General features: G+C 67.2%; 199 protein-coding genes, 4 tRNA genes, 1 other RNA gene and 6 pseudogenes (1 of these 210 cut by a window edge). 115 read left to right on the forward strand and 95 right to left on the reverse strand.

Annotated features, from left to right (window positions below; all coding sequences use genetic code 11):
• Window positions 1-473: DNA primase (gene dnaG / locus AC5Y5B_RS11950; protein WP_500005398.1), on the forward strand; the 473-nt coding region annotated here is incomplete at its 5' end.
• On the opposite strand, the gene AC5Y5B_RS11955 is transcribed toward dnaG, so the two are convergent.
• Window positions 457-735 carry a hypothetical protein gene (locus tag AC5Y5B_RS11955; RefSeq protein WP_500005399.1) on the reverse strand — a complete coding sequence of 93 codons (279 nt, stop codon included), beginning with the start codon at window positions 733-735 and terminating at the stop codon, window positions 457-459. The two genes, dnaG and AC5Y5B_RS11955, sit on opposite strands and share 17 nt — an antisense overlap.
• A gap of 153 nt (window positions 736-888) precedes the next feature.
• Between AC5Y5B_RS11955 and AC5Y5B_RS11960 the strand changes: the two genes are divergently transcribed.
• Window positions 889-961: transfer RNA gene (locus tag AC5Y5B_RS11960), tRNA-Asn, on the forward strand.
• A 112-nt stretch (window positions 962-1,073) separates the two neighbouring features.
• On the opposite strand, the gene cysE is transcribed toward AC5Y5B_RS11960, so the two are convergent.
• The 5 genes from cysE to AC5Y5B_RS11985 form a co-directional block, all read right to left on the reverse strand.
• Window positions 1,074-1,757, reverse strand: coding sequence for a serine O-acetyltransferase (gene cysE / locus AC5Y5B_RS11965; protein ID WP_112635269.1), 684 nt, complete (start codon window positions 1,755-1,757; stop codon window positions 1,074-1,076).
• A 2-nt stretch (window positions 1,758-1,759) separates the two neighbouring features.
• Complete coding sequence (gene cysK / locus AC5Y5B_RS11970; RefSeq protein WP_500005400.1) at window positions 1,760-2,692, reverse strand: cysteine synthase A; 933 nt, start codon at window positions 2,690-2,692, stop codon at window positions 1,760-1,762.
• A gap of 522 nt (window positions 2,693-3,214) precedes the next feature.
• Window positions 3,215-4,018, reverse strand: coding sequence for a trehalose 2-sulfotransferase (stf0, locus tag AC5Y5B_RS11975; protein WP_112635281.1), 804 nt, complete (start codon window positions 4,016-4,018; stop codon window positions 3,215-3,217).
• Between the two features lie 199 nt (window positions 4,019-4,217).
• The gene (locus tag AC5Y5B_RS11980; protein ID WP_500005401.1) at window positions 4,218-4,523 is read right to left on the reverse strand and encodes a hypothetical protein; all 306 of its coding nucleotides are present in this window, start codon (window positions 4,521-4,523) and stop codon (window positions 4,218-4,220) included.
• Window positions 4,524-4,637: 114 nt separating this feature from the next.
• The gene (locus tag AC5Y5B_RS11985) at window positions 4,638-8,879 is read right to left on the reverse strand and encodes a bifunctional nitrate reductase/sulfite reductase flavoprotein subunit alpha (protein ID WP_500005521.1); all 4,242 of its coding nucleotides are present in this window, start codon (window positions 8,877-8,879) and stop codon (window positions 4,638-4,640) included.
• Between the two features lie 329 nt (window positions 8,880-9,208).
• Here AC5Y5B_RS11985 and AC5Y5B_RS11990 point away from each other — a divergent pair, with 329 nt between their 5' ends.
• Window positions 9,209-9,676, forward strand: a complete 468-nt coding sequence (locus AC5Y5B_RS11990) for an LppP/LprE family lipoprotein (protein ID WP_500005522.1) — start codon at window positions 9,209-9,211, stop codon at window positions 9,674-9,676.
• Window positions 9,677-9,751: 75 nt separating this feature from the next.
• Here AC5Y5B_RS11990 and AC5Y5B_RS11995 read toward each other — a convergent pair whose 3' ends face one another.
• The 3 genes from AC5Y5B_RS11995 to AC5Y5B_RS12005 all read right to left on the reverse strand — a co-directional run bounded on the left by AC5Y5B_RS11995 (window position 9,752) and on the right by AC5Y5B_RS12005 (window position 14,839).
• Entirely contained in the window at window positions 9,752-11,704 is a 1,953-nt protein-coding gene (locus AC5Y5B_RS11995) for an acyl-CoA dehydrogenase family protein (RefSeq protein ID WP_500005402.1), read from the reverse strand.
• Between the two features lie 112 nt (window positions 11,705-11,816).
• Window positions 11,817-14,222 carry an ATP-binding cassette domain-containing protein gene (locus AC5Y5B_RS12000; RefSeq protein WP_500005403.1) on the reverse strand — a complete coding sequence of 802 codons (2,406 nt, stop codon included), beginning with the start codon at window positions 14,220-14,222 and terminating at the stop codon, window positions 11,817-11,819.
• A 128-nt stretch (window positions 14,223-14,350) separates the two neighbouring features.
• Window positions 14,351-14,839: a MarR family winged helix-turn-helix transcriptional regulator gene (locus AC5Y5B_RS12005; protein WP_112635060.1), complete on the reverse strand. Its 489-nt coding sequence runs from the start codon at window positions 14,837-14,839 to the stop codon at window positions 14,351-14,353.
• Between the two features lie 193 nt (window positions 14,840-15,032).
• Between AC5Y5B_RS12005 and AC5Y5B_RS12010 the strand changes: the two genes are divergently transcribed.
• The 3 genes from AC5Y5B_RS12010 to AC5Y5B_RS12020 all read left to right on the forward strand — a co-directional run bounded on the left by AC5Y5B_RS12010 (window position 15,033) and on the right by AC5Y5B_RS12020 (window position 19,415).
• Window positions 15,033-17,006, forward strand: coding sequence for a DUF2232 domain-containing protein (locus AC5Y5B_RS12010; RefSeq protein ID WP_500005404.1), 1,974 nt, complete (start codon window positions 15,033-15,035; stop codon window positions 17,004-17,006).
• On the forward strand, window positions 17,003-17,854 hold the full coding sequence (locus AC5Y5B_RS12015) for a CbiQ family ECF transporter T component (RefSeq protein WP_500005405.1): 852 nt from the start codon (window positions 17,003-17,005) through the stop codon (window positions 17,852-17,854). Before AC5Y5B_RS12010 ends, AC5Y5B_RS12015 begins: the two co-directional genes overlap by 4 nt.
• Window positions 17,855-17,954: 100 nt before the next feature.
• On the forward strand, window positions 17,955-19,415 hold the full coding sequence (locus AC5Y5B_RS12020) for an amino acid permease (RefSeq protein WP_500005406.1): 1,461 nt from the start codon (window positions 17,955-17,957) through the stop codon (window positions 19,413-19,415).
• 3 nt (window positions 19,416-19,418) lie between these two features.
• Here AC5Y5B_RS12020 and AC5Y5B_RS12025 read toward each other — a convergent pair whose 3' ends face one another.
• Genes AC5Y5B_RS12025 through AC5Y5B_RS12035 form a run of 3 tightly spaced genes read right to left on the reverse strand, consistent with a single transcriptional unit; the run spans window position 19,419 to window position 22,451 of the window.
• The gene (locus AC5Y5B_RS12025) at window positions 19,419-20,759 is read right to left on the reverse strand and encodes an extracellular solute-binding protein (RefSeq protein WP_500005407.1); all 1,341 of its coding nucleotides are present in this window, start codon (window positions 20,757-20,759) and stop codon (window positions 19,419-19,421) included.
• Complete coding sequence (locus AC5Y5B_RS12030) at window positions 20,756-21,580, reverse strand: carbohydrate ABC transporter permease (RefSeq protein WP_500005408.1); 825 nt, start codon at window positions 21,578-21,580, stop codon at window positions 20,756-20,758. Before AC5Y5B_RS12030 ends, AC5Y5B_RS12025 begins: the two co-directional genes overlap by 4 nt.
• Window positions 21,567-22,451 (reverse strand): carbohydrate ABC transporter permease, encoded by an 885-nt coding sequence (locus AC5Y5B_RS12035; RefSeq protein WP_500005409.1) that lies wholly within the window; start codon window positions 22,449-22,451, stop codon window positions 21,567-21,569. The genes AC5Y5B_RS12030 and AC5Y5B_RS12035 overlap by 14 nt, the downstream gene beginning before the upstream one ends.
• Before the next feature lie 58 nt (window positions 22,452-22,509).
• Here AC5Y5B_RS12035 and AC5Y5B_RS12040 point away from each other — a divergent pair, with 58 nt between their 5' ends.
• The 6 genes from AC5Y5B_RS12040 (at window position 22,510) to AC5Y5B_RS12065 (ending at window position 28,017) form a co-directional block, all read left to right on the forward strand.
• Complete coding sequence (locus AC5Y5B_RS12040; RefSeq protein ID WP_500005410.1) at window positions 22,510-24,027, forward strand: TldD/PmbA family protein; 1,518 nt, start codon at window positions 22,510-22,512, stop codon at window positions 24,025-24,027.
• A complete protein-coding gene (locus AC5Y5B_RS12045) occupies window positions 24,024-25,397 on the forward strand; it encodes a metallopeptidase TldD-related protein (RefSeq protein ID WP_500005411.1) in 1,374 nt (457 codons plus the stop codon). Before AC5Y5B_RS12040 ends, AC5Y5B_RS12045 begins: the two co-directional genes overlap by 4 nt.
• A 40-nt stretch (window positions 25,398-25,437) precedes the next feature.
• On the forward strand, window positions 25,438-26,295 hold the full coding sequence (locus AC5Y5B_RS12050) for a carboxymuconolactone decarboxylase family protein (protein WP_500005412.1): 858 nt from the start codon (window positions 25,438-25,440) through the stop codon (window positions 26,293-26,295).
• 348 nt (window positions 26,296-26,643) lie between these two features.
• The gene (locus tag AC5Y5B_RS12055) at window positions 26,644-27,066 is read left to right on the forward strand and encodes a hypothetical protein (protein ID WP_500005413.1); all 423 of its coding nucleotides are present in this window, start codon (window positions 26,644-26,646) and stop codon (window positions 27,064-27,066) included.
• 395 nt (window positions 27,067-27,461) lie between these two features.
• Window positions 27,462-27,809: a hypothetical protein gene (locus tag AC5Y5B_RS12060; RefSeq protein WP_500005523.1), complete on the forward strand. Its 348-nt coding sequence runs from the start codon at window positions 27,462-27,464 to the stop codon at window positions 27,807-27,809.
• Window positions 27,810-27,943: 134 nt separating this feature from the next.
• A tRNA-Ile gene (locus AC5Y5B_RS12065) sits at window positions 27,944-28,017 on the forward strand.
• 78 nt (window positions 28,018-28,095) lie between these two features.
• Here AC5Y5B_RS12065 and cax read toward each other — a convergent pair.
• On the reverse strand, window positions 28,096-29,253 hold the full coding sequence (gene cax / locus AC5Y5B_RS12070) for a calcium/proton exchanger (RefSeq protein ID WP_500005414.1): 1,158 nt from the start codon (window positions 29,251-29,253) through the stop codon (window positions 28,096-28,098).
• 125 nt (window positions 29,254-29,378) lie between these two features.
• Between cax and AC5Y5B_RS12075 the strand changes: the two genes are divergently transcribed.
• Genes AC5Y5B_RS12075 through AC5Y5B_RS12085 form a run of 3 tightly spaced genes read left to right on the forward strand, consistent with a single transcriptional unit; the run spans window position 29,379 to window position 31,555 of the window.
• Entirely contained in the window at window positions 29,379-30,290 is a 912-nt protein-coding gene (locus AC5Y5B_RS12075) for an RNA polymerase sigma-70 factor (RefSeq protein ID WP_500005415.1), read from the forward strand.
• Between the two features lie 3 nt (window positions 30,291-30,293).
• Complete coding sequence (locus AC5Y5B_RS12080) at window positions 30,294-31,103, forward strand: SDR family oxidoreductase (RefSeq protein WP_500005416.1); 810 nt, start codon at window positions 30,294-30,296, stop codon at window positions 31,101-31,103.
• Window positions 31,100-31,555, forward strand: coding sequence for a hypothetical protein (locus AC5Y5B_RS12085; protein WP_500005417.1), 456 nt, complete (start codon window positions 31,100-31,102; stop codon window positions 31,553-31,555). The genes AC5Y5B_RS12080 and AC5Y5B_RS12085 overlap by 4 nt, the downstream gene beginning before the upstream one ends.
• 73 nt (window positions 31,556-31,628) lie before the next feature.
• On the opposite strand, the gene AC5Y5B_RS12090 is transcribed toward AC5Y5B_RS12085, so the two are convergent.
• The 6 genes from AC5Y5B_RS12090 to AC5Y5B_RS12115 all read right to left on the reverse strand — a co-directional run bounded on the left by AC5Y5B_RS12090 (window position 31,629) and on the right by AC5Y5B_RS12115 (window position 37,194).
• Window positions 31,629-32,024 carry a nitroreductase family deazaflavin-dependent oxidoreductase gene (locus AC5Y5B_RS12090; RefSeq protein WP_500005418.1) on the reverse strand — a complete coding sequence of 132 codons (396 nt, stop codon included), beginning with the start codon at window positions 32,022-32,024 and terminating at the stop codon, window positions 31,629-31,631.
• Window positions 32,025-32,081: 57 nt separating this feature from the next.
• A complete protein-coding gene (locus tag AC5Y5B_RS12095; RefSeq protein WP_500005419.1) occupies window positions 32,082-32,495 on the reverse strand; it encodes a limonene-1,2-epoxide hydrolase family protein in 414 nt (137 codons plus the stop codon).
• A gap of 82 nt (window positions 32,496-32,577) precedes the next feature.
• Window positions 32,578-33,693 carry an NDMA-dependent alcohol dehydrogenase gene (locus AC5Y5B_RS12100; RefSeq protein WP_500005420.1) on the reverse strand — a complete coding sequence of 372 codons (1,116 nt, stop codon included), beginning with the start codon at window positions 33,691-33,693 and terminating at the stop codon, window positions 32,578-32,580.
• Window positions 33,690-33,887 carry a ferredoxin gene (locus AC5Y5B_RS12105; protein ID WP_500005421.1) on the reverse strand — a complete coding sequence of 66 codons (198 nt, stop codon included), beginning with the start codon at window positions 33,885-33,887 and terminating at the stop codon, window positions 33,690-33,692. The genes AC5Y5B_RS12100 and AC5Y5B_RS12105 overlap by 4 nt, the downstream gene beginning before the upstream one ends.
• Window positions 33,888-33,938: 51 nt before the next feature.
• A complete protein-coding gene (locus AC5Y5B_RS12110; protein ID WP_500005422.1) occupies window positions 33,939-36,287 on the reverse strand; it encodes a CaiB/BaiF CoA transferase family protein in 2,349 nt (782 codons plus the stop codon).
• 217 nt (window positions 36,288-36,504) lie between these two features.
• Window positions 36,505-37,194: a TetR/AcrR family transcriptional regulator gene (locus tag AC5Y5B_RS12115; RefSeq protein WP_500005423.1), complete on the reverse strand. Its 690-nt coding sequence runs from the start codon at window positions 37,192-37,194 to the stop codon at window positions 36,505-36,507.
• A gap of 372 nt (window positions 37,195-37,566) precedes the next feature.
• Between AC5Y5B_RS12115 and AC5Y5B_RS12120 the strand changes: the two genes are divergently transcribed.
• The 4 genes from AC5Y5B_RS12120 (at window position 37,567) to AC5Y5B_RS12135 (ending at window position 42,971) form a co-directional block, all read left to right on the forward strand.
• Window positions 37,567-38,793: a cytochrome P450 gene (locus tag AC5Y5B_RS12120; RefSeq protein ID WP_500005424.1), complete on the forward strand. Its 1,227-nt coding sequence runs from the start codon at window positions 37,567-37,569 to the stop codon at window positions 38,791-38,793.
• Between the two features lie 143 nt (window positions 38,794-38,936).
• Entirely contained in the window at window positions 38,937-40,214 is a 1,278-nt protein-coding gene (locus tag AC5Y5B_RS12125) for an amidohydrolase family protein (RefSeq protein ID WP_500005425.1), read from the forward strand.
• Between the two features lie 22 nt (window positions 40,215-40,236).
• Window positions 40,237-41,760, forward strand: coding sequence for an aldehyde dehydrogenase family protein (locus tag AC5Y5B_RS12130; protein WP_500005524.1), 1,524 nt, complete (start codon window positions 40,237-40,239; stop codon window positions 41,758-41,760).
• A gap of 38 nt (window positions 41,761-41,798) precedes the next feature.
• A complete protein-coding gene (locus AC5Y5B_RS12135; RefSeq protein ID WP_500005426.1) occupies window positions 41,799-42,971 on the forward strand; it encodes a CaiB/BaiF CoA transferase family protein in 1,173 nt (390 codons plus the stop codon).
• A gap of 146 nt (window positions 42,972-43,117) precedes the next feature.
• Here the strand turns inward: AC5Y5B_RS12135 and AC5Y5B_RS12140 are convergent.
• Both AC5Y5B_RS12140 and AC5Y5B_RS12145 read right to left on the reverse strand, forming a co-directional pair.
• Window positions 43,118-43,890: pseudogene (locus AC5Y5B_RS12140) on the reverse strand (potassium channel family protein).
• A 238-nt stretch (window positions 43,891-44,128) separates the two neighbouring features.
• Complete coding sequence (locus AC5Y5B_RS12145) at window positions 44,129-44,398, reverse strand: hypothetical protein (RefSeq protein WP_500005427.1); 270 nt, start codon at window positions 44,396-44,398, stop codon at window positions 44,129-44,131.
• Window positions 44,399-44,505: 107 nt separating this feature from the next.
• Between AC5Y5B_RS12145 and AC5Y5B_RS12150 the strand changes: the two genes are divergently transcribed.
• The 9 genes from AC5Y5B_RS12150 to AC5Y5B_RS12190 all read left to right on the forward strand — a co-directional run bounded on the left by AC5Y5B_RS12150 (window position 44,506) and on the right by AC5Y5B_RS12190 (window position 54,031).
• Window positions 44,506-47,052, forward strand: a complete 2,547-nt coding sequence (locus AC5Y5B_RS12150) for an excinuclease ABC subunit UvrA (RefSeq protein ID WP_500005428.1) — start codon at window positions 44,506-44,508, stop codon at window positions 47,050-47,052.
• Window positions 47,053-47,221: 169 nt separating this feature from the next.
• Complete coding sequence (locus AC5Y5B_RS12155) at window positions 47,222-48,598, forward strand: hypothetical protein (protein WP_500005429.1); 1,377 nt, start codon at window positions 47,222-47,224, stop codon at window positions 48,596-48,598.
• Window positions 48,599-48,668: 70 nt separating this feature from the next.
• Complete coding sequence (locus tag AC5Y5B_RS12160) at window positions 48,669-49,670, forward strand: AAA family ATPase (RefSeq protein WP_500005430.1); 1,002 nt, start codon at window positions 48,669-48,671, stop codon at window positions 49,668-49,670.
• An 8-nt stretch (window positions 49,671-49,678) separates the two neighbouring features.
• Entirely contained in the window at window positions 49,679-50,545 is an 867-nt protein-coding gene (locus AC5Y5B_RS12165; RefSeq protein ID WP_500005431.1) for a DUF58 domain-containing protein, read from the forward strand.
• The gene (locus tag AC5Y5B_RS12170; protein WP_112633142.1) at window positions 50,535-51,008 is read left to right on the forward strand and encodes a hypothetical protein; all 474 of its coding nucleotides are present in this window, start codon (window positions 50,535-50,537) and stop codon (window positions 51,006-51,008) included. Before AC5Y5B_RS12165 ends, AC5Y5B_RS12170 begins: the two co-directional genes overlap by 11 nt.
• Complete coding sequence (locus tag AC5Y5B_RS12175) at window positions 50,999-51,976, forward strand: hypothetical protein (protein WP_500005432.1); 978 nt, start codon at window positions 50,999-51,001, stop codon at window positions 51,974-51,976. Before AC5Y5B_RS12170 ends, AC5Y5B_RS12175 begins: the two co-directional genes overlap by 10 nt.
• Window positions 51,973-52,890: a vWA domain-containing protein gene (locus AC5Y5B_RS12180; RefSeq protein WP_500005433.1), complete on the forward strand. Its 918-nt coding sequence runs from the start codon at window positions 51,973-51,975 to the stop codon at window positions 52,888-52,890. Before AC5Y5B_RS12175 ends, AC5Y5B_RS12180 begins: the two co-directional genes overlap by 4 nt.
• Window positions 52,887-53,630, forward strand: a complete 744-nt coding sequence (locus AC5Y5B_RS12185; RefSeq protein ID WP_500005434.1) for a hypothetical protein — start codon at window positions 52,887-52,889, stop codon at window positions 53,628-53,630. Before AC5Y5B_RS12180 ends, AC5Y5B_RS12185 begins: the two co-directional genes overlap by 4 nt.
• Window positions 53,631-53,650: 20 nt before the next feature.
• A complete protein-coding gene (locus AC5Y5B_RS12190) occupies window positions 53,651-54,031 on the forward strand; it encodes a YchJ family protein (protein ID WP_500005435.1) in 381 nt (126 codons plus the stop codon).
• Window positions 54,032-54,041: 10 nt separating this feature from the next.
• On the opposite strand, the gene AC5Y5B_RS12195 is transcribed toward AC5Y5B_RS12190, so the two are convergent.
• Window positions 54,042-54,115: transfer RNA gene (locus AC5Y5B_RS12195), tRNA-Cys, on the reverse strand.
• Between the two features lie 158 nt (window positions 54,116-54,273).
• Window positions 54,274-55,680, reverse strand: a complete 1,407-nt coding sequence (locus AC5Y5B_RS12200; protein ID WP_066869510.1) for an aldehyde dehydrogenase family protein — start codon at window positions 55,678-55,680, stop codon at window positions 54,274-54,276.
• A gap of 218 nt (window positions 55,681-55,898) precedes the next feature.
• On the opposite strand from AC5Y5B_RS12200, the gene AC5Y5B_RS12205 reads away from it, so the two are divergent.
• Window positions 55,899-56,816, forward strand: a complete 918-nt coding sequence (locus AC5Y5B_RS12205; protein ID WP_500005436.1) for a TPM domain-containing protein — start codon at window positions 55,899-55,901, stop codon at window positions 56,814-56,816.
• A 64-nt stretch (window positions 56,817-56,880) separates the two neighbouring features.
• Here the strand turns inward: AC5Y5B_RS12205 and AC5Y5B_RS12210 are convergent, their stop codons facing one another.
• Genes AC5Y5B_RS12210 through AC5Y5B_RS12220 form a run of 3 tightly spaced genes read right to left on the reverse strand, consistent with a single transcriptional unit; the run spans window position 56,881 to window position 68,340 of the window.
• A complete protein-coding gene (locus AC5Y5B_RS12210) occupies window positions 56,881-58,482 on the reverse strand; it encodes a bifunctional aminoglycoside phosphotransferase/ATP-binding protein (RefSeq protein WP_500005437.1) in 1,602 nt (533 codons plus the stop codon).
• A gap of 37 nt (window positions 58,483-58,519) precedes the next feature.
• Complete coding sequence (locus tag AC5Y5B_RS12215) at window positions 58,520-59,236, reverse strand: Type 1 glutamine amidotransferase-like domain-containing protein (RefSeq protein ID WP_500005438.1); 717 nt, start codon at window positions 59,234-59,236, stop codon at window positions 58,520-58,522.
• Window positions 59,233-68,340 (reverse strand): BTAD domain-containing putative transcriptional regulator, encoded by a 9,108-nt coding sequence (locus AC5Y5B_RS12220; RefSeq protein ID WP_500005439.1) that lies wholly within the window; start codon window positions 68,338-68,340, stop codon window positions 59,233-59,235. Before AC5Y5B_RS12220 ends, AC5Y5B_RS12215 begins: the two co-directional genes overlap by 4 nt.
• Before the next feature lie 239 nt (window positions 68,341-68,579).
• Here AC5Y5B_RS12220 and AC5Y5B_RS12225 point away from each other — a divergent pair, with 239 nt between their 5' ends.
• The 6 genes from AC5Y5B_RS12225 (at window position 68,580) to AC5Y5B_RS12250 (ending at window position 74,215) form a co-directional block, all read left to right on the forward strand.
• The gene (locus tag AC5Y5B_RS12225) at window positions 68,580-71,150 is read left to right on the forward strand and encodes a SpoIIE family protein phosphatase (RefSeq protein ID WP_500005440.1); all 2,571 of its coding nucleotides are present in this window, start codon (window positions 68,580-68,582) and stop codon (window positions 71,148-71,150) included.
• Window positions 71,150-71,476 carry an STAS domain-containing protein gene (locus AC5Y5B_RS12230; RefSeq protein ID WP_500005441.1) on the forward strand — a complete coding sequence of 109 codons (327 nt, stop codon included), beginning with the start codon at window positions 71,150-71,152 and terminating at the stop codon, window positions 71,474-71,476. The genes AC5Y5B_RS12225 and AC5Y5B_RS12230 overlap by 1 nt, the downstream gene beginning before the upstream one ends.
• Before the next feature lie 194 nt (window positions 71,477-71,670).
• A complete protein-coding gene (locus tag AC5Y5B_RS12235; protein ID WP_112633130.1) occupies window positions 71,671-72,102 on the forward strand; it encodes a nitroreductase family deazaflavin-dependent oxidoreductase in 432 nt (143 codons plus the stop codon).
• Window positions 72,103-72,243: 141 nt separating this feature from the next.
• Window positions 72,244-72,516 (forward strand): hypothetical protein, encoded by a 273-nt coding sequence (locus tag AC5Y5B_RS12240; RefSeq protein WP_500005442.1) that lies wholly within the window; start codon window positions 72,244-72,246, stop codon window positions 72,514-72,516.
• A gap of 134 nt (window positions 72,517-72,650) precedes the next feature.
• Window positions 72,651-73,583: an SAM-dependent methyltransferase gene (locus AC5Y5B_RS12245; RefSeq protein WP_500005443.1), complete on the forward strand. Its 933-nt coding sequence runs from the start codon at window positions 72,651-72,653 to the stop codon at window positions 73,581-73,583.
• A complete protein-coding gene (locus tag AC5Y5B_RS12250) occupies window positions 73,580-74,215 on the forward strand; it encodes a class I SAM-dependent methyltransferase (RefSeq protein ID WP_112633128.1) in 636 nt (211 codons plus the stop codon). The genes AC5Y5B_RS12245 and AC5Y5B_RS12250 overlap by 4 nt, the downstream gene beginning before the upstream one ends.
• A 96-nt stretch (window positions 74,216-74,311) precedes the next feature.
• Here AC5Y5B_RS12250 and AC5Y5B_RS12255 read toward each other — a convergent pair whose 3' ends face one another.
• Window positions 74,312-74,974 (reverse strand): chitin-binding protein, encoded by a 663-nt coding sequence (locus AC5Y5B_RS12255; RefSeq protein WP_500005444.1) that lies wholly within the window; start codon window positions 74,972-74,974, stop codon window positions 74,312-74,314.
• 300 nt (window positions 74,975-75,274) lie between these two features.
• Here AC5Y5B_RS12255 and AC5Y5B_RS12260 point away from each other — a divergent pair, with 300 nt between their 5' ends.
• From AC5Y5B_RS12260 to AC5Y5B_RS12270, 3 genes are all read left to right on the forward strand, one after another.
• A complete protein-coding gene (locus AC5Y5B_RS12260; protein WP_112633148.1) occupies window positions 75,275-75,988 on the forward strand; it encodes a VIT1/CCC1 transporter family protein in 714 nt (237 codons plus the stop codon).
• 111 nt (window positions 75,989-76,099) lie between these two features.
• Window positions 76,100-76,942 (forward strand): acyl-CoA thioesterase domain-containing protein, encoded by an 843-nt coding sequence (locus tag AC5Y5B_RS12265; protein ID WP_500005445.1) that lies wholly within the window; start codon window positions 76,100-76,102, stop codon window positions 76,940-76,942.
• A 19-nt stretch (window positions 76,943-76,961) separates the two neighbouring features.
• A complete protein-coding gene (locus AC5Y5B_RS12270) occupies window positions 76,962-78,494 on the forward strand; it encodes a class I adenylate-forming enzyme family protein (protein WP_500005446.1) in 1,533 nt (510 codons plus the stop codon).
• 65 nt (window positions 78,495-78,559) lie between these two features.
• Here the strand turns inward: AC5Y5B_RS12270 and AC5Y5B_RS12275 are convergent, their stop codons facing one another.
• Entirely contained in the window at window positions 78,560-79,180 is a 621-nt protein-coding gene (locus AC5Y5B_RS12275) for a TIGR03085 family metal-binding protein (protein WP_500005447.1), read from the reverse strand.
• Window positions 79,181-79,295: 115 nt separating this feature from the next.
• On the opposite strand from AC5Y5B_RS12275, the gene htpG reads away from it, so the two are divergent.
• Both htpG and AC5Y5B_RS12285 read left to right on the forward strand, forming a co-directional pair.
• Window positions 79,296-81,221, forward strand: a complete 1,926-nt coding sequence (gene htpG / locus AC5Y5B_RS12280; protein WP_500005448.1) for a molecular chaperone HtpG — start codon at window positions 79,296-79,298, stop codon at window positions 81,219-81,221.
• Window positions 81,222-81,289: 68 nt separating this feature from the next.
• A complete protein-coding gene (locus tag AC5Y5B_RS12285) occupies window positions 81,290-81,505 on the forward strand; it encodes a hypothetical protein (protein ID WP_112633122.1) in 216 nt (71 codons plus the stop codon).
• A gap of 15 nt (window positions 81,506-81,520) precedes the next feature.
• Here the strand turns inward: AC5Y5B_RS12285 and AC5Y5B_RS12290 are convergent, their stop codons facing one another.
• Both AC5Y5B_RS12290 and AC5Y5B_RS12295 read right to left on the reverse strand, forming a co-directional pair.
• On the reverse strand, window positions 81,521-81,688 hold the full coding sequence (locus AC5Y5B_RS12290) for a hypothetical protein (protein ID WP_500005449.1): 168 nt from the start codon (window positions 81,686-81,688) through the stop codon (window positions 81,521-81,523).
• 19 nt (window positions 81,689-81,707) lie between these two features.
• Window positions 81,708-81,908, reverse strand: a complete 201-nt coding sequence (locus AC5Y5B_RS12295; RefSeq protein WP_500005450.1) for an excalibur calcium-binding domain-containing protein — start codon at window positions 81,906-81,908, stop codon at window positions 81,708-81,710.
• A gap of 181 nt (window positions 81,909-82,089) precedes the next feature.
• Here AC5Y5B_RS12295 and AC5Y5B_RS12300 point away from each other — a divergent pair, with 181 nt between their 5' ends.
• Window positions 82,090-83,127 carry a TIGR03617 family F420-dependent LLM class oxidoreductase gene (locus AC5Y5B_RS12300; RefSeq protein WP_112633120.1) on the forward strand — a complete coding sequence of 346 codons (1,038 nt, stop codon included), beginning with the start codon at window positions 82,090-82,092 and terminating at the stop codon, window positions 83,125-83,127.
• Here the strand turns inward: AC5Y5B_RS12300 and AC5Y5B_RS12305 are convergent.
• The 3 genes from AC5Y5B_RS12305 to AC5Y5B_RS12315 form a co-directional block, all read right to left on the reverse strand.
• Entirely contained in the window at window positions 83,102-84,781 is a 1,680-nt protein-coding gene (locus AC5Y5B_RS12305) for an NRAMP family divalent metal transporter (RefSeq protein WP_500005451.1), read from the reverse strand. The genes AC5Y5B_RS12300 and AC5Y5B_RS12305 overlap by 26 nt on opposite strands.
• Window positions 84,778-86,115: a magnesium transporter MgtE N-terminal domain-containing protein gene (locus AC5Y5B_RS12310; protein ID WP_500005452.1), complete on the reverse strand. Its 1,338-nt coding sequence runs from the start codon at window positions 86,113-86,115 to the stop codon at window positions 84,778-84,780. The genes AC5Y5B_RS12305 and AC5Y5B_RS12310 overlap by 4 nt, the downstream gene beginning before the upstream one ends.
• Window positions 86,116-86,321: 206 nt before the next feature.
• Window positions 86,322-87,074 (reverse strand): sensor domain-containing protein, encoded by a 753-nt coding sequence (locus AC5Y5B_RS12315; protein WP_500005453.1) that lies wholly within the window; start codon window positions 87,072-87,074, stop codon window positions 86,322-86,324.
• A gap of 121 nt (window positions 87,075-87,195) precedes the next feature.
• Here AC5Y5B_RS12315 and AC5Y5B_RS12320 point away from each other — a divergent pair, with 121 nt between their 5' ends.
• Window positions 87,196-87,588 carry a bleomycin resistance protein gene (locus AC5Y5B_RS12320; protein ID WP_500005454.1) on the forward strand — a complete coding sequence of 131 codons (393 nt, stop codon included), beginning with the start codon at window positions 87,196-87,198 and terminating at the stop codon, window positions 87,586-87,588.
• Here the strand turns inward: AC5Y5B_RS12320 and AC5Y5B_RS12325 are convergent.
• The 3 genes and pseudogenes from AC5Y5B_RS12325 to AC5Y5B_RS12335 form a co-directional block, all read right to left on the reverse strand.
• Window positions 87,567-88,463 (reverse strand): DMT family transporter, encoded by an 897-nt coding sequence (locus tag AC5Y5B_RS12325; RefSeq protein WP_500005455.1) that lies wholly within the window; start codon window positions 88,461-88,463, stop codon window positions 87,567-87,569. The genes AC5Y5B_RS12320 and AC5Y5B_RS12325 overlap by 22 nt on opposite strands.
• 85 nt (window positions 88,464-88,548) lie before the next feature.
• Window positions 88,549-88,941 (reverse strand): DoxX family protein, encoded by a 393-nt coding sequence (locus AC5Y5B_RS12330; RefSeq protein ID WP_112633116.1) that lies wholly within the window; start codon window positions 88,939-88,941, stop codon window positions 88,549-88,551.
• Window positions 88,942-88,985: 44 nt separating this feature from the next.
• Window positions 88,986-89,453 (reverse strand): annotated as a pseudogene (locus AC5Y5B_RS12335) (alcohol dehydrogenase catalytic domain-containing protein); the annotation flags it as partial.
• Window positions 89,454-89,600: 147 nt separating this feature from the next.
• Between AC5Y5B_RS12335 and AC5Y5B_RS12340 the strand changes: the two are divergent.
• Window positions 89,601-90,776: a thiolase family protein gene (locus tag AC5Y5B_RS12340; RefSeq protein ID WP_500005456.1), complete on the forward strand. Its 1,176-nt coding sequence runs from the start codon at window positions 89,601-89,603 to the stop codon at window positions 90,774-90,776.
• Between the two features lie 18 nt (window positions 90,777-90,794).
• Here AC5Y5B_RS12340 and AC5Y5B_RS12345 read toward each other — a convergent pair whose 3' ends face one another.
• Window positions 90,795-91,427 carry a hypothetical protein gene (locus tag AC5Y5B_RS12345; RefSeq protein WP_430918899.1) on the reverse strand — a complete coding sequence of 211 codons (633 nt, stop codon included), beginning with the start codon at window positions 91,425-91,427 and terminating at the stop codon, window positions 90,795-90,797.
• A 105-nt stretch (window positions 91,428-91,532) separates the two neighbouring features.
• On the opposite strand from AC5Y5B_RS12345, the gene AC5Y5B_RS12350 reads away from it, so the two are divergent.
• Complete coding sequence (locus AC5Y5B_RS12350; RefSeq protein WP_112633113.1) at window positions 91,533-92,261, forward strand: 3'(2'),5'-bisphosphate nucleotidase CysQ; 729 nt, start codon at window positions 91,533-91,535, stop codon at window positions 92,259-92,261.
• Between the two features lie 80 nt (window positions 92,262-92,341).
• On the opposite strand, the gene AC5Y5B_RS12355 is transcribed toward AC5Y5B_RS12350, so the two are convergent.
• Window positions 92,342-93,247, reverse strand: a complete 906-nt coding sequence (locus AC5Y5B_RS12355) for a haloalkane dehalogenase (protein WP_500005457.1) — start codon at window positions 93,245-93,247, stop codon at window positions 92,342-92,344.
• A gap of 112 nt (window positions 93,248-93,359) precedes the next feature.
• Here AC5Y5B_RS12355 and AC5Y5B_RS12360 point away from each other — a divergent pair, with 112 nt between their 5' ends.
• Window positions 93,360-94,088 carry a DUF2652 domain-containing protein gene (locus tag AC5Y5B_RS12360; protein WP_112633111.1) on the forward strand — a complete coding sequence of 243 codons (729 nt, stop codon included), beginning with the start codon at window positions 93,360-93,362 and terminating at the stop codon, window positions 94,086-94,088.
• 30 nt (window positions 94,089-94,118) lie between these two features.
• Here the strand turns inward: AC5Y5B_RS12360 and AC5Y5B_RS12365 are convergent, their stop codons facing one another.
• Entirely contained in the window at window positions 94,119-95,324 is a 1,206-nt protein-coding gene (locus tag AC5Y5B_RS12365) for a MalY/PatB family protein (RefSeq protein ID WP_500005458.1), read from the reverse strand.
• A 23-nt stretch (window positions 95,325-95,347) separates the two neighbouring features.
• Window positions 95,348-96,445 (reverse strand): NAD(P)H-dependent amine dehydrogenase family protein, encoded by a 1,098-nt coding sequence (locus tag AC5Y5B_RS12370; RefSeq protein ID WP_500005459.1) that lies wholly within the window; start codon window positions 96,443-96,445, stop codon window positions 95,348-95,350.
• Window positions 96,446-96,695: 250 nt separating this feature from the next.
• Between AC5Y5B_RS12370 and AC5Y5B_RS12375 the strand changes: the two genes are divergently transcribed.
• Genes AC5Y5B_RS12375 through AC5Y5B_RS12385 form a run of 3 tightly spaced genes read left to right on the forward strand, consistent with a single transcriptional unit; the run spans window position 96,696 to window position 99,760 of the window.
• A complete protein-coding gene (locus tag AC5Y5B_RS12375) occupies window positions 96,696-97,667 on the forward strand; it encodes an LLM class flavin-dependent oxidoreductase (protein ID WP_112633109.1) in 972 nt (323 codons plus the stop codon).
• An 11-nt stretch (window positions 97,668-97,678) separates the two neighbouring features.
• A complete protein-coding gene (locus AC5Y5B_RS12380; RefSeq protein ID WP_112633108.1) occupies window positions 97,679-98,740 on the forward strand; it encodes an NAD(P)H-dependent amine dehydrogenase family protein in 1,062 nt (353 codons plus the stop codon).
• A 45-nt stretch (window positions 98,741-98,785) separates the two neighbouring features.
• A complete protein-coding gene (locus AC5Y5B_RS12385) occupies window positions 98,786-99,760 on the forward strand; it encodes an LLM class flavin-dependent oxidoreductase (RefSeq protein ID WP_112633107.1) in 975 nt (324 codons plus the stop codon).
• A 3-nt stretch (window positions 99,761-99,763) separates the two neighbouring features.
• Here the strand turns inward: AC5Y5B_RS12385 and AC5Y5B_RS12390 are convergent, their stop codons facing one another.
• Together AC5Y5B_RS12390 and AC5Y5B_RS12395 are read right to left on the reverse strand one after the other, a co-directional pair.
• The gene (locus tag AC5Y5B_RS12390) at window positions 99,764-100,876 is read right to left on the reverse strand and encodes an ABC transporter substrate-binding protein (RefSeq protein WP_112633106.1); all 1,113 of its coding nucleotides are present in this window, start codon (window positions 100,874-100,876) and stop codon (window positions 99,764-99,766) included.
• Between the two features lie 12 nt (window positions 100,877-100,888).
• Window positions 100,889-101,675 (reverse strand): annotated as a pseudogene (locus AC5Y5B_RS12395) (spirocyclase AveC family protein).
• A gap of 211 nt (window positions 101,676-101,886) precedes the next feature.
• Between AC5Y5B_RS12395 and AC5Y5B_RS12400 the strand changes: the two are divergent.
• Both AC5Y5B_RS12400 and AC5Y5B_RS12405 read left to right on the forward strand, forming a co-directional pair.
• Complete coding sequence (locus tag AC5Y5B_RS12400) at window positions 101,887-102,537, forward strand: TetR/AcrR family transcriptional regulator (protein WP_112633104.1); 651 nt, start codon at window positions 101,887-101,889, stop codon at window positions 102,535-102,537.
• Window positions 102,538-102,552: 15 nt separating this feature from the next.
• A complete protein-coding gene (locus AC5Y5B_RS12405) occupies window positions 102,553-103,755 on the forward strand; it encodes a cytochrome P450 (protein ID WP_112633103.1) in 1,203 nt (400 codons plus the stop codon).
• A gap of 87 nt (window positions 103,756-103,842) precedes the next feature.
• Here the strand turns inward: AC5Y5B_RS12405 and AC5Y5B_RS12410 are convergent, their stop codons facing one another.
• Together AC5Y5B_RS12410 and AC5Y5B_RS12415 are read right to left on the reverse strand one after the other, a co-directional pair.
• Window positions 103,843-104,832 carry an alpha/beta fold hydrolase gene (locus AC5Y5B_RS12410; RefSeq protein ID WP_500005460.1) on the reverse strand — a complete coding sequence of 330 codons (990 nt, stop codon included), beginning with the start codon at window positions 104,830-104,832 and terminating at the stop codon, window positions 103,843-103,845.
• A gap of 43 nt (window positions 104,833-104,875) precedes the next feature.
• Window positions 104,876-105,397: a lipoprotein LpqH gene (locus AC5Y5B_RS12415; RefSeq protein WP_500005461.1), complete on the reverse strand. Its 522-nt coding sequence runs from the start codon at window positions 105,395-105,397 to the stop codon at window positions 104,876-104,878.
• A gap of 128 nt (window positions 105,398-105,525) precedes the next feature.
• Here AC5Y5B_RS12415 and AC5Y5B_RS12420 point away from each other — a divergent pair, with 128 nt between their 5' ends.
• Genes AC5Y5B_RS12420 through AC5Y5B_RS12430 form a run of 3 tightly spaced genes read left to right on the forward strand, consistent with a single transcriptional unit; the run spans window position 105,526 to window position 107,794 of the window.
• Window positions 105,526-105,885: an ArsR/SmtB family transcription factor gene (locus AC5Y5B_RS12420; protein WP_500005462.1), complete on the forward strand. Its 360-nt coding sequence runs from the start codon at window positions 105,526-105,528 to the stop codon at window positions 105,883-105,885.
• The gene (arsB, locus tag AC5Y5B_RS12425; protein ID WP_500005463.1) at window positions 105,882-107,378 is read left to right on the forward strand and encodes an ACR3 family arsenite efflux transporter; all 1,497 of its coding nucleotides are present in this window, start codon (window positions 105,882-105,884) and stop codon (window positions 107,376-107,378) included. Before AC5Y5B_RS12420 ends, arsB begins: the two co-directional genes overlap by 4 nt.
• A gap of 2 nt (window positions 107,379-107,380) precedes the next feature.
• Window positions 107,381-107,794 (forward strand): ArsI/CadI family heavy metal resistance metalloenzyme, encoded by a 414-nt coding sequence (locus AC5Y5B_RS12430; RefSeq protein WP_112633098.1) that lies wholly within the window; start codon window positions 107,381-107,383, stop codon window positions 107,792-107,794.
• Between the two features lie 14 nt (window positions 107,795-107,808).
• Here the strand turns inward: AC5Y5B_RS12430 and AC5Y5B_RS12435 are convergent, their stop codons facing one another.
• From AC5Y5B_RS12435 to AC5Y5B_RS12475, 9 genes are all read right to left on the reverse strand, one after another.
• On the reverse strand, window positions 107,809-108,537 hold the full coding sequence (locus AC5Y5B_RS12435) for a hypothetical protein (protein ID WP_112633097.1): 729 nt from the start codon (window positions 108,535-108,537) through the stop codon (window positions 107,809-107,811).
• Window positions 108,537-109,415, reverse strand: coding sequence for a TIGR03619 family F420-dependent LLM class oxidoreductase (locus AC5Y5B_RS12440; RefSeq protein ID WP_112633096.1), 879 nt, complete (start codon window positions 109,413-109,415; stop codon window positions 108,537-108,539). Before AC5Y5B_RS12440 ends, AC5Y5B_RS12435 begins: the two co-directional genes overlap by 1 nt.
• Window positions 109,412-110,194: an SDR family NAD(P)-dependent oxidoreductase gene (locus AC5Y5B_RS12445; RefSeq protein WP_500005464.1), complete on the reverse strand. Its 783-nt coding sequence runs from the start codon at window positions 110,192-110,194 to the stop codon at window positions 109,412-109,414. Before AC5Y5B_RS12445 ends, AC5Y5B_RS12440 begins: the two co-directional genes overlap by 4 nt.
• Window positions 110,195-110,309: 115 nt before the next feature.
• Window positions 110,310-111,164 carry a sulfurtransferase gene (locus AC5Y5B_RS12450; RefSeq protein WP_500005465.1) on the reverse strand — a complete coding sequence of 285 codons (855 nt, stop codon included), beginning with the start codon at window positions 111,162-111,164 and terminating at the stop codon, window positions 110,310-110,312.
• An 85-nt stretch (window positions 111,165-111,249) separates the two neighbouring features.
• The gene (locus tag AC5Y5B_RS12455; RefSeq protein ID WP_500005466.1) at window positions 111,250-112,395 is read right to left on the reverse strand and encodes a glycosyltransferase; all 1,146 of its coding nucleotides are present in this window, start codon (window positions 112,393-112,395) and stop codon (window positions 111,250-111,252) included.
• 89 nt (window positions 112,396-112,484) lie between these two features.
• Window positions 112,485-114,008 (reverse strand): FAD-dependent monooxygenase, encoded by a 1,524-nt coding sequence (locus tag AC5Y5B_RS12460; protein WP_500005467.1) that lies wholly within the window; start codon window positions 114,006-114,008, stop codon window positions 112,485-112,487.
• On the reverse strand, window positions 114,001-114,633 hold the full coding sequence (locus AC5Y5B_RS12465) for a TetR/AcrR family transcriptional regulator (RefSeq protein WP_500005468.1): 633 nt from the start codon (window positions 114,631-114,633) through the stop codon (window positions 114,001-114,003). Before AC5Y5B_RS12465 ends, AC5Y5B_RS12460 begins: the two co-directional genes overlap by 8 nt.
• 80 nt (window positions 114,634-114,713) lie before the next feature.
• The gene (locus AC5Y5B_RS12470; RefSeq protein ID WP_112633090.1) at window positions 114,714-115,895 is read right to left on the reverse strand and encodes an AAA family ATPase; all 1,182 of its coding nucleotides are present in this window, start codon (window positions 115,893-115,895) and stop codon (window positions 114,714-114,716) included.
• A gap of 33 nt (window positions 115,896-115,928) precedes the next feature.
• Entirely contained in the window at window positions 115,929-117,536 is a 1,608-nt protein-coding gene (locus AC5Y5B_RS12475) for a Na+/H+ antiporter (RefSeq protein WP_112633145.1), read from the reverse strand.
• A 99-nt stretch (window positions 117,537-117,635) separates the two neighbouring features.
• Between AC5Y5B_RS12475 and AC5Y5B_RS12480 the strand changes: the two genes are divergently transcribed.
• Window positions 117,636-118,070 carry a protease inhibitor I42 family protein gene (locus AC5Y5B_RS12480; RefSeq protein ID WP_112633089.1) on the forward strand — a complete coding sequence of 145 codons (435 nt, stop codon included), beginning with the start codon at window positions 117,636-117,638 and terminating at the stop codon, window positions 118,068-118,070.
• 38 nt (window positions 118,071-118,108) lie between these two features.
• Complete coding sequence (locus AC5Y5B_RS12485) at window positions 118,109-118,588, forward strand: hypothetical protein (RefSeq protein ID WP_500005469.1); 480 nt, start codon at window positions 118,109-118,111, stop codon at window positions 118,586-118,588.
• 3 nt (window positions 118,589-118,591) lie between these two features.
• On the opposite strand, the gene AC5Y5B_RS12490 is transcribed toward AC5Y5B_RS12485, so the two are convergent.
• Window positions 118,592-119,884 carry an alpha/beta hydrolase fold domain-containing protein gene (locus AC5Y5B_RS12490; RefSeq protein WP_500005470.1) on the reverse strand — a complete coding sequence of 431 codons (1,293 nt, stop codon included), beginning with the start codon at window positions 119,882-119,884 and terminating at the stop codon, window positions 118,592-118,594.
• A 203-nt stretch (window positions 119,885-120,087) separates the two neighbouring features.
• Between AC5Y5B_RS12490 and AC5Y5B_RS12495 the strand changes: the two genes are divergently transcribed.
• A complete protein-coding gene (locus AC5Y5B_RS12495; RefSeq protein WP_112633086.1) occupies window positions 120,088-120,444 on the forward strand; it encodes a type II toxin-antitoxin system HicB family antitoxin in 357 nt (118 codons plus the stop codon).
• Window positions 120,445-120,450: 6 nt separating this feature from the next.
• Here the strand turns inward: AC5Y5B_RS12495 and fdxA are convergent, their stop codons facing one another.
• The gene (fdxA, locus tag AC5Y5B_RS12500; RefSeq protein ID WP_066871453.1) at window positions 120,451-120,777 is read right to left on the reverse strand and encodes a ferredoxin; all 327 of its coding nucleotides are present in this window, start codon (window positions 120,775-120,777) and stop codon (window positions 120,451-120,453) included.
• Between the two features lie 288 nt (window positions 120,778-121,065).
• Between fdxA and AC5Y5B_RS12505 the strand changes: the two genes are divergently transcribed.
• A complete protein-coding gene (locus AC5Y5B_RS12505) occupies window positions 121,066-122,016 on the forward strand; it encodes a LysR family transcriptional regulator (RefSeq protein ID WP_500005471.1) in 951 nt (316 codons plus the stop codon).
• Here AC5Y5B_RS12505 and AC5Y5B_RS12510 read toward each other — a convergent pair.
• The gene (locus AC5Y5B_RS12510) at window positions 122,013-122,729 is read right to left on the reverse strand and encodes a sirohydrochlorin chelatase (RefSeq protein WP_112633084.1); all 717 of its coding nucleotides are present in this window, start codon (window positions 122,727-122,729) and stop codon (window positions 122,013-122,015) included. The two genes, AC5Y5B_RS12505 and AC5Y5B_RS12510, sit on opposite strands and share 4 nt — an antisense overlap.
• Window positions 122,730-122,736: 7 nt before the next feature.
• Window positions 122,737-124,404 (reverse strand): nitrite/sulfite reductase, encoded by a 1,668-nt coding sequence (locus AC5Y5B_RS12515; protein WP_500005472.1) that lies wholly within the window; start codon window positions 124,402-124,404, stop codon window positions 122,737-122,739.
• Window positions 124,405-124,688: 284 nt separating this feature from the next.
• Between AC5Y5B_RS12515 and trxB the strand changes: the two genes are divergently transcribed.
• Window positions 124,689-125,681 carry a thioredoxin-disulfide reductase gene (trxB, locus tag AC5Y5B_RS12520; protein ID WP_500005473.1) on the forward strand — a complete coding sequence of 331 codons (993 nt, stop codon included), beginning with the start codon at window positions 124,689-124,691 and terminating at the stop codon, window positions 125,679-125,681.
• A gap of 68 nt (window positions 125,682-125,749) precedes the next feature.
• On the opposite strand, the gene AC5Y5B_RS12525 is transcribed toward trxB, so the two are convergent.
• Window positions 125,750-126,334 carry a TetR/AcrR family transcriptional regulator gene (locus AC5Y5B_RS12525; protein WP_500005474.1) on the reverse strand — a complete coding sequence of 195 codons (585 nt, stop codon included), beginning with the start codon at window positions 126,332-126,334 and terminating at the stop codon, window positions 125,750-125,752.
• An 85-nt stretch (window positions 126,335-126,419) separates the two neighbouring features.
• Between AC5Y5B_RS12525 and AC5Y5B_RS12530 the strand changes: the two genes are divergently transcribed.
• Complete coding sequence (locus tag AC5Y5B_RS12530; protein ID WP_112635632.1) at window positions 126,420-126,821, forward strand: nitroreductase family deazaflavin-dependent oxidoreductase; 402 nt, start codon at window positions 126,420-126,422, stop codon at window positions 126,819-126,821.
• Here AC5Y5B_RS12530 and AC5Y5B_RS12535 read toward each other — a convergent pair.
• A pseudogene (locus AC5Y5B_RS12535) lies at window positions 126,822-127,391 on the reverse strand (FAD-linked oxidase C-terminal domain-containing protein); the annotation flags it as partial.
• Window positions 127,392-127,531: 140 nt separating this feature from the next.
• Here AC5Y5B_RS12535 and AC5Y5B_RS12540 point away from each other — a divergent pair.
• From AC5Y5B_RS12540 to AC5Y5B_RS12550, 3 genes are all read left to right on the forward strand, one after another.
• Window positions 127,532-128,758, forward strand: a complete 1,227-nt coding sequence (locus AC5Y5B_RS12540; protein ID WP_500005475.1) for a hypothetical protein — start codon at window positions 127,532-127,534, stop codon at window positions 128,756-128,758.
• 44 nt (window positions 128,759-128,802) lie between these two features.
• On the forward strand, window positions 128,803-129,216 hold the full coding sequence (locus AC5Y5B_RS12545; protein WP_500005476.1) for a hypothetical protein: 414 nt from the start codon (window positions 128,803-128,805) through the stop codon (window positions 129,214-129,216).
• Window positions 129,217-129,523: 307 nt separating this feature from the next.
• Window positions 129,524-131,005, forward strand: coding sequence for a serine/threonine-protein kinase (locus AC5Y5B_RS12550; RefSeq protein WP_500005477.1), 1,482 nt, complete (start codon window positions 129,524-129,526; stop codon window positions 131,003-131,005).
• Between the two features lie 205 nt (window positions 131,006-131,210).
• Here AC5Y5B_RS12550 and AC5Y5B_RS12555 read toward each other — a convergent pair whose 3' ends face one another.
• A complete protein-coding gene (locus AC5Y5B_RS12555) occupies window positions 131,211-131,639 on the reverse strand; it encodes a DUF1707 domain-containing protein (protein WP_500005478.1) in 429 nt (142 codons plus the stop codon).
• Between the two features lie 63 nt (window positions 131,640-131,702).
• Between AC5Y5B_RS12555 and AC5Y5B_RS12560 the strand changes: the two genes are divergently transcribed.
• Window positions 131,703-132,311, forward strand: a complete 609-nt coding sequence (locus AC5Y5B_RS12560; protein WP_500005479.1) for a TetR/AcrR family transcriptional regulator — start codon at window positions 131,703-131,705, stop codon at window positions 132,309-132,311.
• A gap of 4 nt (window positions 132,312-132,315) precedes the next feature.
• On the opposite strand, the gene AC5Y5B_RS12565 is transcribed toward AC5Y5B_RS12560, so the two are convergent.
• Window positions 132,316-133,584 (reverse strand): cytochrome P450, encoded by a 1,269-nt coding sequence (locus tag AC5Y5B_RS12565; RefSeq protein ID WP_500005480.1) that lies wholly within the window; start codon window positions 133,582-133,584, stop codon window positions 132,316-132,318.
• A gap of 150 nt (window positions 133,585-133,734) precedes the next feature.
• Between AC5Y5B_RS12565 and AC5Y5B_RS12570 the strand changes: the two are divergent.
• The 7 genes and pseudogenes from AC5Y5B_RS12570 to AC5Y5B_RS12600 all read left to right on the forward strand — a co-directional run bounded on the left by AC5Y5B_RS12570 (window position 133,735) and on the right by AC5Y5B_RS12600 (window position 139,170).
• Window positions 133,735-134,186: pseudogene (locus AC5Y5B_RS12570) on the forward strand (VOC family protein).
• 247 nt (window positions 134,187-134,433) lie between these two features.
• Window positions 134,434-135,687: a DUF4236 domain-containing protein gene (locus tag AC5Y5B_RS12575; protein ID WP_500005481.1), complete on the forward strand. Its 1,254-nt coding sequence runs from the start codon at window positions 134,434-134,436 to the stop codon at window positions 135,685-135,687.
• 22 nt (window positions 135,688-135,709) lie between these two features.
• On the forward strand, window positions 135,710-136,264 hold the full coding sequence (locus AC5Y5B_RS12580; protein WP_500005482.1) for a hypothetical protein: 555 nt from the start codon (window positions 135,710-135,712) through the stop codon (window positions 136,262-136,264).
• 538 nt (window positions 136,265-136,802) lie between these two features.
• Window positions 136,803-137,318, forward strand: a complete 516-nt coding sequence (locus AC5Y5B_RS12585; protein WP_500005525.1) for a C39 family peptidase — start codon at window positions 136,803-136,805, stop codon at window positions 137,316-137,318.
• Between the two features lie 115 nt (window positions 137,319-137,433).
• Window positions 137,434-137,955 (forward strand): carboxymuconolactone decarboxylase family protein, encoded by a 522-nt coding sequence (locus AC5Y5B_RS12590; protein WP_500005483.1) that lies wholly within the window; start codon window positions 137,434-137,436, stop codon window positions 137,953-137,955.
• On the forward strand, window positions 137,952-138,497 hold the full coding sequence (locus AC5Y5B_RS12595; RefSeq protein WP_500005484.1) for a carboxymuconolactone decarboxylase family protein: 546 nt from the start codon (window positions 137,952-137,954) through the stop codon (window positions 138,495-138,497). The genes AC5Y5B_RS12590 and AC5Y5B_RS12595 overlap by 4 nt, the downstream gene beginning before the upstream one ends.
• Window positions 138,498-138,621: 124 nt before the next feature.
• Window positions 138,622-139,170 (forward strand): TetR/AcrR family transcriptional regulator, encoded by a 549-nt coding sequence (locus tag AC5Y5B_RS12600; RefSeq protein WP_205869185.1) that lies wholly within the window; start codon window positions 138,622-138,624, stop codon window positions 139,168-139,170.
• Here the strand turns inward: AC5Y5B_RS12600 and AC5Y5B_RS12605 are convergent.
• Entirely contained in the window at window positions 139,150-140,319 is a 1,170-nt protein-coding gene (locus AC5Y5B_RS12605; RefSeq protein WP_500005485.1) for an acyl-CoA dehydrogenase family protein, read from the reverse strand. The two genes, AC5Y5B_RS12600 and AC5Y5B_RS12605, sit on opposite strands and share 21 nt — an antisense overlap.
• 180 nt (window positions 140,320-140,499) lie before the next feature.
• Between AC5Y5B_RS12605 and AC5Y5B_RS12610 the strand changes: the two genes are divergently transcribed.
• The 17 genes from AC5Y5B_RS12610 to AC5Y5B_RS12690 all read left to right on the forward strand — a co-directional run bounded on the left by AC5Y5B_RS12610 (window position 140,500) and on the right by AC5Y5B_RS12690 (window position 165,668).
• The gene (locus AC5Y5B_RS12610; protein ID WP_500005486.1) at window positions 140,500-141,759 is read left to right on the forward strand and encodes a condensation domain-containing protein; all 1,260 of its coding nucleotides are present in this window, start codon (window positions 140,500-140,502) and stop codon (window positions 141,757-141,759) included.
• A gap of 19 nt (window positions 141,760-141,778) precedes the next feature.
• Window positions 141,779-142,558, forward strand: a complete 780-nt coding sequence (locus tag AC5Y5B_RS12615) for an Rv3717 family N-acetylmuramoyl-L-alanine amidase (protein ID WP_112634499.1) — start codon at window positions 141,779-141,781, stop codon at window positions 142,556-142,558.
• A 370-nt stretch (window positions 142,559-142,928) separates the two neighbouring features.
• Window positions 142,929-143,606, forward strand: a complete 678-nt coding sequence (locus AC5Y5B_RS12620; RefSeq protein ID WP_500005487.1) for a DUF4190 domain-containing protein — start codon at window positions 142,929-142,931, stop codon at window positions 143,604-143,606.
• 4 nt (window positions 143,607-143,610) lie between these two features.
• Complete coding sequence (locus AC5Y5B_RS12625) at window positions 143,611-144,276, forward strand: DUF4190 domain-containing protein (protein ID WP_112634497.1); 666 nt, start codon at window positions 143,611-143,613, stop codon at window positions 144,274-144,276.
• Between the two features lie 11 nt (window positions 144,277-144,287).
• Entirely contained in the window at window positions 144,288-144,848 is a 561-nt protein-coding gene (locus tag AC5Y5B_RS12630; protein ID WP_500005488.1) for a hypothetical protein, read from the forward strand.
• A 44-nt stretch (window positions 144,849-144,892) separates the two neighbouring features.
• Window positions 144,893-147,847, forward strand: a complete 2,955-nt coding sequence (locus AC5Y5B_RS12635) for a vWA domain-containing protein (RefSeq protein ID WP_500005489.1) — start codon at window positions 144,893-144,895, stop codon at window positions 147,845-147,847.
• A complete protein-coding gene (locus AC5Y5B_RS12640) occupies window positions 147,847-151,392 on the forward strand; it encodes a tubulin-like doman-containing protein (RefSeq protein WP_112634494.1) in 3,546 nt (1,181 codons plus the stop codon). Before AC5Y5B_RS12635 ends, AC5Y5B_RS12640 begins: the two co-directional genes overlap by 1 nt.
• A gap of 2 nt (window positions 151,393-151,394) precedes the next feature.
• Complete coding sequence (locus AC5Y5B_RS12645) at window positions 151,395-154,049, forward strand: hypothetical protein (protein ID WP_500005490.1); 2,655 nt, start codon at window positions 151,395-151,397, stop codon at window positions 154,047-154,049.
• Window position 154,050: 1 nt separating this feature from the next.
• On the forward strand, window positions 154,051-156,093 hold the full coding sequence (locus tag AC5Y5B_RS12650) for a SaeA-related protein (RefSeq protein ID WP_500005491.1): 2,043 nt from the start codon (window positions 154,051-154,053) through the stop codon (window positions 156,091-156,093).
• Complete coding sequence (locus tag AC5Y5B_RS12655; protein ID WP_500005492.1) at window positions 156,090-158,579, forward strand: GAP1-N2 domain-containing protein; 2,490 nt, start codon at window positions 156,090-156,092, stop codon at window positions 158,577-158,579. The genes AC5Y5B_RS12650 and AC5Y5B_RS12655 overlap by 4 nt, the downstream gene beginning before the upstream one ends.
• On the forward strand, window positions 158,579-159,511 hold the full coding sequence (locus AC5Y5B_RS12660) for a hypothetical protein (RefSeq protein ID WP_500005493.1): 933 nt from the start codon (window positions 158,579-158,581) through the stop codon (window positions 159,509-159,511). The genes AC5Y5B_RS12655 and AC5Y5B_RS12660 overlap by 1 nt, the downstream gene beginning before the upstream one ends.
• A gap of 23 nt (window positions 159,512-159,534) precedes the next feature.
• Window positions 159,535-160,689, forward strand: coding sequence for a hypothetical protein (locus tag AC5Y5B_RS12665; protein ID WP_500005526.1), 1,155 nt, complete (start codon window positions 159,535-159,537; stop codon window positions 160,687-160,689).
• A 149-nt stretch (window positions 160,690-160,838) separates the two neighbouring features.
• Window positions 160,839-161,678, forward strand: coding sequence for a sensor domain-containing protein (locus AC5Y5B_RS12670; RefSeq protein ID WP_500005494.1), 840 nt, complete (start codon window positions 160,839-160,841; stop codon window positions 161,676-161,678).
• A 12-nt stretch (window positions 161,679-161,690) separates the two neighbouring features.
• Complete coding sequence (locus AC5Y5B_RS12675; protein ID WP_500005495.1) at window positions 161,691-162,689, forward strand: sensor domain-containing protein; 999 nt, start codon at window positions 161,691-161,693, stop codon at window positions 162,687-162,689.
• Window positions 162,690-162,807: 118 nt separating this feature from the next.
• Window positions 162,808-163,704: a sensor domain-containing protein gene (locus AC5Y5B_RS12680; protein WP_165821857.1), complete on the forward strand. Its 897-nt coding sequence runs from the start codon at window positions 162,808-162,810 to the stop codon at window positions 163,702-163,704.
• Between the two features lie 112 nt (window positions 163,705-163,816).
• Complete coding sequence (locus AC5Y5B_RS12685) at window positions 163,817-164,671, forward strand: sensor domain-containing protein (protein ID WP_500005496.1); 855 nt, start codon at window positions 163,817-163,819, stop codon at window positions 164,669-164,671.
• A gap of 115 nt (window positions 164,672-164,786) precedes the next feature.
• On the forward strand, window positions 164,787-165,668 hold the full coding sequence (locus AC5Y5B_RS12690) for a sensor domain-containing protein (RefSeq protein WP_205869184.1): 882 nt from the start codon (window positions 164,787-164,789) through the stop codon (window positions 165,666-165,668).
• Window positions 165,669-165,679: 11 nt separating this feature from the next.
• Here AC5Y5B_RS12690 and AC5Y5B_RS12695 read toward each other — a convergent pair whose 3' ends face one another.
• On the reverse strand, window positions 165,680-166,435 hold the full coding sequence (locus AC5Y5B_RS12695; RefSeq protein ID WP_289176541.1) for a cutinase family protein: 756 nt from the start codon (window positions 166,433-166,435) through the stop codon (window positions 165,680-165,682).
• A 232-nt stretch (window positions 166,436-166,667) separates the two neighbouring features.
• On the opposite strand from AC5Y5B_RS12695, the gene AC5Y5B_RS12700 reads away from it, so the two are divergent.
• Window positions 166,668-166,910, forward strand: coding sequence for an acyl carrier protein (locus AC5Y5B_RS12700; protein WP_112634347.1), 243 nt, complete (start codon window positions 166,668-166,670; stop codon window positions 166,908-166,910).
• A gap of 276 nt (window positions 166,911-167,186) precedes the next feature.
• A complete protein-coding gene (locus AC5Y5B_RS12705) occupies window positions 167,187-168,674 on the forward strand; it encodes a flavin-containing monooxygenase (protein ID WP_500005497.1) in 1,488 nt (495 codons plus the stop codon).
• A gap of 3 nt (window positions 168,675-168,677) precedes the next feature.
• On the opposite strand, the gene AC5Y5B_RS12710 is transcribed toward AC5Y5B_RS12705, so the two are convergent.
• The 4 genes from AC5Y5B_RS12710 to AC5Y5B_RS12725 all read right to left on the reverse strand — a co-directional run bounded on the left by AC5Y5B_RS12710 (window position 168,678) and on the right by AC5Y5B_RS12725 (window position 171,488).
• Window positions 168,678-169,082 (reverse strand): hypothetical protein, encoded by a 405-nt coding sequence (locus AC5Y5B_RS12710; RefSeq protein ID WP_240631816.1) that lies wholly within the window; start codon window positions 169,080-169,082, stop codon window positions 168,678-168,680.
• 79 nt (window positions 169,083-169,161) lie between these two features.
• The gene (locus AC5Y5B_RS12715) at window positions 169,162-169,704 is read right to left on the reverse strand and encodes an ester cyclase (protein ID WP_112634349.1); all 543 of its coding nucleotides are present in this window, start codon (window positions 169,702-169,704) and stop codon (window positions 169,162-169,164) included.
• 92 nt (window positions 169,705-169,796) lie between these two features.
• Entirely contained in the window at window positions 169,797-171,104 is a 1,308-nt protein-coding gene (locus AC5Y5B_RS12720; protein WP_112634350.1) for a cytochrome P450, read from the reverse strand.
• A gap of 36 nt (window positions 171,105-171,140) precedes the next feature.
• A complete protein-coding gene (locus AC5Y5B_RS12725; RefSeq protein ID WP_205869168.1) occupies window positions 171,141-171,488 on the reverse strand; it encodes an MmpS family transport accessory protein in 348 nt (115 codons plus the stop codon).
• Between the two features lie 91 nt (window positions 171,489-171,579).
• Between AC5Y5B_RS12725 and AC5Y5B_RS12730 the strand changes: the two genes are divergently transcribed.
• Both AC5Y5B_RS12730 and AC5Y5B_RS12735 read left to right on the forward strand, forming a co-directional pair.
• Entirely contained in the window at window positions 171,580-172,665 is a 1,086-nt protein-coding gene (locus AC5Y5B_RS12730; RefSeq protein ID WP_500005498.1) for an NAD(P)H-dependent amine dehydrogenase family protein, read from the forward strand.
• 107 nt (window positions 172,666-172,772) lie between these two features.
• Entirely contained in the window at window positions 172,773-174,536 is a 1,764-nt protein-coding gene (locus tag AC5Y5B_RS12735; protein ID WP_500005499.1) for an Hsp70 family protein, read from the forward strand.
• Between the two features lie 30 nt (window positions 174,537-174,566).
• On the opposite strand, the gene AC5Y5B_RS12740 is transcribed toward AC5Y5B_RS12735, so the two are convergent.
• The 4 genes from AC5Y5B_RS12740 to AC5Y5B_RS12755 all read right to left on the reverse strand — a co-directional run bounded on the left by AC5Y5B_RS12740 (window position 174,567) and on the right by AC5Y5B_RS12755 (window position 177,864).
• Window positions 174,567-174,941, reverse strand: coding sequence for a hypothetical protein (locus AC5Y5B_RS12740; protein WP_500005500.1), 375 nt, complete (start codon window positions 174,939-174,941; stop codon window positions 174,567-174,569).
• A gap of 72 nt (window positions 174,942-175,013) precedes the next feature.
• The gene (locus AC5Y5B_RS12745) at window positions 175,014-176,111 is read right to left on the reverse strand and encodes a class I SAM-dependent methyltransferase (RefSeq protein ID WP_500005501.1); all 1,098 of its coding nucleotides are present in this window, start codon (window positions 176,109-176,111) and stop codon (window positions 175,014-175,016) included.
• Window positions 176,112-176,155: 44 nt separating this feature from the next.
• Window positions 176,156-176,779: an MBL fold metallo-hydrolase gene (locus AC5Y5B_RS12750; protein WP_112634355.1), complete on the reverse strand. Its 624-nt coding sequence runs from the start codon at window positions 176,777-176,779 to the stop codon at window positions 176,156-176,158.
• A complete protein-coding gene (locus AC5Y5B_RS12755; protein WP_112634356.1) occupies window positions 176,779-177,864 on the reverse strand; it encodes an S-(hydroxymethyl)mycothiol dehydrogenase in 1,086 nt (361 codons plus the stop codon). Before AC5Y5B_RS12755 ends, AC5Y5B_RS12750 begins: the two co-directional genes overlap by 1 nt.
• Before the next feature lie 78 nt (window positions 177,865-177,942).
• On the opposite strand from AC5Y5B_RS12755, the gene AC5Y5B_RS12760 reads away from it, so the two are divergent.
• From AC5Y5B_RS12760 to AC5Y5B_RS12770, 3 genes are all read left to right on the forward strand, one after another.
• Window positions 177,943-179,001: a class I SAM-dependent methyltransferase gene (locus tag AC5Y5B_RS12760; RefSeq protein ID WP_112634378.1), complete on the forward strand. Its 1,059-nt coding sequence runs from the start codon at window positions 177,943-177,945 to the stop codon at window positions 178,999-179,001.
• Window positions 179,001-179,819, forward strand: a complete 819-nt coding sequence (locus tag AC5Y5B_RS12765) for a serine hydrolase domain-containing protein (RefSeq protein ID WP_500005502.1) — start codon at window positions 179,001-179,003, stop codon at window positions 179,817-179,819. Before AC5Y5B_RS12760 ends, AC5Y5B_RS12765 begins: the two co-directional genes overlap by 1 nt.
• Before the next feature lie 151 nt (window positions 179,820-179,970).
• Window positions 179,971-180,483 (forward strand): DUF3145 domain-containing protein, encoded by a 513-nt coding sequence (locus AC5Y5B_RS12770; protein ID WP_083067022.1) that lies wholly within the window; start codon window positions 179,971-179,973, stop codon window positions 180,481-180,483.
• Window positions 180,484-180,593: 110 nt separating this feature from the next.
• On the opposite strand, the gene AC5Y5B_RS12775 is transcribed toward AC5Y5B_RS12770, so the two are convergent.
• Window positions 180,594-181,559, reverse strand: coding sequence for a diacylglycerol kinase (locus AC5Y5B_RS12775; RefSeq protein ID WP_430919759.1), 966 nt, complete (start codon window positions 181,557-181,559; stop codon window positions 180,594-180,596).
• Window positions 181,514-183,094, reverse strand: coding sequence for an FAD-binding oxidoreductase (locus AC5Y5B_RS12780; protein WP_500005527.1), 1,581 nt, complete (start codon window positions 183,092-183,094; stop codon window positions 181,514-181,516). Before AC5Y5B_RS12780 ends, AC5Y5B_RS12775 begins: the two co-directional genes overlap by 46 nt.
• A gap of 47 nt (window positions 183,095-183,141) precedes the next feature.
• Between AC5Y5B_RS12780 and AC5Y5B_RS12785 the strand changes: the two genes are divergently transcribed.
• From AC5Y5B_RS12785 to AC5Y5B_RS12795, 3 genes and pseudogenes are all read left to right on the forward strand, one after another.
• Window positions 183,142-183,711 carry a TetR/AcrR family transcriptional regulator gene (locus tag AC5Y5B_RS12785; RefSeq protein ID WP_112634359.1) on the forward strand — a complete coding sequence of 190 codons (570 nt, stop codon included), beginning with the start codon at window positions 183,142-183,144 and terminating at the stop codon, window positions 183,709-183,711.
• Window positions 183,708-185,249: a glycerol-3-phosphate dehydrogenase/oxidase gene (locus tag AC5Y5B_RS12790; RefSeq protein ID WP_500005503.1), complete on the forward strand. Its 1,542-nt coding sequence runs from the start codon at window positions 183,708-183,710 to the stop codon at window positions 185,247-185,249. The genes AC5Y5B_RS12785 and AC5Y5B_RS12790 overlap by 4 nt, the downstream gene beginning before the upstream one ends.
• A 92-nt stretch (window positions 185,250-185,341) precedes the next feature.
• A pseudogene (locus tag AC5Y5B_RS12795) lies at window positions 185,342-186,883 on the forward strand (FAD-dependent monooxygenase); the annotation flags it as partial.
• 1 nt (window position 186,884) lies between these two features.
• On the opposite strand, the gene AC5Y5B_RS12800 reads toward AC5Y5B_RS12795, so the two are convergent.
• The 7 genes from AC5Y5B_RS12800 to aceE form a co-directional block, all read right to left on the reverse strand.
• Entirely contained in the window at window positions 186,885-188,306 is a 1,422-nt protein-coding gene (locus AC5Y5B_RS12800) for an acyl-CoA carboxylase subunit beta (RefSeq protein ID WP_112634361.1), read from the reverse strand.
• A gap of 33 nt (window positions 188,307-188,339) precedes the next feature.
• Window positions 188,340-189,599, reverse strand: coding sequence for a 3-oxoacyl-ACP synthase KasB (gene kasB, locus AC5Y5B_RS12805; RefSeq protein WP_500005504.1), 1,260 nt, complete (start codon window positions 189,597-189,599; stop codon window positions 188,340-188,342).
• Between the two features lie 80 nt (window positions 189,600-189,679).
• A complete protein-coding gene (gene kasA / locus AC5Y5B_RS12810) occupies window positions 189,680-190,930 on the reverse strand; it encodes a 3-oxoacyl-ACP synthase KasA (protein ID WP_112634363.1) in 1,251 nt (416 codons plus the stop codon).
• Window positions 190,927-191,274, reverse strand: coding sequence for a meromycolate extension acyl carrier protein AcpM (acpM, locus tag AC5Y5B_RS12815; protein ID WP_007770614.1), 348 nt, complete (start codon window positions 191,272-191,274; stop codon window positions 190,927-190,929). Before acpM ends, kasA begins: the two co-directional genes overlap by 4 nt.
• 87 nt (window positions 191,275-191,361) lie before the next feature.
• Complete coding sequence (locus AC5Y5B_RS12820) at window positions 191,362-192,270, reverse strand: ACP S-malonyltransferase (protein ID WP_500005505.1); 909 nt, start codon at window positions 192,268-192,270, stop codon at window positions 191,362-191,364.
• Between the two features lie 140 nt (window positions 192,271-192,410).
• On the reverse strand, window positions 192,411-193,736 hold the full coding sequence (locus tag AC5Y5B_RS12825) for a PucR family transcriptional regulator (RefSeq protein ID WP_500005506.1): 1,326 nt from the start codon (window positions 193,734-193,736) through the stop codon (window positions 192,411-192,413).
• A 228-nt stretch (window positions 193,737-193,964) separates the two neighbouring features.
• Window positions 193,965-196,754: a pyruvate dehydrogenase (acetyl-transferring), homodimeric type gene (aceE, locus tag AC5Y5B_RS12830; protein WP_112634366.1), complete on the reverse strand. Its 2,790-nt coding sequence runs from the start codon at window positions 196,752-196,754 to the stop codon at window positions 193,965-193,967.
• Window positions 196,755-196,938: 184 nt separating this feature from the next.
• On the opposite strand from aceE, the gene AC5Y5B_RS12835 reads away from it, so the two are divergent.
• The 4 genes from AC5Y5B_RS12835 (at window position 196,939) to AC5Y5B_RS12850 (ending at window position 198,623) form a co-directional block, all read left to right on the forward strand.
• Entirely contained in the window at window positions 196,939-197,526 is a 588-nt protein-coding gene (locus tag AC5Y5B_RS12835) for an Rv2240c family protein (protein WP_112634367.1), read from the forward strand.
• 84 nt (window positions 197,527-197,610) lie between these two features.
• Entirely contained in the window at window positions 197,611-198,033 is a 423-nt protein-coding gene (locus tag AC5Y5B_RS12840; RefSeq protein WP_112634368.1) for a DUF3052 domain-containing protein, read from the forward strand.
• Window positions 198,033-198,494, forward strand: a complete 462-nt coding sequence (locus AC5Y5B_RS12845) for a peroxiredoxin (protein ID WP_500005507.1) — start codon at window positions 198,033-198,035, stop codon at window positions 198,492-198,494. Before AC5Y5B_RS12840 ends, AC5Y5B_RS12845 begins: the two co-directional genes overlap by 1 nt.
• A gap of 54 nt (window positions 198,495-198,548) precedes the next feature.
• Window positions 198,549-198,623: transfer RNA gene (locus AC5Y5B_RS12850), tRNA-Val, on the forward strand.
• A gap of 24 nt (window positions 198,624-198,647) precedes the next feature.
• Here AC5Y5B_RS12850 and AC5Y5B_RS12855 read toward each other — a convergent pair.
• Window positions 198,648-199,442 (reverse strand): DJ-1/PfpI family protein, encoded by a 795-nt coding sequence (locus tag AC5Y5B_RS12855; RefSeq protein WP_112634370.1) that lies wholly within the window; start codon window positions 199,440-199,442, stop codon window positions 198,648-198,650.
• A 139-nt stretch (window positions 199,443-199,581) separates the two neighbouring features.
• On the opposite strand from AC5Y5B_RS12855, the gene AC5Y5B_RS12860 reads away from it, so the two are divergent.
• Window positions 199,582-200,700, forward strand: coding sequence for an epoxide hydrolase family protein (locus AC5Y5B_RS12860; RefSeq protein ID WP_500005508.1), 1,119 nt, complete (start codon window positions 199,582-199,584; stop codon window positions 200,698-200,700).
• 5 nt (window positions 200,701-200,705) lie between these two features.
• On the opposite strand, the gene AC5Y5B_RS12865 is transcribed toward AC5Y5B_RS12860, so the two are convergent.
• Entirely contained in the window at window positions 200,706-201,101 is a 396-nt protein-coding gene (locus AC5Y5B_RS12865) for a VOC family protein (protein WP_112634372.1), read from the reverse strand.
• A 102-nt stretch (window positions 201,102-201,203) separates the two neighbouring features.
• On the opposite strand from AC5Y5B_RS12865, the gene AC5Y5B_RS12870 reads away from it, so the two are divergent.
• Complete coding sequence (locus tag AC5Y5B_RS12870; protein ID WP_112634373.1) at window positions 201,204-202,160, forward strand: cobalamin biosynthesis protein; 957 nt, start codon at window positions 201,204-201,206, stop codon at window positions 202,158-202,160.
• Here AC5Y5B_RS12870 and AC5Y5B_RS12875 read toward each other — a convergent pair.
• From AC5Y5B_RS12875 to AC5Y5B_RS12885, 3 genes are read right to left on the reverse strand one after another with little or no spacing between them, the layout of a single operon-like run.
• Window positions 202,142-202,981 carry an SURF1 family cytochrome oxidase biogenesis protein gene (locus AC5Y5B_RS12875; RefSeq protein ID WP_500005509.1) on the reverse strand — a complete coding sequence of 280 codons (840 nt, stop codon included), beginning with the start codon at window positions 202,979-202,981 and terminating at the stop codon, window positions 202,142-202,144. The genes AC5Y5B_RS12870 and AC5Y5B_RS12875 overlap by 19 nt on opposite strands.
• Window positions 202,981-203,478, reverse strand: coding sequence for a low molecular weight protein-tyrosine-phosphatase (locus AC5Y5B_RS12880; protein WP_112634375.1), 498 nt, complete (start codon window positions 203,476-203,478; stop codon window positions 202,981-202,983). Before AC5Y5B_RS12880 ends, AC5Y5B_RS12875 begins: the two co-directional genes overlap by 1 nt.
• On the reverse strand, window positions 203,471-204,181 hold the full coding sequence (locus AC5Y5B_RS12885; protein WP_205869170.1) for an HAD-IA family hydrolase: 711 nt from the start codon (window positions 204,179-204,181) through the stop codon (window positions 203,471-203,473). Before AC5Y5B_RS12885 ends, AC5Y5B_RS12880 begins: the two co-directional genes overlap by 8 nt.
• Window positions 204,182-204,262: 81 nt before the next feature.
• Between AC5Y5B_RS12885 and cobC the strand changes: the two genes are divergently transcribed.
• The 4 genes from cobC to AC5Y5B_RS12905 are packed head-to-tail and all read left to right on the forward strand — an operon-like array spanning window position 204,263 to window position 208,324.
• Complete coding sequence (cobC, locus tag AC5Y5B_RS12890; protein WP_500005510.1) at window positions 204,263-205,306, forward strand: Rv2231c family histidinol phosphate aminotransferase CobC; 1,044 nt, start codon at window positions 204,263-204,265, stop codon at window positions 205,304-205,306.
• Window positions 205,303-206,442: a Nif3-like dinuclear metal center hexameric protein gene (locus tag AC5Y5B_RS12895; protein ID WP_500005511.1), complete on the forward strand. Its 1,140-nt coding sequence runs from the start codon at window positions 205,303-205,305 to the stop codon at window positions 206,440-206,442. The genes cobC and AC5Y5B_RS12895 overlap by 4 nt, the downstream gene beginning before the upstream one ends.
• Complete coding sequence (locus AC5Y5B_RS12900; RefSeq protein WP_500005512.1) at window positions 206,439-207,176, forward strand: zinc ribbon domain-containing protein; 738 nt, start codon at window positions 206,439-206,441, stop codon at window positions 207,174-207,176. Before AC5Y5B_RS12895 ends, AC5Y5B_RS12900 begins: the two co-directional genes overlap by 4 nt.
• On the forward strand, window positions 207,173-208,324 hold the full coding sequence (locus tag AC5Y5B_RS12905; RefSeq protein ID WP_500005513.1) for a bifunctional RNase H/acid phosphatase: 1,152 nt from the start codon (window positions 207,173-207,175) through the stop codon (window positions 208,322-208,324). Before AC5Y5B_RS12900 ends, AC5Y5B_RS12905 begins: the two co-directional genes overlap by 4 nt.
• An 18-nt stretch (window positions 208,325-208,342) precedes the next feature.
• Here AC5Y5B_RS12905 and AC5Y5B_RS12910 read toward each other — a convergent pair whose 3' ends face one another.
• From AC5Y5B_RS12910 to AC5Y5B_RS12920, 3 genes are all read right to left on the reverse strand, one after another.
• Entirely contained in the window at window positions 208,343-208,744 is a 402-nt protein-coding gene (locus AC5Y5B_RS12910) for a VOC family protein (RefSeq protein ID WP_112634865.1), read from the reverse strand.
• Window positions 208,698-209,540 (reverse strand): helix-turn-helix domain-containing protein, encoded by an 843-nt coding sequence (locus AC5Y5B_RS12915; RefSeq protein ID WP_500005528.1) that lies wholly within the window; start codon window positions 209,538-209,540, stop codon window positions 208,698-208,700. The genes AC5Y5B_RS12910 and AC5Y5B_RS12915 overlap by 47 nt, the downstream gene beginning before the upstream one ends.
• 84 nt (window positions 209,541-209,624) lie before the next feature.
• Window positions 209,625-210,200, reverse strand: a complete 576-nt coding sequence (locus AC5Y5B_RS12920) for a helix-turn-helix domain-containing protein (protein WP_112634864.1) — start codon at window positions 210,198-210,200, stop codon at window positions 209,625-209,627.
• A 47-nt stretch (window positions 210,201-210,247) separates the two neighbouring features.
• On the opposite strand from AC5Y5B_RS12920, the gene AC5Y5B_RS12925 reads away from it, so the two are divergent.
• Window positions 210,248-210,880, forward strand: coding sequence for a class I SAM-dependent methyltransferase (locus AC5Y5B_RS12925; RefSeq protein ID WP_112634863.1), 633 nt, complete (start codon window positions 210,248-210,250; stop codon window positions 210,878-210,880).
• 5 nt (window positions 210,881-210,885) lie between these two features.
• Here the strand turns inward: AC5Y5B_RS12925 and AC5Y5B_RS12930 are convergent, their stop codons facing one another.
• Complete coding sequence (locus AC5Y5B_RS12930; RefSeq protein WP_205869206.1) at window positions 210,886-211,596, reverse strand: 2OG-Fe(II) oxygenase; 711 nt, start codon at window positions 211,594-211,596, stop codon at window positions 210,886-210,888.
• 77 nt (window positions 211,597-211,673) lie between these two features.
• On the opposite strand from AC5Y5B_RS12930, the gene rnpB reads away from it, so the two are divergent.
• An RNA gene (gene rnpB / locus AC5Y5B_RS12935) (RNase P RNA component class A) lies at window positions 211,674-212,076 on the forward strand.
• A 392-nt stretch (window positions 212,077-212,468) separates the two neighbouring features.
• Here rnpB and AC5Y5B_RS12940 read toward each other — a convergent pair.
• From AC5Y5B_RS12940 to AC5Y5B_RS12955, 4 genes are all read right to left on the reverse strand, one after another.
• Window positions 212,469-215,606: a hypothetical protein gene (locus AC5Y5B_RS12940; RefSeq protein WP_500005514.1), complete on the reverse strand. Its 3,138-nt coding sequence runs from the start codon at window positions 215,604-215,606 to the stop codon at window positions 212,469-212,471.
• Window positions 215,607-215,623: 17 nt separating this feature from the next.
• Window positions 215,624-216,328: a hypothetical protein gene (locus tag AC5Y5B_RS12945; RefSeq protein WP_500005515.1), complete on the reverse strand. Its 705-nt coding sequence runs from the start codon at window positions 216,326-216,328 to the stop codon at window positions 215,624-215,626.
• Window positions 216,329-216,842: 514 nt separating this feature from the next.
• Window positions 216,843-218,387 (reverse strand): CYTH and CHAD domain-containing protein, encoded by a 1,545-nt coding sequence (locus AC5Y5B_RS12950; protein WP_500005516.1) that lies wholly within the window; start codon window positions 218,385-218,387, stop codon window positions 216,843-216,845.
• A gap of 131 nt (window positions 218,388-218,518) precedes the next feature.
• Window positions 218,519-218,767, reverse strand: coding sequence for a hypothetical protein (locus AC5Y5B_RS12955; protein ID WP_112634861.1), 249 nt, complete (start codon window positions 218,765-218,767; stop codon window positions 218,519-218,521).
• Window positions 218,768-218,955: 188 nt separating this feature from the next.
• Here AC5Y5B_RS12955 and AC5Y5B_RS12960 point away from each other — a divergent pair, with 188 nt between their 5' ends.
• Window positions 218,956-219,336, forward strand: a complete 381-nt coding sequence (locus tag AC5Y5B_RS12960) for a heme-binding protein (RefSeq protein ID WP_240631852.1) — start codon at window positions 218,956-218,958, stop codon at window positions 219,334-219,336.
• A gap of 10 nt (window positions 219,337-219,346) precedes the next feature.
• Here AC5Y5B_RS12960 and AC5Y5B_RS12965 read toward each other — a convergent pair whose 3' ends face one another.
• Both AC5Y5B_RS12965 and panB read right to left on the reverse strand, forming a co-directional pair.
• A complete protein-coding gene (locus AC5Y5B_RS12965; protein ID WP_500005529.1) occupies window positions 219,347-220,534 on the reverse strand; it encodes a glycoside hydrolase 5 family protein in 1,188 nt (395 codons plus the stop codon).
• Window positions 220,535-220,712: 178 nt separating this feature from the next.
• The gene (gene panB / locus AC5Y5B_RS12970) at window positions 220,713-221,561 is read right to left on the reverse strand and encodes a 3-methyl-2-oxobutanoate hydroxymethyltransferase (RefSeq protein WP_500005517.1); all 849 of its coding nucleotides are present in this window, start codon (window positions 221,559-221,561) and stop codon (window positions 220,713-220,715) included.
• Window positions 221,562-221,692: 131 nt separating this feature from the next.
• On the opposite strand from panB, the gene AC5Y5B_RS12975 reads away from it, so the two are divergent.
• The 5 genes from AC5Y5B_RS12975 to AC5Y5B_RS12995 form a co-directional block, all read left to right on the forward strand.
• A complete protein-coding gene (locus AC5Y5B_RS12975) occupies window positions 221,693-223,096 on the forward strand; it encodes a WS/DGAT/MGAT family O-acyltransferase (RefSeq protein WP_500005518.1) in 1,404 nt (467 codons plus the stop codon).
• A gap of 52 nt (window positions 223,097-223,148) precedes the next feature.
• Window positions 223,149-224,711 (forward strand): alpha/beta hydrolase, encoded by a 1,563-nt coding sequence (locus tag AC5Y5B_RS12980; RefSeq protein WP_500005519.1) that lies wholly within the window; start codon window positions 223,149-223,151, stop codon window positions 224,709-224,711.
• 169 nt (window positions 224,712-224,880) lie between these two features.
• Window positions 224,881-226,449 carry an alpha/beta hydrolase gene (locus AC5Y5B_RS12985; RefSeq protein WP_112634858.1) on the forward strand — a complete coding sequence of 523 codons (1,569 nt, stop codon included), beginning with the start codon at window positions 224,881-224,883 and terminating at the stop codon, window positions 226,447-226,449.
• A gap of 81 nt (window positions 226,450-226,530) precedes the next feature.
• Entirely contained in the window at window positions 226,531-227,871 is a 1,341-nt protein-coding gene (gene glnA, locus AC5Y5B_RS12990; protein ID WP_112634857.1) for a type I glutamate--ammonia ligase, read from the forward strand.
• Between the two features lie 50 nt (window positions 227,872-227,921).
• A protein-coding gene (locus AC5Y5B_RS12995; RefSeq protein WP_112634856.1) for a bifunctional [glutamine synthetase] adenylyltransferase/[glutamine synthetase]-adenylyl-L-tyrosine phosphorylase crosses the window boundary here: on the forward strand, window positions 227,922-230,686 show its 5' portion. Its footprint extends 220 nt past the window's final position; the window shows 2,765 of its 2,985 coding nt (coding positions 1-2,765); it begins with the start codon at window positions 227,922-227,924; its stop codon lies off the right edge, out of view.

The following is a 230,686-nucleotide window of genomic DNA, read 5'->3' on the forward strand; positions in this document are numbered from 1 at the left end:
GCGACCCCACCCTGTGGCCACAGCGTGAGGCGCTCAAGGCGGCCCTGCAGTACCCGGCGCTCGCCGGGCCGGTGTTCGACACGTTGACGGTCGAAAGCTTCACCCATCCCGGCTACGCGGCCATCCGCGCGGCCATCGAGACCGCGGGGGGCACCTCGAGCGGGGTCACCGGCGCGCAGTGGATCGAGGCGGTGCGTGAGCAGGCCTCGTCGCCCCTGACCGCCGGCCTGGCCAGCGAGCTGGGGGTGGAGGCCATCCAGGTCGACGAGGAGAAACTGCCCCGCTACATCGGCGGCGTGCTGGCCCGGCTGCAAGAGGTGTGGATGGGCCGGCAGATCGCCGAGGTGAAGTCGAAGCTGCAACGCATGTCACCGATCGAGCAGGGCGACGAGTATCACGCCCTGTTCGGCGACCTGGTGGCGATGGAGTCCTACCGGCGCAGCCTGTTGGAGCAGGCTAGCGGCGACGATTAGACGGCGTCAGCACGTCGTCGGCCGAGCCCTCGACGTCGCGTTCCATGATGGCCGTTTGGTCGTCGATCTCGGTCAGGGTGACAAAGCCGGCGTCGGGCGAGATCCTGTTCGCGATCTTGCGCCGGCCCCCTTCGATCATCGACTTGGCCACCGGGCTGCTGGTCAGCGCGCGATAGGTGTCGACGAGCTGCTCGTATCGGCGACGCCCGGCCTTCGAACCCAGCACGTAACCCAGCCCAAGCACCACGACATACCGGATCAAAGCTTTCCTCCCGACTATCGATGGCTCCCATCCTGCCTCACCGGCCGAGGCGCCCGCGCGGTCGATCCCCTTCCGCGGGGTGTCCCGAGGGTGGTCCACGCCAGTTGGGTGCGGTCGGGCCAGTACGCTAGAGTCGTCCCGCGATCGGGTTAGTCCCCTGTAGCTCAATTGGCAGAGCATTCGGCTGTTAACCGAAGGGTTCCTGGTTCGAGTCCAGGCGGGGGAGCACATCTCTGAAGTCTTCTGGCCGGCGCTCCGGCCGCCGTCGATGTGCGGTGTCTCGCCGATGACGAACGACGCGGCCGGCTGCGCGTGTGCGCCGCGACGGATAGCGGTTGTCAGATCGAGAAGTCCTCGCCGTGCCAGACTCCGGCTTCGGGAGGTCGGATAACCGGGTCAGCCGTCTGCCCGTCGTTCAACGCCTCCAACTTGTCGACCCTCGTCAACAGCGACTGCAGACTGACCCCCACGAGGTCGGGCATCATCGAATCATCCGGACTGCTGCGCCCGTGGCGGCTGATGACCTGTCCGGGAACCCCGATGACCACCGCGCTGGAGGGGACCGGCTTGACCACGACGGCGTTGGCGCCAATGCGGCTGTCGTCGCCAATCTTGATCGCGCCCAAGACTTTTGCGCCCGCACCGATGATTACCCGATCCCCGACAGTGGGGTGTCGTTTTCCGGTGTCCGAGCCGCTACCGCCGAGGGTGACGCCGTGATACAGCGTGACGTCGTCGCCGACCTCCGCCGTCTCGCCGATAACGACCCCGGTCGCGTGGTCGATGAACAGGCCGTCGCCCAAGATGGCGCCGGGGTGGATGTCCACTCCCGTCACGATGCGGGTGAACTCGGCGAGGACCCGCGCCAGCACGCGTGCCCCGCGGTTCCACAGCCAGTGGCTGATTCGGTGACCCCAGATGGCGTGCACGCCGGGATAGGCCAGTATCACCTCCACGGTGGTGGGGGCCGCCGGATCGCGCTGCTTAGCAGCCTGGATGTCACGCCGGATGGCCGCAAGCATGGTCAGTCCGCCAGGTCGGCGTACAGCGCTGTGCTCAGATACCGCTCGCCAAAGTCGGGGAGCACCACAACGATGAGCTTGCCTGCGTTCTCGGGCCGCCGGGCCACCTGGAGGGCGGCTGCCAGGGCTGCGCCGGAGGAGATCCCGGCCAGCAGCCCTTCCTCCGTGGCGAGCCGCCGGGCCAGGGTGAGCGATTCCTCGTTGCTGACGGTGATGATTTCGTCGACCAGATCCTCGTCGAGCACGGGCGGGACGAACCCGGCGCCAAGCCCCTGGATCGGATGCGGCCCCTTCTTGCCGCCGGACAGGACCGGTGACGCGGCGGGCTCGACCGCGACGATCTGTACCGAGGGCTTGCGCTGCTTGATGACCTGAGCGACGCCGGTGATGGTCCCGCCTGTTCCGACGCCGGCCACGAAGATGTCGACCCGGCCATCGGTGTCGCGCCACACTTCCTCAGCGGTGGTTGAGCGGTGGATCGCCGGGTTTGCCGGGTTTTCGAATTGCTGGGGGACGAAATACCGCTGGTCGGATTTCGCCAGTTCCTCGGCCTTCGCGATCGCGCCCGGCATGCCGTCAGCGCCCGGCGTCAAGATGATTTCGGCGCCGTAGGCGCGCAGCAGCATCCGCCGCTCGACGCTCATCGTCTCGGGCATGGTCAGCACGCATCGGTAGCCGCGCGCCGCGCACACCATGGCCAGGGCGATCCCCGTGTTCCCGCTCGTCGGCTCGAGGATGATCGTGTCAGGCTTGATCAATCCCGCCTTTTCGGCCGCGTCGATCATCGCGACCCCGATGCGGTCCTTCACGCTGTTGCCGGGGTTGAAAAATTCCAGCTTGGCAACGACATCGGCGACAGCGCCTTCGGTGACCCGCCGCAGCCGCACCAGCGGCGTATTTCCGACTACCTGCGTGACGTCTTCGGCAATGCTCATCTGATTTCCTCAACGATGTCGGAACATGGCGTCGCGGCCTGCCGGCGGATGCCGATGTTGGTTGCGGACTCGGATGCGGCCCGGCTCGGTGTAGACAAATCGATCATTGCTGGTTGATCTTCCTGAATGGCTTGGGGGTAGCGCCCGATGTGGTCCCCCCGGCGAACCGGTGATGCTGCCGCGTCTGGCGCTACACGTTCTTGAGCGTTGGAAGGCGTCAGGAAATCAACAACAACAACAGCCCATGGTGGGGCGGCGCGTAAGGACGAAGCGCGGCTGTGTGGCCTGTTGCATAGCCCCACTATAAGACATTCGCCCTGCATGGCCATCTGGCTCATCTGCGCCGTGCCTCGTTCCGGAGCGATACCCGTTTAACGCGTCAACCGGCCGACGCGCTTGGATAATCCCTGGACCCGGGTGGGTCGTGCGAAGGGTCATCGCCGGTGGATGCGCGGCATCGGGCCGGACTCAAACACCACGTCGGCGCATATGCTGGCGCGCGGTGGCCGGCGCTCGCATCGATCAGGTTGGCAGGCCGTACTTTTCGGCATCGGAGCGGTAGCGGTCCACCCACTCATCGGAGCGCTGGTCGGCCTGGCGCTCCAGCACGGGCTGGGGAGCCAGTTGCGGGTCTAACCCGAGTGCTTCGAGGATGGATCCCACCACCTGGGTCAGGTTGCGCCACAACACCGGATACGAGATGTCCATTGGGGTGATGTCTTCTTCGGCGAACCAGTTTCGCCATCCCTCTTCCTGAGCGCGCAGCATGGTGACGACGTGGGCGATCGCGCCGGCGTGGTAGGTCGCGCGAGCGTCTCGTACCGGGTCGGGTCTACCCCGCCAGACCCGCGTCTGCACCGCGCGCCAAAACGACACCGCTTGGGAAATCACGTCGGGCCGGTAGACGTGAATCAGCAGTGGCCGCTCGCCCACCACGTCGGTGATCGCGGCCAGCAGGCCATCGCCGCTGCGGTCCGGCAGGTTCTTCGCGCGGTCCAGGAGCAACGGTGTCTGGTTCCACATGAGTTTGCCGCCCCACACCCCGTTCGGCGTCCTTCCGACGGTGCGGATGTAGCTGCGCCAGATCTCGGGCGGCGCGAGGTCAGGCGTCCCGGCGTCTATCGGATCGAGCAGGTTCAGGATCGACTCGTCGTCGATCCCGGCGAACCACTCGCGCGGCTGCGGGGACTGACTGGTGGACGGTAGGTACTGGAAGAACTCCTGGGGCTCGCCGGCCACTCCGGTTGCGCGCAACGATTCGACCAGCAGCGTGCTGCCGCTCCGCTGCGACGCCAACACCAGATATGACGACGGCCTCTTTGTCACCTGCAGAGTCTAACCAGATTTTCAAATCTCAATCGGGGAAACACGATTAGGGTCAGCATGAACGAAAGTCTTGCGTTGGACCGGTTTTACCCGCAGGCAGGACGGCGCGGCGCTGCACGGGAATGTAAAGATTCAAGTGTTTCAGGGACATTCGCCTCGTGACCGGGGTGTCCCCGCCGACCGAGGCCAGCGGCCGACGTCAGTGTGAGTCCGAGGTCATGCGCGCTGTTGGCGCGTCCTGGTGTTCGTCTGCGGCCTCGCAGACGCACACGTGGGCGCCGTGGCGCCACGGCCCGAACTGGGTACCGCGCCTGCGCAGCAGATGCTGGGCGTAGACCTTGTCGCGTTGGTCCCGCGAGAACGCGAAGTCGAGGTTGACGGGCAGCCCCGCCCAGTCGACCCGGTCAGTGACCGGTTCGTCGGCGGTGGCGCCGTACCTCAGCCGGCACTGCAGAGGGCAGCCGTTCTTGTTGACCCGATCGGGTCCATCACACTCCCGAGCCACGATGGCGTCACTCCTTCAGGTGCGCGACCTTATGGGTGCATCGTGGGACGGAGACGTTTCAGCGGTAAGTGTGCGATGTTTCCGCTGTGTTACGAGTGCGGCGGCGGGTCGGCGTCAGTAGACGTCGCGGTGGTAGCGCTTGTCGGCGCTCAACGATTGGACGTAGTCCTTCGCCGCTTCCGGGTCCAGCTTGCCGAATTCGGCCGCGATCTCGCAGAGCGCCCGATCGACGTCCTTGGCCATCGGATCGGCGGTGCCGCAGACGTACAGCTGGGCGCCGTCCTGCAACCAGCTCCACAGCTGCGCCCCGCGCTTGCGCATCAGGTGCTGCACGTAGACCTTCTGTTGCTGGTCGCGGGAGAACGCCAGGTCCAACTCGGTGAGGAACCCGTCGTCACGCATCTGCTCGAGTTCGTCGCGGTAGTAGAAGTCGGTGGCGGCGTGCTGCTCGCCGAAGAACAGCCAGTTGGGTCCGGTGTGGCCGAGGGCGCGCCGTTCCTGCAGGAAGCCGCGGAACGGCGCGATCCCCGTCCCGGGTCCGATCATGATCATCGGGGTATCCGACTCACTCGGCGGCCGGAAATTGCTGGATTGCTGCAGATACACGGCGACTCGATCGCCGGGGGAGCGGTCGGCGAGGTAGGTCGAACACACCCCGCGGCGCGCGACGCCCTGAAAGTTGTAGCGCACCGGGGAGACGGTCAGGTGGACTTCGCCGGGGCACTCCTTGGGGCTCGACGAGATCGAATAGAGCCGGGGCTGAAGGCGTTTGAGCACCCGCAGCCACTCGTGGGCCGATGCGGAGACGGGCAGCTTCGCCAGCAGGTCGATGGACTGGCGCCCCCACGTCCAATCCGCCAGTGCGCGTTTGTTTTCCGGCTTCAGCAGTTCCGCGAGTGTCGAGTCGCCGGTGCGCTCCTGCACGAAGCGCACCAGATCCCGGCTGATGTGGGCGATCTCGATGCGCTCGGTGAGCGCGGAGCGCAGCGACATCAGGCCGTGCTCGCCGACCTCGACCGGGGTCTGCCCGTTGAGTCCGGTGACCGACAGCCATTCGTCGACCAGCTCGTCGCTGTTGCGCGGCCACACGCCGAGCGCGTCACCCGCCTCATACGTCACCGATTCTTCCGGCATGTCGAAAACCAGGTGCCGCACGTCTTTTGTCGATTGCGGCTGGCTCAACACGGTGTTGCGGACCATGCCGGTGATCAGCGGGTGCTTCTTGCTGTACGTGGAGGTTGCGGGCGCGCCGGGGCGAGACGGCGCCGCAACCGTGGAGGTGCGGGCCGGCGCGGTCGCGCTCCCGTCCCCGCCGACCGAGGTGGGCGTGCGGGTGAGGGCTTCGATGACGTCGCCCACCCACTTCGCCGCCGTGTCGTCGTAATCGGGTTCGCAGTCCACCCGGTCGGTGATGCGGGTGGCTCCGAGCTCGGCGAGGCGGGCGTCGAGCTTGCGGCCGTGGCCGCAGAAATCGTCATAGTTGGAATCGCCCAGGGCCAGGACGGCGTAGCGGGTGTTGGTGAATCGCGGTGCGCCTTCGGACGTCAGCGCCCGCCAGAGGCCGGCGCCGTTGTCGGGCGCGTCGCCGTCGCCGGTGGTGCTGGTGATCAGCAGCACTTCTCGCGTCGTCGTCAACTGCGCGGGCGGGAAGTCATCCATGCTGTGCAGCGCGACCGGGAGCTCGGCGGCGCCCAACCGGGCGGCGATCTCGCCGGCGAGCTCCTCGGCGTTGCCGGTCTGCGACGCCCACAGCACCACGACGGGAGCGCGCTCGGCGACGGGGGTGGCGTCGGCGGGCGGGGCGGGCGGTTGTTGGACGGCGGGCATCGGGGCGTGTTGCGGCGCCTCGGGCAGCGCGACCGGTTGGGGTCCGTCGATGCGCGAGAACAACCCGGCCAGCAGGCCGTCCACCCACAGCCGGGTGCCGGTGTCGAACGGCGCGCTCGGCGGCAGGGTGGGTACCCCGCCGGCGCGGCGACCGGCCTCGGAGCGAAGCCCGGAGAGCATGCCGGACAGATATGAGCGGCCAACCTCGGTGAATTCGGGCTTGGGTTGCGTTGTCACACCCAGCAATTCGCCGAGAGCGTCGACTTGTGACACGCTGATTTCTCGTACCTCCGTGGGTGCGGATTCTGGTGTGCCGGTGGCCGCCGGCATCTCGGTGTCCGGATCGGGTTGCGCGACGGCGACTTTCGTCAGCGTCACCGCGCACGCCTTGAATTCCGGTTGGCTCGAGATGGGATCGACGGCGTCGTTGGTCACGGCGTTGATGGACAGGTATTCGCCGAAGGCGTCGTTCCAGTGGAACGGAGCGAAGCAGTTCCCGGGCCGCACCCGGTCACTGATGACGGCGGGCAGCACGGCGCGGCCGCGGCGGGACGCGATCTCGATCTGGTCGTCGTCGGCGACGTGCAGGCGGGCGGCGTCGTCGGGGTGGATCTCGACGAACGGCTTCGGATTGAGTTTGTTGAGTTTGGCGACCTTGCCGGTCTTGGTCATGGTGTGCCATTGATGCGGCAGCCGGCCGGTGTTCAGCAGGAACGGGTAGTCGTCGTCGGGCATTTCGTCGGGCAGCAGGTGCGGGCGGGCGAAGAACGACGCTCGGCCCGTCGGCGTCGGGAAGGCCAATCGGGGCACGCTGCCGTCCTCGCGGACCAGCTGTGTCTGGCTGACACCGTCGTTGAGGTAGCGGATCGGGTTGCGGTCGCCCTCGCCGTCCGGCGCGCACGGCCACTGCAGCGGGCTGCGGCGCAGCCGCTCGTAGCTGACGCCGCGCAGGTCATAGCCGGTCTTCGGGTTCGAGAACCGCTTGATCTCTTCGAAGACTTCCTCGGCGCAGGTGTAACTGAACGCCTCCGAAAAGCCCATCTCGCAGGCGATCCGGGCGATGATCTGCCAGTCGGGCAACGCGTGGCCCGGCGCCGCAACCGCCGGCTGAAACAGCGTCATGTTGCGCTCGGAATTGACCATGACCCCTTCGGACTCCGTCCACAGGGTCGCCGGCAACAACACATCGGCGTATTCGTTGGTCTCGGTCTCCAAGAACGCGTCCTGGGCCACCACCAATTCGGCGCGCTCCAGGCCGGCCAGCACCGTCTTCCGATTGGCAACGGAGGCAACGGGGTTGGTGCAGATTATCCAGCACGCCTTGATCTGCCCGTCGGCCATCCGGGAGAACATGTCGATGGTGCCGCTGCCGACGTCGGTGCGCAGCGTTCCGCGGGGAATGCCCCACAGGTTTTCGACGAACTCTCGGTCGTCGTCCGATAGCACCGAACGCTGACCGGGCAATCCCGGCCCCATGTAACCCATCTCGCGACCGCCCATGGCGTTGGGTTGGCCGGTGAGCGAGAAGGGGCCGCTGCCCGGCTTGCAGATCGCGCCGGTCGCGAGGTGCAGGTTGCAGATCGCGTTGGTGTTCCAGGTGCCGTGCGTGCTCTGGTTGAGGCCCATGGTCCAGCAGCTCATGAAATTGCCGGCCTCGCCGATCATTTGAGCCGCGGCGCGGATGTCTGCTTCCGGGATTCCGGTCACCACGCTGACCATGTCGGGGGTGTACTGCTCCAGGAAGCTGGGCATCACCTCCCAGCCCTCGGTGAATTCGGCGATGAAATCGGGGTCGGTGTGGCCGTTCTCGACGATCAGGTGCAACAACCCGTTGAGCAGCGCCAGATCCGATCCCGGCGCGATCTGGAGAAAGAGGTCGGCCTTCTCGGCGGTTGCGGTGCGGCGCGGGTCGACGACGATCAGCTTCGCGCCCGCCTTGACCCGGTCCATCATCCGCAAGAACAGGATGGGATGGCAGTCGGCCATATTGGCGCCGATGACGAAGAACACGTCGGCACGATCGAAGTCCTGGTATGACCCGGGTGGGCCGTCCGCGCCCAGCGAGAGCTTGTAACCAGAACCCGCGCTGGCCATGCACAGCCGTGAGTTCGACTCGATCTGGTTGGTGCCGATGAAGCCCTTGGTCAGCTTGTTCGCCAGGTACTGCGCCTCGATGGACATCTGGCCGGACACGTACATCGCGAAGGCGTCCGGGCCGTGTTCGTCGATGATCGCGCGTAACCGATTCGCGCACTGGGCGATCGCCTGATCCATGTCGATGGGCTCGAGCGGCTCACCGCGGTCGGCCCGCACCTGCGCCGACTCCACCCGGCCCGGCGCGCCGAGCATGTCGGCAGTGGTGGCGCCCTTGGTGCACAACCGGCCGAAGTTGGCCGGATGTTCTTTCCTCCCAATCGACTTGGCAACGTGATCGCGGCCCGTTTTCGGGTCCGTTGTGATCTGCAACACCATGCCGCAACCGACGCCGCAATACGCGCACATGGTGTTCACGGCGTTCTCCGGCGCCATGGACTCCCTGGTCACGCTTACGTCCCTTCGGTCGAGTGCGTACGAGTTAGCTCCGCATCGGGTGAGTTCATTGTGGAGCAGGCATGTTTCGGCATCGCTGCTCGAAATTTCCCCCGGTTTACTTCTTCCTCTCAACGGCGGGTGCACCGATGTGAAATTGCCGGGGAATTCGCGGCCTCAGAAGGCGTTACCGCAGGTCACCGTTGACCGGCCGTCCCGCTTGAGGTTACGCAGGACGGCCCGCGAAACGCTTCTCAGAAGGGGGTTTTTGACCAAACCGATGGGACATTCACAGTCTTCGCTAAGCTCACCGCGTGCGTCAGCTCATTGTGATCTGTCTGGTTTTGCTGGCCTCGGGCTGCGGCTGGAAGCCGGCCGCGCCCCCGCAGGCCCGGCCGGACACCTGCAAGGACTCCGACGGGCCAACGGCCGACACCGTGCGCCGGGCGATCACCGCGGTTCCCATCGCCATCCCCGGCACCATCTGGGTCGAGATGGGCCGCGGGCACACCCGAAACTGCCGGTTGCATTGGGTGCAGATCATTCCGACGATCGCCAGCGAATCCAGTCCACAGCAACTGCTCTTCTTCGACCACAACAGGCCGCTGGGGAGCCCCACGCCCAACCCGAAGCCGTACACGACGGTGCTACCGCCCTCGGATGACACCGTCACCGTTCAATACCAGTGGCAGAAGGCAAATGATCAGCTGTGCTGTCCCACCGGGATCGGAACCGTCAAGTTCCGGATCGGCTCGGACGGCAAGCTGCAAACCCTGGGCAAGGTTCCGAACCAATAACGTGTCACGCCAACGGCTTTCCCCGCCGGTTCGCCGGCTGTGTCGGGGCGGCCCGTGGATCCGTGAACGGCCGCGTCAGCTCGTGAGGGCCTCTTCCAGGTTCTCCGGGTGCAGCATCTCGACGTAACGCAGCCGCTCCGGGACCCCGAAACCGTCGACGAGCGTCTCGGCGTGCGGGCGCAGCGCGCGGCAACGGTCGTTGATTCCCCGCGTGACCGCCTTCGCGCGCTCGGTGGACAGGTACCGGTGCTCGATGTACCACGCCTTGTCATCCTCGATGACCGACAGCGCGTACAGGTCGCACAGGATGCCGAGTAGTTCGCGGGCCTTCTCGTCGGGGCACGCGTCGATTCCGGCGACGAACGCCTCCAAGATGACCCGGTCGATGTGCGCGCTGGCCGCATGTAACACGTGATCCTGCACGGAGTTGAATGCGTCGAATGCCGACATCTCTTTGGATTTGGCCTGCAGCCTGCGGGCCACCGAGGCCAGCAGATACTCCTCGCGGTCCTCGAACATCGTGATCTGCGTGCCGCGGTTGAACAGGCTGCCCTCTTCCTCGCTGTCTTGCCGGGCATCCACGATCGTCTGGATAATCGCCTCTGCCGCAGTGCGTTTGACAACGCGTTCGCCCACGGTACTGGCCGCGAAGCGCACCCATTCGACCGGACTCATGCTCTTGATGTCGTCGGCGTAGGCCGTGAGCAGTTCCTTGGCCACCAATTGGGTCAGCACGTGGTTGTCACCCTCGAAGGTGGTGAAAACGTCTGTGTCGCCCCGCAGCCCGATCAGCCTGTTCTCGGCCATGTAGCCCGCGCCGCCGCACGCTTCGCGTGACTCCTGGATGGCCCGGCTGGCATGCCAGGTGTTGGCCGCCTTCAACCCGGCGGCGCGCGCTTCGAGTTCGCGTTGTTCGTCGGCGTCGGGTGCGTCCGCGCTTTGGACGTCGTGACATTTGCCGACCAGTTCGTTCTGCGCGAACTGCAGCGCATAGGACTTCGCGATCAACGGAAACAGTCGCCGCTGGTGCACCAGGTAGTCCATGATCAGCACTTCGGACCCGTCATCGGGCGCGGTGAACTGCCTGCGCTGCAAGGCATATCGGGTGGCGATATCCAGGGCCACCCGCCCGGCGGCACCGGCGCTGCCGCCGACGGTGATCCGGCCGCGGACCAGGGTGCCCAGCATGGTGAAGAACCGGCGGTTCGGGTTGTCGATCGGCGAACTGTAGGTGCCGTCGGCCGCGACGTCGCCGTACTTGTTCAGCAGGTTGACCCGGGGGACCCGGACATGGTCAAAGATGATGCGGCCGTTGTCGACACCGGGCAGTCCGCCCTTGTATTCGCAGTCCGACGTGGTGACGCCCGGCAGGTCGTTGCCGTCCTCATCGCGGATCGGGACCAGCACGCAGTGCACGCCGTGGTTGACCGGCTTGCCGTCCTCGTGGGTGATCAGTTGGGCGAAAACCGCTGCCATGGTTGCGGTTTCGGCGGCCCCGCCGATGTAGTCCTTGCGGGCCGACGGGGTGGGGGAGTTGATGACGAACTCTTCGGTCTCGGGGTCGTAGGTCGCGGTGGTCTCCAGCGACTGCACGTCGCTGCCGTGCCCGGTCTCGGTCATGGCGAAACAGCCGCGCAGCTCGAGGCTGATGATCTTGGGCACGTAGAGCTCGTGGTGGCGCTCGGTGCCCAGGTTCTCCACGGCGCCGCCGAACAGCCCCCACTGCACCCCGGCCTTCACCATCAGCGACAGGTCCGACATCGCCAGCATCTCGATCATGGTGATCGCCGCGCCCACGTCACCGGTGCCGCCGTGTTCTTTGCGGAAACTGTCGGCGGCCGCGCCGAACGCAGCCATGATCCTCATCTGCTCCGCGACCTTGGTGCGGGCGATCACGGTGTTGGGGGTGTAGTGCGGGCGGAACAGATCCTCGGTGAGCGTGGCTCGCATCCGGTTTCTCACATCGCGCCAACGCCCGTCCAGTGCGTTGCGCAGATATTCGGCAGTGCTAGTCGTTTCAGGCGCCATAAGCCGACAGTAATGGGCGGTTCCCGCCGCGGCGAACAACGACGAAGGTTCATGTCGCCGGACGAAATCCCGCGGCGGCCGCCCACCCGCGGCGCCCGGCCGCGCATGCGGCTCAGCCTTGGCGGCGAGGGCCTTCCTGCGGCCCGCGATCGGGGGAGGGGGCGCGGCTTTCGCCGCGCGGTGACCGCAGCCGATACAGCGTGAACCCGGCGGCGATCACGCCGAACAGCACGAGCATCCCCATGTCGAACACCCACCAGCCGCTGTAGTGCGTCCAGGTCAGGGCGTCGGCCGCCAGCGGATCGACCCTGCGCAGGTTCGCGGTGGACGCCGTGGCCGCGAAACCCCACTGGGCCGGGACGAACCAGCTGATCTGCTGCAGGCCCCACATGCTCACCAGCTGCGCCAGGCTCCCGTTGAACAACGCAGCTGCCAGGATCACCGGGACCACCAGCGGCAGGACCTCGCGCGCGGACTTCCCCAGCGACGAGAGCGCCAGTCCGATGACCGCCGACACGATCGCGGTGACGGCCACGCTCACGTAGAGCTCGACCGTGGCGTCGTGCAGCAGGACCGCGCTGGGTCCCGGCCCGCCCTTGACCGCGATCACGATCGCGACCACGACGACCGTCCAGATGGCCGCGGCCAGGCCGTACACCGTGATCTTGGCGGTCAGGTACGCCGGCGCCGTGAGGCCGACCTCCTGCTCGCGCCGGAAGACGCGGTGTTCGCACACCAACGCGCGGATGGTCAGCGCCGTGCCGATGATCACCGCGGCGACGTTGAAGGCGGCCAGCAGCTCGATGGCCTCGTGCGGGTTGGTGTCGGTGGGGCCGGGCCTGGTCAGGCCCGAATCCCCCGGAATCAGCAACGCCAGCCCGGCCAGGACGAACGGCAGGACCGCCAGGAAGGCGAAGTAGAGGCGGTCGCCGAGCAGCAGGCGAACCTCGCGCCGGGCCAGCAACCGGATCTGCCGAGCCCTGGGCAGGGCGGGCGGCGGTGGCCATGGTGCCGCGACTTCCGGGGAAGCGGTCGGTGCCGACGTCGGCGGGCGGCTGCGGAACGCGCGGTGGGCTCCGTCGGGGTCGGCGCCGACCTGCGCGAGGACCCTGTTCCAGTCGGTGGTGCCCAGCGCGGATTCGACCTGCAGGGGCGTCCCCAGGTACGCCATCTGGCCGGTGCCGGTGAGCACCAACACCTGGTCGCAGACGTTGACGTCGGTGAGCGACGTGGACGACGAGATCGCGACCACCACGGCGCAGCCGACGTCTGCCTGGCGCCGCAGGACCGCCATGACGTGGCGTTGTTGCGCCGCATCGAGTCCGGCGGTGGGCTCGTCGACCACGAGCAGGCTGGGCCGGGTGACGAGCTCGACCGCCAGGGCGGCGCACCGGCGCACCTCGGAGGGGAGCTTGCGGATTCGGGTGTCCCGGTGGGGCGCCAGCTCGAGCTCGTCGAGGACTTGGCCGACGACGCGGTCGCGCTGCTCGGGCAGGGTGTCCGGGGGCAGGCGCAGCTCGGCGGCGTAGTCGAGGACTTGCGCGACGGTGAGCTGGCGGTGCAGGCGGTCGTTGCGCGGGACCACCCCGATGCGGGTCCGCATGACCTCAGGCTCGGCGTGGACGTCGTGTCCGTCCACCGTGACGCGCCCGGCGGTGGGTGCGCGCGCGCCGGCCAGCAGCGCCAGCAGCGCGGAATTACGCGCGGCCGACGGCCCGATGATCGCGGTCATGGTGCCGGGGCGGGCGGTGAACGAGATGCCCGACAGCGTCTGGTGCCCGTCGACCGTCAGCCCCAGCCGGTAGGCCGTCGCCCCGGTGGTGCGCGACGCCGTCTGCAGCGGCAGGCGATAGGTGGAGTCGGCTTCCTCGGTGCGGAACGAGGGGCGCTGGGCGCGCAGCTTGCTGGTCACCATGCGCTCGATCAGGCTCGGGTCCTTTTGTTGCTCCTGTTCCGCGGGCGGCGGAAGCGGTGGCCGAGCCGGGGGCGGCGGGGGCGGTGGAACCGCGGTCGGTGGCGGCGGGTAGGGCTGGGGCGGCCGCTGGGCCGGCGGCGGTGGCGGCGCCACTGCGGGCATGCGCCGGGTGGCGCTCTGGGTGGGCACCCGGGGGTCGGGCTCGTTCGGGCGACCCGGCTGCGGCGCGCCCTGCGGAACCGGCGGGTGTCCCGGTGGGGCGGGCGAGGGCGCGGTGTGAAAGACCAGCCGGGGCCCGCGCTGGGGATCCCCGATGCTGATGGCCAGACCGTCGTGGACCTCGACGGTCGGCATCCGGGTTGCGTTGACGAAAATGCCGCGGCGGCTCAGATCGATGGCCACCCAGACGGTTCCGGTGAACCGCACGATCACGTCCACCCGCGGTGCCGGGGGCGGTTGCGGCGGGTTGCCGAGACGCTCCAGCGGGATGTCACAACCCGGGCCGTAACCCACGATCACGTCGCGGCCTGGGGTGAACACATACCTCGTCGGTCCGGCCCATACGGTCAGCGAGGCCGGAAGGGCCGAAGCCTCGGTCGGCATGGCCGCCACCTTTCGTCACCGGTCAGCTCATTCGGTCTCGCCTGCGGGACTGCCCGCCCGTCAGGCGCCGGTCACCGCGCTCGCTTAAGTGTCTACCCCTGGTCGAGCGCCATCCAGCGTCGCGTCGTTCACAGCGGGTTGCGCCGGCCCGCCAGCGAGGTGGCCAGCGACGCGTCGTCGAGCAGCCGGCGCAGCACGTCGACCGCTTGCATCAGCACCTGACGGTCCGCGGAGTCGAGCAGCGCCAACTGCGGTTCGATCGCCGCGGCGCGGTCGGCCCGGACCGCGTTGAGCGTGCGCCTGCCCTCGGCCGTGATCCGGATCCGGACCGCACGCGCATCGCCCGGGTCGACCATACGGGTGACCAGGCCGGCCTCTTCGAGCCGGCGCACCTGCGTGGTCATCGTCGGTTGCGAGCAATGATCGACGGCGGCCAGGTCACCGATTCGGGCTTCCCCGTGGGCTTCGATGGTGGCCAGCAGCCTGGCCTGCGCTGCGGGCAAGGGCATCTGGATGCGCTGAGTGGCCAGCCGGTTGAGCCGCGCGACCACGGCGAGCAGATCGGCTCCCAGCCCCTGCGCTCCCTCGAGCTTTGCGGTATCGACGACATTGTCCATGTATCCATGGTTGCATAGCTTTGCTAAGCGAGGCCGAAACGACGACGCGTTTCGGTTCAGCCAGTGACGCCATGTGATACGGGAGTTAGTGCTGAGGGCTGGCAGAATCGATGAGGTGACTCCCCCTGGCCGCGCCCGTTTGCGGAAACGGGCTGGCCCCCTGCGACCGTCCGAGTTGGCGCAGGCGTCTGTGATGGGGGCGCTCTGCGCGGTCATCGCGATCATCGCCACGGTCATCCCGTTCGCTCAGGGGTTGGCCTTGCTGGGCACGGTACCCATGGCGCTATTGGCCTACCGGTACCGCCTTCGAGTACTTGTCGCCGCCACGGTTGCCGGTGGAATAATCACTTTTCTCATCGCAGGCATGGGAAGTCTCGTCGCGGTCCTCAACTGTGCCTACATCGGCGGCTTGACCGGATTCGTCAAACGCAAGCGGCGTGGCACGCCGACTGTGGTCGTCTCGTCTTTCGTCGCCGGAGTCGCGATCGCCGGCGTAACCGTCGCGATGCTGGCGGTGTTAACTCGGTTGCGACACTTGATCTTTCAGGTGATGACCGCGAACGTGGATGGCGCCGCATCGTTCTTGGTGCGGCTGCATCTGCAAGCTGTCGCCGCTGATGTACAGCGGGTTTTTGCCTACGGGTTGCACTACTGGGTGTGGTTGATGCTCGGCTACGTCATCTACGGAGTCATGATCTCATCGTTGATCGGCTGGTGGGTTCTGTCCCGGCTGTTGGAGCGCATGCACAGCATTCCCGATGTGCACAAACTGGATATGGCGGAAGGCGCCGGGGAGTCGGATGACCCGATCGGTCCGGTGCCTGTCCAGCTGGTCGACGTGCGGTTTCGTTACCCCGGCGCCAGCCAAGACGCCTTGCGTGAAATCAACCTGAACCTGGAGGCCGGCGAACACGTCGCGGTAATTGGCGCCAATGGTTCCGGGAAAACCACCTTGACGCTGATCCTGGCGGGCCGGCAGCCGACGTCGGGCGCCGTGCACCGCCCCGGCGCAGTGGGCCTGGGTATGGTCGGCGGCACGTCGCTGGTGCTCCAGCACCCGCAGACCCAGGTACTGGGCACCAGAGTTGCCGACGATGTGGTGTGGGGCCTGCCGCCGGGCACAAAGGTTGATGTGGATAAGTTGCTGGGCGAGGTCGGTCTTGCAGGATTCGGGGAACGCGACACCGGAAGCCTGTCTGGCGGGGAGCTGCAGCGTCTTGCGTTGGCCGCGGCAATCGCGCGAGAGCCATCACTGTTGATTGCCGACGAGTTCACCAGCATGATCGACCAGCCGGGCCGCGAACTTCTACTGGACGTGCTGTCCGCTCTTCCCGAGCGGCACCGAACCGCCCTGGTGCACATCACGCACTTTGACAACGAGGCTGCATCTGCGGATCGCACGGTCGACCTCAGCGGCTCGTCCGATAACACTGGCATGGTCGAGATCGCGCCGGCGCCAGTGCCGACCGTGGCCGTTGATCCAAGCTCGAGCCATGCCGTGATTGAAGTAGTCGGTGTCGGACACGAATACAACCGAGGTACTCCCTGGGCTAAGACCGCGCTGCGCGATATCACCTTCACGGTGGAACAGGGCGACGGGCTGTTGATCCACGGCGGCAATGGATCTGGCAAGTCGACGCTGGCGTGGATCATGGCCGGACTAACGGTGCCCACGACCGGCGCTTGTCTCATCGACGGCGAACCCGCCCACGCCCACGTCGGCGCCGTGGGCTTGTCGTTCCAGACCGCGAGGCTCCAGTTGATGCGCAGCCACGTGAACCTGGAACTGGCATCAGTGGCCGGCTTTTCATCGCGGGACCACGATCGGGTGGCCGCGGCTCTGGAGGCAGTAGGACTGGATCCCGCCTTGGGGAGTCGGCGTGTCGATCAACTCAGCGGTGGACAAATGCGCCGTGTAGTGCTGGCGGGGCTGTTGGCGTGTTCGCCTCGGGTGCTGATTCTCGATGAACCCCTGGCCGGGTTAGACGCCGCCAGTCAGCGTGGCTTGCTGCGAGTGCTCGCGCGCCTTCGCCGGAGAGGTCTGACGCTAGTGGTCATATCGCATGATTTCGTCGGGTTAAGTGAGGTTTGCCCACGAACCATCCATCTCAATAAGGGTGCACTGGAAACGGTTTCGACGACGGCCACGGCGGGCGGCCGCGCGTGAACACAACTGCTACTGCAGCGACCAGCTCGACTCGGCGCCGTTCCAGATCGGTCGTGATGCTGGTCCCGGTACCCGGTGATTCGGTTATCCACGATTTATGGGCCGGTACCAAACTGCTGGTTGTCTTTGGCGTTTCTGTGCTGCTGACGTTCTATCCGGGATGGGTCACAATCGGATTGGTGACCACGTTGCTGGCGGCAGCAGTGCGCATGGCGCGCATTCCACGTGGTGCGGTGCCGTCGATTCCCCGATGGCTCTGGGCGCTTCTCGTGTTGGGCTTCGTGACTGCGGCGCTGGCTGGCGGTGCTCCCACGATCACGGCGGGCGGCTTGAACGTCGGCCTCGGTGGAGCGTTGAACTTTCTAAGGATCACCGCGCTTTCGGTCGTACTGCTGGGCCTGGGAGCGATGGTGTCGTGGACGACTAACGTTGCCGAAATCGCGCCTGCTGTGGCGACACTCGGCAGGCCGCTAAAACTTCTGCGCATCCCGGTTGACGAGTGGGCGGTGGCATTAGCCCTTGCGCTGCGGGCCTTTCCGATGTTGCTCGACGAATTTCACGTGCTCTATGCCGCTCGTCTGCTGCGGCCCAACCGAATACCACAAGGGCGTAAGGCGCGGGTTCGGCAGCAGAGTCGGGGGATGATTGACCTGATGGCTGCTGCCATCGTCGTGAGTCTGCGCCGGGCTGACGAGATGGGCGATGCAATTACTGCCCGGGGCGGGATCGGGCAGCTATCCGCTAGCCCGGCACGGCCGAGACTGGCGGACTGGTTGACACTGGTGATCTCTGCTTTGGTCGGGGGCGCCGGAGCTGCGATCGAGACCCTGATGATGCACACGGGTTGATCCAGGGTGAGGCCTTGGCGCTGCGTGAGCAGATGACCGTTCGGCGCCGCGCCGCGACCGGCTGCTTCATAATCAGCTGATCCGGCCACAGGAGGGGCACTTGCCAGCCACGCCGATCAGCCTGATGGGGCAGATGCTCCGGCGGCGCCCGGTAGTGGGTGCACACGTCGCACACGGGGCCGCCGACCACCTCAAGCGCGGTATCGGAACCTTCCAGCTGACCATGTTCGGGGTCGGCTCGACGATCGGCACCGGCATCTTCTTCGTCATGTCGCAGGCCGTCCCCGAGGCCGGCCCGGGGGTGATCGTCTCCTTCCTCCTCGCCGGCATCGCCGCCGGCCTCGCGGCCCTCTGCTACGCCGAATTGGCGTCGGCGGTGCCGGTCTCGGGATCGTCGTATTCCTACGCGTACACCACCCTGGGGGAGGTCGTGGCCGTGGCCGTGGCGGCCTGCCTGCTCCTGGAATATGGCGTGGCGACCGCCGCGGTCGCGGTCAACTGGAGCGGCTACCTGAACAAGCTGCTGAGCAACGTCCTGGGATTTCAGCTGCCGCAAGCCATCTCGGCCGCGCCGTGGGATGCGCAACCCGGCTATCTGAATGTGCCCGCGGTCGTGTTGATCGTGATGTGTGCGCTGCTGCTCGTCCGCGGCGCCAGCGAATCGGCCAGGGTCAACGCGATCATGGTGATGATCAAACTCGGTGTGCTCGTCGTCTTCGGTGTCGTCGCTTTCACGGCTTTCGACGTGAGCCATCTGCGTGACTTCGCGCCCTTCGGTGTTTCCGGTATCGGGTCGGCGGCCGGCACCATCTTCTTCTCCTACATCGGCCTGGACGCGGTGTCCACCGCGGGTGACGAGGTGAAGAACCCGCAGAAGACCATGCCGCGCGCGCTGATCGGCGCTTTGCTGACGGTCACCGGCGTCTACGTCTTCGTGGCGCTGGCCGCGTTGGGGACACAGCCCTGGCAGAACTTCGCCGGCCAGCAGGAAGCCGGGCTCGCGACGATCCTTGACAACGTCACGCATGGCGGCTGGGCCGGCACCATTCTGGCTGCCGGCGCGGTCATTTCGATCTTCAGCGTCACACTGGTCACCATGTACGGGCTGACCCGCATCCTGTTCGCCATGGGCCGTGACGGGCTGCTGCCCGCGAGGTTCGCGACGGTGAACGCGCGCACCATGACACCGGTGAACAACACGGTGATCGTCGCCATCGTGGCCTCGGCCCTGGCCGCCTTCATTCCGCTGCAAAAGCTCGCGGACATGGTGTCGATCGGCACGCTCACCGCGTTCGTCGTCGTCTCCGTCGGGGTGATCGTGTTGCGGGTGCGCGAGCCCGACCTGCCACGGGGATTCAAGGTGCCGGGTTATCCCGTCACGCCGGTCCTTTCGGTGGCGGCCTGCGGGTACATCCTGGCGAGTTTGCACTGGTACACCTGGATCGCGTTCGGCGGCTGGGTGTCACTGGCGCTGGTCTTTTATTTCGTCTGGGGCCGCCACCACAGCGCGCTCAACGAGAACACCGTCGAGCGGTCATCGGAAGCGAGGCCCGGTGAATAGGTTTCACTGGCGCGCGGCGGCGTAGTTGGCCGCCGCCTGAGCCCGCTGTAGGGTCGTCGCGACATCACCGCGGCCCAAGAACATTTCGTCGAAGTACGGCTGCAAGGCATCGTTGCCGGCGGCAAACCCCGCACCGCCGGGGGCCGCGATGCGCGGACCGTTCAGCACGGCGAAGAAGGGCGTGACGTCCACACCCTTGTTGGCCCAGTACCGGAAGTACACAGGCTGCGCCGAGGACACCGCCGGGATGGCCGCACCGTAGCGGCCCAGATATTCGTTGCCCTGCTTGCTGCCCATCCAGGCCAGCACCCGGCGCACCGCGTCGGGATGCTTCGTCGCCGCGTTACCCGCCGCGGCAATGCCGTTGGTGACGCTCACCCGGCCGGCCGGCCCGGCGGGCATCATCGCCAGCCCCCAGTGGAAGCGGGCGTCGCGGGCCACCGGAGCCAGGTTGTAGGTGCCGGACTGAAACAGCGCCATCCTGCCGGCCAGGAACTGGTTGCGGGAGAAGTCGCCGTTGTCGTTGGTGTCGGCGGCGGGCGGCGCGACGTGGTCGCGGTTGATCAGGTCGACCAGATACCGAAAGGCCGCCACGGCAGCGGGGTTGGCGAACGCGAAGGTGTCGCCGCGCTGGAATACGCCGCCCGCCGATCCGATGTAATTCAGGTAGATGCCCTGTGGGTCGTTGGCCGCGTTGTACGCCCACTGCCGCACCCGTCCGGCATCGAAACGCGCTGTGTCACCGCGGTTTCCGTCGGCGTCGACGGTGAGCCTGCCCAGCAGCGGTCGCAGGGTGTCGCCGCCGTCGGGGCTCCACCGCAAGGTGTCCAGGTCGGCGGGCGCGACGCCGGCCGCCGCGAGCAGGTCCGCGTTGTAGTACAAGGCGATTCCCGCATCGGTCAGCTGCGGCACGCCCCACAGCGTGCCGTTGCGGGTGAATTGCTCGACGACCGGACGCTCCCAATCCGCGGCGGCGTGGGGCCCCAGCACTTCGCCCATGTTCAACAGGCGGCCGCTGTCGGCGTACGCCGCCAGGTAGGCGTTGGACAGCCAGAAGATGTCGTCGGCGCTGCCGCCGGCCACATCGGTGCGCAGGGTGTTGAAGTAGGTCGAGTAGGCCACCAGGTTCAGGTGCACGTCGATGTCGGGGTGCGCGCGGGTGAAGGCCTGGAACGATTCTCGATAGGCCGCGCCGATCTGATCGCCCCAGATCCGCACCGTGACGACGGTTTTGCCGCCGTGCGGCCGGCCGGAGTAATCGAGCAGCACCGCCGCCGCGGCCAGCAACACGGCGACGAGTGCGACGGCTCCCGCGACGAGGGTCGAAAAGCGGGGCCGGGTCACTTGAGTCCTGAGACGACGATCGACGCGACGATGTGGCGCTGGAACACGACGAACAGGGCGATCAGCGGGGCGATCGCGACGGTCGTCGCCGCCATCACCAACGTCCACTGGGAGTTGAACCGCGACTGCAGATCCGCGGTCGCGACGGTGAGCACCCGCCACTTGTGCCCGCTGGTGATCACCAACGGCCACATGAAGTTGTTCCACTGCGAGACCACCGTGATCAACGCCAGCGCGGCCAGGACCGGACGACTCGACGGGATCACCACGTGCACGATCACGTCCAACGTGTTGGCCCCGTCCAGACGGGCGGCGTTGATCAAGTCGTTCGGGATGATCCGGAAGTGCTCGCGCAGCAGGAAGATCGCGTACGGCGAGCCGAACATGAAGGGCAGCACCAACGCCCAGAACGTGTTGCGCAGACCGAGCTGGGCCATCATGAGGTACATCGGCACCACGGTGACCGTGCCGGGCACCATCAACGTCGCGATGTACACCCAGAACAGCGCGTCACGCCCGGGGAACCGCAACCGCGCAAAGGCGTATCCCGCGAGCACGGAAAAGGTCAACTGGCCCACCAGGATGACCGCCGTCATCAATGCGGTCACCGCGGCCGCCCGGCCGAATCCCGCTCCGGCGAGGTCGGCGAAATTGGACAGGGTGGGCGGTCGCGGCAGCTGCAACGGGGTGCCGGTGACGAATTGGTGCGCGGAGGTGAACGACGTCATCAATCCGAGGACGAAGGGAGCCAAGGTGATCAACGCACCCAGCGAAAGGCCGGCGTAGATCACCACATTGGCGGGTCGACTAGGTGAGGTCATAGCTGATCCGTCGCCGGAAATACAGATGCTGGACCAGGGTGACGCCGATCAGGATCACGAACAGCACCACGGCCATGACCGACGCCCGGCCGATGGCCGCCGAGCCGAACGCCTCGGCGTAGATGCGATGGGCCACCAGGTCGGTGCTGCCCGCCGGACCGCCGCCGGTCAGCGCGTACACCATGTCGAAAACCTGTGCGGTGCTGACGATCCCGGTCACCAGCACAAAGAATGTCGTCGGGCGCAGCATGGGCATGGTGATACGCCAGAACCGCTGCCACGCGGTGGCGCCGTCGGTGCGTGCGGCGGCATGGATCTCGTCGGGAATGGCCAGCAGTCCCGCCAGGAACGACAACGACACGTAGCCGACGTTGGTCCACACCACCACGGCCGACACGAGCGGCAGTGCGAAGCTGGGATCCGACAACCATTCGATGCTGTGTCCCAGCACGGTGCTCACCGCGCCATCGGTGGGGGCCAGGATCCACCGCCACAGCACCGCGATGGCCAGCGGAGCGCAAATCCACGGCAGCACATACAAGGTGCGAAACAGTCCGGTGCCGGGAAGCTGGCGGGCCAGCATGGTGGCGGCCAGCAGTCCCAGCGCGGTCTGCGCCGGCACCACGATGGCCACGAAGACGATCGTGACGATCAGGGAGTTGCCGAAGCCCGCGTCGGTCAGCACCGAACGCCAATTGGACAGGCCGACGAAGTGCAGCGGGCCGAGCAGATCCCATCGGCACAGGCTCAGCCAGAGCACCACCAGGATGGGCAGCAGCAGAAAGGCGAGCACGCCGAACAGGCTGGGCGCGAGCAACGCGTAGCCCAGCGCGGTGGATCGAGGGTGCGTCCCGCGTGCCGCGCCGGCCATGGGCTTATTAAAGCGGGCGCCGCCGCGGTTTGGGGGGAGCGGCCGTTACGGTGGAGCCGTGACACCGAACCGGGGGATCGATGCCGACTTCCTGGACCTGCCGCGCCACGACCTCGCCGAAGCCGCGCTCTCGGCGGCCAAGGCGGCCGGGGCCACGCACGCCGACCTGCGGGTTCACCGCATCGTCACCGAAATCATCCAGCTGCGCGACGGCGAGCTGGAGACCGCGGTGGTCAACCGTGAGGTGGGCCTGGCGGTGCGAGTGATCGTTGACGGCACCTGGGGATTCGCCTCGCACGCGGAGTTGGTGCCGTCGGTGGCCGCCGAGACCGCCCGCCGCGCGGTGCAGGTGGCCACCACGCTGGCGACGCTGAGCCGCGAGCGCGTCGAGTTGGCGCCCGAACCCGTCTATGCGGACGCGGCCTGGGTGTCGGACTATCGGATCGACCCGTTCGACATCTCGACCACCGACAAGATCGCCGTGCTGGAGGACTACTCCGGACGACTGCTGAGCGCCGACGGCATCAATCACGTGTCGGCGCTGCTGACGGCCGTCAAGGAGCAGACGTTCTACGCCGACACCTTCGGCTCGTCGATCACCCAGCAGCGGGTGCGGGTGCTGCCCTCGCTGGAGGCGGTGACCGTCGACCCCGCGGCCGGCAGTTTCGATTCCATGCGCACGCTGGCGCCGCCGATGGGGCGGGGCTGGGAGGTGCTGGTCGGCGACGAGGTGTGGAATTGGACCGACGAGCTGGCACAGCTGCCGTCGTTGCTGGCCGAAAAGATCAAGGCGCCCAGCGTCGTTCCCGGGCCCAAGGACCTGGTGATCGATCCGAGCAACCTGTGGCTGACGATTCACGAATCCATCGGCCACGCAACCGAATACGACCGCGCCATCGGTTACGAAGCCGCCTACGCCGGGACGTCGTTCGCCACGCCGGACAAGCTGGGCACCATGCGGTACGGGTCGCCGGTGATGAACGTGACCGCCGACCGCACGGTCGAATTCGGCTTGGCCACCATCGGTTACGACGACGAGGGGGTGGCCGCGCAAAGCTGGGACCTGGTGCGCGACGGGATCTTCACCGGTTATCAGCTCGACCGGGTCTTCGCGCGGCGCCTGGGGCAGCCGCGGTCCAACGGATGCTCGTATGCCGACTCGCCGCATCACGTGCCGATCCAGCGCATGGCCAACGTCTCGTTGCAGCCGGCGCCCGACGACATCAGCACCGACGACCTGATCGGGCGGGTCGAGGACGGCATTTACATCGTCGGCGACAAGTCGTGGTCAATCGACATGCAGCGCTACAACTTTCAATTCACCGGCCAGCGGTTCTTCCAGATTCGTGACGGCCGCCTCGACGGTCAACTGCGTGACGTCGCCTACCAGGCCACCACGACCGACTTCTGGAATTCGACGGAGGCCGTGGGTGGCCTGTCGACCTGGCGCCTGGGTGGGGCGTTCAACTGCGGCAAGGCCCAGCCCGGGCAGATCGCGGCGGTCAGCCACGGCTCCCCGTCGGCGTTGTTCCGCGGGGTCAACGTGCTCAACACCCGCACCGAGGGCGGCCGATGATCACTGCGCAGCATGTCGTCAGCATCGTGCTCGACGAGGCGGCCAAGCTCGGCCGCGCCGACGAGACCATGGTGCTGGTCACCGACAAGGTCGAGGCGACCCTGCGCTGGGCGGGCAATTCGATGACCACCAACGGGGTTTCGGTGAGTCGCAGCGTGACCGTGATTTCCGTGGTGCGTCGCGGGTCGTCCGCGCGCATCGGCACGGTGGTGTCCGCCGAGGCCGATCCGCGGGTGTTGCCGGGTCTGGTGGCGGCGTCGCAGGAGGCGGCCGGCGCGGCGCCGGAGGCGGGTGACGCCGCGCCGCTGCTCGGCGGCAGCGGGGTGCCCGCCGATTGGGACACGCCGGTGCCCGGCACCGGACCCCTGGTTTTCTCCGACGTGGCCGACTCGTTGAGCCGCGGCTTCCGCGGCCAGGATCGGCTGTATGGCTTTGCCCACCATAGTGTTTCGACGACGTTCCTGGCGTCGTCGACCGGCTTGCGGCGGCGCTTCACCCAGCCCACCGGTGCGGTGGAGATCAACGCCAAGCGCGGCGACGCCAGCGCCTGGGCGGGCGTCGGCACACCGGACTTCGTCGATGTGCCAACCGATTCGCTGCTCGAGCAGCTGTCGACGCGGCTGGGCTGGGCGGAGCGCAGCGTCGAATTGCCGGCCGGGCGTTACGAGACCATCATGCCGCCGTCGACGGTGGCCGACATGATGATCTACATGGCGTGGTCGATGGCCGGCCGTGGCGCGCAGGAGGGCCGGACCGCGTTTTCGGCGCCCGGCGGCGGAACCCGGGTGGGGGAGCGGCTCACCGACCTGCCGCTGACGTTGTTCTCCGATCCGATGGCGCCCGGCCTTGCCTGCACGCCGTTCGTCGCGGTGAGCAGTTCCTCGGAGACGGTGTCGGCGTTCGACAACGGCATGGAGATCGGCCAGTTGGACTGGATCCGCGACGGGGTGATCAACGCGTTGGCCTATCCGCGGGCCACGGCCGCCAAATACGACGCCGACGTCGCGGTGGCCGCCGACAACCTGGTGATGACCGGGGGAAGCGCCAGCCAGGACGACATGATCGCGGCCACCGAGCGTGGCCTGCTGCTGACGACGCTGTGGTATATCCGCGTCGTCGACCCCACCACCTTGTTGTTCACCGGGTTGACCCGCGACGGCGTCTATCTCATCGAGGACGGCCAGGTGACCGCAGCGGTCAACAACTTCCGGTTCAACGAAAGTCCGTTGGACCTGCTGCGACGGGCCACCGAGGCCGGCGTCAGCGAGAAGACCCTGCCGCGCGAATGGGGAGATTGGGCGACAAGGGCCGCGATGCCGTCGCTGCGGATACCGGACTTCCACATGTCCTCGGTGAGCCAGGCCCAGTAATTCATTGCCGCCGGGCGCCACGAGTTCTAGCGTGTGACGGATGGCGGCCCCGGTTTCGGTTCGAGAAGACCAGCTCACGCGGCTCGTGGCGTTGACTCCGGGCGACGGCCGCATCGCGGCACTGGTGCGCCGGGTGTGCGCGCAGACGATGTCGCTGCCACCGCTGCCCGCCAGCGTCGAGGTGGGCGAGCCCGCATCGGAGGCGGAGGCCGCCGTCGCGGAATTCGCCGAACAATTCAGCGCCGACGTCTCGTCGATCACCGCCGAGCAGCGATCCCGGTTGTGGAAGCACCTCGGGGAGGCCACCTTTGGTGTCGTCGTGCAGATGTACATCGCCGACTTCATCCCCAGGGTGCGGTCCGGACTGGAGGCGCTCGGCGTCGGTGCGCAATACCTGGGTTGGGTGGACGGCCCGATCAGCTGGGATCACTCCACCGACCCGTCGGATCCGGTGTTCAATGACTTTTTAATCGCGGTGGCGCGAATGCGTGCGCTCGATCCGGTCACCTCGGAATTGGTCCGATTACGCGGGGCGGCCCAACACAATTGCCGGTTGTGCAACTCGTTACGCGAGGGCGGCGCGCTCGATGCCGGCGGTTCGGAAACGCTGTACGACGAGATCGAGCGGTACGGATCGTCGAGTTTGCTCGACGACCGCGCTAAAGCAGCGCTGCGGTACACCGATGGGTTAATTTGGACCCCTGCGCACCTCGTCGCCGACGATGTCGTCGAGGTGCGCTCACGGTTCTCCGAGGCGGAGGCCATCGAGCTCACCTTCGACATCATGCGAAATGCCAGTAACAAGGTGGCCGTGTCATTGGGGGCCGACGCCCCCCGGGTGGAGAGCGGCACCGAGCGGTACTTGCTCGACGTGGACGGCCAGACGGTATTTAGCTGATATCCCCCGGCGGCGGCGCCGCTGGGATGGAGCCGCAACGCCCTTCGCTGTTGCACCGGCCGGCTCGGCCGGGCCAGGAGCACGAAATGTTAACCATTCGTACACGGACGCGCAAGCGTACGTTTCCGCTGTGTGCGGGGCTCATTCGCTAACTTAAGCGCGGTCACTGAGACTTATGTGAACAAATTTGTGACGGTAACGAGATGGCAGCGTGGCCCGAGCCGGATGGCCATGAATCGTGCGTCAGTGGCCCGCGGTCCGCGTGGTCTTCCGTGTCAGCTGTTCGCAGGATTTCTAGCTTGGGTGGCGTCGGAAACGATTGTGTTCGGCGCAGAGGGAGGTTCGGAAATGACCACCACCGGTACACGCTCGCGCACTCGAGTGGCATCGGTCTGGGCTGCCGGCGTCGCGCTGGCTGCCTCGATGCTCGGCGGCGCCGTGCTGTCAGCTCCGTTAGCCTCGGCTACCTGCAATTTGAGCCCGGCCGACGACCAGTACATCAAGCTGCTCGCGCAGAACAAGATGGTGCACAACGCCGACTACAGCGATTGCCACGAGGCCGCCGAAGGCCGTTGGTTCGCCGATCAGGTCCGGTCCAACCCCAATCCGTTCGGTGAGGGCCAAGAGCTGATCAACATGATCACCAGCACCACCCCGATGACTCAGGCGCAGGCGGAGTGGGAGGTCGAGTCGGCGATCTACGTCTACGCGCCCGAACTCATCCCCAAGATCAAAGACCAAGCCGCAAAGGCAAACTGGCCCGCCGAGTAGCGAGAGCGGTTGCCGCGCAACCCATCTGAATTTCCCAACGTAAACGGCCGCGAGGGCTTCGCCCTCCGGCCGTTTTCGTTGCTTGACCTGGCTAACTCGACAGCGTCGCGGGGAATGGCGTCGCCAAGACGACCGACGGGTTGTTTGCATCGGGATCAGCGCGTTATCTGTCTCGACCCGGATAGTTTCTCGCGCAGTAATTTTAGTTAGTTGCTGTTCACGCGCTGTTTGCGAGGATCGTCGTTTGTCGCTCTGATCGGCGGTGGTACCCAATCGTTGCCGCGAGAAAAAGCCAGCAAATTCCGTGATAAGGGGGTTTCAGAGAAGTGGCAACGACACGATCGCGCGTGCAGGTACTGGAGGCGGGGGTCGCCGGCGTTGCGCTGGGGGCCGCGATGCTAGGTAGTGCTGTGGTGTCAGCGCCGCACGCCTCGGCGTCGTGCAGCATGACGCCCGCCGATGACCAGTACATCAAGCTGCTGGCGCAGAACAAGATGGTGCACAACGCCGATTTCAACGACTGCAGTGAAGCAGCCGAGGGGCGCTGGTTCGCCGATCAGGTTCGGTCCAACCCCAACCCGTACGGCGAGGGCCAGGAGCTGATCAACATGATCACGCGCACGACGCCCATGAGTCAGGCCCAGGCCGAATGGGAGGTGGAGTCGGCGATTTTCGTCTACGCGCCCGAGATGATTCCCAAGATCAAGTCTCAAGCCCCGCAGCCGGGGCCGGCGTCCGCCTGATCCTGGCGGCATAAGGCGTAGTGCCGGTGGGGGTTCCCGCGACGGGACGCCCACCGAGCGCGCCGCTCACCACCGCCGCCCGACGAACACCGACTTCGGTCTTCGGCTACGGTTTCGTACGGAACTATCCCGTCGGGGCGGTAGCTCAGTTGGTTAGAGCCGCGGACTCATAATCCGTTGGTCGCGGGTTCGAGCCCCGCCCGCCCCACCCGTTTCTGGTGGTAGCAGCTATACGTGGGAGCTGGTTCATCCCAAGGCGCGCGGACCATCAGACCGTTGGAGCGACTCATCCCCACCAGAACGACGTGGCGATCGCGACATAGAGCGCGATGAGCACTGCTCCCTCGAACCAGGTGGACTCGCCGTCGAAGGTCACCAGCACCGCGACCAGCGCCGACATCATCATCGACGCCAACAGCAGCGGCGAGAACACCAGATCGAAACCGGGCTGGCCGAGCCATGCCGCCGCGAGGCAGACGATCGGGGCGATGGTGAGTGCGATCTGGACGGGCGACTGGAGGACAACTTGAACCGCGTAGTCCATCTGGTTCTTGGCCGCCAGTTGAATGCCGACGAAATTCTCCACCGCGTTGCCGGCAATGGCCACGATCACCAGACCGGCGAACACCTCGTTGATGCCCGCTGCGTGCATCGCCGGCTCTAGGGCGGCGACGAACCATTCCGACACGAAGGCCGCACCGATTCCGGCGAGGGCCAGCATGCCGATGGCCATCGCCAACGGCCACTCGCCGTGTGCCGTCGCTGCGCTGGCGGCTTGGGCCGAATCGGGGCTGGCCACAATGGGAGAGGTCGCTCTGGAGGGTTTATCACCGGCTTGCAGCGCCGGGTCGGGGGCCCGGTTGCCGAGCGTGGCGGGCAGCGAGAGTGCGAACAGCGCGAGCATGACGACGGAGACGACGACCGACACCGCCCGTTCGTGCTGTTGGGCCGGGGTGTGTATCGCGGCGGTCAGCGAGGGGACGGCCAGGATGAACACCGCGAGGGTGAACATCAGTCCGAGGGTGCGCCCGTCGTCGGCGGCGAAGCGCTGGCGGCCGTGCTTGATCCCGCCGGCCACGAATGCCAGCCCGAGCACCAGTAGGGCATTGGAGAGAATCGACCCGACGATGGTGGCCTTCACCACGCCGTAAAGGCCTGCCTTGAGTGCGAACAGGATGACGAACAACTCGGGTAGGTTTCCCAGCGCCGTCTGCAGTATCCCAGTGGCGGTGGGCCCGAGCCGATCTCCGACCGCCTCCACCGAACGACCGACCAGAGATGCCAGTGTGGCCAACGCGAGTGCGGAGATGATGAACGCCAGCACTGCATTCGCGTGGGCGAAGTAGAGAACCCCGGCCGCCGTGGACGCGATCACGGTGAGGGTGATCATGATGCGGTCGCGCCGGGTCAACAGCGGAAGCCGTTCGGGATGGGTGGTCGTCACGCGCCTCTCCTCTGATCGCGCTGAAGTTTTCCACAACCGACTGGTCCCGCTGCGGCGGCCGTCGACTTACCCGCTGTGCGGTCGCAGCCATCCGGCGACGGCCGAACCGTGGCAGTCTTGGCGGTGTGACCGACCTCGTGGAGGATTTCGAGGCTCAGCGGCCGCGCCTGTTCTGGTTGGCCTACCGACTGCTGGGGTCGGCGAGCGAAGCCGAAGACGCGGTCCAGGATGCATACCTGCGGCTACACGGCGCGGACTCAGCGCTCATCGAATCGCTGCCGGCGTGGCTTACCAAGGCTGTCACGCACCTGTGCCTCAACCGGCTCACATCGGCCCGCGCTCGCCGGGAGGTCTACCCCGGGCCGTGGCTTCCGGAGCCAGTCCTCACCGACGACCGGTCGCTCGGTCCGCAGGAAAGTGCCGAGCAACGCGAGTCGGTGTCCATTGCGTTGCTGAGCTTGATGGAGCAACTCAAGCCCAACGAACGAGCGGCGTTCGTGCTCAGAGAGGCGTTCGCCTACAGCCATTTAGAGATCGCCGAGATCCTCGAAACGTCGGAGGTCAACGCCCGGCAGCTGTACCGGCGAGCTAGGCAGCGACTGGGTGACCCCCGTCAGCCGGCGCACCGACCGGATCCGGCACTGTGGCGGTCCCTGGTCGATCGCTTCTTCACCGCCGCCAGCGCCGGCGACGTGGCCGGACTCGTCGAAATCTTGACCGCCGATGCGACCTCCACGGCCGACGGCGGCGGCAAGGTGGCGGCCGCCCGGCGCCCGATCTCGGGCCGCGACCGGATGGCCCGGTACGTGGCGCGGGTGTTCACCAGAAACCTGGCGCAGGTACGGCTGCGTCTCGACGCCGCCGAAGTCAACGGCGAGCCGGCGATGCTGGCATTCGACGGCGACACACTGGCCGGTGTCTTGTGCTTCGAGATCACCGGCGAGCGGATAGCGGCCGTGCGGATCCTGGCCAATCCCGAGAAATTGCGATTTCTTGCCGAACAGTTGTCACATCCGGCGGGCCTGCCCGGTTCATAGGGTGTGACCAACTCAGTACTCGTAACCGGCGGCACGGGAACCGTAGGCCGCATCGTTGTCGACAACCTGGTGGCCGCGGAGCAGGACGTCCGCGTCCTGAGCCGCGGGCGGCGGCCCGAACAATCCACCGATGTCCGGCATGTCGTGGGGAACGTGCAAACCGGCGAGGGACTCGACGCGGCGATGGACGGCGTCGACACGATCGTGCACTGCGTCTATCCCTGTGAGCACGTGGTCGCGGCGGCTAAGCGGCCGGGCGCACCGCATCTGGTGTACGTCTCCATTGTCGGTATCGACCGCGTCCCATTCGCCCTCTACCGCATGATGCTCGCCAACGAACGCCTGATTGCCGAGTCGGGCTTGCCGTGGACGGTGCTGCGGGCGACCCAGTTTCACGATCTGATCGCCTTCACGTTGCGCATGCTCGCGAAACCACCGGTCCTGGCGCTGCCGTCGGGCCTGCGGTTCCAACCGGTCGACGTGCGCGACGTGGGCGCACGGTTGGCCCAATTGGCGCTGGGCGAGCCGATAGGGCGTGCGCCGGATTTCGGTGGCCCGCAGGCGCGTGCGATCGACGATCTTGCCCGCAGCTACCTGGCGATCGTCGGTAAACGCCGACGCATCGTCCCGGTCCGATTGCCCGGCAAGGTATTTGGCGGGATCCGCGCCGGCGGGCTGCTCACCCCGGAGCATGCAGCCGGCACGATCACCTTCGAGGAATACCTCGGCGAACAAGTCGCCACGGGCCAGCTGCCCTACCGCGACGCCATCCGCGCTTACCTGCCGCACCGCCGACACAAGGGGTCGCGGTGAATGCCCCGCCGATTGCGCTTCGCGCCGGGGTGTGGTTTCTCACCGTCGTGGAGGTGGTGGTCGGGCTCGTCGCGACGTTGGCCCCTCGTGCGTTCTACGACTACGTGCCCTGGGTGGATCTCATCCCGCCGTACTCCGAACACCTCATGCGCGACTACGGCGCCATGAATCTCTCGCTTGCGCTCGTGTTCGTTGTCAGTGCAATCACGATGGAGCGCCGCATGGTGCGGATCGCGCTGGGCGCATACCTGCTGTTCGCCATCCTGCACTTGATCTTTCATCTCAGGCACCTGGATCACTTCACGATGGAGGCCGCGGTCTGGCAGACGATTGTGCTCGCGATTGCCGTGCTGCTGCCCGTCGGTCTGCTGATCCTCACGGCTTGGCGGCCAAGGCGAGCCACCGTAAAGGAAGCAAATGCTCGTCGTGAAGATCAGGCACTTGGTGACTAGCCGCCGGCTACGAAGGTACGCCCGTCGTGCAGGGGGTGCTCATGCACGACCAACACCAGACGTTCGCCCGAAGTCACTGCGTGGAATTGACTTTGCTCAGCACCAGCGCCGCTTCGTTGTATGGAAACAGGCGGTAGAACACGCCGGATGGCCCAGTAACGAGCGTTGCGGCCTCAGCCTTACTCACAACGCGGGGATTGGCGAGCGCGATACGCTTGCCGCGCTTGTGCAGCACCGCCTGTCCATCGGCGGTTACATTCTTCAACCAGTCCGATTTCAGCCCGTACCCGATGAGAATCACGAAGCCGTCGCGGATGGGGAAAACCAACAGCGGCGTGCGATATCGCTTGCCTGATTTGCGTCCGACGTGTTCGAGGGTCCCTTGGCCTGGAAGCCACGGCGTGATCGACCGAGCCGTTGGGTTGGTGACTCGTCTATTGAAGTTTGCGACGGCCCTTGGCACCCGCATGGACCCTCCCGTTTTAGAACCAATCTCGAAATGACCAGTATCCGTTGGAAACCCAACTCATGCGGTCGCCGGCACCAGGGCGCTGATGTCTTCGCCTTGCATGAGCTTCATGATCAGATTCAGGTCGAAATAGTCGGTCCAGCGAGTGATCCTTTCATCGTCATCCACGACGAAGGTCCCCATTACCGGGATGGCCGGTTTGCTTCCGTCCGGAGCCTGGATGTAGTCCAGGCGTTCGGTGAGCACCACGGAACCGTCGCTGGCGAGGTTGACGATTTCGAAGGCGTAGGCGTCCGGGAACATCGCGAACTGGGCGGCCATGTTCTCCACGATGGCGTCGGGTCCGGTGAATGCGGGCATTCCCACGTTCTGATAAACGGCTCCTTCGGCGAGTAGGGGACGCAACGCTTCGGCATCGCGCTGCTCCATCAAGGCGCAGAAGTTGCGGACGACATCGGCTGGCGAAGACATCAGTAAAATCCTTCCCATGGTGAGTGAGTGAATTAACTTGAGCGGGTTGGAAAATGATGCAGATCCGCCGTTCCCCAAGAACTCAATGCTCGTGGATTATCACGCCACGGATGTTGCGGCCGGCGAGCATGTCGTCGTAGGCCTCATTGATGTCGTTGAGCTTGTACTCGGTGGTGACGGTTTCGTCGAGCAACAGCTTGCCGCTGCGATACAGGCTTATCAGTCGAGGGATGTCAGCCCGCGGGTTGGCTTCGCCGTACAGGCTGCCCAGGAGGCGTTTTTGGAACAGCGTGAACAACGTCAGCGGCAGCGTCGGCGTCACGTCGGACATCGATGCCAGGGCGGTGGCCACCACGGCACCGCCCTTTCGCACCGCGTTGAGCGCGTCGTTGATCATCGCGCCTTCGAGCACGCCTGGCGTGAGGATGGCCGAGTCGGCCATGACTCCGCGGGTAATCTCGCCAACCAACTGGGTTGCTTCCTCGATCGAGGTGGCAAAGTGAGTGGCTCCGAACTGAAACGCTTTGTCGCGCTTGGTGGGCGCAATATCGACCACGACGATTTGTTCCGCTCCCGCCAGTCGCGCGCCCTGGATGGCACCGCTGCCGATCCCTCCGCAGCCGACCACGAGCACCACGTCGCCGGGACTGACGTTGGCGGTGTTGACGGCCGAGCCCCAGCCGGTGGTTACGCCGCAGCCGAGAAGGCATGCGCGCGATAGCGGTACATCGTTGTCGATCTTGACCACTGAGGCTTCCGACAACACGCCCCATTGCGCGAAACTGCCGACGCCTGAGAGGGCTCCGATGCCCTGCCCTCTGGCCCGGCGTCGGAAGGTGCCGTCGGCCTGGACTCCCGCGAGGATGGTCGCGCCGTAATCGCAGAGGTTCTGATGCCCAGTGGCGCACCAGCGGCAGCGACCGCACGCCGGCAGGAAAGAGGTGACCACGTGGTCTCCCACGGCTACATCGCGCACTCCCGGACCGACCTCTTGAACGGTGCCCGCCCCTTCGTGTCCACCTATCAAGGGAAAGCTCACGCCGAACATGTCGCCGGTGCGGATGTGGTGGTCGGAGTGGCATAGACCGGTGGCCGCGAACTCGACGAGTAGCTCGCCTTCTTGCGGCGGATCGAGTTCGATCACTTCCACCGACCACTTCTCGTTCAGCCCCCACAGAACTGCTCCCTTGGTCTTCACGACGACTCCTTGATGTGTATGGCACGCTCGGGGCAGTTCGCGATTGCGTTGTGTGCCCGGTCTTCCCATCCGGGAGGAATGTCTTCCACGATGACGAAGGCGGTTCGTTCGTCATCGATGTCGAACAATTCGGGATACGTTGCGTAACAACGGCTGTGGCCTTGGCACATTTCCTTGTCGACATGAAGTTTCACGCTGTCTCTTCTCCCTAGCGCATCCGCTGGCCGCACTTACAGCAGATCTGTCTAGTCCAATCCGCTTGGTCTGGTCCCGATGACTCCTTTTTCTGTGAGCGCTGCAATCGATGTGGTGTCGAGGCCGAGTAGGTCGCCGAGGATGCTCGCGTTGTGCTGACCCAACGTCGGCGCCGTTGACCGGTACCACTTGTCAACGCTGCGGTACTTGAAGGGAATCGTCGGCACGTGATGGCGTCCCACGACGGGATGGTCGAGGCTTTCGAAAAAGCCTCGTGCGGCGAACTGAGGGTGCATCGAGCTGACCCTGGCGTCTGCCAAATCCGCAGCCGGAACTCCATGTTCGACGAGCAACTCCGCGGCGGCCGAGGAATCGTGCTGGCTAGCCCACTGTTCGAGATATTTGTCGATCACATCGTGCGCCCGGACCCGCCCGTCGTGAGTGTCCAGCGCGGGGTCATTTGCCCAATCCGGCTCACGAAGAGCCGACTTCAATAGGCGCCACTGTTCGTCCGTGGCGACCGAGATCGCCAGCCACCGCTCGGTCCCCGCGCATGGGTAGAGCCCTTGTGGGGCGGCGTCACGGCTGCGATTTCCCAGTCGCGAGATCAGATTCCCGTAGGCGGTAAATTCGACAACCTGTTCGGCGGCTGCATTGAGCGCGGCCTCAACCATCGATACTTCGATGAGGGACCCTCGGCCCGTCTCGTCGCGTAGCCGGAGTGCTGCGAGCATGGCGAAGGCGGAGTGCATCCCTGCCAGTGGGTCACACGGGCCGCGGGGGATTCGCGGCTGGTCGTACTCGTGGCCGGTCACCCAAGCCATTCCGGTCATCTGTTCCATCGTTTGCGCGAAACCCACGTTGTTGCGCCATGGTCCATCGAGCCCGAACGCGGGCATACGGACCATCACTATTCGAGGGTTCTGCTCACTGACCGCCTCCCATGTGATGGCGAAATTGTCGAAGACGCGTGGCGAGAAGTTCTCGACCAGAATGTCGGAGCATTTGACGAGTCCGAACAACAGCTCCCGTCCTTCGGCCGAGGACAGGTCGAGGGTGAGCCCTCGCTTATTGGTGTTAGTCGCCAAATACATCCCCGACCGCTCCCACCACTGAGACCGATCGGCGAACGCGGCGGCCGCCATCCGTGCACCGTCAGGGTGGCGCGTCGACTCCAGGTGAATGACCTCAGCGCCCAGCGCGGCAAGAATGTGGGTGGAGGAGGGGCCCGCCCACCACGCTGTCGCGTCGAGGATTCGTACGCCGTTCAGCGGAAGTCCGGGTGCGCGGTCGGCAGCGGTACTAATCCTGTTGTGGGCGGGTGCTTTTGCCATTTCGCCGAGCGGGGGAGCGCCGGAAGTCGGGGCGGGTCGCCGGCCACCGATCCGGTAGGGCGCCAACGGGTGGGTGAAGCTGCCGTCCGCATACCTGCCCCACACGCCGCGCGCCGCGAATTGGGGGTGGTCCAGCACGGTCTGGCCGTCGTTGACGGGTGAGACGGGGATCCGCAGATCGGAGGCCAACGCGACGATCTCGTCTGTGGAACGCCGCGTAGTCCATTCCCGCACAATCTGATTCCACTCATCCCGGCGTTCCCACCGGGTCGTGGCGACTGCCCAGGCCGGGTCCTCGTCGAGCAGGTCCAGTCGCTCGATCATTGCCAGGAAAGACTCGAATTGTTGACGCGTATTGGTGTTGAAACCCACCCATCCGTCTGCGCTCGGTTCGATGGACGGGATTTCAACCTGTCGGGCCGGCACCGGCAAGGGCGGACGGCCGGCCAGCTCGTGGTACAGGTCGGCGAATCCGCTGGCGCTGAGATGACAGGCCTCCAACAATGAGCAGTCGACGATTTCACCCGGTCCGCCGAGTTGAGCCCGACGCAATGCGCCAAGCGCCCCGACGGCGGCATAGCCGGCCATCACCCATTCGAAGACTCGACCACCCGCTTGAATGGGCGGTTGGTCCGGACGGCCTCGCAGCGCGACGGTTCCGCTTTCGGCCTGGATCGTGAACTCCGTTGAGGGCCGGTCCCGGTACGGTCCGGTCAATCCGTACGGAGACAACGCCACGATCACCAGGTGTGGCGCACGCCGGAGGAGGGCCTCGCGGTCGAGTGCCCCGGGGCCGAGAGACTCGACGAACACATCGGCGGAAACGATGAGCGGCTCCAGGTCGGGCAGCGCAGTGCCGACGACGGAACGCTTGCCGGCGTTCAGGAATTTGAACAGCGCGTCGGCGTCGTTTCGGTCGCCAGATGTTCTGTGGCGGAACGGATCCCCGCCTGGGGCTTCTATCTTGATGACCTCTGCTCCGAGGTCGGCGAACAGCTTGGTGCAGTACGGGCCGGTGATTTCCGTCGCCCATTCGACAACGCGAACCCCACGCAGAGCATTCATCGCCGTGCGACTTTCCGCGTCAATGTTTTCGGAAGTGTGTTACTCGCGCCGATGAGTGCACACACGCCACTTCCTGTCCTCTCGCTCGTGTCGATCGAGCAGGGTCTTCTACATCCGCATCGCTGCGGCCTGGCTGGCAACGACGCTAGCGAGGGGAAAGCTACAGTGTCAAGTGCCGCTCGATAACTATGGCCGAAGTTGAGTTCCGTTGGAGCCGTTACTCGGCCGCACGCGCCTTCGGGGCCCGTTGAACCCGTCCCCGTCGCTTGGCGGGAGGCTTCGTAGCCGATGCGCTTACACCTTTGGCGAGGATCTGTGAACCCAGTTCGATCTGCGCGCGGATGTCTGACTCGCCGGTGCCAAACCAGCGGGGTCCGAGGCTCGTGGTGAAGATGATGAAATTAGCCAGCAGCTCGGCGAACAGGTCGGCGTCGACATCAGCCCTGATCTGCCCCGCGGCTTGGTAGTGGCGAACGCCTTCGGCGATAACGGCCGAACGGCGCGCGTGATTGGGTTGCAGAACGCGCAGCGAGAAGTCCGGGTCTGATAACGCCCGACCGGAAATGTCCCAGCCGGGAACACCGCTGTCCCGGTCATCGATCCTTAATCTCGCGAAGAAAAGCTGCTCGATATAGTCCTCGACGCGCGCTGGCAGGGCCGCCACGACCTGCTCTTCGGCCTCGCTGACGAGGTCGGCGATCTGTCGAGAAACAACTTGCTCGAAGATGCCTCGCTTGTCCCCGAAGTAGTGGAACAGCATGGCCTCCGAGCAGTCGGCGCGACGGGCGATCTCCTTCGTCGCCGCGGCCGCGTATCCCGCTTCGGCAAAGACCTCGGCAGCCGCTTCAAGGAGGGCCCGTTGTTTGCCGTCCTTGTCGCGAACTCGCCGCCGCGCACCTGTGGTCATCACACATACTTTAGCGAGCACCCGTCGGCTGAGGGGAAGCTCGCATGCGTGCCGCCCCCCGCCCCTCCCAGCCATCTTCGGCCTCATACTGTTTGTTCGCACGCACTGCGGCGCGCGGGTCATAGGTGGGCGCCGGCAGTTATCGAGTGCGACTTGACTCCACGTATCCGACGATTTACTGTGCTGCCAAAGCGAATTTCTGCGTGTGCTAGAAACCCGAGGGCCGGCGCAGATGGCACACGGACGGTGGCGCAATTGCGGTGTGACTGGAATGTGGACGGCCCTCGTTGGGGGCTGTCGGTCTAGCTGACCGCTGGCGTCGGCGTTGTCCCGAGGTCGCATGCCCGTATCCGGGGGCGGAAAGGACTACCCATGGTGAGCAAATCACCGGAGGAACACGCGCGGAACCTCGATCTTCGTCACGAAGATTTCAACGACCAGGAATTCCTCTACGAGGTCTACGCAGTGATGCGGGAGAGCGGGCCGTTCAGTCACCAGGATGTCCCCTTCCTGGGCCCTACCCCGGGGGGCGCGTGGGTCGCCACCCGCTACGACGACTGTTACGAGATCTTGCGTGATTGGCGCAGCTTCTCCAGCAAGCCCCTTGGGATGGAAGGCTCCCCGATGTCGTTTGGCGACATCGTGATCACCTTGGATCCTCCACGGCAGCAGCAGCTTCGCAAGGTTCTCAACCCGTATTTCTCTCCGGGTCGGATGAAGGAGTTGGAGCCCCAGGTGCGCGCGGTTACCGACGGGTTGATCGACAACTTCATCGAATTGGGCCGCGGCGATCTCGCCGACGTCGCATGGCAGCAACCTGGGATCGTGTTCTTCCGGTATCTCCTCGGCATGCCCGTTGAGGACGTGCCGCTCTACATCGAGACAGCCGACCTCGCGATCAATGGTGAAAGCGAAGAGGTCCGAAACGGGTCGATGACGAATCTTTACGTCCGCGTACGCGAGGAGATCGACAAACGTCGTGGTGAGCCCCCGCGTGATGACCTGATCGATGTCTTGCTCGCCGCCGAGATCGACGGCAAGAAATTGAGCTTCGACGACGTTGTCGCGAATGTGATGCTGCTGGTGCAAGCGGGACTCGAAACAACCTCTAGTGCAATGTCGTTCGCTTTCTTCTATCTGGGCACCCATGCTTCGGAGCGCGACCGCCTGGTACGCGATGCGGAGTTGATGCCCACGGCGATAGAGGAATTCATCCGGTTCGCCGGTTCGGTTCACGGACTGCATCGCTCGGTCGCGGAAGAGGTTGAACTGAGCGGCCAGAAGTTCTGTCCCGGTGAGACGGTGGTCGTGAACTATGCGGCCGCCAACCGCGACGCGCGCGAGTTCGACGAGCCGAACAAGTGCCTTCTCGATCGACAGACAAACCGCCACCTCGGCTTCGGAGCCGGCGTCCATCGCTGCCTGGGTTCCAACCTCGCCCGACTCGAGTTTCGGGTGGGCGTCGAACAGACCCTGAAACGGATACCCGACTACGCCATCCCACCTGGGGCAAAAGTTGATTTCCACGGGAACTCGGTCACCCGGGGCTACCGCGCCCTGCCTGTCGTGTTCACGTCAGGTGCCCGTGTTGCCCAGTGAGGGGTGGCAGGCCGTCGCCCACATCAGCTGTCAGCCAGCGCAATAACAGACCCGACGCAGGACGCGCCAAGTTATCGAGTGCTACTTGACAGTGTGCCGAATCCGCTCTTAGCATCAGTTCGGCCGGTAGTTTGGCATCCGTCTTGCGTGAAGTCGCCCTATTGCTCGCGCTCCGCGCCCGCTTAACCGGTTCGGTGAGATCAGGGAGGAACCCCGTGGACAAGCAAGATCTTCAATGGATGATCTCCGTCGACGACCACATCATCGAGCCACCGAACCTATGGGTCGACCGCGCCTCTTCCGCCGATCGTGATCGAGTGCCACGCGTCGAGCGAATCGACGGCGTCGATACGTGGATCTACGACCAGGCGCGCGCGTCGGTGATGGGCATCTTGGTCGCGGCTCACCAACGTCCGGCCGAGTATTCGCCGCTGCCAGTCAATTACGACGAAATGCCGCGCGCATACTTCGACCCGGTGGCCCGCATCGCTGACATGGACGAGGACCACGTGATCGCGGGACTGAACTTTCCGTTCTTTCCCCGGTTCTGTGGCCAGATGTTCGCCCACCTCGGTGACCGCGATCTAGGTCTCAAGTGCGTGCGGGCCTACAACGACTTCGTCATCGATGAGTGGTGTGCGGCCGCGCCCGGCCGCTACATCCCGATGGTGATCATTCCGTTGTGGGATACGCGGTTGGCCGTCGAGGAGACACTACGGTGCGCAGGTAAGGGCGCCAAAGCCATTGCCTTCTCGGAGAACCTGCACCCGCTAGGGTTTCCGTCCATCCATTCGGGCGCATGGGACGCTTTCTTCGCGGTGGTGAACGAGACGAAGATGCCGCTGTGTACGCACATCGGATCTTCCTCGGTTAGTCCCACCACCTCGCCCGACGCACCCTTTGGGGTTCAGGCCGTGAACATCAACCTCAACCTGGCCAACTCGACTACCGACTGGCTGTTCTCGGGCAAACTGCAGAAGTACCCCGACCTGAAGATTGTGCTGGCCGAGGGCGGCATCGGCTGGATTCCATACCTCATCGAGCGTGCGGAACATGTTGCCGCCGACTACCAATACCTGCGCGCCAACAACTGGGCGGTCGACCCGGCCACGATGCGCCTGACCCCGGTACCCACCGATCCTGCGATTTTCCCGGAATCGCCGCGCCAGCTCTTCCGCGACCACATGTACGGCTGCTTCATCGAAGACGACTTCGGCGCAGCGAATCTCGACTCCATCGGTATCGACAACGTGATGATCGAGACGGATTATCCGCACACCGACAGCCTCTGGCCCCATTCCCTCCAGGCCGCCCAGAAGGCACTCGACGGGAGGTCCGACCTCGACAAGTACAAAGTGCTGCAGGGTAATGCCCGCCGGGTCTTCGACTTCGAGCCGGCCCCGTATCCGACGATGGCCTAGTCGGCGCGTACGGATTCATCGAATGCGGGAGTATCAGAGCTTCATCGACGGTCAGTGGTCGAGCGACAACGCCGTCGGCACCATCGACGTCATCGATCCGGCCAGCGAAAAATTGATCGGGCGAGTCGTCGATGGTGGACCCAAGCAGGCGACCATGGCGATCGAGGCCGCCCGGCGAGCTTTCGACGAAGGGCCGTGGCCGTGGATGTCCGTTCGAGAACGGGCAAAGGTCATCAAGCGGTTCGCCGAAATACTCGACGAGCGCAAGGCGGACCTTAGGGAGCTCGTCGTCGCCGAGATCGGCTCGACCGGCTTCATCACCGACCTGATTCAGGTCGGGGGTGCTATCGAGGCGGCCCACTACTACGGCGACTTCGTCGAACACGATGTGACATGGGTGGAAACACCGGGTGGGCCCGTAGTTTCACCGACTGGCGTCGGCGGCGTAACGGTGGTCCGCGAACCGGTCGGGGTAGTCGGGGTCATCACGCCGTTCAACTTCCCTTTTTCGATCAACATTCAAAAGTGCCTGGCCGCCTTGGCCGTCGGCTGCACCGTGGTACTCAAACCCCACCCGTGGACCCCGATGAACGCTTTGGAGCTGGCCAAGATCGGTGCGGAAGCGGGCCTCCCGCCCGGGGTGTTCAACGTCGTCGTGGGAGGTGCGGGGGTCGGGGAGGAGCTGTGTACCCATCCGGGCGTCGACATGATCGGGTTCACCGGTTCGACCGCCACCGGTCGACGCATCCGCGAAGTATCGGCGGCGACGATGAAACGTGCGCAACTCGAACTGGGCGGCAAGAGCGCGCACATCGTCCTCGACGATGTCACCGAAAGTGACGTTGCGGGAATAGGATTCGGACAAGTGTTGATGCATGCCGGGCAAGCCTGCACCGTCACGTCGCGACTTCTGTTGCCCGAGCACCTGCTCGACGCGTATGTCGAAGGCCTCAAAGCCATGGCTCCGCTGATCACGGTCGGGGACCCGCGTGATCCCGCTACTGTCGTGGGTCCGTTGATCAGGGATCAGCAGCGTCAAAAAGTCGAGACCTTCGTTGCGTCGGGTCTGCAGGAAGGCGCGCAGCTGGTGGTTGGCGGCAAACGTCCCGAACATCTCAAACGCGGTTTCTACTATGAACCGACGGCACTGGTCGACTGCCGCAGCGAGATGCTCTTGTGCCAGGAAGAGGTTTTCGGGCCTGTCCTGGCGGTGATGACTTATCGCTCCGAGGAGGAAGCCATCCGCATCGCGAACGACTCCATCTACGGTCTGGCAGGGCTGGTGGTAACCCGCAATGCTGCAAGGGGTTTCAACGTCGCCAGGCAGGTCAGAACCGGCACCATCATGGTGCAGACTCTCGCACCCGGTGCCAACTTGGGAGCCAATCCGGGAGGCGGGCAGGGCCCCGGTTGGTCTTTGCCGGCACGCGGCATGTTCAACGGCGGGGGACCCTTTGGGGGCTTCAAGCACAGCGGACTCGGCCGGGAGCAGGGTCGCTGGGGCTTCGAGGAATACACCGAGCTGAAATCAATCACCATGATGTAGTGGGGCAGTGCGAATTTGGGGCTGGAAGGGTCGGCATCATGGAACTTCTTAAGCACGTCCGAGTCCTCGAAGTGTCTCTGTTCTCCGCTGATGCACTGGGCGGGCACCTCGCAGACCTAGGCGCAGAAGTGATCAAGGTCGAGCCGCCTGGCGGCGGCGGGTTCCGCGGTCCCGCGGTTTCTGGGGGCGAGCTGCAGGATTCGCACTGGAATCGCGGCAAGAAGAGCGTCGCGATCAATTTGAAAACGCCTGAAGGCCAAGAGGCGTTTCGCCGCCTGGCCGCGACATCGGCGGTGGTGATCGACGGACTACGCTATGGAACCGCGCACCGGCTCGGCTTCAGCTACGACGACATCGTCGCGGTCAACCCGACAGTTGTCTACTGCGTGCTGAATGGCATGGGCAGCTATGGGCCCTACACCCGACTGGCCACACACGGACTGTCCTTCGACTGTTTCGCCGGCCTGAGTCCGCCGATCATCGAAGCGGATGGAACGCCGCGCCTGTCGGGGGCGGCCACAGGTACGACAGGTGTTCTGGCGGGCCCGCTGTACGCAGCGATGGGGGTGCTCGCCGCACTGCACGCCGCCGGGCGCGACGGCGAGCCGCAGTACATCGAAGTAGCGCAGGTCGATGCGGCGATCAACTGGAACTTTCAACACCTCACGGCGTTGGCGAACGGTCGACCCTCCTACGGTGAGGGGATCCGCGCCTCGCTTCGCTACCAGTACTACCGAACTCGCGACGGTAATTATGTGGTGTTCAACGCCTTGGAGGACAAGTTCTGGCTGAGGTTCTGTGAGTCGCTCGACAGGATGGATCTCTACGAACCGGGGCGTCAACAACCGGGGGAGGACTCGGCGGCAGCGGCCCGGCTGCGCAAGGAACTAACGGCAATTTTCGAGAGCCGAACACGCAGGGAATGGACCGACTTCTTCATCGCAACCGACATCGCCGGTGCCCCGGCATTTTTGGGTGCGGACCTGTTCGACGACGACCATGCGAAGGCTCGCCGACTGATCTACGAGCAGGCCCAGCCGGACGGGACGTCGCAGCAGATGATGGGGACGTGCATCAAGACCAAGCCCGACGAAGGATTTGCACCGCCGGCAGCGCCCCAGGTCGGGCAGCAAACAGAAGAGTTGCTCACCGCGCTGGCCGGCTACGACGCGGCCGGAATTGAGCGCCTTCGTTCGACCGGCGCAATCTGAACGTCGCCCACGCCCCAGCTAGATTTGTTGTTCAGCAAGGGAAATGTTGTTATAGCTAACCGTCTTGCCCGGTAGCGCGGGCGCTCGCTAGAGGCTGATAATCCGTTGGTCGCGGGTTCGAGCGCCGCCCGCCCCACTTGAACGGACTATTTGGTGGCTCGGGGAGTGGTGGCAGCGGCCCCGGCGCCGGCATCTGGCTTGCCAGCCGCTTCCGTCAGCAGCGCCGTGAGTTGGGCGATCTGCCCGCGTAGCTCGTCGATTTGCGCGGCGGTCGCGGCCTGCGTTGTGGTGTCTTCCTCGGCGACGCGATGGACGATCCAAGCGGCCACGGTCGCGGTGATCATGCCGATGAGGCTGATACCGCCGATCATCAGCAACACCGCAACCACCCGCCCCTGGGTGGTCACGGGGTAAAAATCCCCGTACCCGACGGTGGTGATCGTCGTGATCGACCACCAGACCGCGTCGCCGAAGTTCTTGATGTGCGCGCTCGGATCTGAACGTTCGGCTTGAAGAACGGCGAGCGACGCCGCGTAGACGAGGAGCACGGCGGTGGTGGCCGTGTAGACGACGATGCGCCCGCGTACGGCGTCGCCGAAGGCCTTTTGCAGCGCCGCGACGATGAGGACCAATCTCAGCAACCGGAGTGGCCGCAGGAATGGGACGGCGACTATCACGAAATCCAAGATGTGCCGGACGAACCACCGTGATCGCTGGTGGGCCAGCGTGAGCCGAATTAAGTAGTCGGCGGTAAAGCCTGCCCAAAGCGCCCACAACGCCACGTCCAGCACGCGCAGCGCGGGCCACCCGGATGGGCCAACACCTTGACGGAGTAGATGGCCAGGAAGACGACGGCGACGCAGGCAAGCGGCAATTCGGTGCGATCTTCCCAGCGTTCGAGCAGCGATGGTGAATTCATCGCCCAAACCTCTCGAGCGTTAGTGGATGAGTGACGTTGCCCGATTCGCCAAAACGGAGAAACGTGGTGGGCCGCACAGCCCTCGCTCCGTCATGGCCACGGCGGAATTCCCGCCCGGCCCGACGTTGAAACGGCATGGTCGATCATCGGCATCGACAAGAAAACCTCGATACCCCACGGTGGACCGTCAATAAGGCCGACTACAAAGGGTTTTCGCAATTCGTGGTTTGCGCGCTCGTCAACGGTCGTGGCGGTGCAGGTCGTTGGCGGCTTTGCGGATGTAGGTAATCGTGTCGCCGGTGAGAATGTCATCAGATCCCGCTGCTTCGAGCCCGTCGGCAATGTCGTTAAGCAGTTGAACCAGATCAGCGGGTAGTGGTTCGAGGAGTTTACGTCGTTGGGCGGCGATCCGGTCCGCCAGATCGTTGCGGCCATTCTCAAGAGCGGTTTTCTCATTTTCTTCTAGATACTGCAGGACGGCTGCTACCTCATCGTTTACGTCACTCATGGGAGAATGCTAGGCCAGAGCAGGGAGCGGTTGAGGCATCAGATCCGATGGCGAGCAGCAAACATAGCGCTTGCCGCGGCCGTAACAGGGGTATTCGGCTGAGCAAGATGACTCAACTGCCCGATCAAAGCGCGGACGAAATCGACCCGTGCGTGCGTGTTTACGGGGCGCGGGTCCACAATCTGCGCGGTGTCGACGTCGTGGCGCCGCGTGACGCGCTGGTCGCGTTCACCGGGATCTCCGGATCCGGCAAATCGTCGTTGGCCTTCGGGACCATCTATGCCGAGGCCCAGCGCCGCTACTTCGAATCGGTCGCGCCGTACGCCCGTCGGCTGCTCTTGCCCACCGGCGCACCCAAGGTCGACGACATCACCGGGCTACCGCCTGCCGTTGCGCTGCAGCAACGCCGCGGCTCGGCGACGTCGCGGTCGACGGTGGGCACCGTCACCACGCTGTCGAACCTGCTGCGGATGTTGTTCTCCCGCGCCGGCACCTATCCGCGCGGGGCGACGGAACGCCTGGACTCCGATGCGTTCTCGCCCAACACCGCGGTGGGGGCGTGTCCCGAGTGCCACGGGCTGGGACGCATCCATCGGGTGACCGAGGAGACGCTGGTACCAGACCCCTCGCTGACCATCCGCGAGGGCGCCGTCGCCGCATGGCCGGGCGCGTGGCAAGGCCAAAACCTGCGCGACATCCTTGTCACGCTGGGGTACGACATCGACAAGCCATGGCACAAACTTCCTAAGCGGCAACGTAATTGGATCCTGTTCACCGACGAGCAGCCAACGGTCGAAATCGATCCGGGCCAGCACGCGGTGCAGGCCGATTACTACTACAACGGCACGTTCTCCAGCGCCGAACGTCACGTCCGCCACACGCTGGCCAAGTCCCACAGCGCGATGATGCGTCGCCGCGTACTGCAATTCGTCGACACCGTCGAGTGCCCGGTGTGCGACGGTTCCGGGTTGCGGCCCGAGGCGCTGCAGGTGACGTTCGCCGGGCGCACGATCGCCGACTACACGGCGATGCCCTTGGTCGAGCTTGCCGACGCGTTGCGCCCGACGGCTTCCCGGACCGACGCTGCGGCCGCGTACGAGTCCACGGAATCCGGTGAGCTGACGGAGGTGGCGACCATGATCGCCGCGGACCTCGTCGCACGCCTGCAGGTACTCATCGATCTCGGCCTCGGCTATCTCACGCTGAGTCGCCGCACTCCGACGGTGTCACCCGGCGAACTGCAGCGGTTGCGGCTGGCCACCCAATTGCGCGCCGGCCTGTTCGGCGTGCTCTATGTGCTCGACGAGCCGTCGGCCGGATTGCACCCCGCCGACGCCGAACCGCTGCTCGAGGTGCTCGATCGCTTACGGCGCGCGGGCAATTCGTTGTTCGTGGTCGAACACGACATGGACGTGGTGCGCCGCGCCGACTGGGTCGTCGACGTGGGACCTGGCGCCGGTGAGCTTGGCGGGGGCGTGCTCTACAGCGGACCGGTGCCCGGTCTGGCCGACATCGAGGAATCCGTCACTCGTAGATACCTTTTCGACACAGCCGGCCCGCCGCCTCGTCAACCGCGCACGCCGTCCGGGTGGCTACGGCTGCGCGGAATCTGCTTCCACAATCTGCGAGACCTCGACGTGGACATGCCCCTTGGCGTGTACACCGCGGTCACCGGAGTGTCCGGGTCGGGCAAGTCGACACTCGTCGTCAAGGTCCTCGGCGATGTCGTGCACCGCCAGCTCGGCACCGGACGAGCGGCCGATGCGGTCGAATCCGAAGACGACGAAACCGACAGTGGCATAGCCGATCTCGATCATGACGCGAGTGTCGGTGTGGCGGTAGAGGGTGCCGAGCAGATCAACCGGCTGGTGTCCGTCGACCAGCGCCCGATCGGACGCACGCCGCGCTCGACGCTGGCGACCTACACCGGGTTGTTCGACGCCGTGCGCCGGGAATTCGCCGCAACCCCGAAGGCGCGTCGTCGGGGTTGGACGGCGGGCAGGTTCTCGTTCAACGTGGCCGAAGGTCGCTGCCCCACCTGTCAGGGGGAGGGGTTCGTCTCGGTCGAATTGTTGTTCCTGCCAGGCACTTACGCCACCTGCCCAACGTGTCACGGGGCGCGTTACTCCGACGAGACACTCGAGGTGCGCTATCGCGACCGCACGATCGCCGATGTGCTGGCGATGACCGTCGATGAGGCCGCGGAGTTTTTCGCCGACGTCGCCTCCGCGGCACGGAGCCTGACCACGCTGCAAGAGGTCGGTCTGGGCTATCTCCGCCTCGGGCAGCCCGCAACGGAGCTGTCGGGCGGCGAGGCGCAGCGGATCAAGCTCGCCGCCGAACTGCAGCGACCCCGACGAGGGCATACCCTCTACGTCCTCGACGAGCCGACCACCGGCCTGCACCCCGCCGACGTGGATCTGCTCGACCGTCAGCTGCACCGCCTGGTCGACGCGGGCAATAGCGTCGTGGTGGCCGAACACGACATGCGGATGGTCGCGGGCGCGGACTGGGTGATCGACCTGGGGCCGGGGGCCGGCGGCGACGGCGGTCGCGTCGTTGCGGCGGGGCCACCGCAGAAGGTGGCGCGCGCAAAACACAGCCGCACGGCGCCGTATCTCGCCAAGCGGTTGGCGCCGCCTGTCGCCCGGTGACGTATCTGCACACGCTCGGCGTCGTCGCGAGCTACCGTGACCGACCGCGTCGCCGTCCGGCGCCGGTAATACGGCGATATTGCTGGCAAGACACGGAAATTTGATCCACCGCCGCGCCCGTTAGCGCAGTACTCTTTGTGTGCCAGCATCTCCGTGAAGGAGAGGGATCGTGGGATCTCAGAGAGTCGTCGGTAGCCGGCCGGATCGGCTCCCGCTGGCCGCCCGGGCCTCGGCGGTGCCCGCGACAATCCTCGAGCTGGGCGGTCGATACCCCGGCGCCGCCGTGTTGTTCGCGGCGCCGCTGACCGTCGCCGGCATCTGGGGGATGGTCACGCGCCCCTCGTTGGCGTTGCCGCTGGTCCTGCTGGCCGGCGTGGCGCTGGTATTGATCGATTTCCTGGCCGGTCCGTACCGGGTGGCCGAGCAGCAGGCGCGGGTCGCCGGCGCCCCGAGGCCGAACCGTCAGCCGCTCCTCAACCAGCCCCGAATGCAGCCCAAACCGACGCCGCCGCGAGAAAAGGTGGAGGCCCACGCGGGGGCGCAGGCCGAAGCCGCCGCCGCTCAGGCGCTGGCCGCGGAAGCCGAAGCCCTGGCCGCCGAAGCGCGGGCGCGCGCTGACGCCGCCGCCGCCGAAGCCCTGGCCGCCGAAGCCGAGGCGCTGGCCGCGGAAGCCGAAGCCCTGGCCGCCGAGGCGCGGGCGCAGGAAGAAGCCGCCGCGGCCGAGGCGCTGGCCGCCGAACCCGAAGCGGTGGCCGCCGAGGCGCGGGCGCAGGCCGAGATCGCCGCGGCAGAAGCGCTCGCCGCGGAGGCGCGGGAGCGGGAGCGGGCACGCGCGGAAGCCGCGGCCGCCGAAGCGCTGGCCGCCGAGGCGCGCAAGCGGGCCGAAGCCGCCGAGGCCCACGCGCTGGCCGCCGAGGCCCGCAAGCAGGCCAAAGCCGCCGAAGCCCACGCCCTGGCCGCCGAGGCCCGCAAGCGGGCCAAAGCCGCCGCGCCCGAAGCCCTGGCCGCCGAGGCGCGGGCGCATGCGGAAGCCACCGAGACCCAGGCCTTGATCGCCGAAGCCCGGGCCCGTGAGCGGGCGCGCGCACAAGCCGCCGAAGCCGAAGCCGCGGCCATCGAGGCGCGCAAACAAGCCGAGGCCGCCGAAGCGCAGGCGCTGGCCGCCGCGGCGCGCAAGCGGGCCGAAGCCGCCGAAACCGAGGCCATGGCGGCCGAGGCGCGCAAGCGGGCGAGAGCCGCCGAGGCCGAAGCGCTGGTGGCCGAGTCGCGGGCGCGCGCCGAAGCCGCCGAAACGCAGGCCGCGGCCGCCGAGGCGCGGGTGCGGGAGCGGGCGCGCGCCGAAGCGGCCGAGGCCGAGGCTCTGGCCGCCGAGTCGCGGGCGCGCGCCGAAGCAGCCGAAACCCGGGCTCGGGCCGCCGAGGTGTGGGCGGGCGCCGAAGCCGCCGAAGCCCAGGCTCGGGCCGCCGAGGCGCGGGCGCGGGCGATCCGGTTGCGGCTCGAGGCGGAAAACAAGCTCAAGCGGCCCCCGCAACAAAACCGGCCCTAATCGAACCGTTTCGCGGCAGCCGCGCACGTCGACGTGTGGGAAATCGGTACCTGGGTATCTTGGCGAGCGTATGTCTACAGCTCGAACACAACCGGATCAGCGCGAACTCGACGGTGTCTTGGGGACCGTCGACGCCATCGCCCAGGCCTTCGCCGCCAAAATCGTGGGGCAGCGCGACCTACGCGAGTCGCTGCTGATCGGCCTGCTCGCCGGCGGCCACGTCCTGCTCGAAAGCGTGCCGGGCCTGGCCAAGACCACCGCCGCCAAGGTGCTCGCCGAGTCGATTCACGGCCGCTTCCAGCGCATCCAGTGCACGCCGGACCTGCTGCCCAGCGACATCCTCGGCACTCAGATCTACGACTCGGCGACCAACTCATTCGTCACCCAACTCGGTCCGGTGCACGCCAACATCGTCCTGCTCGACGAGATCAACCGGTCCAGCGCGAAGACGCAGAGCGCGATGCTCGAGGCGATGGAGGAGCGGCAGACCACGATCGCCGGGCAGGTGCACCCGCTGGCGGATCCGTTTCTGGTCATCGCCACGCAGAACCCCGTCGACCAGGAGGGCACCTATCCGCTGTCCGAGGCGCAGACTGACCGCTTCCTGCTCAAGGAGATCGTGCGCTACCCCTCCCCGCAGGAGGAGGTGGAAGTGATGACGCGGATCGACGCCGGCGTCTACGACCGGGGAAGCCCGGCTCCGCCGGTGGTCGGCCTCGACGACGTGCTGCGCCTCCAGGAGGTGGTGCGCCACGTCCACATGGACCGCGCGCTGATGCTCTACGCCAGCCAACTGGTCGACGTCACCCGCCACCCCGAGCGCGCGCTGCCCAAGCAGATCGCGCGCCTGGTCGAATACGGTGCCAGCCCCCGCGCCACGATCGCGTTCTGCAAGGCGGCCCGCGCGCAGGCCGTGCTGTCCGGGCGCGCGCACGTGCTGCCCGAAGACATCGCGAATCTCGCCCACCGGGTGCTGCGCCATCGGCTCATTCTCGGATTCGAAGCGGCCAGCGCCGACATCACGCCCGAGGTCGTGGTCGACGCCGCGCTCCGTGCCGTCCGCGTCCCCTGAGGCCGGCCGTGGGCAAGCACCTCAACCGGGCGAAGGCCCACTTCGGCACCGACACCCGCGGCTTGCTCGAAGGCGGTCGCTACGCGCTATTGCATACGCGCAGCATGGAATTCGACGACCTGCGCCCGTATGTTCCGGGCGACGACGTCCGCGACATCGATTGGAAGGCCTCCGCGCGGTCGGGCGGCGTGCTCATCAAGCGGTTCGTTTCCGAAAAGCACCACAAGATCCTGCTCGTCGCCGACGGAGGCCGCAACATGTCGGCGCTGGCCCAGAGCGGAGAGTCCAAACGCGATGTGGCAGCGCACATCATAAGCGCGGTGGGGTTGATCGGCCTGCGGCGATCCGACCAGATCGGCATGGTCTACGGTGATCGCCGCGGCTGTGTGAACATCCCGCAGCGGCGCGGCGAGTCGCACATCGAGGGGCTGCTGCACCGCTGGTATCAGCACACGACGGCCGGCCCCGGCCGCAGCGACATCGCCGCCCAACTCGATTACGTCGCAACGCATTACCGGCACACCATGCTGATCATCGTGGTGTCCGACGAACCCGATGTCGACGAGCGGCTCAGCGAAATGCTCACCAGATTGACCGGGCGGCACGACATCATGTGGGCGATGGTCTCGGACATGCCCGCCGTGGGCCCCGACGACACCGACGGATACGACGTCGCCACCGGACGCTTCGTCTTGAACGGTGCCGACCTCGGACCGCGGGTCGTCGCCGCGTATCGCCGCGCCGAGCGGGCCCGCCGCGCCCGCCTGGATGCGTTTTTGACCGCGCACGCGATCCCGCATGCGACGATCGCGGGCAGCAACGACATTCGGCGCGAACTCGTCCGCCTGACCGAGGTGGCGGCGCGTGCCGGATGATCTGCTGCGCCATGTGTTCGGTCCGCAGCCCTACTCGCCGTGGTGGCTGTGGCTGGGCGTGCTGCTGCTCCTGGCCGTCTTCGGTTGGTACGCGGGCGTTTTCGTGTGGACGCTGCCGTCGCGGCGGTTGCGGCGCATCCCCGTCGTCCGGCGGATGCACGCCCGGCTGATCCGCCAGCGGTTCGCCAGCCGCGTGCGGGGGATCACCGACGAGCACGAGGCCGGGCAGATATCGGCCCCGGCGGCATGCGCGGCGATCAGCCGGACGGTGCGTAGCTTTCTGCATCAAGCGACCGGCGTGCGGGCCCAATACCTGCATGTCGGCGCCCTGGCCGACGCGAGCCTCGCCGCCGCCGCGCCCCTGTTGGCCCGGCTGAATGATGCGCAGTTCAACGCCGAGGCGCGAGCCGACGTCGCCGACGTGAGCGCCCGGGCGCAGGAGTTGATCCGGTCGTGGACCTGAGGTGGTGGCCGGTAGCGGCCATCGGGTCGGCCTGCTTTGTCGCGGCCGTCGCGCTGGCGGCGCTGTTACCGATGACCTCGGCTCGCCGCCGACTACGTCCGTTGGCCAACGTCGCGCGGCTGACCCGATTGCCCGAGTACGCCAAAGTGGCCCGGCTGCGGTCGCTCTCGACGATCGTGACGTTGGTGGTGCTGACGGTCATGTTCGCCGCCGCGACGTGGGCCGCCGCCCGTCCGAGCGTGGCCAGCAACGATTTCGACGCGGCGCACCCCGAAGACATCATGGTGTGTGTCGGGCAACCGGTGACCGATGCGGCTACCGCCGAACTGCTCGACTACTTCGCGCGCCAGACCACCACCTCACCGCAGACCCAACGCATCGGCCTGACATCGGTCAACCGCCGCGTGGTGCCGCTGACGCGCGACCATCAGTACGCCGCGGGGCAATTCGGTGATTACCTCAGCGCCCATCAGGCGCACCCGGCGCCATTCGCCCCGCAAGTGCCCTACACGGACTATGCCGCCAGCGTGAATGACGTTCTTGCGCTATGCCTCTCGGGATTCCCGCCGACCGAGCAGCGCAACACGCATCGGCGCTCGGTGATCTATCTTGGTCCGTCGGATCTGCGCACCGCTGCGGAGCAGCGCGCCGCACTGTTCGCCGATGCCAGCGTTCGGGCCCTGGCCGAGCGTGCCGGGGCACAGATCAATGTGATCGACACCGCCCCGTCGCCGGCGAGCGGTTCGCTGGCCGCGCTGACCCGACAGACCGGCGGCCGGTACGTCGTGGCAGGCGCGACGTCGGTGACCACGGCGCTCAACGGGATTCGGGCACACGCCCCGCCGGTGCGCCGCGCCGACGGCACCGTCGTGACCGCGGACGTCCATGACGCGCCTGCGCTGCCCCTGGTGATCGCGCTTCTATCGGCGGCCGTGCTCTCGGTGGCCCTATTGGTGTTGCGCCGATGACCTTTCAAACCCTGCTGCCCTGGCCGATCCTCGCGGTCGTCGCCGGCGCGCTTGCGCTGGCCCGCCTGGTGGCGCTGTGGCGGGTGCTTGCGTCGGCGGGAAGCCGCCGCCGCCGCGCGGTAATGCGCTGGACCGGCGTGACTCTCGTGGTGCTGCTGCTCATCATCGCGACCACCCGCCCGGCCCTGCTGAACGAAAATCGCCGCGACGCGACGCCGGCGGCCGGCACGGATCTCAACGTGTTTCTCGTCGTCGATCTGTCGGCGGACTCGAATATCGACGACTACGGCAACGGCGAACCGCGGATCGCGGCGATGCGCGACGACATCGCGGACTTGACCAGGCAGTACCCCGCGGCACGGTTCGCGCTCATCACCTTCGACTCGAAGGCCTCCCTCGATTGGCCGCTGTCGGAGGATGTTTGGAGTCTACGACCCACGATCGCGGCGCTCGACGCACGGACGACCCCAGGCCCCGACGCGAACGCTGGAGCGGCGGACAATGTGCTGCGCTATCAGCTGATTCAGGCGGCCCAGCAATATCCGGGATCACGGAACGTCGTGCTCTACCTGGGTTCGGGAGCGCCCGGATCGCAGGCGCCGCAGGGCGAGTTCAACCTCACGCGGGGGTCGGTATCCGGGGGAGCGGTGCTGGGATATGGCCGCGGCGATGCGATCGACGAGGCCGAATTACACAGACTGGCAGCACAACTCGATATACCCTACGTCCACCGGGATCGAGCGCAGCCCTTCCGGCCGAAACTGCCCGACACTGCGCACCGCGCCGAGGCCGATCGGACCGAGCTGTACTGGTTGCCTGCGCTGCTGGCGGCGGGACTGCTGCTCGCCGAGATCTACCTCTCGGTGCGCGAGTTCCGGCGCGGCCGCATCGCCCGACGGGACTTGGTGTCATGACGCGCAGACCGGCACGCCTGCGGCTACGACGGCGCCTTGTCGTCTACTCGGCCCCGGTGACCGTCCTTGCGCTGTTGATCGCCGTCAAGCTGATCTCGGTTGTCCTCGCCGGGAATTGGGCCGTGGGCTCCTTCGCCCGCGGCGACGGGAGCGCGGTGCAAGCCGATGCGGCGATACTCGGCGTGGCCAACCTGCTAGAGCCGGCGAAGGCGCCGTTCGCCGCGGGCACCGCCGCCGTGCTCGACGGCCGACTCGAGGATGCCGACGCCCACTTCACCGACGCGCTGACCCGCAGCACCGCCGGTTCCTGCCCGGTGCGGGTCAACCTGGAACTGGTCCGCGAAACCCAAGGCGACCGGGCCGCGGCGGCAGGGGACCGGGCACGCGCCGACGAACGCTACGCGAGCGCGCTGGCCGTCGTCGACGCCGCGCCGCGCGGCTGCTTCTCCGGCAACACCGACCCGGACCCGCAACGGCACGCCCTTCGTGACGACGCCGCAAACAGATTGGCTGCCAAGAGAACCGGCCTCACAGCACCGCCGGAAGCGCCGCCGCCGTCACCGCCGCCCCCGGCTGCGCCTCCCCCTCCGCCACCACCGCCGCCGCTGGCCACCGTCACACCCGACGGCCGGGAGATCCCGCCACGCCGGCTCGACCCGGCCGGGGGCGATCCGCTCGACAAGTTGCAGCAGGTGTTGCAGGACGCCGCCGGCGCCGCGCCGCCGGGGGAGTCGCCGTAGGGGTGTGTCAGGGTCTTGGCATGAGCGAACCGTGTCCCTGCGGCAGCGGCGAGAAGTATCGCGCGTGTTGCGGACCATTGCACGACGGTGAGTCGCAGGCCCCGACGGCCGAGGCGTTGATGCGCTCGAGATATTCGGCATTCGCGCGCGGCGAGGCCGACTACCTGTTTCGCACCTGGCATCCGCGCACGCGGCCGGCCGAGGTGACCGTCGATCCCGGCATCACCTGGACCGGTCTACAGGTGAGCGACATCGTCGCCGGCGGCCCAGGTGACGATTCCGGGGAAGTGGAATTCACCGCCAGCTACGAATCCGCAAGCCGCGCAGGCAGTCTCCATGAGCGCAGCCGTTTCGAGCGTCGCGCGGGCCGATGGTTCTATCTCGACGGCGTCGCGACCTGATCTCTCTGATTGGAGCGAGTGACGGGATTTGAACCCGTGTGTACGGCTTTGCAGGCCGCTGCCTAACCACTCAGCCACACCCGCACAGATCGCAACGATGCCAGCACACGCGGCCGTGGCCCAGAGTTTGCCTCGGCGCGATCATTTCGTGGAGCCGGCTGGTGGTGAAGGAGCCCACGAGCGTAAGTCCACTGCGAAAACTCACGCGGATTTCCGCAGTGACCTTACGCTCGCCAATTCGATCACAGGCCGATGTAGACGGCCTTGGTGTTGAAGTAGGCCTCGATTCCCTTGCGGCCGCGCTCGCCGCCCCAACCCGACTGCTTGTGACCGCTGATCGGCATCGACGGGTCCGCCGCGAGCGAGGAGTTCACCCAAATCTGGCCCGCGCGAAGCTCGTTCACGACGCGGTGGGCGCGGGAGAGGTTCTCGGTCCAGATCGAGCCGGCCAGGCCGTAGTGCGTGTCGTTCGCGGCGGCGATCACCTCGTCCTCGTCGTCGAATGGGATCACACAGCCCACCGGCCCGAAGATCTCCTCCTTGATCAGGCGCATGTCGGGCGTGGTGTTGGTGATGATCGTCGCCTCGTAGAAGTAGCCCTTGCGATCCATCGGCTTGCCGCCGGTGATCACCTGCGCGCCACCGGCCACGCCGTCGTTGACGATGCCTTCGACCCGTTTGCGTTGTTTGTCGCTGATCAGCGGGCCTAGCACCGAATCCGGATCATCGCTGCCGCCCATCGGGAGCATCTGGGCGAAACCCGCAAGACCCTCGACCACCTTGTCGTAGATGCCGCGCTGGACGTAGATGCGCGAGGTGCACGAGCAGTTCTGTCCCGACCCCGCAAGCAGACCCATGCCCGCCCCCATGATGGCCTTGTCGAGGTTGGCGTCGTCGAACATGATCAGCGGGGACTTGCCGCCGAGCTCGAGCGTCAGCCGCTTGAGGTTCCCCGCGGCCGCCTTCACGATCAGCCGACCGACCTCCGTCGACCCGGTGAACGAGATCTTGTCGACGTCCGGGTGCGCGGTCAACGCGGCCCCGGTGGTCTCGCCGTAGCCGGTGATGACGTTGAGCACGCCGTCGGGCAGACCGGCCTCGCGGAAGATCTCCTCCAGTTTCAGCGCGGTCAGCGGCGTCTCCTCGGCCGGCTTGAGGACGGCGCTGCACCCCGCCGCCAGGGCGGGCGCGACCTTGAGCATCGCGACGAAAAACGGTCCGTTCCAAGGGATGATGAGGCCGACGACGCCGACGGGCTCGAGCTGGGTGAACGTGTGGTAGGTCTCCCAGGTGCCGAGCAGGCCGTCGGAGACGAGATTGGCCGACTCGCCGTGGATCTTGCCGACCCAGCCGGCGTAGTACTTCAACATGTCCACCGACACCGGAATGATGTGGCCCGCCGCCGTCAGGTTCATCCCGTTGTCCTGCGACTCGAGCGCGGCCAGCTCGTCCTTGCGTTCCTCGATGATGCGCGCCGCGCGGAAGAGCACGTTCGCGCGGTGGGAGGCGGGCGCCTTGCGCCACACCCCCGACTCGAAGGTCTCGCGTGCTCGGGCCACCGCCGCGTCGACGGCGGCCTGGTCGGAATCGGGGACCTCCGCGATCTGCTCCTCGGTGGACGGGTTGAAGACCGCGATGGTGTTACTCAATGTTCCTCATGGTCCTTCGCTCGCGGGAAATGCTGTAGTCGCGCGACAGAGGTTACGCGCTTAACCAGAGGGTGTCCAGTACGCAATCGGGGCCCGCGCCGGGTCCGTGACGAGGGGGGATTCCGCTGGTCATAGCCGTGATGACGTGGAGCCACACCCTGGATGCCACGACTTTGACCCCTGCCCAAACCCCCGACCGGGCGGCTAGATTGACCCGTATGCGGGTTGTCCGTCTGTTCGGCGCGGTCCTGACGATCCTCGTAGCGGGGCTGCTCTGGGCAACCCCGGCCGGGGCGCAGCCCCCGTTCAAGCTCACCGACCACATCACGGACAGCAGCGGGGTGCTGACGGGTTCCGACCGTACGGCGGTGGCTGCGGCACTCGACCGGCTGTACCGCGATCGGCACATTCAATTGTGGGTCGTCTACGTCGACAACTTTTCCCGGTTCAAACCCGACAACTGGGCCGATAAGACACGCAGCGCCAGCGGAATCGGCGACCACGACGTGTTGCTGGCCGTTGCCACCAACACCAAGCTGTACGCGTTCAGCGTGCCCCCGCAGGTGCCGGGTCTGACGTCGGCCGAGTTGAACAGCTTGCGCAGCAACCAGATTGAACCCGTACTCGGCGCGAAGAACTGGGGCGGGGTGGCGGTCGCGGCGGCGGACGGGTTGGACAAGTCGACCGGCTCGCCCAACCCGGCCAGCTCGTCAAAGTCGAGCTGGCTGCCGATCGCGATCGGCGTCATCGTCGTCGTGGTCGTCCTGCTGCTGTTGCTGCTGCTGGTTCGCGCGCGCCGCCGACGCGCGAGCGCTTCCGGTGGCCAGGTGGCCGTGGACGGCGGCAATCATCCGGTGCAGCAGGCGTTGTCGACCGCGGACACCAGATTGCGCCAAATCTCGGACTATGCCGCCCGGCATCGCGCCAACATCGGATCCGAAGCCCAGGCCCGGCTCGACGACGCGAAACGGCATCTGGCAGCGGCGCACGACAAGCAAGCGAGCAACGAGGCCGACGCGATTGCGTACGCCAACCGGGCATCGACGCTGGCCGCCCAGGCGCAATCGCTGGCCAATGACGACGTGTTGGCGGCCCAGCGCACGCCGCGACGACGCGGCAAGACATCGAGTCGTTGATCGGCGCGAGACCAAAGGCCAAGCACTGCAATGGTTCTGTTGTTTGCCTCGGTTCCCGCGCTCCTCACCTATAGCAGGCGCGCAGCAGCGCCACCGCCTGCTCGACGGTGTCCTCGATGTCCCGCGTCGCGTCGACCCGCAGAACGGACTGCTGCTCGTCGGGAGGCGTGAAAGCGGCGCGCAGCTCGGGCCACAACTCGATGCGTGCATCCGAGACAACGCCTCGTTCGGTGGCGCGTCGCTCCAGACGGGCCATCAGCGTGGCATCGTCGGCGTCGCATAGGACAACACGAAGATCGGCGCCGAGCCGATGCGCAAGCTTCTGCATCTGGGCACGCTCAGCCGGGTTGCCGAACGTGGCGTCGACGACCACGCCGCGGCCGCGGCGTATCCAGCGGGCTGCGTCGCGGCGCAGTGCAGCGTATGTCGTCCGCGTCATCTCCTCGTCATAGAGACCCGAGCCGAATGCGTCGGTGCCGCGCCGGGTGGGCTCGATCCCCGCCATTCTCTTGCGCGCCACGTCTGACGAGAGGTGCACCAGCCCGAAGCGGCCGGCGAGAGCGCGCGCCAGTGTGGTCTTGCCGCTTGCCGGGAGGCCCATGGTGACCACCACCGGTGGACGTGGCAGTCCGCCTGCATGGGCCCACGCGAGATCGAAGTAGGCCCGCGACTCCGCGATAAGCGAAGGCCCTTCACCATCGGAACTCTGCTCGGTCTGAGCCAGCCGCAAGCTGCGGACTTTGCCGCGAACGTAGGCGCGATAGCACGTATAGAAGTCGAGCAGGCTTTTCAATCCATCGTCGCCGCCAGCCCGGACATAGGAGTCGACGAACGCCCAGGCCAGATCCGCGCGACCGTGGTACTCGAAATCCATGGCGAGAAACGCCACCTCCGACGCCAGGTCGGCGCACCGGTAGCGGGGCGCGAACTGCAAGCTGTCGAACAGCTGGATCTGGCCGTCGTCGATGCAGATGCTGGCGGCGTGCAGGTCGCCATGCCCATCCCGGACGTGCCCGTCGGTCACGCGTCGCTCAAGCAACGGCGCCTGGCTGCGCAGGAACCGCTCGACGTACGCGCGGATGTCGTCGTTGACGTCGCTCGAGATGGTTCGTCCGATGAAAGGGACGATCTGGTCGAAGTTTTCCCGCCAGTTCGCCCCGACGCTGGAAGCGCTGCCGTACGCCTCGATGTCGGGACCGGCCTCGGCCTTGTCGTGAAGCTTGGCCAGGGTGCGACCGATTCGCCGCGCGAGACGAATGTCCACGTCGCCGCGCGCGAGCTTCGCGGGCAGCATGCCCTCCTCCGGCAGGCACCGCATCCACACGGCCGGCTCGCCCGACCCCGCTTCGCCACCTATGCGGTAGCGGCCATTTCGTTCGGTGACTTCGACGACGCCCAGGTACATCTGCGGGCTGAACCGCCGATTGAGGCGCAGCTCCTCTTCGCAGTCGGCGCGCCGCCGCTCGATGGTGGTGAAGTCCAGGAAGCCGAGGTTTACCGGCTTTTTGAGTTTGTAGGCGTACGGCCCGGCGAGCAGGACCCACGAGCTGTGCGTTTCGTGGAGACGCACATCGTCGGCCGGCGGGTCATAGGCATCGGGTCGCAGCAGATCGGCGACGATCCGCGGGTGGCCGTTGGGTCCGGTCGGGTCGAAGGCGTGTGTCATGGTCTCGCCGAACGATGACAGGCGCTTTGGTCGCCCGTCAAGGGCTTTCGTATGCTGGCCGGACTGCGGCGGGCAACAGCGAGTGCGTGACGCCCACGCCGTCGAAGGTGAGTGCGTGCGCGGGATGGCGCAGCGGCTCGATGGTGCCGCCCGGGTGCGCGATAACTCCGCCGCCGGTGGGGATTCCGAGCCCGGTCACCGATGCGTTGAGCAGCAGAATCGTTCGGGTGAGCCGGGTCCACCCGGCTCGCTCGTCGTGCGCGTCGACGATCATCGGCACCAGATCGAACAGGTTGAGCAGCTCGGAAGCGGACGTTTGCGGTGTGTCGGCTACTCCGTAGCGCCCGAGCTGGACCGCCCCGGCCGAAATGCCCACGAGGACGGCTCCTTTGGCGTACCGGTCGAGAATCGCGTCCTTCATCCCGGTTTGCTCGAAGGTGTTCCAGCCCAGGCGCACGTCCCCGCCGGCGAGGACGATCAACTGTGCACGCTCCAGGACGGCGCGGTCGTCGGGCCCGAAAGACGATCTGACCATGCCGCGATCGGCGAGTCCCACGGCATCCATTGCGGCGTCGAAGATTTCGTAGAACTCCGCGTGATCACCGTTTGAGGCGCCGATGTAGGCCGCGCTCGGGGCCGTGTCGGACGCCAGCGCGTCGAGGGCTTCGTCCAGAAGCAGTCGGTCGTGACGCTTCCAGAACAGCAGCTGGCTGTCTGCCAGCAGGTAGAGCGGTTGAAGCTGCGGCGCCGTCACTTCGGTTGTTCTTCGTCGGTGAGCTCGTCGAAGCGGGCGAGTCCGGCATCGAGATCTGTCTCGTCGAAGACTTCGATGCGGCTGAGCAGGTCGCCCTCGACCGTAATCACGTAGGTCAACCGCAATTCCGCGTCGAAACCCTCTTGCGAGCGCATTTTCAGCACTTGGGTGATGACGGCTCCCAGCCCGCTCAGCTGATGCACGGCTTCGATGTAGGCGTTGGCATCCGAGGTGAGGTCCCACATGGCACCGACGGATCGGGCCAGATCGACGCCGTCGATCGATACGAGGGGTCGATGATCGAGGTAAACCGGATCCTGTGTCGTCGTGGGAAGCGCGTGACGATTGAATTGATCGTTGGCGCCGATAATTACCGACCACGCGGCGGCGTAGTTGGCCGCTTCGCCGGAGACGTAGAGGGATTCGAGCTCGGCGAAGGCGGTGTCGATGTCTTCGAGATCGAAGATGACGTCCGTCGCGACTCGTCCGTCGGAATCTATCTCGATGACGTTCAGGACGTCGTTTGAAATCCCTTCCGGGTCGGGGCCCGAAACGCTAACACGGACCAGCGCGAGGCGTGCGCCACGAGTCGCTATGACGCTCAGCATCTTCAAGGTGAACCCGACTTCAGCGAGCGCCCTTGTGCTTTCGATGTTTGCATCTCGGCCGGTGATGATCCCGGCATTCACCACTCGCCGCCGGTCGTCGACGGAGATGTTTTCGGCCGTTAACCCGGCGAGGGCGTCCCAGTCACGGGCACTCAAGTACTCACAAATACGCTCGTACGCTTGACTCGCAGCATTTTTCAATACCGTTGACGGGCTGTTGAGTTCCTCAAACCTTGCGATCGCGGCGTCCAAATCCGCTTCGTCGTATACCTCGACGCAATTCATCAGGTCGCCTTCGACTGTCCCAACGTTGATCGTGCGCCACTCCGCCTCAAAGCCCTCTTGCGAGGCTCCGCGGGCAACATGGGTGATGACCGCTCCTGCGTCGCTGAGCCGATGCACAGCCTCGATGTAGGCACTGACATCCGGCATGAGGTCCCACATGGCCGCAAAATACGCGCCCAGATCCTCCGGCTCGGTCGTCAATGCCGCTCGATGGTCGATGTACACCGAGTCCGTTGTCACGCCCGGTTTTTCGTGTCGGTTGACGCCGGCATAGGCTCGTGTGACTGCTGACCATGTCGGCCCGTGTGCGGCCGCTTCGCCTGCCAGATAACGGGTTTCGAGCTCTTCGAAAGCGGCGTCGATGTCGCCGGCCTCGACGATGCCAATTCGTGCAATTCGGTCGTCGTCGTCGATCTCCACGACGCAGAGCGCCGCGGCGGCAAACGCCTCAGGCGACTGGTTGCGGCTGGCGAAAGCGGCGTTGAATAGCGCAAGGCGTTCCCCGCGGGTCGCGACGAGCGACGCGTCCTGACGACTCCACACGCTGGCTGTGGCTCTCCAGTTCGTCATCTCGGCATCTCGACCGCGGCGTATCCCGGCGTTGATGATCGAGCGGCGGTCGTATGAGCAGACATCCTCGGCGAGCAGCCCTGCCATTGCATCCCAGTCGCGTGCTGCAAAGTGCGCCAGAAACTGCTCGACCGCACGGCTCGCTCTATTCTCCACCCGCGACGCCGGCCGGCTGAGTTCCTTCAATCGCGCGATGGCGGCGTCCGGGTCTGTCTCGTCGAATACCTCGCAACGGGTGAGTCGACCGTCGTCGACCATGAGAAGCATCACCATGCGCCATTCGACGCCCAGGCCGTCAAGTGAGGAGCCGTGTGCATAGTTGGTGATTACCGCACCGCGCCTGTTGATTTCGTGCACAGCTTCGATGTGCACCTTGAAGTCCGGGGTGAGATCGAAGAGGGTGTAAACGGCCGATGTCATGTCGCCGGTAGTGAACGGTGTGCCTTGGCGGTGGTCGACGGTCACCCATTTCTCTGGGGGGTACTCATGCCGGTTGAACATCGCGTGCACGCCGGCTACCGCCGACCAGGTGTCGGCGTGAGCGGCAGTTTCGCCGGCGAGGTAGCGGGCATCGAGTTCGGCGATGGCGGCGTCGAAGTCGCTCGCGTCGAACGTGACGTATGCCACCATCCGCGTGTCGGAGTCAATCTCGATGACGCCGAGTTCCTCCGTGAGGGCTTCCGCGGTAGCCCGGTCCGGGCCCGAGGAACGGGTGTGGATGAGGGCCAAGCGCGCGCCGCGAGTCGCTAAGACTGTCGACCGAAAATTCGAGATTCCGACCTCAGCGATGGCTCGCAGGTTCGCTATTTGGGCATCGCGACCGTGTAGGACCCCAGCATTGACCACGCGCCGGCGATCGTCGTGAGAAACATTGAGAGCCAGTGTTGTTGCTACCGCGTCCCAGTCGAGGGCCGCGAAGTACGCAAAGAAGCGCTCGGCGACTTGGCTAGCGGCGTTGTCCAGCTGGGGCGCGGGCCTGCTCAGCTGCTCGAACCGCGCGATGGCGGTGCCCAGATCTGCTTCGTCGAACAGCTCACTCCGGTTGCACAGATCGCCGTCGAAAGTGACAAGTATGACCTCGCGCCATTCGACGTCCGATCCGTTCTGCAACGTGCCGTGTGCCAAGTGGGTGACGACTGCACCTCGGTCGGTCAACCGATGGACGGCGAGAATGCGATTCGTGATGTCTCGGGCGAAGTCCCAACCGGCACGCATGTATGCGATCAGTTCGCCTTGGGCGAAGGCCGTCGCCCGGCGGTGGTCGATATTGACCCAGTCCTCTGTGTGCGCCGGCGTCTCATACCGGTTGAGCGCAGCGTCGCCCGCCGTGATCAGCGCCCACGTGTCTGCGTAGGTGGCCGCTTCGCCGGCGACGTACCGCGCATCGATCTCCTCGAACGCAGCGTCGGGGTCGTCGACGTCGAACACCACGCGTGCCACGATCTTTTCGTCGGCGTCGATCTGGATCATCTCGAGCGCATCGGTGTGGAACGCTTCCGGCCGTCGGTCGCGTCCCCATGTTCGGACTCGACTCAGCACGACGTGCTGTCCGCGGGTTGCGATGACGTCGGATGTCGCGGTCATCACGCCGATTCCCACGAGTGCGCGTATCTCGGCGATCATGGCGTCCCGCCCTCGTCGCACTCCCATACCGACCACGCGCCGGCGATCGTCGTGGAAAACGTTGTCGGCCAATCCTTCAGCGAGCGCCATCCAATCACGAGCCGCGAACCACGCCTGAAAGCGTTGGTTGGCACGGCTCGCCGCATTCTCAGGTTGCTGCACCGGTCGGGTGAGCTGCTCGAACCGGACAATCGCGGCATCGAGGCCGGACTCGTCGAAGAACTCGGAGCGGTCGATGAGGTCGCCCGCGATGGTGAGAACACTGACGGCTCGCCACTCGGCGTCGAGACCCTCTCGTGAGGTCTCCTGCGACACGGTGGTGACCACCGCTCCGACGCCGTTCAACCGATGTACGGCCTCAATGAAGCTGCTCAACCTGTGCGTGCGGTTCCACGAGCTGAGTAGTGCGTGCAATTCACCAGGCGCGAACGACGGCCCATGTCGGTGGTCGACATTGACCCACTCTGCCGTGGTGGGAAGCGTCTCGCGCTGGTTGAGCGCAGAGATGGCTCGAGTGATGGCCGACCATGGCTGCGAATAGGCTGCCGCCTCGCCGGCGAGGTAGCGGGCGTCGAGCTCGGCGATGGCGGCGTCGAAGTCTTCAAGGTCATACGAGACGACCCGCGCGATGCGGGCGTCGGCGTCGACCTCGACGACGTTGAGGGCATCGTTTTGGACCGCGCCGGGATCGCGGCCGGCCGCGCGGCTCCGCGCGAGGACGAGACGTTCTCCACGGATCGCAATGGCGCTCACCATCGAGATCGTGAACCCTACTTCAGCGGCTGCCTGCAAGTCTCTGATCACGTCGTCCCGACCATGTTGGATCTCGGCGCCCACGACCCGCCGGTGATCAACGCCGACATAGTCGTCGGCCACCGTTTCAGCCATGGCGTTCCAGTCACCAGCGGCGAAGTGCGACCAGACATGCTGGAATACGCGCGAGGCCGCGTTTTCCAGCTGCGGCGCCGGTCGGTGGAGCTCCTCGAACCGCGCGATCGCGGCCTCAATGTCCGCCTCGCCAAAGACCTCGGTCCGGTGAATCATCCCTTGCTCGGCCGCGAAAACCGCGATCCCGCGCCACTCAGCCTTGAGGCCCTCCGCCGAAAGCTCCTGTGCCGCATAAGTGATGACTGCTCCGGTGTCGCTCAGGCGATGTACTTGCTCGGCATAGACGGTGATGTCCTGCTGAGCATCCCAGCCGGCGTTGATGTATGCGGTCACGTCGCCAGGCCCGAATTCCGTTTCATGTCGATGGTCGACGTTGACGCAGTCCGGCGAGGTCAGCGGCGGCTCACCTCGGTTGAGCGCGGCGTAGCTACGCGCGACAGCCGACCACGTGCGCGCGTGCGGCGCGGCCTCACCAACCAGATACCGCCGATCGAGTTCGGCGACAGCAGCGTTGAAGTCGTCGAGGTCGAACGCGGCCATCGCCGCGATTCGCCCGGCGCTGTCGATTTCGACTATCTGTAGGAAATCGACGTGGAACGCGTCTGGTTCCGGGCCGCTTCGCGAGTAGCGGGCGCGGCTGAGGGCGAGGCGCCCTCCACGGGTTGCGACGGTGTGTGACGTCGCGTCCGTCACCTCGATGTCGGCGGCCGACCGGTAGTCTTCGATCGCAGCAGCCGGGCCGCGGCGGGTCCCGGCGCCTACCACCGAACGGCGATCGTCACCGTAGTAGTCGTCGGTGAGGAGTTCGGTTATCGCGTCCCAGTCGCGGGCCGCGAAATGCGCGTGCAGGCGCTCGTACACGCGCGTCGCAGCGTTTTCAAGCCTTCGCGAAGTCGGCTGCTCGGACTCAAGCCGCGCATATTCGGCGTCGAGTTCGGCGATCGCGGCGTCCATGTCCTCGACGTCGAACCACACCTGCCGCACGACTTGGCCGTTCTCGTCGATGGCGTATAGCTGGAGGAGCTCGCTCTGCGGCGCTCCGGGGCCGTCGTCGGCAGCGGTCGTAATCAATCGTGAGAGTGCTAGCCGCTCGCCGCGCGCGGCGACCATCACATACTCAATACGCGTGGCGCCTTTCTCGAGTTCGCGCCTCATCTCCCGTCGCATCGCGTCCGATGTGAGCGGGACGCCGACGATCTTCCGGCGATTCTCGATCGAGACGTTGGGTGCGAAGAGGCGCTCGAACTCATCCCAGTCCCCGCGATGGACAGCGGCCATCACCCGTTCGCCCACTCGCACGCATTCGCTGTCCAGCTGGACGACTGGCGCAGGCGGAGAAGCCGGCCTCGCCGGTTGAGCCCTCTCGCCGAGAACGGCCCGCGCCATATCCGCAAGCGCTGCAGCGCCTTTGCGGTCGTACAGCTCGACCGCTTGCTCGGCGGCGGCTCGCGCCGCCGCGACGTCGCCGCCCCGCCCCAAGACAGTTGCCAACGTCAGGCATGCGTCGCCGTGATCGACCAGTGCGTCGGTGCGCTCGGCCAAAGTCACTGCCGCCTGGGCAACTTGGCGTGCCGCATCGTAGTCGTTGCCGCGTGCCAGCAGGTGTGCCCGGAGCGTGCGCCAAGCGATCGACGCCTTCAGGGCATGGCCGGCCAGACGCTCGCTTTCCGCGCACAATTCACTTGCCTCGGACTCGCGGTCGAGAGCCAGGCATGCGCGGCCCAGCAGCGCGGCGGTCTCTGCGGTGTCGGCGTCCAGGCCCATGCGACGAAAGCCGTTGTAGGCCTTGCGCAGATGCGTCTCCGCCGCGGCGGGATCATTGCCGATGAGTTCGACGATGCCGGCGAACTGCTCGACCTCGAGCAGCGCGTGGCGCAGGCCAAGCTCGGTGACGGTGCGCCGGGCCGAATCGATCATCCGCCGGGCCGCGGCGGTGCGGCCGCGGAACGCCTCGAGGACGGCCTGGCATCTCGTCGAGGTGGCTTCGACGGCGGGAGAGTCGGTCGTGATCCGAAGCAGCCGAACCACATCCAGGCACCGGCCGCCGGCGCGCGGAACCGGGTTGGGGCCCCACAACGCCGCGAGTGGTGCGCCCGCCAACACCGCGTTCACCCGGCGGTGTTCGCGTGCCCGGCGCGCCGCGGTCAGGGCGTCATCCAGGGCGACTTCGCTGTCGCCGATGCGGCCGAGACGGGCGAGGCACCCGGCGCGCACGGTGTGCGCCTTGGCTTCTCCGGCGGCGTCGTCCAGCTCGGCGAGTTTGGCCGCCGCGTCGCCTAACGCGGCTTCGACCTCGTCGAGCCGCTCGGGATGAATCAACATGCTGAGCTGGCCGTCGAAGCATGTCGCCCACGCCGCCAGCCGGGCCGAATCCACTGTTGCGGCTTGCAATTGAGAGACCGCGCCGGCGGCGGAGGCCACGTCACCCGCGGCCAGCAGGGCTTCACAACGTGCGACCAATAGTTCAACGGTCTGGTCGTCGCGGTCGGGAAGCTCGTCGTCGATCTCCTCGAGCGCGTGCAGGGCGCGGTGGTAAAGGTCGGCGGCGCCCTCGTAGGCGAGTCGTGCCATCGCCTGGTCCGCGGCGCGCCGGCAGTAGAAGACGGCCTTGGCCGCGTTTCCCGCCCAAGCACATTCGAAATAGTGATGAGCCAGTTCGGCCAGCAGTTCGTCGTCGGCGCCCGGCAACGTCTCCAATGTGGTGGCGATGCGCTGGTGCAATCGCATGCGGCGCACCGACGCCAGCTCGGCGAGCAGAGACTGCCGGACGATGGCGTGGTTGAACCGGTAGAACCCGCCGGACTCTTCGATGACGATGCCGGCTTGGCGCGCTTCGTCGAACGCGTCGACGAGGTCTGTGCCGACCACCTGCTCGACCAGCTCCAGCGCAAAACGGCTGCCGACGACCGCGGCGGCGGCCAGGGCTTTGTTCGTCTCGCCCGGCAGCCGAGAAAGCCTGCGGCTCACGGCTTCCCGCACGCCCTGGGGCAGCGTGCTCTGGTCCCACACGCCGCCACTCTCGTCGACATGGCGCAGGGCCTGGATGAGGAAGAAGGGGTTGCCGCCCGTGACCGAGGCCAGCGCGTGGGCCAGTTCCTCGTCGTCGTAGCCCGCCTCGGCGACATAGGTGGTCACGTCGTCCTCGTCGAGGCCGCCGAGACTGAGCCGATTGGCCGTGCCATCCCGGTGAAGGTCGGCCAGCATCGCCGCCAACGGGTGCGCGCGGTCGAGGTCGGTGCTGCGGTAGGTACCAACGATTTGGACGCGCGCGTGCTCGCCGAAGCGGAGCAGATGCCGCAGCAGCAGCAGCGTCGGCTTGGCCGCCCAGTGCAGGTCGTCGAGAACAAGAAGGACCGGCGCGCTCGTCGAGGCGGCCTCCAGCAGCGCGACGACGGCATCGAAAAGCGCGTAGCGCTCCGTGTCGGGATCCGAATGTGCCGGGCGAACCAGATCGGGCACGACGTCGGCCAGCCCGGGCACCAGTGACAGCAACGCCTCGACGCCGCGCAGCCCCCTCAACCGGTCGACTCCCATGCAGGGCGCCAGCGAACGCAACGCTTCCGCGAACGGTTGATAGGGCGCGCCCAGATCCTCGTCGCAACGGCCGTACAGCACGATGGCTCCAAGCTGATACGCCCGCTGCGACCATTCGCCGGCCAGACGTGTCTTCCCGACACCGGGCTCACCGGCGATCAACACCGTGCGGACACCAGCGGTCAGCGCGGCCTGCCACGCCGCCAGCAGCCCGTCGAGTTCGCGGCCGCGGCCGACGAAGGGCCCCGCGCCGACAAGTACCGCGGGCAGGCCGGGACGCTCCAAGGGGGCCGCCTCGGGTGTACGCGATTCCGGTTGCCCGACACCGGTTTCCAGCCGCAGTTCGAAAACATGCTCGGGGCGCGCGAGGTTTTTCAGCTGACGCATCCCGAGGTCGGTGAGCACCACATCGTCGGCCAACGTGTCGATGACGAGCTCGGCGGTCGCGCCGGAGCACAGGATCTGGCCACCCTGGGCCAGTGATCGCAGCCGTGCGACCCGGTTGACGGCCCGGCCGAAGTAGTCGCCGTCGCGAAGCTCGACCTCGCCGGTATGCAGGGCCATCCGGACACGGATGGGATCGCGCGAGGCCCACGGCTCGTGCGCGATCGCGTCCTGCAGCTCCACCGCCGCGGAGGCGGCCGCGGAAGGCCGGTCGAACACCGAAAACGTCGCGTCCCCCTCGCCGCGCGTCTTGATCAGCCGACCTCCGCGCGACGTCACCACCTGTTCCACGAGCTCGTCGTGGCGCGCGAGCGCCGCGGCCATCGCCTCGGCATCGGCTTCCCAGGCGGCCGTCGACCCCTCGATGTCGGTGAGCAGGAAGGTCACCGCGCGCGTCACCGATGGAGCGTGTTGTGCCACAGCAATATCCAGCGACGCGTCCTGTGCGACGATCGCGGCCTCGAGCCGGCGGAGGTTGGGGCCGGGATCCACCCCGAGCTCGTCGGCGAGCAGTGAGCGCGCCCGTTGATACGCGCCGAGCGCCTCGCCTTGCCGGCCGGCCCGGTAGAGGGCGAGCATCAGCTGACCCCATCGTCGTTCCCGCAGCGGGGCCTCAGCCACCGCCGCCTCGAGATCGCCGATGACTTCCGCGGCGCGGCCGGTGGCCAGCAGCGCATCCGCCCGGTCTTCAACCAGCGCGGCATGGCTTTCGATCCATCGCGTCTTTTCCGACGTTCCGCGCCGGCCATCCGGAAGTTCGGGGATCCCACGCCACAGGGCAAGGGCCTCCTCGAACCGGGCCACTGCCTGGCTGGTGTCGCCCGCAGCGGCGGCGTCGCGCCCCAGCCGGGCCGCCGACTTGTAGCGGGAGGCATCAATCTGGCTTTCGCCCAGAACCCATCCCGCCCCCTGGGTCAGGACAAAGCCGTCGCCCAGGGCGCGGCGTATCGAGGAGATGTGTGTCTGCAGGGCCTTGGCGGCCGTGCGCGGCGGCTCCTCGCCCCAGAGCAGTTCGACGAGGGCGTCGGCCGGCACGACGGACCCGCCGTGCAGTCCCAGCATCGTGAGGATGGCGCGAGGTTTCGCGCCCGGTATCGCGACGGGCGCCCCGCCTTGCCGGACCTGGAGAGGCCCCAAAACCCCCAGCTCCACCGCTGAAAGCGTACTCACGTCAGCAATCTTCGGCGGGACAATTCAATACCTGGTCAAGATCGGGTAAAGGCATGCTGCCAGCGGTTCGTTGAATGCTCGCAACCTAAGGTGAGCGCGAATGATGTTGGGCCAGCTACTGGGCGGGTACTCGCCATCTCGTGCACGAGGAAACCCAGCCCGGGGCCACAGGGTTCCCTTCCAGATATCGCCCTAGACCCGACCCACTACCGTTATTGCCCATGGACAGCGACCGGAGTGACTCCGCCTTCACCTGGCAGGGCCGGCGCGACCTGGTCAGCCGCATGCATGACCAGCTCGATGAGCTGGTGGCGGCGCGTGACCAAATGGAACAACTGGTGCGGGTGATCGTCGAGATCGGCTCGGATCTGGACCTGGATGTGACGCTGCAGCGGGTTCTCGACGCGGCGATGGAGCTGACCGGCGCCCGCTACGCCGCGCTGGGCATCCGCGCCGCCGACGGCACGCTGGTTTCTTTCGTGCATGCGGGAATCGACGTTGCTACTGCACGGCTGCTCGGCGATCTACCGGTCGGCGATGGCCTGCGGGTAGACGATCTGAACAGCCATCCCGACACCACGGTGCTGGCCGGACACCAACCGCCGATGCACGCGCTGCTGGGCATCCCGATCACCGTGCGGGCGGCCAACTTCGGCAGCCTGTATTTGGCGGACGACCGTCCGGGCCGCGTCTTTTCCGACTCCCAGGAGGGCGCCGTACGAGCGATGGCCACGGCTGCCGCGGCGGCCATCGACAACGCCCGACTCTTCGAACGAGAACGCGAATCGGCGAGATGGACGAAGGCCAGCCGTGAGATTACGACCGCGCTGTTGTCCGGCGACCCGCAGACGGGTCCGTTGCAACTCATCGTGAATCGGGCGCTGGAGTTGGCCGGTGCCGAGCAGGCGATCTTGCTGGTGCCCAAGGATCCCGAACGGCCCGTCGACGAGGTTGACACCCTGGTCGTCGCCGCGACGGCGGGCCGGTATTCCTCGGAGGTGATTGGTCGGCAGGTTCCGATGGACGGCTCGACCACCGGCGGTGTGGCGCGCCGCGGCCTGCCGTTGATCACTGATTCCTTCGAATACCCGATCGAGGGATTCACCGACGTCGGCGAACGCTCGGCGATCGTCATGCCCCTGATCGCCGACGGTGCCGTGCTCGGCGTTATCGCCGTCGCACGCGACCCGCACCAGCCGGCCTTCGGCAACGATTACCTCGACCTCGTCAGCGACTTCGCCCGGCACGCCGCCATCGCGCTGGCGCTGGCCGCGGGCCGCGAACACGCGCTCAACCAGGAATTGGCCCAAGCCGACACCGTCGAGGAGGCGGTGCACGCCGCCGCCGAGGAACTGCGTCGGCTGTGGCGGGCACGCCGGGTTCTGGCCGTCACCTTCCCCACGCAAAGCTCGTCGGCCCAGGGGGCGTTCGGTGAACCTCAAGTCGTTTCGGTCGGCGAACCGGCGCAGTGGGCCGACCTGCCACCGCGCACCCAGCAGGCCCTCAGCTCATTGCGCGACGGCGATCTGCTCACCTCCTACGCGACGCAACCCGGAACGGCGGGCATCGCACTGCAGCATCCCGACGGTGTGCTCGTCGTCTGGATCGATCTGACCGAGCAGCGTCTGTTCACCCTCGAGGACCAGACCTTGCTTACGGTCCTGGCGGGCCGCCTCGGCCAGGGTCTGCAGCGGGTGCACCAGGTCGACCAGCAACGCGAAACCGCACTGGCCCTGCAGCACGCGATCCTCGGCCCCGCCGATCTGCCGGCCGGGTTCGCGGTGCGGTATCAGGCCGCCACACGGCCTTTGCAGGTCGGTGGTGACTGGTATGACATCGTCGACCTGGAAGACGGGCGGATCGCGTTGATCGTCGGCGACTGCGTCGGCCATGGCCTGGCCGCGGCCACCGTGATGGGCCAGGTGCGCAGCGCTTGTCGCGCCCTGCTGTTCGAAAACCCAAGTCCCGGTGCGGCTCTGGCAGGGATGGACCGCTTCGCCGCGCGGCTGCCCGGCGCGCAATGCACCACCGCGGTCTGCGCGGTGCTCACTCCCGACACCGGTGAACTGGTCTACTCCAGCGCCGGCCACCCGCCGCCCATCCTGGTGCACAGCGACGGCAGCACCCAGATGCTCGACGACGGTCACACCATCGCTTTGGGGGTCAAGGGGGACTGGCCCCGCCCGGAAGCCCGCGTGACCATCCCGGCGCGTTCGACGCTGGTGCTCTACACCGACGGCCTGGTCGAGCGTCGCCGCGTCCCGCTCGACCACGGCATCTCCCGGGTGGCCGACGCCGCCCAGGACGCGCGCGCGTTGACACTGGACGATCTGGCCAACCACGTCATGTCGCGGGTCGCGCCGAGCGGCGGATACCAGGACGACGTGGTCCTGTTGCTCTATCGCCACCCGGCCCCGTTGGAGCTGAACTTCCCGGCCGACGTCAGCCAGCTTGCCCCCACCCGCAACGCCTTGCGCGACTGGCTGAACAAGGCCCGACTGGACCCCGACCAGACAATGAACGTGCTGGTGGCCGCCGGGGAAGCCGTGGCCAACGCCATCGAGCACGGCCATCGACATAGACCGCAAGGCACTATTCGCCTCGGTGCGATCGCAACCGGCGACGCGGTCCAGCTGACCATCACCGACACCGGCTCCTGGAAGGCCCGACAACCCGCGTCCTACCCGCACCGCGGCCGGGGCATTCCCCTCATGCGAAGCCTCATGCACGATGTCGATATCCGGCCCGACAACGACGGCACCACGGTTCACCTATCCGCGAGGATCACCTGATGACCACCCCGCTCACGCTGGACACCGCGCGCGGCAGCGACGGGAAAACCGTGCTGGTCGTGGGGGGCGAAATCGACCTGAGCAATATCGACACGTTCAACCAGGCGTTGGCCGGCGCCACCACCGAGGTCACCGGCGGACAGGAAGCGCTGCTCGTGGACATCAGCGCGGTCGAGTACCTGGACAGCGCCGCGATCAGCGCTCTGGCCGCCCACGCCGACCGCATCGAGCTGCTGGCCAACCCGATCCTGATGTCCGTGCTGCGAATCAGCGGTCTCAGCGAACTGACCAAGGTCGAAGCCGCGCCGCCGGCCGGGGGGCGCTGACGCGGCTGCGGTGCCAGGTTTCCCACCGCGCGCACTCGCCGCCAAGTGTTCGGTTCGAAGCGCTGAATGCGTATGCCCGGGATCATCATCCGGTTGCCCATCATCAACGTGATCGACACAGTCAATCTGCTTGCTACACAGCGTGATTGCGGCGCAAGGTGGCCGACTTGCGCGCCGCATGCCACGATGGCGTAATGGGTGACGACGCGCTGAGCTCGGAACGTGAATTCAACGAGCAGAACATCGAGGAGTTCCGCCGCAATGGCGGCAAAGTGGGCGGGCAATTCGAGGGTTTTCCGCTGCTGCTGTTGACTTCGACCGGAGCGCGAAGCGGCGCTCAACGTGTCAACCCCGTCGCCTACTTCGATATCGACGGCAAGATCTATGTCGTCGGTTCCGCGGCGGGCCGGGACAACAATCCCGCGTGGGTGCACAACATTCGCGCCAACCCGCGCGTGTCTGTCGAGATCGGTTCGGAGGCGGCGAAACCGGCGACAGCGCGGGAACTCCCGCGCGACGAACGGGATTCGGTCTATTCGGTGGTGGTCGAACGCGCACCCGGGTTCGGGGAGTACGAGCAACGCACCGATCGAGTGATCCCGGTGTTCGAATTGATAACCGACTGAAGGCGTGGGCGGCAACGGCATTCGAGCTCACCGAATTCGGCACGTTAACGGGGCGATTGCCGCACAATGATGTTCGCGGGTAAGACCGATGCGACTAGTAGTCACCGCCCGCGTTGCACGAACGACGAAGTGAGGTCGGCGATGAGACATTACCTGCGGCGCTGCGTGATCGGTGCGGTCGTTCTGGTGTTGGCCGGGTTACCGGTGACGGTGATTGCGCCGCCGGCGATCAGCCGCGCCGACGGTGAATGCGCCCCGGGTTGGGGCTGGAGCGTCGAGCTGAACGAATGTGTGTTCCTGCTCCCGGCCGCAAACGGGCCGGGAGGGCCCGGCGGGCCGGGCGGACCCGGGGGACCGGGCGGACCCGGGGGACCGGGCGGACCCGGGGGACCCGGGCGCCCGGGGCCCCACTAGAAGTCCCGCTCGCTGGGGCGACGCGACGCTCGGCCTGGCGAAACAGCCGCGCGGCGGCAGCGTGGGAACTCCACGCGCCTGTCGTTCGTTATACCGGCTAGGTAACCTGTGATTCCGAGGGGGACAGTAGCCGCATGCCACGCACAGACAACGGCACCTGGGATTTGGCGACCAGTGTCGGCGCGACCGCCACGATGGTCGCGGCCGCCCGAGCGATCGCGACCAATGCCGACACCCCGCTGATCGAGGACCGCTTCGCCGAACCGCTGGTACGCGCGGTAGGGGTGGACTTCTTCACGCGCTGGGTGTCCGGCGAGCTGGCGGTCGCAGACGTCGACGACCATGAATCCGGCTGGAAGCTCGAACACATGCCGGCCGCGATGGCCGCCCGGACCCGATTCTTCGACTCCTTCTTCCGCGACGCCACGCATTCCGGGATCCGGCAGGCCGTGATCCTGGCGTCGGGTCTCGACGCCCGCGCCTACCGGTTGGCGTGGCCGGCCGACATGACCGTGTTCGAGATCGACCAACCGCAGGTGATCGCGTTCAAGTCCGCCACGCTGGCGGAGCTGGGCGCCGCCCCGACGGCGCAGTTGCGTAACGTCGCCGTCGACTTGCGCAATGACTGGCCAAAGGCGTTGGCGGAAGCCGGTTTTGACAAAAGCCGCCCCACCGCGTGGATCGCGGAGGGGCTCTTCGGGTACCTGCCCACGGAGGCGCAAGACCGCCTGCTGGACAACATCACCGCGCTCAGCGCTGACGGCAGCCGGCTGGCGTGCGAAGCTATTCCGGACATGTCAGAAGTGGACACCGAGAAAGCCCAGGAAATGATGCGCAGGGCCACCGCGAAGTGGCGTGAGCATGGCTTCGACCTGGAATTCGGCGAGCTCGGCTATCAGGGCGAGCGCAATGACGTCGCGGTCTATCTGGATAACCTGGGATGGCGATCGGAGGGCGTCCGGATGACTCAGCTGCTGGCCGACTCCGTTCTGGATGCGATTCCGCAGACCAACGATTCCGTCTCGGTGGCCGACACGATCTACTACAGCTCGGAGCTTTGTCGATGACCGCACCGCAGCGACGAGGGCTCAACGACGCCGTCACGCGGATATGGAGCTTCCTCGCTCCGGTCTACGATCTGCCGTTCTTGCAGCAGTGGGTGTACCGGCCTCCGCACGACGAGGTGATCGCCCAACTGCGCAATCACGGCGCCCGTAAGATCGCCGACGTCGCCTGCGGTACGGGGATTTTGAGCGATCGGATCCAGCGTGAACTGCAGCCCGACGAGATCTATGGCGTCGACATGTCCGACGGCATGCTCGGTCAGGCTCGCGCCAGGTCCGACCGGGTGCAGTGGATGCGCGCCCCGGCCGAGCAGCTCCCTTTCGACGACGGCGCCCTCGACGCCGTCGTGACAACCTCGGCCTTTCACTTCTTCGACCAGCCGGCCGCATTGCGCGAATTCCACCGCGTGCTGGCGCCCGGCGGCCTGGTGGCCGTCTCGGCGCTGAGCACGCGGCAACCGCGGCTGCAGTCCTCCGCGAACTCCCGGTGGAAGCCCCAACACAACGCCTCCGCACCCGAGATGCGGACGTTGTTCGAGAACGCCGGGTTCGCGATCAGCGACCAACACCGGATCCCGCGACCGGTGTGGACGGCGTTGGTGCCCGACCTGCTGACCGTCGGCATCAAAGGCTAGAACCAGCGCCGAGAGCGAAAACCGCTCGGCGCCAACGTAGTAAACGACGACGCCCGCCTCGCCAATCGGCGAAGCGGGCGTCGTGTCAGTTATCGATCACAGCGGGATCCACACTCCGAAGAAGTCAAATCCCCACTGATTGAAACCGGGGTTCCAGTACGGCGTTTCGTTGTATCCCCAGTAGTTGATCGGGCCGTAGTCCCAGCGCCCACCGGGCGGGGGAAGCGGTCGATCCCATGCCGGCCGCGGCGGCTCGCCCGCACCCCAGGGTGCCGGCCCATCGCCCCACGGTGCCCCGTGGAAGTAGCCGCGGTGGTCATCTCCGTGCCACGGGCCGCCCGGGTGCGGATCCGGTCCACCGAAACCGCCGGGAGCACCGGGATGGTCACCGGGGCCACCAGGCCCGCCAGGGCCGCCCGGGTGGTCACCAGGACCGCCGGGGCCACCCGGACCACCGGGTCCACCGGGTCCGCCCGGGTGATCGCCAGGCGGCGGTCCGCCAGGACCACCGGGGTGGCCGCCAGGGCCTCCGGGTCCACCCGGACCACCCGGACCACCGGGACCACCAGGACCGCCGGGACCGCCCGGATCGTTGGGACCGGTGGGCGCGTGCCCGCCACCGGGCGCCGCCCCGCCATGATTACCCGGAGGCTGTGGCGCCCCGGGTGCGGCGTTGGCAAATCCGGCGCCCATTCCCAGGGTCGCAGCGCCGAGCGCTCCGGCGATGGTCACCCCTCCGACAAGTTGCTTCAACTTCATGATGCTTCACCTATCCACTAGGGATTTCTTGCAAGGAAGTTCCTTCGAACACCCCCCGTTACCAGCCCGACGTTAGATAGCGTTCCTATGGACTGGCTGTGACCCGCCCATGCGCAACGTTTGGTCGCGGCCGTCACCCAGGTGGTCGCAGCCGAGCGCAGCCTCTCGCCGCAGCCCCTGGCAGAGGCGCTCAGCAGGCACTTTGCCCGCGGGCCGCCGCGAACCAACCCTTCGCGCGGGCCGGTTTGGGAAGGCTACGTTGTCTAGTCGGCAAGGGTTTTCGTCTATATGGTTGCGGCCGTGCCGAGTGCGTCACATCCGCACGAACCCCACGTCGGTTCGGTGTCGTCGAAATTGAATTGGCTGCGCGCAGGCGTCCTGGGGGCCAATGACGGAATCGTCTCCACCGCCGGCATCGTCGTGGGGGTCGCGGCGGCCACCGCCGCACGCGCCCCGATATTGACCGCGGGCAGCGCCGGACTGGTCGCCGGGGCGGTGTCGATGGCGCTGGGCGAATACGTGTCCGTCAGCACCCAACGCGACACGGAAAAGGCGTTGCTGAGCCAGGAGCGTCGCGAACTGCGCGACGACCCGGCCGCGGAGCTAGACGAGCTCGCCGCCCTGTATGAAGCCAAGGGCCTGACGCCGGCGACCGCGCGCACCGTGGCCGAGGAACTCACCGACCACAATCCGCTGCTCGCCCACGCCGAGGTCGAACTGGGCATCAACCCCGACGACCTCACCAATCCGTGGCAGGCGGCCTCGTCGTCGGCGCTGTCGTTCGCGGTCGGGGCCCTACTGCCCTTGATCGCGATCCTTGCCCCGCCGACCACGTGGCGAATCCCCGTCACCGTCGTGGCCGTGCTTGTCGCGCTGGTGATTACCGGTGCCGTCTCGGCCGGCTTGGGCGGAGCCCGCAAGCGCCGGGCGGTGCTGCGCAACGCCGTCGGCGGCAGTCTCGCGCTGGCCGTCACCTACCTGATCGGCCATCTGGTGGGCGCCGCAATCGGGTGACCGATGACTGTCGCGGCGCGGTGCGCACCCAGCGACTGGAAGCGCAACTGTAACATCCACAGTTGCGGTCCTCAGCTGAGCCCGCGATCCCATCAGCCGAAGGGTCATGCAGTGGCCGAGCCCAATATCGTGCCGGATGAAGCCTCCTGGGCAGAACCGGCGCCGTACTTCGTCCGCGACGAAAACTATCTCGTTCCAACCAAAATCGCCCGGGGTGGATGGGGCCCCTCGCTGAGCGGACACGTCGTCGGCGGACTCTTGGCGTGGGCGGTCGAGGATGCGGCCGGGGATGCGGACCTGCAACCGGCGCGATTGACCGTCGATCTGCCCCGCCCGACCGCCTTGGCGCCGCTCGAGGTGCACACGAAGGTGCAACACGACCGGCGCCGATTGCGGCTGGTCGAGGCCGTGATCACCCAGGACGGCGCCGCGGTGGCGCAGGCGAGCGCGCTGTTTCTGCGGCGCGGGGCGCAACCCGAAGGCCAGGTCTGGTCACCACCGGTGCAGATGCCGCCGATCCCGGTGGACGAGGCCTACTCGACACTGTTCATGCGAACCTACGGCTGGGGCGCCGACGTGCAGAACCCCGACCCGGACTGGCCTGAGGGCGACGGCTCGAAATACACGTGGATCCACGAGACACGGCCGTTGATCGACGACGACCCGCTTACCGCCTTCACCCGCGTGGCGATGGCCGGTGACATCACGGCGTCGATTGCCAACTGGGGCACCAACTCCCTGCAGTTCATCAACGTCGACTACACGCTCACGCTGAGCAGGCTGCCCGAGGGCGCCCATATCGGGCTTGCCTCGCTGATGCATCACAGCCACGACGGGGTGGCTAGCGGCTCGGCGGTCCTGGTGGACGCCAAAGGCCCGATCGGCACCGGGGTATCCGTCGCGGTCGCGCACTCGGGATTCCGCCCACCCACTACCGACCCGTCGGCGCGGTGAGCCCGAAGGGATTGGCGCGGTGACGTTCTGGGCCCTGATCGCCGAGGCGGCGCAGCGAGGATCACCACGACCGCTTCTCGCCGATGAGTACGGGCGCAGCCTCACAGCGCGTCAACTGCACGACGCCGCGTGCGCGACCGCAGCCGCTCTGGCCGAACGAGGGGTTCGCGCGGGAACCGTCGTGTCCTGGCAGTTGCCCACCACGCTGGAGACCATGGTGGTGATGGCCGCGCTTGCCCGACTCGGCGCGGTGCAGAACCCGATCATTCCGATATTGCGGGAACGAGAGGTCGGCTTCATCACCGGCCAACTCGATGCCGAAGTCTTTGTGGCGCCACAGCTTTGGCGCGGATTCGAGTACGGTGAGCTGGCCCGGGCATTGTCGCGGGACAGGGGCTTCGAGGTCGTCACGCTCGACTTGGCAACACCCCCGTCCACCGGCGGGCTGCGGCTGCCCGGCGGCGACACCGGGGCACTCCCGCCGCCGCCGAGAACCGCCGACGACGCGCGCTGGATCTACTACTCCTCGGGAACCACCGCGGCCCCCAAAGGGATCCGCCACACCGACACGTCGGTGATCGCCGGCTCGGCGGGCGTGGTGGGCATGGTAGGGGCCAACAGTAGCGACGTGGATCCGATCGCCTTCCCGATCGCCCACATCGGCGGGGCGGCGATGCTGGCCACCGGGTTGCTGACCGGCATGCGGTTGGCCCTGTTCGAGACGTTCGATCCGGCCACCACGCCGTGGGCCATCGCCACGCACAATCCGACGTTCCTGGGCACCGCGACCCCGTTCTTCGTCGCATTCCTCGAAGCCCAACGGGCCCAACCCGATCGGCCGCTGTTTCCTTCCCTCCGGGGCTGCCTGGCCGGAGGGGCGCCCGTCACCGCCGAACTGAGCCGCCAGGTTCGTGACACCTTCGGCCTGGCCGGCATCGCCAATGCCTGGGGAATGACCGAGTTTCCGTGCGCGACCTCGCCGTCGTTGACCGCCGCGCCCGAGGTGCTCGACCACACCGTCGGGCCGCCGGTGCCCGGGGTCAAGGTTCGCGCGGTGGACAGCCGCGGCGCCGAAGTGCCCGCCGGGCAGGAAGGCGAGCTGCGGCTCAAGGGACCCCAGTGCTTCCTCGGCTACGCCGACCCGGCACTTGACGCCGATGCGTTCGACAGCGACGGGTGGTTGCGCACAGGCGATCTCGGCATGATCGACGCCAACGGCAATGTCCGCGTCACCGGCCGTACCAAGGACGCGATCATCCGCAACGCCGAGAACATCTCGGCGCTCGAAATCGAGAATGCGCTCGCCACCCATCCCGCCGTCGCCGATGTCGCCGTCATCGGCATTCCCGACCCCCGGACCGGCGAACGCGTGTGTGCGGTCGTGGTGCCCGCGACAGCCGACGGCGTGTCATTGGAATCCCTTGTGCGACATTGCCAATCACGCGGCCTCAGCCGATACAAGCACCCCGAACACCTGGTGGTCGTCGAGACCTTGCCGCGCAATCAATTCGGCAAAGTGATCAAGAAAGAGCTGCGGGCGGCCTTCGGGTGACCCGCGTCCGGAAATTCGGTTACGCCTCCTCAACGGCCCGCGAGCGGCCGCCGCGATCGCCGGACCTATAACCCTTTAGGCGCATCGCGCACGGCCTGCACCGCCGCGGCGTCGCCGTCGAAGTCGACCTTGGCCTGCCGTCCCACGCTGAACAACAACAGTTCCTCGGGCGCGCCGGTCACCGTCACCGCCGGCCCCTGGCCTGCGGTGAGCACCGTCTTGCCCTCCGAGGTCCGCAACGCCACCCGGCCGGGCACCTTGGCGAGGGTGAGCCGGGCCATCAACGGCAGGGTGCGCCGCAGCATCTTGCTCAGGGCCGGCTCCAGCGAGCGCGGCTGCCAGTCCGGCTGCGCGCGGCGCACGTCCTCGTGGTGGATGAACATCTCGGCCACATTGGCCACCGGGTCGAGCAGTTTGAGCGGCGAGTAGACCGGCGGGCCGGCGGCGAGCTTGCCCACCAGCTCCTCCCACTCGTTGCGCTCGGCGACCTGGTTCTGCACCTTCTCGGTGTGGGAAGCGAAGAAGGGGATCAGGATGCCGGGCGCGGCGTCGGGGCGGTACTCGCGGATCACCAGGTGTGCGGCCAGGTCCCGCGTCTTCCATCCCTCGCACAGCGTGGGCGCGTCCGGCCCGACGCCGCGCATGGTTTCCACGAGGGCGGCACGTTCGCGTTGAGCAACAGACATGCGTTCAGCCTAGAGGCGCTCGACGCGTGAGTGGACGGGTCCACAACACCAATAGTGGGCGGCTCGGTAAATTTGAGACGTCACTGTCCTTTGGAAAGGAGATGTAGGAGAAGCCATGAACGCGCGCGTCGAGCAGTTGGAGTTTCAGGCAGAGGCTCGCCAACTGCTGGATCTGATGGTCCATTCCGTCTACTCCAACAAGGATTCGTTCCTGCGGGAGTTGATCTCCAACGCCTCCGACGCGCTGGACAAGCTGCGGCTTGAGGCGTTCCGTAACAAGGACCTCGACGTCGACACCTCCGACCTGCACATCGAGATCGACGTGGACAAGGACGCGCGCATCCTGACCATCCGTGACAACGGCATCGGAATGACCCGCGCCGAAGTGGTGGATCTGATCGGCACGCTGGCCAAGTCCGGCACCGCGGAGCTGCGCAAGCAACTGCGCGAGGCCAAGAACGAAGCGGCCTCCGAGGAACTCATCGGCCAGTTCGGGATCGGTTTCTATTCGAGTTTCATGGTCGCCGACAAGGTCGAGCTGCTCACCCGCAAGGCCGGCGAGAGCGACGCCACCAGATGGGAATCCAGCGGCGAGGGCACCTACACCATTGAATCGGTCGACGACGCTCCGCAAGGAACGTCGGTCATCCTGCACCTCAAGCCCGAGGACGCCGAGGACGAGCTGCACGACTACACCGCGGAGTTCAAGATCAGGAGCCTGGTCAAGAAATACTCCGACTTCATCGCGTGGCCCATCCGGATGCAGGTGGAGCGACGGCAACCGGCGAGCGAGGAGGGCGGCGAGGAGACCGTCACCGTCGAGACCGAGACCCTCAACTCGATGAAGGCCCTGTGGGCCAGGCCCAAAGAAGAGGTCTCCGAAGAGGAGTACAAGGAGTTCTACAAGCACATCGCGCACGCCTGGGACGACCCGCTCGAGGTCATCGCGATGCGGGCCGAAGGCACCTTCGAGTACCAGGCGCTGCTGTTCATCCCGTCGCACGCCCCGTTCGACCTGTTCAACCGGGACGCCCAGACCGGGATCCAGCTGTACGTCAAGCGCGTGTTCATCATGGGCGACTGCGACGAGCTCATGCCCGAATACCTGCGCTTCGTCAAGGGTGTCGTTGACGCGCAGGACATGTCGCTGAACGTGTCCCGCGAAATTCTGCAACAGGATCGGCAGATCAAGGCCATTCGGCGTCGACTGACCAAGAAGGTCCTCGCCACGATCAAGGATCTGCAGTCCGAGCGCCCCGAGGACTATCGCACCTTCTGGACCCAATTCGGCCGGGTCGTCAAGGAGGGCCTGCTGTCGGACTTCGACAACCAGGAGACGCTGCTGCAGATCTCCTCGTTCGCCTCGACCCACAGCGACGAGGAAGCCACCACGCTCGCCCAATACGTGGAGCGGATGAAGGACGGCCAGACGCAGATCTTCTACGCCACGGGCGAGTCGCGCCAGCAGATCCTGAAATCGCCGCACCTCGAGGCGTTCAAGGCCAAGGGCTACGAGGTGCTGCTGCTCACCGACCCAGTCGACGAGGTCTGGGTGGGAACCGTGACCGAATTCGACGGCAAGCCGCTGCAGTCGATCGCCAAGGGCGAGGTGGACCTCAGCTCCGACGGCGAGCAGAGCGAGGCTGAGCGCGAGGAGCAGCAAAAGGAGTTCGCCGACCTGCTGACCTGGCTCAAGGACACCCTGAGCGACCACGTCAAGGAAGTTCGGCTGTCTACCCGGCTGACGGACTCGCCGGCCTGCCTCATCACCGACGCCTTCGGGATCACGCCTGCGCTCGCGCGCATCTACCGCGCTTCCGGGCAGGACATTCCGGTGGGGAAGCGGATCCTCGAACTCAATCCCAACCATCCGCTCGTCACCGGTCTGCGCCAAGCGCACCAGGACCGCAGCGACGATCCCTCGGTCGCGGAGACCGCGGAATTGCTGTATGGCACAGCGCTTCTCGCCGAGGGCGGCGCGCTCGACGATCCGGCGAGGTTTGCCGAGATACTCGCTCACCGGCTGGCCCGCACGGTGTAACCCGGGGTTTACCGGCAAATAAGCCATTTCCGGGATTGAAAACTCCCAGGCAGGGATACTTAGATCCCATGCCTGCGTTTCGCGTCATCGACCCACGGGGCCGGGTCGTTGCGACGAAGAGTTTTGCCAACGCGGAGGCCGCGTACGCCTGGTTCGTCAACTCCGTTGGCGGCAACACCGAGTTGGGTTGGCGCATGGAGGTCAACGACGACGGCCAGTGGGCATTCTTCGACGACACCGAAGGCTTCACCGCCCCGGTGAGCCGGCGGCCAACGAAACGCTGAGGCCCGGATTCGGGCTCAGGGCCCGATCACGAAGCAGCGGCCGGCGCTGCTGACGAAGAGGACCTCATCAACCGTGGACTGCGCGATGGCCGAAAATTCGAAGCGATGGGCCTGCTGGCCGACCTCGATGTCGGCGTCCTGCGACTCGCTGGTGCCGTCTTTCTTGCGGACTAACGCCGTCACCGCGTCGGGTTTCGACGGACTAGTGGCACACCTCGCAGGCTATGCCGTCGTTGTCACGATCGAGGCCGGCTCGATAGCCGGGCTGCCCGCGGTAGATCGGCGCGACACCCGCCGCGCAGGCCGCCCTGCAGTTCGGGTAGTAGGCGCTGGCCCCGCTGGTGGGCGACGGCGACGTTGTGGTCGTCGTCGTCGTTGACGGAGCCGCCACGGCCACGGGCATCCCCGCAATTCCCACTGCGATTGCTCCGGCGAAGAATAATCCACGAAGCACGTTCGGAAGCCTCCTGTTAGCGAAAAAACGACGGTTGCTGACGACTACAGAGCTAACACCCTGGGCCGGTCGTCGGGCAAGAGGCTGACGAGCCCGCAACACGGTCGGACGCGCGACGTACGCTCCCACCATGCATGTCGACGCGATGACGATTCCCCAGCCGCTGGGCCAGATCGGCGAGCTCGCCCGGCGGACCCACGCCGTCGGGTTCTCCGGCTTGTTGTTCACCGAGACGGGCCGCACCGCATACCTGAATGCCGCCGTCGCGTCGCAGGCCGCGCCGGATCTGGAATTGTCGACGGGCGTCGCCGTCGCCTTTCCGCGCAGCCCGTTCGTGACCGCCGCCGCGGCCTGGGAACTGCAGGAAGCCACCAGGGGAAGGTTCCGGCTGGGCCTCGGAACGCAGGTGCGCACCCACGTGGTCCGGCGCTACGGCACGGCCTTTGAGCGGCCCGGGCCCCGGCTGCGCGACTACCTCCTGGCCGTCAAGGCGTGTTTCGCGGCCTTTCGTTCCGGGACGCTCGACCATCACGGCGACTTCTACGATCTCGACTTCATCACCCCGCAGTGGAGCCCGGGGCCCATCGACGCTCCAGACCCCAAAGTCGATATCGCAGCGGTCAATCCGTGGATGCTGCGGATGGCGGGCGAAGTGGCCGACGGGGTTCACGTCCACCCCATCGGCGAACCGGGTTATCTGGCCCGTCACGTCCTGCCGACGGTCGGCGAAGGCGCGCAGAAAGCGGGTCGTTCGCTGTCGGACATCGCGATCATCGTGCCCGTCATGACGATCGTCGGGGATACCGACGAAGAGCGGGACCGGCAGCGTGAAGTCGTGCGCGCCAGCATGGCCTTTTACGGAAGCACGCCCAACTACGCATTCATCTGGGACGAGGCGGGTTTCGAGGGCACGACCGCCCGGATCCGGGAAAAGCAGAAGGCCGGCGACTTCGCCGGCATGGCCGCCCAGGTCAGCGATGACCACATCGCGGTCTTCGCCACCGAATCGAGCTGGGAGGGATTGGCGGACGCGTTGGCCGCGAAGTACGCCGGAACGGCAACGCGGTTGGTGATGTACAACTCCGTCGCCGACCAGGATCGCTTCGAGCGCTACGGCGAGGTGGCCCGCCGGATGCAAGCCGTCAGCGACCGAGCTGGATCGCTTTGACCACCAAAAGCAGCGCCCCGACAACCAAATAGGCCCGCAGCGCGATCATCGCGAGCCGGGTCCCTGGTGACCAGGTGACCGGTTCGAGCAGGGCCAGCGGCGGCATGCGCCAAGTGTTGCGATCGACGCCGCGGCCCGGAAGTTGTGGCCGGGGTCGCTCGGGCTGACGCCGGGCCAGCCAGCGCAGCACCGGTGCCGCGGCCGCCGCGAGGATGACCAGCCCAAGCGTCAGATAGCCCGCTACCGCGACGACGTCGAGTCCGGGAAACAACGTGGTGGCCATCAAGATTCCGGACAGCAGCAGCAGAACGCCGACGATCAGTCCGGCGAGCCAGTTGAGCCAGGCGCGATTGACCCAGGGCCCCAATACTTCTCGGTCATTGCACAACAACAGCAGAAACACGCTGGCGCTGGGCAGCAGTAATCCCGCGAGGGCCTGGACGGCGGTGGTGATCAACCCGAGCGGAGCGCCCGGAATCAGCACGATGCCCGCGGCCAGGACCACCATCGCGGTATAGGAAAGGTAGAACTGTTTGGCGTCGGCGAAGCCGCGGTGCAGCGAGTGCTTCAGTCCGAACACGTCGCCGAAGGCGTAGCTGGTGGCCAGGGTCACCGCGGCGGCCCCGATGATCGACGCGTCCATCAGCACGATGGCAAAGATCGAGCCGAGCACCGGGCGGTGCCCGCCCAGCAGATGCGCCGTCGCGCCGGCATCGCTGAAGCCGCCAAGGGTGTTGGTGGAGCGCGCCGCCCACTCGCCGGTCATCATCAGCGCGGCGGCGCCGACCACCACCACGAAGGCGCCCAGTACGGTGTCCGCGCGTTCGTACCCCATGAACCGGGGCGTGATGCGCTTGTCGACGACGTTGGACTGCTGAAAGAACAGCTGCCACGGCGCCACGGTGGTGCCGACGATGGCGATGATCAACAGCACGGCATCCGAGCTGATGCCGCCCGAAATGCCGGGCACCACAAACGACTTCGCCGCGTGCCCCCACTGCGGATGGGACATCAGCAGCATCGGGATCTGCAGCAGCGTGACGGCGATGAAAATGAACATGGCCCGCTCCCATCGACGGAAGCTGCCGCTGGCCATGATCGCGACCAACGCCACCGCCGAGATCGGTACCACAACGTATTTGGAGACGCCGATGTATTCGGCGGCCAGGCTGATACCGATGAATTCGGTGACGATCGTCAGAAAGTTCAGCAAGAACAGGTCGCCGACGGAAAACCAGCCCCAGCCGCGGCCGAAGCGTTCGTTGATCAACCGGGCGTGCCCGACCCCGGTGACCGCGCCGAGCCGGACCACCATCTCCTGGTTGACGATGAGCACCGGGATCAGCAGCAGCAACACCCACAGCAGTGAATAGCCATAGTTCTGGCCGGCTTGCGCGTAGGTGGCCACCCCACCCGCGTCGTTGTCGCCGACCATGACGATGATTCCGGGTCCGACGATCGCGAGCAGGGTCAAAAGCCGGGTCTTCCAAGTGCGGGCGTGCTCCGTTTCCCCGACGCTGATGCGCCCGAACGCGCCCTCGATGTCACCCAGATGCGCGCTGTCCAGCACCGCTGTGCGCCGGGCCGGCGCCGGCTCGGGACGCTGAACTGCCTGCGCCTCAGCCTGCGTGGTGTCCTCCCCGCCGGAGCTCACTGCGCGCTTCCTCCCTGTGGCGGCGTGTCACGGTCGTCGGCGGCGGTGATCTCGCGGATGGGGCGCGGTGCGGGCTCCCGGCGCCGCCAGTCTTCGGGAATGGTCGCCTCCAGCACGTCGTCGACGGTGACCACCCCGAGTAGGCGGTCCTGCTCGTCGACGACGGGAATGGAGTAGAGATTGAAATCCGCCATCAGCAGCGCGATGTCGGTCAGGTCCGCGTCGGCGTTGACCCGTACCGGATCGGAATCCATCAGGGCCGCAAGGGTTTCGGCGGGATCGACCTGCAAGAGGGTGATCACCGAGACGACGCCGTCGAGCCGTTTGTCCTCGTCGAGCACGTGCACCTTGATGAGCGCTTCCGGTTGTATGCTGCGCGACGCGGCGATCAGCGCCAATGCCTCACCCGCGGTGGCGGTGGCCGAACACGTCACGGAATCGACGTTCATCAGCCCGCCCGCGCTTTCGGGGTTGAATCCCATCAGCGTGATGACCTTGGTGCGCTGCGGGGCGGGCATCAGCTCAAGCACGCGCCGGCGCCGTGACTGGCGCAGATCGGCGATCGCGTCGGCCGCGTCGTCGGCGCGCATGCGGCCCAGCAGCGCGGCGACCTCGTTGTCGGGCATGCCGTCCAGCAGCCGGCTGGCCTTTTCCGGGTCCAGCTCTTCGAAGACGTCGGCCTCCAGTTCGGGGTCGCTGTGTACCCGGTCGAGGATCTCGCCGCCCTCGGCCTTGTCCGCTTCCTCGAGCAGATCGGCGATCTCGGCGGCCTTGAGCTCGCCGAATCGGTCCGACAGGCGCCGCACGGCATCGGAACGTGCGTGGCCGATCAGCGGCTCGAACGCCTTCCAATCGCGAGACGCGTGCCCGCCCGAGTGCTTGATCAGGCCGAACAATCGCGGGGGACGCCGGGTGTCCAGGCGGGTGACCATCCAGCCCTCGCCGGTGCGCTCCAGCTCGATGTCGTAGGCACGCACCAACTCGACGGTGGCCACGTCGATCAGCCGGTGGCCCAACACATCGGTGCGCAACAGCACCTCACCCTCGCGGCGCTCGAACCCGCGAAGGTCAACCTTGTTCTTGGTCAACAGAACTCGATCCGCCGAGTATGCGTCGATGGATTTGTCGCCGATGAACACGCGCCGGCCGCCGACCCCGGCCACGATCCCGGCCACCAGCGGATACTCCTCGGCCCCTCGCAGCCGCACGATCACGTCCTCGACCCGGCCCACCGTTTCCCCGGAGCGTGCCAGCACGGGCGCGCGCAACAGCTGCGAGAGGTGGATGACTTGCTGTCCGGCGCGCGGCTTGGACGCCTTTTCCGATGTGCCCACGTATCCCTCCTCAAGGCGGTACGACCGAACCCGCGGACAACCTACCTCGAAAACCAGTTGGTGGGATGCCAGGTAGCTGAGAGCGGATTCAGTGGTGACGCAAGCACCGTCTCGGCCGCCAGAGCCTACGCCCACATGACCATGCGGAACGACCGCCAATAGGTAAACAGCAGAAGGCTATTCGGATTTCGCCGTCTCGGTGACGGCTACTGCTTGTCGACTTTCCCGGCGATCTGATTGGCGATACTGACACCGAGGTCCCCGATGTCCTTGCGGCACGCGTCGACATCGATGACGACGTTGTTGCGAACGGTCAGCGCCCGCTGGCAGGGCATGGTCACGCTGTTGCCGTTCGAGGTGAAGGTGAGGGTCACCGGAGCGCTCAGAACGCCGTTGGCGTTGGACACCTGACCCACCTTCCACTGCAGTTCGGGCTTACCGTCGGCGGCGGGAACGGTGTCCTGCCGGTTGGCGCAGGCGGGCCAGCGCTGGGTCGACGTCGTGAAGAACGCGCCGGCCTGCTCGGGGGAGGCAAACAGCACCACAAATTGGTATACGTCAGGGCTTTCCAGTTGATCGGCACCCGCGGGCGCGGGCGCCTGGTCGTGGTAGCCGTACACCGCGGTGCTGCCGCTGTCGGCGTAGACCGACGCCAACGCGGCGTGAGTGCTGTATCTGCATTCGGCGGGAAACGTGTAGTCCTGGCGCTTGACCGGGTCTTCCACCAACGTGGTAAGCGGTGGGTCGCTCGTCGTCCCGGTCACGCCCAGCACGGTGTCGATATCGTTCGGCGAGAGCATCAGGTCGGGCAGCGCGGATTGCGCGAGGGGAGCCTTCGACGACGCCGTCGTGGTGGACGCCGACGACGAAGCGGCGCCGCCCGCGTGGTCGCCGCCGCACCCCGTGATCAGTATTCCGGCGGCGGCAATCGCAGCTGCCGCGGTCAGCTGGCTCCTCATGCGCATGGAGCCTACGACAGCGAGGCGGTCTCCCATGCGGATTTGCCGCATATGCGGTCGCGTGCAGGGCCTTACGACCGCCATTGTGCGCAGATGCGGAGCCAACGGTTATGTTCGCTGTGTGCCCGCAGTCGACTTCACCTCGGTATCGCCGATCGTCCCCGTCCGAGACCTGGACGTCGCACTCGACCGGTACCGCCGGCTCGGCTTCGACGCCTGCGCATACGAGGGTCCGGACCGGTACGGCTTCGCCGATCGCGGGTCGGTGTCGATCCACCTCACCGAGTGGGCCGAGCACGATCCCTTGCGCACCGCGGCCAGCGTGTACTTCTACGTCAGTGACGCCGATGCTCTCTACGCCGAGTGGGCGGCACTGCAAGACCTCGGCGGCCGCCTGATCGCGCCGCAGGACACACCGTACGGTCTGCGCGAATTCGCCTACGTCGACCCCGACGGCACCGCGCACCGGGTCGGCTCACCCCTGCGTCGACCTCATGCCGATTCCGGTGTGTGAGAGGGCTTTTCGTCGGACGACGGGGCGTAGCTGGCCTGGCTGTGGGCCAGCGCCACTGTCGCGGCCGCCATCAGCGCGACCGATAGACCCAAGGCCACCCAGCCGATGTCGTTGGTGCGCAGCGTCTCACCCAACACGGTGACACCGAGCACCGATCCGACGATGGGCTCGGCCACGGTGACCGCCGGGAGCGACGCGGTGAGCGGGCCGGCCCGAAATGCCGACTGCTCCCAGGCGGTCGCGGCGATCGCCAGCACCACCCACACGTACAACTCGGGTGCGCGCAACAACGCCGGGATACCGCGGCCGAGCTGGTCGACCACGCCTTTGGTCAGCACCGAAAACAACCCCCACAGCGAGCCGGACATCAGGCCCAACAACAGTGCACCGACCGAACCAGGAAACATGCGCGCCCCGATCACGCACAGGACCAGCGCCGGGCCCATGACCAACGCCACGACCGTCCACGTGTGGACCGACCCTCGCGGGGCGCCCTGCTGGGGGTCGCCGACCGTCACCACCACCGCAACCGCGACGGCGAGCAAAATCGCCCAAATCCCTTGCCGGCGTGTGATTTGACGATGTCCCACCCGCGCGCTGATGAGCAACGCGAACAGCAGCGAGGTCACCAACAGCGCCTGCACCAGCACCACCGAGCCCAGACCAAGGGCCGCGGCCTGGAACCCGAACCCGGCGGCGGCCACCAGGCTGCCCGTCCACCACTGCTTGTCGCGCAGCAACCGGCGAAACAGGGCGACGGTCCCGACCGGCTTATCGGTGACTTGCTGTGCGGAGCGCTGCTGGACGACGTCCCCGGCGCCGACCATCAGGGCGGCCGCGACGGCGAGCAACGCCGCGATGCCCGTTTTGCTCACGCCGGTCTCCTAGTCGCTTGTGCGGGGCATTCCGCTTGTCGCACAACGGATTCGTGGGCACGGCCGGCCCAACTTACGCGGCCGGTCAGCTGTTGCGCCGAATCTTGAGCGCGGTGGTGATCATCGGAATCTGCAACGGCAGCCGGCCCAGGGCGACCAGGCGCATGGGCCACGGCTTGCCCCACCACAGCCGGCACATGTTGACGTTGCCGGGGAACACCCCGACGAACAGCGCCACGGCGGCCAGCGCGGCCGAGCGTCTGGTGCTCCGCGGCACCAGCAGAGCCCCGATCGCCAACTCGGCCACGCCAGAACCGTAGGTATAGAGCCGCGGGCTGCCCGGCAGCTCGACCGGAATGATCGAGTCGAACGGTTTGGGAGCGACGAAGTGCAGGGTGCCGATGCCGAGCAGCATCGCCGCGACACGATAGGCGAGTTGCTCTGTCGTGTCCCGCCCGGCGAGGGGTCTGGTTGTCATGCAGCCATTGTGCCCATAGCGGCCACCGCTTACGTGCGGTCGGCGTCGATCTTGACCACCGACGTCTGGTGCACCACCACATACGGCGCGAACGTGCCCAGCAGCGACATCGGGATGACGTTTCGGCCCTGCGCCGTGACGCGAAACGATCCGTCGGACACCGATTGACCCGACAGCAGGCCCATGCCGAGGTCGCACAGGTTGCGCAGCCCCGTTTGGCACGGCGTGCATTTCCCACAGGACGGGATGAACGACAGGACCACGTGATCACCGACGGCCAGGTGCTCGACACCCTCGCCGATCTCGGTGATGACGCCGGCGCCCTCGTGGCCTCCGAGCACCGGATAGCTCGGGATCGGGAAGTCGCCCGTCATCAGATGGTGGTCGGAGTGGCACAGACCGGCCGTCTCCAATTGGACGGTCACCTCGCCGTGGCGGGGATCGCCGATGTCGATCTCTTCGACCGACCACGGCTCGTTCAGTTCCCAGACCAGCGCACCTTTGGTCTTCAACGGGTTGGCCTCCGTTTTTATCCGAACCGCTTAAGTGTTAACGCCGTCACACGAACCGACCCACCGAACTTAGACCATTACTATTGCCTATACAGTATTTGAAACGATTCGCGGCGTCTGACCGCCCACAACAACGAGGTTGAGAACATGGGAACACCCGTCATTGTCGGAGCCGTCCGGACCGCGATCGGCCGATCGTTCAAGGGGACGCTGGTCAACACCCCGCCCGAGACCCTGATTACCGCCGTGCTGCCCGAGGTGGTCCGCCGGTCGGGTGTTGATCCCGCGGACATCGACGACATCATCTTCGCCGAATCTCATTATGGCGGTGGCGATCTCGCCCGTTACGCGGCGACCGCGACGGGCCTGGAGCACGTTCCCGGCCAGTCGGTCAACCGGCACTGCGCGGGCAGCCTTACCGCCATCGGGAACGCCGCGGCGCAGATCGGCTCCGGCATGGAGCGCGTGCTGATCGCCGGGGGTGTGCAGTCGCTGTCGATGACGCCGCTGACCAACTGGCGGATCCCCGGTCCCGAGCTGAAGTTCGAGGAGCGCTGGATGCCCCCCACGCACGTGGAGACGCCCGACGCGCCGGCCAAGGACATGTCCATCACCGTCGGCTGGAACACCGCGCAGTCGGTCGGCATCACGCGCGAGGAAATGGACGCCTGGGCGGCCCGCTCGCACCAGCGCGCCGTCGCCGCCCAGGACGCCGGCAAGTTCGCCGACGAGATCCTGCCGCTGAAGATCACCCAGTTCGACGGCTCGGTCACCGAGTTCGCCGTGGACGAGCACCCGCGCCGCGACACCACCATCGAGAAGCTGGCCGGCCTCAAAGTGCTGCACCCCGAGATCGAGGGTTTCTCGATCACCGCCGGAAACAGCAGCGGCACCAACGACGCCGCGGCCGCGGTCGCGCTGGTCGACAGCGACTACGCCCAGGCCGAGAAGCTCAACGTGATGGGCACGGTGCGGGCCTGGGCCGCCGCCGGCGTAGCGCCCCGCGACTGCGGCCTGGGTGCCGTCAAGGTCATCGGGAAGGTGTTGCAGCGGGCCGGTCTGTCGCCCTCCGACGTCGCCCTGTGGGAGATCAACGAGGCGTTCGCTTCCGTCCCGATCGCGGCTTGCCGCGAATACGGCATCGACGAGGAGAAGGTGAACTTCTCCGGTAGCGGCTGCAGCCTCGGCCACCCCATCGCGGCCTCGGGTGCACGCATGGTGACCACCTTGGCCTACGAGCTGGCCCGCCGCGGCGGCGGCATCGGTGTCGCCGCGATGTGCGCCGGCGGCGGCCAGGGCGGCGCGGTCGTCATCGAGGTCTGAGCGACCGGCGCTCGGCGGCTAATTGCAGAACGTGTAGCCGATGAACTGGGTGCCGCGCGTGTCGCCGCTCGAGTAATTGGCGAAGTGCACGGCCGGCTCGCCGTTGTACTGGGTGTTCATCTTCTGCACCGTCGGCGGGGGAACGCCCTTGGGGAAGGCCAGGATCATATCGGCGTAAATCTCCAAGCCGGACTGGCAGATCGCCTCGCGCCGCGGCGGCTGCGGATTCCACGCGTGCACGACGACCGGCTCGGTCAGCTGAGACCCCGCCGCGCAATTCGGGTCGCAGAGCTTGAACACCGCCGTGCCGGTCCCGTCGGCGCCCTGCGGTCCCCAGGACGTCCACGACATGTCCTGCAGCGCAACGGCCACACTGGCGCAGCCCAGAACGTTCAGCTTCTTCGGACGCGCGACCGGCGGAACGGAGGGGTTATAGCAGCCCGGGATGGCGAAGCTCTCCGGCGCCGATGACGACGGCTGGGCGCTGGGCGCCGTCGCGCTCTGATGGCCCCGGCTCAGCTGCACGCCCACCACGGCGAGGACCCCGACCAGCACCGCGGCCGCGACAATCCCGGCCCCGATCAATCGCCCCCGCGAGGTGTGCCGCAACCGCCTCGATAATGGCACGTTGGCGTTGCCGCTCACGCTCATTAGATTACGGGTGAAACTTCTCCGGCGGGCTGCTGCCCGCCTCCGCGCATGACAGGGTAAAGTTGGTCATCGCTGCCAAGATATTGAGGATTCCGCGGAGTGCCGATGAATGACCATGATCTGGCCGCACGGTTGGCCACCGAGGCCGGTCGGTTGTTACTCGGCGTTCGAGACGAGTTCGCGCGAGCGGAAGCCGCTGAACGGAAAGCCGCGGGGGACAAGCGATCCCACGATTTCCTGATGGAGGCGCTCACCGCCGAAAGGCCCGCCGACGCGGTGCTGTCCGAAGAGGGCGCCGATGACCCGGTGCGATTGCGCTCGGACCGCGTTTGGATCGTCGATCCGCTGGACGGCACCCGGGAGTTCTCTGAGCTGGGTCGCGACGACTGGGCCGTGCACGTCGCGCTCTGGGAAGCCGGTGAGTTGGTCGCCGGCGCCGTGGCGCTACCGGCACAGGGCATCACGCTGGCGACTCCCGACGTTGCCTCGCCTCCCGCCGTCCCAGGGAAGCCGCGCATCGTGGTATCGCGCACCCGACCGCCCGCCATCGCCCTGAGCGTGAAGGACGCGCTGGACGGAGTCCTGGTGGAAATGGGCTCCGCGGGAGCCAAAGTCGCCTCGATCGTCCAAGGTTTGTCCGACGTGTACGTGCACGCCGGCGGCCAGTTCGAGTGGGACTCCGCGGCGCCGGTGGCGGTGGCGCGAGCCGCCGGGTTGCACACCTCTCGCATCGACGGGTCCGCCCTGGCCTACAACCAACCGGATCCCAAGCTGCCGGATCTGGTCGTCTGCCGTCCGGAGCTGGCGGAGGCGGTGCTCGCGGTTACGCGCTGAGGGTCATTGCGAACTGCATCGCGTGGCCCACTTGCCCACTGACGGTAGGCATCTCGCGGACCCGTCAGGTCGGCGGGCCCTCAGAGCAATGCCTGCTGCCACGACTGGATGCGTTCGGCCAGCTCGGGTCCGCGGTCCTCCTGAATGAAGTGGCTCGCGTTGATGCGGGCGTGCGGCTGGCCCGCGGCACCGGGGATGTGCTTGATCAGGGCGCTGTCCGCCTGCCCGAGGATGGGATCGCGGGCCCCGAAGATGGCGAGGAACGGCTTTTCCCAGCGGCCGAGGGCCTCCCACGCCTTCCTGTTGGCCGGAATCGCCGGATCGGTGGGCGAGGTCGGCACCAGCTGAGGGAAGGCCCGGGCCCCGGCTTGATAGGACTTAGCCGGGAAGGGCGCGTCATACCCGGCGCGGACCTTCGACGGCACCCGGCGCACGGTCCCGGCGCTGACGATGCGGCCCGCGGGCAGCACGGGGGAGTAGCGGGCGAAGGCACGCCAGGCGTAGAAGGCGGGCGGAGTGCGCCGTTGCGCCGTGGGCAGGAAACCGTTGGCCACCACCAGCCGCCCGATGCGGTCGGACTGCTCGGCGGCGATGCGCAGCCCGATCAGCGATCCCCAGTCCTGCACGAACAGGGTGACGTCCCTGAGGTTGAGGTGCTCGAACCAGGAGGTCACCCATTCGACGTGTCGCTGGTAGGTGTAGTCCTCGACCCGGCTGGGCTTGTCCGAACGCCCGAACCCGATCAGATCCGGCGCCAGCACACGGTTCCCGGCGTCGGTCAGGGGCGGGATCATCGTGCGGTAGAGGTAGCTCCAGGTGGGCTCGCCGTGCAGCAGCACGATCGGCGGCCCTTCGATCGTCCCCTCGTCGAGGTAATGCATGCGAAGCGGGCGGGTGTCGCTTGCGGTTACGTCGAGGTAGTGCCCAACGAACGGGTAGCCCTCCAGGTTTTCGAATCGGGAGTCCGGGGTTCGCAGCACATGCATATTCAGCTCCTCCGGTGAACCGGCACCTCTGCTAGCCTCTCTCGCCGACGCGAGTTCGTCTAGTAGCAGATTCATTGAGCTGGGCCCAAAGGGCTATTAAACTCGTTTATTCATGGCAATTCGGCGCGCGGTTCTGCTCATCGCCGACATCGGCGGCTACACGCATTACATGCAGTGGAACCGGACGCACCTTGCCCATGCCCAGCTGACGGTGGCGGGCCTGTTGGAGTCGGTCATCAACGCGGGCAAGGGTTTGAAGCTGGCCAAACTCGAGGGCGATGCCGCGTTCTTCTGGGCACCGGACAGCCACGCCAAAGTGGTGGTGTGCGACCGGCTGTCACGGATGCGTGCGGCGTTTCTGCAGCGGCGCGAGCAGATGAAGAACGACATCGCCTGCCAGTGTGCGAGTTGCGAACAGCTGGACAAGTTGTCGCTCAAGTTCGTCGTGCACGTGGGCGAGGTGGCGGATCAGAAGGTGAAGCGCCATGCCGAGTTGGCCGGCTTCGATGTCATCCTGGTGCACCGGATGCTGAAAAACATGGTGCCGGTTGCCGAATACGTGCTGATGACCGATCCCGTCGCCGCCTGCCTCGACGAGCAGATGCGTGACCTGTGCCTGCCGTTGGTGCACGTCTTCGACGGCATCGGCGAAACCCCGACGCACTACATCGACCTCGCATCGTTGCAGGTTCCCGTCGCGGCGCCCCGGCGCAGCTTCCTTCGTCGGCTGGGTGCGACGACGAAGTTCGAGATCGACAGCCTGCCCTTCACGCTCGGCATGAAGGAACCCGCCCAAGGGTTCCGCAACTTGGGCCGGGGTACCGAGGAAGTCTCCGCATAGCCGAAAGGCCTTGTGGCTCGGTGCTATTGCCTAACGTGCCCCGGTCAGGGCGCGGCCCATGCGCGACAGGGCCTCGCCGAGAATGGTCTGCGAGGTGGCGAAGTTCAATCGCACGTGTCCGGTTCCGCCGGTTCCGAACACGTGGCCGGAACTCGGTGCCACCCGCGCGTGATCGAGGAACCAGCGGGCGGGTCCGGACAGGTCGGCGACCACGGCAAGGCCATCGGAGGCCTCCTCGTCGAAACCGAGTTCGCGGCAATCCAGCCACGCGAGATAAGTGCCTTGCGGCCATTGGTATTTCACTCCGGGAAGGTGCTCGGCGACCAACTCACCCAGCAATGTCCGGTTCTCGTCCAGACCCCGCAGGGTCGCGTCGAGCCAGTCGTCGCCGCTGCGAAATGCCTCCGCGTGGGCGAGCACGCCGAGGTGGCTGGGCCCGTGGCTGACCTCCTCGGGCATCCGGTCCAGGTCGGCGGCCGCCTCCGGTCCGGCGATCGCCAGCGCGGCTTTCAATCCCGACAAGTTCCAGGCCTTCGATGCCGAGGTCAGGGCGAAGGCGTTCTCGGCGCCGGGAACGGTGAGGAAGGGGGTGAAGCGCGATCCCGGCAGGATGATGGGCGCGTGAATTTCGTCGGAGACCACCCGCACGCCCAATCGCCGGGCGAGCTCGGCGACCCCGCGCAGTTCGTCGGCGGTATGCACCGATCCGGTCGGGTTGTGCGGATTGCACAACAGGTAGGCGACCTTTGCGTCCTTGGCGGCCCCGGCACGGGCCCGGACGAAGGCATTTTCCAAGCCGCCCAGGTCAATTCGCCCGTCACGCAGCGGCGCCTCGACCACCCGGCGGCCGTCGTGGGAGACGAAGGCGTAGAACGGCGCGTAGACCGGTGGGTTCACGACGACGGCGTCGCCGGGATCGGTCAGCAGGCGCAACACCTCGACGACACCGAGCATGACATCGGGAACCAGCGCCGTGCGGCTCACGTCGAGGTCGTGCCACTGCCAGCGCCGCGCCGCGAATCGGCTGACCGCTTCGGCCAGCGCGGTGCCGCACGGATACCCGGTGTCGCCGTCGTCGATGGCCTTCCGCAGCGCTTGGGCCACCGTCGGCGCTAGGTTGACGTCCATCTCGGCGACCCACAGCGGCAGGACGTCGGCGGGATGCGCCCGCCACTTCATGCTGGTGCGCAGCCGCAACCGTTCCAGCGTGAGTTCCTCGAGGGGATTTACCGTCACGCCCGCAGAGTAACCGGCGGGCACTACCCGCCGACAAACGCATTTTGCGGGATCGTCAACGGAAGATCCACCGAAGTCAGCAATCCCGGCTGGGCGGCAATGACATACGGGACGGCGTTGACGACGCGCATCGCGGTGGCGACCATGGCGCGCGCCCCGGAGGTCATCCCGCCGATGCCGGCCTTCGCGGGATCCTTCAGCGTCGCGGCCAGCGTGCAGTCGATGTCCGGATCGCCGGAGATCATGACTCGGTAGGACAGATCGCCGATCCCGGTGGGCCAGTCGGGGGCGACGTCGTGCGCGAGCCGGGTGACGTGCTCGATGACGATGGCTTCCCGGCCGTCGACCACGCCGATCGCCTGCATCCGCAGCGCGCCGCAGGTTCCGGCCTCGACGGTGCCCATCGCAACCCCCAGCGTCCGGGTGGTGACGGCGCGGTCGAAACCCTCGCGCACTTCCTGGACTTCGACGCCCAACGCGTCGGCGATCAGCCGGATCTGCCCCTGCCATTCGCCGGCGGTGGCGCCCGGGTAGCTGATCCAAGGCTGGTAGTCGAGCGGACGGCCGAAGCCCAGCGCATCACTCATGATGTCGGGAACCCCGTAGTCGTCGTACAGGCCGATCTCGAAGGAGTGGATCTTGTCGATCGACGACGACTGCGTGGACAGCACCAGCGGCAGATAGTCGGCGGCGAAGCCCGGCTCGATGCCGGAGGCGTACAGCGACACCTGGCCCTGTTTGGCCGCGGCGACCAGCTGGTCGCGCCACTCCGCGGGCTCGTAGGCGTGGGGGTTGACCAATCGCGTGGTGCTGGTGGTCACGACGTTGATCCCGGCCTCTAGCAGCTTGACGTAATCCGGGATGGCCAGCGCGTCCCGCTCCGGACCGCTGGCCGCGTAGATGACACAGTCGGGCTTGAGCGCGATCAACGCGTCGGCGTCGTTGGTAGCTTTCAGGCCGATCGGCTCACCGCCGGCCAGCTCGCCCGCGTCCTTGCCGACCTTGTCGTCCGAGTGCACCCACACGCCGACCAGATCCAGATTGGGGCGCCGCTGGATCGCGCGGATGGCGATCGAGCCGATGCCACCCGTCGCCCACACCACCACGCGATGAGCCGTCATCTTGTTCCTCCTCAGGTGCGTGCGCGGCGCGCAACACGACGAAAGCCAGTGCGGCCGTTGCACTTACGTGGACGCAGCGGCCGCTGTGACCCGACGTTCGACTTGGAAACTACCGCCGCGAATCCGCGCGGTCAAGGATTTAAGAAAGCGGGCACTATCTTAACGAACAAATTTTAGGTTAAGGTGCAGCTGTGACGGCGCACCAGCGTTTTGCCCGCCTTCGAGCGACAATTCGGGGCGGCGGGCGCTGATGTTCACGCTGAGGTTCGACATGCGCGCCCCGGGTGGGAGTGCACCGGCCACCGATCTGTACGCCGCGGCCATCGACATGTGCGAGTGGGCGGAAACGCGGGGCGCCGTGCTGGCGGTGCTCTCCGAGCATCACGGCGCCGACGACGGTCATCTGCCGGTACCGCTCACCCTGGCGTCGGCGATAGCGGCCAGGACGCGCACGTTGGCGATCCTGCTGGCCGCGGTGCCGGTTCCGTTATGGGATCCCGTCCGGCTCGCCGAGGAAATCAGCGTGCTGGACCTGATCAGTCGCGGACGGGTGTCCTACGCATTCGGCGTGGGACATCGCCGTGAGGAATACGAGCACTTCGGCATCGACATGAGCACGCGCGGTCGCGCGGCCGACGAGATGCTGGACGTCCTTGGGCCGCTGGTGCGCGGTGAGCCCGTTGGGTACCGGGGGCGCACGGTCCGCGTCACCCCACCGTGCGGCTCGCCCAACGGGCCGATGGTGCTGATCGCCGGCGGCAGCAAGGCCGCGGCGCGGCGGGCCGGCCGCCACGGACTCGGGTTCATCTCGCAGACCGCGTCGCCCGGGCTGAAGGAGTACTACGAGGAGCAGTGCCGTGCGCACGGACACGAACCCGGAATCATCCAGTTTCCCCAACCCGGCGCTCCGACAGCGGTTTTCGTGGCCGAGGACGTCGACGAGGCCTGGGATGAGCTGGGAGCACACCTGCTGCACGACGCGAAAACGGCGGCGTCCTACCGGCCGCACGACGACTCGGTCGCCAGCATCATCCGCGCCGACACCGTCGCGGAGCTTCGAAAGGGCGGCAGCCCGTACCGCATCTTCACCCCCGACGAGGCGGTCGACTACGTGCGCGCCGGGCAACTGCTGCCCTTGCACCCGCTCTGCGGCGGCGTCGCACCGGATGTGGCGTGGCCCTATCTCGAGCGCGCCGCGGCCGCCTTTGCAAACGACCAGTGAGGAGAGTGCCTATGCGTGTTGTCGTGTGGTCGACCGGCGGAGTCGGCTCGAACGCGATCGATGCCATCCGACGACGGCCGGACCTGGAACTTGTTGGTGTGTGGGTGCATTCACCCGACAAGGTCGGTAAAGACGCGGGCGAGCTGGCCGGCGGCGAGCCCCTGGGCGTCGCGGCCATCAATGATGCCGACGCGCTGATCGCACTGCAGCCCGATTGCGTGGTCTACGCGGCCAGCGGCCCCGACCGCGATGGGGCGGCCGTGCCCGACTACGTGCGTCTGCTGGCGGCGGGCATCAATGTGGTGTCGACGTCGTCGACCAGCCTGGTGTACCCGCCGTCCTATTTCGCGCCCAACTGGCGCGACGAACTGGACGCGGCGGCCAAAGCCGGCCAGGCGTCGTTCTACGTGTCGGGCATCTTCCCCGGCTTCGCCTCCGATCAGCTCGCCCTGCTCATGACGACCCAGTCCAAGAGCATCCGCCGGATCACGGCCAGCGAGGTGGCGCTCAACGATCACTACCCGGTGGCCGACGTGATGATGGACGGGATGGGCTTTGGCCGGCCGCTGGACTTCGAGCCGATGCTCAAGACTCCCGGGTTCATCGAAATGGCTTGGAAGGCACCGATTCATCTGATGGCGGAGGGGCTCGGTGTCGAGGTGGAGGAAATTCGCGGTTCGCTCGACCGGGAACTCACGGACCGGGACATCGAGGTGGCCTTCGGCACCGTCAAGGCCGGCACCTGCGGTGCCGTGCGCACCCGGGCGGCGGGAGTGGTCAATGGCCGCGAGGCCATCGTGATCGAGCACGTCATCCGGATGGCCCGCGACGTCGCACCCGATTGGCCCACCTCGGACTGTGACGCCACGTATCGGGTCGACATCGAAGGAGACCCCGACATCTACTGCGAGATGACGCTGGGCGAGACGGCGGGCCACGGGGCGGGGCGAGCCGCGATGGCGTCCACGGCCATGCGCGTCGTCAACGCGATCCCGTACGTCGTCGAAGCGCCCCCGGGCCTGCTGAGCTCGCTGGACCTCCCGACCACGCTGCCGCTTTACGCCTTCGACTGAACGTGTAACGTACGTCGCAAAGATTAGGGCAGCTAGGAGTTTGCCGTGTACACACTGCGCTTCGATATGCGCGATCCCGAATGGGCCGCGCCCCCAGCCGATCTGTACGCGGCGGCGCCCGAAATGTCCGCGTGGGCCGAGGAACACGGCGGTCTAGCCGCCGTCCTGTGCGAACATCACGGCTCCGAGGACGGTTATCTGCCGTCGCCGTTCTTGCTGGCCTCGGCGGTGGCCGCGCGGACGCAGCGGCTGGCACTGAGCCTGATCCTGATCCTGCCGTTCTACGAAATCGTGCGTCTCGCCGAGGACATGGCGGTGCTCGACATCATCAGCAACGGGCGAGCCTCCTACATCCTGGCCCTGGGCTACCGGCCCGAGGAGTTCGAGCACTTCGGCCTGCCGATCAAGAAGCGCGGTCGCCTCTGCGACGAGAAACTCGCGCTGTTGCGGCGACTTCTTGCCGGTGAAACCGTCGTCGAGGACGGACGGCGGATCAGTGTGACGCCCCGCCCGCTGACTCCCGGCGGGCCGGGACTGATGTGGGGTGGGGGCACGGTCGCCGCGGCCCGGCGGGCCGGCCGGTACGGCCTGGGCATGCTGGGCAACGCCAACGCGCCCGGCATGCAGGAGGCCTACGAGGAGGCCTGCCGCGAGCACGGGCATACTCCCGGCCCGACGATGTTCCCCGACCGCAACACGCCCTCGGTCGTATTCGTCGCCGAGGACGTGGACCAGGCGTGGAAAGAGATCGGCGAACACCTGCTGCACGACGTGCGCACCTACGCCGCGTGGAATCCGGGGGACGAGACGACGGCGGGATTCAGCCACGTCAACACCATCGACGAGCTGCGTGAGACGGGGGCGTCGCATGTGATTATCTCGGTGCCGGAAGCGATTTCGCGGGTGAAGGCGGGCCAGGTGCTCAACCTGTCGCCGCTGTGCGGTGGGCTGCCGCCGGAGATCGCGTGGCCGTACCTCAAGCGCGTGGGCGAAGTGGTGCTGCCGGGGGCGCTCGGCTGAGCGCTATTCCTCGCTGAAGCGATCGACGAGGTGCGAGTTGACGCCGTCGGCGTCGAGTCGCCGCGCCACCAGATAGCCCGCCCCCATCCAGGCGCGGCGAGACCAGTTGCCGAACGACACCCGTGTTCCCGGGGCGCCGGATGCGGCCGGCATCATCTTGACGCGTTCGAGCGCCTCCTTCACCCCGCGCGGGCTCAACGGGTGGGCGTCGGCGAGCGCCCGTAGCAGCGTGTGCGCGACGTCCCGATTCACCACCGGCACACACCATTCCGGTCGCCGGCCGTAGGCCTCGTTGTACTCGTCGAGGAATTCCTGCCCGACCGTGTTGCCCTCGTCGTACTGGTCGACGCCGGTCCAGCCCATGAAGGCTTTCCACATGATCGGGTTGAGCCAGGCGTTCTGGAAGGCGGTACCGCAGAACCGGGGCGGATCCCAGCCCAGCGCCTCGAGCGCCGGGTTGACGAACACGATCCCGAAGCCGAATCCGCAGTGCACGATCGCCTGCGCTTTGGCGTCGTGAAGTGCCTGCACGGCGCCGCTGACGTCCCCGGCGGTCTGGGCGATCGACGCCTCGGCCACGATACGAATACCCTTGCGCCGGCACGCATCCCGGAAGTTCTTCAGATAGGCCTCGCCGACCAGGGATTGCTCGATCAGCACGCCGACCTCGGTGTGACCACCCTTGGCCAGCAGGTCGGACCAGAAGATCGGCTCGTCGGTGTGCGAGCCCATCGGATACGCGAAAACCCATTCGCTCAGCGCCGCGTCCGATCCCGTCACGCTGATGCAGGGAACTTTGAACCGCTCGTCGATCGCTTCGCGGGTCGGGATCACGTTGTCGCCGATGTTCGGGCCGAAGACGGCCAGGCAGCCCTCGTCGCACAGCTCGCCGTAGGCGTCGATGACCGCCTTGACCGACCCCTTGGGCAGGCCTTCGACTTCGCGGTAGATGATCTCGATCGGCCGATCGATCAAACCCTGCTCGACGCCCTTCTTGAAGACCAGGTCGAAGGGTTGCGTCAGGTCCTCGAAGTACGTTTGCGGAAAGCCTTCCGGCAGTAGGAAGTCCATCAGGTAGCCGATCTTGATCGGCTCGGCGGTGCTCTCGTAACCCATGTGATCGCTGCCTTATTGGGGTTGGTTGGGGACGCCCGGGTACAGCTGCTCCGTGGGCCCCGCGGTGACGTAGCCACCCAGCTTCGTGATGAGGTGCGGCGCAAAGACCGCACCGTAGACCAGGTGTCCGACGACGATGACGGCCACGATGGAGAGCACCGCAGACTGGCCCCGGCTCTTGGACCTCTTGTCCGCCCACATGTCGATGACGTTGCGGCCTTCGGCATCGGTGCGCCCGAGCAGATACGTGAAGAGCATCATCTGGATGCCCATGGCCAGCGAGTCGTACAGCGGGTACTGGTGCTTGGTCCCCTCGAAGATCGCGAGGCCGGGAATCACGTACCCGTAATAGAAGTTGCCGAGCTGGGCGCCGGTGAAGGCGTTGAAGAACAATGCCCAGCAGAAACCGACGAGGAGGCCGACCACGAGCAGGGTGATTGGCCTGCGCCAGTTGAACTTTGCGCTCAGCCATCGTCCGAGGGCGGCCCCGGTCACCGCGGGAATGATGAAGTAGGAGACGTAACCGATGGGCACCGCCAACGGCAACCCGCCCCACGTCACGTTCAAGGGCCACCAGGACGGCATGCGGGGCAGCGCGGGCGGAAACTGTGCGTACATCGCCCAGTCGTAGGGTGATTCGATCCAGGAGAACGAGATCGCCGAAATGCCGAGCAGTAACAGCGGATGGATGCGGCGGCGCCGGAAGCTCAGGTAGATCCCGATGATCAGGAACGCGATGCTCGCGGCGTAGGAGAAGTACTGCACCCCCGGCCATCGCCGGCGTCATTTCGGCGTTCACCGGCGGCCCTCGTCGCTCGGCGCGCGCCGCGCCTCGGGGTCGAAGCGGAGCACCAGGCCGAATATGAGGAGGATCAGGCCGAACAGCGTGCCGAGCATGATGACAGCGCCCACGGTGTCGCCCTTCCGATGGTTTCGCCTTTAAGGTAGTGCATACTATCCTATCTAGATAGTGGATACTATCCCCAAGGTCGTTCGAGGAGTGGACATCGGTGCCCCAGCGAGCAATTAAGCAGCCGACGCCGGCCACGGTGGCGCGTCGTCCCCGTGGCGAGCCGCGCCGGCTGCTGCTCGACGCCGCCCGGGAACTCTTCGCCGGCCGGGACTATCGCAGCACCACGACACGTGAAATCGCCCAGGCCGCCGGCGTCACCGAACACCTGCTGTTCCGCAACTTCGGTTCGAAGGCCGCGCTGTTCCGCGAAGCGCTCGTCGTGCCCTTCGTGAGCTTCGTCGACGACTTCGGCCAGACCTGGCAGTCGGTGGTTCCCGAGGAGACCGACGAGCAGGAGCTGACTCGGTTGTTCGTCTCGAAGCTCTACGACGTGTTCGTCGACCATCAGGGCTTGCTGTTGACCCTGATGGCCGCCGAGAGCCTCAGCGACGAGGAAAAGACCGACGCCGGCATCGCGGAGATCCGCCGGGCGGTCACGGTGCTGGGTCAGATCAGCGTCGAAGGCATGCAATTGCGGGGGTTGCGGTCCGATCACCCCGACCTGCCTGCCCACTCGACGGTGTCGATGATCGCCGGCATGGCCGCGCTGCGTTCGACCTACTTTGGCAACGATCCACCGCCGCGGGAGGTGATCGTTGAGGAACTCGTCCAAGCACTCTTGCATGGCTTCTTGCACCGCAACGACTGAGATAGGCATTCGACAATGACCAGCCCCAGCGCCATCGAGTTGTATTACGACCCATTCGATGTCGAGATCGACTCGAATCCCTACCCGGTGTGGAAGCGGATGCGCGAAGAAGCGCCGTTGTACTACAACGAAAAGTACAACTTCTACGCGCTGAGTCGATACGACGACGTGGTGCGCGAGCTGCCGAACTGGGAGACCTACCGCTCCGGCAAGGGCACCACCGCCGACATCCTGTTCGCGAACATCGAAGTGCCACCGGGCATTCTGCTGTTCGAGGATCCGCCGCTGCACGACCTGCACCGCAAACTGCTGTCCCGCGTCTTCACGCCCCGGCGCATGTTGGCGGTGGAGGATCTCGTGCGTGGGTTCTGTATCCGCGAACTGGACCCGCTGGTCGGCGGGAGCGGCTTCGACTTCATCGCGGATCTCGGCGCGATGATGCCGATGCGGACCATCGGGTACCTGCTGGGCATTCCCGAAGCCGATCAGGAAAAGATCCGAGACCGCAGCGTCGCCAACATCGAATTGTCCAGGGACGGCGACCCGGCCGCGGTCGACGCCAACGTCTTCGCGAATTCCATTGCCCTGTTTGCCGAGTACATCGAATGGCGCGCCGATCATCCCTCCGACGACCTGATGACCGAACTGCTGCGGGCCGAGATCGACGAACCGGACGGCACGCGCCGCCCCCTGTCGCGGACCGAGGTGCTGTCGTACACGGCGATGATCGCCGGTGCCGGCAACGAAACCACCGCTCGTCTCATCGGTTTCATGGGCCAGCTGTTGTCGGACCACCCGGATCAACGCCGCGAACTGGTTGCGGATCCGTCGCTGATCCCAGGGGCGATCGAGGAGACGCTGCGCTACGAGCCGCCGTCACCGGTGCAGGCCCGCTACGTCGCGCGCGACGCCAAACACTATGGGCGCGTGGTGCCCGAGGGGTCGTTCATGCTGCTGCTGAACGCGTCGGCCAACCGCGACGAAAGCCACTTCCCGGATGCCGATCGCTACGACATCCACCGCCGCGGAAGCCATCTCAGCTTCGGCCAGGGCCTGCATTTCTGCTTGGGCTCGGCACTGGCACGGCTGGAAGCGCGGGTGGCCTTCGAGGAAGTGCTGAAGCGTTGGCCGGACTGGGAAGTCGACTATGCGAACGCCCAGCGGGCGCACACCGCGAGCGTGCGCGGGTGGGCGCGCCTGCCCGTCGTCACGCGATAGGCCGGTGGCTCGCGGCCCCTTTCGCCGAGCGTGACGTTAGTTTCACGCTCGGCGCCCAACGTGACGTTAGTTTCACGCTCGGCGTGACTACGAGGCGCTTTGGTCGACCAACACCGCGCCGTCGGGCTGGCTTCCCAACGTCTGCAGCGGAATCTCCTCGCCTTCGGCGGTGAGGCGCACGATCTGGGCTAGTTGCCCTGGGGCGTCGCACTGCAGGTAGTGGTCGGCGCCCGGGATCACCCAGTAGCGGTTGCGGCCCGGCTTGTTCCTCAGATACGTCTGCCAGACATGGTTGGGGACCCGCAACGGTGCCACGTTGTCGTGGACGCCCCACACCACCGTCGTGTTCACGTCACTGGTGGAAAGCGCTTCCAGCCAACCGGTTTCGTCGGCGGCGCGCTCGTGCAGGTATTGAATGGTGTCGGGCAGCACTCGGACTCCGTCGTTGTGCGCAAAGCATTTCGCCAGGGCGGCGATCTCCGGGTCGTCCAGTGTGCGCCGCGGCATGAACGTGCTTGCGCCCATGCCGGCCGCCAGCATCTCCGGCGTCGTCGCCGCCGCGGTGGCGCGCGCGGTCGCGGGGTCGAGCAGCGCGGTCTGGAACGCGGTGAGATTGGACAGCGGAAGGTAGATGTTGGCGTTGGTCAGGATCAGGTCTTCGGGTGCGGTCCGTGGATCGAGGGCGGCCAGCATGCCGACCGCGATCATGCCGACGCTGCTGCCGCGGTCATGGGTCAGCATGCGGTAGTCACTGAGTCCCCATACCTCAGTGATCGCATGGACGAGCAGGCGCGCGTCGTCGTAGAGCGAGTACACGTACGGCTCGGGGGGTTTGTCGGAGAGCCCGTAGCCGGGAAAGTCCAGCAGGTAGATGTCGAACTCCGCGCTCAGCTCACCGGCCAACGCGAAATAGTCGATACTGCTGGTCGGAAACCCGTGCACCAACACCAATGCGGGCGCGCCGGGAATGCCGTAACGGCGGGTGAACACCGCGACTTCCGCGCCGTCGTTGGCCGCGGTCGTCGAGCGCCATCGCAGCTCGGTGCCGCCGTCCTGCCACTGCTCGAAGATGTCCAAGCTGTCAGCATCGCAGAGGCGGTCGCGACAGACAACTACCCGCCTACGGGCACGTCACGTGGATGCCGAATGTGACGTCGCGCAAACCACTTTGGCCGGGTGTAGTCGCCTGGCCCGTCCCGGTCACGGTGTAGCTCTTGGCGTCCTTGGTCGCTTGGACCTGATTCGGTGATTTGGTTCCCTGGTAAGGCAATTGGTATTGGCCGTTGTCCAGCTTGAGCGAGATGGCGAACCCATCGACGGTGGGCGGTTGCTCGTCGGAGACCGCGAGCGACACCGACGCGGAGTCATCGTGCACGCTGATCCGGGTGGTGAGGTCGCCCGATTCCGGGGGAGACGCGCTCGGTTGGGCCGCCGACCGCGTGCAGTCCACGGCGGCGATCATCGTGTGCTTGTTCCCGTCGATCATGACGGTCGTGCTCGCCAAGGGCGGCCCCGAGCTCGGGGCGGCCGCCGGATGCGTCGATGAACAGGCCGGCAAGGCGGCCCCCAACGCCACCAGGCCGAGCGCGGCGCCCGCGCGAACGACCCACCGCCGGCTGCGGCGCTTGCCGGATGTGGTCATGGCACCCCCTTGGGCTAGGTCGACACGAGGACTATAGGTCTCGTTCGTTTCCCCTGCCTGACTAAGGCCGGAGCACGGGAAAAACTCCACCACTGGCGCGTTGATTCGATATGTGTTTATATAGATCAATGTCGAATCAATCGATGACGGGGTGCTGCCCGGCGCTGGGGGCGGCCGCGTTGGCCGAGCCGCAAGCCGCTGAGCTGGCGGCGATGTTCAAGGCGCTCAGCGATCCGGTGCGGCTGCGACTGTTGAGCCTGGTCGCCAGCCACCCCGGCGGCCAGGCCTGCGTCTGCGAGATTTCCCAGACATTCGACGTGTCACAGCCGACGATCTCCCACCATTTGAAGACGTTGCGGTCGGCGGGCCTCTTGGACTGCGAACGCCGCGGCACGTGGGTGTATTACTGGGTTGTTCCCCGTGCGTTGCAACAACTTTCGTCGGTGTTGAGTGCCGACGCACGCGTTGTCGCGGAATGTGAATCATGAGCGAGACGAGGATCGACACGCCGGTGGGCTCGCGGCTTTCGACGCTGGATCGATTCCTGCCGGGATGGATCGCGCTCGCCATGGTCGCGGGGCTACTGCTCGGCCGGTTGGTCCCGGGCGTGGGGCGGGCGGTCAGCGCCGTTGAGGTCGACGGCATCTCGTTGCCCATCGCGATCGGCCTGCTGGTGATGATGTACCCGGTGCTGGCCAAGGTGCGCTACGACCAGCTCGACGGCGTCACCGGCGACCGCAAACTCATGATGGCGTCGGTGGTGCTGAACTGGCTGATCGGGCCCGCGGTGATGTTCGCCCTGGCCTGGCTGTTGCTGCCGGATCTGCCGGAGTACCGCACCGGGCTGATCATCGTGGGTTTGGCGCGCTGCATCGCCATGGTCATCATCTGGAACGACCTCGCGTGCGGGGACCGGGAAGCCGCCGCGGTTCTGGTCGCGCTGAATTCGATCTTCCAGGTCGTCATGTTCGCCGCCCTGGGCTGGTTCTACCTGGCGGTGCTGCCCGGGTGGCTGGGGTTGAGCACGACCGGCATCGACGTATCCGCCTGGCGGATCGCGAAATCCGTGCTCATCTTCCTGGGCATTCCGCTGCTCGCCGGATACCTGTCGCGGCGCCTCGGTGAGCGCGCCAGAGGCCGCGACTGGTATGAGAGTCGTTTTCTGCCCCGGATCGGGCCGTGGGCGCTCTACGGTTTGCTGTTCACCATCGTCATCCTTTTCGCGCTGCAAGGTCACCAGATCACCTCCCGGCCTTGGGATGTGGCCCGGATCGCGCTGCCGTTGCTGGTGTACTTCGCCATCATGTGGGCCGGTGGATACGGGTTGGGAATCCTCCTGCGACTCGGATACGCCCGCACCACCACCCTGGCATTCACCGCCGCCGGCAACAACTTCGAACTGGCGATCGCGGTGGCGATCGCCACCTACGGCACAGCGTCCGGTCAGGCCCTGGCCGGTGTGGTCGGACCGCTTATCGAAGTCCCGATCCTCGTCGCGCTCGTGTACGTCTCGCTGGCCCTGCGGCCGCGGCTCTTTGGTGACGCCGGCCAGAGACCTAGCGTTCTGTTCGTCTGCGTGCACAACGCCGGTCGTTCGCAGATGGCCGCCGCGCTGCTACGTCATTTGACCGGCGACCGCATCGAAGTCCGCTCCGCCGGAACGGAGCCCGCCGATCAGATCAATCCGGCCGCGGTGGCGGTGATGACCGAGTGGGGCATTGACCTCACCGACGTCCCGAAAATTCTCACCGCCGACGCGGTGCACAGCAGTGACCTCGTGATCACGATGGGCTGCGGCGATTCCTGCCCTTACTTCCCGGGCGTCTCGTATCGCGACTGGCAACTGCACGACCCCGCCGGCCAGTCGATAGAGACCGTGCGGGCCATTCGCGATGACATCGCCGAGCACGTCCGTGCGCTCATCGAAGAACTGCTCGGGACAACGATGACGATCGAAATACCCACCGCGAAAGGAAGATAGCCATGCCGCGTGTTCAACTCGCCCTGAACGTCGACAACATCGACGAGGCGATCGCGTTCTACACCAAGCTTTTCGATGTCGAGCCCGCGAAGGTCAGACCCGGCTACGCCAACTTCGTGGTCGACCAGCCGCCGCTGAAATTGGTGTTGCTGGAAAACCCCGGCCAGGGTGGCACCCTCAACCACCTCGGCGTCGAGGTCGCGTCCAGCGACGCCGTACACGCCGAGAGCGGCCGCCTCGCCCAGGCCGGCCTGCTGACCGACGAAGAGATCGACACTACGTGTTGCTTCGCAACCCAAGAAAAGGTGTGGGTGAGCGGTCCGGGCGGTGAACGGTGGGAGATCTATACGGTGAAGGCCGATTCCGACACGTTCGGACCCACGGAGCAATCGGACAGCACCTGCTGCGCCTCATAAACGATGGCGGCGGCCTACGGCCAGGCGTCCCAGCTGATCATGCTGCGCAGCGGCCCGGCGAACACCGGCCGCACCGCCGTTGAACGCCAACGCTCTTCGATGATGGGGGCCAACGCCTCGGTCGTGGTCAGCGGATCCTCGTCGAGGTAGACGACGGTGATGTACTGGTGATCGGTTCGCCAGCCCCGGGGCAGGTGGCTCCACCCGGCGCTGGAACCGAACGTCCACGCGCCGGCCGTGCCCGGCGTCGCCAGCAGCGCCGGATAGTGCTCGGCATGCAACCACTGCAGCCAGTCGTCCGGCCGGCCGTCGGTGGGTTCTTCAACGATCAGCAGGATGCCGCGGTGCGGGCGGAACGGCACCACATCGGGGGAGACAAGCGCGTGTGGCGACGATCGCCACTGCAGCAGACGCAGGCCGGCCACTTGCAGTGACGGCCTGACGACCGGAAAGCGGCCGTTGTCGCGCAGGGCGCGGCCGAGGGTGACGAAGTCGTCGAAGGTCTTCTCGACGGGGTCGGTGACGAGATACTGCACCGCGTTGCCGATCTCGCCCAGCGGTCCCTCGGACGCGATGCGATGGTCGGGGTAATCGCCGTCGGCGATCCAGCGTAACCCTTGCACGATGCCCGGCAGTTGGTATTGCTCGGGCATGTGGTCCAACAGGTGCCAACGCAGATAACTGCCGTCGTCATCGGCCGGTGCCGCGGCGGTGAGACTGAATATGCCTGCCTTGACCCGCATTAGGCAAAGCCCCCGGTGGGCGGGTGCAGTTCGGCGAGGGCCTGCAGGCTGTCCAGGTAGTGCCGCAACGAGGTGTGGCGGAAGGCGGCGCTGACGATGGTCGCGCCGTGGGCGGCGGTCTCGCCGAGCAGGTCGCGGGCCCGCTCCGGCTCGCCGATGGGATCCAGCAGTTCGGGGGTGGGCAGGACGACCTCGAAGCCAGGGCGAATCTCGAAGCGTCCCAACCAGTCCCGGGCCTGCGCCAGGGTCACGTTGAACGGGGCCCAACCGTCGGCCAGCGTTACCGCGCGGCGCAGCGATCGAAGCGTCCGCCCGCCGATCCAGAGGGGCACGCGCTCTTGCGCCGCGCACGGATCGACGACCATGCCGCCGAACGAATAGAAGTCGCCGTCGTACGCGGGTTCGGCGACCGACAGAGACGCGCGCAACGCCCGCAGGGCGTCGTCCGCGCGAGGGCCGCGGTCGTCGAAGGGTGCGCCGATCAGATCGAATTCCTCCTTGAGGCTGCCGACGCCAACCCCCAGAATCAGTCTCCCGCCGCTGATCTGGTCCAGGGTGCCGTAGCGCTTGGCGATCTCGAGCGGATGGTGATAGGCGAGCACCAGCACGTTGGTGGCCAACCGGATTCGTCGCGTGCGGGCGGCCAGGTAACCGAAGGTGGCCAGTGGATCCCAGTAGCGGGTGCCGCGGCGGTCCCGCTCGGCCGCGGGCAGCGCGATGTGCTCGCTGCAGGTGAGGTGGTGGTAGCCGAGTTGGTCCGCGGCCTCGGCGATCTCGGCCAGGTCCTCGATGGTGGCGTGTTTCTCCCAGTCGCCGCTGCTCTTTGGAAACATCGTCACCACCGGGGTGGCGACCGACAGTTTGACGGACCCGCTCATCCCTGCATGTACCCCCCGGCGTCGACGGGGATCGACTGGCCCGTGATGGTGCGGCTTTCGTCGCTGGCGAGGAACAACGCCAGATTTGCGACATCGTCAGTCGAGGAGATATCTTGCAGGGCAACGCCTTTGAGTTGCTTCGCGCGAACGTCTTCGACGTCGACGCCTTGTTCGTTCGCGGTGCGTTGTAGCCAGTTGCGCCACAGCTCGGTGTCGATGGCCCCGGGCACGATGCAATTGCACCGGATGCCGTGCGGGCCGACCTCGAGCGCCACGGCCTTGGTGAACGCCCGCAGCGAGGCCTTGGCGGTGACGTAGTGCGTTTTGCGGACCATCCCGGAGTAACTGACCGTGGACGAGAAGTTCAGGATCGCGCCGCTGCGGCGCGCCAGCATCGAGCGGTTGAGTACCTCGCGGGTGCACAGCATCGCGGCGGTGACGTCGATGGCGAAGGTGGCGTTCCAGTTGTCCAGCGTCTGCTCCCAGATCCAGCGGTCCTGGCCGGGCGCAGCGGCGTTGTTGCACAAAATGTCGACGTGACCGAACTCGTCGACCGCCCGCGCCACCATGGCCGCGACGTCATCTTCATCGGTCACGTCGGCGCGCATGGCGATGGCGCCGGGACCGGCCGCGCGGGCGGCCGCGTGCACCAGCTCTTCCCGTCGGGCGGCCAACAACACCGTGGCGCCTTCACGGACGAACAGCGAGCCCAGCACCGGGCCCAGGCCGGTACTGGCGCCCGTGATGATCGCGACCTTGCCGTCGAGGCGGCCGGTCATTGCGTGGACTTCCCAAGCGGATTCATGCCGGGCCGAATTCTAGCTCGCAGATCCGCTAGCGCATGTGCCAGCGCTTTGGAAAGTCTCCTCATGGTCCCCGGGCGACGCAAGGCGGCTACGCGCCGCCACGCCCCACCGGGTGGTCGGGATCGGAGCTCCACTCCGACCACGACCCCGGATACAAGGCGGCCTCTCGACCCATCGCGGCCAGCGCGGCGATGGTGACCGTCGCGGTGACGCCCGACCCGCAGTAGGCGGCCACCGGGTCGGGACGTTCGATCGCGTGCTCGGACAACAGTTGTGCCAGTGCATCGTCGCCCAGAAAGGTGCCATCGGCCGCGAGGACCGAACCGCTGGGCAGATTCTTCGCACCCGGGATGTGGCCGGCGACGGGATCGAGGGGTTCCACGTCGCCGCGGTAGCGTTCCGGTGCCCGCGCATCGAGCAGCGTCACGCCGCCCTCGGCGACTCGCTCGGCCGTCAGCGTGGACCGGCGTCCCGCATACAGATCATCCTGCGGCACAGTCACATTCCCGGGGACCGGATCGACCGGACCGGTCTCGAGTCCGTGCCCGGCCGATCTCCACGCGCCCAGGCCGCCGTCCAGAATGCGGACATTGTCGATCCCGGCCGCGGTCAGCACCCACCATGCCCGTGCGGAACCGGCGCGGTTCCAGTCGTCATACACCACTACCGATCCGCCCTGGGGGATTCCCCACCGGCGTGCGGCGGCCTCCAGCGCGCGGCCCGACGGCAACGGGTGACGGCCGCGACCGGACACCGTGTGGTCGCTGAGCTCGTCGTCGAGCGAGACGTACACCGCGCCCGGAATGTGTCCGTCCAGGTAGGCCCCGCGCCCGTCGGGATCGTCGACCCGCCACCGCACGTCCAGAATGGTCACCGGTTCGCCGGCCGAAATGATGTCGGCCAACTCGGCGGCGGTGATCAATACCTGAGAGCGTGCTCCCACCGGATCCTCCTCCTCGGTCTCCAGCGAGCCTAGCCAGCACCGCCGGCGGACCCGGGGGCGTGGGCGGTCTCCGACTTCCGAAACGCTAGGCGGTCTGTTCGGAATGGCCGGGCGGGTCGTCGAAGGACGGCGCCCCCAGCGACGCGAGCATGCCGGCCGCGGCGCGGTGCCAGGTGAAGTCCTCGGCGCGGCGTCGCGCGCAGATGCGTCGCTCGCGTTCGGGCCGACTGGCGATGGCGCTGACCGCTTTTGCGATGGCGGAGGGGTCGTTGTCGGCCGACGCCCCGCTGTCCGGGGTGATGATCTCGGTGAGCGCCGACGTCCGGGAGACCACGGCGGGCGTTCCACACGCCAGCGACTCCAGCGCGGCCAGCCCGAACGTCTCATGCGGCCCCGGTGCCAGTGTCACGTCAGCGGACGCGAGCAGCTGCGCCACGGTGCTGCGATCGGAGACGAAACCGGTGAAGTCGATCGGCAGCCGGGCGGCCTGGCGCTCCAGCCTGGCCCGCAACGGACCCTCGCCCACCACCACCAGCCGCGCATCGACACCGGCGTGGCATAACGCGCCCAGCGCGTCGATGCTGCGATCGACGCGCTTTTCCACCGACAGCCGCCCGCAATGCACCAGCAGCATCTGCGTCGGCGCGGCCCAGCGCCCACGCACCGCATGGGAGTGGCGGTTCGGATGAAAGGTCTGCAAGTCCACGCCGAGCGGCACCGTGACGGTGTTATCCGCGCCGATCCGGTCGAATTCCTCGCGCGCAAACCCGGTGGTGCACACCACGGTGTCGTAGTTGGCGGCGGTGCGCGCGTTGGCGAGGTCGGCGAATCGCCGTGCGGCGCGGCGCGGAAGGACCTGTCCCACAAGGCGATCCAGGCGCTCGTGAGAGATCATCACCGTGGTGGCGCCGTAGTCGCGGCCCCAACGGCCCAGCGACCGCAACGTGAGGCGGTCCGAGACCTCCACCGCGTCGGGCCGCAGCGACGCCAGGAGCGCCTTGACCGGGCCCGGCAGCACCGCGCGGTAACCGCCGGTGAACGGAATCAGGCGGGCGGGCAAGGTGATTCGCACGACGCCGGTGTACAGCTGGGCGCGTTCGGCGCGCTGGCCGGGGACGATCAAAAAGACTTCATGCCCGCCGGCGCAATACTCCGCGCCCAGCCGGTCGATCGCGGTGCGAAGGCCGCCGGAGCGAGGGCCATAGAAATTGGCGACCTGTACAACGCGCATAACGTGAGGACACGCGGCGCGCGTGTGCACTCATCAATGCGGGACCGACGCGTGCCTGAACACTGCGTGAACTTCGCTTGCGTGCGGCGTTATCTGCTCGTCGGCGGCCCGAACCAGCGTTGCAGCGCCGCCGTCAGGGCCGCCTCTTCGGCCGCCCCGAATTCGTCGGCGGCCCACGCGACATACCCGTCCGGGCGGACCAGCAGTGCGGCGGCGGGCAGCTCGGCGATGCTCGCGCTGACGGTGTCGACACGATCGGCCCACCCACGCGCGGTGTCGGCGACAGCTCCGTCGAGGTCGAGCAGCACCGGGCGCGCATCGCGCAGCAGCTCGGCGACGCGTCGGCCGTCGTCGAGGGTCAGGTCGGGCACGAGCCACCCCGATAGCCGATGATCGTCACCCACGTCGTACCCGACGTCGGCGCCGGCCAGCAGCGCCGCCATGTGCTTCTGGGTGTCGGGGAAGGTGACCAGCTCACCCACCAGCGCCCGCAGCGCGGCGACTTCGGGTCCCGGTGCCATGAGGGCGATCTGCGCTAGCGAGTGCATCATCACCCGCTGACCCACCGGGTAGCGCTCGGACTGGTAGGTGTCCAGCAGTCCCGCCGGCGCAGTGCCGTTGATCTCGGCCGCCAGCTTCCAGCCCAGGTTCATCGTGTCCTGCAGGCCTAGGTTCAAGCCCGGGCCACCGAGCGGGCTGTGCACGTGCGCGGCGTCTCCGAGCAGCAGCACCCGGCCGTCGCGGTAGCGCTCGGCATGCCGGGTGTTCTGGCCGTTGATTCGGCGAAGGGCGTGCGGCCCATCGTCTTTCGGTGCCTCGAACGGGATGTCCACACCCAGAACGCGGCGCGCGCTTTCGCGCAGCTCGGTCAGGCTCATCGGCACGTCGGGCACCGGCGGGCCGAATTCGAGGGTCCCGAGCAGGGACCGCCCCGGCTCGAACTCGGCATAGATGATGCCGCCACGGTCAAAGCGGCTGTGGCCGAAGGGGAGCAGGCCGAAACCCGGGACCTCGATACAACTGTGGGGCCGGTGGAACTCGTCGGGCACGTGCACATGCGCGAGGCGGGCGATCATCGGCGAGGTGACGCCGGGAAAGTCGATGCCCAGGGTCTTGCGGACCAGGCTGCGACCGCCGTCGGCGCCCACGGCGTAGCCGGCGGCGATGGAGTAATCGCGCTCGGGCGAAGAAACCATCAGCGCAACGGATTCCGCGCTCTGCTCGAGGCCGACGAGGGCGTGGCCCCAGCGCAGGTCCACCCCGAGGTCGCGCGCCCGCTTTTCCAGCAGCCGCACCAGCCGGGGCTGCTGCATGGCCAGCACATACATCGGGTTGTCGGGCACCTCGGAGAAGTTCAGCCCCATCGCCGCGAAAATCCATCCGGGGTTCGGTCGGGGCGGCGCGTCGTCACCGGTGAAGTCCTGATATAGCCCGCGCATGTCGAGCAGCCGAATGATCTGTCCGACAATGCCATTGGCCTTCGGCTCGGCGCTGGGACCGGGCAGGGCGTCTAACACGACCGGCCTGACGCCGGCCAGCGCCAATTCGCAGGCCGCCAGCAGCCCGTTGGGCCCGGCGCCGACGATGACGACCTCGGCGTGTTCGTCAGCCATGGCGTGCCTTCTTTCTGGTGGGTTCGGGTAGGCCCGCGCTGACGGCGGCGAAGCCCTCGCGGATCAGTGCGGTGATGGCCACCGGCGGATCGGCGCGCACGTAGGCGTCGGCGGCGGCGTCGCCGACCGCGCGCACCACGGCCATCACCAACCGTGGGTACAGGTCGTGGTCGGGGTCGGTCCCCGTGCGTTCGGCGATCACCTGGAGCAACTCGTCGAAGAGATTGTGCGGCACCGAGTTCCGCACCTGGGGGCGCATGACGAGCTTGCGGACCTCGACGAGTTCTTGTCGGCTGGGGACGCGGTTCTCGTCGCCGTGCATGTCGCCGAAGTCGGCCTCCAGGGGTTGTAGCAAGGCATGGGTGAGCGCCGTCCAGAGCGGTTCGTCGGCGGGCCGCTCCCGCAGCGCGTCGACGCTGCGACGCATGCGTTCGGCTTGGCGATAGGCCAGCGCCTCGTACTTCCCGCTGAAGTAGTTGTTGAACGTGCGCAGCGAGACGCCCGCCATGTTGGCGACGTCCTCGCGTGTCACGTTTTCCAGGCCGCGCTCGAAAGCCAGCTGTAACGCCGCATCACTGAGCGCGCGCCGGGTATCGGCCTTCTTGCGCTCGCGGAGTCCGGTCACAGCGCTCAACCTACGCCAAACTTGCCCGGCGGGCAAGATTGCCTAACGGGCAAGTTTCGAATGCGGCGAAGGCGCCGAGACTAGCGCGTGCCCCAATCCCAGCGGGGCGTGCTGGTCAGGGTCTGGCCGCTGATGCGTGTTTCGCCCCAGTCCTTGTACAGCTCGATTTCGACGGCGTCGCCGTCGGAGCCCTCGCCCAGCGGAGCCGTATCGAGAAATTCCAGCAGCGCGCGGGAGTGGGTGACCACGACGACCTGAGTCTTCGCCGCCGTGGTGCGGATCAGCGAGGCCAGCGGGGCCACCAGGTCGGGGTGCAACGACGTTTCCGGTTCGTTGAGCACCATCAGCGACGGCGGTTGTGGGCTCAACAGCGCGGCGGCCCACAGCAGGAAACGCAGTGTGCCATCGGATAACTCGGCGGCGCGCAGCGCGCGCAGCATGCCGCGCTGGCGCAACTGCAGGTCGAACAGGCCGTCATTGATGGCCACCGAGACGGTGGCGCCGTCGAACGCCTCGGCGACCGCCCGGCTCAGGTCGTCGAATCCCGATTCGAGGATCGTCTGGATCGCGGCGGCGAGGTCGCTGCCGTCGTCGGAGAGCACCCGGGTGCGGGTGCCCACCTGCGGGTGCCGCGCGGGCGCCCCCGCGTCGACGCGGAAGCCGTCGTAGAAGCGCCAGCCGCGCAACCGTTCTCGCACGGCCGCCAGCTCGGGAAGCGCGTGCGGATGGGCGTATTCGGCGAGCACGCTGTGATACGACGCCAGGGCTCGGGACAACTCGTCGAAGCCGCTGCCGGACTGCGCGCTGGCCTCGGCGTACACGCGCGACCGTCGCACCAGTGTCGTGCTGGGCCGCAGCACCGGGCCGGCGAACAGCACTTCGCGTTTGATCTCCGGATCGCGGGCGAACACCGACTTCCCGGCAGACTGCGGCAGGCCCAGATCCACCAGATAGCCGAAATCGTCAGCGGCGAAACCCATTTCGAGGGACACGGGCCGAGTGCGCACGGTGCCCTGGCTTTTCCCGGCGCGTCGCGCGCCGGCCGGCTGCTCGGGCCCGGCCCACAGCACCGATTGCAGGCCGCCCTCGCGGGCCAGCGACCCGATCACCTCACCGCGGCCGCAATCGGCCAGCAGCCGCAGCGCGCGATACAGCGACGACTTGCCGGTGCCGTTGGCGCCGGTGATCACCGACAACCGACCCAGCGGCAGGATCACCTCGCGCAGCGAGCGATAGCCGCGGATGGCGACGGTGTGCAGCATGGGGCCGACTGTACGGTCGGCCACCGACGGGCCTTATTCCTCCTCGTCGCCGTCGTCGATCGCGGCGGCGAGAAGCTGCACCTCTTCGAGATCCATCTCGTTTTGCAACTCGCGCAGCACGATGTCGTCGATGAGGTTCTGGTTGCGCAGCGCGGTGATCTCGCGGCGCTTGTGTTCGAGCACCCCTAGCCGCACCCGGCGGACCTTCTCGCGGCCCTTGAGGATGCGGGTGTCCGGCGAACCGTCCTCGGTGGCCAGGACCAGCGCGGCCTTCTCCTCGTATTCCTTCTGCAGGCGCCGCCTCAGCTCGTCGCTGATGCCGACCTCGTCGGCGACCGCGGGCAGGGCGGCGAGGGCGGCCTGGGATCCGCGGCAACGAGCCAGTTGCAGTTCCTGGGCGTGGGTGGCGTCTTCGGGCATGTTCGCCCACCGGACCACGGCGGGCAGCGTGCTGCCCTGCACCAGCACGGTCACCAGGATGACGACGGTGACGATGAAGATCAGCAGGCTGCGGTCGGGGAACGGGGCGCCGCTCAGCGTCGTCGTTGGCACCGCCACCGCGGCGGCGAGCGAGACCGCGCCGCGGAATCCCGCCCAGACGGTGACGAACCGCTGGCGCCAGTTGACGCGACGCTCGCGTTGCACCTCGCGGCGGTCGACGAGGCGGATCAGCAGCGTGGTGATCTCTCCCCAGAAGATGCGGGACACGATCACGACGCCGGTCACGACCAGCGCGACGAACAGCGCGTGGCGGATGCCGCCGTCGACGCCGGCGATCCCGCGCAGCGCAGCCGGGATCTGGACGCCGACGAACACCCAGAGCGAGCCGTTGAGCAGGAACGTCGCGATGTCCCAGAACGCCGACGACTGCAGCCTCGAGCGGGCCCGGATCACCACGGGACCGGCGTAGGCCAGGACCAGGGCCGAAACCATCACCGCGACCACTCCGCTGCAGTCCATCGATTGAGCCAGCAGGAAGGCCGCGAAGGGCGTCACCAGGCTCAAGGCCCCTTCCTCCTGGGGCGCGTCGATTCGCTTGCGCAACAGCGTCACCGCGCCACCGACCAGCAATCCGGCTGCGATGCCCCCGAGGTAGGAGCCGATGAACCGGGCAGTCACCTCGGGCGGGCTGATCGCCGACCCACCGATCGCGACGTTGACGCTGACGGCGAACAACACCAGGGCGGTGCCGTCGTTGATCAGACTCTCGGCCTTGAGCACGGTCAGCGACCGGCGCGGCAGCTTCTTGGCCAGACCGGCCACCGCGGCCGCGTCGGTGGGGGACAGCACGGCGCCCAGGACGCCGGCCGCGTGCGGATTCATGCCCAGCGCCCGCGCCGTCCACGACACCGCGACCGCGGTGGCGATCACCAGGACGACGCTGAGAAAGACGATGATGCGCGCGTTGGCCCGGATCTCGCGGAAGCTGGTGTTCAGGCCTTCCCAATAGAGGATCGCGGGAAGGAAGAGCAGCAACACCACTTCGCCGTTCACGTGGATCTGGCCCAAGTGGGGAACCAGGCCGAGCAGCACGCCCATCAAGATCAGCAGGACCGGGGGTCCCACCCGGTAGCGGCGGCCGACGACCGTGCCGACGATGACGGCGGAGACCAGGGCAACGATCAGTTCGAGGCCAAACACCAGCCCATCCTGCCGGACGCCACACACGACGTCCTCGTCGCCTATCTTCGGTCTGGATCAGACCTATTAGGCTCCGGAGCGACACCGAAAGGGGATCTGGTGAAGGTCAGGCTGCTGGTAACAGTCGCCGTGCTCATGTTGTCGACGCTGGTCGGGTGCCACTTCGCGTCCAGGAATCCGCCGTCGACCAAAACGCTCCAGGTCCCCATGGCCGACGTGCTGACGCAGAGCGAGATCAGCCAGACCGTCACCCTCGCCGTCGGCAATACCCTGGTCGTGCAGCTGGGTTCGAACTACACGACGCCCTACCGGTGGAACCCCGACACCAAGATCGGCGACTCGTCGATCATCAAGCAGCTCAGTCACGAGTTCGAGCAGCCGGCCTCGGACGCCCTGGGGGCGCCGGGCACCGAGGTGTGGACGTTCACCGCGCTGAAACCGGGGACCACCACCGTGCGCACGGCCTACACGAGCTTCGTGGGCAAGGACGCCAAACCCGCGTGCACCTACACGCTGACCGTGACCGTGCAATAAGGCTGCGGGCCTCGCTGTCGTCGGGCTACGGTCTGGTCGTGTTCGGATTTCTTCGCAATCTGACCCAAATCGGCCAGCTGCCCGCCGCGCTGCGCGAGGAACTCGAAGCCGAGGGGATCATCTTCAGCGCCGGGCGGGTCGGGGTGGTCCGGCACTTCAGTGGCCATGTGCCCGGCGTGTATTCGGCCTCCGGGGTCTCCCGCTACTCGGGCGGGTTCGCGTTCAGCGCGGCCCGCATCGTCGCCACCTTTCCCGCCCGCGGCGACGCGAACCTGCGCTCCATCGACTGTCCCTGGGACAGCGACACGGGGCCGGCGCGGGCCGCCGTCACCAACAAGGGCCTTGGGCTCGAGATCGACCTGCACGGAGTCGACACGGCCTTCAGCGGCTCGATGAGGCTCAACTACAAGACGAAGATCCCCGACGAGGTGCTGCACGCCCTGCCGACGACCACGCTGCGGGTTCCGGTGGACCCGGTGTTCGTGTACCGGGCGGCGGGCGTGCGCCCCAAGGCGTAGCGGCTACGAAACCTCCGGCGCCGCAAGCACATCGGCCCCAAGGTGCGCCGCGTAGATCTCGGTGAGGAATTGCTCGACGGCCACCGCGGTGTGCGCGGCGCGGACCGAGCCGAAGACGTCGAAAGCGTGTTGGGTGAATGGCAATTCGGCGTAGACCACCGGTTGCGTGCTGGACTTGCGCAGTTGCTCGACGAACGCGCGGGCCTGCTCGACGTAGGCCAGCGAATCGTTGCGGCCGTGCAGGACGAAGAACGGGGGAGCGTCGGGGTTGACGTGGTTGACCGGCGACGCGGCCTCGAACGTCTGCAGGTGCGTCGACGGCTTCTGCTTGATGATCGACTTGATCAGCAGCCCCGGCATCATCGGATGCAGCGTCTTGTCTAACCGGGTGAAGTCGTAGATGCCGTAGAACGGCACCGCCGCCTGCACGCGGGTGTCGGCGTCTTCGAACCCCGGCTGGAACTGCGGGTCATTCGGCGTCAGCGCGGCCAGCGCCGACAGGTGACCGCCGGCCGATCCGCCGGTGATGACGACGAAGTCCGGGTCGCCGCCGTATTCGGCGATGTGCTCTTTGACCCAGGCGAGGGCGCGCTTGACGTCGACGATGTGATCGGGCCAGGTGTTGCGCGGGCTGTGCCGGTAGTTGATCGCCACGCAGACCCAGCCCAGCTCGGCGAGGTGGCTCATCAACGGATGTGCTTGTCCGCGTTTGTTTCCCGTCGTCCAGGCGCCGCCCGGGATCTGGAAGAGCACCGGAGCCTTGCCGGCCGGGTCGAGGTCGGGGCGTCGCCAGATGTCGAGGTGGTTGGCGCTGCCGTATTCGCCGTAGCTGATGTCGGAGTCATGGGCGTAGTCGCGGTAGATCCGCAACATCCTGACCAGTCCCGGCGTCTTGGCGGTGCCGCCGCCGGCGGGCCGGCGCCACAGGCCTTTCGACTCGGTGAGCCGATCGGGCCCCAGCCCGCTGTCCAACGCCTCGGTCAGCGGGACGTTGGCCCGATGGCCCGCGCGGCTGAGGTTCAGCAGGCCGAGGGCCGAGAGGCCGGCGACGACCCAGGCGACGATGCGCAGCGGCCGGTTCAGGCGACGACCGGTCAGCGCCAGGCCCGCGAGTTGGCTCAGCAGGGTCTGCAGCGGTAACTCGGTGACGACGAGGCCGAACATCCAGGAGTACAGCGACGGGAATCCGCCGCGCGCCAGGGGCCGGTAGGCGTTGAGGGTGGATGCGGCGGTCACGGTGGTGACGGCGGCCGACCCGATTTGCCGGATGACGTGGCTGATTCTCGCTCTCCGCATTGCCTCACCTTACGAGTACATGACTCTCGGATTCGCTAGCGGATGTGCTAGCTGATTCGGGACGGGCTTTGTGGCTTTGGAGAGGGCCGCCCGCCGCCGCCTCCACCCATGCCCCGCCGTCGCCTCTCCAACCGGGTCCCGCCGCCTCTCCGCTGGGGATACGTGACTCGCAAAACCGCTAGCGCCCGTGCTACCAACCCGGCGTGAACCACTACACCTACCGCATCGCGTGGTCGCCGTACCACGGCCAATACGTCGGCTCCTGCCTCGAACTGCCGTTCATGCGGCGCGAAGCGCCGACCGCGCAAGAGGCCATCGGCGAAATCGAGACGGCCGTCGACCGGCACGTCGAAATCATGTTGTCGACCGGCGAGACAGTCCCGACCCCGATGGCCGACCGCCGTTACAGCGGCACGATCGTCGTCAGGACCTCCCCGGAACTGCACAGCCGGCTCGCCATCGAAGCCGCCGAACAGCAGGTCTCGATGAACCAGTGGGTGGTGCAGAAGCTTTCGGGGCGGCGACCGAGCGATACGTTCGGCCTCTCCGGCTGGGACTAGCTACGGCTACGACGCCTCGGCTCTGCTCTCCAGCTCCTTGACCGGGGCGGGGTCGTTCTCGGTCAGCCCGACCTTCGCCGCGCCGCCGGGCGAGCCGAGCTCGGTGAAGAAATCGGCGTTGATCTGCAGGTATTGGCTGTGCTCGTCGGGCAGGTCGTCTTCGTAGAAGATGGACTCGACCGGGCACACCGGCTCGCAGGCACCGCAGTCGACGCACTCGTCGGGGTGGATGTAGAGCATCCGCGCGCCCTCGTAGATGCAGTCGACGGGGCACTCCTCGATGCACGCCTTGTCTTTGATGTCCACACAGGGTTCGGCGATCACGTAGGCCACGGTTGTTGTCCTTCCTTCTGGCGAGCGGGTCAGCCGGGTGCGAGCCGTCAAAACACGGCCAGGCTGGCTAATTTAGCGCGATGGCGCCCGCGCGGGCTACCGGCCTCTTGGTTGAAGCGATCGGCGGCCCGCAAAAGAGCGGGACCCAGGCTGCGGGGTCTGAACCTGGCGGGCGGCGGGGCTCATGCATCCCATCGTTGCGGCTCGGGCCGTGCGTGAGTAGAGGTGTGGCGTTGTGGTGTCACAAGCTATAGTTGTGTCACACGATTTGATTGTGAGCTGCCGCCCATGCCCCTCAGCCCCCGGCTGCCCGACCTCGCCTCGTTCGAGGCGTTTCTGGCGATCGCCGAGACCGGCAGCCTCGGCCGGGCCGCACGCGAACTCGGGCTGACCCAGCAGGCCATCTCCCGCCGGCTCGCCACCATGGAGGCCCAGATCGGCGTCACGCTGGCCGTGCGCACGACGCGCGGCTCGCAACTGACGCCGGCCGGCGCGATCGTCGCGGATTGGGCGACCCGCCTGCTCGAAGTGGCCAACGAGGTCGACGCGGGGCTGGGTTCGCTGCGCAAGGAGGGGCGCGAACGCATCCGGGTGGCGGCCAGCCAGACCATCTCCGAACAACTCATGCCGCACTGGCTGCTGTCCCTGCAGACCGAGGCGGCGCGCCGCGGCGACACGGCGCCTCAGGTGATCCTGACCGCCACCAACAGCGACCACGCCATCGCGTCGGTTCGCGACGGCACCGCCGATCTCGGATTCGTCGAAAACCCAGGCACACCAAAGGGTTTGGGCAGTTGCGTGGTGGGGGAGGACGAGCTGGTGATCGTGGTGCCGCCCAACCACAAGTGGGCGCGACGGTCGCGGGTGGTGACCGCACGCGAACTCGCGCAGACGCCGTTGGTGGCGCGCGAACCCCATTCGGGCATCCGCGATTCGCTGACGGCGGCATTGCGCAAAGTTCTGGGTGAGGACATGCAGCAGGCCACCCCCGTGCTGGAGCTGACCTCCGCGGCGGCCATGCGCGCCGCCGTGCTGGCCGACGCGGGCCCGGCCACCATGAGCCGGCTGGCGGTGGCCGACGACCTGGCCGACGGCCGGCTCTACGCGGTCAACATCCCGAAGTTGGATCTGCGGCGCAAGTTTCGGGCGATCTGGATCGGCGGACGGACGCCGCCGCCCGGCGCAATCCGCGACCTGCTCAGCCACATCACCAGCCGCACTGCGGCTTTGAAGGGTTAGGCCGCGGCGTCGTCGGCCAGCGCCTCGTCGTAGCGGTCCAGCACGGTCTCGGCCACCAGTCGGTGGGCCCCCAGCGGTGCCGCCATCGGAATGGCGTTGTCGCGGGCGAACTTTGATACCCCATCGGTGATGAAGCCCGGTGCCAGGAACCACGGCGCGATGACCAGCCGGCGCGCACCGCGGCGGCGCAACTGGTCGGCGGCGCGGGCCACCGATGCCTCGGGCCGCGTGGCGAATGCGGTTGTGGCCGCGGCCCAGTGGGTTCCGGCGGCCAGCCTGGCCGCCACCTTCGCGGTGCGCGCATTGGCGGCGCGGTTCGACGAGCCGATCGCGACGACCATGACGCCCAGATCGTCATCGAGTGGGGAGACCTCGACCTCGGCCAGGCGTTCGCGCAGCACCGACACCAGCCGATCGTCCTCGCCGAGCACGTCGGCCTGCCGGATGCCGTGCGCCCCGGCATCGGCGATCTGTTGGGGAATGTCCAGGCGCGCGTGATAGGCGCTAGCCAGCAGGAACGGGGCGACCACCGCGCGGCGGCTGTCCGGCAGCCCGGCGAGCACGTCGACGAAGTTCGGGGTGTTCAGCTCGAGGAACGCCAGCCGCACATCGAGATCCGGCCGCATCCGCGAGAGCCGGTCGGCCACGGCTTCGGCATTGGCGCCCGATCGGGGATCGCGGCTGCCGTGGGCGGTGAGTACGAGCGTATTCATCTGGGCCTCAGCGCAATTCGTCCTCGTCGGCGCGCAGCGCCCAGGAGGCGAACGTCTCGTCTTCCTGGCGGCCGTCGAGGTACTTGCGCGTCACCCGGTCGATGTAGTCGCCCAGTTCGGCGCTGGTGACCTTGTGCTGGCGCAGTTTCCGGCCGAAGCCGCTCTGCTCGCCCAGGCCGCCGCCGAGGTGCACCTGGAAGCCCTCGACCGAATTGCCGTCGCCGTCGTCGATCCACTGGCCCTTGAAACCGATGTCGGCCACCTGGATTCGGGCGCACGAGTTGGGGCATCCGTTGAGGTGCACGCTGATCGGCAGGTTGAGCCTGGAGTCGACGTCGGCCAGTCGCTGCTCCAGCTCGGGCACCAGAGTCTGTGCCCGCACCCGGGTTTCGGCGAACGACAGCTTGCAGTACTCGATCCCGGTGCACGCCATGGTGTTCTTGCGCCACGAGGACGGCCGTGACGGCAGGCCCAGCGCGTCCAGGCCCGCGACGAGTTCGTCGACCTTGTCGTCGGCGACGTCGAGGATGACCAGCTTCTGGAAGGGGGTCCACCGCGCCCGGTCCGAGCCGGCCTTCTCCATCAGATCGGCGACCGCCGACAGGGTGCTACCCGTCACCCGACCGACGATCGGCGCGACGCCGACGGCGTTGAGCCCGTTCTTGATCCGCTGCACCCCGACGTGGTCGATGGTGTGCTTGACCGGCGCGGGCGCCGGTCCATCGATCAGGCGACGGTTGAGGTATTCCTGTTCGAGAACTTCACGGAATTTCTCCACGCCCCAGTCCTTGACCAGGAACTTCAGCCGGGCCTTGGCGCGCAGCCGCCGGTAGCCGTAATCGCGGAACAATTGGGTGACGCCCTCCCAGACGTCGGCGACCTCGTCCAGAGGCACCCACACGCCGAGGCGCTGGGCCAGCATCGGATTGGTCGACAGGCCTCCGCCCACCCACAGGTCCAGGCCGGGGCCGTGATCGGGATGGTTGACGCCGACGAACGCGATGTCGTGGGTTTCGTGGGAGACGTCCTGCAAGCCGGAGACCGCGGTCTTGTACTTGCGCGGCAAGTTGGCGTACTCGGGGTTGTTCAACGAGCGCCGGACGATCTCGTCGATGGCGGGCGAGGGGTCGAGGATCTCGTCGAGCGAATCGCCGGCCAGCGGCGACCCGTGGATGCCACGGGGGCAGTCACCGCAGGCCTCGGTGGTCTGCAGGCCCACCGATTCGAGCCGGCGCCAGATCTCGGGGACGTCCTCGATGCGGACCCAGTGCAGCTGCAGGTTCTCCCGGTCGCTGATGTCGGCGGTGTCGCGGGCGAATTCGGTGGAGATCTGGCCCAGGATGCGCATCGTGTGCGCGGTCATCGCCTTGCCGTCGGAGCGGACCCGCATCATGAAGTACTTGGCTTCGATCTTGTCGGTGTTCTCGTCACCGGTCCAGCTGCCGTCGTAGCCCTGCTCGCGCTGGGTATAAAGCCCCATCCAGCGGAACCGGCCGCGCAGGTCGTCCTTGGCGATGCTGTCGAAGCCCTCTTTGGCGTAGATGTTGATGATCCGGTCGCGCACGTTCAGCGGCGCGTCGTCGCTTTTGAACTGCTCGGCGTGGTTGAGCGGCTCGCGATCGCCCAGCGCCCACTGACCGTCGTTGCGGGTCTTGACGGGACGTGCGGTGGTCATGGCGTTCTCGTTCCTCGCGGCGGCGCATTGTGAGCGGTTTGCGGCCCCAGGGCGGGCTGTCGGGCCGCGGCATCGCGATGATGTTGGGTCTGTAGGCACCCGCGGAGTTCGTCGTTGGATCCACGGGTCGCGATTTCCATGGTGCACCAGTTAGGGCGGCGTCAGTAGAGGTCATGTGTTGTGAAGGCACAACCGCGCGTTGTGTGCGCTGCTTCACGTCTATGCCTTGGCGGCCAGAGGGATTGGGCCCGGCGCTTCGCGGATTCGCAGTAGTGTGGCCGCTTATGAGCGCTTCCGATGTCCACGATGTGGTCGTTATTGGTTCGGGTCCTGCTGGGTATACCGCGGCGTTGTATGCGGCGCGGGCGCAGTTGGCGCCGGTGGTGTTTGAGGGGACGTCGTTTGGTGGGGCGTTGATGACGACGACTGAGGTGGAGAATTTCCCGGGGTTTCGGGATGGGATCACGGGTCCGGAGTTGATGGATCAGATGCGTGAGCAGGCGTTGCGTTTTGGGGCGGATCTGCGGATGGAAGACGTCGAGTCGGTGTCGTTGGCGGGGCCGGTGAAGTCGGTGACCACGGCCGAGGGTGAGACGGTGCGGGCGCGGGCGGTGATTTTGGCCATGGGTGCTGCGGCCCGGTATTTGGGGGTGCCTGGTGAGCAGGAGTTGTTGGGTCGGGGTGTGTCCTCGTGTGCGACCTGTGATGGGTTCTTTTTCAAGGATCAAGACATTGCGGTGATCGGGGGTGGGGACTCGGCGATGGAGGAGGCGACGTTTTTGACCCGGTTTGCCCGCAGTGTGACGGTGGTGCATCGGCGCCAGGAGTTTCGTGCCTCGCGGATCATGCTGGAGCGGGCCAGGGCCAACGACAAGATCGCCTTCGTGACCAATGCGGCGGTCGAGGCGGTCGAGGGTGAGTCCACGGTGACGGGTTTGCGGGTGCGTGACACGCGCAGCGGTGTGGTGTCGACGTTGCCGGTGAGCGGGGTGTTCGTGGCCATCGGGCATGATCCGCGTTCGGAGTTGGTGCGCGATGTTGTCCAGACCGATCCCGACGGGTATGTGCTGGTGCAGGGTCGGACCACGAGTACCTCGATCGAGGGGGTGTTCGCCGCCGGGGACCTGGTGGATCGCACCTACCGGCAAGCCATCACCGCCGCGGGCAGCGGCTGCTCGGCGGCCATCGACGCCGAACGCTGGCTCGCCGACCACGAAGAAACCGACGTGGACGCGTCCGTGACGCCGGCGATCGGCCGGGAGCCGTTGCCTAGCTGAGGGTTTCGCGTTCGGGCGTGGCCCGCGGAGACACAGGCGCCATGGGATCAAGACGCGGCCGAGGTCGTCTAGTGCCCCGAGGTGAGGTGGGCGGTGACGACTGGCGTCACCCGCGCAATCAGTTCGTCCACCGGAGCGGACGCGATCGGTTCGACCTCGAGGACATGGCGCAAGTAGGCGATGCCCAGCAGTTGGGCCATGGCCAGATCGACACTCAGCTCGGCGTCCGACCCCTCCAGCAGCTTGGCCAGCTGCGGGTACAGCTGACCCTGAATGAACTGGCGCACCAGGGCGGCCGACTCCTCGTGGGTGGCGGCACCCCGCAGGATCGCCAGTAGGGAAGCGCGGGAGTCTGGCTGCTCCCAGGCCGCGAAGAACACCTGCGTCAGGCGCTCGCCGATGTCCTTGCGATCGCCGCGGGCGATGCGCTCGCTGATCTCAGCCGGGTCGAACGGCCACCCCATGGTGGACCGGAACAGCTCGGCCTTGCTGCCGAAATAGTGCCGGATCAGCGCCGGGTCGACGCCGGCACCGGCGGCGATGTCGCGGACCGAGGTCTTGTCGTATCCCGAATCGGCGAACAGCCGTCGAGCAGTCGCCACGATGTCGTTGCGGGTGTCGGGGTTGCCCGGGCGTCGTCCAATGGGGGGCACAGTCCAGAAATTCTACAGTCGTTGACTTCCGGAGGATGGCGCTTTAGCCTAGACGTATAAATTCTCCATGTGAGGAGTTAAGGAGATGCCAGCACCGCGATGGGTTGCCCGGGCCAACAAGATCGGCCTCAATCGATTCACCAAGTTCATCGCCCCGTGGGCGCCGGGATGGGGAGTGGTCGTCCACCGCGGGCGCAAATCGGGGCGCACGTTTCGCACCCCGCTGTGGGTCTTTCGGCGTCACAACGGATTTGTGATCGCGCTGACGTACGGTCCCGAAACGGATTGGGTGCGCAACGTTCTCGCCGCGGGCGGTTGTGAACTGCAGACGCGGCGACGGCGCTACCAGCTCGGCGCGCCCGTCGTGTTCCGCGACGAAAGCGCGACCGACATGCCGGCGTTCATCCGCTTCATGCTGCGCAGGGTGATCAAGGCGCCGGAGTTCCTCCGGCTCGATATCGTGAGCCAATTGGCAACGGCGCGTTGATCACTTGCCATCCGACGCGAATGCGACGTCCGGATTGAGGATGCCGGCCGGGTCGAAGCTCGCCTTGATGCGGCGCATCAGGTCGACCTTGACCGGGTCCTCGAGTTCGACGAAGTACGGGGCTTTGGCGCGGCCCAGGCCGTGCTCGCCGGAGATCGCGCCGCCCAATTCCATTGCCAGCGCGAAGATGTCGGTCAGCAGTTGCTTGCGGATCGCCGGGTCGGGGCAGAAGATGGCCAGATGCACGTTGCCGTCCCCGGCATGCCCGCAGCCCGCCGCGGCAGCGCCGGCCGCCGCCGCCAGCCCTCGTGCGCCGGAGAGGAATTTCGGCATGGCGCCGCGCGGCACGACGGCGTCGATGAGGTCGTCGGCGTTGAGTGCCTTGAGTGTCCAGAACGCCTTCTCGCGCGCCTCGATGAGCTTGCGCGCCGACCCGCCCTCGAGCACGTACGCATCCACCGCGCCTAGCTCGGCGAGCAGCTCACCCGTCGTCTCGACATCCTCGTCCAGCCGCTCGGCGGTCCGATTCTCAAGCGCCACAACCAGATACGCCTGACAGCTGATGTCGTCGCTTTCAGCGCGGGGCTGGCGGGACAGGTGCGTGCGAGGGTCGCCGGAGTGGGCCAAGCCGTTACGGGCTATGCGGCCAATGAAGCTGAGTCGGCCCCCGACCTTGCTGCGGTAGGTCAGTCGGTTATCAGCGTGTAGCGATGGCAGCGGTTGCAGGGGTTCCCGACCTGTCGACGCTATTAGCGTGGCCGACGGAGCATCTCACCGAGGCGGCTGCACACTGGGAGATCGTGGGCGAGCGTAACTACGGAGTCGCCCACCAGGTCTGGCGAGATGCCGCGTCGGTCGACTGGCGCGGCGAAGCCGCCGATGCGCTGCGTAATGCGACGCATGCCGACCTGCAAGCCACCAGCGCAGCAGTCGATCAGCTACAGGCCGCAGCCCGAATCGCTCGCAACGGGGCCTCGGATCTGTATGCCGCCCGCTCCCGACTCCGCCACGCCGTCAAAGACGCACTCTCGGCGGGATTCGAAGTGGGCGAAGACTTTTCGGTCACCGACCACATGACCGGCGGATCGACGGCGCAGCGGGCAGCCCGGCAAGCCCAAGCACAAGCCTATGCCGGCGACATCCGTCAACGCGCCGCACAACTGGTCGGCCTGGATCAGCAAGTCGCCGGCAAGGTCACCGCCGGCATGGCCGGAATCCGCGATACCTTCCCGCCAAGGCCGGCGAATGTCGGCTCTTTACCGGCGCGCAACGGTCATGTCCAAGCTGTCGACCACACTTGGAAACAAGATGGTGGCGACGGGCAATCGAACGGCGGGTCTAGCGGCGGCCCTAGTGGTGGTGACATTCGAGGGGTACTTGACCGACTGCCCGTCGGCAACCAACCGTTCGTCAAAGAAGTGCGGTCAGTGGAAGATCTTCAGAACCTGTGGAAGTGGGCCAAACAACATGGGGCCGAAATTCCGAATGGGTACGGCGGCGACCCCAGCAAGGGGATTCAGTACCGGCTACCCGACGGAACGACGATAGGGCAGCGCTGGACAGCCGAGTCCAACGGAAAACCCGCATTGGACATCAACATCCCCGATCAAGGTGGCTACACGAAGGTTCACGTCAACCCCCGAGGGGGTGTCCCGGAAATACCTGCGCCCGGTGCGCCGCGGCTAGGAGGGACACCCGCGGCTGGCGAACCTGCAGTGACCCCGCAACCGCCGGTGCGTGGCCCGATCGAAGCGCCACCGCCGCCTAAACCTTCGGCCGGTGTGACAGAAGGCGGAGGGGCAATGCCAGGTTTCGGCGGGCTGCCCCCGAACTCACCTGCCACGGGTCCTCACCCGATCCATATTCCGCACACGCTGGACCACAAATGGCCGCTACTCGGCGAGATTCCCGAAGAATTCGAAGGCCCCCAACAATGACGACCGGGGCAAGCAAAGCTACAGGCTAGGACAATGGAGCAACCATGACTCGACCCAATGACCGGCATCCCGAATACGGTGACGCCAAGTGCAGCGCGCAGGATCGCCTACGTATCCGGCTGTTGTCTGATGCCGTGGGAAATTGCCTCCCGATGGCACACGTCACGTCGGTAATGAGACGCGAACACCTCGCCGACACTGTTGCTGACCAGCAGGACGTGGTGCTGCGCACAATACGATCGCTGCTTGACGACGGCCTTATGAAGATCGGCGACATACTCGGCGCTTCCGACGAACGAGTGGTTCCTTGGGACCTTTCGATCGACGCCGCTATGGACCGCGTTTACGACCGATTTGTCGGCCACTACGACGAACCCGCGCTGTGGGATTTAGCAATCTGGCTCCAACTGACACCCAAGGGAGAACAAGTAGCCGAGTCGCTAGAAGATAAGGAATAACTCCATCGTTGAGCTGTGCCACGTCGAGCAAGAATTCGCGGTGGGCTCGTAGCCGATCACTGGGTCATCCGTTTGCGGCTCACGATGCGGCCTGCGTCGGAGCCGCTGCTGCCGTTAGGGTGGAGCGGGCGCAGTTTCCGTGCAGGCCGAGGTCTGTCTGGTCATGCGGATGGGAACTGGCCGGGTGACAATAGCGGCCACCGTCGGAGTCTCGGAGTAGCGACACGCGTGAGGCTGCGCACGTTATGTCGACGCCGGATTCGGGAACCCGCGGCGTTGGACTGTCTTGAGCAGAAAGGATCGTTCGTTGACCTCCTCGTCCAGCAGTTCGCGGCTCGGTACCCGGTTCGGGCCGTACGAGCTGCGCTCACTGATCGGCACCGGTGCGATGGGCGAGGTCTACCGGGCGTACGACACGGTTAAGGACCGGATGGTCGCGCTCAAGCTGTTAAGCGGCGAGACGGCCGCGGACCCTGGTTTCCAGCAACGCCTTTGGCGCGAGTGCCGCAAGGTGACGCATCTACAGGAGCCCCACGTCCTGCCGCTGCACGACTTCGGCGAGATCGACGGCGTGCCCTACATCGACATGCACCTGGTCGACGACGGCGGCAGCCTCAAGGACCTGCTGCGTGAGCAGGGCGGTCTGGAGCCGTCGCGCGCGGCGTCGATCACCGCACAGGTGGCCCGGGCCCTGGACGCCGCGCACGCCGCCGGGCTGGTGCACCTCGACGTCAAGCCCGAGAACATCCTGCTGACCCACGACCACTTCACCTACCTCGCCGACTTCGGCATCGCGCAGGCCGCCGGCGACGAGAAGATGTCGCGGACCTACATGGCGCCCGAGCGATTCACCACCGGTCGTGTCGGGCCGCAGACCGACGTCTACTCATTGGCGTGCGTCCTCTACGAATGCCTCACCGGTCAACCGCCATTCGAGAGCGAGGACGCGGGGGAACTGAAGCGCGCGCACATGCTGTCGCCGGCGCCCCGGCCCAGCATCATGCGCCGCGGCGTCGGCCGCGACTACGACGACATCATCACCCGGGGCATGGCCAAACACGGTGCGGCGCGATTCGCCTCCGCCGGTGACCTGGGGCGCGCCGCCAGTGACGCGGTGTTCGCGGCCTACGAGCAGCCCGTGGGTGTGGCCGCCGGCCGAAGCGGGCCCCCGCCTCGCACGCGGCCGCTGCCGACCGTCTCCCTTCAGGAACTCGACGAGGCCGCCGACCGTCCCGCACCGCCTCCCGCGTCCGCGCGCAACTGGCACTGGCCGGCTATCGCCCGCACGCCGCTGCTCGTGACCGCGGTGGCGGTGGTGGTATTGATCGCCGGCCTGGTGTTGTCGATGAATCTGGTTGGCGGGACTCATCACAACGCGTCGCCGCCGTCCCAGGCGTTGAAGGCGGCGCCCCCGCCCGCGTCGACGACCCCGCCGCCACCGTTGACGCCCACATTGTCGCGCCCAGTCAAGGGTGCCGACGGGTTAGGGTTCGTCGGCGAGACGGCGCGCTGCGACCCTGGCAATCCGCCGGCCGCCGTGCTGCGCACCGCGAAGTCGCTGGCGGTGGTGTGTCAAAACCTCAGCGGGACTTACTATTACCGCGGCGAACGGATCCGCGACGGCGCCCACCTCGAGCTCTCCAACGCCGAGCGCGTCGAGGACGGATTCGACGTCACCAACCCGGTCGACGGTGTCGTCTACGAGGTGCGCCCCTACCGGTTGCGGATCATCAGCTTCGGCCACGTCGATTCGTCGGAACCCGTGTTGCAGTACGCGACGGCGACGTAATCGCTACGGGCGGACTAATTGTCGCGAGGCCCCCGCACAAGTCCCATAGGCCACATGGGTAACGGGTTTCCGTGCATAAGGTGACTCCCAAACGCGCTAGCGCATGTGCTAGCGCGTTTGACATTGGCTTATTGGTCCGGCGCTAGCATGTCGCGCCTGCAGCGCCACGAAAAGCTGTGGGGGCACGGACGGGTAATGCTGGTACTCAACGGCTTTGCTTGCCACGCGGTATCGACACCGCGTGGCTGACGAGTCCGATTCCCGCGCCGAGGATGGGCCAGATCGGCCAGAAGTAGGTGGCGTCCGTCGTCAGCGCGACGGCTGCCCAAACGGTGAGCACGACAACGCACATGGCGAGGTACGCGGCGAGGTGGGCGCGCACTCCGCGGCGCGCCGCGGCGAGGCGGGCGGCGCGGCGGCGGGGATCGTGACGCCGGATGCGGTCGAGGGGCAGGCCGGTGAGCAGTTCGCGGAGCTCGCCGGCGGTCTGGGTCTGGAACACCGTCTGCAGCCGTCGGTCGTACTCGTCGATCGGCAGGTAGCCCTGGGCGAGCGCCTGGCCGAGCAGGTCGGCCGTCTTCTCCCGGTCGCGGGTGCCGGCGAGCGTGGATGTGGTGTCAAGCAGATTCGTCATGTCGTCTCCTTGGTCGCCGATGTGAATGGCCTTAACATATACCCTGATGTTAATCTCGTCAACATGGCAGTCAAGCGGGCGGCCGCGCCGCGGCGGCAGAGCTATCACCACGGCGATCTCAAACGGGCGCTGACCAGCGCCGCGCTGTCGCTGGTGGCGGAGAAGGGGCCGAAAGGGTTCACCCTCACCGAGGCGGCGCGCCGTGCCGGGGTCAGCGCCGCGGCGCCGTACCGGCACTTCGCCGACAAGGCGGAGCTGCTGGCCGCCGTTGCCGAACAGGGGTTTCTCGACCTGCACGCCGCCCTCGCCGCGGCGGCCGATCGCGTATCGGATCCTAGGGAGCGGGTCGTCGAGCTCGGCCGGGTCTATGTGCGGTGGGCTGTTGCCCATCCCGATCACTATCAGGTGATGTTCGGGGCGGAGTCACTGAAGCCGGAGCAGCCGGGCGTGGCGGTGGCCGGCTTGGCGGCGTTCGGTGACCTACTCGAGGCGATCACGCGATGCCAGGAGGCGGGGATCGTCGGGGATCGGGATCCGCGCGAGATCGCCGGCCCGCTCTGGTCACTGGTGCACGGCGTCGCCTCGCTCGCCATCGGTGGCCATCTGCGGGCCGTCGGCATCGACCAAGCTCCCGACGAACTGGTGAGTGGGGTTGTGGCTCAGGTGCTTTGAGCGATCACCAAGGCCGTGGCGTGTCCCGGCTGGCGCCGGGGGTGAAGGTGACCGGGAGCTTGCCCAGCCCCGTCATGCTCGGGTTGCCGAGGTATTGGTGGACGTTGTCGACGTCGACCTGATAGTCGGGGATGCGGTCGAGGACGGCCTTGACCATCACGGCTGACATCAGCCGGGCCAGGTGCGAGCCGATGCAGCGGTGCGGGCCCAGCCCGAAGGCGACGTGGCGGTTGGGTGCGCGGTCGAGGATGATCTCGTCGGGCCGCTCGAATTCGTTTTCGTCGTGGTTGGCCGAGAGCCAACTGATGACGACGCGGTCGTTCTTCCTGAGGCATTGGCCGCCGAGGACGACGTCGTGAGTGACTGTGCGGCTGAGGGTTTGGTTGACCGAGAAGTAGCGCAGGAATTCGTCGGTGGCGGTGCGGTAGAGCTCGGGGCGGTCGATGAGTTGCTGCCGGAGGTCGGGGTGGGTGCCCAGGTGTTGGAGCGTGAGCGCGGTCTGTGAGGTGGTGGTGTCGACGCCGCCGCCGATGAGGTTCCAGAGGATGTTGAGCAGCTGTTCGTCGGTGAGGCGCCGGCCGCCGAACTCGAACTGAATCAGGAAGCTGGTCAAGTCTACTCGGGCGTCGGCGCGTCGGTGGGCCGCGAACTCGAGAACCTCTTCCATCATCGCGGGCACCTTGGCGATCGCGCTGGCGTACTCGTCGCTGTCCTGGGGCACGGCCATGACGGAGTGAAAGAGGTTGGCGTACAGGTGCCAATTGTCGTAGGGCAGGCCCATCAGCTTCATGGTCAGGATGGCAGGGACTGGGCTGGCGTAGTCGAGCACCAGGTCCATCTGTCCTCTTGTTATTTGTTGGTCCAGGAACCAGTGGGCGGACTGCTCCATGAAGGGCTTGAGTTTCTCGATGGCGCCGGGGGAGAAGAACGGGGCCAGCGCGTGGCGCAGGGCCTGGTGGTAGGGGCCGTCAACCTCGCCGATGCCCAGTGCCGGCTGGCCGTCGGGGCGCGGAACGCCCATCTCGCCCTGATAGTCGACGCCGTCGGGGGCGTTGGGTTCGTATTTGTGGGCGAACGTGTCGCCGTCGCGGGCGCTGTGGCTGACGGCGTCGTAGCTGCTGAGGTACCAGAATCCGTCGTAGTTCTCGTTCCACGCCACCGGACATCGTTGCCGCAGTTCGGCATTGACGGCCAGCTCGTTGAGGTTGAAGGCGTCGGAATGATGGTCGAAATCGACGGTGGCGTCGCGGCGGACCTTCGGGCGTGTGACCATCGACAAGCTCTCCCACGGAAGCGGTCTGCTTAGTTGGCGGCTTATAGGCTTATCTTTGCATTATTACGCGTTTGACTGGCGTGGTGAAGCGTCGTCGATGGTCGGTAGGGATCGTGTTCGCGAGGGGCCTGACATGCTGCGGAGGTTGTGTTGAGTAGTCATCGAACGGTTTTCAATCACGTGGGTTATGCGTCACCGACCGCGAGCGGTCGCGCCGGTTCTACGAGGGTCTGCTGGGGTTCCAGTTCTGGTGGGAACTCGACCCGCCCGATGGGGCGACTTCTCAGCTGGTGGGGCTGCCCGAGCCGCTCGGCGTACACGCGACCTATCTGGTGCGGGATGGGTTTGTGCTCGAGCTGATGGACTACTCGAAGCGCCGGGTGCACGCCGGCTCGGAGCGGGTGATGGACCAGAGCGGGCTGACGCACATCTCGTTCTCGGTGTCGGATCTTCCGGGGGTCTTGGCTCGGGTGGCGGAGTTCGGTGGAGCGGTCGTCGATTCGTCGGTGTCGCAGGGGGCGGCCATGATTCGGGATCCGGATGGGCAGCTGTTGGAGTTGCTTTCGGATGGGTGGTTGAAGGCGTTACCGCCGCGGCCGTAGGCGCTCAAGCCGATGAGGTGCCCAGCGTCGCCGCGATGGCGCGCATGGTCAGCAATCGTGGTCCTGATCTTGAGCGGACACCGTCCACATCGGTTGCCATATCTCCGTGGATCGTCCTGCTTGTCAGTTGAGCCACTTCCGTAGGGATTTTCACAAAAGCGATGTGATTAAGTCCATGCCTGCATAGGCTGCGGTCGACGGCTCGGGCAACGTCTCCAACCAACTGTCGCTGAGGAGAATAAGCACGGTGGGGTTCTACGTCCGCAAGAGCGTCAAAGCTGGGCCGTTTCGGTTCAACCTGAGCAAATCAGGTATCGGGATAAGCGCTGGCGTACCAGGCTTTCGTATTGGTACAGGACCGCGCGGCAACTACATCCATATGGGCCGAAACGGCATTTACTATCGCGCTTCATTGAATGCGTCCGGCAAGGGATCGCCAGTGCGGCCTAGGCAGCCACCTCAGCATCAACAGCCGGCCTATCTGCCAAGCGGCGTGGTTATGGAAGATGTGACAGGTGCTACTGCCATGTCCTTGGAGCCAACTGGTCGAGGCGACCTTGTCGACCAGCTGAACGACGCCGCCGCTCGGTTTGTGTGGTGGTGGCCTGTGGCAATTGTAGTGTTTTTGCTGGGCATTCTGATCATGCCTTGGGGGTTGATCGTATGGGTGTTGGGTGCTGTTGGCTGTGTGTGGCTTTACTTTAACGATCAGGCAAGACGCACGGTCGTTCTGTTCTACGACGTGCACGACGATGCCCATTCTTGGTTCGAATCAGTGGTAACGCAATGGCGCTGGCTTACTGAATCGCAACGAGTGTGGCGGATCATTCAGTCCGGAGATGTTGTAAGCACTTACGGATATAAGGTAAATGCGGGTGCCAGCTCGCTCGTCAACCGGATAAGTTCGACTGCAAGTACATCAGACAAGATAAAGCAACTTGCGACTAACGTTGCCATACCGTCACTTACGGCTGGCCGGTGTGCATTGTATCTGCTGCCAGATCGCCTGCTAGTCCGCGACGGCAAGCATTACAGCGACGTTGATTATCGGGAATTACGTGTTTTTCACCAGGAGCAGCGCTTTATCGAAAACTCCGCGGTGCCCCGAGATGCCGTTCAGGTTGATAGCACCTGGCAGTACGTTAACGTTAAGGGCGGGCCCGATCGTCGATTCAAAAACAATCGGATTCTTCCCATCATGCTCTATGGTCAGATTGTCATCGCATCGCCCGGCGGCCTGTATTGGATAATTCAAACTTCTCGCGCCGGAGCCGCCGAGGCAATTTCACAAGTCATTTCTAGTGCGCCGGGAGATTCGGCAGCCCTTCAAGCAGCCGGGACAGTCGAAAGCGATACCCCGAAAGCGTCTTCCGCGCAAAAGACAACGAAGGTCAGGTGCTTCAATTGCGGAAATATACAAGACGCTCCCGTGAACGCATCGGCATTCGAATGTGAAAACTGTCATGTCAAACTGAAGCGGACAACGCATTCATCGGATTGATTCCAATTTATCACTTGAGTGTTTGTACTCAAAGCCCTACGCGCTGCCGACCATCACCAACCGGTCGGAGTGCCCGAAGCCGCTCACAAGGAATTCCGGGCGACATTGGCGAATTCGCACCGCGGGCAACCTCGACCACGATCCGGCCGCGATCAATCCGCTGGAATTCCTCGACGAGAAATTGAGCTTCTACATATCGAAGACCGGCGCCGGGAGCCCCCGACGACGTGCTGAGCGACCTTGCCGCCGCACGTTATCCCGACGGGTTCACGCCGGAGGTGGTCGAGGTCGTCCGTTCGGCGTCCTTCCTGTTCGGGCCGGCCAGGAAACCACGCCAAGCTGCGAATACGTCGTCAAGCGCGACATTCCCAATGGGAGCCGTGGCTCCAATGGCGCCGCCCGAACCGGCCACCAGATCTACCGGTTCTATCGCGTCGACGAACGGGGCTGGGTGGCAACCGATTCCACATCGAAGACGCTCGCCGGCGTGGACCAGACGGCGGCCGACAGCGGCGCGTGCGGCATCAACAAGGCCCTGGTGATCTCGCTTCCCTTCCGGCTGGACCAGGTGAGCTGAGTTCCGGAGGCGCCAGGTATGTGAGTGAACCCCGAATGCGCTAGCCCATGTGCTAGCGGTTTCCGGCGACGCTCTATACCTCCCAACAGCGGTGCTCACTGCGGTCGAGCAATCCTGTTGGACGAGAAGGGGAGTCGCGCGGCCTGACGCGAATTCCGCTGCCCAAAGCAGACAGCAACCGGAACAGGTCCGGCGGCTGCTGACACGTCCCGACACCCTCAGCATGCGTCGACCACTTGCCAGCGCTCCCGCACCGGAAGCCGATTCGGCGTGTCGGCGCAGCATTCCGCCAAATTTCTGCTAAATCTCCGTCCAGGGCCACAAGCTGAACCTCTTTTCGTCACATCTATAAGCCGTCGCGGCGGCCCCGGAGCGGACACCCATGATGAGCACCTCGCGGGCAATTGTCGCCAGCGCCGCACGAACGCTCGGTCGGGTCGTTTTGTTGTGCGCGGTCGCAGCGTCGCCGGTGATATTTGCCGCCGGGGCGCAGGCCAACCCGGGCGCTCCCGTCCCCGACGCCGACCATGAGTTGGGAATGTATGGCGATCCCGTCGCCGCCGCGCCCTACTGGCGCCAACAGCACGGTTCCGACTGTGGGGAAATGGCGGTGGCCGATGTGGTCGGCCAGATCACGGGACGCGAGCCCACCGAACAGCAGATGATCGCATTGGCCGAAAACACGCCGAGCGCAACGGGTCACAAGCCGATTTGGAAGCTGACGGGCACCACCGATATCGCAGACCTCCCGATCCTGCTGTGGCACTACTGGATCAGATCCGAGAACATTCAAACCGATACCGCCGCCATTGCGCGCAAGCTCGGTGGAAACCACAAGGTCATCGCCATCGTCAACGCCGAAACAATCTGGAACCGGCCCGGGAAGCGGAACTCCGCAAACCACTTCGTGGTGGTCACCGGCATCGACAGCAAGGCCGGTGTGGTGCATCTCAACGACAGCGGCATCAGTACCGGCCGCGACGAGCAGGTTCCCATCTCCGTCTTCGAACAGGCGTGGGCCCCTAACTACAACTCGGCTATCGTCACCAAGTGACGGTCGCCGACCCGAAGCGAAATAACTTGCAATCGAACGCAATCGAAGATTTGCGGGTACCGGCGGGACACCAGAACTACCGAGCACGCAACGTGCACACGAAAGGACCTCGGCGATGACGCGAATGCCCCTGGTCAGCACCGACCGCCAACCCGAGGGGATCAAGCAGCCGATCGCCCGCCCCGACACCCTCAATGTGCTGCGACTGATCGCCAACGCGCCCAACATCTTTGACGGCTGGGCGCAGATGACGGGCGAACTGTTCAAAAGTCCCACCTTCACCCCGCGGCTGCGCGAAGTGATCATCCTGCGGGTGGGCCACCTGCAGGACTCGCCCTACGAACTGGCCCAGCACGTCATCTTCGGGCGCACTGCGGGGCTCACCGACCGACAGATCGACGCCCTGCTCGGCAAAAGCGACCTGGACGCGGCCGGCTTCACCGGCGACGAACGGATCGTCATCGACACCGTCACCGAGCTGTGCACCACCCGCCGGCTCAGCGACGCGTCTTTCGCCAAAGCCCACGCCCTGCTCGGCGACGAGGCGCTCACCGAGATGCTGATGATCGTCAGCTGTTACTACGGCCTGGCGCTGGTGCTCAACGCCGTCGACCTCGAGATCGACGCCCCGGCATGACGCGGGTCCCGTATCGCCGGCCCGAAGACATGACCGAGCTCGCCCGCGATCTGACGGCGCGGCGGGGCAATCTCAACGTGTACCGCGCGCTGGCCAACGCCGAGCAGGTGTTCACCGGCTGGATGGTGGCCGGCGACGCCGCGTTGACCAGCCCGGTGCTGCCGAAAAGGCTTCGCGAATTGATCGTGCTGCGCACCGCCTACCTGATGGACTGCGCCTACGAGCTCGGCCAACACAAGGACGTCGCCCACACCGTCGGGGTCGACCGCGCCACGATCGATGCTGTCACCTCCGACTCCGGCTGGCGAACTGGGCAATGCGACGACACCGAGCGGGCGGTGCTCGAGCTGACCACCGAACTGGTGAGCACCCGCCGCGTCGCCGAACCGCTTTTCCAGCAAGTGCACACGGCTCTCGGATCGGAGGCCACCGTCGAGGCGCTGATGGTCATCGGCCGGTATGCGGGCCTTGCGCTGATGCTCAACGCGCTCGACGTGGACCTCGACGAGACCGCCCGCCTTCCCGTTCCGCCGACGAAGTGAGGCGAACGGTAATTACCGAGATTGCCTAATCTTCCCTCCGACCAGGAACGCCTCCCGTAATGTCCATGGTGTGGTGGTGCGAAAGCAGCCGTCGACCCGCCTGTCAGCCGAGGACTGGCTCGAGGTGGGTTACACGGTGCTTGCCCACGAGGGGGTGCGCGCCCTCAAGGTCGAACGCCTCTGCCAGCAGGCGGGGGTCACCCGCGGCAGCTTCTACTGGCACTTCGAGGACATCGAAGCGTATCGGGCCGCACTGGTCGAGTCGTGGAACAAGTTCCTGGAGCGCGACCGTCAGGCGCTGTCCGAGCTCGACGGGCTGCCTCCCCGGGAACGCCTGTCGGCCCTGACGGAAACGTTGGTCAGCCCCAAATACTGGGTGCTCGAGCGGGCGATGCGGGAATGGGCCCGCCTGGATCCCGTCGCGGCCGAGAACATCCGCGCCGCCGACCGACTGCTGCTGCGCACCGTGATAAAGGCCTACTGCGACTACGGTTTCAGCTACGAGGACGCCCGGCTGCGCGCCGAATTGACCTTCGCCGCGGGGATCGGCTTGCTGCACCTGACGAGCTCGGCCGAGCAGGCCCAATCGGTGGCTCAACGCGAACGATTCCTGGCCGTGATGCTGGGCGAGTCAGGGACTGCCGACGTCCCATCAGATCATGGCGATCGGTGAAATCTTCGCGCCAATTGCCAACGCCCCGGCCAACTCTCGACTCGTGTCGTAGTCGAACACGACGTGTCCCGCGGCGATGTCCACGTCGCGCTTGGCGCGCTGCAGCGGGCTCGACAAGAAGTGGGCGCTGGCACCCGCGGCCTCCACGAGATCGGCAATGATCGCCCGGCTTTCGTGCACGGTGTGCGCGGCCGCCAGCCGCGCGTCGGCCCGCACCGATCGGCTCACCCGTCCGCCGCTGACGACGATCGCCTCGATGTCGTCGGCGGTCTGTGCCACCAACGCCCGCAGCGCGCTCAGCCGCACGCGTGCTTCGCCCAGCCGGATCTGCGCGGCGGGCTGATCTTTTTGCGCCACCCCGCTGTAGGCCAGCACCCGCTCGCCGAGCCGTTCGGCGAAAAGGTCGGTCACTCGCTCCGCGGTCCCGAGCACCGGCATCGACGCCGTCAGCGCCAGCGCCGGAACCATCGGCCACCGGTAGGTCGCGGCGCCGTGCTCCCGCGAGCCCGGCGCCGTCCCGCCGTAGATGTCGGCCACGGCGACCATCCGGTGCTCCGGGACGAACACGTCGGTGACGACGAGATCGTGCGAACCGGTGCCGCGCATGCCGGCCGTCTGCCAGGTGTCGAGGACCTCGACCTGCTCGGCGGGCACCACGACGAGCACCGGATCGATGCGGTCCTGACGTTCGATGAGCGCGCCGACGATCATCCACTCGGCATCCATCGCGCCCGTCGCCCAGGACCACCTGCCGGTCAGGCGGACGCCGCCATCGGCCGGTACCCCCCGGCCCGTGGGGGCCAGGGGAGCCGGCGCCAGCACGGGGCCGGAGGTGAAGACTTCGTCCTGAACGCGCGGATCGAACAGCGAGAGCATCCAGTTGTGCAGCGCGTAGAACCCCAACGTCCAGGCGCTCGACGCGCAGCCGTGCGCCATCCGCCGAATCGGTTGCAGCAGTTCGGGAAACGGGGCCTGCAGGCCGCCGAACCGGGCGGGTAACAGTAACCGAAACAGGTCGGTTTGCCGGAAATCGGTGATCGTCGCCGCGGGCAGGCGCCGCGACCGCTCGGCCTCCTCGGCGCGATCGGCCAGTCGGGCCACGAATTCGTCGGTGACGCCATACAGCGGGCGGCTTTCGACCACGGACATGCCCGCGACCCTAACATACCTTTTAGTATGGCCTGCTTGCCGGTGGGTGCGCGGCATCGCGCGCGCATCGACCGTTGCGGCAGCTGAACGTCGGATGAACTCGCCCCAATCGGTGAACCGAGTCGGCCGGGAGACCGTCTGCGTTGTGTCGCAGTGCTTTAACCGGCGTATGGAGGTTCAGTGATCGTCAATAACCCGCAGCACGACCGGGCAACCACCCTCGTTCGTCCCCTTGGGGCGGCGGAGCGGCTTTTCTATCGCTACAGCGAGCGCAATCCGGCGCATTTCTCGATCGTGGCGGAATTCGGCGAGGTGCTCGCCGAAAAGCAGTTGCGGGTCGCACTGGCGGCCGTCCAGCGACGGCATCCCCATTTGTCGGTACACGTCGAGGACCGGGAAGGCACGCGCCTGGGTTTCTATCGCGCGGCGGATGTCTCGCCCATCGAGCTGACCGTCCGTCGGGGTCCGGAGATGGCCTGGCAGGGGGCGGCGGCCGAGGAGCTCGGCCGACCGTTCGACCGTTCGCGGGCGCCGCTGATGCGGGCGTTGTTGCTGCAAAACCCTTCGCGTAGCGCGCTGCTGCTCACCTTCGACCACACGATCGCCGACGGAATCAGTTCCACCGTGGTGCTGCACGACGTGATCGCCGCGCTCAACGGCGAGGCGTTGACGAGTTTGCCTGTGCCCCAACCGCAAGAACACGTCGTCGCGGAGGCCCTCGAATCGGTCGAGCCGCTGGCCGCCACCGCGCCGGACGACCCGAGGATGAGCACGCCCAGCACCATCCGTCCCTTCGACGGCGCCCTGACCAACGTGCGCGCCTTGGCCATGACCCACGAGGACACCGCGAGGCTGGTGGCGCGTTGCCGTGCGGAATCGACCACGGTGCACGCCGCGCTGGTGGTGGCGATGTGCCGGGTGCGGGCCACGGACCGCGGCGAAGGATTCATCCGCGTCCTGAGTCCCATCAACATGCGGCCGATTCTCGGAATCGTCGGGGGCTGCGTTATGTGCATCGTGCCGACCGCGACGGGCCACACGCCGTGGGACGGCACCCCGTTCTGGGAGCAGGCGCGAGCCATGACCGCACACCTCGAGGTCGCTCGATCGCCGCGCGGAATCCGCACGGCCTCAGTAGCCCTCGAACAGATGATCACCGTCGATGCCGAAACCGCCGACGCCGAGCAGCTTTTCAGCCGAATCAGCCCGTGGGAGATCATGGTCACCAACCTCGGAGTGCAAAACCTGGATGGCGCAAGCCCTTTGCGCCCGACGGCGGTGTGGGGTCCGGTGGTGGTCAGCCAGACCGATGGCGAATATCTGACGGGAGTCACCACCTACGAGGGCAGGCTCAGGATGGTCACCTGTGGCTACAGTGTGCCGGCCAGCTTCCTGAAGGGTGTGGGGGACGCCCTGATGGCCGCCCTGGAGGAGCGCTGACGATTGCTACCATCGCGCGGTGAGTGATCGCCCGGTCGGCCCGCGATCCATCGCACGCCGCGACGTCCTGAAGGTCGCCGGCGTGCTGCCGGTGATCGTCACCGCCGGCGCGCTGTTGACCAGCCCGCGCGCACACGCCGGGGTGGCCGGGATGTCGGTCTTCCTCGACCCGGGCCACAACGCCGTGAACGACGTGTCGATCAACCAGCAGGTCCCCAACGGCCGCGGTGGAACCAAGCCGTGTCAGACGTCGGGTGCGTCCGCCGACGACGGATATCCCGAGCACGCGTTCACCTGGGCCGTGGTGGGGTTGATCAGCGATGCGCTGAACCAGATGGGCGTTCGCACCCAGCTGTCGCGGGACAGCGACAGCGGCGTCGGCCCGTGCATCGACCAGCGCGCGGCGGCCGCCAACGCCATGCGCCCGGACGCGATCGTGAGCATCCACGCCGACGGCGGCCCGCCATCCGGCAGCGGATTCCACGTCAATTACTCGAGCCCGCCGCTGAGCGACGTCCAAGCCGGGCCCGCGGTCCAGCTGGCGCATGCCATGCGCGACGCCCTGGTTCAATCCGGCCTACAGCCGGCGAACTACATCGGCTCGGACGGCCTCTACGGGCGCGACGACCTCGCCGGGCTGAACCTGGCCCAGTACCCCGCGGTGCTGGTCGAACTCGGCAACATGAAAAACGCCGGTGACGCCGCGCGAATGGAAAATCCGGACGGCCGGGCGAAATATGCCGCCGCGGTCACCCCGGGGATAGTCGCCTTTCTGAACTCCAAAGCCGCGACCGGCTAGCGTGGCCCCGCCCGAGCTAATTACCGGCCACTGGTCGACGGTGCGACAGCTAATACCTGTAGCGGTTCCAACCAGGTATCCAGACGGCACAGTTAACCTCGGAGCCAGCCGGACGGCGAACGTCGGGCCGCAACCTAAATTGCGCGTGCGCGCGGCGCAGCACTATATGTAGCAGTACCGAAAGATCCTTCTGGTGGAAAAAGAGTGCGTCGTGCCTGCACCGACTATGTTGATTTGTTGCGGTGGGACGTCACGAGTTTCAGGCATGCGGTGACGGCGAACGCCGCCGAACGGGCGCGTTGACGGGGAATGGGATGGCATTGATGAGGGGGATGGGTGACCGGCTCCGGCCCCGCACCGAGGGGCGCCGATGACGTATAGCGGCGGTTATCAGGATCCGTTCGGTGGCGACCCTTTCGGGGGGCAGGCCGGTGGCCAAGGGCCGGCGTTCGGGCAGAACCAGCCCCGTCATTCACCCGCGGGATCCGGTGGCTTCCCGTCGGCTGCCAAGCCCGAGACCAACACGCTGGCCACACTGTCGGCCATCTTCGCGTTCGTGTTTGCACCGGCCGGTGCCGCGCTGGGGCACGTCGCGCTGTCCCAGATCCGCCAGCGCCACCAGCGCGGTCGCGACCGCGCCATCTTCGGCCTGACGGCCTCGTACCTGATCATCGTGCTGGCGGTCGGCGCGCTGGCGGTGTGGATCGCGACCAGCGGATCGGGTTCGAACACCGTCAAGACGGCAGCCCCCAGCCCGTACGTGCCGCCGACCCCGCCACGCACGACGGTGATCACGCCCCCGCCGGCGCAGCGCCCGAGCGTCTCCGTCAGCGACCTTCGGGTGGGCGACTGCATCGAGGTCCAGCAGAACAAGCCGGACCCGTCGGAGAAGGCGGACTTCATCACCATCTACCCGGTCGCCTGCGAGGTGCGCGAGGGCGTGCTGCAGGTGACCCAGCTGCTCTCGAACGACTCCTGCAAGACCCCCACGACGCTGTGGAACCACACCAAGACCGTGTATGCCTGCATCGTCGACTTCAAGGGGTGAATTGATGTATCCCGGCGAAGATCCCTTCGCGCCGCAGTCCGGCGACCCGTTTGGCGGACAGCCGCCCACCGTGTCGTACGGGGGCGCGCCCACGACCCCGGTCGGCTACCCGGGTGCGCCGTTCGGCGGACCGCCGCCGCGCGCGGACTACAACACCCTCGCAGTGCTCTCGCCGATCTTCGGGGTGATCGTTCCGCCCGCCGGCATCGTGCTCGGCCACCTCGCCTTGCCTCAGATCAATCGCAGCGGTGAGCGGGGCCGCCCAGCCGCGATCGCAGGCCTGGTGATCGGCTACCTGATGTGTGTCCTGCTGATCCTGGGCGGCGTGTACTGGGGCACCCGCCCCAGCAGTTCGACGCCGACGACTGCGTCCAGCTCGACTCTGCCGAGGCCCATGCCGCCCCGAACCATCACGTCGGTCGCGCCGCCGACCACGGTGCCGCGGGGCCCGAAGCTCGACCTGGCTACGGTGCCGATCGGCACCTGCGTGGAGCTTCAGCTGCGCAACAGCACGGGCAATGACGCGCTTGACCTGTTCGGAGTCGACTGCGAGCACCGCGACGGGGTGTACACCGTTGCCGCGCGGGTGCGATCGGGCAACCAGTGCAACTCGGTATACGTGGCCGCGCCCCCCGACCGCTCCTTCGCCCTGTGCCTGAACCCGTATTGAGATCGGTGACGATGAACGCACCAAACCCCTTCGACTTCAGCGACTTTGGCCCGGGTAAGCAGGCTTCGGCCGGGGGCGGCCAGGCGCCCGTGCAGGGGCAGCCGGGTGGGGGTTATGCGGGCGGCTTCGATCCGTGGGCCAACCAAGGACCGGCCCCGGGGCGCCCCGATGCTTTTCAGGGCTCGCCGGCCTTCGACGCGAGCGGCGGGCGCGACGCCTTCGGGCAGCTGACCGCGAACCCCGCGGGCATGGGCGCCATGACGACGGCCGGGCCGCCGCTGGTGTGGTTCGCCGTGGCGCTGGTGCTGGCGCTGATCGGGGTGGCCCTGGCCGCCGCGAGTGCGGTGGGCGGCCCGATGATCGCGGCCGCGGCCACCGGGTGGTTGCTGGCCGGGCCGCTGGCGATCGGGGCGCTGGCCGTCTTCAGCCGCGTCGACACCCGGCGCCGCACCGAGGCCATCTATTCCGCACCCACCTGGACGTCGAGGCTCTACTGGGTGGTGCTGGCGGTCTGCCTGGTCGGAATCGCCGTGGGGGCCTGGCAGATCGCGCTGTGGGCGGGGACGTTGTAGTGGGCTCTTCTCGAACATCTTGCGGCCGCAACGGCGTTGCGATATTGGCGCGGGTCGCCGCGGCCGCCTTCTTGGCCGTGGTGCTCAACGTGGTCGGCTGGGCGCCGGTCGCGTCGGCGACGGGCTCGCCGGGGGCCAGCCGGTTCGGCGCATGCCTGGCCGCGCAGAAGACCGGGGACCTGTTGTTGTTGTTCGACGAATCGAGCAGCCTGCAGCAGACCGACCCGCAGGCCGCGCGGGTCCAGGCCGCCCGCTACCTGGTGCAGACGCTGGGCAAGTACGCCGACCGGGTGAGCGCGAAACTCGACGTCGCGGTCGCCGGGTTCTCCGATACCTATGCCCCCGAACATGATTGGACTCAACTCACCGGCTCGACCGCCGACAGCGTCGGCGCGTCGCTGGACCCGATCGCCAAGAAGAACACCGGCATCGACACCGATTACTGGCTGGCCCTTGACGGCGCCCGGCAGGCGCTGACCACACACGGCGGCCAGGTCAACAAGGGTCAGCGCTGCCAGGCCATCGCCTGGTTCTCCGACGGCATGATCGATTTCACCGCCCGCCCGGTCACCAAGCCCTACGCCGACGGGGTCCCGCTGGACTCACCGAACGGAATCCCCGACACCACCCAGAAGGCCGTCCAATCCATCTGCCGCCCCAGCGGTCTGGCCGACCAGCTGCGGTCGAGCAACATCATCATGCTGGGAATCGGGCTGGGCGCCAAGCAGACTCCCGGCGACTTCAACGTCATGTCGGCGATCAGCACCGGCAAGGGACTGCAGGGCCTGGCGTGCGGCGCCATCACAGATCCGGTGCCTGGCGACTTCTTTCCGGTCGCCAACATCGACGACATGTTGTTCGCGTTCGACGCGCTGAACCCGGATCCCGGCGTGACCGACCAGGGCGGGGTGTGTCCGATCAAGGTGTGCCCGGAGGCGCGGCACAACTTCGTGCTTGACCGCTCCATCAAAGAGGTCAACATCCTGGGTTCCGGTGGCGTGCCCGGCGTCGAGCCCTACCTCGTCTCGCCGACCGGGCAGATCCTGCCGCTGCCCAAAAAGGACGGCGCCCAGAACGTCAACGTCGACGGCGTCTCGGTGAACTATCAATGGCAATCCGAATCCGCGCAGACGATCTCGCTGCAGAACGGCAACGCCCCGCACTGGAGCGGGCAGTGGGCCATCGTCTACGTCGACACCACCGGCCAGCACCCCGACGCGGTGTCCAAGGTCAGCATTCACATCACCACCGACATCTTCCCGGCCCTGACGGGCGCCGACAAAGTCGCCTGGCACAGCGGCCAGACCCTTAAGGGCCTGGTCTTCGGATTGGTTGACGGCCAAGGCAAGCCGATGATCCCGAGCGACCTGGCGGGCTCGGCCACCATGTCGGCCTCGTTGGGCCCCGACGGCGCCGCACCCATCCCGCTGCTGACCGCGGCCGGCAAGGACGACATCGCCAAGCCCGTCGACGCCGACCTGACCAAAGTCGCCCCGGGACACGCGACGTTGCGGATGTCGCTGGTGATCACCACCGCGGACACCACCGATCTCAACGGTGGACCGATTGCCGGCACCCAGTTGTCGCCGCAGGAAGTCGACGTGCCCGTGCAGATTTTGCCCAAGGTCGGTCTGCCCACCCCGGGCGAGCGCATCGACTTCGGCACCGTCGAGGGGGCCAAGGGTGCGACCGCGACGCTGAACATCACCGGCCCCGGTTGCGCCTGGATCAGCGACGCCGATACCGCGACGGTGTCGGGCGCGCCCGACGTCATCGGCACGCCCCACGTGGGTTCGCCGACGAATTCGGGCCAGCACTGCCTGAAGGTGCAAGCGGGGGAGACCGCACAGCTGTCGGTCACCCTGCGCACCGACCACAACGGTCACGGTGGTCTCAACGGCACTGTGCCCGTTCACGTTTCGACGCTGGACAATCCCGACGACGCCCAAACCGTGCCGGTGGCCTTCACGGCGTCGATGATCAACCCGCTCAACACCACCAACTTCATCCTGGTGCTCATCGCCGCCCTGCTGCTGGGGCCCGGAATCCCGTTGGCGCTGCTGTACGCGTCGAAGTGGTGGGTCAGCAAGATCCCGGACAATCCGCTGCTGGCCGAACGCATTCCGGTGGAGGTCGAGCACGATGCGGTGCTGCGCGGCGGTGAACCGTTCGCGATGGCCGACAGCGATCTGGTGCAACCGGTTACCGGGCTGCCGCCCGGCGGCACCCGCCAATTGTCCGTGGCCGGGATCAATCTCTCGGTCGTGATGGGGCGCAGCCCATTTGGTTCCGGCCAGGTGGTCGTCGACGCCGAGGGTCTGGTCAGCGTCGGGTCGAAACTTCCCGGATCGGACAAGACCGGCCTGCGCGCGGTGCTGCCGCTGGCGGTGCACAACACCTGGGTGCTGCTGCACAACCCGTACGGGCCCGAGAACGCCGCCGAGGTGCTGGTGCTGGTGGCCGGAACCACCGACACCACCGCGCGTGAGCGGCTCTACGAAGACATCGCCCAGCGGCTGCCCGACCTGCTCACCGGGTTGCGGTTGCGTGCCGTTCAGGCGGGCCTGACGGCGCCGTTCGCGGCGCCGGGTGAGACGGCCTCACCGTTCGGCGACACCCCCGCCGGCGTCGTGGCCGGCCCGGCCGGAGCCGATCCCTTCGGAGGCACCGATTCACCGTTCGGCGGCGCGCCCGTCTCGACTCCTGCTTCGGCACCTTCGGCTCCTGCTCCGCCTCCTCGGCCCGCGCCGCCGCCGCCCGCCGCGACGGGCCCGGTACCGCCGGGCTTCAATGAGGCGGAGACACAAGAGCGGCCGATACCCGAACCGATACCCCGCCAGGACGACACGATGGCCGCGGGCTACCGGTACGGCGACGAGCATGTTGAGCGCGACGAGCGCAAGGAGGGTGGGCCGCCCGGGCCCCCGCCGACCGAGGGGACACAACCCTCCTACCGATTTGACCCAGATCCATTCGACCCCTTTGGAGAGGGCACCTGATGCGACGTTTCCTGGTAGTGGGCTGCGGCGGTTCCGGCGGCGCCACGCTGTCCCTCATGATGGACCAGCTGCGCTCCGAACTGCACACCGCGGGGATCGAAAAGCTGCTGGCCGGTTGGCAATTCGTCCACATCGACGTCCCGAGCGCCGCGGAGTCGGGCCCGGAGGGGCTGGCGAACGTGCCCGCCCAGGGCGGCAGCTACGTCGGCTGCGGTCCGCAGGGCAGCAGCTACGCCGTCCTCGACGGTGCGCTGTCGCAACGGCTGGCGGCCGAATCAGCGCTGGACACCATCGCCACCTGGGCGCCGCGCAACCCGCAAGAGGTGTCGATCCCGATCTCGGCCGGCGCCGGGCAGTACCGGGCGATCGGGCGCATGATCACCCTGAGCAAGGCCGCCGAAATCCACGCTCGCCTACAGGCCGCTTGGGACACGCTGTTTCGCGTCGAGACCGTCTCGGAGATGTCGACGGTCGACGTGCCGGGCATGGGCCGCTTCGACCCCAACGAACCACCGCTGGTGTTGGTGGTGTCGTCGATGGCCGGCGGTGCGGGCGCGTCGATGGCCCTGGACGTCTGCCGGCTGCTGACCCTGGTCACCGGTCTGGATCCCCGGTTGATGGGCGTATTCATGGTCACCCCAGACATTTTCGACTCGCTGCCGCAAAGCGCCATCATCGGCGTACGCGCCAACGCGCTGGCGATGCTCGGCGAGATCGTAGCCAGCCAATCGGGTGCCGCCCGCGAACACGACGTGCGAATCCTGCGCGCCCTAGGCCACCATCACGGTGAGGGAGAACCGATTCCGTTCGCGCGGGTGTTCCCGGTGGGCCGCTACATCGGCGCCGACCGGACTCTGTTCGGCGACGGCTCGCAGTACGCGGTGTACCGGGGGCTGGCGCGCGGGCTGGCCGGGCTGATGATGAGCGGGCGGGCCAGCGACCAGTTCGTCGCCTACGACCTGGGCAACACCGCGTCCCCGGTCGGTGATCGTGACCTGCTGGGCTGGGGCATCTCGTCGTGGGATGTGTTGCCCTGGGGCACCTATGGCTTCTCCAGCCTGAGCATGGGCCGCGACCGCTACGCCGAATACGCCGCCCAGCGGCTGGCCCGCAGCTGCGTCGACAAGCTGCTCGACGGGCACATGCAGAAAGGCAACCCGGCATCGAGCACCGAACAGCTGGACTCGCTGCTATCCAGCCAATGGGCCGCGCTGTGCGGCGAACTGGGATTGCCGCCCAGCGCCGGCGACGAGCAGACCCGAGTGAGCCAGCTCGGCCGCTGGATCGGCACCGAAGCCTTCACGGCCGACACCGTCGCCGCCACGGTCAACAGCCTCATCGACCGTCAGCTGCGCAACCACCTGCCCAACCCGGAGGGCGTCGCGGCCGAACAGTGGGTGCCGACCATGCGTCAAGCCGTGCACAACCGGCGCGCCGAGTTGACCCGGGCATGTGCGGATGCGGCCTACGCCATGGCCTTTCAGTGGCATCAAGACTTCGCCAACCGGCTCGAAAAGGTGGTCGGCGCGGCCATCGCCTCGCTGGGGCTGCCGTTTGCGCGCGAAGTCGTCGACCAGCTGCGCCGGCACATCGACGACAAACTGACCGCCGGGGTTGCGCAGCTGGGCAACATGGGTCCGCCCGACATCGTGGCGATCTCGCCACAGGTGGACGCCGGACTGCGATCCCTGCACGGCGTGATGACCAACACCGATCAGGTGGTGGCGGCGGTTGTGGACGGATTCCGCGCGACGGTGCGCCGTCAGCTGTTCGCCGACGCGGCCGCCCGCATCGCCGACGTGATGCGCGTGGTGGGTGTGGAGCTTTTGGTGCCGTTGCGGGATCGACTCAGCGAGGCCATGATTCAGCTGGAGATCGCCCGTTCGGAGCCGCCCACCGATGTCGGGCTGGCCCGCCTGGCCACCGATCAGTACGCGGCCTGGCCCGCGGACGCCGACGAGCTGGTGCCAAGCCGGTTCGCGGAGGCGAACAACGAAGTCCTGCTGATCAATTCGACCGCCTTCAAGGGGCGCTATGAGGCCGACCTGCCGAAGGCGGTGGCCGGCGCCAACGCGATGATCCCGTTGCAGTCGGCCATCGAAGAGGCGACCGCGCGGGTGATCCTGGGGGAGTGGCAGACCACCGGCGGCGTGGCCGCGCCGGGCGGGTTGATCGAGCGCACCGCGACGTGGGTCACCCGCGCGTTGGGCACCGACCCGGAGACCGGCCGGGCACGGGTGCCCTCGATCGCGCAATTCGACATCCACACCCGCCCAGTGGAATTGCTGCGCCGGGCCCGGCTGTACGTCGAGCGTCCCGGGGAGTCGTTCGCGGAATTCTGCAAGGTCTCGCTGCGCGACTACGTGCAGGGCGCGGGAGCATCGGAGTCCGAGCTGGTGGCGCGCCGGCGCGACATCGCCACCAAGTTCGCCGAGGCCTTGTCGCTGGCGCGACCGCTAGCCAGCGTCAACGACCAGGCCCTGCAGCGGGTCCACCCCGGTCAGCAGACCGAGTACCGCTATAAGTTCTCCGAGATTCCGTTCGCCGGTCAACCGGTCGACCGGGAACTGTTCGAGGTCATCCGCAACAATCCGCGCATCGATCAGGCGACGAAGGACAACTATGGGCGTTCGCTGTCCGACGAGGACAGCGTGACCCGCATCGACATCTTCGGCTCCTATCCCAACTATTCGCCGCTGGCGTTCGACTCGGTGCTCAAGCCCGCGGCCCAGCAGTGGGCGCAGACCGCGGGACCCGGGCGGGGCGCCTTCTGGAAATACCGTCGCTCCCGGCCGCTTTCGGCGTCGCTGCCGATGACCGACGAGCAGCGATTCGCCATGACCGGTGGCTGGTTCGTCGGTCAGCTGCTGGGCCGCATCCAGATCCCGGCGTCCCCGTTCACCGAGCCGGTGCGGATTTATGACGCGGACAGCGGGCAGTGGCTGAACTTCCCGAACCCGCTGCTGACGCCGCCGTCGGCGTTCCATGCCCCCTACGACTGGTTGCCGGCGGTGCTGGAATCGATCCTGCTGGCCATCGCGCAGTCGCACGAGCCGCCGGTGATGCGATCGCTGCGGCCCTACAGCGTGCTGCGTGAGCTCTACGACGCGCATTCGCAAGATCCGGCCAGCGGCATCGTCGCGCTGTCCGCCCAGGGGCTGTTGCGTGAGTTTCTGCAAGGCATCTCGAACACGCCCGGCGTGCAGTCCCGGGTCCCGGGGATCGCCGAGGCCCAGGCCGCCGACGCGCGCGCCGCGGCGGCGATCGAGTGGCTGACCACCATCCGCGATGTTGCGGCGCAGTATCTTCCGGCGGACATGGCCGGCGCGACCCCGGGCGGGGCGTTCACCACCGTGCCGACGCGCACGACGGCGTCGAACACGCCGATGTTCCGCGACCTGGCCCCGGACGTGTACGCGGCCACCGGTGCGCTGATCAACCTGATCCAGCACGAGGCCGAGGCGCTGGCGGCCGGCGCGGCGGCGGGCGGCCCGGTGCTCGACGGCGGTGCGCCCGTGGTGATCCCCGAAGGCGGGACGTTCTGACCATGGCTCTATCCGATGCGTCACCCGCGCTCACGGTGATCGTGGCGCCTCACCTGCATACCGACGAGCTGCTCGGCGTCCTGTGCGATTACTCCGCCGCGGGACTGCTGGGCGTGTTCGTCTGGGTGGACGCCGGCGACGCGCGTGGCCCCGCCACAGCGGCGACGATGGTTCGCGACGGCCGGTCGGAAAGCGTTGTGCTGCAGCAGGTGTTGACCGCACAGCATTATGACCGGGTCAGGGTGGCGGTGTTGGTTCCGCTCGAAGCCCCGGCGGATCAGCGGGCGCCCCTGGCCGCCGAGCAGTTCGTCGAACAAGTGGTGCGCAGCACCGCCAGGGGAGCGAGGATGACCCTGCTGCGGATGTTGCTCACCAGTGGGCGGGCCGGAGCCAGTCAACTCAGCCCATCGGTGGTCGTGGAGGGCTGGCACAACCTGCTGATCGCGCCGGAGGATTCGCCGGCACCCGGGCTGGGTGCGGTGCCGTGGGGGCACCTGGCCGAACCGCTGGATCTGGCCCAGCGCGCCGCGCCGGTGGTCGCCGCGGTGGCCGGCTTGTGGGCCGACGTGCAGCAGACCCCCTTCGACAGCGTGGAGATCCTGCCGGGCCAGACGCTGCGCGCGGTGCGCGCGTTCTACCGCAGCCTGGACACCGCCGACGTGGAACGACGGCTGCGGGCGCGACTATTCGACCCGGCCGGACGGTTGCCGTTGCCGCACGGCGGCCAGGTGCCGGTGCTCTACGTCGAGGACGTTGCGGCGGCCACCCAGACGATGGCGCGGGCGCTGTGGACCAAACATCGCGACGTGCTTCGGGGGCCGCGGATGGGCGCCGACGACGTTGCCACCCAGGCCATTTCGATCTGGGCCGCGCTGAAGATGTTCCTGCGGTTCATGGGTGGGGCTCTGCGTAATGCGCCATCGGCGTGGCTGTCGGCGGTCAAGGGATCGGTATCGGCGGTGTTGGCCTCGACCGTGCAAGGCACCGTGTTCGGCGGCCGCGAATCGGCGTTCTCGGTGGTTACCGGCAGTCAGCTCGCCGACTGGCAGGATCTCGGCCGTAGCGCGGACACGCTCAACGCGGCCATCGGCGGATCGGCGGCCAACGGGCAACTGGCGCAACAAGATCTCAGCCCGCTGTGGATCGACTTCGTCAACGGTGCGCTCACCCTTGCCGACGGTGGGCGGCGAGCCAAGGGGCTCGACCCGATCCAGGTGGGCGCGGGCGTCGGTGTGTTGGCCAACGCCGCCGACGTCGTACCGAGTCGCGCGGATCGGTTCACCGCCATTCCGACGTCGCTGGCCGCGGTGATCGGCGTCAGCGACCTGGAGCCGGCCGACGTGCTCGGCGTCGCCGATCTGCGCCAGCGGTTGCAACGCGCCTATTCCGATCCCGCCGCGGGCGTGGAGGCGCGTGGGGCATCGACCGAACTGGAGCGCTGGCAGCAGCATGCGTCGAAAAGCTATGCCTGGCAGGCGGGATCGATCCTGGCCGACTTCCTGGGGCGGGCCCGCACCGAAGTGGCGCAGATAGCCGAGCAGATCCAGCGGGCGGCGAGCGAGATCTCGATCGACGAGAAGGTGCGCGCCCGCCAACAGGCCATCGGTACCATTCTGGCCACCCTGACCTGGGGGACGCTGGGAGTGCTGCTCGTCCTGATCGGCCTCGCGGTCGCCGACTTCACCGGCTGGAAATACACGTTGATCACCGGCGGCATATTGATCGGCCTCTACGTTGTGGTGTCGCTGACGCTGTTCCTGTTCGCCCAGCGCGACATGTTCACCTTGATGAACCTGCGGAAGTCGCAACAGAATCAGCTCGAGATGATGCAGGCGAATCTGCAGACCGCACTGCAGGATGTCAGCCGCCTGTCCACCGCCTACGGCCAATACTTGTCCTGGTGTCGCGTGCTGGGGCCCGTGCTGCGCGCGCCCTTCGGCCCCGCTCCGGCGGGACGCTCGGCGGCACCGCTGATCTCCGACGGCCTACCCCGTTGTGCCCAGGTCGGGGTCGCCGACCCTGGCCCGGAGCGCGCCGACGACGCCGCACATGCCATCCAGCGCCGCCTCTACGCGCTGGGCTGGCTGACCAAGCCGTGGCAGGAGATGGTCGCCCATGCCGCGGGCCGACTGCGGGAGGAGCCCGAAATGCTCTATCGCATGCCGGGTTTCCACACGTCGTCGGGTCTGGATCAGTGGTCGGCGGCGGTGGCTTCCGGGCAGGTGCACTCCACCGGCGCCGACGCCCTATGGCAGCGCGTCGAGCAGATGTTCGCCGAGGATGACCGGGTGGGCGCGGCGCTGACCGGTGCGGTGTTGGCGCCGGCGGTGGGCCAGCACGTCGGCTCCGAGCAGTTCGCCGCCGGAGTCGTCGACCATCGGCCGGGACAAGCAGCCCCCTTCGATGGTTCGGTGTTCACCGACGCGGCGATGACCGCGGGCCGCTGCGCGGTCGCGATCGATACCGCCACGATCGCCCGGCCCGGGCTGGGTTTGCGGGCCTCGGTGGTGCAGGCCAGCGACGGCCTGGCGCCCTACGACTTCACCCTTTTCGAGGTGCCGCTGGCGGCCGCGTCGGGATTGGAAACGGAAAAGACCACGGTGATCACGCACACCGAGCACCGTGACACACCGCCCGGCGGGGATTTGGTGTTCTAGCATGCCCGATCCGCAACACACCGGCGACGCCGACGACCCCCGACTGAACGCCCTGATCGCATGGCGCCAGCGCCTGATCGACTCCGGGGCGGTGTCCAAGGCGGGGTTCAAGGAAACCCACCTGCGGCTGATACTGCGCTCCGGACGCACTGACGTGGAACAGATTCGGGCCATGTTGCCCGGATCGGTCGCCGACTACGCCGAGGAGCTGGCGGCCGTGCTGGCCGAGGTGGACTCGGACTCGACGCCGGGCCGCCATCACCGCTCGGGAAGCCTGGCCGCGGTGGAACCCGACGGCGAAGCGACCGGTGCCGCGACACTGGCCGACGGCGAGGCGGGCGCCCAACCACCGCTCAGCTCAAGCGATTTCGCCGCCTACACCTTCGGCGAACAGACCGGCCCCCTGGCCGCCGTCACCGTCAGGCCGGCGCGCGACGACGCCGGGGGCTGCGAGCTGGCCTGGACCCCCTACCTGCCCGGCGGCGAGGCCGTGGTGATCTATCGGCTGGTCGCTCAGGAGGACAACGCGCCGTACTCCCCGGATCGCGCCCGCTTGGTAACGGCCACCACGGCGACCACCGCGGCCGACCCGGCGCCCTCGGCGGCGGCGGTGCGCTACTACCAGGTCTGGGTGAACGTCGGTGCGACCCGCGCGGAAGCGCTTGCGGCGCAACCGATCAAACACGCCGAAGGCGTCGCGGTCAGCCCGGTGCGTGATTATGTTGTTCGGCAGGACAACGGCAACGTCATCGGCAGCTGGACGGTGCCTTCCGCGGTGAGCACGGTATTCGTGTCCCGGTTGCCGGTCGAGGAAGCCGGTCGCGAGGGTCCCCAGCATCGGATCTTGCTCGACCGTGATAATCGGGCGGGATTCGTCGACTCCGATCCGGCTCCCGGCCGGCACTATCTGTATCGGATTCGGGCGGCCGTCCCGGTCAACGGCGTGTTGCGGCTGTCGGCGGCGGTCGAGGCCGACGTCGAAATCGCCGCCGTCCTGACGCCGGTCACCGACTTGATGGTGACATCGGCACCGGGGTCCGCCGATGGCTTCGAACTCACCTGGAAGCCGCCGGCCGCCGGCGAAGTGGTGATCTATCGCAGCCAGACCGGCCCAGCCGCCGGCGCCGAGGCCAACGAGTTGCCCGAGGCGGCGCTCGAGCAGATCGGGCTGACCCCGGATTTGCGCTTGACACAACCGATTACCGAACAGCCGGGGCCCGATGGACGGCCGCGGTCGAGGATGTCGGGAGTGTCCTGGCCGACGGATTGGAGTCGCGCCTACTTCACCCCGGTCACCGTGCTGGCGGGTCGCGCGTTGCTGGGCAAGACCTTCTGCTCGGTACGCACCGGAGTCATCCGCGACGTCGAACTGGCCGAATATTGCAACAAGCAGGTCCTGACATTCGACTGGCCGCAAGGCGCCGCCGTCGTCGTGGTGTACCTGGCGCCCAAGGGCTACGACCCACGCAACGGGTTGACCGGTACCTCCTACGAAATCACCGTCGAGCAATACGAAAAGTACGGCGGCCTGCAACTGCCCAATGGCAAGCTTCCGGTGAGCGGGTGTTCCCTGCATCTGGCGCCGGTGGCGTTTTCCGCGGGCCGCCGCGCCATCGGGGCGGTGCGCAGCGTCGAGTACGCGGGCTTGCTGCGGCTGCAATACGCGGTGCAGTTGAGTCGCGACCCGGCGGGTCAGCCGTCGCACGCCACCATCTATATGCGGTCCGAATACGAGGTGCCCGGGTCGCCGGCGTTCGTGCTGATCAACCATCCCGATCGAATTCCGTTGTCGCCCACCGATGGTGAAGCACTCGATGCGGCACCGCTGGATGCGCAGGGTGGATTGGCGGCCACCCCGTCCAAGGAACTGCGGTGGTCGGCGTTGACCACCGCCGGAACCGCCGAACCGTGGGCCGTCGATCTGCGGGGCCGGCGCGGGTGGATCAGGCTGTTCGTCAACACCCCCTCGGCGGCGCGGCTGCGCACCATCGCGCTCCTGGACCCGCCCGTGCACAGCCTCCGGCTCAGCGTGGGCGCGCCGTGACCCCGCGCTACGGCCAACTCGCCTACACGAGCTTCGACCAGCCGGGAGGCGCGGGGGGCTGGCAGGTCAAGCAGGCCACCGGGGAGCTGTCGCCGGAGGAGACCCAGCGCCTGGCGTCGGGTGTGCGCACCGCCTTTCGGCCGGTTACACCGCTGCCCGACTATCCCACTCCCGAACAACTGGACGCGGCGCCGCGGCGCCTCGAGTACCGCCGATGGGCCAGCGATGCCGCGGGCTACTGGCACACCGTCGCCGCGGGCGCCGACAGCACCGGGCGTCCGGGCAACGTGTTCGCGCACGTATTGCTGGACAGGGCACCGGATTCCGCGCCGCGGCTGCGTCCGATCCAGCGGTGGGGTTCACCGAACTGGTTGCGTCCGTTCGGTGCGGCGGCGGTGGCTCGCGCCGCTTTGCCCGGCGATCCGCCCGGCGCGGCACAGGTCGTCACCCGAGAAACGGCGATCGCGTTCGCGCTGGACACCAGCACCTGGCGGGTGGGCACCCTGCTCGGATTGCTGGACGCGGTGGCGGCCGCGCTCGACGGCGGCGCACCCGTCGTCCTGGGCGCCGTCTCCGTCGACTCGGCCGCCCAGTGGATCGGTTTGGTGAGCTTCCTCATGTCGCCGGGAACCGCGGCCACCCTGAACTTCAGCACCTTCGACCGCGCCGACCAGCTCGGCCCGGCGCAGCACGCCATCGCGCACCTGGCCGCGGTGCCCGTCGAAGACTTAGGCACGGTACCAACCGGTTTCGTCGTCATCGACGAGACCGCGACACTATCGCTGGGGGAGTTGGGTGGCGATCCGCATCGAACCGCGGCCGGCCAGGCGATCGACGTCACCGCGTGGTCGGTGATGGCGCAGGAGGTACTGCTCGATCCGCAGTCAGCCCTCGCGGTGCTCGACGAACTCGACCGCCGTGCGGCGCAAACCCCAGATCGAGACCTGCACCCCGCCTGGCCGCTGGCCGTCACGATCGCCGCCGACGAGGATTTCGCCGCCGCCCATCCCGAAGCGACCGCGATCATCGCGGCGCACTCGCCGGCTGGCATCGTCGCGGGATCACCGACCGAACGCCTTGTCGACGAGGCGCTTTCGGCCCTCGTCGGTCAGAGCACCTCCGACGCCTGGAAGGCCGCGGAACAGAACCTGCCCGGCTTCGCCGGGGAGCACGCGGCGCTGACCTACCTGTGCCGGGCGATCGATGACGACACCTGGCTGGACCAGCTCGGTCCGATTCCCTTGGGCCGCAACAGCTATCACGGCCGACCGGTTCCCGAGCCCCTGACGGCAGCCCTCGGGCCGGCGTTGCGGCGCGCAAGCGGCACCGGTGACCCGCAGCGACTGCTCAAGCTGATCGATCTGCTGCTGCGGGCCGGCGTCGACGATGACCGCCTGACGAAGGCCCTCACCGAGCGGGTCGCGGCCCAGCTGGCCGACCCGCACACGGGACCCACGCTGGCCCGACGCCTGACGCATCGGCTTGGTCCAGAGACCCGGATCGCCGCGGCCGCCGCGACGCTGCGTCTGAGTTGCGACGGCGCCACCGCGATCAGCGACGCCGTGCTGGATTGGTTCGCCGACGGATCCACCATGCCCCCGCCGGGCGAACTGCTGGGTGCGCAACCGTGGGATGTGACCTGGACCCGTGCGGCGGTGTGCGGCATGCGCGCCGAGCGCCACCCGGGTGAAGCGGACAGCTTCGCCGAGCTGTGGTGGCTCGCGGCCAACGGATCCCCGTACCGCGACGAGCTGGCGGCCCGCCGCGTGTGGGACCCCACGCAACTGTTGGCCGCGGGCGGCGCCGCCTTGAGCACCCCGGCGCTGTTGCCGACGCTGCTGGGGGCGCCCGACAGTGAATCATTGCTCCAGCTGGCCGACCAGATCACCGCCGCCAACAACGATGACCTCGCGGTGGCAAGCGCCGCGCTGCGCGCAGTCAGCCCGGCGTCCTGGGTGCAGCGGGGTTACATCAACACCCATCACCGGGCGTACTCCAGACTGTGGGATGCGGCATTGGGCGAAATCGGCCCCGGGCGGGTGCATTCCGACTGCGCGGTGCGGGTGACGGTGCTGGCGGTCCTGGGCCTGATCGCCGGGCAGCCACGGCCCGTGCTCGCGAGTCAGTTGGCCGCGGATCGGGCGGTCGCCGCTGCTGCCGTCGAGCAGCTGATAGCCCTGGCCGATGCCGATATCGTCCCGGCCACAGAGGTTTTGGCGGCCAGCCTGTTACGCGCCGACGCCGCCGAGCCGGGCGATGCCGTCGACGGCGTGCTCGCCGCGGCCGCCGCCGCGCTGGCCGCAAACCGCCAGTTCAGCGAAGACGACCAAGAGGCAGTGCTCGCGACGATGATGCGGATGGCCGGCAGCAACGACGCAAGCCCGCCACGGCGCTACCGCAAGCTGATGAGCGCGATGCTGGCCCGCCGCGCCGACGGGCGAGCGCCGCTGGCCGCCCCGCCGGCTCAGATGTGGAGGAACCCCTGATGCCGATCTACGCCCTGACCGCACGTAATCAGCGCGCCCACATACCCGTCGGGCCGCTGTCGGTGTCCATCAGCGGTGCGGTACACGACGCCGCGCTTGACATCCAGGGCGCCCCGGGCCAGCCCGTGGTGCGCTCCAGCCCTCAGCATGTCGTCTTGCCCTCGCTGACCGGTCCAGTCAGCATCGCCGTCCGGCCCGCGTTCACAACACAATTCGGCGCCGACACCGTCGTGCACCTGGCGATCGCGCACGATGTGCCCGACGAGGCCGACCCCGTCCAGGTGCTGTTCGATCCGGTAGACGTCAGCGGTGACTCCGCGGTGGTGTTCGCTGAACTGCGGCCCGCCGGGCACCACATTGAAGTTTCGGTGACCGCCGCCGCCGACACGGCGCTGAGCCCACTGGCGGCCGCGGCCCGCACCTCGGCGCGGCGTCTCATCGGCAGGGACCGCAAGCAGGCTCACGCCGAACTGGTTGTCGCGCTGAACAGTTCGGCGTCGATGCGGCCCTGGTTCGCCGATGGCAGCGCGGCCGCCGCGACCGACGTGGCGGTGGGAGTGGCCGACGCCCTTGGGATCCGTGACGTGGCCGCGGTGCTCGTCGGGGCCGACGTCACCAAGATCGCTGCGGAAAGCCATGCCTCCGGGCCGGGCGCGGGGCTGGCCGAAGCGGTGCGCAAGGTGCAGCCGCGGTGGTCGGCGGGCGCGCGCTGGTCGAGGCTGCGGACCGACATTGCCACCGTGGCCTGCTCGGACTTTCCGGCCAGCGGTGTGCAGCACGGCTTTGCGTTGATCACCCTGTCCGATGACCGCCGGGTCGCCGGACCGCGGCTGCCGGCGCCTCGGTCGGGACAGGATGCGGCCGCGGAACTGCTCGCGCATCCGCAGGTGCTCGACGACATCACCGCCGGGCTTGTGCGGGCCCTCACATGACCGCGCCCGCCGTCCCGGCGATATTGACCAAATGCCCACGGTGCTTTGCGCTTTTGGATCCCGACCACCACTTGTGGACATTGGCGCCCACCAGCGGTGCGCCGCGCTATCACGACGAGGTCGGCTCGGCGTTCCTGGGCGCCAAAGCCGACATCGGGCCGATGTTCCGGTGGGATCGCCCGCCCGGGTACCACGGCCCGCCACCGCCGAACATCGCCGCGCAGGCGCTGCGTGGTCCCGTCCTCGAGATCTGTCCGGTCTGCCACTTCACGCTGCCCGATCGATGGCGCGAGGGTCAGGCGTATTGCATTGCGATGGCGGGGGCGCGCGCGACCGGGAAAAGCCTTTACATCGCCGTGCTGGTCCGCCAACTGCAGTTGTTGTGCGAGCACCTCGGATTCGCGATGGCGCCCGCGACGCGCTCGACGGCCGTCGCGTACACAACCCATTACGAGACACCGCTGTTCGTGCAGCGCGGCCTGATCCCGCCGACGCCGACCATCATGACCCAGACGTCCACGCAGCGCGAGCCACTGATCTTCAGCCTGGGCACCTGGCATCGGGTGCAGCGTTACCTGGTGCTGCGCGACGTCGCCGGCGAGGACATGGAGTCCGGGAATCTCCATTCCCCGCCGTTTCGGTTCTTCAGCAACGCCGAGGCCGTGTTCTTCATGTTCGATCCGCTTCGGGTGCAATCCATTCGCGATCAGCTCCAGGACCTGCTGCCCCCGCAGATGGTGAGCGGGGGAGACCCGAGCGGCGTGCTGAACAACGTGATGATGGCCATCGGGTCCGGTGAACCGCGACTGGCGGTCATCTTGTCGAAGTTCGACGCGTTGCGCGCTCTGCGTGATGTCGACGGCTCCGAGTGGAGCATGGTGATGTCCAACGCCGGCGCCGCGTATCTGCGCGATCCCTCGGATTCGGTGCTTTACGACGACAACGACGGTCAACTGCTGCACGAAGAGGTGCGCAGCCTGCTGACCCGGCTCAACGCCGGATCGATCATCGCCGGCGTCGAAAACCCCTCCACTCCAAGGCGGTTGAGGCACCGGTTCTTCGTCGTCTCGGCGCTTGGCCAGCCACCGAGCGGGCAGCGGCTGCACGCCCGGGGCATCGCGCCGTTCCGCTGCGTGGACCCGGTCCGTTGGGTGACCTCGAGTTTCGGTGTGCTCTAGGTATTCGTGCGGCGAATATGACGATCCCCCCTCAAAATCCCTTCGAGCACAACCCGTTTGGCGGCACGCCGTTCGGGGCTAGCCCGTCCGGGCCTCCGGTGTATTCGGCGGCACCCGGGCCGCCGCCGGATCGCCCACCGGTCAACGCCTTGGCGACGTTGTCGGTGGTGTTCGCGTTTGTGTTCGCGCCCGTCGGGGCGGTGCTGGGGCACTTGGGGCTTCGGCAGATTCGGCGCACCGGCGAGCGCGGGCGTGACCGCGCGTTGGTAGGGACGGTGCTGTCGTATGCGGTGATGATCGCCGTGGTGGGCGTCTTGGTGGTGTGGTTGACCCGGTCCGAGAGCACCCCCGCCCCCAGTGGGGCATCTAGTAGCGTCACAGCGCACCCCACCGTTGCGCCCTCCGATCTGGCGAACTTGGAACCTACCCTCGACGACGTCAAAACCATTACCGGGGACCAGCTTCTGATCATGGGCGAGGTGTTGCACCGGCCCAACATGGGCAACGCGATGGGTCAAACCCTCGACCGTCCTGAGTGCAAAGTCGCGATCGACGCCGGGATTCCGGACTCTTACAATGCCGGAGTGATGCTCGGCTTCTATATGCCGGCGTTCATCGACCGAGGCGACCCGTACAACACGGTCGCGGTCGGCTCGGCGGTCACGGCCTTCCTTGACCCGGCCACCGCGCAAGCCCAACAGGCGAACATGCTGTCGACCTGGAGCAAATGCGGCGCGGGCTCGTCGGTGAAAGTAACGTTTCCCGATGGGCGACCGTTCACGTTTCAAGTGAGGGGTCCGAATCCGATGAATAACGGCCTCACCACTATGGAATTCGCTACCGAGACCGAGTTGTCGGTGCACGCCGTCGCGACGAAGTCCAACGTCGTCATCGACCTGTTGGTGTCGTATACCGGAAATGGCATTGACCGCGCCCGCCAGACGGCGGTGGATGTAGCCAACCAGATCCTCAACAAGATTCCGGGCTGACGGGACCGAGCCATGACCAACCCACAGGAACCGTTCGGGCCGAACACCTTCGGCGGGAATCCCTATGGCGGTGCCCCGTATGGGGGAATGCCGCCGGTCTACACGGCGCTGCCGCCACAGCGGCCGCGCCCCAACATCTTCGCGACACTGTCGGTGGTGTTCGCCTTCGTCTTCGCCCCCGCCGGGGCGGTGCTGGGGCACGTGGGCCTGGCGCAGATACGCCGCAGCGGCGAACGAGGGCGCGACCGCGCGATCGTCGGCCTGATGCTGTCCTATGCCGTCATCACGCTGACGGTGGTGGGCCTGGTCGCATGGGCGACCCAGTCCGACAACGACTCATCTCGAACAGTGTCCCGGCCCAGCGCGCCAGCCTCGACCGGCGCCGGCTCGGCGCCGCCGTCGCCCCTCGTCACCCCGACGGGGCTACCCGGATTGCTGCCGACGATCGACGACGTCAAACGCTTTATGGGGGACCCCAATCTTGTTGCCCTGCCACCCACGTTCAAGCCGGGCCCCGATTCCGACAGCGCATCGGTGGATCGCCCCGAGTGCTGGCCGGTCATGGGCGGGGGCGCCCCGAACACCGACACGCAGGCCCTGGTCGGTTACTACGGTTTGGTCCTGATCGACGACCACGACATACCCGCCCTCAAGGAAGCGGGGCAGGTGCTGATGGCGTTCCGGGACCCGCCGACCGCGCAGCGTCAGTTGGCGAATCTGGTGTCGATATGGCGCAAATGCGGCGGATCGACGATGAACATCCTTCCACCTCCCGGCAAGCAGGCGGCGCCGGTCGCGGTCTCGATGGGTGTGCCCTCCGACGCCGGAAACGGCATCACCGCCATGGTGTTGACCGCGCAGGGCCCAGTGCTGCGGTCGCGCAACGACCGAGCGATCGTGGCCAAAAACAACGTGGTCGTGGACATCAATGTGGTGCTGGTGGACACCGACCGCGGCCAGCAGGCCGCACTCGACATCGCAAACTACATCCTGGGCAAGATCCCGAGTTGAGCTGATGACTAATCCCTTTGCCGGCCCCAACCCGTTTCAGCCGAATCCGTTCGGCGGAGGGGTTCCAGGTCAGCCACCGCCACCGCCACCGCCGGCCCCTCCGCGTGACGAGGCGAATATGTTGGCGACATTGTCGGTGGTGTTCGCGTTCGTCTTCGCCCCTGCGGGTCTCATCTTGGGGCACTTGGGATTAGCGCAGATTCGCCGCACCGGCCAGCGCGGTCGCGATCGCGCCTTGGTCGGGGTGACGCTGTCGTACGTGTTCATCGCCGTAGTGGTGGTCGCGTTGATCGTCCGGGCCATGCTGCCTGACAGCGCCCCAACGCACGTTGCGGTACCGGCCACCACGACGACGAAGCCCCCATCCGGTACCACACCGCGCCCGGCCGCTCCGCCAAGACCTCCAATTGTGACTCCGTCGGACCTGCCCGGTCTGCTGCCGAGCCTCGATGAGGTCAAAAACATTACGGGGGACCAGGTTCTGGTGGGGTACGAGCCAACATCCCAACCGGGAAGTAAGTACCAACTCGTCAACCGCCCCGAGTGCTCAGCAGTCTTCGCGGCAGGCGCACCGAACACCTACGACATGCAAGGCGCCCTGCGCTACTACGCCACCATGATGATGGAAACAAATAATCCGCGCACACCGACCGAGGCTGGTCAAGCGGTCGTGGCGTATCGCGATGCGGCAGCGGCCCAAGCGCAATTGGAAAAGATCCAGGCGATCTGGCATCAATGCGCCAACTCTGCCATGACTCTGCTCCCCGCTCCCGACAAAAAAGGGAATGTAGCCGTCGCATTGACGGTGATGACGCCCGTTGATGCTGGTGGCGGTATCTCCACCATCGAGGTGATAGCGCAGCAACTGTCACCACGGTTGGGCACCTACCGAGCGATCGCCGCGAAAAACAATGTCCTGGTGGATGTGATGATTCTCATGGCCGAAACAGTCGGCCGCGGTCCGCACGCCGCGCTAGACATCACCAACTTCATCCTCAACAAGATCCCGGGCTGAACACATGACAAATCCGTTTGGCGCCAGCCCGTTTCAGCCGAATCCATTCGGTGGACCTCCGCCCGGTCCACTGCACCCGCCTCCGCAGATCCCTCCGCGTGACGAGGCGAATGTGTTGGCGACGCTGTCGGTGGTGTTCGCGTTCGTCTTCGCCCCTGCGGGTCTCATCCTGGGCCACTTGGGATTAGCGCAGATTCGCCAGACCGGGCAGCGGGGGCGCGATCGCGCGTTGGTCGGGGTGACACTGTCGTATGTATTCATCACCGCACTGGTGGTTGCCTTGATCGTCGCGGCGATCATGCCGGATTCCAACCCGACTCGCCTTGCAATACCGATGACCACGACCACCACAAAGCCACCGCCGCCCACCGTGGCACCGGCCGACATGGACGGCTTGCTACCGACCCTTGACGACTTCAAGCACTTCACGGGCGACGACGCACTGACCATTCGTGCCACAAAACATCTGCCTACGCCGGATCCGCTGCGGGGACCAACTGATCGCCCCGACTGCTGGGGTGTCTTCGAGTACGGCGCCCCAGAGGCTTACGACGTTGGAACCATCGTCGGCTACTCCGAGTCGGTTTTTTCCGACATTCACGATCCCTTGAACCAATGGAGTCTTGGCGGGGCCGCCGCGGCATTTCACGACTCGGCGGCGGCAGCGGCTCAGGTTGCGAAGCTGCAGTCGATCTGGCGCAAATGCGGTGGCTCGACGAGCCACGACACCGAGTCCGACGGACGAACCACCGAGGTGGACATCAAGCCACCGTCCGACACCGGCAACGGCATCACGACCATAGAAACCGTGAGCCACTTTCCAATACCCGACTACGGCGTCCGCGCGATCGCCGCTAAAACCAACGTGGTCATCGACGTCGGGGCATGGTCGACGGCAAGCGCCGACCGCAGCCGGGAGGTCGCTCTGGCAATCACCAACTTCATCCTCAACAAGATCCCGGGCTGAGCACATGGCAAATCCCTTCGGTACCGGCCCGTTTCAGCCGAATCCGTTCGGCGGACCTCCGCCCGGTCCGCAACACCAGCCGCCACCTCCGGGCCCGCCTCGTGATGAGGCCAATGTGTTGGCGACGCTGTCGGTAGTGTTCGCGTTCCTCTTCGCCCCCGCGGGTCTCATCCTGGGGCACTTGGCCTTAGCGCAGATCCGCCGCAGCGGCGAGCGCGGCCGCGATCGCGCTCTGGTGGGCGTGACGCTGTCGTATGTGTTCATCACCGCGGCAGTGGTCGCGCTCATCGTCCGCGCGATGTTTCCCGACGCGACTCCAGCCGCGGCCCCGGCGACCACCACGACCACGGCGCCGACCATCACGACGACGACCCGCACAACGCCGCCCCCACCCCCCACCGTCGCGCCGGCCGATGTCGACGGGCTACTACCCAACCTCGAGGACGCCAGGAACATCAGCGGCGACCCGGCCATGAAAGCTGATGCGACAGTCCACCAACCGGGACCCGACCCGCAGCGGGGGCACATCGACCGAACCGATTGTTGGGCAGTGATGGAGACCGGCGCCCCGGAGGCCTATGACGTCCCGGCCATCGTGGGATTCGCCGGATCAGCCTTTTCCGACAACCACAACTTGCACCACCAATGGGTCGTGGCTCAAACGGTCTCGACATATCACGACGCGCCGGCCGCTCAGACCCAGCTGAACAAGCTGTTGTCGAATCTGCGTCAATGCAGCGGCACCACCATCAACGCGACGTGGCCGAACGGCAGGACATACCCGTTGGCTGTGGAACCGCCTGCGGACGCTGGCAACGGCATCACCACGGTGGCGCACGTACTGCAATCGGCCGATCGCATTTACTGCGTCCGTGCCGCGGCGGCCAAGGCCAACGTGGTCATTGACGTGGACACGTGCTCCAACGACGGGCCCGACCCCAGCCAGCACGCCGCGCTCGCCGTCACCACCCTGATCCTCGGCAGGATCCCCGGCTAGCCCGCGACTCCTCAGCCGCCAAAACCGGCCGGAGGCGCCGCGACCGGAGCCGGACCACCCAGGCCCAGGTGGCTGGAGGCGAACGCGACTCCCTTGTCGATCATCGCGCCGTCGTCGGCGTAGGTGTTGTGCGCGGCGAAGTTGAGGCCGTCGGAGCAGACGGGGTCTTCGGTGGCGCACACCTTGATGGTCTTGTCCTGGTACAACGGGCCAATTTCCACGGGCGGTTCGTTGAGGAAGTTCATTGCCCGCACGTTGGGCATGCCGAACAGCACGACCGAGGAGACGTGGTTGGCCACGTCGGGGGACAGCGGTTTGGGCACGGTGTTGGGGTCGATGCCGTCGGGCACGGCGGCTGAGGTGACAAAGCCCATCACGGCCGCGCCCTGGGAGTAGCCGCCGAGCACCATCTTGGTGTTGGGGCAGTCGTGGGCCATCGAATTCACGTGGGCGCCCGCGTCTCTGACGCCGTCGATGCCGGTCGCCCATTGATCGCTGGCGGGGTAGTTGACGGGGTAGACGTCGAAGGACCGTCCGCCCACCCGTTGGTGCAGCGCGTCGACGAAGGCCTGACCGGTGGGGCCCACGCCCGGCGCTTCACCGGTGCCGCGGGCGAAGACCACCTGCACGTCCGGACACTGGGCCGACGCGGAGGGGATCACGGAAGCGGACAGGGCCGAAACGGCCACGCCCGACGCTGCGAGAACTACTGCTGGACTAAGGATACAAACGATGTGACGTGCCATCATGGCGTCCAAAATGCCCATGCAAGCCCCTCCCAAACTGTCAACTTGCCAACCATTTCGTGATGATTTCCTGTATACCGGGGCGCTGCGATTGACGGTGGATAGCGGCAGCGTCGCCGCGATCGGACCGACCCCGTAGCGCAGTCGGGTTGCCTACAAAAAACACTTTAAGGCGTCGTTTGATGTTGTCCATTCCGGGTAGCCCGAAACCGCGAGTACCGGATTCGGCACTCATTGTCTGAAAGGTGGCGACATGGCAACGGGTGAAACAGGTTTCAACGACGTGACCTTCGATCTTATTTCCGTTCAATACCACTCGCTGAAGGCCGGGCATGATTACGGCCAGTATGTGCGCGACGCGAAGAACGCCGGTTTGGATGAAGTCGCGTCTTTCTTCAGCGACGTGATGGCTCAAGACTCCGAGCGCGCTCAGCGGTGCCACGAATTCCTGGGCCAACTGCAGGCAACGGCTGCCGCTGGACCGGCCACAAGATAAGAACTCGGGTGCCCGCCAGGGTTTTCGCGCGGAGCTAAATCGGTGGCGCAGCTCGACGCCGGTCGCCTCCTCGGCGTTGCCGGCGGGGCGTTTCCGCAGGTGACGGCGCGGAGGCCGGGTCTGATAGACCCATCGATGAGTTACCGCACGTGTGTCAGCAAGGTCACATACTGGCAAAGCTCGGATGCGCGCGGCGTGGCGTCCTATTAGAGTTGCGTATCTTAGGGAAAGCTTATGATTCGTTAAGTATGCAAACAGGTAGCACGGAGCAAGGCTGTGGACACGGACCGTTTCGACGCGATCATCGTCGGTGCAGGCTTCGGCGGCATCGGCGCCGCTATTCAGCTCAAGCGCCTCGGGTTTGAGAACATCGTCATCCTCGAGCGCGAGGACGACTTGGGGGGCACCTGGCACGTCAACCACTACCCCGGTATCGCCGTCGACATCCCGTCGACCACGTACTCGTACTGGTTCGAACCCAAGCCGGACTGGTCACGGCTGTTCGCGCCGGGCGCCGAGGTCAAGCAATACGCGGGGGACGTAGCCGACAAATACGACGTGCGCCGCCACATGCGGTTCAACACGACCGTGGAAGGCGCCCAGTGGGATGAGGACGCCCAGGTGTGGCGGGTGGCGCTGGCCGGCGGCGAAACGCTGACGACCCGGATCCTGATCACCGCCACCGGTTTCCTCTCCCAGCCCCGCATGCCGGACATCCCGGGCATTGCGCGCTTCCAAGGCAAGGTGGTGCACACCACCGCGTGGGACCACGGCTACAGCTACCAGGGGCGGCGCATCGCCGTCATCGGGACCGGGGCATCCGCCGTGCAGGTGGTTCCGGAGCTGGCCAAAGAGGCCAAAGAGCTGACCGTCTACCAGCGCACCGCGACCCACGTGATACCCAAGGTCGACTTCGAGTTCTCCCCCGCCGTGCGGCGCCTGTTTGCGCGAGTGCCCGCGGCCCAGCGGGCGCTGCGGTGGGTGACCGACATCATCCTCGAGATCATTATGGTCGTGGGGGCGTTGCACTTTCGCGAGTCGCGAGGCCGCGGGAACATCTCCGCATCCGACCTGGCGAAGATCAATCGGTTCCGGTGGATCCGGGACAAGGACCTGCGCGCCAAGCTGACGCCGGACTACGACCTCGGCTGCAAGCGTCCCACTTTCTCCAATACCTTCTACCGGGCGTTCACCAAGCCGCACGTGCGGCTGGAGACCAACTCGATCGCGCGGATCGAGGCCGACGGCATCGTCACCACCGACGGGCGCAAGACGGTCATCGACACCCTGGTCCTGGCGACCGGCTTCGATCTGTGGGAGGCCAACTTCCCGGCCATCGAGGTGGTCGGCCGCAAGGGCCGCAACCTGGGTAAGTGGTGGCGAGAGACCAGGTTCCAGGCCTACCAGGGCGTGTCCATGCCCTACTTCCCGAACTTCCTGGGACTGGCAAGCCCGTTCGCCTTCTCCGGACTCTCCTTCTTCCACACCATCGAATACCAGATGCGACACATGGACAGGTTGCTCGGCGAGGTCAAGCGTCGCGGTGCGACGACCTTCGAGGTAACCGAAGACGCCACCGACCGGTTCATGGAACGGATGACAAAGCGGCTGGACAATTCGGTGTTTTACGCCGGCAACTGCGCGACGTCGCGTTCGTACTACTTCAGCCCCAGCGGTGAGGCATCGCTGCTGCGGCCGACATCGACACTCAACTCGGTGCGCGAAGCCCGGGAATTCCCGCTCAGCGACTACGTGATCGCCTAGCCCTCAGTGCCGCGCGGATCCGGTCAACGGTTGTCCGTTGGCGGATTGCAACAGGCAGATGACGGTGCTCGGGGTGGGGTTGGCGCCGGTGCGGTCCTGATTCGAGTCGATGAGATAGGTGATCGAAAACCGGCTGCCAGCAACGGGTTGGCCGGTGTACGGGGCGAACCCGGCGGCGCAATCGCGATTGGCGACGGTGGCGATGGCGGCGTCGACGGCCATCGGAGCCCGCAGATAAACCTCGGCTAAATGCGCTGTCGCACAGTCGACGACCGTGACGTTGACGCGACTTCCGTCGGCCGGCGGCAGGTCGGTGACGCACTCGCCGGCCCGCAGGTCGATCCACTTCTCGGTATGGGCGCCCGGTTGCAAAGGGGCGGCGGTGGCCATCGCGCAGGAACCGAACATGGCCGCGGCGATCAGCCCGAACACCGTGTGCAGGCGTGAAATCCGCATCGCGGCCTCCTTTGCCCCTTAGCGGTGAAGTTTAGGCGGTGTGGGTCAGCGCCGGGTCCGGTTTTTCCGACGACATCGACAGGAATCCGCGCAGGCAACGCGCGGCCAGCCACCAGTTCGCGGGCTTCTTCATGTCGAGCCCACCGAGCAGCTGTTTGATCATGGTCAGTGTGTCGAAGTAAATGCGTTCGCAGACAAGCGTTTCCGTGTCGTCGAAAACGAAGTACGCGGTCATGCGGACCCGGAACCTGCTGCCCGTGGGCGGGACCTTGCCCAGATAACCCCGGTGCGTGCCCATCAGCCAGAACTCGACGATCACCGCATCGGCGCTGTGGCGCAGCGCGATGATTTCATGGTCCTGATCGGGGAATGCGGTCCGCGTGTAGGCGTAGTAGTCGCGCACCGCCGCATCGCCGTCGTGCACGAGCATCTGCGGGATCAACTCGTAACGCGGATGGGGGAAGGTCGACAAGACGTCATCCCAGGCGTGGCGGACCTCGTCGTGGAAGTGGTCGAGCACGAGTTTCTGGCGGGCGGCCAGCACCTCAGCGGCGGGAAACGCGGGAATGGTCACGTCGATCAGCGTAGGCCCGAAACCGATAGCGCATGCCCTATCGGCCTGGAGCAGGCGATATTGCCTTGATACAGAGGCTAACTGGGATGCGCCTACCGCGGCGGTGTCCAGGCCACCGGCAGTGATTTGATGCCGTGGATGAACTGCGACAGCAGTCGCGCGGGCTCGTCCGTCGCGACGATGTCTGGTATCTCGCGGCGCAATTCGTCGAAGACGACCCTGATCTCACGTCGAGCCAGGTTGGCGCCCAGGCAGAAATGGGCGCCGCCACCGCCGAAGCCGAAGTGCGGATTGGGGGTGCGTGCCACGTCGAAGACCCAGGGATTCTCGAACGTCGACTCGTCGCGATTGGCCGAGTTGTACCACAGGGTGGCCTTGTCGCCGGCCTTCATCTTGGTGCCGCTGAGTTTGAAGTCGCGGGTCAGGGTGCGTCGCATGTACACCACCGGGGAGGCCCACCGCACGATCTCCTCGACCGCGGTGGGGGTTAGGCGATCGAAGTTCGACCACCACTTCTGCCGCTCGGCGGGATAGCGCGACAACGCCAGCACGCCGTGGCTGATCGCGTTGCGCGTGGTCTCGTTGCCGGCCACCACCAGCAGGATGAAAAACGACGCGATCTCCGTGGAGGACAGGCGTTCCCCGTCGACCTCGGCTTCCACCAGGGCGGTGGTCAGATCGTCGTGGTGATTGGACCGCCGGTCTTCGGCCAGCGCGCTGGCGTAGGCGCCGATGTCCATCGAAACCTGAAGGAATTCCTCGAAATCCGTGGCCAGGTCGGGGTCGCCGAACCCGAGAATCACGTTGGTCCAGTGGAATATGCGTTGATGGTCCTCTTCGGGGATGCCCATCATGTCGCAGATGACCTGCAACGGCAGCGGGCCGGCGAGCTCGCTGACCAGCTCGGCCTCCCCGTCGGGATGGTTGGCGACCAGCGACGCGACCAGCCGACGGGCCCGCTCCCGCACCGAGGCCTCGATGCGGGCCACCACCTTCGGGGTGAACGCGCGGCTGACGATCGAGCGCAGCCGCTGGTGTCGGGGATCGTCGAGCACGATCATCGAGCCGAAGTATTCGCTGATCTCCGGGGTGTTGTCGTTGATCGTGATGTTGGGGCTGGAGCTGAAAATGTCCGGGTGGCGGCTCGCGAAATGCACGTCGTCGTGTTTGGTCAGCGCCCAGTGCCCGTCGCCCGGTTCGAAGCCCTCGTACTCGACCGCGGGCCAGAACGAGATCGGCGCCTCGCGGCGCAGCGTGGCGAAGGCGCCGTCGCGGAAGTCGTCGTCCAACTCCCAGAAGGCCAGCGACTCCAGATGGATGTCGGCGAGCGCAATGTCGGGCGGGGGCGTCCCGTTCGTCCGCGGCGCCAAGCCCTTCTTGGGACCCGTCTTGAGGCTCACCTAGACCTCCTTCGTCGTGAAAGGGGGAGCGCTGGGTCAGTGCGTACAGATGGTCCGGGCGGGCGTGCCGGTGGTTGCCGTCGCGGCGCTCACCACGTTGCCGTCGAGCAGGATCTTGCAGGAGATGGGGCCCGGTCCCTGAGCGCTGACGGTGAACACCTCGCCGCCATAGCCGGTGAACTCCGTCGACCAGGGCAGCGGCGCATTCACCTGGTGCAACTGGCCGTTGTCGGTTTGGTAGTAGATGAACTCGGCGACCGCCGGCCCGTTGATCTCGTAGCGGACCTTCGGCATCTGGGGGAGGGCGTCGGCCACGCCGCATGCGTTCGCGAATCCGAAACCGACGGCCAACAGGACCGAAGGTCCGGCGAGGTGCTTCGTCATGAATTGCATCGTGTCACCACGAGCGGCGGTAGGGAAGCTTATGGTGAAGCCCGAAGCGGGGGCCGGTGAGGCGGAAAGGTGGCGTCAAAGCATGGCGGAACACGGCTCGAAGCGTGTGGTGGTCTACGGAACCGGCTTCGTCGGCAAGATGGTGATCGCCGAGATCGTCAAGCATCCGTTGTTCGAGTTGGTGGGCGTCGGCGTGAGCAACCCGGCCAAGGTCGGGCGCGATGTCGGCGAGATCTGCGGGTTACCCGAACCCGTCGGCATCGCCGCGACCGACGACGTCGAGGCCCTGATCGCCCTGAAACCCGACGCGCTGGTCCACTACGGCCCGACGGCGATGCACGCCAAGGAGAACATCTCGCTGATCACCCGGTTCCTGCGCGCCGGCATCGACGTGTGTTCGACGGCGATGACGCCGTGGGTATGGCCGACCATGCACCTCAACCCGCCGAACTGGATCCAGCCGATCACCGAGGCGTGCGAGCTGGGGGAGTCGTCCTGCTTCACCACCGGCATCGATCCGGGATTCGCCAACGACCTGTTCCCGATGACGTTGATGGGCCTGTGTTCCGAGGTGCGGCGGGTCCGCGCGTCGGAGCTGCTGGACTACACCAACTACGAGGGCGACTACGAATTCGAGATGGGCATCGGCCGCGAGCCCGAATTCAAGCCGATGCTGGAAGACCGCGACATGTTGATCTTCGCGTGGGGCGCCACCGTCCCGATGATCGCGCACGCCGCCGGCATCATGCTCGACGAAATCACCACCACCTGGGACAAGTGGGTGACCCCGACGGAGCGCAACTCGGCGAGGGGCGTCATCAAGCCAGGGCACGTGGCCGCGGTCCGGTTCACCATCAACGGTGTCTACCAGGGCGAGACCCGAATTCAGCTCGAACACGTCAACCGCATCGGCTTGGACGCGGCCCCGGACTGGCCGACGGGTCACGACAATGACGTCTACCGGGTGGACATCGAGGGGACCCCGAGCATCTTTCAGGAGACCGCGTTTCGGTTCACCGACGGTTCGGGCCGCGACGCGGCCGCTGCCGGCTGCCTGGCGACCGGGCTGCGGGCGCTCAACGCCGTGCCGGCGGTCAACGATTTGCGACCCGGCTGGGTCACCCCGCTCGACCTGCCGCTCATCGCCGGCGAAGGCAACATCCGGTGACCGGCGCACAGCGGGCGCATAGCCGCCGCAGACCCGCAATACAGGTTGGGGCGGCACAATAACGGCTAGCCGGATGCGAGTTGGTGCTGCGGATACGGGGATTTCCAATGGGTGATGGAGTCGGGACCGCGCTGGGCTTATCGATCGGCGCCACCAACCTGGCAGCGGTGACCTCCGACAACGCCATCACCCGCAAACCCGTCCTGACGTTGTATCCGGATCGTCTCGCCGAGATCGGCGTCCCCGCGGAAAATCCCAGACTGCAGGGGCCCGGAGTGGTGATCACCGGCTTCGTCAACCGCGTCGGCGACCCGCGACCCGTCGTGGCGGTCGACGGCTCGGTGCACCGCAGCGAGATGTTGGTGGCCGATGGGCTGCGCGCGCTCGCCTACGCCGCCACCGGGGGCCGGCCCCTGCCGGACAACATCGCGGTCACCTATCCGGCGCACTGGGAGTCGCACGCGGTGGACGCCCTTGGCGCCGCGCTGGGTGAGACTCCGGAATGGTCGCAACGAGCGCGTCCCATCCTGCTGATTCCCGACGCCGCCGCCACACTGCTCGCCGTGCGGACCAACCCGGGCATCCCGCCGAGCGGGACTGTCGCGGTCTGCGATTTCGGCGGTAGTGGCACCAACATCACGCTGCTGCACGCCGACGGTGACTACCACGCGTTGGCCCCGACGGTTCGGCACCGCGACTTCTCCGGCGACCTGATGGATCAGGCACTGCTGAGCGTCGTTATCGCCAACATGCCGACCACCGGGGCGTTCCCCACGGGCAGCGCGGCGATCGGCTCCCTGAGCCGGCTGCGCAGCGCATGCCGGTCCGCCAAGGAACAGCTGTCCTCGGGCACGACGGCCACGCTGACCGACGGGCTGACCGGAACGCGCGGCGAAATCCGGATCAGCCGACACGAACTCGACGACGCCATCCGGCCCTCCCTGAGCGGCATGATCGCGCTGTTGGACGAAACGTTGACGCACAACGGGATTCGTGACCTCGTCGCCATCGTCTCGACGGGTGGCGGGGCGAACCTGCCGACCGTGACCACCACGCTATCGCGGCACTTCCGCGTTCCCGTCGCCACCACGCCGCGCCCTCAACTGGCGGCCGCCGTGGGGGCCGCGCTGCGGATGGCGCAGGGCCCCGGTGATGCCGGCGCCACACTCTCGGCGCCCGCCATTTCCGCCGCGACGGCCCGGGCGGCGGTGCGCCCGGACCCGCGCCCGGAAGCGACCGCCACCTCGCAAGCGCCGCCCCCCGACCCGACGCAGGCGGAGATGGCTCGCGCGTGGTCGGCGACCGGTCACAACTCGCGGGTCAGCGCCGCCGCCGTGACTCCGACGGCTGGCCCACCGGCGTCGGAGGCCGAGCCCGCACCCGAGACGCCCAAACGCAAAGGGCTGTTGTTCCGGTGGCATCTGCTGCCGGCGGCCGCGATCGTCATCACCGTCGCGGCCGTGCTGCTGGTGGGCACCGCCGTGGCGATCGGACTGAGCTCGCACAACAAGGCGGCGACCTCTCCGGCGCCGGCCGTGAGCTCGACACCGGTGGCCCCGCCGCCGGCTCCCAAGAGCGCCACCGCAGAGCCGGCACCGCCGCCACCGGACGTCCCGGTGCCGTCCACCTCGGACACCGCCCCGCCGGCCGAGACCGAGACCCCGACGACCACCACGCCGCGGGCGACGCCGCAGGCCGCGCCTCCGCCGGCGCATCCGGCGACCCCGCACCGGGTGGCGGCCCCGCCGGTGGTGCCACCCATTCCGGGCGTCGACGCGCCGATTCCCGGCCTGGACCGGGTCAACCAGATCCTTCAGGAGATCGAGGGCAACCTGGGCATCACGGCGCTGGGGCCTATCCCCGCTCACTGAGCCCGTCGAAACCGGGAATTCCGGCTCAGCTCAATCCTTTTCGCCCTTGTTCTCTTCCTGGGCGGCTTCTTTGAGCTTCTCGTTGAGGGCCTTGTCCTTTTCGATCTGGTCCTTCAGTTCCTGTTCGTCGCGCCCCTCGTCGGCCTCGGTCTCGGCCTGCGAGCCCTCGCCCGATCCCCCGCCCTCGGGCTCTTCGTGCTTGGGATTGCCGTCGTCGTCGAGCCACTCGTTGACCGCCGTGCCGGATACGCTTCCGCCGGTGCCGGGCAACACGATCGTGGGTTTGTCCTCGTAGGCCTCCATCATCTTGGCGGCCTCTTGTTTGTCGTCCTCGTCAGGCTCCGGCTTCTCGGTCAGCCGCTGCTCGTCGTCTTGATCAGCCGATTTATCGTCCTGCACGCTCATGCGTCTACCCCCTTGCAGTCGCAGGTTCGACGATTGCAGGGGGTTACCCGCTGCGTGGTTATGCCGAAACTCTCATGGGCGCGAGGCGTCGCGCTTGACCAGCACGACCAAGGCCTGCGGGATCCGCATCGGCTCGGGTGCGCTTGACAGGCGCTCGGCCACGGCGCGCTCCAGCTGCTCGGCGAAGCGGGTGGCCCGCTCGTCGCGGATCCCGCCGTCGAGTGCGGTCAGCAGCGATCCGAACAGCGCGGACCGGGCGAAGGCCGCCCACTGCGCGCCGAAAGCCTCGGCGTCGTGATCCAACTGGTAGCGAGCCCAGAATCGATCCTCGGCGTTGAACATCTCGAGGTGCTCGATCATCAGGCCTTCGAACCGCCCCTTCGGCGCAAACGGGGCGCGGAAGTCCTTTTCGGCACGGGCGAACGTGGGAATCGTCATGCGCCGCACCTCATCCGAGCGCAGCAGACCGTCGCGCACCTGATCGGCCAGCGCCGCGACGATGGCATCGAGCAGCGGGGCGAAGCCCGCCGTCCCGTCCTCGTCGGCGGCCAGCGTCAACGCCACCAGCCGGCCCTCGGGAGCCAGCTCGCGTCCGCGGAACGCGACGAAATTATGCCAATCCAGCGCGGCCTGATCGGCGTACGCCGCCTGCACCGCGTCGTCCTTGGTGCGCGAGACGTGCACGTGATCGTGCACCTCGCACGGTGTCCGGCGCAGCCAGTGGGTCGCCCAGGACGTCCAGCCCAGGTTGACCGTCTTGGACGGCACGATCTGGTCGTAGAACGACCGGCCGACCGCCGAGGTGAACGTCGCCGTGTCGGAGTGCAGGTAGCTCTCCGGGTCGTCGGCCACCGTCTCGAACAGCGCCGCGAAGTCGTTGCCCGGTACATCGGTGTGCGCCACCAGGATTGCGTGGTCGTGTCGCGTGCGCCGGCGCAGCACCGCGATGCCCGCCGACAACGGCCGCAGCGAATTGTGGCCGTTGGCGGCGCCGTAGTCGGCGATGACGATCGGTTGCGGCGGCTTGGGCAGCGCCACCTGTTCGGCGGCCCGCTCGAACACCGCGATCGCCTGCGCCAAACCGGCGGCCCGCAGCCGCGACGCCTCGGTGTAGGACGGCTCGGGCCGCACCACAATGCTCGATTCGGGCATCCGGGGTTCGGGCGGCATGGATCAACGATAGTGGCCGCGCCGGTGGTCAGCTCGGCAGCGGATCAGTGGCCGCGGGCCACCCATTCTTCGTAGTGCACGATTTCGTCGCCGATGGTGGTGCTGTCGCCATGGCCGGTGTGCACGACGGTGTCGCCGGGCAGCGTGCCGAGCCGACCGGAAATCGACTGCAGGATGGTTCCGAAGTCCGAATAGGAGCGCCCGGTCGCGCCGGGGCCGCCGGAGAACAGGGTGTCCCCGCTGAAGACGACCCCCAGTTCCGGGGCATACCAGCACACCGATCCGGGGGAGTGGCCGGGCGTGTGCAGCGCCAGCAGCTCGGTGCCGGCGACATCGAGCGTGTCGCCGTCGGCGATCAGCCGGAAGTCCTTGTCCGGGTGCGTCATTCGCCACAGCACGTCGTCGGCGGGGTGCAGCAGCACCGGGGCGTCGAGGGCGGCGCCCAGTTCGGGCGCCACGGTGACGTGGTCGTTGTGGCCGTGGGTGCACACCACCGCGACCACATTGCGCTTACCGACGGCCGCCAGGATCGGCTCGGCGGAATGCGCGGCGTCGAACACCACGACGTCGGAGTCGTCGCCGACGATCCAGATGTTGTTGTCGACTTCCCAACTGCCGCCGTCGAGTTCGAAGGTGCCGTGGGTGACCAACCGTTCGATGCCCGCCATCAGAGCACCACCACCGAGCGCAGCACCTCGCCGCCGTGCATCTTCTCGAATGCTTCCTCGATGCCCTCTAGCCCGATGCGCTCGGAGACGAACTGCTCCAGCGGCAGCCGGCCCTGCAGATACAGGTCGATCAACGTGGGGAAGTCGCGCTCGGGCAGGCAGTCGCCGTACCACGACGACTTCAATGCCCCGCCGTGGCTGAAGAAGTCCACCAGCGGCATGTCCAGGCGCATGTCGGGTGTCGGAACCCCAACCAGCACAACGGTTCCGGCGAGGTCGCGCGCGTAGAAGGCCTGCTTCCAGGTTTCGGGCCGGCCCACCGCGTCGATCACCACGTTGGCGCCGAACCCGTCGGTGAGGTCCTGGATGGTCTTGACCACGTCCAGCTCGCGGGCGTTGACGGTGTGCGTGGCGCCGAATTTGCGGGCCCAGTCCAGTTTGGTGTTGTCGGTGTCCACGGCGATGATCCGCCGCGCACCCACCAGCGCCGCGCCGGCGATCGCGGCGTCGCCCACACCGCCGCAACCGATTACCGCGACGGTGTCGTCGCGGGTGATGGCGCCGGTGTTGATCGCCGCGCCCAGCCCGGCCATCACACCGCAGCCCAGCAGGCCCGCGACCGCGGGGTCGGCCTCGGGATTGACCTTGGTGCACTGGCCGGCCGCCACCAGCGTCTTGTCGGCGAACGCGCCGATGCCCAGCGCGGGTGTGAGCTCGGTGCCGTCGGTCAGCGTCATCTTCTGGGTGGCGTTGAAGGTGTCGAAGCACAGGTGCGGGCGGCCGCGCTTGCAGGCCCGGCACTGCCCACATACCGCGCGCCAGTTCAGGATCACGAAGTCGCCCGGCGCGACGGCGGTCACGTCCGGCCCGACGGCCTCCACCCGGCCGGCCGCCTCGTGGCCGAGCAGGAACGGGTACTCGTCGTTGATGCCGCCCTCGCGGTAGGTCAGGTCGGTGTGGCACACCCCGCAGGCGATGACGTCGACCAGAGCCTCACCGGGACCGGGGTCCGGGACGACGATGTCGACCAACTCGACCGGCTCGCCCTTCTTGCGTGAAATCACGCCGCGCACTGTCTGACTCATGAGCTCCAACCTAGGGGTTCGCCGCCATACATCTTTCGGCGGGCTGTCCACCCAGGAACCGGTGTAGCGTCCGTGGGCGTGACGGCTTTGGAAAGCACCGAAGAATTCACCGAAAGAATAACCGCGGCAATCGACGGCGCCAGCCTGACGTTGTTGCTCAGCATCGGGCATCAGACCGGTCTGCTGGACACGATGGCCGGGCTGGCGCCGGCCACCAGTACGCAGATCGCCGAGGCCGCCGGGCTCAACGAACGTTACGTCCGAGAGTGGCTGGCCGGCATGACGACCGGACGCGTCGTCGACTACGACCCCGACGCCGCCACCTACTCGTTGCCCGCGCAGCGCGCCGCCGTGCTGACCCGCGCGGCCGGACCGGACAACCTGGCCCTGGTGACCCTGCTCGTCCCGGTGCTCGCCGAGGTCGAACAGAAGATCATCGGGTGCTTCCGCGCCGGCGGCGGGCTGCCGTACAGCGAGTTTCCCCGCTTCCACGCGTTGATGGCCGAGCAGAGCGGCGTGGTCTACGACACCGCGTTGGTCGACGTGGTGCTGCCGTTGGTGGACGGACTCGTGCAGCGGCTGCAGTCCGGCGCCGACGTGGCGGATTTCGGCTGCGGCAGCGGACACGCCATCAACGTGATGGCACAAGCGTTTCCGGCCAGCCGCTTCACCGGCATCGACTTTTCCGAGCAGGCCATCGCCACCGGCGTTCGGGAGGCCGCCGAGCGGGGGCTGTCCAACGCGGCCTTCGAAAGCCACAATCTCGCCGAGCTGGACAAGGCGGAGGCCTACGACGTCATCACGGTCTTCGACGCCATCCACGATCAGGCGCAGCCGGCGCAAGTCCTGCGCAACATCTACCGGGCGCTGCGGCCCGGGGGTGTGCTGCTGATGGCCGACATCAAGGCGTCGAGCCGGCTCGAGGAGAACATCGGCGTGCCGATGAGCACCTACCTCTACACCACGTCGCTGATGCACTGCATGACGGTGTCGCTGGCGCTGGACGGCGCCGGACTGGGTACCGCCTGGGGCACGCAACTGGCCGTCTCGATGCTGGGCGACGCCGGATTCGACGACGTGCGGGTGGCCGAGATCGAGTCGGACCCGATCAACAACTACTACATCGCCCGGAAGTGATGGCGGCCCTCGATGCCCTGAACGACTGGCCGGTCGGGGCCGCCGCCGCAGCGGTGGTGGGGCCGGGCGGCGTGCTGGCCAGCCACGGCGACACCGCGCGGGTGTTCGAGCTGGCCTCGGTGACCAAGCCGCTGGCGGCCCGGGCCGTGCAGGTCGCCGTCGAGGAGGGCGCGCTCGACCTCGACACGCCGGCCGGCCCGCCCGGCGCGACCGTCCGTCATCTGCTGGCCCACACCTCGGGCCTGTCGATGCACGACGACCGGGTGCTGGCCGCGCCCGGCGCCCGCCGGATCTACTCCAACCAGGGCTTCACCGTGCTGGGCCAGAGCGTGGAGCGGGAGACCGGCATCGAGTTCGCTCGCTACCTGACCGAGGCGGTGTGCGAACCGCTCGGCATGGCGGCCACGCGCTTGGAAGGCGGCGCGGTGGCCGCCGGTTTCGGGGCGCGGTCGACGGTGGCGGATCTGGCGGTGTTCGCGGGGGACCTGCTGCGGCCGGTGACGGTCTCAGAAGCCCTGCATACCGAGGCGACGACGGTGCAATTTCCCGGTCTGGACGGGGTGCTACCCGGTTACGGGGTGCAGCGGCCCAACGATTGGGGTCTGGGTTTTGAGCTCCGAGACGGCAAAACTCCGCACTGGACGGGCGCGCGCAACTCGGCGCGAACGTACGGCCATTTCGGCCAGGCGGGCGGCTTCATCTGGGCAGATCCCGAAAAAGAGCTGGCCCTGGTGGTCCTGACGGACCGCGATTTCGGGGAGTGGGCGCTGCGGCCGTGGCCGGCGATTTCCGACGCCGTGATAGCCGATTACAGCTAGTGGGAAATGCACACTAGCGCAACAGGGGTATCACAAGGCACAATAGACACGCACGACACAGAAAAAATGAAGATTTTGAGCTAGCTGCCCTGTTTGTCGGGTCCGCAGGTCGTTGGGGAAGACGTCCCTCGTGGAACCGAAGGAGCAGGAAATGCGAGCGTCGAATCAATTCGCCGACGTGACGACAGGCGTGGTGTACGTGCACGCTTCGCCCGCGGCGGTTTGCCCGCATGTCGAGTGGGCGTTGTCGTCGACCCTGGGTGCCAAGGCGAATCTGACCTGGACGCCCCAGCCGGCGATGCCCGGTCAGCTGCGCGCGGTCACCAACTGGGTCGGGCCCGTGGGCACCGGCGCCAAGCTGGCCAACGCGCTGCGGTCCTGGTCCGTGCTGCGCTTCGAGGTCACCGAGGATCCCAGCCCCGGCGTGGACGGCCACCGGTTCAGCCACACCCCACAGCTCGGCCTGTGGAGCGGGGCGATGAGCGCCAACGGCGACGTCATGGTCGGCGAGATGCGGCTGCGGTCGATGATGGCCCAGGGCGCCGACACCCTGGCCGCCGAACTCGACTCGGTGCTGGGCACCGCCTGGGATGAGGCGCTCGAGGCCTACCGCGACGGCGGCGACGTCGGCGAGGTGACCTGGCTCAGCCGGGGGGTCGGTTAGCCGATCGGCAGCGTGGTCGCGCCTCTCTGGAAGCAGCGGACGACTCTGGAAAGCGCTAGCACATCCGCTAGCGCTTTCGAGTGCGCGATCATGGTCCTCAGAGACCGGCCCTATCGTTTGGCCGGGCGCAGGATCTGCACCGCGCCCGGCACCACCGAGATCTCGGCCGGTAGCGCGCAGGCGAAGTCGCCGTCGGCGTAGACATTGATCCCGGGGCACTCGACCCGAATGGACGTGGCCCGAGCCGTGCTCACCTCGTCGAGCGTGACGTGAGTCCCCTTCATCACGGTGGGAAACAGGCGGACCAATTTGGTCCGCGACGCCTCGTGCACCATCGTGATGTCCAGCAGGCCGTCGGTGTAATCGGCGCCGGGGCAGATCTGCATCCCACCGCCGTAGCTGCGGGTATTGCCGAAGGCGGCCAGCGTGATATCGGCGTCGACCTCCTTGGTGCCGTCGAGCACCAAGCGAAATGGCAAGAGCCGCAATTGGGACAGCTCGGCGAGCATCGCGACGTAGTACCGCAACCGCCCGTGCGGCCAGCTCATCCGGTTGGCGCGATCGGTGACCAGCGAGTCGAAGCCGGTGGCCGCCACGGTGCCGAACCACTTCTCGCCGCCGCCGTCATCCCGAATCAGGCCCAGGTCAATGGATTCCGCGCACCCGTCGATGACGATGTCCGCGGCGGCCTCGGGGTCCTTGGTGGGGATGCCGAATTCACGGGCGTGATCGTTCCCGGTGCCGGCCGGAATCAGGCCCAACGGAATGTCGGTGCCCGCCAGCACCTGCAGGGCATTGGAAACGACGCCGTCGCCCCCGGTCACCATCACCGCGTCGGTGCCCTTCTCGATGGCCGCTCCGACCAGATGGCGCGCGTCTTGCGCATCGTCGCCGATGATTTCGACGACCTCCACACCCCGGCGGTGCAGCCGGGCGATCGCGAGCTGGGCGGCGCGTACCGCGGCGCCGTGCCCCGACACCGGGTTGGTCAGCGCGATCACCTTGCCGATTTCTCGGCGACGCAGCGGTGTCACGGAATTAGCTTGCCGGGATTGAGAATTCCGGCCGGATCCAATGTCGCCTTGACCGCGCGTAGCACCTGCACTCCCAGCTCGCCTATCTCGTCGCGCATCCACGGTCGATGGTCGACGCCGACCGCGTGGTGGTGGGTGATCGTCCCGCCGGTGGCCATGATGGCATCCGACGCGGCCTTTTTGGCGGCTTTCCATTGTTCGATCGGATTGCCCCGCTGGCCGGCGACGACGGTGAAGTACAACGAGGCGCCGGTGGGGTAGACGTGCGAGATGTGGCACATCACCAGAGCGGGCGTGCCGGTCGCGGCGAGCGCGTCGGTAAGTGCTTGGGTCACAGCGGTTTTCAGGGCGGAGATGTTCGACCAGTCGGTGGCGGTCTCTAGCGTTTCGCACAGCGCGCCGGCCGCGAGCAGTGAATCGCGCAGGTAGGGCGCGCCGAAGCGCCCGCGCTCCCAGGCCCGCGCCGGACCTTCGCCCAGCGAGGTTCCGCCCTGGGCCGCCAGCAGTGCGCTCGTTTCGGCGTGCCGGCTCTGGACGTGGTCGTCGGTGCCCTCGAACACGGTGATGGCCAGGCATCCGCCGGTGATCTGGGATTCGCCGATCGACTCGGTGGTGGCCAGGTTGACGCCGGTCTCGGCCTCGTCGGAGAGCCGAATGACCGTGGGGCCGGTGGCATTCTGGGTGACGGCGCGCAGCGCCGCGGCCCCGGTCTGGAAATCGGGAAACGACCACGCCTCGTAGCGGACGGTTTCCGGGGCGCGGTGCACCCGCAGCCGCACCTGGGTGATCACGCCCAGAGTGCCCTCAGAGCCGATCAACAGCTGACGCAGGTCGGGTCCGGCGGCCGATTCCGGTGCGCGACCCAGGTCCATGGTGCCCACCGGCGTGACCACGCGTAGGCCCCGCACCATGTCGTTGAACCGGCCGTAGCCCGCCGAGTCCTGCCCCGAGGAGCGGGTCGCGGCAAAGCCGCCGATGGTGGCGTACTCGAAGCTCTGCGGAAAATGACCGAGCGAAAAGCCTTGCGCACCAAGGAGTCGTTCGGCGTCCGGTCCGGTGACTCCCGCCCCGAAGACCGCCTGACCGGACACCTCGTCCAGCGTGATCAATCGATCGAAACGGCGCAGGTCCAGCGAGACGACGGCGGAGAACTCCGCGCGGACGGGATCGAGCCCACCGACCACGCTGGTTCCTCCGCCGAAGGGGACGACGGCGATGCGGTGTTCCGAGCAGTAGCGCAGGACGCGGGCCACGGCGTCGTCATCGCCGGGAAGCAGCACGGCGTCGGGCGCATCCTGCGGGCCGCGATCCGCGCGGTTGAGCAGGTCGATGGTGGACTTGCCGCCCGCGTGCAGCAACCGATCGGCATCGGCGGTGCGGCAATGCTCGGCGCCGACGATGGCAGCCAGCGCTTGCCGATCTGCCGCCGACAACGACGACGGCCGCAGTTCCACCTCCTCGGAGCGCAGTTCGGCCGTGCGGGACCCCTCGACCCCCACGGCCTGCTGCAGCAATGACCGGATCCCCTCCGAGAGCGGCTTGGCCGCGGCGGGATCGCCCCACGCGTTCCACTTCATCGGCGGGCGGAGCCCCTGGGGATGCGTCATGCGTTACAGTATTACACATGTTGTCAATCCGTAACGACGAGCTAGATACCGGAGAACGCATCCTCGCGGCCGCGGCCAGCTGCGTGGTGGATTTCGGCGTGGAGCGGGTGACCCTCGCCGAGATAGCCCGGCGAGCGGGGGTCAGCAGGCCGACCGTCTACCGGCGATGGCCGGACACGCAGTCGATCGTGGCGGCGCTACTGACCCAGCACGTCACCGAGGTGATGCGTGACGCGCCGTTGTTGGGAGACGACCGTGAATCGCTTGTGCGACAGATAGTTGCGGCGGCCGACTTGTTGCGTGCCGACCGATTGGTGATGTCGGTGCTGCACTCGGACCTCGCGTCGACGTACATCACCGAACGCCTGGGGACCAGCCAGCGCATGCTGATCGACGCCCTTGCCGCGCGGCTGCGGGTGGCCCAGCGCCACGGCAGCGTCCGGCTCGGGGACCCGGTCCAGATGGCGACCATGGTGCTGCTGATCGCGCAGTCGACCATCCAGTCGGCCCGGATCGTCGAGCCGATGCTCGACGGCGACGCGCTAACCACCGAGCTCGCCTACTCGCTGAACGGATACCTGTCGTGATACCTGATCCGACCGCCCTGAACGCCGCGCGCCGCGCCGCCGACCTGACCGCACTCGCCGACGGTGAGCCAGTGGACGTCGTGGTGATCGGCGGTGGCATCACCGGCGCCGGGATCGCGCTGGATGCCGCCGCGCGCGGGCTGCGGGTGGCGCTGGTGGAGAAACGCGATCTGGCCTTCGGTACCAGCCGCTGGAGCTCCAAGCTCGTCCACGGTGGACTGCGCTATCTGGCGACGGGCAACGTGGGCATCGCCCGGCGCAGCGCCATCGAGCGGGGAATCCTGATGACGCGCAACGCGCCTCACCTGGTTCATGCGATGCCGCAGTTGGTGCCGTTGCTGCCGTCGATGAGTCGGGGCAAGCGTGCCCTGGTGCGCGGTGGCTTCCTGGCCGGCGACGCGCTGCGGTTTCTGGCCGGCACCCCCGCCTCGACACTGCCACGCTCGCGGCGCATTTCGGCACAGCGCGTCGTGGAGATGGCGCCGACCGTGCGCCGTGACGGTTTGGACGGGGGCTTTTTGGCCTACGACGGTCAATTGATCGACGACGCTCGCCTGGTCACCGCCGTCGCCCGCACCGCGGCGCAGCACGGCGCGCGAATCTTGACCCATGTGTCGGCGTCGCGGGCCACCGGCACCTCCGTGCGGCTGACCGACATGCGCGGCGGTGAGTCGTTCGAGGTCTCGGCGGGCGCGGTCATCAACGCGGCCGGGGTGTGGGCGGGTGAGGTCGACGGCTCGTTGCGGCTGCGGCCCAGTCGCGGCACGCATCTGGTCTTCGACGCTGAGGCCTTCGGCAATCCGGCTGCGGCGCTGACCATTCCGATCCCCGGGGAGCTCAACCGCTTCGTGTTCGCGATGCCCGAACAACTGGGCCGGGTCTATCTGGGGCTGACCGACGAGGCGGCTCCCGGTCCCGTCCCGGATGTGCCCGAACCGTCGGTCGACGAGATCACGTTCCTGCTCGACACGGTCAACACCGCGTTGGGGACCGCGCTCACCGCCACCGACGTGATCGGCGCGTACGCCGGATTGCGGCCACTGATCGACACCGGCGAGGGTCGCACCGCCGACGTCTCGCGCGAACACGCCGTCGTCGAATCGGCGTCCGGGGTGATCAGCGTGATCGGCGGCAAGCTGACCGAATACCGTTACATGGCGCAGGACGTGCTGGATCGCGCCGTCCGGGTCCGGCGACTGCGCGCCGCGAAGTGCCGAACCCGCAACCTGCCACTGATCGGAGCGCCGGCCAATCCCGGCGTGATCGCGGCATCCGCCGCCGGGGTGCCGGATTCACTGGTGCAGCGCTTCGGCGCCGAGGCGCCCAAGGTGGTTGCCACCGCGGCCTGCGAGCGACCGACCGCGCCGGTTGCGGACGAAATCGACGTCAGCAGAGCTGAATTCGAATACGCGATAACGCACGAGGGCGCACTCGATGTCTCCGACATCCTGGATCGGCGCACGCGGATCGGGTTGGTGGCCCGCGACCGGGAGCGAGTGGTCGCCGTGGCCGAGGAGTTTCTGGCGCGCTTCGGCTAGGCCCGAGGCCTCGCTCTCGCCCGCCCAGTATTGATAGTTAGTATCTTATGATAGAGACTGTCAGTTTATGGGTGGTGGTGGAGGGAGGTCTGATGGTTACTCGAGTCCCGGTACTGATCGTGGGCGCCGGCGTCGGCGGACTGGCCACGTCGGCGCTGCTGGCGCAGCACGGCGTCCGCGCGCTGCTGGTCGAGAAACGACCGGAGTTCTTCCTGTATCCCAAGGCCCGCAACCTGAGTTTCCGAACCTCGGAGATCCTGCGCGGACTCGGTCTGCGGGACGAGGTGCGCGCGGTCGCCGAGCACGTCTCGGCGCTGGTGGTCAGGTCCACGCTCAACAGCGCCGTGCAAGAGCCGGCGCTCGACGTCGAGGCGATCTTCGCGGGCCTGGACACGCTCAGCCCCGAGCCGGCGGCGCAGTATTGCCCGCAGAGCCGGCTCGAGCCGATCCTGATCGAGGCGGCGCGGCGCGGCGGCAACGAGGTGCGCTACGGCACCCAGTTGTCCTCGTTCGAGCTGGACGACGCGGGGGTGACCGCGGTGGTGCGCGACGCGGAGTCGGGGGAGTCGCAGACCGTCCGCGCCGACTATCTCGTCGGCGCCGACGGCGTGCACAGCCCGATCCGTAAATCCCTGGGCATCAGCACATCCGGCTACGGCGCGCTGCCGATCTACGTGGTGTTCATCTACTTCCGAGCGCCGTGGCGCCGCTTCATCCCGGAGCTGCACGATGGCGATGGCGTGCAGGTCCGAAACGACGACGTGGACGGCATATTCCTGGTCGCCGAGGGCGACCTCGGCATGTTCATCACCACCTACTTTCCCGGCGAGGGTGAGACGGCCGAACAGTTCACCCCGCAGCGCTGCCGCCAGGTGCTCACCAAGGCGGTCGGGGAGCCGATCGACATCGACATCATCGAGGTCGCGGCGTGGCAGCCCTACGAGCAAGTGGCAGATCAATTCGATTGCGGGCGAGCCTTTCTCGTCGGCGATTCGGCGCACACCATGCCGCCGTTCAAGGCCGGGGGAGCCAACACCGCGATTCAGAGCGCACACAACCTGGCCTGGAAACTCGCCGCCGTCCTACACGGCACGGCCGCACCGGATCTATTGGCGACCTATCACGCCGAGCGTCATCCGGTGGGCCGCTTCGCCGCCCGCCAATCGCTCACCGGGCCGTCGGCGGCCCTGCTGCGGGCGGGTGGTGACGCCCCGCAACTGCCGGCCGGCGAAGAGTGCTCGATGTTCGACCTGCTCATCGGATACCGGTACCGCTCGCCCGCGATCGTGGCCAGCGACGCGGACGGCGGCGGCTTGGTGCACGAATTGCGCGCGCAACCGGGCACGCGGGTGCCGCACGTCTGGGTGCGCCCGGGGGTCTCGACACTCGATCTGTTGGGGCCCGAATTCACCGTGCTGTCCGCAGACGAGCGATGGTGTGCGGCAGCGGCTTCGGCCTCGCTGGCGACGCATCGCTTCTACAGCGACGAATGGGCGGAGACCACCGGCCTCGCACCGGATGGGGCACTGCTGATCCGCCCGGACGATTTCGTCGGGTGGCGCGCCGAGCAACTTCCCGCCGACCCCGAAGCGGAGCTGCGGCAAGCGCTTTCGAGAATTCGCGGGAGCAGCCGAATTACAGCGGGATGTTCTTGTGGCGGCCGCGGCGCGCGGGCGCCTGGGCCAGCGCCTCGGTGAGCTTGCTGCGGGTGTGGGAAGGGTCGATCTTCTCGTCGACCACGCCGATCTCGATGGCGCTGTCCACGCCGCCCGCGATCCGCTCGTGCTCGGCGGCCAGCTGATCGTGCAGCGCTTCGCGCTCGTCGTCGGCGGCGGCCGCCAGCTTCTTCTTGTGCAGGATGCCGACGGCGGCCTTGGCGCCCATCACCGCGACCTCGGCGTCCGGCCACGCGTACACCTTGGTGGCATTCAGCGACCGGGAGTTCATCGCAATGTAGGCCCCGCCGTACGTCTTTCGGGTGACCAGCGTGACACGCGGCACCGTGCACTCACCGAATGCGTGCAACAGCTTGGCGCCGCGGCGCACCACGCCGCCCCACTCCTGGTCGACGCCGGGCAGGTAACCGGGCACATCGACGATCACCACCAGCGGAATACCGAACGCATCGCACAGGCGCACGAAACGCGCTGCCTTCTCGGCGCTTTCGGAGTTCAGACAACCGCCCAGGCGCAACGGGTTGTTGGCCAGCACGCCGACCGTGCGGCCGGACAGCCGGCCCAGCCCGATCACCATCGACGGCGCCCAGTTGGCTTGGAACTCGTCGAACGGCGTCTCGTCGTCGAGGATCGCGGTCACGATCGGGCGCACATCGTAGGCCCGTCGCGCCGACTCGGGCAGCAGCGCGTGGATGTCGGTGTCGCCGGCCTCGGCCTTGTTGCGGTCGAAATGCCCCTGCTGGCAGAACAACCCGACCAACCGGCGACCACGCTCGTAGGCGTCGAGCTCGTCGTCGGCGACGATGTGGCACACCCCGGACTTCTTGTGGTGGGTCTCGGGACCACCCAGCGAGCACATGTCCACGTCCTCGCCGGTGACGCTGCGCACCACGTCGGGCCCGGTGACGAACACCCGGCTATCCGGTGCCATCACGATGACGTCGGTCAGGGCCGGCCCGTAGGCGGCGCCGCCGGCCGCGAAGCCGACGACCACCGAGATCTGCGGGATGTAGCCCGACGCCCGGATCATCGCCTCGAACACCAGGCCCACCGCGTGCAGTGCCTTCACGCCCTCGGCCAGCCGGGCACCACCGGAGTGCCAGATACCCACGATCGGGCTCTGCTCCTCGATGGCGGTGTCGTAGGCGTTGACGATGTGCGTGCAACCCTCGATGCCCATGGCACCGCCCATCACGGTGCCGTCGGTGCAGAACGCGATGGTGCGCACACCGTTCACGGTTCCCGCGGCGGCCAGCACGCCGGACCGGTCCCGCTCGTGCAACAGCTCGACGGTGTCGTCGTCGAAGAAATTGCTCAAGCGCAACAGCGGGTCGCGAGGGTCGAGCGACTCGCCAACCGTCTCGGGGGCCGTGATAGTCATCGCAGGTCTCCTGATATTCGGTGTTGCTCGGGTTCAGTACCGCCCGAAGACGATGGACACGTTGTGTCCGCCGAAGCCGAACGAGTTGTTGATGGCGTACTCGTAGTTGCCCGGGCGTGGTTTGCCGGCCACGACGTCCAGGTCGATCTCGGGGTCGAGGTTTTCCAGGTTGAGCGTGGGCGGGACGACCTGGTCGCGCAGGGCGAGCACGGTCAGGATGGATTCCACCGCGCCGACCGCGCCCACCGAGTGGCCCAGGGCGGCCTTGGGGGCGTAGACGGCGGCGTTGCCGCCGTGCGGGCCCAGGGCGTTGTTGATCGCCTTGCCCTCGGCGACGTCACCGACGGAGGTGCCGGTGGCGTGGGCGTTGACGTGATGGATGTCGGACGGGCTCAGGCCGGCGAGCTGGATGGCGCGGCTCATGGCGTGCCCGGCGCGTTCGCCGTTGGGGTCCGGGGCGACCATGTGGTAGCCGTCGGAGGTGATGCTGGCGCCCATGATGCGGGCCAAGATATTGGCGCCGCGGGCCTTGGCGTGTTCCTCGGTCTCGATGACCATCAGCGCGCCGGCCTCACCGAACACGAACCCGGTGCGGTCGCGGTCGAACGGTCGGCAGGCCCCCACCGGGTCGTCGTTCTTGGTCGACATCACGATGCGCATCTGGGCGAACGCCGCGATCGGCACCGCCTCGATCCTGGTCTCGACGCCGCCGCAGATGGCGATGTCGGCCTCGCCGAACACGATGTTGCGCCAGGCCTGCGCCACCCCCTCCGAGCCCGACGCGCACGCCGAAATCGGGGTGATCACACCGGCCTTCGCCTGACGCTCCAGGCCAACCGCGGCCGAGGCGCCGTTGGGCATGTACTTCTGCACGCCGAGCGGAGAGACGGCCTTCATGCCACGAGCGCGCATGTCGTCGTAGCTGAAGACCATCTCTTCCGACGAACCCAAACCGGTGCCGATCGACACCATCAGCCGATTGCTGTCGACCTCGGGGGAGCCGGCGTTCTCCCAGACCCGCCGGCCCAACACGGTCGACATCCGCTGCAGGTAGCCCGTGCGACGCAACTCCACGCGGGTCAACTGGCTGTCGAATTCCTCCAGCAGATGCCCGCCGATGCGCACCGGCAGGTCGAACTCCTCGACGAACGGATCCTCGAGTTTGCGGATACCACTTTGGCTGTCCAGCAACAGCTTCCAGGTGGTGTCGGCATCAGTAGCCAACGCGGTCGTCATGGCTACGCCAGTGACGACCACGGTCGGGAGCGATTTCCCGGTAACCAGCTCTGTCATGGGTCTTGCGAACGTTCCTTCCATGTTGTCCGGCTCCTCCTCGGGCCCGTGGGGACCCGAGTCGTCGCCGGACGCCGTACTCAGTACCGCCCGAAGGCGAGTGCCACGTTGTGGCCACCGAACCCGAATGAGTTGTTGATCGCGTAACGGAAATCGCCGTAGCGAGGTTCGCCCGCGACAACATCCAAATCGATCTCGGGATCGGGTGTTTCGTAGTTGAGTGTTGGCGGTATCACGCCGTCCCGAAGGCTCAATACCGTGAGAACAGATTCCAAAGCCCCGACCGCACCGATGGAGTGGCCCAGAGCCGACTTCGGTGCGTACACCGCCGCCTCCTGGCAACCGGCGACCCGGATTGCGTTGGCCTCGGCAGTGTCACCGATCGGCGTCGCGGTGCCGTGCGCGTTGACGTGGTCGATGTCCTTGGGGGACAACCCCGCCAACTCGAGCGACCTCGTCATCGCCCGGCCCGCACGCACGCCGTCCGCCGCCGGCGCCACCATGTGGAAAGCGTCCGAGGTGATGCCGGCACCCATCAACCGGGCCAGCGGCTTGGCGCCGCGGGCCTTGGCGTGCTCTTCGGTCTCGATGATCATCAGGGCCCCGGCCTCGCCGAACACGAAGCCGTCGCGGTCCTTGTCGAACGGCCGAGACGCACGCTCGGGCTCGTCGTTGCGAGTGGACATGGCCCGCATCATCGAGAACGCCGCGATCGGCAGCGCCTCGATGGGACCCTCGACCCCGCCGCAGACGGCGAAATCGGCGTCGCCCATTGCGATCTGGCGCCACGCGTGCGCGATCGCCTCCGAGCCGGACGAGCACGCCGACACCGGGGTGATGACCCCGGCGCGGGCGCCCAGCTGCAGACCCACCACCGCCGCGGCGCCGTTGGGCATGATCATCTGAACGGCGAGCGGCGACACCTTGCGGGGCCCGCCCTCGTTCATCAGGTCGTAGCTCTCCACGATCCTCTCGGCGCCACCGAGACCGGTGCCGACCACGACCGAGAACCGGTCGGGGTCGACCTCCGGGCTGCCGGCGGACTCCCAGAGCTGAGTGCTGAGCAACTTCGCCAGCCGCTGGACGTACGACATGCGCCGCAAGTCGAGCCTGCTCATGTGCTCGTCGATGGGCTCCTTGAGGTGGCCACCGATCTGGACGGGCAGGTCCCACTTGGTGATGAACTCGTCTTCGAGAACGTGGATGCCGCTTTCGCCGGCCAACAAACCCTTCCACGTGCTCTCGATGTCCGGCGCGATCGAGGTCGTCGCCGCGACGGCGGTTACCACAACGTTGGGGTAACCGCCATTAGCAGTGGAAGGCTTGCTCACTTGCTGTCCGCTTCCAGCCTCGACTTGACGTTGGCGACCGCCTCGGGGTTCTCGGTCTCCAGCTTGGCGCGCAGCGCCTCGGCAGCCTCGGGGTTCTCTTCCTCGAGCTTCTGGATGTAGGAGACGACGTCACCAACGGTGCGCAGACCGGCGAGGTCCTCGTCGGGGATCTTGACGCCGTACTTGTCCTCGGTCTGCACGGCGATCTCAACCATCGACAGCGAGTCGATGTCCAGGTCGTCGACGAACGACTTCTCCGGGGTGACCTCGGAGGGCTCGATACCGGTCACCTCTTCGATGATCTCGGCGATACCGGCGATGATTTCTTCCTGGCTGACGGCCACAGCTTTCTTCCCTTCGTAATGTGTTGCGTGTTAGTCGAATTGACGTGATATGCGGTTGTACTGGTTATGCAACTGGTCGAGCTGGCTTTAGAGCTCGGCCAAAGCGTCCAGGTCTGCGGGCGACTTGACGGCGCGAGCCGTAACCCCCCGAAGTTCTCGTTTGGCGATACCGGTGAGAGTCCCCGCGGGCGGGAACTCCACGGCCGCAGTGACTTCCAGGTCACGCAGCGTCGCGGTGCACAGGTCCCAGCGCACCGGCTGGGTGAGCTGAGCGACCAGCGCCTCCATCGCCGCGGCCGCCGAGGCGACCGGCTTGCCGTCGCGGTTCGACAGCAGCGTGGCGGTGGGCTCGGACGTCTGGACGGCGGCCGCCGCGGCGGCATAACCGTCGAGCGCCGACGCCATGTACTTGGTGTGGAACGCGCCGGCCACGCCAAGCGCGCGCACCCGGGCCTTCTCCGGCGGGTCTTCGGCCAGCTTCTCCAGCGCGGTCAGCGCGCCGGCGGCGACGATCTGCCCGGCGGCGTTGCGGTTCGCGGGGAACAGGTCGAGCTGCTCGAGGCGGGCCAGCACCTCGGCCTCGTCGCCACCGAGCACCGCGGACATGCCGGTCGGCTCGACGGCGCACGCCTTGGCCATCTCGGCGCCGCGGGTGGCGGCCAGCGCGACGGCGTCGTCGGCGGCGATCACGCCGGCGATCGCGTAGGCGGCGATCTCACCGACGGAGTGGCCGGCCACGACCAGTTCGGCGTCCGACAGCAGTCCGCGCTTGGTCAGCTCCTGGTGGGCCAGCAGCGTGGCTGCCACGACCAGCGGCTGGGTGACCGCGGTGTCGGTGATCTCTTCGGTCGATGCGGTGGTGCCCAGGCGCACGAGGTCGAGGCCACTGGCCTTGGACCACAGCGCCAACTGGTCAGCGGCACCGGCGAGCTCCAGCCATGGCGAGAGCATCCCCTCGGTCTGCGAACCCTGTCCGGGCGCAAGCAATGCAATCACGTGTTTAAGAGAACACTGTGGAAACGGTTTTGGCGGGTGTAACAGATTATGAACCTCGTCTTAGGTTTTTGTGTACTCCCTACAAAACGGCTCCGTAAGCTACGGGTTTGATATCGTGCCGCGATCTGTTGCCTGGGTCACTATCCGCCGAATTGCCCGCCGACGGCCCCTTTGACCGGCAGCGGAACAGCGGGCATGGCGTTGTTGGCGGCGCTTGGCGGGTTGGTCGGGTAGTTGAGTTGGCCGACCGTCGCCGCCACGCGCAGCACATATGCATCACGGGGCTGCATGGGATCGCGGCCGGTGAAGTCGGTGATCCGCCGGAGTCGGTAGCGCACGGTGTTTGGATGAACGAACAACTTTCTGGCACAAGCCTCAATGGCGCCGCCACAATCTAAGTAAGCGTCGAGGGTCTCGATCAGCGTCGGACCCGCGTCGGCCAACGGGCCCATCACGTCGGTGTGCAGCGCCACGATCGCCGACGCATCGCCCATCAGGGCGCGTTCGGGCAGTAGTTCGCGCGCCGGCACGGGACGAGGCGCTCCGCGCCAGCCGCCCACGGCGTTCATGCCGGATATCGCCTCACTGGCGCTGTGATAGGCCGCCGTCAGCATCGGTGCGGTGGGCCCGACGACCACGGGGCCGTCGGCGAACGCCGCCAGCAGATCGCCCAGGAATTTGTCGGTGGGCGACAATTGGCCGGACACGATCGCGACCAGCCAGGTGCCGTGCACGTCGGTGAGGGCCGCGCGCCCGTGCTGCGCGGCGATGTCGCGGACGTGCTGGCTCGCGCGTTCGCTGTCGTCGGGACCGGTGGACCCGTCGCGCCCGGGAGCCGGGGTGCCGACGACGACCGTCGCCGGGGCGGTGGTGTCCCAGTTCAGTGCCGCGGCGCGGGACAGCAGCTCGGGGCCCGTGTCCCCGCGGACCACCGCGTCGACGACGCTGGCCTCCATCCGGCTGTCCCAGGTGCCGCGCGCCTCGGCCGCGTTCGCGTAGGCGGTGGCGGCGGTGAACGCCAGGTCGCGGCTGTACTTCAGGATGCCCACCGTCAGCGCGGTCAGCTGCTCTTCGGAGCGGGCCAGCAGCGGGACGACTTCCTCGAAGAAGTCCATGGTCACGCGCGCCATGTCGACGCTGTGGCGCAACGCGATGCGGCGGGCGAGGTCCTGGGGCACCAGTTCGAAGGCCTGTGCGGTGTGGCTGACGTTGCTGTGCGGGTCTTGCATCCACTCGGCGAAGTTGTTGATGGCCGTCTGCACCACCAGTGCCATGCTGGCCCGCTGCGACGCCTCCAGGTCGGCGAAGAACGGCAACCGATCACCCATGACCGAGACCGCCTCGGTGGCCAGGCGGCCGGAGTACTGCTTCAGCCGCCGCAGCACGGACTCCGGCACGGTGTCCAGCAGCTCCAGCGGCGATCGGGGTTGCTTGGCGAACGGACCGGCGAAGGGGTTGTCATTCACCCCTAAAACCTACGCGCTTTTTCTGGAAGTTTCCGCCAAAGGCGGCGCGTGGCGTTCTTAAAAGACGATGTCCCGGGCGGATCCCGGGCGCCCGCCGCGCCCTGTTCCGGCGCCGAACGTGAAACTAGCTTCACGCTCGGCGCCGAGCGTGAAACTAACTTCACGCCCGCCGGGCGGAGTCGGTCCCGCGCCGGGCCGGGACGCGGCCCGGGTCAGGCCACCCCGGGGTCAGGCCACCCCGGGGTCGGACGTCTGCTCCGGGGCGGCCTGCACGTCGTCGATCTTGTACTGGCGGGCGGCGGCGACCGGCACCGAGGGGTCGATCTCCCCGTCGCGCGCCAGCGCCTCGAGCACCGCGACTACCTGGGACTCGGCGTCGGTGTTGAAGTACCGCCGCGCTGCCGGCCGGGTGTCGGAGAAGCCGAACCCGTCGGTGCCCAGGGTGACGAAGGTGCCCGGCACCCAGGGCCGGATCTGCTCGGGGACGGCGCGCATCCAGTCCGAGACGGCGACCACGGGGCCGACGGCGTTCGACAGGGCCTGGGTGACGTAAGGGACACCGGCCGGCCGGTCCGGGTGGCGCAGCCTCGCCCTGTCGACGGCCACGCCGTCGCGGTTCAACTCGCCCCAGCTGGTCACCGACCACACGTCGGCGGCGACGTCCCACTCCGCGGCCAGCATCTCGGCCGCCTGCAGCGCCGACGGCATCGCGACCCCCGAGGCCAGGATCTGCGCCTTGTTGGCCCGCTGTTCGGTGGCCACGTGGTAGCGGTAAAGGCCACGCAGCACGCCCTCGGGGTCGAAGTTCTGCGGCTCGGGCGGCTGCACGTACGGCTCGTTGTAGATGGTGATGTAGAAGAACACGTCCTCGGGGTTCTCCCCGAACATCCGGGCCAGCCCGCTTTCCACGATGTAGGCGATCTCGTAGGCGAACGCCGGGTCGTAGGCGACCACCGCCGGGTTGGTGCTGGCCAACAGCAACGAGTGGCCGTCGGCGTGTTGCAGCCCCTCGCCGGTCAGCGTCGTGCGCCCCGCGGTGGCGCCGAGCAGGAAGCCCCGCGTCATCTGGTCCGCGGCGGCCCACAAGCCGTCACCGGTGCGCTGGAAGCCGAACATCGAATAGAAGATGTAGATCGGGATCATCGGCTCGTTGTGCGTGGCGTACGACGTGCCCGCCGCGATGAACGACCCCACCGACCCGGCCTCGTTGATGCCCTCGTGCAGGATGTGCCCGGCTTCGCTTTCCTTGTAGGCCAGCATCAGCTCGGCGTCGACGGCGGTGTACAGCTGGCCGTTGCGGTTGTAGATCTTCAGCGACGGGAACCACGAGTCCATGCCGAAGGTGCGCGCCTCGTCGGGAATGATCGGCACGATGCGCGGACCAACTTCTTTGTCCCGCAACACTTCCTTGAAGGTCCGGACTGTCGCCATGGTGGTGGCGACCTCCTGGGTTCCCGATCCCTTCTTCAGCGCGGCGTAGGTCTCGCGGCCGGGCAGCCGCAACGCCTTGGCCTTCGTCCGCCGCTCGGGCAAGAAGCCGCCGAGGGTGCGCCGGCGGTCGACCATGTAGCGGATCTCCTCGGCGTCCGAGCCGGGGTGGTAGTAGGGCGGCAGGTAGGGATCCTCCTCCAGCTGCGCGTCGCTGATCGGGATCCGGATCGCGTCACGGAAGTCCTTAAGGTCTTGCAGCGCAAGCTTTTTCATCTGGTGCGTGGCGTTGCGGCCCTGGAAATGCGCACCCAGCGAATAGCCCTTGATCGTCTTGGCCAGGATCACCGTGGGCTGGCCCTTGTGGTCGACGGCCGCGCGGTAGGCGGCATAGACCTTGCGATAGTCGTGGCCACCGCGCTTGAGGTTCCAGATTTCGGAATCGGTCATATTCTCCACGAGCGCTTTGGTGCGCGGATCCCGGCCGAAGAAGTGGTCGCGCACGTAGGCGCCGTCGTTGGCCTTGTACGTCTGGTAGTCCCCGTCCGGGGTGGTGTTCATCAGGTTCACCAGCGCGCCGTCGCGGTCGGCGTGCAGCAGGGCGTCCCATTCGCGGCCCCAGACCACCTTGATGACGTTCCAGCCGGCGCCACGGAAGAACGACTCCAGCTCCTGGATGATCTTGCCGTTGCCACGCACCGGACCGTCGAGGCGCTGCAGGTTGCAGTTGACCACGAACGTCAGGTTGTCCAGGCCCTCCAGCGCCGCGACGTGCGCGAGGCCGCGGCTTTCGGGCTCGTCCATCTCGCCGTCGCCCAAAAAGCACCACACGTGCTGGTCGGAGGTGTCCTTGATGCCGCGGTCGTGCAGGTAGTGGTTGAAGCGCGCCTGGTAGATGGCGTTGAGCGGGCCCAGACCCATCGACACCGTGGGGAATTCCCAGAAGTCGGGCATCAGCCGCGGGTGCGGGTAGGAGGGCAGGCCGCCGCCGGCGTGGCTGTGCTCCTGGCGGAAGCCGTCCATCCGGTCGGCGGTCAGCCGGCCCTCCAGGAATGCGCGGGCGTAGATGCCCGGGGAGGCGTGGCCCTGGATGAACACCTGGTCGCCGCCGCCGGGGTGCGACTTGCCGCGGAAGAAGTGGTTGAAGCCGACCTCGTAGAGCGCCGCGGACGACGCGTAGGTCGAAATGTGGCCGCCCACACCGACTCCCGGGCGCTGGGCGCGGTGCACCATGATGGCGGCGTTCCACCGGATCCACGCGCGGTAGCGGCGTTCGACGTCCTCGTCGCCGGGGAACCACGGCTCCAGCTCGGTCGGGATGGTGTTGACGTAGTCGGTGGAGGTCAGCGACGGGATCGCGACGCGCTGTTCGCCCGCGCGTTCCAGCAATCGCAGCATGAGATAGCGCGCCCGCGACGGGCCGGAGCGCTCCAGCAGTTGATCGAAGGACTCCAGCCACTCCGACGTCTCGTCGGGATCGATGTCGGGAAGGTAGGAGGCCACCCCCTCGCGGATCACCCGGACGCGGTCGGGTTCGGTTGCGCCGTTGGGGTTTGTGGCCAGATCGTGGCGCACGAACTCAGTTGTCAACGCACTACTCCTGTTGTTGGCGGAATGTGTGCCGTAACGGGTGGGTCGCACCCTGCCCACCATCGTGCCGCACCGCCGTTGGGCGCGGATAGCCGACGTCGGGTAGCGGGCCGAGCGTCGGCCGGCGAACATCAACTCGGCGGGTCTGGGGCAAGCACAGGGGCCACCCGGTAACGTCAGGCTTGTGCTCATCCGGTGGCGTGCCGTCCCTCAGACGCAGGTGGGGGACTTCTCCCGGCGCTGGGCGTTGGCCCTCGGTTGTCTCGCCGTGGCGCTGATGGGCATCGTGGGGTGCACCTCCGTCACCAACGGCACGGCAACGCCCGACACCAAGGTGGCTCCGGCCTACCGGCAGTCGGTGTCGGCGTCGGTGTCCGCGTCGTCGGCGACGTCGAGCATCCGGGAATCGCAGCGGCAGCAATCGCTGACCACCAAGGCGGTGCGCACCGCCTGCGCCACGCTGATCACCACCAGCAAGAACGCGATCGACAAGACCAACGAGTTCGTCAAGGCGTTCAACGCCGGTCGCGGCACCGGGCCGACTGAGGGCCCGGCCATCGACGCCCTCAACGACAGCGCCACCACGGTGGGCAACAGCTTCAGCGACGCGATGTCACAGCAGATCAAGGACGCGTTCAACGCCTACATCGACGCCGCCCGGGCCGTGGCCAACGCCATTGGCACGCACGCGGGGACGTCGGAATTCAACAAACGGGTCGATCAACTCAACGACACGAAAAAGAACGCGGTAAAACTCTGCCTGGCAACCTGATGATGCGGAAGTATGGACCGAGTTCTTGCTGTGCGACGATAATCCCGAATCGCACAGCGCTCGGACGTTGAAGGAGGCTCCACGGTGGTCGCGGCGGATCACGCCCCGAGTTACGCTCGCAAACTGGGCATCCAACCCGACCAGGTTGTGCAGGAGTGGGGCTGGGACGAAGACACCGATGACGAGATCCGCGCCGCGGTCGAGGAAGCCTGCGGCAGTGACTTACTCGACGAGGACACCGACGAGGTAGTCGACGTCGTGCTGCTGTGGTGGCGAGACGGTGACGGCGACCTGGTGGACACCCTGATGGACGCGATCACTGCGCTGGCCGAAGACGGGGTGATCTGGGTGTTGACGCCCAAGACCGGCAAGCCCGGCCACGTTCTGCCGGCCGAAATCGCCGAGGCCGCACCGACCGCCGGTTTGATGCCGACCTCGTCGGTGAACCTGGGCGACTGGAGCGCCAGCCAGTTGGTACAGCCCAAATCCCGGGCCGGGAAGCGTTGATGCTGTCGGTCGGCACCCCCGCCCCGGATTTCACTTTGCGCGACCAGAACCAACAGCGAGTCACGCTGAGCTCCTACCGGAACGCCAAGAACGTGCTGCTGGTCTTCTTCCCCCTGGCGTTCACCGGGATCTGCCAGGGCGAGCTGGACCTGTTGCGGGACCACCTGCCCGATTTCGAGAACGACGACAGCGCGACGCTGGCCATCTCGGTGGGTCCGCCGCCCACACACCGGGTCTGGTCGCTGGACAGCGGCTTCACGTTCCCGGTGCTGTCAGACTTTTGGCCACACGGCGCGGTCAGCCAGGCCTACGGCGTGTTCAACGAGGACGCCGGCTACCCCAACCGCGGAACGTTCGTGGTGGACCGGTCCGGCATCATCCGCTTCGCCGAGATGAAACAGCCAGGCGAGTCGCGCGACCAGCGGCTCTGGACCGACGCGCTGGCGGCCTTGCGGGCCTGAGCGGGTCTGATTTTGGGGACTTGGCCGTCGGGCGGGTAGCCTGCCCGCAGCGACGGGCGCGTAGCTCAGTGGTAGAGCTCTGGTTTTACACACCAGCGGTCGGCGGTTCGATACCGTCCGCGCCCACCAGGATTGGCCGGCGCGACGGCTTCGTCAGGCCCGTGCGCCGCGGACCTTGGTGACGAACGCGGCCCCGAACGCCTTGGCCGAGTACGGGTCTTGGCCGGTGATCAGTTCGCGATCCTCGACGACCTTGCTGCCCATCGGCAGGGTCGTCTGTTCGACGTTGGCCCCGCGAGACCTCAACAGTTCGGTCGGGTCATCCTTCAGGCGTCCCCTGAAGCGGCGCGCCAACGGGACCGTGGACAGCATCGTGTCGACGCCGGTCTTGAAGCAGGTCATCCGGTACCCCTCATACGTCCACTGGCCCTCGAGGGTGGGAGCCGCGGCGAGCGCGGCGGGAGCGTGACAGATCAGGCCGGTCGGTCGTCGGGCGTCGTGGAAGTGACGGACCAGCGCGCCGAAGTCATCGTTGAGCGCGTCGTCGGCAAAAGCGTCGCGGTGCAGCAGGTCGACCAGGGGCGCGTGACCGCCCGGCACGAACACGGCGTCAAACCCGTCCAGGCGCTGGGCGTCATGGCCGATCTCTTCGAGTTTGGCCGGCGCGGCCAGACCGAGCTCGAGAAGCTCCCGATAGCTGCTCAACGCGGCGTCACGCCTTCTGCGCGAGCCGGCGAAGTACATCAGGCTGCATGAGGTGCCGTCGATGACGGGAGCCCGCGCGCCCGGGGTGGCGAAGGCAAGCTCGAACCCGGCCTGGCGCATCGCGTCGGTCGGTTCGATCAGCTCACCGAGGTAAGTGCCGGTCAGCTCGCTGCGGCCGTTCCGTAGCGGAATCCGGTCGGCCGCGGAGACCACCACCAGAACGCGCGGCGCCGTCGTTGTCATCGGGGAATCCCCTCACTGTTGCCATCGGTGTTCTCGCGCCTTGGCAGCGATACCCGCCAGCGGGGTGCGGCAATCGGCGCCGGGCGGCGGGGAAGACCCCGCGCGCCGCCGGTGCCCGCCCCGGCGGCACTATGAACGCGTGAAGCCGTTCCGCATCGACGTTTCCGACGAGGTTCTCGACGACCTGCGAGCGCGGCTGGCCCGCACGCGGTGGCCCGAGGCCGAATGCGTGGCCGACTGGAGCCAGGGCGTGCCGCTGGCCTACACCCGCGAGCTGGCCGACTACTGGGCGACCGACTACGACTGGCGCTCGCGGGAGGCCGCGCTCAACCGCTTCGATCAGTTCACCACCGAAATCGACGGCCTGGATATCCATTTCGTCCACCAGCGCTCGCCGCACGCCGATGCCTTCCCGCTGGTGATCACGCACGGCTGGCCGGGCTCAATTGTGGAGTTCTACAAGGTGATCGAGCCGTTGACCAACCCCGCGTCCGGCCGGGCCGAGGACGCCTTCCATGTCGTGTGTCCGTCGTTGCCCGGCTACGGCTTCTCCGGAAAACCCACGGCCACCGGCTGGGGCGTGGAAAAGATCGCGGACGCCTGGGAAACGCTGATGCTGCGGTTGGGCTACGAGCGCTACGGCGCCCAGGGCGGCGACTGGGGTGCCGCGGTCACCACCCAGATCGGCCGCAACGTCGGCCACTGCGTGGCCATCCACCTGAACATGCCGATCGGTAGGCCCACCAAGGAGTCGCTGGCGAATCCCACCGAGGAGGAACAACGCGCGCTCGCCGCGCTGGCCACCCACCGCAAGTGGGGCACCGGTTATTCCAAGCAGCAGTCCACCCGTCCCCAGACCCTGGGCTACGGCCTGGCCGATTCACCCGTGGGGCAGCTGGCTTGGATCGTCGAAAAGTTCTGGGACTGGGCGGATTGCGACGGGCACCCCGAGAACGCGCTCAGCCGCGACGAACTGCTCGACAACGTGATGGTCTACTGGGTGACCAATACCGCCGCGTCCTCGGCCCGCCTGTACTGGGAGAGCTTCGCGGGCTTCGGCGGCGGGGACCGCGTCGAATTGCCCACGGGCGTCGCGGCTTTCCCCGAGGAACTGCTCAAGGCGCCGCGCGCCTGGTGCGAACCGGTCTACAACATCACCCACTGGACGGACATGCCACACGGCGGGCATTTCGCGGCGTTCGAACAACCGGAGCTGTTCGTCGAGGACGTGCGCGCGTTCTTCGCCACGGTGCGCTGAGCCGATCAGCCGGGCGGCGCGAAGAACTCGAGCGCGATGCCGTCGGGGTCGCGAAAACTCAACCCCGAGCCGTAGGGCGCATCCACGATGCCGCCGTGCTCGATGCCCAGTTCGCCCAGCCGGTCCACCCAGCCCTGTAATTCTGCGCGGCTCGCGCACCCGAAGCCGACGTGGTCGAGCCCGACGCGGTGCTCGCTGAACGTTTCGTCGGGCGCCGGGCGGTCGTGCTGGTGAATGCCGAACACGGTGCCGCCGTCGAGCATCCACACCTGGTGGTGAAATCCGGCGTCAGTGTGCTCGTCGAGGATCGGGTCGGTGCCGAGCAGGCTGCGATACCACGGGCCGCTGATCGCGATGTCGCGCACCGTGACCGCGACGTGGTTGAGCGCTGGAAAGGTCATGGGCCGACGCTAGTCCGCTTTGCGGCGTTTGCCGACCATCGGCCGCTTCATCGTGGACTTGGCTCGACGGCCTCATGGGTTCCGGTATGAGACGCTGCCGGGGTGGTTGCGACGAGGACCCGGATCGCGGGCGTGGCGATCGGCTACCTCGCCGACCGCGCGCTCGGCGACCCGCGGTGGGGCCATCCGGTCGCGCTGTTCGGTCGAGCCGCCGCCGCGCTGGAGAGCGTGAGCTACCGCGACAGCCGGTTCGCCGGCGCGGTCCATGTCGGCGCGCTGGTCGCGGCGGTGGGCCCGCTCGGGCTGGTGGTGCAACGCGCCGCCGATCGGCGCGGCCGGGCGTGGTCGATCGCGGCGATCGCGGCCGCCACCTGGGTGTCGCTGGGGGGAACCTCGTTGGCGCGCACCGGCCTGCGGATGTCGGAACTGCTGGAACGCGGTGACGTCGACGCCGCGCGCGGGCTGCTGCCGTCGCTGTGTGGGCGCGATCCGGCGTCGTTGGACACCGCCGGCCTGACCCGCGCGTCGCTGGAATCGATCGCCGAGAACACCTCCGATGCCCAGGTGGCGCCGCTGCTGTGCGCGGCGGCCGGTGGCGTGCCCGCGGTGCTGGCGTATCGCGGGATCAACACCCTGGACTCGATGATCGGATATCGTTCGCCGCGCTACCTCCGATTCGGTTGGGCCGCAGCGAGATTGGATGATGTAGCCAATTACGTTGCCGCGCGGGTGACCGCGTCGCTGGCGGTGCTGCTGGCGCCGCTGGCCGGTGGATCACCGTCCGGCGCGGCGCGGGCCTGGCGCCGCGATGCCGCCCGTCACCCCAGCCCCAACGCCGGTGTCGTCGAGGCGGCCTTCGCCGGGGCGCTGGGCGTGCGCCTGGGCGGTCCTACGCAATACCGCCATGAGCTGCAGATCCGGCCCACGCTCGGCGACGGCCGGCCGCCGGCGGTGACCGACCTGCGGCGCGCGGTGCTGCTGTCGTCGCTGGTGCAGGCGGGCGCCGCGGTGCTGGCCGGGCTGGCGCTTTACCTGACGGGTTACCGCCGCCGCCCGTAGCGGTCGGCGAGTTTGGCTTCGACCGTCTGCGGTGCGTCCGGGGTGGGCGCCGTCTCGCCGGCCGTGGCCGGACGCTGTTGCTTCTCCTGGCGGCGGGCCCGGATCTCGGAGTAGGCGAAGTAGCCCAACCCGATCGGGGCGAGGATGCCGAACGCGATCCACTGGATGCCGTAGGACAAAAACGGGCCGGCGTCCAGCGCGGGCACGCCGACCACGCCGAGCCCGCCGGGCTGGCCGTCGACCAGCTGCAGGTAGGACCCGGCCAGCGGGACCTTGGTGAGCACCGCGACTTGTTCGGTGTCGATCGAATACACCTGCTGCACACCGTCTCCCACGAACGGATCCTTGTTCACCGCGGCGGCCTCGGAGTTGCGCAACCGCGCCGTGATGGTCACCGGCTGGGCGGGTGGGCGCGGGATCGGCGGGACGTGCGAGCCTTCCAATGGGCGCACATAGCCGCGGTCGACCAGCACGGTGGGCCCGCCGTCGACGACGAACGGCGCCAGCACCTCGAACGCCGGCTTCGAGTCGATCACCCGCAGGCGGGCCAGCACCTGCACGTCGGGCAGGTAGCGCCCGGTCGCGGTGACCTGGCGCCACTGCGCACCGGGAGCCGCCGAATTCTGCTGCGGCAGCAGGGTTTTCAGCGGAACTGGTGGGGTGTTCAGCGAGGATTCGATCTGGTGGTTCTCCTGCGAGGTCCTGCTGTGCTTGCCCAGCTGCCACGGGGCGAGCACGGTGAAGCACAGGTAGGCGAAGGCGACGACCACCACCGCCAGCGCTATCCAGCCGGGGCGCAGCAGAAAAGCCAGCCGGCGCATCAAGGCGATCCGTTCTGCGCGAGCCGTTCGTCGACCCAGTCATGCAGGCCCGGCAGCGCGGCCTCGATGACGGTGTAGGTGCGTTCGAAGTCTTTCGCGTCGCCGTAGTAGGGATCGTCGACGTCGGGGGTGTGGGCACCGGTGCGCGGATCGAAGGACCGCAGCATCCGGACGCGGTCGTCGTCGGCGCCCAGGTGCCGCAGCATCCGGGCGTGGTTGCGGTCCAGGGCCACCACCAGGTCCGCGCCCAGGTGCTCGGCGTCGACCTGCGCGGCGCGGTGCTCGCAGGCGTAGCCGTGGGCGCGCAGCACGTCGACGGCGCGCTCGTCGGCGCACTCGCCGACATGCCAGTTGCCGGTGCCGGCGCTGCTGACCCGCACCGCGTCGGCCAGCCCGCGCCGGCGCAGTTGGTCGGCGAACATCTTCTCGGCCATCACCGAACGGCAGATGTTGCCGGTGCACACGAACGTCACGTGCAGCCGCTCACGCTCAGACACCCAGCGCCCTCCGTAGTTCGTCGATGGTCGAGGCGTGCGTCACGCCGGACTCGGCCGCGCTTCCGGCGGCGCGGTCGGGAAAGTCGGCCTTGCCGTAGCCCCAGCCGACGACCACGGTGTCGATGCCGTGTGCGGCCGCGCCGTGCACGTCGTGGCTGCGGTCACCGACCATCAGGACCCGCTCGGGCAGCGGCTCGAGCTGCGACAGGGCGTGCGCGAGCACCTCGACTTTGGCCTTGCGCGCGCCGTCGGGACTCGCGCCGGCGATGACCTCGAAATGCTGGTCGAGCCCGAAATGGGCGAGGATGCGCCGCGCCGTCGTCTCCAGCTTGGAGGTGGCCACCGCCAGCCGGACGCCGGCGGCGCGCAGATCCACCAGCAGCGCCTCGATCCCGTCGAACAGCGCGTTCATCGCCCAGCCGCGGGCGCCGTACTCGGCGCGAAAGGCCGCGATCGCCTTCTCGGCGTCGTCGCCGAGGTCCATGGCCCGGAAGGTGTCGTCCATCGGCGGGCCGACGATCTGCGCGACGAGGTCGCCGGGCGGCACGGGAGCGCCGATGTGGTCGAGCGCATGCAGGAAGCTGGCGACGATCCCCTCCGCGGAGTCGGTCAGGGTGCCGTCGAGATCGAAGATCACCAGCTGCGCCGCCGCGGGGGCGGTGGCGTTCGGGGCCTGCCGATCGGCTGACGTTGTGCCTGTCACCTCACCATTGTCCTCGATGGGTGCGGCCGGGTGTGACGGTGTTGCTCCGGGCGGCCCGCGGGGCGCACTAGTGTTTCACGGATGGCGAGTCTGAACCTGAGCCCGCCTGCGGCGCGCTACCACGGCGATCAGGCCGTCGCGCCGGGGATGCTCGATTTCGCCGTCAACGTCCGGCACGGCCAACCGCCGCAGTGGCTGCTGCGCCGGCTGGCCGAGCGGCTGCCCGATCTGGCGCGCTACCCCAGCCTCGAGGACGCCCAGCGGGCGCAGGACGCGGCCGCGCGGCGACACGGCCGGGTCCGCGACGAGGTGCTGCCGCTGGCCGGGGTGGCCGAGGCGTTCGCCCTGCTGGGCAACCTGCGCCCGCGGCGGGCGGCGATCATCGCCCCGGCGTTCACCGAGCCGGCCGTCGCGCTGACCGCGGCCGGGGTGCCGGTGCACCACGTCGTGCTGGAGCCGCCGTTCGGCCTGGCCGATGCGTCCGTTCCCGACGACGCGGACCTTGTCGTCGTGGGAAATCCGACCAACCCCACCTCGGTGCTGCACACCAGGGCGCAGCTGCTGGCGTTGCGCCGGCCCGGGCGGATCCTGGTGGTCGACGAGGCGTTCGCGGACTCGATTCCCGGTGAGCCGCACTCGCTGGCCGGCGATGCGCTGCCCGACGTGCTGGTGCTGCGCAGTTTGACCAAGACGTGGGCGCTGGCCGGGCTGCGGGTGGGGTACGCGGTCGGTTCCCCGGAGGTGCTGGCGCGGCTGACGGCTCAGCGGGCGCACTGGCCGGTGGGGACGCTGCAACTGGCGATCGCGGAATGTTGCGGCCGGCAGGCGGTCGCCGACGCGGCGGCCGGGGCGGCGCGATTGGCGCGACTACGCGCCGAGATGGTGGCCGGCCTGGCGTCGGTGGGGGCCGAGGTGGTCGACGGGCAGGCTCCGTTCGTGCTGTTCCGCACACCCCACGCCGTCGAGCTACGAAAACATCTGCATGACAGGGGAATTGCCATTCGGCGCTGTGATACGTTCGTCGGCCTGGACGAGCGGTACCTGCGGGCCGCGGTGCGCCCCGAGTGGCCGCAGTTGGCGCAAGCCATCTCCGAAACGACGGGACATCTTGGGGGGCAGCGGTGAGCGTGCAGCTGGCCGATGTCATCGCGGTGCTCGATGAGGCCTATCCGCCGCGGCTCGCCGAGTCCTGGGATTCGGTGGGGCTGGTGTGCGGGGACCCCGACGACGAGTTGCGGTCGGTGACCGTCGTCGTCGACGCCACGCCGGAGGTCGTCGACGAAGTTCCCGACGCCGGCCTGCTGCTGGCCCACCACCCCCTGCTGTTGCGCGGCGTGGACTCGGTGGCGGCCAGCACCCCCAAGGGCGCGCTGGTGCACCGGCTGATCCGGACCGGGCGGTCGCTGTTCACCGCGCACACCAACGCCGACTCCGCCTGCCCGGGGGTCTCCGACGCGCTGGCCGCGGCCCTGGGCCTGGACGTCGAGGCCGTGCTCGAGCCGGCCGCGGGCGCACCCGACCTGGACAAGTGGGTGGTCTACGTGCCGCGCGAGAACGCGGATGCGGTGCGCGCGGCGGTGTTTGCGGCCGGGGCCGGCCACATCGGTGATTATTCGCAGTGCAGCTGGAGCGTCAGCGGCATCGGGCAGTTCCTGCCGCACGAAGGCGCCGCACCGGCGGTGGGCAGCGTGGGCAATGTCGAGCGGGTGGCCGAGGACCGGTTCGAGGTGGTCGCGCCCGCTCGTTTACGGGCCGCGGTGCTGGCGGCGATGCGCGCCGCCCATCCCTACGAGGAGCCCGCCTTCGACATCTTCGCGATGGTGCCCCCGCCCGGCGACACCGGGCTGGGCCGCGTCGCGACGCTGCCGCGACCGGAACCGTTGCGCGACTTCGTGTCCCGTGTGAGCGCGGCGCTGCCGCGGACCTCCTGGGGGGTGCGGGCGGCGGGGGACCCCGACATGCCGGTGTCGCGGGTCGCCGTATGCGGCGGCGCCGGGGATTCCTTGCTGTCCGCCGCGGCCGGTGCCGGTGTGCAGGCCTTCGTGACGGCCGACCTGCGGCACCACCCGGCCGACGAACACCGCCGGACCTCCGAGGTGGCGTTGATCGATGTGGCACATTGGGCAAGTGAATTCCCATGGTGTGAACAGGCCGCCGACCTGCTGCGGTCGCGTTTCGGTGCGGAGCTTGCGGTGCGGGTGAGCTCGATTCGCACCGACCCTTGGAACGTCGAGCACCGGTCCGGGGGTGAGAAGTCGTGAAAGCCGAAGTGGCGCAGCAGCGTTCGTTGCTCGAATTGTCGAAACTCGATGCCGAGCTGTCGCGCATCACGCACCGGGCGACGCATCTGCCCGAGCAGGAGGCCTGCGAGCGGTTGCAGGCGGACTACGAGGCCGCCGGTGACCGGCTCGGCGCCGTGCGCATCGCCCTGGAAGACATCGACGCCCACGTGTCGCGGCTGGAGGGGGAGATCGACGCGGTGCGCCAGCGCGAGGATCGCGACCGCTCGCTGCTGCAGTCGGGAACGATCGACGCCAAGCAACTGTCGGACCTTCAGCACGAGCTGGAGACCCTGCAGCGTCGTCAAACCAGCCTGGAGGACTCGCTGCTGGAGGTGATGGAACGTCGCGAGGAGCTGCAATCCCAGCTCGACGGTGAGCAGCGAACGCTCACGTCCCTGGAGGCCGAAATGGCCAGCGCGCGCGAGGCTCTCGACGCCGCGGTCGCCGAGATCAGCCAGGCCCGCGAACGTCAGTCCTCGCGGCGCGACTCGCTGAGCGCCACACTGGACCCGGCGCTGTCCGCCCTGTACGAACGTCAGCGCGCCGGGGGAGGCCCGGGCGCCGGGCAGCTGCTGGGGCGCCGGTGCGGGGCCTGCCGGCTCGAGATCGACCGGGGCGAGCTGTCCCGCATCTCGGCCGCCGCCGAGGACGACGTGGTGCGCTGCCCGGAGTGCGGCGCGATCCTGCTGCGGGTCAAGGGTTTTGATCAGTGAAGGTCGTCATCGAGGCCGACGGCGGATCGCGCGGCAACCCCGGCCCGGCCGGATACGGCGCGGTGGTGTGGGACCAGGACCGCACGACCGTGCTGGCCGAGGCCAAGCAGGCCATCGGCCGGGCGACCAACAACGTCGCCGAATATCGGGGCCTGATAGCCGGTTTGGACGACGCCCTGAACGTCGGCGCCACCGAGGCCGCGGTGTACCTGGATTCCAAGCTGCTGGTGGAACAGATGTCCGGGCGCTGGAAGGTCAAGCACCCCCACCTGATCGAGCTGCACAACCAGGCCCGCAGCCGCGCGGCGCGGTTCGCGCGGATCAGCTACTCGTGGATTCCCCGGGAGCGCAACACGCACGCCGACCGGCTCGCCAACGAGGCGATGGACGCCGCCGCCGAGGCCGTGACGGACACCCCCGAGGCGGCGCCGACACCGGAGCCGGCGCCGAAACCCGAGCCGGCCGAGTCGGTGGCGGCTGAGTCGGTGGCGGCGCCGTCCCCGTCCGCGCCCGGCTGGACCGGCGCGCGCGGCGCCCCGACCCGGCTGCTGTTGCTGCGCCACGGCCAGACCGAGCTGTCGGTGCAGCGCCGGTATTCGGGGCGCGGCAACCCCGCGCTCACCGAACTGGGGCGCCGGCAGGCCGACGCGGCGGCGCGTTATCTGGCGCAGCGCGGCGGCATTTCGGCGGTATTCGCCTCACCGCTGCAGCGCGCCTACGACACCGCGGCGGCGGCCGCCAAGGCGCTGGGACTGGACGTGACCGTCGACGACGACCTGATCGAGACCGACTTCGGCGCCTGGGAGGGGCTGACATTCGGCGAGGCGGCCGAGCGCGACCCCGAACTGCACGGTCGCTGGCTGCGCGACACCAGCACCGCCCCGCCGGACGGGGAAAGCTTCGACGCGGTGGCCGATCGGGTGTCGAGGGCGCGTGACCGGATCGTCGCCGCCCAGCAGGGCACGACGGTGCTGTTGGTGTCGCACGTGACCCCCATCAAGATGCTGCTGCGCCAGGCGCTGGACGCCGGGCCAGGCATCCTGTACCGGTTGCACCTCGACCTGGCGTCGTTGAGCATCGCCGAATTCTATTCCGACGGAGCGTCTTCGGTGCGCCTGGTCAACCAGACGGCGTACCTCGGGGGCTGAGGGCGAGGGTTCACGGCGTCACGCCGGCGCTGGCTCGCCGCGGTAGTCGCCGAAGGACCACAGGTTGCCCTCTGGATCGCGCACCGTGAATTCGTTGGCACCGTAATCTGTTTCGCAGAGCGGACGCACGACCTCGGCCTTGCGCTGCAGTACCCGCTCGTAGAGTGCGTCGGGATCGGTGGTGACGATGTAGCCGCCGGCGGTGCCCGGTTCGCGGCACCATTCGGCGCCCGGCTTATGGCTGCCGAGCATGATGCCTCCGCAGCCGTGCGGCCAGTTCAGTTGCGCATGATCGACGGTCTCGCCCTCGCCGTAGCGCGCCGCGAGGACGAAGCCGAATGTGTCGACGTAGTAATCGATCAGCTTGGGTGCGTCATGGGCCTGCAGTGTCAACCAGACGGTCGGATTCGAAGCGGTCATGGTCCCACTGTGCGCCGAACGAATGGCCGCCGTCTTGAATGTTTCGGAACTCGTCGGCCAGCCACCGTCGCGGCGGCACACCGGCGAACCGGACGAATTCGCGGGTCATGTGCGCCTGGTCGCTGTACCCCGTCGCGGCCGCGACCGCAGCCAGGTCGACGCGCCCGTACCGGCGCGCCGACGCGGCGATGCGCGCCGTCGCGTGCTGGAAGCGCATGAGCATCGCCACCGTCTTGGGCGAGCGGCCGACCTCCTGGCCGAACAGCGTCGTCAGGTACCGGGTGGTCACGCCGACCGTATCCGCCACGGCGGCCACCGGTATCCGGCCCCGGCTGCGCTCCAGCAGGCGCCAGGCGTACGCGACCTCGGGACGCACGCTCGCACGCTCGCGGCGCCGCCGTGCCTTGATCAGGTAGTCGGCCACCAAGGCGAACACGTCCGGCCAGCCGTGCGCCTCGGTCACGCGATCGTGCAATTCGAGGGCGCCGCGATCCAGCACGGCGGTCGCATCGTATTCGGCGACGGGTAGCTCGGCGCTGGGCACGCCGAAGAGCGCGCGTGATGCGAGCGGATGCACCGCCAGCTGCACGCCGGCCTGGCCGCGGCGCTGCCGCACGTGGCTGGCCTGGACGTGCAGGCCGCTCAGCAGCAACGGGTTGGGGCGCGCAACGGCCAGGGCGCCGGCGGTGTCGCCCGCCTCGACCCCGTCGTCGAGGCTGACGATGAACGTCAACAACGAGGATGGCATGCCGCGGTGCACGGTCTCGGGAACGTCGAGGGTCCGGTATCCGACCATGGACGTCACGCCCGGCGCGCTGTGCGGCGCCGCCACGTGATATTCCGAGCCCCGGTCCACCCCACCACGCTAACGCCGCACCGGTCAGCTGTGCAGGTGCAGCCGCTCGCCGTGCGGCCCGAAGATCACGATGGCCTCCACCGGGCCGTCCACCACGCCGAACCAGTGCGGCGTCCACGTCGAGAACTCGACGGCTTGGCCGGGGTCGATGGTGAAGTCGCGCTCGCCCAGGATGAGCCGCATCCGCCCGGACAGCACATACATCCAGTCCTGGCCCTCGTGCACCGGCAGCTCGGCGGGCGGGTTGCGGCGCCGCGCGCTGACCCGAACCTTGAACGCGTGCAGGCCGCCGGCCGGGCCCTGCCGGGTCAGCGGCCAATAGGTGACGCCGTGGTGGGTGTGCGCGGTGCCGCGCACCCGCGGATCGGCGGCCGGCGGGGCCTGCAACAGCTCGTCGGTGCTGACCGACAGGGCCCGGGCCAGCCGGGGCAGGTGATCCAAGGCCAGCCGGCGCTTCCCGGATTCGAGGCGGCTCAGCGTCGAGACGTCGATGCCGGCGCGCTCGCCGACCTCTTGCAGCGTCAGGCCGCGCTGCACGCGCAGTTCCCGGAGCCGCCGACGCACCAGGAGGTCGATGTCGGGCATAGTTTTTGCCTGCATGGCAATTCAGCTTGGCAAACATCACCCGGTCTAGGCAAGCTCGCGGCATGGAGAATTCATGCAAACCTGATGATGCTGTGCAGTTTTGGGAGGAGCGCTACCGCTCGGCGGAACGGGTGTGGAGCGGGCGGGTCAATCCCCGCCTGGCCGAGGTGGCCGCCGACCTGCCGGTGGGCCGGGCTCTCGACCTGGGCTGCGGGGAAGGGGCCGACGCGCTGTGGCTCGCCGAGCGCGGCTGGCAGGTGGTGGCCGTCGACGTCTCGGCCACCGCGCTGCGCCGGGCGACGGAGGCGGCGTCGGCCCGGAATGTGCTCACGCGCATCGACTTCCAACGCCATGATCTCAACGAGAGCTTCCCCGACGGGACCTTCGATCTGGTGTCCGCGCAATACCTGCATTCGCCGGCTCGGCTGGAACGCGACGGAGTGCTGCAACGCGCGGCCGAGCGGGTGAATCGCGGCGGTGTGCTGTTGATCGTCGACCACGGCGCGCCGCCGCCGTGGGCGGAGCATCACGATCACCACTTCGCCGGCATCGAGGAGGTCCTCGCGTCGCTGCGCCTGGACGCGCCGCGCTGGGCGCGACTGCGGACGGAGGCCGTCGAGCGCGAAATGGTGGGCCCCAACGGGGAAGCCGGAACGATGGCCGACAACGTGATGGTCCTGCGACGAACCGGATAGACCCGTTACGCCGCGTCGTGAAAGATCAGCCCCATCGCATAGCGCTCGCCGGAGCGGACCACCGAGACGCCGTGGCGCACCGGCGCGGCAGACCAACCCCGCGCCGAGGGCACCGGCCGTTCCCGGGTGGTGAACACATAGCCGTGTCCCTGCGGCAGTTGTGTTGCCATGCCGCGTGATTGGGCCCGCAGCCGTTGCTCGACGAGCAGGAATTCACCGCCGGTGTAGTCGGTGTCGGGGTCGCTCAGGTTGATGACGACCTGGAGCGGAAAGACCAATTCGCCGTACAGATCTCGATGCAACGCATTCCAGTCGCCCGCACCGTATTTGAGCATCAGGGCGGTGGACCTGCGCTGGCCGGCGGCGTGGCAGGCCGCCAGCCAGTCGTCGAGGCTGTCCGGCCACGGCGCGTCGCGGCCGAGCCTGCCCCACCAATCGCGCGCTATCGGCAGCAGCCGGGGATACAGCGCCTGCTTGAGCGCTTCGATCGGTTCGGGGTAGGGCGCGTGAAAATAGCGGTATTGCCCGGCGCCGTACCGTTTGGGCGCCATGTCGATGGTCGACCGGAACAGGTCGTCGTCTGGGTAGAGCCGGCGCAGCCGGGCCGCTTCGGTGGGCGTGAGCAGCCGCGGCAGCAGCGCCCCGCCGTACTGGTCGACCTCGGCGGCGATGGCATTCCAGTCGCCGGAGCCGACGCGCTTTTCCCATCGGTCCACCAGGTCCACGATAGAGCCGCGCGAGCCGCGGTTGCTGGCCCCGGCTTGCCGCAGGTAGTACCGTGGTTCGTCGCGGACGAGTTGGCCGGGCGACCGCGGACCGTCGCAAGGCGGTTCGAGGAAAGTCCGGACTTCACAGAGCAGGGTGATTGCTAACGGCAATCCGAGGTGACTCGCGGGAAAGTGCCACAGAAAACAGACCGCCACCCACGCGGTGGTAAGGGTGAAACGGTGCGGTAAGAGCGCACCAGCATCCCGGGTGACCGGGGTGGCTCGGCAAACCCCACCCGAAGCAAGGCCAAGAAGGCCGCACCTTGTGGTGCGGCCGCGCAGGCGTTCGAGGGTTGCTCGCCCGAGCCTGCGGGTAGGCCGCTCGAGGCACCCGGTGACGGTGTGTCCAGATGGATGGTCGCCGCCGCGTCGCCGTTGCTCATGCGCGGCGGCGGGGAACAGAATCCGGCTTACAGGCCAACTCGTCCGCCTTCTAATGGCCCGCCAGTCCGCAGCCAGTCCGCACATCACATAACCTTGGTCGCTGACCGGCCCGGGGCGGGCGGCCCGGAACTGGCGACACCGCAAACGACGACAGGACCGACGCCGCGCCACTTGGTCGAGATCGTCGGCGCTGGCGTACACCATGTGCCCGGAGGCCTACCAGGGGCACAGCTTGCCGCGCTGATGCGGCACTGAGATTGCGCGCAAGGACGATGAAATTTACCAACCCACCAACGATCACGGCTCAGCGTGGACGCTGGGCGTCAAATCGGTGGGCCTAGACGTCGAGGCGACGACAGCGTGGAAGCGTCGCCGCGCTATCGAGCGGCCACGGCGCTTAGCGGCAAGGCCCAGTCCAGAGCGGAGCATGGGCGAGGTCAATCGACCTGGCGACCATGCAATCGCGCAATTGACCGCACCGACCAACGGGGATCGGATTCCAGCACCGTGCGGATGTCAGCGCTCCGATCATCGGCCTTGTCGCGAAGCGCCTGCGCTAACGTACGGCGCACATGGGGGTCAGCATCCCGACTCAGGGTCATCCCCAGTTCGTATGGCAGGTCGGGAGATTTCGCCCACAGAATTGCCGCGAGGCTACGTAGTGCCCAGCCACCTTGCGCAAGGAGTGCGGTGTTATCGCTTAGCTCGCTTTGGACGACTTGGAGAGCCTGTGTGATCCGAAAGTCTTCGTCGGAGCCCACACCGATCAGCTGCAAGGCGGAGTCTCGGACTTTCCGCTTCTCCTCACGCGATTTCGCCAGCCTTGCCGCTAGGAAAACTGCGGCAGGCCGGCTATCGCTTCGATCGTTGATACGCATGCCCTTAAAGGGATTTCGCATTGACGCATTGAAAGCATCGACATGAGATACAGGCGGGCTGCCTGCGAAATCCAATGCAGCTTCGAAGAATGTGCGGCGGGTTTTGTTGTCGAGCTTATCGACCAGATTACTCGCCGCCAGGAGATAGCTGTCGCGGTTTGAGGACCCTTCCCACGGCGATGCCGCGTTCGAAAGTAGCATTTCGATGCACGCTATCCGCTTCTTTACCGACAGCTTGGCTGCGAGCAGCGAATCGTTCACCGCGCCGGTGCCAACTCCCCAGCTTCCCGCGCTGTTCCGGGTCGGCGCGCACAGGCGCTCTGCCGCGGCCTCCGCAGCCTTACGGGACACGCGATCTGGATCGGTGTATCCGATAAGCGCGGCGGCTTCGTGGTGTCCTTTGTCGGCTATCGCTTGCAGTCGTTCGCGGACCTCATCGAGGTTGGCAACCAACGTGTCTCGCGCAACAGAGCCGAACGGGTGCGCACCACGCGCGTACAGTCCAACGAGTTGGTCAACTGCCACAGTGTGAAGTTCTCCAAGTTGACCGCGTGCAATGCCCGCCGCGATCTTGACGTGGCTTTCGTCTGTCCAACGGTAGTGGTGTTCCTCGACTACCACAGCGTCAGCGAGCATTTCGAGCACAGTTCGGGCATGTGCTGCCGACAACCGCTCGGCCACTGCCGCGAGGAGTCGATACGCCGAGCGATACATTTGTGGGCTCAATATCGGAGATTCGATACGCGCACCGGACATTGCGTCGTTGATTGCGGCAATTGCGAGGTCTGCGACGGCGTCTAGGGCGTCGTCAGGGATCAGATCGGCTTGCTCGGATGTGAATTCCAGTGCGGAGGCTACCACCCAGGACAGGGGTCCTTTCATTAACTCGGTGACATCGTGGTAAGAATCGCCGAAGGCAGCTGCGACTTCACGTGCCGCCTCATAGTCGCCGCCTTGAATTGTGTAATAGGCAGCTAAGGTGAGATTCCCTGTAGCGCAATAGTTTTGGCCGAGGAGTCGACGCGCCTCAAGCTCGTCCCAGAACGACGCAGACCTAACTCCATCTAATAGGTGTCGTCGCAGATTGATCGCGGCAACCCGAGTCTCGTCGAAGTGAAGCGCAGCCAAAGCCCGCTCTCGGCTGTCATTTGCCGTGGTGACAAGCTTGGGTTGAGTGGGCAGGTCGGTGAGCGCCCTCGCGACCGGATGCCACTTATCTTCAAGAATGCCGAGGTGGCGATTGGCAATGTGACGCTGGCTGTAGAGCCAGTCCGCTGCATCCCTGTGCCGCTTAGCCAAACATGCGTCTCCAATCGCTTCAGCCCATGCGTCATCTGCTTCTCTAAACTTGCTCTGCAATGCTTGGTGGCGGCCATAACGGGCGAGGGTCAATGCTTTGAGATCGTGTCCCATCGTGGTTCTCGCGGCCCGAATCAGGCTGGCCCAGTCTCCTGTGGCGTCGGCTACGGTTAATCGAAGTCGTACGGCGACAGCGTCGTTCGCTGCCTCGATGTCAGCTGCCGCTGATTCGATTAGTTGTTGATGCGAGTTGATCCATGTCAGGTCGTCGTTCGCCAGGGCATGTTCCGCCGCGATGAGCACGGCGCGTGCACGATCGCCAACGTCAGCGAGTGTGAGGGTATCGGTGGGAAGCTCGACCGTCGTCGGCGTCGGCTGGTGTTGAAGGTCGTCGATAAATTCGGCCAGCTCGAATGCCGCGCCCAGCGCGGGAGTGCGTGCCGCTTCAGGTGGCGTGGGACCGATTTGACTGAATCCCGCGAGACCTCGTAACACTTGGACGATGCGCGCTGTTCCCCGAGAGTCACCCGCGCGCTCTGCTCGCCACAAGGCATCAAGAAGTAGTCGGATTGCGCCGGCTTCATCATCTGTGCGGATACAAAGCGCCGCCACAGTCTCGTGGAATTCTTCTGCGTGACCGGGAAATCCAGCTGACACGAGCTTTTCCTGCACCGCACGGTACAACTCAAGAGCGGCTGCTGGTTCGTCGCGTTCAAGACCCCTTGCCTTGGTTAGCAACTCTTGCGCATCCGCCGCACGAAGGGGACCCCGCACAACTGCGTCAGCAGTGGCAACCGCGTCAGGGCTTGGGATCTCAACGGGGGAAACGACATACGCCGGACAAAAGCGTTCGGCTGCCCTAGGGCTGAAGTACTTGATGACCAGCTCTGGCCTGTTGCGCAGCATATCCGTGATCTTCGATTGGTCCCAGATCTCAATCTCCAGCGGCTGGTGTTCTTTGTTCAACTCGATCAGCCGGTCTGCGATATCCCTTTGCCGTACTTGCCTGCCGACGCCCACCACGAAGCGGGTGAGCTGGAATGGCGCGGTCGAACTTGTGTATTTTCTGACCGCCGCGTTGAGCGTGCCTACGGTGAAACGTTGAACTTGTTTGGCTTGGATGCCCTCGACCGCCTGCTCAGGGTTCAGTCCGATAACGTCGAGCCCTTTCTGGGCTTGACCCCGCGAGCCGTAAAACTGAAGCGCTCTCAGTCCAAGTTCCGCCTTGCCCAGATCCAGCAGCAATCGCTCGAAATCCTCCCACCGCATCGAGTCGGTAGGCAAAACATCGAGCTGGGACTCGATCGGAGGCGGAACGACTTCGTCGACTGGCCCGAGGATCGGATCGTCGATCTGGATCGGGTGGAGCTTGTTATCTGCTGCCTTCTTTGATGCCATTACTAGTTGAGTCTTACTCAGAATGTCGAGAAGCCGTCGACACTGATCGTCATCCCATGCCCAGTCACATCATTCATGAAGGTGGTGCCCTCGCTCGTCGGGGTGATCGTCCAGCCGATGGCCCGGTAGACGGTCCCATAGGTCATCGTCACGTAGTCGGGGTTACCCGGATCCCCGTAGAGCCATTGCGATTCACCGCGCGAGGTGACGCCGACACCGGACGCGGGCATCCCATTGGAACTCGGCCCAAGCTGCCTGGTGAATTGGACGTTGCACTGGACGTCACCGGCGGTCATCGCGCAGACAGTTCGCCCGGAGACTGTGCGCACGTGGACGCTTCCGTAGCCATCCATGGGCAGTGTGGCGGGCGTGGGCGGCTGGCTGTGCGTTAAAGGAGGCGGTGCGGATGGCGCAGCCATCGGTGGCCCAGAAGTCGCGGGCGTCGCGCCGGTTGGAGACGCGGGTGTCGGGGTCGCGACGCTGGGCGCGGGTTCTTCGCGGTGACGCAGATATGCGAATGCGACCACCGAGGCGACCGCAACCAGCACGACACTCGCGGCCACCGCAAGAACGGTGATCCGCCCCGGAGTCAGCCGCTGCTGCGGTGTCCAGTCCTCGCCGTCATCGAGCGACCAGGCGGTACGCGCCTCGGTCTCGCCGATTGCTGCGCCTAGCTCGGTCGGTTCAACCTCAGTCGGGGCGTCGTCGTCCGCTTCCCCCATACACGGATGGTAACGACCTGAGACGGTCTCTGAGCAGCTAATCGGTGGTCGTGGCGTGAGGTTAGGTGGTGATGTGGGCCAGGACCTCGCCGCCGAGAAGACCAGTCTCCGAAAGCTTCTTATCCGCCTCGGTTGGTGACCGCGAAAGCGCGGACGTTCAACAGATGGAGAACAACGGCTCTGGCTCCAACAGGGCGCGCCTAGGCTACGCCGACATCCCACCCGCGCGGTTTATTTGAATTGCTGATGGCCTCCCGCGACCGCGCAACCCATTCGCACCAAAATCAGGAATTCCATTCCCCGATGTCTGGGCACTCTGGCCAGCTTGATCAATGGCCAATCGCTATCGTGTTCGATTGACTGCCGCCAGTCCGCAGCCAGTCCGCAGCAGAATTTCTCGCAACTTTGATCAGCCTTCAAAGCCAACACGCTGACCATCAATTTTGTCGCGCCCCCAACAGGGCTCGCGCTAGCAAACGCCCTGCAACGGCTTACAGGCCAACTCGTCCGCCTTCTAATGGCCCGCTTTGCGCACCGCCTTGGCCAGTTTGCGCAGCGTGTCGTCGAGTTCGTCGCGGCACCGATCGGCCAGGTCGGCCTCCCGCTGATACAACAGCCCGTAGGTGAAGGTGTCCTCGCCGGCGGCGTGCGCGGTCTCGGCCTCCTGACGCAGATGCTCGCGGCTGACGACGCTGTCTTGATGATCGCCGAGCAGCGACTGTACCGCCTTGGCCTGCGCGGCCACCCCGTCCGCGCCGGTGGCCGACGCGGTGTAGCGAAGTCGCTTGGCGCGCTTGCGGATTCGATGGATCGCCTCGTCGCGTTGGTGGTGGTCGTCGGGGTGTTCGCGGTCGACCTCCGCGGCCGCCTTCTGGGCCTTGCGGACCTTCTTGTAGGCGGCGTCGATGGTCACCGGTGCGGGTGTCTCGGCGGTGGCGGCACCCGGGATTTCGGCCGCTATCAGGTCGAGGGAGTCGAGCAGGCGGAAGTATCGCTGCGAGCGCATCGCGATCAACGACCGGCGCAGCCCGGTCTGGTAACGCCGCTGGGCGCCCCCGACAAGACGTTCGCGCACCGGTCCGCGCACCAATTCCGGTGCGAGTGAGTCCAAGTCGCGTTCGTATCGCTCGGCGAGCACCTCCGCGTCGCGCGCCACGCCCAGTATTCCGGCGAGCTCGCGCAACTCGTCGAGCACCCAGCCGTCATCGGGCAGCCCGAACGACTCCTGGTGGTCCCGCAGCAGGCTGCGCAGCTTGCGGGTGGTCACCCGCATCTGGTGAATGGAGTCGTAGGCGTCGGCGCGCACCGCGCGATCCCACACCAGGAGCTCGCGGACTTGCTCGGCGATCGCGCGCTGCAGCGGATCTTCCGGCGGCGCAGCGCCGTCGGGCGCCGGGGTGGTGCCGAGCACCCGCGCCAGCTTGGAGCCGTGACCGGCAGGCGCGGCGCCGGCGTCCAGGAGCCGGTTGCTCAACCGGTTCAGCAGCTCGACGCCGGCCGTGCCGTTGGACAGGCCACTGGCTTCCAGGAGCTCCAATTCCCACTCGCGCCATTCCTGCTCGGTCGGCGCGTCGGCGTCCTCGGAGTCCCGCGTCGACCACGCGGTGACATGGTCGTTGCTGAACTCGGCCAGCGCGGTGCCCGCGGCGTCGTAGAGCACCTGGCTCTCGCGGCGGGTGGTGATGCGCGCGACCGGCTGCAGCGGACGGTCGCGGACGATCGCCAACACCACGTCGGTCAGCTCGTCGGGCACGGTGTCGTTGGCGCCCGAGGCATCCAGCGGTGTGCGCACCTCGGTGCGGGCGTCGGGTCCGGCCGGGAGCTTCAGGTGCCATCCCGCGTCGGTGCCACCGGTGCGGCGGCGCAGGGTTATCTTGTTGCGCGCCAAGTCGTGTACGGGCGTGTCGAAGTACGTCGCGTCCAGGGTTTGCATCGGCGACTTCTCGACGTGGGCAACCGCGGCGATCCCCTCGAACGAGGGCGACACGGTGGACTCGACCACGTCGAACTTGCGCTCGACCTCGAGATGACGCGAGGTCTGCGGCGCTTTTGCAGGCATCTTCGGCTCCGTTAAGGGCGCGTGGGGCGCGTCACCGCGGCCGTGGACGTGGGTGGTTGGTGGAAATGAGCACCCATAGCCTGCCATATGAAAGCGACGAGGCCGCCGCGGATCTGTCGGCGCGACCGCCGTTACGGCGGCGGCGGCGGAGGGGCCGTCGTGTCGTCTTCGGGCAGCGGCGCATAAACCGCCGGCGGCGGCACATAGCGTTGGATGTTGTCGGCGATGTTGGTGCATCCGCTCACCGAAATGCGTCGGCCCGCGCCCACGCAGACCGTCGCCTCCACCCGATCGGCGGAATGGGTCGGAACGAGAATGGCGGGGGTCGCGGCCAAGCCCGCGAACGCCAGCAACGCGGCAAACCAGCGGCGCCGATTCATCTGCGGTCTCCTTCCAGCCACCCTGGATGCATTGTGCCGTCGCAGCGCGGTGGGCGGGCCAGATTGACGAATGGCTCCGCAATTTCTTTGCCCGCCCGAATTGGCGCATGCGCGGCGTGAAAACCCCTTATGGTTTGCGGTACGGATAACGGCCGCGCCTGCGGACGCGAAGACGAAGGAGCTTTTCCATGGTGTCTTTTGTTCGCCCGGCGGCCCGAATCGTTTGCGGCGCGATGGCGGCCGGCGCGCTCAGCGTGGCAATGCTTTTCGCGACGGCGGGTTCGGCCGCCGCGGATTGGCCGGCGGACGACCCGGAACCGGCGCCCTCGTCGCAACCGAATTGCACGGCGGCCGACCTTGCCCAGGTGTCGTCGGGGGTCGCCGCGGCGACGTCGGCGTACCTGTTCACCCACCCGGACGTCAACGCCTACTTCACCAGTTTGAAGGGGCAGCCGCGCGAGGACATGCGTGCGCAGTTGAAGCAGTACATGGACGCCAACCCGCAGACGCACGCCGACCTCGAGGGCATCCGCCAGCCGTTGACCGATTTCCAGAATCGGTGCCGCTGACCGAGTTCCGTCAGCCGGGCGGGGGTGGCGGCGGCTGCAGATGCATCGCCAGGTCGCCGCACTCGAGGATCGTCTGAATCTCGGTGTCGCGGAACGGCCGCCCGTCGGGGCCCAGCAGGTCGTGAAACCACTCCTGCGGCATCGCGGGGTTCGGGTTCGGTTGGTCCCAGGAATCCCAGGGGAAGTAGGTCTGCGTCTTCCCGGCGACAAGCCCCCAGTTGAACGCGCCGACGCCTGCGCGCTTCGCGATGGGCAGGATGTCTTGGACGGTGCTGCCCAGCGGCCGGGCCATGTACTCGGTGCACAGGATCGGCCGGCCCTGACCGACGAGTTCGGCGATGCGGCTCTCGAACTCCGCCGGCGCGGCGTAGGAGTGAAAGGTGATGATGTCGGAGTTGTCGAGCTGGATGCCGCTGATGACGCTGCGGCGACCCGGATCGGCCCACTCGCCGTGCCAGACGCCACTGGTCAACGGCTGGCAGGGATCGACGAGCCGCGCCCACTCGAACACCTGGGGGAGCAGGTGGGCGACCAGGTCCACCTTGTCTTTCCGCTCGACCGCGGCGTACGCGTCGGCGGGATTGTCCGGCTCGTTCCACAGATCCCAACCCAAAACGCGGTCGTCGCTGCGGAATTGCGTCAGGACCTCGGTGACATAGCCGCGCATGGTGCGCAGGTAGCCGCGATCGTCGAGACGCGCCGCCCCCGGACTCTGCACCCAGCCGGAGTTGTGGATGCCCGGCCGCGGCGCGCGCTGCGGACCCGCCTGGGGGAACGGATCCCAACACGAATCGAACAAGACGAACAGCGGCTTGATGCCGTGGCGCGCCGCGATGTCGACGAACTGCGCGAGGCGCCCCTGGAACCCGCGGTGATCCTGCGCCCAGAGCTGATCGTGCAGGAACACCCGTATCGCGTTGAACCCGTTGCTCTGCGCCCAGCCCAGTTCGGTGTCGATGCGCCGGGGGTCGAAGGTTTCGCGCTGGAACATCTCCAGCTGGTTGATGGCCGTGGAGGTGATGTAGTTCGCGCCGACCTTCCAGCCCTGCGCCTGATACCACCGGTTGGCGCGCTCGGGTGACCACCGGGCGGCCTGCGGCGAGGTGCGGGGCGGTTGGGCGGACGCGCGCGGTGTCTGGGCCAATGCCATGCCTCCTGCCACCAGCAGCGGCAACGTCAACACCGCTCGACGGTGCACGAAGTCACCGCGATTCCCCCGGTCGATGTGGTCCACCCCTGCTCGTCAGAGTTCGGTTCGTCTCTGCGGGCAATCGTACAGCGCTGTACCGCAACGCTTTTCAGCGGTTTGATTGGGACGGGGATAACCACGCCGACCAGGCGTGAAGCGTGCCGGTGATGAATTCGCCGCGGTGGGTTTAAAAGCAGTGCTCGTCGGCGGGGAACACGCCGCCGGCCACCTCTTGCGCATATTGCGTTGCGGCCCGGCGCAATTCCGCACCGATGTCGGCGAATCGCTTGACGAAGCGGGCGGGCTTGCCGTCGCTCATGCCGGCCATGTCCTGCCACACCAGGACCTGGCCGTCGCAGTTCGGCCCGGCCCCGATCCCGACGGTGGGGATGGTCAGCTTGCCGGTGATCTGGGTGGCCAGCTCGGCGGGCACCATCTCCATCACGACGGCGAACGCGCCGGCCTCGGCGACGGCGATCGCGTCGTGCACGGTCTGCTCCGCCGCGTCACCGCGGCCCTGCACCCGGAATCCGCCCAGGCCGTTCACGCTTTGCGGGGTGAACCCGATGTGCGCCATCACCGGGATGCCGGCGGCGGTCAGGCAGGCGATCTGGTCGGCCACCCGCTCGCCGCCCTCGAGCTTGACCGCGTGCGCGCCGCCCTCCTTCATGAAGCGGGTGGCGGCGGCGAGCGCGGCGGCCGGTCCGGCCTCGTAGCTGCCGAACGGCAGGTCGGCGACGACCAGCGCGTGCGGGGCGCCCCGCACCACGCCGCGCACCAGCGGAATCAATTCGTCGATCGACACGGGAACGGTGGTGTCGTAGCCGTAGACCACGTTGGCCGCCGAGTCGCCCACCAGCAGCACCGGGATGCCGGCCTCGTCGAAAACGCGGGCGGTCGAATAGTCGTAGGCCGTCAACATGGCCCACTTGTGGCCTTCGGCCTTCATCTTCTGCAGGTGATGGGTGCGAATTTTGGGCCGCGGCTTGTCGGGCTGCGCGGGCGGGTTGGCACCGTAAACGTTGTGCTCAGACATCATTGTCCCTAGTGGTGGTCGGTTCGATCCTCGTGGCCTTCAAGGTCCCCGGGTTCGTTTGACCATTTGATTCTGCCATTTCTTTTGCGCAGTTGCACCGCCGCGGCGGTGTGAGACATACCATGCTGCGCATGCAGCGGCTGAGTGGACTGGACGCCAGCTTCCTGTACCTCGAGACGTCGTCACAGCCCCTGCACGTGTGCTCGATCATCGAACTGGACACGTCGACGGTGCCGGGCGGCTACGCCTTTGACCGGCTGCGCGACGCCCTCGCGCTGCGCATCAAGGCGATTCCGGCGTTTCGCGAGAAGCTGGCGAACAGCCCGCTGAACCTCGACCACCCGGTGTGGGTGGACGACGAGAAATTCGACATCAACCGGCATCTGCATCGCATCGCGGTGCCGGCGCCGGGCGGGCGGGCCGAGCTCTCCGAGATCTGCGGCCACATCGCCGAGACGCCATTGGACCGGGGCCGGCCACTGTGGGAGATGTGGGTGATCGAAGGCGTGGCCGGCACGGACTGCCACCGCTCGGACGGTGTCGGGGGCCGGCTCGCGGTGGTGACCAAGGTGCACCACGCCGGCGTCGACGGGGTGACCGGCGCCGACCTGATGTCGCAGTTGTGCGCGACCGAGGCCGACGCCCCGCCCCCGGGGCCGGTCGAAGGCGTCGGCGGAGCCCAGGGTTGGCGGATCGCGGCCGGCGGGCTCGTCCGCTTCGCGACCCGGCCGCTGCACCTGGCCAACATGGTGCCCGACACCGTCTCGTCGGTGCTCGCCACGGTGCGACGGGCGCGCGACGGCCTGGCCATGGCCCGCCCGTTCGCGGCGCCGCGAACCGTCTTCAACGCCAAAATCAGCGACCGCCGCAACGTCGCTTATGCCGAATTGGATCTCGACGACGTCAAAACGGTGAAGAACAAATTCGACGTCAAAGTCAACGATGTCGTGATGGCACTGGTTTCCGGGGTGCTCCGCCAATACCTGACCGACCGCAACGAATTACCGAAATCGTCGCTGGTGGCCTCGGTCCCCGTTTCGGTGCACGGCAAATCCGACCGGCCCGGCCGCAATCAGGTATCGGCGATGTTTTCCAGTTTGCATACCGAGATCGCCGATCCCGTGCAACGCCTGAAAGCCATCGCCGAGGCGAATTCGATTGCCAAAGAACACAGTTCGGCTATCGGCGCGTCGCTGCTGCAGGACTGGTCGCAATTCGCCGCGCCGGCGGTTTTCGGTATTGCGATGCGTCTGTATGCCAGGACCCGGTTCACCGACAGCATGCCGGTGCACAATTTGGTGGTCTCCAACGTGCCCGGCCCGCAGGTTCCGCTGTACATGCTGGGGTCCGAGGTCAAATCGATGTATCCGTTGGGGCCGATATTTCACGGCTCCGGACTCAACATCACCGCGATGTCGCTGCGGGGCAAACTCGACATCGGTCTGGTGGCCTGCCCGGATCTGCTGCCGGATCTATGGGAGATGGCCGACGAGTTCGCGGTGGGGTTGGAGGAGTTGCTCGCGCTCGCGCGGTAGCTCCGGAGGCGGTGCCGCTAATCAGGATCTCAGGTTTCCTCTGGCAGCATAGGTGGGCATGGGCCCGTCTCGCCGCGCCAAGATCGCGCGCACGCTGCTGATCTGGACGTCGATGGGCGCCGCGGCGCTGCTGCTGGCCGGCTGCGTCCGCGTGGTGGTGGGACGTGCCGTCATGTCCGGGCCGAAGCTGGGCCAGGCCGTGGAGTGGACGCCGTGCCGGGCGGCGAACCCGAAGGTCAAACTTCCGGCCGGCGCGTTGTGCGGCAAACTGGCCGTGCCGGTCGACTACGACCACCTCGACGGCGACGTGGCGACGCTGGCGATGATTCGTTTCCCCGCGACCGGGGACAAGATCGGCTCGCTGGTCATCAACCCCGGCGGGCCGGGGGAGTCCGGCATCGAAGCGGCGCTCGGCGTCGTGCAGTCGTTGCCCAAGAAGGTCCGCGAACGCTTCGATCTGGTGGGCTTCGACCCCCGAGGGGTTGGGGCGTCGCGCCCGGCGGTCTGGTGCAACTCCGACGCGGACAACGACCGGCTGCGCACCGAGCCCAACGTCGACTACAGCCCGGCCGGTGTGGCGCACATGGAGGACGAGACCAAGCAGTTCGTCGGCCGCTGCATCGACAAGATGGGCAAGGATTTCCTGGCCAACGTCGGGACCGTCAACGTCGCGCGCGACCTCGATGCCATCCGCGCGGCGCTCGGTGACGAGAAGCTGACCTACCTCGGCTACTCCTATGGCACCCGGATCGGCTCGGCGTACGCCGAGGCCTTCCCGCACAACGTGCGGGCGATGATCCTGGACGGCGCCGTCGACCCCAACGCCGACCAGATCGAGGCCGACCTGCGTCAGGCCAAGGGATTCCAGGACGCGTTCAACGACTACGCCGCCGACTGCGCCAAGCAACCCACCTGCCCGCTGGGCACCGATCCGGCCAAAGCCGTGGACGTCTACCACAGCCTGGTCGACCCGATGGTCGACCCGAACAACCCGATGGTGGGCCGGCCCGTCCCGACGAACGACCCACGCGGACTGAGCTACAGCGACGCGATCATCGGGACCATCATGGCGCTGTACTCGCCGAACCTGTGGCATCACCTGACCGACGGCCTGGCCGAACTCGTCGACCACCACGGCGACACCCTGCTCGCGCTGGCCGACATGTACATGCGCCGCGACTCGCACGGCCACTACAGCAACGCCACCGACGCGCGGGTGGCGGTCAACTGCGTCGACCAGCCGCCGATCACCGACCGCGCCAAGGTGATTGACGAGGACCGCCGCTCCCGCGAGGTCGCACCGTTCATGAGCTACGGGCAGTTCACCGGCAACGCGCCGCTGGGCACCTGCGCGTTCTGGCCGGTGCCGCCAACCAGCAAGCCGCACACCATTTCCGCGCCCGGCCTGGCGCCCACCGTGGTGGTGTCGACGACCCACGACCCGGCCACCCCGTACAAGGCCGGGGTCGATCTGGCCAACGAACTGCGCAGCTCGCTGCTCACCTACGACGGCACCCAGCACACGGTGGTGTTCCAGGGCGACGGCTGCATCGACAACTACGTGACGGCGTATCTGGTCAGCGGCTCGATCCCGCCGAGCGGCGCCAAGTGCTGACCGGCCGCTGACGACGCGGCCCGCGTCGCTGGCGCCGAACGTGCACTCAGAGCGGGATTTTCGTCGATTCTTCGCCGTGAGCGCACGCTCGGCGAGGGCCCGCGCCCATTGAGAGCCGAGACCAAGGCGTAATCGTTTCGCGCTGTGACGGGTACCGGGGGCTGCAACGATGACAGCCATGTCGCGCCTGAGATCCTTGAGCTCGGCGCTGTTTTCGTTCGGGTTGCTGCTCGGTGGCACCTGCGTCGTCGCGCAGCCGGTGGCCGTCGCCACGCCCGAACCCGGCGCCGGGCAGACGCCGGGCCCGAACCCGCCGTCGGCGGCGGTGCCGCAGGGTTGGGGAAGCTGCGGCCAATTCGTCGGTGACACAAGCGAAATCCCCACCGCGCAGTGCACCACCGTGTCGGTACCGATCGACTACAACAATCCCGCCGGCGCGCAGGCGAAGCTGGCGGTGATCCGGATCCCGGCCTCCGGGCAACGGGTCGGCGCGCTGCTGGTCAATCCCGGCGGCCCCGGCGGCTCGGCGGTCGACATGGTGGCCTCGATGGCCCCGGATCTGGAGAACTCCGCGATCAGGCGCAACTTCGACCTGGTCGGCTTCGACCCCCGAGGCGTCGGTCATTCGACGCCCGCGCTGCGCTGCCGCACCGACGCCGAATTCGACGCGTACCGGCGCGAGCCGATGGTCGACTACAGCCCGGGCGGGGTCGCGCACATCGAGCAGCTCTACCGGCAACTGGCCCAGCAGTGCGCCAACCGGATGGGCGCGGCGTTCTTGGCCAACACCGGCACCGCCTCGGTCGCGCGCGACATGGACGTCGTGCGCCAGGCACTCGGCGACGACCAGATCAACTACCTGGGCTACAGCTACGGCACCGAGCTGGGCACCGCCTACCTGGAGAAGTTCAGCAACCACGTGCGGGCGATGGTGCTCGACGGCGCCATCGACCCGACCGTCGGGCCGATCGACGAGAACGTCAACCAAATGGCGGGATTCCAAACGGCTTTCAACGACTACGCCACCGACTGCGCCCGCTCGCCGGGCTGCCCGCTGGGCACCGACCCGACCCAGTTCGTCAATCGCTACCACGCGCTGGTCAACCCGCTGGCCACCAAGCCGGGCCGCACCGCGGACCCGCGCGGCCTGAGCTACGCCGACGCGACCACCGGCACCATCAACGCGCTCTACACGCCGGCGCACTGGAAATACCTGACCAGCGGGCTGCTTGGGCTGGCGCGCGGGACCGACGCCGGCGACCTGCTGTTGCTCGCCGACGACTACGACGGGCGCGACAAGAACGGGCACTACTCCAACGACCAGGACGCGTTCAACGCGATCCGCTGTGTCGACGCGCCGAACCCGACCGACCAGGCCAGCTGGGTGAACGCCGATCAGCGGATCCGACAGGCCGCGCCTTTCCTGAGCTACGGGCAGTTCACCGGAAATGCTCCGCGCGATTTGTGCGCGCTGTGGCCGGTGCCGGCGACGTCGGCGCCGCACGCCGCGCCGCCCATGGCGCCGGGCAAGGTCGTCGTCGTCTCCACCACACACGACCCGGCCACGCCGTATCAGGCAGGGGTGAACCTGGCCCGCCAGCTCGGCGGCCCGCTGATCACCTACGACGGGACCCAGCACACCGCGGTGTTCAACGGCCACCAATGCGTGGACAACGCCGTCGTCCGCTATTTCGTCGCCGGCACGCCGCCGCCGGCCGGCTACCACTGCCAGTCCTGACCAGCGCCCGGCGCGCCTCGCAATGGTTCTGAGCGGGCATCGGTAACACAGAATTAACAGCGGTTGCATACTGTTCGGGTTATGGATCGACAGAAGGAATTCGTCCTCCGCACCCTCGAGGAACGAGACATCCGTTTCGTTCGGCTGTGGTTTACCGATGTGCTCGGTTTCCTCAAGTCGGTCGCCATCGCCCCGGCCGAGCTCGAAGGCGCCTTCGAGGAGGGCATCGGCTTCGACGGATCCTCCATCGAGGGCTTCTCGCGGGTCTCCGAATCCGACACCGTGGCCAACCCCGACCCGTCCACCTTCCAGGTGCTGCCGTGGGCCTCGCCCAACGGCCACCACCACTCGGCGCGGATGTTCTGCGACATCACCATGCCGGACGGATCGCCGTCGTGGGCCGACCCGCGGCACGTGCTGCGTCGCCAGCTGCAAAAGGCCAACGACCTGGGCTTCTCCTGCTACGTGCACCCCGAGATCGAGTTCTTCCTGCTCAAGCCGGGCCCCGACGACGGCACCCCGCCGGTTCCCGTCGACAATGCCGGCTACTTCGACCAGGCCGTCCACGACTCCGCCTCCAACTTCCGCCGCCACGCGATCGAAGCCCTGGAGTTCATGGGCATCTCGGTGGAGTTCAGCCACCACGAGGGGGCGCCCGGCCAGCAGGAGATCGACCTGCGCTTCGCCGACGCCCTGTCGATGGCCGACAACGTGATGACGTTCCGCTACGTCATCAAGGAGGTCGCGATCGAGAACGGCGCCCGCGCCACGTTCATGCCCAAGCCGTTCGGGCAACACCCCGGCTCCGCGATGCACACCCACATGAGCCTGTTCGAGGGTGACGTCAACGCGTTCCACAGCCCCGACGACCCGCTGCAGCTCTCCGACGTGGGCAAGTCCTTCATCGCCGGGATCCTCGAGCACGCCTCGGAGATCAGCGCCGTCACCAATCAGTGGGTCAACTCCTACAAGCGGCTGGTCGGCGGCGGCGAGGCGCCCACCGCCGCGTCGTGGGGCGCGGCCAACCGGTCCGCGCTGGTGCGGGTGCCCATGTACACACCGCACAAGACGTCGTCGCGGCGCGTCGAGGTGCGCAGCCCCGACTCGGCCTGCAACCCGTACCTGACCTTCGCCGTGCTGCTGGCCGCCGGGCTGCGCGGGGTGGAGAAGGGCTACGTGCTGGGACCGCAGGCCGAGGACAACGTGTGGGACCTGACAGCCGAGGAACGCATCGCGATGGGATACCGCGAGCTGCCGACGAGTCTGGACAGCGCGCTGCGCGCGATGGAGTCCTCCGAGCTGGTCGCGGAAACCTTGGGGGAGCACGTTTTTGACTTCTTCTTGCGCAACAAGCGCACGGAGTGGGCCAACTACCGCAGCCACGTCACCCCGTACGAGCTGAGCACCTACCTGTCCCTGTAGGTCCCACCGAGCGCCGATCAGTCGGAAGACCGGCGGCTTGCGCTACGGTCGTGGTCGTGACCAAACCCGCGACGCAGCGCCCCAGGCTGCCCAGCGTCGGCCGGCTCGGGTTGGTCGATCCGCAAGCGGCCGAACGCATGGCGCAGCTGGGGTGGTACGAGCACGACGACCAGGCGCACGTCGACCTGCTGTGGTCGCTGTCGCGCGCGGCCGATCCCGACGCCGCGCTGCTGGCCTTGGTCCGGCTGTCGGAGAACCCCGACTCGGGGTGGAACGAACTCAACGCCGCACTGCTCGCCGAACGCCCGCTGCGCGGCAGGCTGTTCGGCGTTCTCGGCGCGTCGCTGGCGCTGGGCGATCACCTGATCGCCCAACCGCAGTCCTGGAAACTGTTGCGCGGCAACGTCACACTGCCTACCCGCGACGAGCTGCGCGCGATGTTCACCGGCTGCGTGGACGAGGCGCTGGCTGCGCCGGGTTCGGCGATGGTGCGCCTTCGCACCCTGTATCGCGACCAGCTGCTGGTGCTGGCCGCGCTGGACCTGGCCGCGACCGTCGAGGACGAGCCGGTGGTCCCGTTCACCGTGGTGGCGGCCCACCTCTCGGACCTGGCGGACGCCGCGCTGGCCGCCGCCCTGCGGGTGGCCGAGAACAGCGTGTGCGGCGAGCGGACCCCGCCGCGGCTGGCGGTGATCGCGATGGGCAAATGCGGTGCCCGCGAACTGAACTACGTCAGCGACGTCGACGTCATCTTCGTCGGCGAGCAGGCCGACACCGTCACCACCCGGGTGGCCAGCGAGATGATGCGGCTGGCCTCCGAGGCGTTCTTTCAGGTCGACGCCGGCCTGCGGCCCGAGGGTCGCAGCGGGGAACTGGTCCGCACCGTCGAGTCGCACATCGCCTACTACCAGCGTTGGGCCAAAACCTGGGAGTTCCAGGCGCTGCTGAAAGCCCGTGCGGCGGTGGGCGATGCGGAGCTCGGACGGCGCTACCTGGACGCGCTGATGCCGATGGTGTGGGTCGCCTGCGAGCGTGAGGACTTCGTGCCCGAGGTGCAGGCCATGCGCCGCCGGGTCGAGCAGCTGGTGCCCGCCGAGGTCCGCGGCCGCGAGATCAAGCTGGGCAGCGGCGGGCTGCGCGACGTGGAATTCGCCGTGCAGCTCCTGCAGCTGGTGCACGGCCGCGGCGACGACTCGCTGCACGTGGCGTCGACGGTGGACGCGCTGGCCGCGCTGGGCCAGGGCGGCTACATCGGACGCGAGGACGCCGCCAACCTCACCGCCTCCTACGAGTTCCTCCGGCTGCTCGAGCACCGGCTGCAGCTGCAGCGCCTCAAGCGCACCCACCTGCTGCCCGAGGCCGACGACGAGGAGGCGGTGCGCTGGCTGGCGCGGGCCGCCCACATCCGGCCGGACGGCCGCCACGACGCGGCCGGGGTGCTGCGCGAGGAGCTGCGCCACCAGAACCTGCGGGTGTCCCAGCTGCACGCCAAGCTCTTCTATCAGCCGCTGCTCGAATCGATCGGCCCGGCCGGGCTGGAGATCGCCCACGGCATGACCTCCGAAGCCGCCGAACGCCAGCTGGCGGCGCTGGGTTACGAGGGTCCGCAGACCGCGCTGAAGCACATGTCGGCCCTGGTCAACCTGAGCGGCCGGCGCGGGCGGGTGCAGTCGGTGCTGCTGCCGCGGCTGCTGAACTGGATGTCGTACGCGCCCGACCCCGACGGCGGGTTGCTGGCCTACCGGCGGCTGTCCGAGGCGCTGTCCGGCGAGAGCTGGTACCTGGCCACGCTGCGCGACAAGCCCGCCGTGGCCCGCCGGCTCATGCACGTGCTGGGGACCTCCGCCTACGTGCCGGACCTGCTGATGCGGGCCCCCCGGGTGATTCAGGACTACGGCGATGGGCCGTCGGGGCCGAGGCTGCTCGACGCCGAGCCCGCGGCGGTGGCCCGCGCGCTGGTCGCCTCGGCCAGTCGCTACTCCGACCCGGTCCGGGCGATCGCGGGGGCGCGCACCCTGCGGCGCCGCGAGCTGGCCCGCATCGCATCGGCCGACCTGCTCGGCATGCTCGAGGTCACCGACGTCTGCGCGGCGCTGACCTCGGTGTGGGTGGCGGTGCTGCAGGCCGCGCTGGACGCGATGATCCGGGCCAACCTGCCCGTGAGCGGCAGGGCGCCGGCGGCCATCGCGGTCATCGGCATGGGCCGGCTGGGCGGCGCCGAGTTGGGCTACGGGTCCGACGCCGACGTGATGTTCGTCTGCGAACCGGCGCCCGGAGTCGAGGATTCCGCGGCGGTGCGCTGGGCAACCGGCGTCGCCGAGCAGGTTCGGGCGCTGCTGGGCACCCCCAGCGTCGACCCGCCGCTGGAGGTCGACGCCAACCTGCGGCCCGAGGGTCGCCAGGGCCCACTGGTGCGGACCCTGGCCTCCTACGCCGCCTATTACGAGCAGTGGGCGCAGCCGTGGGAGATCCAGGCGCTGCTGCGGGCGCACGCGGTCGCCGGCGACGCGGAGCTGGGGCGGCGGTTCCTGCTGATGGCCGACAAGACCCGCTATCCACCCCACGGGGTGTCTACCGAGGCGATGCAGGAGATCCGGCGCATCAAGGCCCGCGTCGATTCCGAGCGGCTGCCGCGCGGCGCGGACCCCAACACCCACACCAAGCTGGGCCGCGGGGGACTGGCCGACATCGAGTGGACCGTGCAGCTGCTGCAACTGCGGCACGCGCACGAGATTCCCGCCCTGCACAACACGTCGACCCTGCAATGCCTGGACGCGATCGCCGCCGCCGAGCTGGTGCCCGCCGACGAGGTGGA

The organism is Mycobacterium sp. NGS33, from assembly GCF_059812885.1.

Bases quoted from the DNA above. Each gene is read 5' to 3' on its own strand.
- AC5Y5B_RS12235 (WP_112633130.1), top strand. From the start codon at position 71,671: ATGGGTGACGACGCGCTGAGCTCGGAACGTGAATTCAACGAGCAGAAC.
- AC5Y5B_RS12010 (WP_500005404.1), top strand. From the start codon at position 15,033: ATGGGGGCGCTCTGCGCGGTCATCGCGATCATCGCCACGGTCATCCCG.
- AC5Y5B_RS12130 (WP_500005524.1), top strand. From the start codon at position 40,237: ATGCGGGAGTATCAGAGCTTCATCGACGGTCAGTGGTCGAGCGACAAC.
- AC5Y5B_RS12560 (WP_500005479.1), top strand. From the start codon at position 131,703: ATGGCAGTCAAGCGGGCGGCCGCGCCGCGGCGGCAGAGCTATCACCAC.
- AC5Y5B_RS12545 (WP_500005476.1), top strand. From the start codon at position 128,803: ATGACTCGACCCAATGACCGGCATCCCGAATACGGTGACGCCAAGTGC.
- AC5Y5B_RS12865 (WP_112634372.1), bottom strand. From the start codon at position 201,101: ATGACCTTTCCAGCGCTCAACCACGTCGCGGTCACGGTGCGCGACATC.
- AC5Y5B_RS12680 (WP_165821857.1), top strand. From the start codon at position 162,808: ATGTTGGCGACATTGTCGGTGGTGTTCGCGTTCGTCTTCGCCCCTGCG.
- AC5Y5B_RS12945 (WP_500005515.1), bottom strand. From the start codon at position 216,328: ATGGGGGAAGCGGACGACGACGCCCCGACTGAGGTTGAACCGACCGAG.
- AC5Y5B_RS12940 (WP_500005514.1), bottom strand. From the start codon at position 215,606: ATGGCATCAAAGAAGGCAGCAGATAACAAGCTCCACCCGATCCAGATC.
- AC5Y5B_RS12985 (WP_112634858.1), top strand. From the start codon at position 224,881: ATGACAGCCATGTCGCGCCTGAGATCCTTGAGCTCGGCGCTGTTTTCG.
- AC5Y5B_RS12855 (WP_112634370.1), bottom strand. From the start codon at position 199,442: ATGACAACGACGGCGCCGCGCGTTCTGGTGGTGGTCTCCGCGGCCGAC.
- AC5Y5B_RS12275 (WP_500005447.1), bottom strand. From the start codon at position 79,180: ATGTCTGTTGCTCAACGCGAACGTGCCGCCCTCGTGGAAACCATGCGC.
- AC5Y5B_RS12915 (WP_500005528.1), bottom strand. From the start codon at position 209,540: ATGGTCGGATACCGGACCCTCGACGTTCCCGAGACCGTGCACCGCGGC.
- AC5Y5B_RS12405 (WP_112633103.1), top strand. From the start codon at position 102,553: ATGACCAGCCCCAGCGCCATCGAGTTGTATTACGACCCATTCGATGTC.
- cysK (WP_500005400.1), bottom strand. From the start codon at position 2,692: ATGAGCATTGCCGAAGACGTCACGCAGGTAGTCGGAAATACGCCGCTG.
- AC5Y5B_RS12435 (WP_112633097.1), bottom strand. From the start codon at position 108,537: ATGCGGGTCAAGGCAGGCATATTCAGTCTCACCGCCGCGGCACCGGCC.
- AC5Y5B_RS12430 (WP_112633098.1), top strand. From the start codon at position 107,381: ATGCCGCGTGTTCAACTCGCCCTGAACGTCGACAACATCGACGAGGCG.
- AC5Y5B_RS12845 (WP_500005507.1), top strand. From the start codon at position 198,033: ATGCTGTCGGTCGGCACCCCCGCCCCGGATTTCACTTTGCGCGACCAG.
- AC5Y5B_RS12540 (WP_500005475.1), top strand. From the start codon at position 127,532: ATGGCAGCGGTTGCAGGGGTTCCCGACCTGTCGACGCTATTAGCGTGG.
- AC5Y5B_RS12295 (WP_500005450.1), bottom strand. From the start codon at position 81,908: ATGCCCGTGGCCGTGGCGGCTCCGTCAACGACGACGACGACCACAACG.
- AC5Y5B_RS12730 (WP_500005498.1), top strand. From the start codon at position 171,580: ATGGCGGAACACGGCTCGAAGCGTGTGGTGGTCTACGGAACCGGCTTC.
- AC5Y5B_RS12380 (WP_112633108.1), top strand. From the start codon at position 97,679: ATGCGTGTTGTCGTGTGGTCGACCGGCGGAGTCGGCTCGAACGCGATC.
- trxB (WP_500005473.1), top strand. From the start codon at position 124,689: ATGAGCGCTTCCGATGTCCACGATGTGGTCGTTATTGGTTCGGGTCCT.
- AC5Y5B_RS12470 (WP_112633090.1), bottom strand. From the start codon at position 115,895: ATGCTGCACACCGTCGCCATCCGCGGCTATCGCTCGCTGCGCGAGGTG.
- AC5Y5B_RS12585 (WP_500005525.1), top strand. From the start codon at position 136,803: ATGTATGGCGATCCCGTCGCCGCCGCGCCCTACTGGCGCCAACAGCAC.
- AC5Y5B_RS12255 (WP_500005444.1), bottom strand. From the start codon at position 74,974: ATGAAGTTGAAGCAACTTGTCGGAGGGGTGACCATCGCCGGAGCGCTC.
- AC5Y5B_RS12460 (WP_500005467.1), bottom strand. From the start codon at position 114,008: ATGGCTGACGAACACGCCGAGGTCGTCATCGTCGGCGCCGGGCCCAAC.
- AC5Y5B_RS12745 (WP_500005501.1), bottom strand. From the start codon at position 176,111: ATGCCGCCCGAACCCCGGATGCCCGAATCGAGCATTGTGGTGCGGCCC.
- AC5Y5B_RS12950 (WP_500005516.1), bottom strand. From the start codon at position 218,387: ATGCCTGCAAAAGCGCCGCAGACCTCGCGTCATCTCGAGGTCGAGCGC.
- AC5Y5B_RS12925 (WP_112634863.1), top strand. From the start codon at position 210,248: ATGGAGAATTCATGCAAACCTGATGATGCTGTGCAGTTTTGGGAGGAG.
- AC5Y5B_RS12725 (WP_205869168.1), bottom strand. From the start codon at position 171,488: ATGACGAAGCACCTCGCCGGACCTTCGGTCCTGTTGGCCGTCGGTTTC.
- cysE (WP_112635269.1), bottom strand. From the start codon at position 1,757: ATGCTTGCGGCCATCCGGCGTGACATCCAGGCTGCTAAGCAGCGCGAT.
- kasB (WP_500005504.1), bottom strand. From the start codon at position 189,599: ATGACAGAGCTGGTTACCGGGAAATCGCTCCCGACCGTGGTCGTCACT.
- AC5Y5B_RS12590 (WP_500005483.1), top strand. From the start codon at position 137,434: ATGACGCGAATGCCCCTGGTCAGCACCGACCGCCAACCCGAGGGGATC.
- AC5Y5B_RS12190 (WP_500005435.1), top strand. From the start codon at position 53,651: ATGAGCGAACCGTGTCCCTGCGGCAGCGGCGAGAAGTATCGCGCGTGT.
- AC5Y5B_RS12490 (WP_500005470.1), bottom strand. From the start codon at position 119,884: ATGCGGAGAGCGAGAATCAGCCACGTCATCCGGCAAATCGGGTCGGCC.
- AC5Y5B_RS12120 (WP_500005424.1), top strand. From the start codon at position 37,567: ATGGTGAGCAAATCACCGGAGGAACACGCGCGGAACCTCGATCTTCGT.
- AC5Y5B_RS12750 (WP_112634355.1), bottom strand. From the start codon at position 176,779: ATGGCGGGCATCGAACGGTTGGTCACCCACGGCACCTTCGAACTCGAC.
- AC5Y5B_RS12645 (WP_500005490.1), top strand. From the start codon at position 151,395: ATGGCTCTATCCGATGCGTCACCCGCGCTCACGGTGATCGTGGCGCCT.
- AC5Y5B_RS12030 (WP_500005408.1), bottom strand. From the start codon at position 21,580: ATGACCTCACCTAGTCGACCCGCCAATGTGGTGATCTACGCCGGCCTT.
- AC5Y5B_RS12060 (WP_500005523.1), top strand. From the start codon at position 27,462: ATGCTAGGTAGTGCTGTGGTGTCAGCGCCGCACGCCTCGGCGTCGTGC.
- AC5Y5B_RS12700 (WP_112634347.1), top strand. From the start codon at position 166,668: ATGGCAACGGGTGAAACAGGTTTCAACGACGTGACCTTCGATCTTATT.
- AC5Y5B_RS12920 (WP_112634864.1), bottom strand. From the start codon at position 210,200: ATGCAGGCAAAAACTATGCCCGACATCGACCTCCTGGTGCGTCGGCGG.
- AC5Y5B_RS12770 (WP_083067022.1), top strand. From the start codon at position 179,971: ATGCGAGCGTCGAATCAATTCGCCGACGTGACGACAGGCGTGGTGTAC.
- AC5Y5B_RS12350 (WP_112633113.1), top strand. From the start codon at position 91,533: ATGAATGACCATGATCTGGCCGCACGGTTGGCCACCGAGGCCGGTCGG.
- AC5Y5B_RS12250 (WP_112633128.1), top strand. From the start codon at position 73,580: ATGACCGCACCGCAGCGACGAGGGCTCAACGACGCCGTCACGCGGATA.
- AC5Y5B_RS12285 (WP_112633122.1), top strand. From the start codon at position 81,290: ATGCCTGCGTTTCGCGTCATCGACCCACGGGGCCGGGTCGTTGCGACG.
- AC5Y5B_RS12160 (WP_500005430.1), top strand. From the start codon at position 48,669: ATGTCTACAGCTCGAACACAACCGGATCAGCGCGAACTCGACGGTGTC.
- AC5Y5B_RS12390 (WP_112633106.1), bottom strand. From the start codon at position 100,876: ATGGGTTACGAGAGCACCGCCGAGCCGATCAAGATCGGCTACCTGATG.
- AC5Y5B_RS12415 (WP_500005461.1), bottom strand. From the start codon at position 105,397: ATGACCACATCCGGCAAGCGCCGCAGCCGGCGGTGGGTCGTTCGCGCG.
- AC5Y5B_RS12095 (WP_500005419.1), bottom strand. From the start codon at position 32,495: ATGTCTTCGCCAGCCGATGTCGTCCGCAACTTCTGCGCCTTGATGGAG.
- AC5Y5B_RS12875 (WP_500005509.1), bottom strand. From the start codon at position 202,981: ATGCGCCGGCTGGCTTTTCTGCTGCGCCCCGGCTGGATAGCGCTGGCG.
- AC5Y5B_RS12530 (WP_112635632.1), top strand. From the start codon at position 126,420: ATGCCAGCACCGCGATGGGTTGCCCGGGCCAACAAGATCGGCCTCAAT.
- AC5Y5B_RS12660 (WP_500005493.1), top strand. From the start codon at position 158,579: ATGCCGATCTACGCCCTGACCGCACGTAATCAGCGCGCCCACATACCC.
- AC5Y5B_RS12440 (WP_112633096.1), bottom strand. From the start codon at position 109,415: ATGAGCGGGTCCGTCAAACTGTCGGTCGCCACCCCGGTGGTGACGATG.
- AC5Y5B_RS12205 (WP_500005436.1), top strand. From the start codon at position 55,899: ATGCGGGTTGTCCGTCTGTTCGGCGCGGTCCTGACGATCCTCGTAGCG.
- AC5Y5B_RS12210 (WP_500005437.1), bottom strand. From the start codon at position 58,482: ATGACACACGCCTTCGACCCGACCGGACCCAACGGCCACCCGCGGATC.
- AC5Y5B_RS12330 (WP_112633116.1), bottom strand. From the start codon at position 88,941: ATGACAACCAGACCCCTCGCCGGGCGGGACACGACAGAGCAACTCGCC.
- cobC (WP_500005510.1), top strand. From the start codon at position 204,263: ATGGCGAGTCTGAACCTGAGCCCGCCTGCGGCGCGCTACCACGGCGAT.
- AC5Y5B_RS12975 (WP_500005518.1), top strand. From the start codon at position 221,693: ATGCAGCGGCTGAGTGGACTGGACGCCAGCTTCCTGTACCTCGAGACG.
- AC5Y5B_RS12110 (WP_500005422.1), bottom strand. From the start codon at position 36,287: ATGAATGCTCTGCGTGGGGTTCGCGTTGTCGAATGGGCGACGGAAATC.
- AC5Y5B_RS12960 (WP_240631852.1), top strand. From the start codon at position 218,956: ATGGTGTCTTTTGTTCGCCCGGCGGCCCGAATCGTTTGCGGCGCGATG.
- AC5Y5B_RS12185 (WP_500005434.1), top strand. From the start codon at position 52,887: ATGACGCGCAGACCGGCACGCCTGCGGCTACGACGGCGCCTTGTCGTC.
- AC5Y5B_RS12910 (WP_112634865.1), bottom strand. From the start codon at position 208,744: ATGACCGCTTCGAATCCGACCGTCTGGTTGACACTGCAGGCCCATGAC.
- AC5Y5B_RS12800 (WP_112634361.1), bottom strand. From the start codon at position 188,306: ATGACTATCACGGCCCCCGAGACGGTTGGCGAGTCGCTCGACCCTCGC.
- AC5Y5B_RS12640 (WP_112634494.1), top strand. From the start codon at position 147,847: ATGCGACGTTTCCTGGTAGTGGGCTGCGGCGGTTCCGGCGGCGCCACG.
- AC5Y5B_RS12115 (WP_500005423.1), bottom strand. From the start codon at position 37,194: ATGACCACAGGTGCGCGGCGGCGAGTTCGCGACAAGGACGGCAAACAA.
- AC5Y5B_RS12240 (WP_500005442.1), top strand. From the start codon at position 72,244: ATGAGACATTACCTGCGGCGCTGCGTGATCGGTGCGGTCGTTCTGGTG.
- AC5Y5B_RS11995 (WP_500005402.1), bottom strand. From the start codon at position 11,704: ATGGCGCCTGAAACGACTAGCACTGCCGAATATCTGCGCAACGCACTG.
- AC5Y5B_RS12595 (WP_500005484.1), top strand. From the start codon at position 137,952: ATGACGCGGGTCCCGTATCGCCGGCCCGAAGACATGACCGAGCTCGCC.
- AC5Y5B_RS12355 (WP_500005457.1), bottom strand. From the start codon at position 93,247: ATGCATGTGCTGCGAACCCCGGACTCCCGATTCGAAAACCTGGAGGGC.
- AC5Y5B_RS12300 (WP_112633120.1), top strand. From the start codon at position 82,090: ATGCATGTCGACGCGATGACGATTCCCCAGCCGCTGGGCCAGATCGGC.
- AC5Y5B_RS12145 (WP_500005427.1), bottom strand. From the start codon at position 44,398: ATGAGTGACGTAAACGATGAGGTAGCAGCCGTCCTGCAGTATCTAGAA.
- AC5Y5B_RS12695 (WP_289176541.1), bottom strand. From the start codon at position 166,435: ATGGGCATTTTGGACGCCATGATGGCACGTCACATCGTTTGTATCCTT.
- AC5Y5B_RS12510 (WP_112633084.1), bottom strand. From the start codon at position 122,729: ATGAATACGCTCGTACTCACCGCCCACGGCAGCCGCGATCCCCGATCG.
- AC5Y5B_RS12735 (WP_500005499.1), top strand. From the start codon at position 172,773: ATGGGTGATGGAGTCGGGACCGCGCTGGGCTTATCGATCGGCGCCACC.
- AC5Y5B_RS12630 (WP_500005488.1), top strand. From the start codon at position 144,288: ATGAACGCACCAAACCCCTTCGACTTCAGCGACTTTGGCCCGGGTAAG.
- AC5Y5B_RS12420 (WP_500005462.1), top strand. From the start codon at position 105,526: ATGTCGAATCAATCGATGACGGGGTGCTGCCCGGCGCTGGGGGCGGCC.
- AC5Y5B_RS12360 (WP_112633111.1), top strand. From the start codon at position 93,360: ATGGCAATTCGGCGCGCGGTTCTGCTCATCGCCGACATCGGCGGCTAC.
- htpG (WP_500005448.1), top strand. From the start codon at position 79,296: ATGAACGCGCGCGTCGAGCAGTTGGAGTTTCAGGCAGAGGCTCGCCAA.
- AC5Y5B_RS12650 (WP_500005491.1), top strand. From the start codon at position 154,051: ATGCCCGATCCGCAACACACCGGCGACGCCGACGACCCCCGACTGAAC.
- AC5Y5B_RS12675 (WP_500005495.1), top strand. From the start codon at position 161,691: ATGACCAACCCACAGGAACCGTTCGGGCCGAACACCTTCGGCGGGAAT.
- AC5Y5B_RS12005 (WP_112635060.1), bottom strand. From the start codon at position 14,839: ATGGACAATGTCGTCGATACCGCAAAGCTCGAGGGAGCGCAGGGGCTG.
- AC5Y5B_RS12710 (WP_240631816.1), bottom strand. From the start codon at position 169,082: ATGTTCGGTTCCTGCGCGATGGCCACCGCCGCCCCTTTGCAACCGGGC.
- AC5Y5B_RS12225 (WP_500005440.1), top strand. From the start codon at position 68,580: ATGGACAGCGACCGGAGTGACTCCGCCTTCACCTGGCAGGGCCGGCGC.
- AC5Y5B_RS12245 (WP_500005443.1), top strand. From the start codon at position 72,651: ATGCCACGCACAGACAACGGCACCTGGGATTTGGCGACCAGTGTCGGC.
- AC5Y5B_RS12345 (WP_430918899.1), bottom strand. From the start codon at position 91,427: ATGAGCGTGAGCGGCAACGCCAACGTGCCATTATCGAGGCGGTTGCGG.
- AC5Y5B_RS12445 (WP_500005464.1), bottom strand. From the start codon at position 110,194: ATGACCGGCCGCCTCGACGGCAAGGTCGCGATCATCACGGGCGCCAGT.
- AC5Y5B_RS12050 (WP_500005412.1), top strand. From the start codon at position 25,438: ATGGCGGCCCCGGTTTCGGTTCGAGAAGACCAGCTCACGCGGCTCGTG.
- AC5Y5B_RS12045 (WP_500005411.1), top strand. From the start codon at position 24,024: ATGATCACTGCGCAGCATGTCGTCAGCATCGTGCTCGACGAGGCGGCC.
- AC5Y5B_RS12765 (WP_500005502.1), top strand. From the start codon at position 179,001: ATGGCGGCCCTCGATGCCCTGAACGACTGGCCGGTCGGGGCCGCCGCC.
- AC5Y5B_RS12340 (WP_500005456.1), top strand. From the start codon at position 89,601: ATGGGAACACCCGTCATTGTCGGAGCCGTCCGGACCGCGATCGGCCGA.
- AC5Y5B_RS12230 (WP_500005441.1), top strand. From the start codon at position 71,150: ATGACCACCCCGCTCACGCTGGACACCGCGCGCGGCAGCGACGGGAAA.
- AC5Y5B_RS12375 (WP_112633109.1), top strand. From the start codon at position 96,696: ATGTTCACGCTGAGGTTCGACATGCGCGCCCCGGGTGGGAGTGCACCG.
- AC5Y5B_RS12090 (WP_500005418.1), bottom strand. From the start codon at position 32,024: ATGCGGGTGCCAAGGGCCGTCGCAAACTTCAATAGACGAGTCACCAAC.
- AC5Y5B_RS12315 (WP_500005453.1), bottom strand. From the start codon at position 87,074: ATGAGGAGCCAGCTGACCGCGGCAGCTGCGATTGCCGCCGCCGGAATA.
- AC5Y5B_RS12755 (WP_112634356.1), bottom strand. From the start codon at position 177,864: ATGAGTCAGACAGTGCGCGGCGTGATTTCACGCAAGAAGGGCGAGCCG.
- AC5Y5B_RS12565 (WP_500005480.1), bottom strand. From the start codon at position 133,584: ATGGTCACACGCCCGAAGGTCCGCCGCGACGCCACCGTCGATTTCGAC.
- AC5Y5B_RS12740 (WP_500005500.1), bottom strand. From the start codon at position 174,941: ATGAGCGTGCAGGACGATAAATCGGCTGATCAAGACGACGAGCAGCGG.
- AC5Y5B_RS12955 (WP_112634861.1), bottom strand. From the start codon at position 218,767: ATGAATCGGCGCCGCTGGTTTGCCGCGTTGCTGGCGTTCGCGGGCTTG.
- AC5Y5B_RS12780 (WP_500005527.1), bottom strand. From the start codon at position 183,094: ATGAAGTGGAACGCGTGGGGCGATCCCGCCGCGGCCAAGCCGCTCTCG.
- AC5Y5B_RS12605 (WP_500005485.1), bottom strand. From the start codon at position 140,319: ATGTCCGTGGTCGAAAGCCGCCCGCTGTATGGCGTCACCGACGAATTC.
- AC5Y5B_RS12135 (WP_500005426.1), top strand. From the start codon at position 41,799: ATGGAACTTCTTAAGCACGTCCGAGTCCTCGAAGTGTCTCTGTTCTCC.
- AC5Y5B_RS12180 (WP_500005433.1), top strand. From the start codon at position 51,973: ATGACCTTTCAAACCCTGCTGCCCTGGCCGATCCTCGCGGTCGTCGCC.
- AC5Y5B_RS12055 (WP_500005413.1), top strand. From the start codon at position 26,644: ATGACCACCACCGGTACACGCTCGCGCACTCGAGTGGCATCGGTCTGG.
- AC5Y5B_RS12505 (WP_500005471.1), top strand. From the start codon at position 121,066: ATGCCCCTCAGCCCCCGGCTGCCCGACCTCGCCTCGTTCGAGGCGTTT.
- AC5Y5B_RS12035 (WP_500005409.1), bottom strand. From the start codon at position 22,451: ATGGCCGGCGCGGCACGCGGGACGCACCCTCGATCCACCGCGCTGGGC.
- AC5Y5B_RS12515 (WP_500005472.1), bottom strand. From the start codon at position 124,404: ATGACCACCGCACGTCCCGTCAAGACCCGCAACGACGGTCAGTGGGCG.
- AC5Y5B_RS12370 (WP_500005459.1), bottom strand. From the start codon at position 96,445: ATGACGGCTCATCGCGTGGTGGTGTGGGCGACGGGTGGCATCGGCTCG.
- AC5Y5B_RS12150 (WP_500005428.1), top strand. From the start codon at position 44,506: ATGACTCAACTGCCCGATCAAAGCGCGGACGAAATCGACCCGTGCGTG.
- panB (WP_500005517.1), bottom strand. From the start codon at position 221,561: ATGTCTGAGCACAACGTTTACGGTGCCAACCCGCCCGCGCAGCCCGAC.
- AC5Y5B_RS11985 (WP_500005521.1), bottom strand. From the start codon at position 8,879: ATGGCGCCGGAGAACGCCGTGAACACCATGTGCGCGTATTGCGGCGTC.
- AC5Y5B_RS12625 (WP_112634497.1), top strand. From the start codon at position 143,611: ATGTATCCCGGCGAAGATCCCTTCGCGCCGCAGTCCGGCGACCCGTTT.
- AC5Y5B_RS12455 (WP_500005466.1), bottom strand. From the start codon at position 112,395: ATGCGCGTTGTACAGGTCGCCAATTTCTATGGCCCTCGCTCCGGCGGC.
- AC5Y5B_RS12785 (WP_112634359.1), top strand. From the start codon at position 183,142: ATGTTGTCAATCCGTAACGACGAGCTAGATACCGGAGAACGCATCCTC.
- arsB (WP_500005463.1), top strand. From the start codon at position 105,882: ATGAGCGAGACGAGGATCGACACGCCGGTGGGCTCGCGGCTTTCGACG.
- AC5Y5B_RS12620 (WP_500005487.1), top strand. From the start codon at position 142,929: ATGACGTATAGCGGCGGTTATCAGGATCCGTTCGGTGGCGACCCTTTC.
- AC5Y5B_RS12000 (WP_500005403.1), bottom strand. From the start codon at position 14,222: ATGCCGACCGAGGCTTCGGCCCTTCCGGCCTCGCTGACCGTATGGGCC.
- glnA (WP_112634857.1), top strand. From the start codon at position 226,531: ATGGATCGACAGAAGGAATTCGTCCTCCGCACCCTCGAGGAACGAGAC.
- AC5Y5B_RS12555 (WP_500005478.1), bottom strand. From the start codon at position 131,639: ATGACGAATCTGCTTGACACCACATCCACGCTCGCCGGCACCCGCGAC.